The sequence below is a fragment of the Bradyrhizobium sp. HKCCYLRH3059 genome (genome assembly GCF_051168035.1).
Taxonomy (GTDB): Bacteria; Pseudomonadota; Alphaproteobacteria; order Rhizobiales; family Xanthobacteraceae; genus Bradyrhizobium.
In genome coordinates, this window is record NZ_JBNPUF010000004.1 from 224,424 (window position 1) to 446,842 (window position 222,419).

General features: G+C 65.6%; 225 protein-coding genes and 1 pseudogene (2 of these 226 cut by a window edge). 120 read left to right on the forward strand and 106 right to left on the reverse strand.

Annotation, left to right across the window (positions count from 1 at the left end; all coding sequences use genetic code 11):
* Together ACQR13_RS14860 and aat are read left to right on the forward strand one after the other, a co-directional pair.
* Positions 1–481, forward strand: partial view of a sensor histidine kinase gene (locus ACQR13_RS14860; protein ID WP_315712206.1) — the end only. The gene continues 608 nt to the left of window position 1, outside the view; only the last 481 of its 1,089 coding nucleotides appear in the window; the start codon falls outside the window, past its left edge; it ends in the stop codon at positions 479–481.
* A gap of 59 nt (positions 482–540) precedes the next feature.
* Positions 541–1,221, forward strand: coding sequence for a leucyl/phenylalanyl-tRNA--protein transferase (gene aat / locus ACQR13_RS14865; protein WP_434862934.1), 681 nt, complete (start codon positions 541–543; stop codon positions 1,219–1,221).
* Between the two features lie 6 nt (positions 1,222–1,227).
* On the opposite strand, the gene ACQR13_RS14870 is transcribed toward aat, so the two are convergent.
* Positions 1,228–2,217, reverse strand: coding sequence for a DUF2155 domain-containing protein (locus ACQR13_RS14870; RefSeq protein WP_316164753.1), 990 nt, complete (start codon positions 2,215–2,217; stop codon positions 1,228–1,230).
* A gap of 213 nt (positions 2,218–2,430) precedes the next feature.
* Here ACQR13_RS14870 and ACQR13_RS14875 point away from each other — a divergent pair, with 213 nt between their 5' ends.
* The 9 genes from ACQR13_RS14875 (at position 2,431) to ACQR13_RS14915 (ending at position 10,608) form a co-directional block, all read left to right on the forward strand.
* Positions 2,431–3,204, forward strand: a complete 774-nt coding sequence (locus ACQR13_RS14875) for an SDR family NAD(P)-dependent oxidoreductase (protein ID WP_315712210.1) — start codon at positions 2,431–2,433, stop codon at positions 3,202–3,204.
* A 45-nt stretch (positions 3,205–3,249) separates the two neighbouring features.
* Positions 3,250–4,212: an alpha/beta hydrolase gene (locus tag ACQR13_RS14880; protein ID WP_315712211.1), complete on the forward strand. Its 963-nt coding sequence runs from the start codon at positions 3,250–3,252 to the stop codon at positions 4,210–4,212.
* A 182-nt stretch (positions 4,213–4,394) separates the two neighbouring features.
* On the forward strand, positions 4,395–4,751 hold the full coding sequence (locus ACQR13_RS14885; protein WP_315712213.1) for a cupin domain-containing protein: 357 nt from the start codon (positions 4,395–4,397) through the stop codon (positions 4,749–4,751).
* 78 nt (positions 4,752–4,829) lie between these two features.
* A complete protein-coding gene (locus tag ACQR13_RS14890) occupies positions 4,830–5,159 on the forward strand; it encodes a hypothetical protein (protein WP_316202054.1) in 330 nt (109 codons plus the stop codon).
* Positions 5,160–5,350: 191 nt separating this feature from the next.
* Complete coding sequence (locus ACQR13_RS14895) at positions 5,351–6,517, forward strand: amino acid aminotransferase (protein ID WP_434862935.1); 1,167 nt, start codon at positions 5,351–5,353, stop codon at positions 6,515–6,517.
* 25 nt (positions 6,518–6,542) lie between these two features.
* Complete coding sequence (locus ACQR13_RS14900) at positions 6,543–7,157, forward strand: YitT family protein (protein ID WP_315712219.1); 615 nt, start codon at positions 6,543–6,545, stop codon at positions 7,155–7,157.
* A gap of 258 nt (positions 7,158–7,415) precedes the next feature.
* Complete coding sequence (locus ACQR13_RS14905; protein ID WP_434862936.1) at positions 7,416–8,480, forward strand: ketopantoate reductase family protein; 1,065 nt, start codon at positions 7,416–7,418, stop codon at positions 8,478–8,480.
* Between the two features lie 102 nt (positions 8,481–8,582).
* Complete coding sequence (locus tag ACQR13_RS14910; protein ID WP_315775293.1) at positions 8,583–9,596, forward strand: Na+-dependent transporter; 1,014 nt, start codon at positions 8,583–8,585, stop codon at positions 9,594–9,596.
* A 133-nt stretch (positions 9,597–9,729) separates the two neighbouring features.
* Entirely contained in the window at positions 9,730–10,608 is an 879-nt protein-coding gene (locus tag ACQR13_RS14915; protein WP_315737759.1) for a transporter substrate-binding domain-containing protein, read from the forward strand.
* Between the two features lie 127 nt (positions 10,609–10,735).
* On the opposite strand, the gene ACQR13_RS14920 is transcribed toward ACQR13_RS14915, so the two are convergent.
* From ACQR13_RS14920 to ACQR13_RS14940, 5 genes are all read right to left on the reverse strand, one after another.
* Positions 10,736–11,404, reverse strand: a complete 669-nt coding sequence (locus ACQR13_RS14920; RefSeq protein WP_315712227.1) for an amino acid ABC transporter permease — start codon at positions 11,402–11,404, stop codon at positions 10,736–10,738.
* 31 nt (positions 11,405–11,435) lie between these two features.
* A complete protein-coding gene (locus ACQR13_RS14925; protein WP_434862991.1) occupies positions 11,436–12,686 on the reverse strand; it encodes an NAD(P)/FAD-dependent oxidoreductase in 1,251 nt (416 codons plus the stop codon).
* Positions 12,687–12,708: 22 nt separating this feature from the next.
* Positions 12,709–13,467, reverse strand: a complete 759-nt coding sequence (locus ACQR13_RS14930; protein WP_434862937.1) for an SDR family NAD(P)-dependent oxidoreductase — start codon at positions 13,465–13,467, stop codon at positions 12,709–12,711.
* 158 nt (positions 13,468–13,625) lie between these two features.
* Positions 13,626–13,955 (reverse strand): hypothetical protein, encoded by a 330-nt coding sequence (locus ACQR13_RS14935; RefSeq protein WP_315755638.1) that lies wholly within the window; start codon positions 13,953–13,955, stop codon positions 13,626–13,628.
* Between the two features lie 72 nt (positions 13,956–14,027).
* Positions 14,028–14,969: a GlxA family transcriptional regulator gene (locus tag ACQR13_RS14940; RefSeq protein WP_434862938.1), complete on the reverse strand. Its 942-nt coding sequence runs from the start codon at positions 14,967–14,969 to the stop codon at positions 14,028–14,030.
* Positions 14,970–15,113: 144 nt separating this feature from the next.
* On the opposite strand from ACQR13_RS14940, the gene ACQR13_RS14945 reads away from it, so the two are divergent.
* Complete coding sequence (locus tag ACQR13_RS14945) at positions 15,114–15,812, forward strand: DJ-1/PfpI family protein (RefSeq protein ID WP_316170456.1); 699 nt, start codon at positions 15,114–15,116, stop codon at positions 15,810–15,812.
* A gap of 88 nt (positions 15,813–15,900) precedes the next feature.
* On the opposite strand, the gene ACQR13_RS14950 is transcribed toward ACQR13_RS14945, so the two are convergent.
* Positions 15,901–16,311 (reverse strand): NADH:ubiquinone oxidoreductase subunit NDUFA12, encoded by a 411-nt coding sequence (locus ACQR13_RS14950; RefSeq protein WP_315712239.1) that lies wholly within the window; start codon positions 16,309–16,311, stop codon positions 15,901–15,903.
* Between the two features lie 165 nt (positions 16,312–16,476).
* On the opposite strand from ACQR13_RS14950, the gene ACQR13_RS14955 reads away from it, so the two are divergent.
* The 3 genes from ACQR13_RS14955 (at position 16,477) to ACQR13_RS14965 (ending at position 22,298) form a co-directional block, all read left to right on the forward strand.
* The gene (locus ACQR13_RS14955; RefSeq protein ID WP_434862939.1) at positions 16,477–17,142 is read left to right on the forward strand and encodes a BA14K family protein; all 666 of its coding nucleotides are present in this window, start codon (positions 16,477–16,479) and stop codon (positions 17,140–17,142) included.
* A gap of 456 nt (positions 17,143–17,598) precedes the next feature.
* The gene (locus ACQR13_RS14960; protein WP_315751714.1) at positions 17,599–19,917 is read left to right on the forward strand and encodes a CHASE3 domain-containing protein; all 2,319 of its coding nucleotides are present in this window, start codon (positions 17,599–17,601) and stop codon (positions 19,915–19,917) included.
* 122 nt (positions 19,918–20,039) lie between these two features.
* Positions 20,040–22,298, forward strand: coding sequence for a CHASE3 domain-containing protein (locus ACQR13_RS14965; protein WP_315751715.1), 2,259 nt, complete (start codon positions 20,040–20,042; stop codon positions 22,296–22,298).
* Here the strand turns inward: ACQR13_RS14965 and ACQR13_RS14970 are convergent.
* Positions 22,295–23,188 carry a DMT family transporter gene (locus ACQR13_RS14970; RefSeq protein ID WP_315751716.1) on the reverse strand — a complete coding sequence of 298 codons (894 nt, stop codon included), beginning with the start codon at positions 23,186–23,188 and terminating at the stop codon, positions 22,295–22,297. The genes ACQR13_RS14965 and ACQR13_RS14970 overlap by 4 nt on opposite strands.
* Positions 23,189–24,007: 819 nt before the next feature.
* Here ACQR13_RS14970 and ACQR13_RS14975 point away from each other — a divergent pair.
* The 4 genes from ACQR13_RS14975 to ACQR13_RS14990 all read left to right on the forward strand — a co-directional run bounded on the left by ACQR13_RS14975 (position 24,008) and on the right by ACQR13_RS14990 (position 31,092).
* Positions 24,008–27,784 carry a vitamin B12-dependent ribonucleotide reductase gene (locus ACQR13_RS14975; RefSeq protein WP_434862940.1) on the forward strand — a complete coding sequence of 1,259 codons (3,777 nt, stop codon included), beginning with the start codon at positions 24,008–24,010 and terminating at the stop codon, positions 27,782–27,784.
* 478 nt (positions 27,785–28,262) lie between these two features.
* Positions 28,263–28,697, forward strand: a complete 435-nt coding sequence (locus ACQR13_RS14980) for a hypothetical protein (protein WP_434862941.1) — start codon at positions 28,263–28,265, stop codon at positions 28,695–28,697.
* Positions 28,698–28,873: 176 nt separating this feature from the next.
* Positions 28,874–30,190, forward strand: coding sequence for a hypothetical protein (locus ACQR13_RS14985; RefSeq protein ID WP_434862942.1), 1,317 nt, complete (start codon positions 28,874–28,876; stop codon positions 30,188–30,190).
* A gap of 137 nt (positions 30,191–30,327) precedes the next feature.
* Entirely contained in the window at positions 30,328–31,092 is a 765-nt protein-coding gene (locus tag ACQR13_RS14990; protein WP_434862943.1) for a metallophosphoesterase, read from the forward strand.
* Positions 31,093–31,406: 314 nt separating this feature from the next.
* Here ACQR13_RS14990 and ACQR13_RS14995 read toward each other — a convergent pair whose 3' ends face one another.
* On the reverse strand, positions 31,407–31,901 hold the full coding sequence (locus ACQR13_RS14995; RefSeq protein WP_434862944.1) for a protein-tyrosine phosphatase family protein: 495 nt from the start codon (positions 31,899–31,901) through the stop codon (positions 31,407–31,409).
* A gap of 141 nt (positions 31,902–32,042) precedes the next feature.
* On the opposite strand from ACQR13_RS14995, the gene ACQR13_RS15000 reads away from it, so the two are divergent.
* The 4 genes from ACQR13_RS15000 to ACQR13_RS15015 all read left to right on the forward strand — a co-directional run bounded on the left by ACQR13_RS15000 (position 32,043) and on the right by ACQR13_RS15015 (position 33,505).
* Entirely contained in the window at positions 32,043–32,366 is a 324-nt protein-coding gene (locus ACQR13_RS15000) for a hypothetical protein (protein WP_434862945.1), read from the forward strand.
* Between the two features lie 107 nt (positions 32,367–32,473).
* On the forward strand, positions 32,474–32,734 hold the full coding sequence (locus tag ACQR13_RS15005) for a hypothetical protein (RefSeq protein ID WP_315712249.1): 261 nt from the start codon (positions 32,474–32,476) through the stop codon (positions 32,732–32,734).
* A 154-nt stretch (positions 32,735–32,888) separates the two neighbouring features.
* Positions 32,889–33,257 carry a hypothetical protein gene (locus ACQR13_RS15010; protein ID WP_434862946.1) on the forward strand — a complete coding sequence of 123 codons (369 nt, stop codon included), beginning with the start codon at positions 32,889–32,891 and terminating at the stop codon, positions 33,255–33,257.
* A 2-nt stretch (positions 33,258–33,259) separates the two neighbouring features.
* Positions 33,260–33,505: a hypothetical protein gene (locus ACQR13_RS15015; RefSeq protein ID WP_316170443.1), complete on the forward strand. Its 246-nt coding sequence runs from the start codon at positions 33,260–33,262 to the stop codon at positions 33,503–33,505.
* A gap of 111 nt (positions 33,506–33,616) precedes the next feature.
* Here the strand turns inward: ACQR13_RS15015 and ACQR13_RS15020 are convergent, their stop codons facing one another.
* Positions 33,617–35,158: a hypothetical protein gene (locus ACQR13_RS15020; RefSeq protein WP_434862947.1), complete on the reverse strand. Its 1,542-nt coding sequence runs from the start codon at positions 35,156–35,158 to the stop codon at positions 33,617–33,619.
* 327 nt (positions 35,159–35,485) lie between these two features.
* On the opposite strand from ACQR13_RS15020, the gene ACQR13_RS15025 reads away from it, so the two are divergent.
* Complete coding sequence (locus tag ACQR13_RS15025) at positions 35,486–35,698, forward strand: CPCC family cysteine-rich protein (RefSeq protein WP_315751723.1); 213 nt, start codon at positions 35,486–35,488, stop codon at positions 35,696–35,698.
* A gap of 135 nt (positions 35,699–35,833) precedes the next feature.
* Here ACQR13_RS15025 and ACQR13_RS15030 read toward each other — a convergent pair whose 3' ends face one another.
* Positions 35,834–36,121, reverse strand: a complete 288-nt coding sequence (locus ACQR13_RS15030; RefSeq protein ID WP_315751724.1) for a hypothetical protein — start codon at positions 36,119–36,121, stop codon at positions 35,834–35,836.
* Positions 36,122–36,344: 223 nt separating this feature from the next.
* Here ACQR13_RS15030 and ACQR13_RS15035 point away from each other — a divergent pair, with 223 nt between their 5' ends.
* Positions 36,345–36,581 (forward strand): DUF2945 domain-containing protein, encoded by a 237-nt coding sequence (locus ACQR13_RS15035; RefSeq protein ID WP_315751725.1) that lies wholly within the window; start codon positions 36,345–36,347, stop codon positions 36,579–36,581.
* Positions 36,578–37,159, forward strand: a complete 582-nt coding sequence (locus ACQR13_RS15040) for a DUF488 domain-containing protein (RefSeq protein ID WP_315751726.1) — start codon at positions 36,578–36,580, stop codon at positions 37,157–37,159. The genes ACQR13_RS15035 and ACQR13_RS15040 overlap by 4 nt, the downstream gene beginning before the upstream one ends.
* Before the next feature lie 36 nt (positions 37,160–37,195).
* Here the strand turns inward: ACQR13_RS15040 and ACQR13_RS15045 are convergent, their stop codons facing one another.
* Positions 37,196–37,429 (reverse strand): DUF2171 domain-containing protein, encoded by a 234-nt coding sequence (locus ACQR13_RS15045; protein ID WP_315751727.1) that lies wholly within the window; start codon positions 37,427–37,429, stop codon positions 37,196–37,198.
* 212 nt (positions 37,430–37,641) lie between these two features.
* Between ACQR13_RS15045 and ACQR13_RS15050 the strand changes: the two genes are divergently transcribed.
* Positions 37,642–37,797 (forward strand): hypothetical protein, encoded by a 156-nt coding sequence (locus ACQR13_RS15050; protein WP_434862948.1) that lies wholly within the window; start codon positions 37,642–37,644, stop codon positions 37,795–37,797.
* A gap of 467 nt (positions 37,798–38,264) precedes the next feature.
* Here ACQR13_RS15050 and ACQR13_RS15055 read toward each other — a convergent pair whose 3' ends face one another.
* Positions 38,265–40,334: a methyl-accepting chemotaxis protein gene (locus tag ACQR13_RS15055; protein WP_315751728.1), complete on the reverse strand. Its 2,070-nt coding sequence runs from the start codon at positions 40,332–40,334 to the stop codon at positions 38,265–38,267.
* A 128-nt stretch (positions 40,335–40,462) separates the two neighbouring features.
* On the opposite strand from ACQR13_RS15055, the gene ACQR13_RS15060 reads away from it, so the two are divergent.
* The 6 genes from ACQR13_RS15060 (at position 40,463) to ACQR13_RS15085 (ending at position 43,596) form a co-directional block, all read left to right on the forward strand.
* Positions 40,463–41,278 carry a transglycosylase SLT domain-containing protein gene (locus ACQR13_RS15060; RefSeq protein ID WP_409999243.1) on the forward strand — a complete coding sequence of 272 codons (816 nt, stop codon included), beginning with the start codon at positions 40,463–40,465 and terminating at the stop codon, positions 41,276–41,278.
* A gap of 146 nt (positions 41,279–41,424) precedes the next feature.
* Positions 41,425–41,709 carry a DUF2312 domain-containing protein gene (locus tag ACQR13_RS15065; protein WP_315712263.1) on the forward strand — a complete coding sequence of 95 codons (285 nt, stop codon included), beginning with the start codon at positions 41,425–41,427 and terminating at the stop codon, positions 41,707–41,709.
* Between the two features lie 129 nt (positions 41,710–41,838).
* Positions 41,839–42,189: a zinc ribbon domain-containing protein YjdM gene (locus ACQR13_RS15070; protein ID WP_315751729.1), complete on the forward strand. Its 351-nt coding sequence runs from the start codon at positions 41,839–41,841 to the stop codon at positions 42,187–42,189.
* 63 nt (positions 42,190–42,252) lie between these two features.
* Positions 42,253–42,444: a hypothetical protein gene (locus ACQR13_RS15075; protein WP_315712266.1), complete on the forward strand. Its 192-nt coding sequence runs from the start codon at positions 42,253–42,255 to the stop codon at positions 42,442–42,444.
* Positions 42,445–42,921: 477 nt separating this feature from the next.
* Complete coding sequence (locus ACQR13_RS15080) at positions 42,922–43,137, forward strand: hypothetical protein (protein ID WP_316170439.1); 216 nt, start codon at positions 42,922–42,924, stop codon at positions 43,135–43,137.
* Between the two features lie 228 nt (positions 43,138–43,365).
* On the forward strand, positions 43,366–43,596 hold the full coding sequence (locus ACQR13_RS15085; protein WP_316170438.1) for an FmdB family zinc ribbon protein: 231 nt from the start codon (positions 43,366–43,368) through the stop codon (positions 43,594–43,596).
* A 27-nt stretch (positions 43,597–43,623) separates the two neighbouring features.
* Here ACQR13_RS15085 and ACQR13_RS15090 read toward each other — a convergent pair whose 3' ends face one another.
* The 6 genes from ACQR13_RS15090 to ACQR13_RS15115 all read right to left on the reverse strand — a co-directional run bounded on the left by ACQR13_RS15090 (position 43,624) and on the right by ACQR13_RS15115 (position 48,885).
* Positions 43,624–44,058 carry a Rieske (2Fe-2S) protein gene (locus ACQR13_RS15090; protein WP_316192636.1) on the reverse strand — a complete coding sequence of 145 codons (435 nt, stop codon included), beginning with the start codon at positions 44,056–44,058 and terminating at the stop codon, positions 43,624–43,626.
* Positions 44,059–44,173: 115 nt separating this feature from the next.
* Positions 44,174–44,896: a DUF3750 domain-containing protein gene (locus ACQR13_RS15095; protein ID WP_315751730.1), complete on the reverse strand. Its 723-nt coding sequence runs from the start codon at positions 44,894–44,896 to the stop codon at positions 44,174–44,176.
* A 132-nt stretch (positions 44,897–45,028) separates the two neighbouring features.
* The gene (locus ACQR13_RS15100) at positions 45,029–45,871 is read right to left on the reverse strand and encodes an SH3 domain-containing protein (protein ID WP_315826833.1); all 843 of its coding nucleotides are present in this window, start codon (positions 45,869–45,871) and stop codon (positions 45,029–45,031) included.
* A 113-nt stretch (positions 45,872–45,984) separates the two neighbouring features.
* On the reverse strand, positions 45,985–46,758 hold the full coding sequence (locus ACQR13_RS15105) for a DUF2066 domain-containing protein (RefSeq protein ID WP_315767279.1): 774 nt from the start codon (positions 46,756–46,758) through the stop codon (positions 45,985–45,987).
* Positions 46,759–46,843: 85 nt separating this feature from the next.
* Complete coding sequence (locus tag ACQR13_RS15110) at positions 46,844–47,140, reverse strand: copper-binding protein (protein WP_315712278.1); 297 nt, start codon at positions 47,138–47,140, stop codon at positions 46,844–46,846.
* 893 nt (positions 47,141–48,033) lie between these two features.
* Positions 48,034–48,885: a 3-hydroxybutyryl-CoA dehydrogenase gene (locus ACQR13_RS15115; protein ID WP_315826832.1), complete on the reverse strand. Its 852-nt coding sequence runs from the start codon at positions 48,883–48,885 to the stop codon at positions 48,034–48,036.
* A 439-nt stretch (positions 48,886–49,324) separates the two neighbouring features.
* Between ACQR13_RS15115 and ACQR13_RS15120 the strand changes: the two genes are divergently transcribed.
* From ACQR13_RS15120 to ACQR13_RS15145, 6 genes and pseudogenes are all read left to right on the forward strand, one after another.
* Positions 49,325–49,789: a DUF2231 domain-containing protein gene (locus ACQR13_RS15120; RefSeq protein ID WP_315751734.1), complete on the forward strand. Its 465-nt coding sequence runs from the start codon at positions 49,325–49,327 to the stop codon at positions 49,787–49,789.
* On the forward strand, positions 49,786–51,126 hold the full coding sequence (locus ACQR13_RS15125; RefSeq protein ID WP_434862949.1) for a PQQ-dependent sugar dehydrogenase: 1,341 nt from the start codon (positions 49,786–49,788) through the stop codon (positions 51,124–51,126). Before ACQR13_RS15120 ends, ACQR13_RS15125 begins: the two co-directional genes overlap by 4 nt.
* Positions 51,127–51,164: 38 nt before the next feature.
* Positions 51,165–51,362, forward strand: a complete 198-nt coding sequence (locus tag ACQR13_RS15130; RefSeq protein ID WP_315712282.1) for a hypothetical protein — start codon at positions 51,165–51,167, stop codon at positions 51,360–51,362.
* Positions 51,363–51,494: 132 nt separating this feature from the next.
* The gene (locus ACQR13_RS15135) at positions 51,495–51,701 is read left to right on the forward strand and encodes a hypothetical protein (protein ID WP_315712284.1); all 207 of its coding nucleotides are present in this window, start codon (positions 51,495–51,497) and stop codon (positions 51,699–51,701) included.
* Positions 51,702–51,796: 95 nt separating this feature from the next.
* Positions 51,797–52,591: a DUF72 domain-containing protein gene (locus ACQR13_RS15140; RefSeq protein WP_434862992.1), complete on the forward strand. Its 795-nt coding sequence runs from the start codon at positions 51,797–51,799 to the stop codon at positions 52,589–52,591.
* Between the two features lie 42 nt (positions 52,592–52,633).
* A pseudogene (locus tag ACQR13_RS15145) lies at positions 52,634–53,192 on the forward strand (DUF4142 domain-containing protein).
* A 31-nt stretch (positions 53,193–53,223) separates the two neighbouring features.
* Here ACQR13_RS15145 and ACQR13_RS15150 read toward each other — a convergent pair.
* Positions 53,224–53,529 carry a hypothetical protein gene (locus ACQR13_RS15150; protein WP_434862950.1) on the reverse strand — a complete coding sequence of 102 codons (306 nt, stop codon included), beginning with the start codon at positions 53,527–53,529 and terminating at the stop codon, positions 53,224–53,226.
* Positions 53,530–53,971: 442 nt separating this feature from the next.
* Here ACQR13_RS15150 and ACQR13_RS15155 point away from each other — a divergent pair, with 442 nt between their 5' ends.
* From ACQR13_RS15155 to ACQR13_RS15180, 6 genes are all read left to right on the forward strand, one after another.
* Positions 53,972–54,709 (forward strand): Crp/Fnr family transcriptional regulator, encoded by a 738-nt coding sequence (locus ACQR13_RS15155; protein WP_315712288.1) that lies wholly within the window; start codon positions 53,972–53,974, stop codon positions 54,707–54,709.
* A gap of 64 nt (positions 54,710–54,773) precedes the next feature.
* Positions 54,774–56,840, forward strand: coding sequence for a sensor histidine kinase (locus ACQR13_RS15160; RefSeq protein ID WP_315712289.1), 2,067 nt, complete (start codon positions 54,774–54,776; stop codon positions 56,838–56,840).
* Between the two features lie 521 nt (positions 56,841–57,361).
* Positions 57,362–58,255: a hypothetical protein gene (locus tag ACQR13_RS15165; protein WP_315751739.1), complete on the forward strand. Its 894-nt coding sequence runs from the start codon at positions 57,362–57,364 to the stop codon at positions 58,253–58,255.
* A 133-nt stretch (positions 58,256–58,388) separates the two neighbouring features.
* The gene (locus ACQR13_RS15170; RefSeq protein ID WP_315712292.1) at positions 58,389–58,595 is read left to right on the forward strand and encodes a hypothetical protein; all 207 of its coding nucleotides are present in this window, start codon (positions 58,389–58,391) and stop codon (positions 58,593–58,595) included.
* Positions 58,596–58,701: 106 nt separating this feature from the next.
* Complete coding sequence (locus ACQR13_RS15175; RefSeq protein WP_315712293.1) at positions 58,702–59,109, forward strand: hypothetical protein; 408 nt, start codon at positions 58,702–58,704, stop codon at positions 59,107–59,109.
* 169 nt (positions 59,110–59,278) lie between these two features.
* Positions 59,279–59,953, forward strand: coding sequence for an HAD family hydrolase (locus ACQR13_RS15180; protein WP_315712294.1), 675 nt, complete (start codon positions 59,279–59,281; stop codon positions 59,951–59,953).
* 10 nt (positions 59,954–59,963) lie between these two features.
* Here ACQR13_RS15180 and ACQR13_RS15185 read toward each other — a convergent pair whose 3' ends face one another.
* The 4 genes from ACQR13_RS15185 to ACQR13_RS15200 all read right to left on the reverse strand — a co-directional run bounded on the left by ACQR13_RS15185 (position 59,964) and on the right by ACQR13_RS15200 (position 62,808).
* Complete coding sequence (locus ACQR13_RS15185; RefSeq protein WP_315712295.1) at positions 59,964–60,800, reverse strand: HD domain-containing protein; 837 nt, start codon at positions 60,798–60,800, stop codon at positions 59,964–59,966.
* 340 nt (positions 60,801–61,140) lie between these two features.
* Positions 61,141–61,530, reverse strand: coding sequence for a cytochrome C (locus ACQR13_RS15190; RefSeq protein ID WP_315751740.1), 390 nt, complete (start codon positions 61,528–61,530; stop codon positions 61,141–61,143).
* Positions 61,520–62,404, reverse strand: coding sequence for a hypothetical protein (locus ACQR13_RS15195; protein ID WP_315712299.1), 885 nt, complete (start codon positions 62,402–62,404; stop codon positions 61,520–61,522). Before ACQR13_RS15195 ends, ACQR13_RS15190 begins: the two co-directional genes overlap by 11 nt.
* Before the next feature lie 221 nt (positions 62,405–62,625).
* Positions 62,626–62,808 (reverse strand): hypothetical protein, encoded by a 183-nt coding sequence (locus tag ACQR13_RS15200; protein WP_315712640.1) that lies wholly within the window; start codon positions 62,806–62,808, stop codon positions 62,626–62,628.
* 207 nt (positions 62,809–63,015) lie between these two features.
* Here ACQR13_RS15200 and ACQR13_RS15205 point away from each other — a divergent pair, with 207 nt between their 5' ends.
* Positions 63,016–63,249 (forward strand): DUF6894 family protein, encoded by a 234-nt coding sequence (locus ACQR13_RS15205; RefSeq protein WP_315712301.1) that lies wholly within the window; start codon positions 63,016–63,018, stop codon positions 63,247–63,249.
* A gap of 145 nt (positions 63,250–63,394) precedes the next feature.
* The gene (locus ACQR13_RS15210) at positions 63,395–63,784 is read left to right on the forward strand and encodes a hypothetical protein (protein ID WP_434862951.1); all 390 of its coding nucleotides are present in this window, start codon (positions 63,395–63,397) and stop codon (positions 63,782–63,784) included.
* A 13-nt stretch (positions 63,785–63,797) separates the two neighbouring features.
* On the opposite strand, the gene ACQR13_RS15215 is transcribed toward ACQR13_RS15210, so the two are convergent.
* The 4 genes from ACQR13_RS15215 to ACQR13_RS15230 all read right to left on the reverse strand — a co-directional run bounded on the left by ACQR13_RS15215 (position 63,798) and on the right by ACQR13_RS15230 (position 68,357).
* Positions 63,798–64,724: a 2-hydroxyacid dehydrogenase gene (locus ACQR13_RS15215; RefSeq protein WP_316164846.1), complete on the reverse strand. Its 927-nt coding sequence runs from the start codon at positions 64,722–64,724 to the stop codon at positions 63,798–63,800.
* Positions 64,721–66,019 (reverse strand): ArgE/DapE family deacylase, encoded by a 1,299-nt coding sequence (locus tag ACQR13_RS15220; protein WP_315751741.1) that lies wholly within the window; start codon positions 66,017–66,019, stop codon positions 64,721–64,723. Before ACQR13_RS15220 ends, ACQR13_RS15215 begins: the two co-directional genes overlap by 4 nt.
* 40 nt (positions 66,020–66,059) lie before the next feature.
* The gene (gene gabT, locus ACQR13_RS15225) at positions 66,060–67,349 is read right to left on the reverse strand and encodes a 4-aminobutyrate--2-oxoglutarate transaminase (RefSeq protein ID WP_316192638.1); all 1,290 of its coding nucleotides are present in this window, start codon (positions 67,347–67,349) and stop codon (positions 66,060–66,062) included.
* A gap of 120 nt (positions 67,350–67,469) precedes the next feature.
* Positions 67,470–68,357 carry a LysR substrate-binding domain-containing protein gene (locus ACQR13_RS15230; protein WP_315712307.1) on the reverse strand — a complete coding sequence of 296 codons (888 nt, stop codon included), beginning with the start codon at positions 68,355–68,357 and terminating at the stop codon, positions 67,470–67,472.
* A 376-nt stretch (positions 68,358–68,733) separates the two neighbouring features.
* Here ACQR13_RS15230 and ACQR13_RS15235 point away from each other — a divergent pair, with 376 nt between their 5' ends.
* Positions 68,734–68,982, forward strand: coding sequence for a hypothetical protein (locus tag ACQR13_RS15235; protein ID WP_315712308.1), 249 nt, complete (start codon positions 68,734–68,736; stop codon positions 68,980–68,982).
* Between the two features lie 69 nt (positions 68,983–69,051).
* Here ACQR13_RS15235 and ACQR13_RS15240 read toward each other — a convergent pair whose 3' ends face one another.
* Entirely contained in the window at positions 69,052–69,642 is a 591-nt protein-coding gene (locus ACQR13_RS15240; protein WP_315826823.1) for an NADPH-dependent FMN reductase, read from the reverse strand.
* A gap of 128 nt (positions 69,643–69,770) precedes the next feature.
* Positions 69,771–70,007 (reverse strand): hypothetical protein, encoded by a 237-nt coding sequence (locus ACQR13_RS15245; RefSeq protein WP_315712310.1) that lies wholly within the window; start codon positions 70,005–70,007, stop codon positions 69,771–69,773.
* Positions 70,008–70,370: 363 nt separating this feature from the next.
* On the opposite strand from ACQR13_RS15245, the gene ACQR13_RS15250 reads away from it, so the two are divergent.
* On the forward strand, positions 70,371–70,829 hold the full coding sequence (locus tag ACQR13_RS15250; RefSeq protein WP_315751744.1) for a hypothetical protein: 459 nt from the start codon (positions 70,371–70,373) through the stop codon (positions 70,827–70,829).
* A 1,396-nt stretch (positions 70,830–72,225) separates the two neighbouring features.
* Here the strand turns inward: ACQR13_RS15250 and ACQR13_RS15255 are convergent.
* Complete coding sequence (locus tag ACQR13_RS15255; RefSeq protein ID WP_315712312.1) at positions 72,226–72,483, reverse strand: hypothetical protein; 258 nt, start codon at positions 72,481–72,483, stop codon at positions 72,226–72,228.
* A 66-nt stretch (positions 72,484–72,549) separates the two neighbouring features.
* Entirely contained in the window at positions 72,550–73,593 is a 1,044-nt protein-coding gene (locus ACQR13_RS15260) for a DUF2778 domain-containing protein (RefSeq protein ID WP_315712643.1), read from the reverse strand.
* 227 nt (positions 73,594–73,820) lie between these two features.
* On the opposite strand from ACQR13_RS15260, the gene ACQR13_RS15265 reads away from it, so the two are divergent.
* The 3 genes from ACQR13_RS15265 to ACQR13_RS15275 all read left to right on the forward strand — a co-directional run bounded on the left by ACQR13_RS15265 (position 73,821) and on the right by ACQR13_RS15275 (position 76,083).
* Positions 73,821–74,255, forward strand: a complete 435-nt coding sequence (locus ACQR13_RS15265; RefSeq protein ID WP_315751747.1) for a DUF1810 domain-containing protein — start codon at positions 73,821–73,823, stop codon at positions 74,253–74,255.
* Between the two features lie 168 nt (positions 74,256–74,423).
* Positions 74,424–74,669, forward strand: a complete 246-nt coding sequence (locus tag ACQR13_RS15270) for a hypothetical protein (RefSeq protein WP_315712314.1) — start codon at positions 74,424–74,426, stop codon at positions 74,667–74,669.
* A gap of 121 nt (positions 74,670–74,790) precedes the next feature.
* A complete protein-coding gene (locus tag ACQR13_RS15275; protein WP_434862952.1) occupies positions 74,791–76,083 on the forward strand; it encodes a DUF3592 domain-containing protein in 1,293 nt (430 codons plus the stop codon).
* Positions 76,084–76,141: 58 nt separating this feature from the next.
* On the opposite strand, the gene ACQR13_RS15280 is transcribed toward ACQR13_RS15275, so the two are convergent.
* The 3 genes from ACQR13_RS15280 to ACQR13_RS15290 form a co-directional block, all read right to left on the reverse strand.
* A complete protein-coding gene (locus ACQR13_RS15280) occupies positions 76,142–77,764 on the reverse strand; it encodes an ABC-F family ATP-binding cassette domain-containing protein (protein WP_316170429.1) in 1,623 nt (540 codons plus the stop codon).
* Between the two features lie 104 nt (positions 77,765–77,868).
* Positions 77,869–78,327 (reverse strand): hypothetical protein, encoded by a 459-nt coding sequence (locus ACQR13_RS15285; protein WP_315751751.1) that lies wholly within the window; start codon positions 78,325–78,327, stop codon positions 77,869–77,871.
* Positions 78,328–78,515: 188 nt separating this feature from the next.
* On the reverse strand, positions 78,516–79,550 hold the full coding sequence (locus tag ACQR13_RS15290; RefSeq protein ID WP_315712320.1) for a glutamine synthetase beta-grasp domain-containing protein: 1,035 nt from the start codon (positions 79,548–79,550) through the stop codon (positions 78,516–78,518).
* Positions 79,551–80,093: 543 nt separating this feature from the next.
* Between ACQR13_RS15290 and ACQR13_RS15295 the strand changes: the two genes are divergently transcribed.
* Both ACQR13_RS15295 and ACQR13_RS15300 read left to right on the forward strand, forming a co-directional pair.
* Entirely contained in the window at positions 80,094–80,288 is a 195-nt protein-coding gene (locus tag ACQR13_RS15295) for a DUF2735 domain-containing protein (protein WP_316172343.1), read from the forward strand.
* A gap of 259 nt (positions 80,289–80,547) precedes the next feature.
* Entirely contained in the window at positions 80,548–81,291 is a 744-nt protein-coding gene (locus ACQR13_RS15300; protein WP_315749999.1) for a tyrosine-protein phosphatase, read from the forward strand.
* Positions 81,292–81,320: 29 nt separating this feature from the next.
* Here the strand turns inward: ACQR13_RS15300 and ACQR13_RS15305 are convergent, their stop codons facing one another.
* A complete protein-coding gene (locus ACQR13_RS15305) occupies positions 81,321–81,539 on the reverse strand; it encodes a hypothetical protein (RefSeq protein ID WP_012044361.1) in 219 nt (72 codons plus the stop codon).
* Positions 81,540–81,623: 84 nt separating this feature from the next.
* Positions 81,624–82,388, reverse strand: a complete 765-nt coding sequence (locus ACQR13_RS15310) for an SGNH/GDSL hydrolase family protein (protein ID WP_434840985.1) — start codon at positions 82,386–82,388, stop codon at positions 81,624–81,626.
* A 71-nt stretch (positions 82,389–82,459) separates the two neighbouring features.
* On the opposite strand from ACQR13_RS15310, the gene ACQR13_RS15315 reads away from it, so the two are divergent.
* The 3 genes from ACQR13_RS15315 (at position 82,460) to ACQR13_RS15325 (ending at position 84,317) form a co-directional block, all read left to right on the forward strand.
* Complete coding sequence (locus ACQR13_RS15315; RefSeq protein WP_315749997.1) at positions 82,460–83,140, forward strand: SDR family oxidoreductase; 681 nt, start codon at positions 82,460–82,462, stop codon at positions 83,138–83,140.
* 95 nt (positions 83,141–83,235) lie between these two features.
* Positions 83,236–83,934 carry a DUF2161 domain-containing phosphodiesterase gene (locus ACQR13_RS15320; RefSeq protein WP_315826817.1) on the forward strand — a complete coding sequence of 233 codons (699 nt, stop codon included), beginning with the start codon at positions 83,236–83,238 and terminating at the stop codon, positions 83,932–83,934.
* A 77-nt stretch (positions 83,935–84,011) separates the two neighbouring features.
* The gene (locus ACQR13_RS15325; protein ID WP_172109527.1) at positions 84,012–84,317 is read left to right on the forward strand and encodes a hypothetical protein; all 306 of its coding nucleotides are present in this window, start codon (positions 84,012–84,014) and stop codon (positions 84,315–84,317) included.
* A 97-nt stretch (positions 84,318–84,414) separates the two neighbouring features.
* On the opposite strand, the gene ACQR13_RS15330 is transcribed toward ACQR13_RS15325, so the two are convergent.
* From ACQR13_RS15330 to ACQR13_RS15340, 3 genes are all read right to left on the reverse strand, one after another.
* Complete coding sequence (locus tag ACQR13_RS15330) at positions 84,415–85,071, reverse strand: GNAT family N-acetyltransferase (protein ID WP_409977870.1); 657 nt, start codon at positions 85,069–85,071, stop codon at positions 84,415–84,417.
* 128 nt (positions 85,072–85,199) lie between these two features.
* On the reverse strand, positions 85,200–85,598 hold the full coding sequence (locus ACQR13_RS15335; protein ID WP_315712326.1) for a PaaI family thioesterase: 399 nt from the start codon (positions 85,596–85,598) through the stop codon (positions 85,200–85,202).
* 125 nt (positions 85,599–85,723) lie between these two features.
* Positions 85,724–87,004 carry an ArgE/DapE family deacylase gene (locus ACQR13_RS15340; RefSeq protein WP_315712327.1) on the reverse strand — a complete coding sequence of 427 codons (1,281 nt, stop codon included), beginning with the start codon at positions 87,002–87,004 and terminating at the stop codon, positions 85,724–85,726.
* A gap of 146 nt (positions 87,005–87,150) precedes the next feature.
* Between ACQR13_RS15340 and ACQR13_RS15345 the strand changes: the two genes are divergently transcribed.
* From ACQR13_RS15345 to ACQR13_RS15355, 3 genes are all read left to right on the forward strand, one after another.
* Positions 87,151–87,303, forward strand: a complete 153-nt coding sequence (locus ACQR13_RS15345; RefSeq protein WP_315712328.1) for a hypothetical protein — start codon at positions 87,151–87,153, stop codon at positions 87,301–87,303.
* Positions 87,303–87,572, forward strand: coding sequence for a DUF6719 family protein (locus ACQR13_RS15350; RefSeq protein WP_315712330.1), 270 nt, complete (start codon positions 87,303–87,305; stop codon positions 87,570–87,572). Before ACQR13_RS15345 ends, ACQR13_RS15350 begins: the two co-directional genes overlap by 1 nt.
* A 112-nt stretch (positions 87,573–87,684) precedes the next feature.
* Positions 87,685–89,031, forward strand: coding sequence for an HlyD family type I secretion periplasmic adaptor subunit (locus tag ACQR13_RS15355; RefSeq protein ID WP_315712331.1), 1,347 nt, complete (start codon positions 87,685–87,687; stop codon positions 89,029–89,031).
* Between the two features lie 11 nt (positions 89,032–89,042).
* Here the strand turns inward: ACQR13_RS15355 and ACQR13_RS15360 are convergent, their stop codons facing one another.
* Positions 89,043–90,695, reverse strand: coding sequence for a 2Fe-2S iron-sulfur cluster-binding protein (locus ACQR13_RS15360; protein ID WP_316172345.1), 1,653 nt, complete (start codon positions 90,693–90,695; stop codon positions 89,043–89,045).
* A 210-nt stretch (positions 90,696–90,905) separates the two neighbouring features.
* Between ACQR13_RS15360 and ACQR13_RS15365 the strand changes: the two genes are divergently transcribed.
* On the forward strand, positions 90,906–92,627 hold the full coding sequence (locus ACQR13_RS15365; RefSeq protein WP_315749991.1) for a type I secretion system permease/ATPase: 1,722 nt from the start codon (positions 90,906–90,908) through the stop codon (positions 92,625–92,627).
* A 39-nt stretch (positions 92,628–92,666) separates the two neighbouring features.
* On the forward strand, positions 92,667–93,440 hold the full coding sequence (locus tag ACQR13_RS15370) for a hypothetical protein (protein ID WP_315749989.1): 774 nt from the start codon (positions 92,667–92,669) through the stop codon (positions 93,438–93,440).
* A gap of 52 nt (positions 93,441–93,492) precedes the next feature.
* Here the strand turns inward: ACQR13_RS15370 and ACQR13_RS15375 are convergent, their stop codons facing one another.
* Both ACQR13_RS15375 and ACQR13_RS15380 read right to left on the reverse strand, forming a co-directional pair.
* Positions 93,493–93,855: a hypothetical protein gene (locus ACQR13_RS15375; RefSeq protein ID WP_316170525.1), complete on the reverse strand. Its 363-nt coding sequence runs from the start codon at positions 93,853–93,855 to the stop codon at positions 93,493–93,495.
* 575 nt (positions 93,856–94,430) lie between these two features.
* Entirely contained in the window at positions 94,431–94,982 is a 552-nt protein-coding gene (locus ACQR13_RS15380) for a CreA family protein (protein WP_315826939.1), read from the reverse strand.
* A gap of 226 nt (positions 94,983–95,208) precedes the next feature.
* On the opposite strand from ACQR13_RS15380, the gene ACQR13_RS15385 reads away from it, so the two are divergent.
* From ACQR13_RS15385 to ACQR13_RS15400, 4 genes are all read left to right on the forward strand, one after another.
* Positions 95,209–96,951 carry a L,D-transpeptidase gene (locus ACQR13_RS15385; protein ID WP_315749987.1) on the forward strand — a complete coding sequence of 581 codons (1,743 nt, stop codon included), beginning with the start codon at positions 95,209–95,211 and terminating at the stop codon, positions 96,949–96,951.
* A gap of 155 nt (positions 96,952–97,106) precedes the next feature.
* Entirely contained in the window at positions 97,107–97,682 is a 576-nt protein-coding gene (locus ACQR13_RS15390) for a glutathione peroxidase (protein WP_315712337.1), read from the forward strand.
* A 159-nt stretch (positions 97,683–97,841) separates the two neighbouring features.
* Positions 97,842–98,804, forward strand: a complete 963-nt coding sequence (locus ACQR13_RS15395; RefSeq protein ID WP_315712338.1) for a polysaccharide deacetylase family protein — start codon at positions 97,842–97,844, stop codon at positions 98,802–98,804.
* Positions 98,805–98,823: 19 nt separating this feature from the next.
* A complete protein-coding gene (locus ACQR13_RS15400; protein WP_316192642.1) occupies positions 98,824–99,399 on the forward strand; it encodes a dihydrofolate reductase family protein in 576 nt (191 codons plus the stop codon).
* An 8-nt stretch (positions 99,400–99,407) separates the two neighbouring features.
* Here ACQR13_RS15400 and ACQR13_RS15405 read toward each other — a convergent pair whose 3' ends face one another.
* Both ACQR13_RS15405 and ACQR13_RS15410 read right to left on the reverse strand, forming a co-directional pair.
* Positions 99,408–99,863 carry a DoxX family protein gene (locus ACQR13_RS15405; RefSeq protein ID WP_434862953.1) on the reverse strand — a complete coding sequence of 152 codons (456 nt, stop codon included), beginning with the start codon at positions 99,861–99,863 and terminating at the stop codon, positions 99,408–99,410.
* Between the two features lie 148 nt (positions 99,864–100,011).
* Positions 100,012–102,324 carry an NADP-dependent malic enzyme gene (locus ACQR13_RS15410; protein WP_315712342.1) on the reverse strand — a complete coding sequence of 771 codons (2,313 nt, stop codon included), beginning with the start codon at positions 102,322–102,324 and terminating at the stop codon, positions 100,012–100,014.
* 240 nt (positions 102,325–102,564) lie between these two features.
* On the opposite strand from ACQR13_RS15410, the gene ACQR13_RS15415 reads away from it, so the two are divergent.
* From ACQR13_RS15415 to ACQR13_RS15425, 3 genes are all read left to right on the forward strand, one after another.
* On the forward strand, positions 102,565–104,541 hold the full coding sequence (locus ACQR13_RS15415; protein WP_434862954.1) for a hypothetical protein: 1,977 nt from the start codon (positions 102,565–102,567) through the stop codon (positions 104,539–104,541).
* Between the two features lie 414 nt (positions 104,542–104,955).
* Positions 104,956–105,294 (forward strand): hypothetical protein, encoded by a 339-nt coding sequence (locus ACQR13_RS15420; protein WP_315712345.1) that lies wholly within the window; start codon positions 104,956–104,958, stop codon positions 105,292–105,294.
* 665 nt (positions 105,295–105,959) lie between these two features.
* Positions 105,960–106,586: a LysE family translocator gene (locus ACQR13_RS15425; protein ID WP_434862955.1), complete on the forward strand. Its 627-nt coding sequence runs from the start codon at positions 105,960–105,962 to the stop codon at positions 106,584–106,586.
* A gap of 111 nt (positions 106,587–106,697) precedes the next feature.
* Here ACQR13_RS15425 and ACQR13_RS15430 read toward each other — a convergent pair whose 3' ends face one another.
* From ACQR13_RS15430 to aspS, 4 genes are all read right to left on the reverse strand, one after another.
* The gene (locus ACQR13_RS15430; protein ID WP_434840984.1) at positions 106,698–107,159 is read right to left on the reverse strand and encodes a hypothetical protein; all 462 of its coding nucleotides are present in this window, start codon (positions 107,157–107,159) and stop codon (positions 106,698–106,700) included.
* A gap of 161 nt (positions 107,160–107,320) precedes the next feature.
* Positions 107,321–107,533 (reverse strand): hypothetical protein, encoded by a 213-nt coding sequence (locus tag ACQR13_RS15435; protein WP_315712348.1) that lies wholly within the window; start codon positions 107,531–107,533, stop codon positions 107,321–107,323.
* 203 nt (positions 107,534–107,736) lie between these two features.
* Positions 107,737–109,293 carry an ABC transporter substrate-binding protein gene (locus ACQR13_RS15440; RefSeq protein WP_315712350.1) on the reverse strand — a complete coding sequence of 519 codons (1,557 nt, stop codon included), beginning with the start codon at positions 109,291–109,293 and terminating at the stop codon, positions 107,737–107,739.
* Positions 109,294–109,999: 706 nt separating this feature from the next.
* Positions 110,000–111,787, reverse strand: coding sequence for an aspartate--tRNA ligase (gene aspS / locus ACQR13_RS15445; protein ID WP_434862956.1), 1,788 nt, complete (start codon positions 111,785–111,787; stop codon positions 110,000–110,002).
* A gap of 260 nt (positions 111,788–112,047) precedes the next feature.
* Between aspS and ACQR13_RS15450 the strand changes: the two genes are divergently transcribed.
* Together ACQR13_RS15450 and rnd are read left to right on the forward strand one after the other, a co-directional pair.
* Entirely contained in the window at positions 112,048–113,523 is a 1,476-nt protein-coding gene (locus tag ACQR13_RS15450) for a protein adenylyltransferase SelO (RefSeq protein WP_434862957.1), read from the forward strand.
* A 398-nt stretch (positions 113,524–113,921) separates the two neighbouring features.
* Positions 113,922–115,070 (forward strand): ribonuclease D, encoded by a 1,149-nt coding sequence (gene rnd / locus ACQR13_RS15455; protein ID WP_315749976.1) that lies wholly within the window; start codon positions 113,922–113,924, stop codon positions 115,068–115,070.
* Positions 115,071–115,160: 90 nt separating this feature from the next.
* Here the strand turns inward: rnd and ACQR13_RS15460 are convergent, their stop codons facing one another.
* Complete coding sequence (locus ACQR13_RS15460) at positions 115,161–115,328, reverse strand: hypothetical protein (RefSeq protein WP_315712357.1); 168 nt, start codon at positions 115,326–115,328, stop codon at positions 115,161–115,163.
* A gap of 28 nt (positions 115,329–115,356) precedes the next feature.
* On the opposite strand from ACQR13_RS15460, the gene ACQR13_RS15465 reads away from it, so the two are divergent.
* Entirely contained in the window at positions 115,357–115,533 is a 177-nt protein-coding gene (locus ACQR13_RS15465) for a hypothetical protein (protein WP_315712358.1), read from the forward strand.
* Between the two features lie 21 nt (positions 115,534–115,554).
* Here ACQR13_RS15465 and ACQR13_RS15470 read toward each other — a convergent pair whose 3' ends face one another.
* From ACQR13_RS15470 to ACQR13_RS15480, 3 genes are read right to left on the reverse strand one after another with little or no spacing between them, the layout of a single operon-like run.
* Positions 115,555–116,133: an isochorismatase family protein gene (locus tag ACQR13_RS15470; RefSeq protein ID WP_315712360.1), complete on the reverse strand. Its 579-nt coding sequence runs from the start codon at positions 116,131–116,133 to the stop codon at positions 115,555–115,557.
* The gene (locus tag ACQR13_RS15475) at positions 116,133–116,756 is read right to left on the reverse strand and encodes a GNAT family N-acetyltransferase (RefSeq protein ID WP_315712361.1); all 624 of its coding nucleotides are present in this window, start codon (positions 116,754–116,756) and stop codon (positions 116,133–116,135) included. The genes ACQR13_RS15470 and ACQR13_RS15475 overlap by 1 nt, the downstream gene beginning before the upstream one ends.
* Positions 116,743–117,384: a hypothetical protein gene (locus ACQR13_RS15480; protein WP_316191216.1), complete on the reverse strand. Its 642-nt coding sequence runs from the start codon at positions 117,382–117,384 to the stop codon at positions 116,743–116,745. Before ACQR13_RS15480 ends, ACQR13_RS15475 begins: the two co-directional genes overlap by 14 nt.
* 55 nt (positions 117,385–117,439) lie before the next feature.
* Between ACQR13_RS15480 and ACQR13_RS15485 the strand changes: the two genes are divergently transcribed.
* Positions 117,440–118,483 carry a LysR family transcriptional regulator gene (locus ACQR13_RS15485; protein WP_316202084.1) on the forward strand — a complete coding sequence of 348 codons (1,044 nt, stop codon included), beginning with the start codon at positions 117,440–117,442 and terminating at the stop codon, positions 118,481–118,483.
* Between the two features lie 4 nt (positions 118,484–118,487).
* Here the strand turns inward: ACQR13_RS15485 and ACQR13_RS15490 are convergent, their stop codons facing one another.
* Positions 118,488–119,510: an autotransporter outer membrane beta-barrel domain-containing protein gene (locus ACQR13_RS15490; RefSeq protein WP_316202085.1), complete on the reverse strand. Its 1,023-nt coding sequence runs from the start codon at positions 119,508–119,510 to the stop codon at positions 118,488–118,490.
* Positions 119,511–119,996: 486 nt separating this feature from the next.
* On the opposite strand from ACQR13_RS15490, the gene ACQR13_RS15495 reads away from it, so the two are divergent.
* Positions 119,997–120,206, forward strand: coding sequence for a cold-shock protein (locus ACQR13_RS15495; RefSeq protein WP_315712366.1), 210 nt, complete (start codon positions 119,997–119,999; stop codon positions 120,204–120,206).
* A gap of 145 nt (positions 120,207–120,351) precedes the next feature.
* Here the strand turns inward: ACQR13_RS15495 and purN are convergent, their stop codons facing one another.
* Both purN and purM read right to left on the reverse strand, forming a co-directional pair.
* Entirely contained in the window at positions 120,352–121,005 is a 654-nt protein-coding gene (purN, locus tag ACQR13_RS15500; RefSeq protein WP_316173815.1) for a phosphoribosylglycinamide formyltransferase, read from the reverse strand.
* 13 nt (positions 121,006–121,018) lie between these two features.
* Positions 121,019–122,092 carry a phosphoribosylformylglycinamidine cyclo-ligase gene (gene purM / locus ACQR13_RS15505; protein WP_316202086.1) on the reverse strand — a complete coding sequence of 358 codons (1,074 nt, stop codon included), beginning with the start codon at positions 122,090–122,092 and terminating at the stop codon, positions 121,019–121,021.
* Between the two features lie 156 nt (positions 122,093–122,248).
* Here purM and ACQR13_RS15510 point away from each other — a divergent pair, with 156 nt between their 5' ends.
* From ACQR13_RS15510 to ppx, 4 genes are all read left to right on the forward strand, one after another.
* Positions 122,249–122,803, forward strand: coding sequence for a CDP-alcohol phosphatidyltransferase family protein (locus tag ACQR13_RS15510; protein WP_315712371.1), 555 nt, complete (start codon positions 122,249–122,251; stop codon positions 122,801–122,803).
* 58 nt (positions 122,804–122,861) lie between these two features.
* Entirely contained in the window at positions 122,862–123,539 is a 678-nt protein-coding gene (locus ACQR13_RS15515; RefSeq protein WP_316164711.1) for a DnaA ATPase domain-containing protein, read from the forward strand.
* Between the two features lie 135 nt (positions 123,540–123,674).
* A complete protein-coding gene (locus ACQR13_RS15520) occupies positions 123,675–125,870 on the forward strand; it encodes an RNA degradosome polyphosphate kinase (protein ID WP_316194126.1) in 2,196 nt (731 codons plus the stop codon).
* A gap of 42 nt (positions 125,871–125,912) precedes the next feature.
* Positions 125,913–127,412 carry an exopolyphosphatase gene (ppx, locus tag ACQR13_RS15525; protein ID WP_316164845.1) on the forward strand — a complete coding sequence of 500 codons (1,500 nt, stop codon included), beginning with the start codon at positions 125,913–125,915 and terminating at the stop codon, positions 127,410–127,412.
* A 7-nt stretch (positions 127,413–127,419) separates the two neighbouring features.
* On the opposite strand, the gene ACQR13_RS15530 is transcribed toward ppx, so the two are convergent.
* Positions 127,420–127,773 (reverse strand): globin domain-containing protein, encoded by a 354-nt coding sequence (locus ACQR13_RS15530; RefSeq protein ID WP_316194125.1) that lies wholly within the window; start codon positions 127,771–127,773, stop codon positions 127,420–127,422.
* 439 nt (positions 127,774–128,212) lie between these two features.
* A complete protein-coding gene (locus tag ACQR13_RS15535; protein ID WP_315826800.1) occupies positions 128,213–129,700 on the reverse strand; it encodes an aldehyde dehydrogenase family protein in 1,488 nt (495 codons plus the stop codon).
* A 118-nt stretch (positions 129,701–129,818) separates the two neighbouring features.
* Here ACQR13_RS15535 and ACQR13_RS15540 point away from each other — a divergent pair, with 118 nt between their 5' ends.
* On the forward strand, positions 129,819–130,904 hold the full coding sequence (locus ACQR13_RS15540; RefSeq protein WP_315712378.1) for a substrate-binding domain-containing protein: 1,086 nt from the start codon (positions 129,819–129,821) through the stop codon (positions 130,902–130,904).
* Between the two features lie 37 nt (positions 130,905–130,941).
* On the opposite strand, the gene ACQR13_RS15545 is transcribed toward ACQR13_RS15540, so the two are convergent.
* Entirely contained in the window at positions 130,942–131,805 is an 864-nt protein-coding gene (locus ACQR13_RS15545) for a TerC family protein (protein WP_315712379.1), read from the reverse strand.
* A gap of 79 nt (positions 131,806–131,884) precedes the next feature.
* Complete coding sequence (ndk, locus tag ACQR13_RS15550) at positions 131,885–132,307, reverse strand: nucleoside-diphosphate kinase (RefSeq protein ID WP_315712380.1); 423 nt, start codon at positions 132,305–132,307, stop codon at positions 131,885–131,887.
* Positions 132,308–132,592: 285 nt separating this feature from the next.
* Between ndk and ACQR13_RS15555 the strand changes: the two genes are divergently transcribed.
* The 3 genes from ACQR13_RS15555 to ACQR13_RS15565 all read left to right on the forward strand — a co-directional run bounded on the left by ACQR13_RS15555 (position 132,593) and on the right by ACQR13_RS15565 (position 135,160).
* On the forward strand, positions 132,593–132,862 hold the full coding sequence (locus ACQR13_RS15555) for a sulfur globule protein precursor (RefSeq protein ID WP_315712648.1): 270 nt from the start codon (positions 132,593–132,595) through the stop codon (positions 132,860–132,862).
* Between the two features lie 189 nt (positions 132,863–133,051).
* Positions 133,052–133,243, forward strand: coding sequence for a hypothetical protein (locus ACQR13_RS15560; protein WP_315712381.1), 192 nt, complete (start codon positions 133,052–133,054; stop codon positions 133,241–133,243).
* Between the two features lie 51 nt (positions 133,244–133,294).
* Positions 133,295–135,160 carry an ABC-F family ATP-binding cassette domain-containing protein gene (locus tag ACQR13_RS15565; protein ID WP_434862958.1) on the forward strand — a complete coding sequence of 622 codons (1,866 nt, stop codon included), beginning with the start codon at positions 133,295–133,297 and terminating at the stop codon, positions 135,158–135,160.
* A 131-nt stretch (positions 135,161–135,291) separates the two neighbouring features.
* On the opposite strand, the gene ACQR13_RS15570 is transcribed toward ACQR13_RS15565, so the two are convergent.
* The gene (locus ACQR13_RS15570; protein ID WP_315712383.1) at positions 135,292–135,690 is read right to left on the reverse strand and encodes an avidin/streptavidin family protein; all 399 of its coding nucleotides are present in this window, start codon (positions 135,688–135,690) and stop codon (positions 135,292–135,294) included.
* 156 nt (positions 135,691–135,846) lie between these two features.
* Between ACQR13_RS15570 and ACQR13_RS15575 the strand changes: the two genes are divergently transcribed.
* Positions 135,847–136,080, forward strand: a complete 234-nt coding sequence (locus tag ACQR13_RS15575) for an acetyl-CoA carboxylase biotin carboxyl carrier protein subunit (RefSeq protein WP_315712384.1) — start codon at positions 135,847–135,849, stop codon at positions 136,078–136,080.
* Here the strand turns inward: ACQR13_RS15575 and ACQR13_RS15580 are convergent.
* The 4 genes from ACQR13_RS15580 to ACQR13_RS15595 form a co-directional block, all read right to left on the reverse strand.
* The gene (locus tag ACQR13_RS15580) at positions 136,077–136,895 is read right to left on the reverse strand and encodes a phytanoyl-CoA dioxygenase family protein (protein ID WP_316184876.1); all 819 of its coding nucleotides are present in this window, start codon (positions 136,893–136,895) and stop codon (positions 136,077–136,079) included. The genes ACQR13_RS15575 and ACQR13_RS15580 overlap by 4 nt on opposite strands.
* 15 nt (positions 136,896–136,910) lie before the next feature.
* Positions 136,911–137,405, reverse strand: coding sequence for a hypothetical protein (locus tag ACQR13_RS15585; RefSeq protein ID WP_315712649.1), 495 nt, complete (start codon positions 137,403–137,405; stop codon positions 136,911–136,913).
* A gap of 204 nt (positions 137,406–137,609) precedes the next feature.
* Positions 137,610–138,062: a DNA polymerase III subunit chi gene (locus ACQR13_RS15590; protein ID WP_434862959.1), complete on the reverse strand. Its 453-nt coding sequence runs from the start codon at positions 138,060–138,062 to the stop codon at positions 137,610–137,612.
* Between the two features lie 9 nt (positions 138,063–138,071).
* Positions 138,072–139,607, reverse strand: coding sequence for a leucyl aminopeptidase (locus tag ACQR13_RS15595; RefSeq protein WP_315712388.1), 1,536 nt, complete (start codon positions 139,605–139,607; stop codon positions 138,072–138,074).
* A 339-nt stretch (positions 139,608–139,946) separates the two neighbouring features.
* Between ACQR13_RS15595 and lptF the strand changes: the two genes are divergently transcribed.
* From lptF to ACQR13_RS15635, 8 genes are all read left to right on the forward strand, one after another.
* Entirely contained in the window at positions 139,947–141,116 is a 1,170-nt protein-coding gene (gene lptF / locus ACQR13_RS15600; protein ID WP_434840980.1) for an LPS export ABC transporter permease LptF, read from the forward strand.
* Positions 141,113–142,210 carry an LPS export ABC transporter permease LptG gene (lptG, locus tag ACQR13_RS15605; protein WP_315712392.1) on the forward strand — a complete coding sequence of 366 codons (1,098 nt, stop codon included), beginning with the start codon at positions 141,113–141,115 and terminating at the stop codon, positions 142,208–142,210. The genes lptF and lptG overlap by 4 nt, the downstream gene beginning before the upstream one ends.
* Positions 142,210–144,720 (forward strand): LPS-assembly protein LptD, encoded by a 2,511-nt coding sequence (locus ACQR13_RS15610; RefSeq protein WP_315712394.1) that lies wholly within the window; start codon positions 142,210–142,212, stop codon positions 144,718–144,720. Before lptG ends, ACQR13_RS15610 begins: the two co-directional genes overlap by 1 nt.
* 104 nt (positions 144,721–144,824) lie before the next feature.
* Complete coding sequence (locus ACQR13_RS15615) at positions 144,825–145,763, forward strand: SurA N-terminal domain-containing protein (RefSeq protein ID WP_315712396.1); 939 nt, start codon at positions 144,825–144,827, stop codon at positions 145,761–145,763.
* Complete coding sequence (gene pdxA, locus ACQR13_RS15620) at positions 145,763–146,764, forward strand: 4-hydroxythreonine-4-phosphate dehydrogenase PdxA (protein ID WP_315749955.1); 1,002 nt, start codon at positions 145,763–145,765, stop codon at positions 146,762–146,764. Before ACQR13_RS15615 ends, pdxA begins: the two co-directional genes overlap by 1 nt.
* Positions 146,761–147,621 (forward strand): 16S rRNA (adenine(1518)-N(6)/adenine(1519)-N(6))-dimethyltransferase RsmA, encoded by an 861-nt coding sequence (gene rsmA, locus ACQR13_RS15625; RefSeq protein ID WP_434862960.1) that lies wholly within the window; start codon positions 146,761–146,763, stop codon positions 147,619–147,621. Before pdxA ends, rsmA begins: the two co-directional genes overlap by 4 nt.
* A gap of 27 nt (positions 147,622–147,648) precedes the next feature.
* On the forward strand, positions 147,649–148,707 hold the full coding sequence (locus ACQR13_RS15630; protein ID WP_434862961.1) for an alcohol dehydrogenase: 1,059 nt from the start codon (positions 147,649–147,651) through the stop codon (positions 148,705–148,707).
* A gap of 321 nt (positions 148,708–149,028) precedes the next feature.
* Complete coding sequence (locus tag ACQR13_RS15635) at positions 149,029–151,356, forward strand: hypothetical protein (RefSeq protein WP_434862962.1); 2,328 nt, start codon at positions 149,029–149,031, stop codon at positions 151,354–151,356.
* A gap of 12 nt (positions 151,357–151,368) precedes the next feature.
* On the opposite strand, the gene gmk is transcribed toward ACQR13_RS15635, so the two are convergent.
* The 7 genes from gmk to fabD all read right to left on the reverse strand — a co-directional run bounded on the left by gmk (position 151,369) and on the right by fabD (position 158,509).
* Entirely contained in the window at positions 151,369–152,028 is a 660-nt protein-coding gene (gmk, locus tag ACQR13_RS15640) for a guanylate kinase (protein WP_172109343.1), read from the reverse strand.
* Positions 152,029–152,031: 3 nt separating this feature from the next.
* Positions 152,032–152,919 carry a YicC/YloC family endoribonuclease gene (locus ACQR13_RS15645; protein WP_434862993.1) on the reverse strand — a complete coding sequence of 296 codons (888 nt, stop codon included), beginning with the start codon at positions 152,917–152,919 and terminating at the stop codon, positions 152,032–152,034.
* Between the two features lie 124 nt (positions 152,920–153,043).
* Positions 153,044–154,336, reverse strand: coding sequence for an endolytic transglycosylase MltG (gene mltG / locus ACQR13_RS15650; RefSeq protein ID WP_434862963.1), 1,293 nt, complete (start codon positions 154,334–154,336; stop codon positions 153,044–153,046).
* 277 nt (positions 154,337–154,613) lie between these two features.
* Positions 154,614–155,879 (reverse strand): beta-ketoacyl-ACP synthase II, encoded by a 1,266-nt coding sequence (gene fabF / locus ACQR13_RS15655; RefSeq protein WP_315712404.1) that lies wholly within the window; start codon positions 155,877–155,879, stop codon positions 154,614–154,616.
* A gap of 221 nt (positions 155,880–156,100) precedes the next feature.
* Positions 156,101–156,340, reverse strand: a complete 240-nt coding sequence (locus tag ACQR13_RS15660) for an acyl carrier protein (RefSeq protein ID WP_006610957.1) — start codon at positions 156,338–156,340, stop codon at positions 156,101–156,103.
* 437 nt (positions 156,341–156,777) lie between these two features.
* Positions 156,778–157,515, reverse strand: coding sequence for a 3-oxoacyl-[acyl-carrier-protein] reductase (gene fabG / locus ACQR13_RS15665; protein WP_434862964.1), 738 nt, complete (start codon positions 157,513–157,515; stop codon positions 156,778–156,780).
* A 34-nt stretch (positions 157,516–157,549) separates the two neighbouring features.
* The gene (gene fabD, locus ACQR13_RS15670) at positions 157,550–158,509 is read right to left on the reverse strand and encodes an ACP S-malonyltransferase (RefSeq protein ID WP_315749949.1); all 960 of its coding nucleotides are present in this window, start codon (positions 158,507–158,509) and stop codon (positions 157,550–157,552) included.
* 371 nt (positions 158,510–158,880) lie between these two features.
* Between fabD and rpsF the strand changes: the two genes are divergently transcribed.
* The 4 genes from rpsF (at position 158,881) to rplI (ending at position 161,312) form a co-directional block, all read left to right on the forward strand.
* Positions 158,881–159,342 carry a 30S ribosomal protein S6 gene (gene rpsF / locus ACQR13_RS15675; protein WP_315712423.1) on the forward strand — a complete coding sequence of 154 codons (462 nt, stop codon included), beginning with the start codon at positions 158,881–158,883 and terminating at the stop codon, positions 159,340–159,342.
* 5 nt (positions 159,343–159,347) lie between these two features.
* Entirely contained in the window at positions 159,348–159,587 is a 240-nt protein-coding gene (gene rpsR, locus ACQR13_RS15680; protein ID WP_008963441.1) for a 30S ribosomal protein S18, read from the forward strand.
* A 132-nt stretch (positions 159,588–159,719) separates the two neighbouring features.
* Positions 159,720–160,670, forward strand: coding sequence for a hypothetical protein (locus ACQR13_RS15685; protein WP_315712425.1), 951 nt, complete (start codon positions 159,720–159,722; stop codon positions 160,668–160,670).
* Positions 160,671–160,718: 48 nt separating this feature from the next.
* Complete coding sequence (rplI, locus tag ACQR13_RS15690) at positions 160,719–161,312, forward strand: 50S ribosomal protein L9 (RefSeq protein ID WP_315826786.1); 594 nt, start codon at positions 160,719–160,721, stop codon at positions 161,310–161,312.
* A gap of 60 nt (positions 161,313–161,372) precedes the next feature.
* Here the strand turns inward: rplI and ACQR13_RS15695 are convergent, their stop codons facing one another.
* Entirely contained in the window at positions 161,373–162,149 is a 777-nt protein-coding gene (locus ACQR13_RS15695; protein ID WP_315712428.1) for a hypothetical protein, read from the reverse strand.
* Between the two features lie 422 nt (positions 162,150–162,571).
* Between ACQR13_RS15695 and ACQR13_RS15700 the strand changes: the two genes are divergently transcribed.
* The 3 genes from ACQR13_RS15700 (at position 162,572) to alr (ending at position 167,202) form a co-directional block, all read left to right on the forward strand.
* Complete coding sequence (locus ACQR13_RS15700; protein WP_316164701.1) at positions 162,572–163,822, forward strand: cyclopropane-fatty-acyl-phospholipid synthase family protein; 1,251 nt, start codon at positions 162,572–162,574, stop codon at positions 163,820–163,822.
* Positions 163,823–164,463: 641 nt separating this feature from the next.
* Complete coding sequence (locus ACQR13_RS15705) at positions 164,464–165,972, forward strand: replicative DNA helicase (protein ID WP_434862965.1); 1,509 nt, start codon at positions 164,464–164,466, stop codon at positions 165,970–165,972.
* 45 nt (positions 165,973–166,017) lie between these two features.
* Positions 166,018–167,202 carry an alanine racemase gene (gene alr, locus ACQR13_RS15710; RefSeq protein ID WP_434862966.1) on the forward strand — a complete coding sequence of 395 codons (1,185 nt, stop codon included), beginning with the start codon at positions 166,018–166,020 and terminating at the stop codon, positions 167,200–167,202.
* Between the two features lie 1,094 nt (positions 167,203–168,296).
* Here alr and ACQR13_RS15715 read toward each other — a convergent pair.
* A complete protein-coding gene (locus tag ACQR13_RS15715; protein WP_434862967.1) occupies positions 168,297–169,235 on the reverse strand; it encodes a hypothetical protein in 939 nt (312 codons plus the stop codon).
* Between the two features lie 396 nt (positions 169,236–169,631).
* Between ACQR13_RS15715 and ACQR13_RS15720 the strand changes: the two genes are divergently transcribed.
* The gene (locus ACQR13_RS15720; protein ID WP_434862968.1) at positions 169,632–169,874 is read left to right on the forward strand and encodes a hypothetical protein; all 243 of its coding nucleotides are present in this window, start codon (positions 169,632–169,634) and stop codon (positions 169,872–169,874) included.
* Between the two features lie 517 nt (positions 169,875–170,391).
* Here ACQR13_RS15720 and ACQR13_RS15725 read toward each other — a convergent pair.
* Entirely contained in the window at positions 170,392–171,282 is an 891-nt protein-coding gene (locus ACQR13_RS15725) for an SDR family oxidoreductase (RefSeq protein WP_434862969.1), read from the reverse strand.
* Positions 171,283–171,373: 91 nt separating this feature from the next.
* On the opposite strand from ACQR13_RS15725, the gene ACQR13_RS15730 reads away from it, so the two are divergent.
* On the forward strand, positions 171,374–172,201 hold the full coding sequence (locus ACQR13_RS15730) for a helix-turn-helix transcriptional regulator (RefSeq protein ID WP_316225391.1): 828 nt from the start codon (positions 171,374–171,376) through the stop codon (positions 172,199–172,201).
* A 156-nt stretch (positions 172,202–172,357) separates the two neighbouring features.
* Entirely contained in the window at positions 172,358–173,128 is a 771-nt protein-coding gene (gene xth / locus ACQR13_RS15735) for an exodeoxyribonuclease III (RefSeq protein WP_434862970.1), read from the forward strand.
* A gap of 28 nt (positions 173,129–173,156) precedes the next feature.
* Here xth and ACQR13_RS15740 read toward each other — a convergent pair whose 3' ends face one another.
* Positions 173,157–173,660 (reverse strand): hypothetical protein, encoded by a 504-nt coding sequence (locus ACQR13_RS15740; protein ID WP_315712442.1) that lies wholly within the window; start codon positions 173,658–173,660, stop codon positions 173,157–173,159.
* A 158-nt stretch (positions 173,661–173,818) separates the two neighbouring features.
* Positions 173,819–174,544, reverse strand: coding sequence for an alpha/beta hydrolase (locus tag ACQR13_RS15745; RefSeq protein WP_315712443.1), 726 nt, complete (start codon positions 174,542–174,544; stop codon positions 173,819–173,821).
* Positions 174,545–174,648: 104 nt separating this feature from the next.
* Here ACQR13_RS15745 and ACQR13_RS15750 point away from each other — a divergent pair, with 104 nt between their 5' ends.
* Positions 174,649–175,635, forward strand: coding sequence for a helix-turn-helix domain-containing protein (locus ACQR13_RS15750; RefSeq protein WP_315712444.1), 987 nt, complete (start codon positions 174,649–174,651; stop codon positions 175,633–175,635).
* A gap of 13 nt (positions 175,636–175,648) precedes the next feature.
* Here the strand turns inward: ACQR13_RS15750 and ACQR13_RS15755 are convergent, their stop codons facing one another.
* Complete coding sequence (locus tag ACQR13_RS15755) at positions 175,649–175,942, reverse strand: GlsB/YeaQ/YmgE family stress response membrane protein (protein ID WP_434840976.1); 294 nt, start codon at positions 175,940–175,942, stop codon at positions 175,649–175,651.
* 605 nt (positions 175,943–176,547) lie between these two features.
* On the opposite strand from ACQR13_RS15755, the gene ACQR13_RS15760 reads away from it, so the two are divergent.
* The 5 genes from ACQR13_RS15760 (at position 176,548) to ACQR13_RS15780 (ending at position 184,339) form a co-directional block, all read left to right on the forward strand.
* Positions 176,548–178,233 carry an amidohydrolase gene (locus tag ACQR13_RS15760; protein ID WP_434842957.1) on the forward strand — a complete coding sequence of 562 codons (1,686 nt, stop codon included), beginning with the start codon at positions 176,548–176,550 and terminating at the stop codon, positions 178,231–178,233.
* Between the two features lie 79 nt (positions 178,234–178,312).
* On the forward strand, positions 178,313–179,809 hold the full coding sequence (locus tag ACQR13_RS15765) for an amidase (protein ID WP_434862971.1): 1,497 nt from the start codon (positions 178,313–178,315) through the stop codon (positions 179,807–179,809).
* 92 nt (positions 179,810–179,901) lie between these two features.
* Positions 179,902–180,702 carry a hypothetical protein gene (locus ACQR13_RS15770; protein WP_316164693.1) on the forward strand — a complete coding sequence of 267 codons (801 nt, stop codon included), beginning with the start codon at positions 179,902–179,904 and terminating at the stop codon, positions 180,700–180,702.
* A 247-nt stretch (positions 180,703–180,949) separates the two neighbouring features.
* On the forward strand, positions 180,950–182,761 hold the full coding sequence (locus ACQR13_RS15775; RefSeq protein ID WP_315749932.1) for an amidohydrolase: 1,812 nt from the start codon (positions 180,950–180,952) through the stop codon (positions 182,759–182,761).
* A gap of 72 nt (positions 182,762–182,833) precedes the next feature.
* Positions 182,834–184,339: an MFS transporter gene (locus tag ACQR13_RS15780; protein ID WP_315749931.1), complete on the forward strand. Its 1,506-nt coding sequence runs from the start codon at positions 182,834–182,836 to the stop codon at positions 184,337–184,339.
* Positions 184,340–184,353: 14 nt separating this feature from the next.
* On the opposite strand, the gene ACQR13_RS15785 is transcribed toward ACQR13_RS15780, so the two are convergent.
* Together ACQR13_RS15785 and ACQR13_RS15790 are read right to left on the reverse strand one after the other, a co-directional pair.
* Positions 184,354–185,172 (reverse strand): LssY C-terminal domain-containing protein, encoded by an 819-nt coding sequence (locus tag ACQR13_RS15785; protein ID WP_315749930.1) that lies wholly within the window; start codon positions 185,170–185,172, stop codon positions 184,354–184,356.
* Between the two features lie 199 nt (positions 185,173–185,371).
* Positions 185,372–185,659, reverse strand: coding sequence for a hypothetical protein (locus tag ACQR13_RS15790; protein ID WP_409998620.1), 288 nt, complete (start codon positions 185,657–185,659; stop codon positions 185,372–185,374).
* Positions 185,660–185,929: 270 nt separating this feature from the next.
* Here ACQR13_RS15790 and ACQR13_RS15795 point away from each other — a divergent pair, with 270 nt between their 5' ends.
* The 5 genes from ACQR13_RS15795 to ACQR13_RS15815 all read left to right on the forward strand — a co-directional run bounded on the left by ACQR13_RS15795 (position 185,930) and on the right by ACQR13_RS15815 (position 191,548).
* Positions 185,930–186,655, forward strand: coding sequence for a sulfite exporter TauE/SafE family protein (locus tag ACQR13_RS15795; protein WP_315712457.1), 726 nt, complete (start codon positions 185,930–185,932; stop codon positions 186,653–186,655).
* Positions 186,656–186,674: 19 nt separating this feature from the next.
* Positions 186,675–188,165, forward strand: coding sequence for a DNA repair protein RadA (radA, locus tag ACQR13_RS15800; protein WP_315749927.1), 1,491 nt, complete (start codon positions 186,675–186,677; stop codon positions 188,163–188,165).
* Between the two features lie 174 nt (positions 188,166–188,339).
* Positions 188,340–188,966: a CvpA family protein gene (locus ACQR13_RS15805; RefSeq protein WP_315712460.1), complete on the forward strand. Its 627-nt coding sequence runs from the start codon at positions 188,340–188,342 to the stop codon at positions 188,964–188,966.
* Between the two features lie 23 nt (positions 188,967–188,989).
* Complete coding sequence (gene purF, locus ACQR13_RS15810) at positions 188,990–190,522, forward strand: amidophosphoribosyltransferase (protein ID WP_315712462.1); 1,533 nt, start codon at positions 188,990–188,992, stop codon at positions 190,520–190,522.
* Positions 190,523–190,804: 282 nt separating this feature from the next.
* Positions 190,805–191,548: an SDR family NAD(P)-dependent oxidoreductase gene (locus ACQR13_RS15815; protein ID WP_315750040.1), complete on the forward strand. Its 744-nt coding sequence runs from the start codon at positions 190,805–190,807 to the stop codon at positions 191,546–191,548.
* Positions 191,549–191,590: 42 nt separating this feature from the next.
* Here ACQR13_RS15815 and ACQR13_RS15820 read toward each other — a convergent pair whose 3' ends face one another.
* From ACQR13_RS15820 to ACQR13_RS15840, 5 genes are all read right to left on the reverse strand, one after another.
* On the reverse strand, positions 191,591–191,980 hold the full coding sequence (locus tag ACQR13_RS15820) for a 4Fe-4S binding protein (protein WP_316192653.1): 390 nt from the start codon (positions 191,978–191,980) through the stop codon (positions 191,591–191,593).
* Between the two features lie 24 nt (positions 191,981–192,004).
* Positions 192,005–192,898 (reverse strand): VOC family protein, encoded by an 894-nt coding sequence (locus tag ACQR13_RS15825; RefSeq protein ID WP_316192654.1) that lies wholly within the window; start codon positions 192,896–192,898, stop codon positions 192,005–192,007.
* Between the two features lie 159 nt (positions 192,899–193,057).
* Entirely contained in the window at positions 193,058–193,354 is a 297-nt protein-coding gene (locus ACQR13_RS15830) for a hypothetical protein (RefSeq protein ID WP_315749924.1), read from the reverse strand.
* 23 nt (positions 193,355–193,377) lie between these two features.
* On the reverse strand, positions 193,378–194,619 hold the full coding sequence (locus ACQR13_RS15835) for a patatin-like phospholipase family protein (RefSeq protein ID WP_315712470.1): 1,242 nt from the start codon (positions 194,617–194,619) through the stop codon (positions 193,378–193,380).
* Positions 194,616–195,491 carry a DUF3313 family protein gene (locus ACQR13_RS15840; RefSeq protein WP_434844380.1) on the reverse strand — a complete coding sequence of 292 codons (876 nt, stop codon included), beginning with the start codon at positions 195,489–195,491 and terminating at the stop codon, positions 194,616–194,618. Before ACQR13_RS15840 ends, ACQR13_RS15835 begins: the two co-directional genes overlap by 4 nt.
* Positions 195,492–195,694: 203 nt before the next feature.
* On the opposite strand from ACQR13_RS15840, the gene ACQR13_RS15845 reads away from it, so the two are divergent.
* The 3 genes from ACQR13_RS15845 to ACQR13_RS15855 all read left to right on the forward strand — a co-directional run bounded on the left by ACQR13_RS15845 (position 195,695) and on the right by ACQR13_RS15855 (position 198,945).
* Complete coding sequence (locus tag ACQR13_RS15845; RefSeq protein WP_316164683.1) at positions 195,695–196,333, forward strand: TetR/AcrR family transcriptional regulator; 639 nt, start codon at positions 195,695–195,697, stop codon at positions 196,331–196,333.
* A 101-nt stretch (positions 196,334–196,434) separates the two neighbouring features.
* Positions 196,435–197,574: a hypothetical protein gene (locus tag ACQR13_RS15850; protein ID WP_315749919.1), complete on the forward strand. Its 1,140-nt coding sequence runs from the start codon at positions 196,435–196,437 to the stop codon at positions 197,572–197,574.
* A 144-nt stretch (positions 197,575–197,718) separates the two neighbouring features.
* Positions 197,719–198,945, forward strand: a complete 1,227-nt coding sequence (locus ACQR13_RS15855; protein ID WP_315712474.1) for an ABC transporter substrate-binding protein — start codon at positions 197,719–197,721, stop codon at positions 198,943–198,945.
* A gap of 76 nt (positions 198,946–199,021) precedes the next feature.
* On the opposite strand, the gene ACQR13_RS15860 is transcribed toward ACQR13_RS15855, so the two are convergent.
* The 9 genes from ACQR13_RS15860 to ACQR13_RS15900 all read right to left on the reverse strand — a co-directional run bounded on the left by ACQR13_RS15860 (position 199,022) and on the right by ACQR13_RS15900 (position 208,480).
* A complete protein-coding gene (locus ACQR13_RS15860) occupies positions 199,022–200,242 on the reverse strand; it encodes a PLP-dependent aminotransferase family protein (protein WP_315749917.1) in 1,221 nt (406 codons plus the stop codon).
* A gap of 137 nt (positions 200,243–200,379) precedes the next feature.
* Positions 200,380–201,633: a TCR/Tet family MFS transporter gene (locus tag ACQR13_RS15865; protein ID WP_315826770.1), complete on the reverse strand. Its 1,254-nt coding sequence runs from the start codon at positions 201,631–201,633 to the stop codon at positions 200,380–200,382.
* Positions 201,634–201,662: 29 nt separating this feature from the next.
* Complete coding sequence (gene der, locus ACQR13_RS15870; RefSeq protein ID WP_315749914.1) at positions 201,663–203,033, reverse strand: ribosome biogenesis GTPase Der; 1,371 nt, start codon at positions 203,031–203,033, stop codon at positions 201,663–201,665.
* An 82-nt stretch (positions 203,034–203,115) separates the two neighbouring features.
* The gene (locus ACQR13_RS15875; RefSeq protein ID WP_315749912.1) at positions 203,116–203,646 is read right to left on the reverse strand and encodes a hypothetical protein; all 531 of its coding nucleotides are present in this window, start codon (positions 203,644–203,646) and stop codon (positions 203,116–203,118) included.
* A 45-nt stretch (positions 203,647–203,691) separates the two neighbouring features.
* Positions 203,692–204,345: a tetratricopeptide repeat protein gene (locus ACQR13_RS15880; RefSeq protein WP_315749910.1), complete on the reverse strand. Its 654-nt coding sequence runs from the start codon at positions 204,343–204,345 to the stop codon at positions 203,692–203,694.
* 177 nt (positions 204,346–204,522) lie between these two features.
* Entirely contained in the window at positions 204,523–206,115 is a 1,593-nt protein-coding gene (locus ACQR13_RS15885; protein ID WP_315749909.1) for a class I adenylate-forming enzyme family protein, read from the reverse strand.
* 167 nt (positions 206,116–206,282) lie between these two features.
* A complete protein-coding gene (panB, locus tag ACQR13_RS15890; RefSeq protein ID WP_315749907.1) occupies positions 206,283–207,107 on the reverse strand; it encodes a 3-methyl-2-oxobutanoate hydroxymethyltransferase in 825 nt (274 codons plus the stop codon).
* A 2-nt stretch (positions 207,108–207,109) separates the two neighbouring features.
* A complete protein-coding gene (locus tag ACQR13_RS15895; protein WP_315712484.1) occupies positions 207,110–207,697 on the reverse strand; it encodes an NnrU family protein in 588 nt (195 codons plus the stop codon).
* Between the two features lie 189 nt (positions 207,698–207,886).
* A complete protein-coding gene (locus ACQR13_RS15900) occupies positions 207,887–208,480 on the reverse strand; it encodes a hypothetical protein (protein WP_315749905.1) in 594 nt (197 codons plus the stop codon).
* 161 nt (positions 208,481–208,641) lie between these two features.
* On the opposite strand from ACQR13_RS15900, the gene ACQR13_RS15905 reads away from it, so the two are divergent.
* From ACQR13_RS15905 to ACQR13_RS15915, 3 genes are all read left to right on the forward strand, one after another.
* The gene (locus ACQR13_RS15905) at positions 208,642–209,373 is read left to right on the forward strand and encodes an aspartate/glutamate racemase family protein (RefSeq protein ID WP_315712486.1); all 732 of its coding nucleotides are present in this window, start codon (positions 208,642–208,644) and stop codon (positions 209,371–209,373) included.
* A gap of 97 nt (positions 209,374–209,470) precedes the next feature.
* A complete protein-coding gene (locus tag ACQR13_RS15910) occupies positions 209,471–210,337 on the forward strand; it encodes a S1C family serine protease (protein WP_315749904.1) in 867 nt (288 codons plus the stop codon).
* The gene (locus tag ACQR13_RS15915; protein ID WP_315749903.1) at positions 210,334–210,741 is read left to right on the forward strand and encodes a response regulator transcription factor; all 408 of its coding nucleotides are present in this window, start codon (positions 210,334–210,336) and stop codon (positions 210,739–210,741) included. Before ACQR13_RS15910 ends, ACQR13_RS15915 begins: the two co-directional genes overlap by 4 nt.
* A 42-nt stretch (positions 210,742–210,783) precedes the next feature.
* Here the strand turns inward: ACQR13_RS15915 and ACQR13_RS15920 are convergent, their stop codons facing one another.
* The 10 genes from ACQR13_RS15920 to ACQR13_RS15965 all read right to left on the reverse strand — a co-directional run bounded on the left by ACQR13_RS15920 (position 210,784) and on the right by ACQR13_RS15965 (position 220,517).
* On the reverse strand, positions 210,784–211,317 hold the full coding sequence (locus ACQR13_RS15920) for a GDSL-type esterase/lipase family protein (RefSeq protein WP_434862972.1): 534 nt from the start codon (positions 211,315–211,317) through the stop codon (positions 210,784–210,786).
* Between the two features lie 251 nt (positions 211,318–211,568).
* Positions 211,569–213,188, reverse strand: coding sequence for a peptide chain release factor 3 (locus tag ACQR13_RS15925; RefSeq protein WP_434862973.1), 1,620 nt, complete (start codon positions 213,186–213,188; stop codon positions 211,569–211,571).
* Between the two features lie 140 nt (positions 213,189–213,328).
* Positions 213,329–214,336 carry an inorganic phosphate transporter gene (locus ACQR13_RS15930; protein ID WP_315712493.1) on the reverse strand — a complete coding sequence of 336 codons (1,008 nt, stop codon included), beginning with the start codon at positions 214,334–214,336 and terminating at the stop codon, positions 213,329–213,331.
* Between the two features lie 14 nt (positions 214,337–214,350).
* Positions 214,351–214,995 (reverse strand): DUF47 domain-containing protein, encoded by a 645-nt coding sequence (locus ACQR13_RS15935; protein WP_315712494.1) that lies wholly within the window; start codon positions 214,993–214,995, stop codon positions 214,351–214,353.
* Positions 214,996–215,138: 143 nt separating this feature from the next.
* The gene (locus ACQR13_RS15940; RefSeq protein WP_315712495.1) at positions 215,139–216,107 is read right to left on the reverse strand and encodes a branched-chain amino acid ABC transporter permease; all 969 of its coding nucleotides are present in this window, start codon (positions 216,105–216,107) and stop codon (positions 215,139–215,141) included.
* Between the two features lies 1 nt (position 216,108).
* Positions 216,109–216,972: a branched-chain amino acid ABC transporter permease gene (locus ACQR13_RS15945; RefSeq protein ID WP_315712496.1), complete on the reverse strand. Its 864-nt coding sequence runs from the start codon at positions 216,970–216,972 to the stop codon at positions 216,109–216,111.
* Between the two features lie 79 nt (positions 216,973–217,051).
* Positions 217,052–218,275, reverse strand: coding sequence for an ABC transporter substrate-binding protein (locus ACQR13_RS15950; protein ID WP_315712497.1), 1,224 nt, complete (start codon positions 218,273–218,275; stop codon positions 217,052–217,054).
* A gap of 115 nt (positions 218,276–218,390) precedes the next feature.
* Entirely contained in the window at positions 218,391–219,137 is a 747-nt protein-coding gene (locus ACQR13_RS15955) for an ABC transporter ATP-binding protein (protein WP_315712498.1), read from the reverse strand.
* Positions 219,130–219,885 (reverse strand): ABC transporter ATP-binding protein, encoded by a 756-nt coding sequence (locus ACQR13_RS15960; RefSeq protein WP_315712499.1) that lies wholly within the window; start codon positions 219,883–219,885, stop codon positions 219,130–219,132. The genes ACQR13_RS15955 and ACQR13_RS15960 overlap by 8 nt, the downstream gene beginning before the upstream one ends.
* Positions 219,886–220,160: 275 nt before the next feature.
* A complete protein-coding gene (locus tag ACQR13_RS15965; protein ID WP_315712500.1) occupies positions 220,161–220,517 on the reverse strand; it encodes an ArsC family reductase in 357 nt (118 codons plus the stop codon).
* 218 nt (positions 220,518–220,735) lie between these two features.
* Between ACQR13_RS15965 and ACQR13_RS15970 the strand changes: the two genes are divergently transcribed.
* Complete coding sequence (locus ACQR13_RS15970) at positions 220,736–220,930, forward strand: hypothetical protein (RefSeq protein ID WP_315712501.1); 195 nt, start codon at positions 220,736–220,738, stop codon at positions 220,928–220,930.
* Positions 220,931–220,976: 46 nt separating this feature from the next.
* On the opposite strand, the gene ACQR13_RS15975 is transcribed toward ACQR13_RS15970, so the two are convergent.
* A complete protein-coding gene (locus ACQR13_RS15975; RefSeq protein ID WP_409998616.1) occupies positions 220,977–221,174 on the reverse strand; it encodes a hypothetical protein in 198 nt (65 codons plus the stop codon).
* A 150-nt stretch (positions 221,175–221,324) separates the two neighbouring features.
* Positions 221,325–221,918, reverse strand: coding sequence for a histidine phosphatase family protein (locus ACQR13_RS15980; RefSeq protein WP_315749896.1), 594 nt, complete (start codon positions 221,916–221,918; stop codon positions 221,325–221,327).
* Between the two features lie 107 nt (positions 221,919–222,025).
* Here ACQR13_RS15980 and ACQR13_RS15985 point away from each other — a divergent pair, with 107 nt between their 5' ends.
* Positions 222,026–222,419, forward strand: partial view of a tyrosinase family protein gene (locus ACQR13_RS15985; RefSeq protein WP_315749895.1) — the 5' portion only. 1,235 nt of this gene lie beyond the right edge of the window; the window shows 394 of its 1,629 coding nt (coding positions 1–394); it begins with the start codon at positions 222,026–222,028; the stop codon falls past the right edge of the window.

The following is a 222,419-nucleotide window of genomic DNA, read 5'->3' on the forward strand; positions in this document are numbered from 1 at the left end:
GCAGGTGCATCGCCGCCTCTACACGTCTCAGGATCTCAAGAGCGTGCTGCTCAACCAGTATCTGGATTCGCTGCTCGACGACCTGCGCCGCTCGGCGGAGGGCAACCGGATGTCGCGGCTGACCCTGAAGGCGGAGCCGGTCGAGATCGACCCGGATCGCGCGGTCGCGATCGGCATCGTCGTCAACGAGCTGGTCATGAACGCGGTCAAATACGCCTACCCCGATGGGCCGGGCCCGATCCATGTCGAGCTGAAGCTTGCAGGTGAGGACATCGTGCTGTCGATCGCCGACAACGGCGTCGGCCTCAACGCAACCAGCGATCCGCGCTCGACCGGAATGGGCCAGCGCATCGTCAGCGCCATGGCGACCAAGCTCGACGCCACCGTCGGCCCCGATCCGAGCCATGCCGGCACCAGGATCGTGGTCCGCTTCCGCCTCGAAAAAGATGCTCCCAAGCCCGCGGCTGCCGCGGTCGGCTGAGCCGACGCAGCCGGCACGCAACCATCGCGCGCCCGGCATCGGCCTGCTATGCTGATCCCATGAATACGCGCGACTCTGCAGCGTCCGAGATTACGCCCGAGGTCCTGCTGCGTGCCTATGCCTGCGGCATCTTCCCGATGGCCGAAAGTGCCGACGACCCGACCTTGTTCTGGGTCGAGCCGGAGCTGCGCGGCGTCATTCCGCTCGACGGCTTTCGCGTCGCCTCGCGCCTTGCGCGCACGGTCCGGTCGGACGCCTTCGCCGTGACCGTGAACCAGGCGTTCAAGGCGGTGATGGATGGCTGCGCCGAGCCGCAGCCTGGCCGCGAGGACACCTGGATCAACAAGCGTATCCGCGAGCTCTACACCGGCCTCCACGCGCTTGGCCATTGCCACAGCGTCGAATGCTGGCAGGATGGCGAGCTGGTGGGCGGCCTCTACGGCGTCAGCCTGGGCCGCGCCTTCTTCGGCGAGAGCATGTTTCACCGCACCCGCGACGCCTCGAAGGTCGCGCTCGTGCATCTCGTCGCGCGGCTGATCGCCGAGGGCTTCGAGCTGCTCGACACCCAATACGTCACCGAGCACCTCAAGACCTTCGGCGCCGTTGAGATCCCGCGCCGGCGCTACACCGTGCTGCTCGAAAAGGCCCTGAGGGGGCCGGCCGCCAATTTCGCCAGGCTGGCGGTTGATCGGCCGATCTCGGGCACCGAGGCACTCGCGATCATCGCAGCGCGCGGCTGAGCGAGGTTATCTGAACACTCCGCCGAACGGTCCGCCCGCCTGGGGCGGCGGCGGTGGTGGCGGCACCTGCTGGGTCTGATTCTGCTGCGGCGGCGATGGCGGCCTGGGCGCCGCCTGCCGCTGCTGCGGCGGACGCTTTTGCGCAGGCTGCGGCGCCGCGGCCGGCTTCTGATCCGGCGCGGCGGCGCTGACGACCGTGGTCTGCGGCTCTTTGCAGTCAACCAGCCAGATGTCGTAGATCGGGTGCTCGACGCCGTGCAGACCGGGGCTGGCCGCGAACATCCAGCCCGAGAAGATGCGCTTCACCTCGCCCTGCAAGGTGATCTCGTCGACCTGCACGAACGCGTCGGTGTTGGCGGCCTCGGTGGCTGGCCTCGTGTAGCAGGCGTCGGTCTTTACCCGGAGCGCCCCGAACTGCACGGTCTCGCCGATATCCTCGTCGAAATTGATGATGCGGCCGGTGATCTTGTCGAGCCCGGAGAAGCTCGCCTTCTTGTTGACGATCTTCTGCGCCGGCGGTTCGGTCACGACCTCGTCGCCCGGCTGGATGGTGGCCGGGGTCTGCGGTACCGCGCCGTTCGGCGGGATCGCTGCATTCTGGGGTGCGCCGCGTGGCGGTGCCTGCCGCTGACCAGGCGCAGCCCCCGGCTGGCCGGGTGGCGGCACGGCCGCGACCGGAGGATTGTTCTGTGGCAGGATCGTCGTTCCCGGCGGCGGCGCCAGCGGCTGGGATTGGACCGGACCCGGCAGGGCGGCGCCCTGCCCTGGCGGCGGACGGGTTGGCGCCGGCAGCACCCGACCCTGCGGCAGCTCCGGGATCTCCTCCTCTTCCTCGGGAGGCGGAATCGGCTCGCCACGGCGCGGAATGTTGCCCGGCGGGCGCGGAACGGGATCGGAGAAAATGGTACCGATCTGCGCGCGCGCCGGCACGGACAGCGTGAGGGATGTGGCGGCCAGCAATGCCGCGATACCGGTCAGGACGATTGTTCGGTGCATCTCGCGCGGCTTTATCAGGCGAATCGGGGTTCGGGACAATCAAATCGCGTCATGACCCATCCGCCGCTCTCGATCAGCCCTCCCGTTAACATGTCGAATACGGCGGGGGAAGGGCGAGCTGCCAGCACTCCGCGTGCTGGTCAGCCGGTTCTTCCAATGAGATAGTCGTGATCAAGAGCCGGATCGGAACCGGCGCCAAAGGGAAGGAAATCGATGTCTGATTCGATCCGTCTCGACGGCCGAGTGGCCGTCGTTACCGGCGCGGCCGGCGTCATCGGCGCCGCGACCATGCGGCTGCTGGCCGCGCGCGGGGCCCGCATCGTCGCCGTGGACCGGCGCGAGGCCGATCTCGCCGCCGCGACGGCCGCCCTGCCGGCGAGCGCCGAGGCGCTCGCCGTGGCCGCCGACGTCACCGACGAGGACCAGGTCGCGGCTTATGTGCGACAAGCGTGCGATCGGTTCGGCACCATCGACGTGTTCTTCAACAATGCCGGCATCGAAGGCGAGATCAAGCCGATCACCGCATATCCGCTGGAGGCGTTCCGTCGCGTGCTCGACGTCAACGTCGTCGGCGTCTTCCTCGGCCTCAAGCACGTGCTGCCGGTGATGCTGAAGCAGAACCGCGGCTCGATCATCAACACCGCCTCGATCGCCGGCCTGATCGGCTCGCCGCAGATCGCCGTCTACAGCGCCAGCAAGCACGCGGTCATCGGCCTGACCAAGAGCGCGTCCTGGGAGTGCACCGGCACCAATGTCCGTGTGAACTGCATCTGCCCCGGGCTGATCGAGAGCCGCATGCTGAGCGCGATCATCGAAGGGCGCAGCGGCGCCGCGGTTCCGGCCGACAAGGTGGTCGATCGCGTCCCCGCGCGCCGGCTCGGCCAGGGCGCGGAGGTCGCCTCGATCGTCGCCTTCCTCGCCTCCGACGATGCCAGCTACGTCTCCGGCGCGGCCTACACCGTCGATGGCGGCCGCACCGCCGCCTGACGTCCCTTCAACTTGACCGTCTTTTCAACCCGACAGGTTTTTGCAATGCCCGTGCAACTCGATGCCGATGCTGCTGCCGTCTACAAAGCATTTCAGGAGGCCGGCCGGCCGGCCTATGAGACGCTGACACCACAGGAGGCGCGGGACTACTATCTGGCCGCGCGCGTCGTGAGCAATCCCGAGCCGCCCGAGCTTGCGGACGTCAAGGACCTCGCCATCCCTGCCCCGCATGGCACAATCCCGGCACGGCTCTATCGACCAAGGACGGTGCGGCAGACCAACGGTCTTGCGCCGGGATTGGTGTTCTATCACGGCGGCGGCTGGGTGATCGGCAATCTGGAGTCGCATGACGTGGTCTGCCGCGCGCTGGCGCACGAAGGCGAACTGATCGTGATCTCGGTCGACTACCGCCTCGCGCCCGAGCACAAGTTTCCGGCCGCGGTCGACGACGCCGCCGCGGCCATACGATGGATCGCCGACAATGCTGCCGCGCTCGGCATCGATGCCGCCAGGCTCAGCGTCGGCGGCGATTCCGCCGGCGGCAATCTCGCCGCCGTCGTCGCGCTCTTGGCGCGTGACGGCAAGGGCCCGAAGCTCTCAGGCCAGGTGCTGATCTATCCGGCCACCGACTTTTCGATGAGCCATCCCTCGCACAGCGAGCCCGAGACCAGCGTGCTGCTGACGCATTCGGTGATCCGCTGGTTTCGCGACCATTATCTCAACAGTGCCGCCGACGTCCACGATTGGCGGGCCTCCCCGGCGAAGGCGGAAACCCTAGCCGGGCTACCGCCCGCCTATGTGCTCACGGCCGGCGCCGATCCGCTGCGCGACGAGGGCGACGACTACGCGCGCCGCTTGCGCGAGGCCGGCGTGCCGGTGACGCATCGCAACCATCCCGGCCAATTCCACGGCTTCTTCACGATGGGCAAGCTGCTCGACCAGGCCAATGTCGCCGCACGCGACATCGGCGCCTGGCTGAAGCAGCTCGACCGGCCCGGCGGCATCTGAGCGTTACCGCGCTGAGCTCAGAACGCACCGACCCGCGAGTTCGCGGGTCGTGCTCACATGCGGCCGAAGTCGTCGCGTGTGAGATCGGCTTGCTCGCGCTCGAGCAGCAGCTACATCCCGCGCAAGCCGGCCGGGACGACTGGACAGCTCACATTTCATTCCTCGCAGCAGGAGACTCCCACATGAAGACCGTGAACCTCGCCGACAAGCTGAGCCAATTCTCAGGCCATTGGGACCCGCACGTGGTCGCGGACTACAACGATAATGACGTGATGGTCGTGAAGTTCATGGGAGAATTCCCGTTCCACAAGCATGACACGACGGATGACTTCTTCCTGGTCCTGGAAGGCGAGATGGAGATGGACATTCAGGGGCAGCCGTCGCGGACGGTGAAGGCCGGCGAGTTGTTCGTCGTCCCCAAAGGGGTCGTCCACCGGCCGCGCGCGGCCAAGGAGGTCAAGGTGCTCCTGATCGAACCCAAGGGCGAACCGAACTCCGGCGACTCCGACCGGGTGCCCGCGCCCAAGCCGCGCATCTGACTCGCCGGAAGGCGTCAGACCTTCGGGCCTCGGCGAGCTTGAGATATCATTCAGAGCGGACAGGTGAGCAGGATAAACATGGAGCCAACTCTGGAGATTGCGCTGGCTTGGTTCCAGCCCGAAGAGTGGGAGGACATCAGGCGGATCTGCCCGGATCTGCACGACACTTATGAAGAATGGCTGGCCAGCGCTCAGGAGGTCATCGACACGATCGGCAGTCGCCCGGACGAGCGGATCGTGAAAGTGATCCTGACCGCGGCCGAGCTTCGGAAATGGCAACGTGCGACAGGCCGCAAAGTCGATGGCAGGGTTCGCTCACAGCTTGCCGCCAGGCGCGCGCGCAAGATCCGCAACGAGTCCCCACAGCCGGCTCCCGAGCCCCGTTCTGGCTCAGAAGGCAGTCGCTGACGCTTGTCGCCCAGTTCGCTCAGGCGGGCCACGGCAAGTTTTGAGGGCGCAACGGCCGCCCATGCAGCGGACGAAGCGGAGCATCGCCGAAATGTCCGCTGTTTTTGCGCTGCAACCGAGATAGTGTCCCGTCGCCCGCAAGGACGGCTTATGGCCGTCTGGCAGGCCCCTCCTCCGATAGGATCGCCCCGATGTTCGACCGCTTGACCCGCCAGCCCGAGGATCCCCTGCTCGCTCTGATCGGCATCTTCAAGGCTGATCCGAGAGCCGACAAGGTCGATCTCGGCGTCGGCGTGTATCGCGACGAGGCCGGCCATTCGCCGATCTTCCGCGCTGTGAAAGCTGCGGAGCGCATCATCTGGGAGAGCCAGGACAGCAAGAGCTATGTGGCGCCGGAAGGCGACCAGCTCTTCCTCGACCTGTTGTGGTCGCTCGTCGGCGGCTCCGCGCCCTCGGTCCATGCCGCAGGCGTGCAGACCCCGGGCGGCTCGGGTGCGCTCCGCCTCGCCGCCGATTTGATCCGCCAGGCCGGCACCGGCAAGATCTGGCTCGGACTGCCGACCTGGCCCAACCACGCCGGCATCTTCGCCGCGGCGGGGCTCGAGGTCGAGACCTATCCCTACTTCGACGTTCCGTCGCAGACGCTGCAGCTCGACCGCATGCTGGAGGCGCTGCAGCGCGCCGCGCCCGGCGACGCCGTCCTGATCCACGCCTCCTGTCACAACCCGACCGGCGCCCCGCTCAGCACCGAGGACTTTGCGCGCATCACCGCCGTGATGGCCGCGCGTGGCCTCGTGCCGCTGATCGACTCCGCTTATCAGGGTTTTGGCGCCGGTCTCGAGGGCGATGCCGCCGGCCTGCGGGCAATGGTCGCGGCCCTGCCCGAGGCGCTGCTGGCGGTGTCCTGCTCGAAGTCCTTCGGACTCTACCGCGAGCGGACCGGCGCGCTCTACGCCGTCGCCTCGGCACAGGCCGCAGCCGAGACCGCGCGCTCCAATCTCGTCTCCATCGCCCGCACCAGCTATTCGATGCCGCCCGACCATGGCTCGGCGATCGTCAAGACGATTCTCGACACGCCGGACCTCTATGCCGACTGGAGCAGCGAGCTCGAGACGATGCGCCAGCGCCTCGCCGCGCTGCGCCGCTCTTTTGCCGAGGCGCTCGGCGGGCGCTGGTCCAACACGATCGCGATCGGCGTCCAGGAAGGCATGTTCTCGCTGCTGCCGGTGACGCCGGCCGAGGTCATGACTTTGCGCGAAAAGCACGGCGTGTACATGCCGACCTCGGGCCGCATCAACATTGCAGGCCTGAAGCTCGCCGAGGTCGCGCGCGTTGCCGGCCTGTTCAAGTCGCTTTGAAACATCGCCTGCAAGGATCAAGGCCGTGACAGAGATCGTCGCTCAGGAGCGGCACAAGCTCTACGAGGACGCGATGGCGCTGACGCTGGGCACGCTGTTCGTGTCGCTCGGCATGCTGATCTACAGCAAGACGGTGCTGCTGGTCGGCAGCACCGCCGGTCTGTCGCTGCTGTTGAGCTACATCAGCGGCTATGGTTTCGGCGTCAGCTTCTTCCTGATCAATCTGCCGTTCTATGCGTTGGCCGTCCGGCGCATGGGCTGGCCGTTCACGATCCGCACCTTTGTCGCGGTCGGGCTCGTCGCCCTGTTCTCACGGCTGACGACGTCATGGATCGACATCAGCCATATCGATCCGATCTATGCCACCGTAATCGGCGCCGGCCTGACCGGGACCGGCCTGTTGATGCTGTTCCGGCATCGCACCGGGCTTGGCGGGATCAACATTCTGGCGCTGTATCTGCAGGAGCACTGGAAGATCCGCGCCGGCTATTTCCAGCTCGCCGTCGATTTCCTCATCATGATCGCCGCATTCTTCGTCATCCCCGTGAACCGGCTGGCGCTGTCGATCCTCGGCATCGTGATCGTCAACGTCATCATCGCGATCAACCACAAGCCGGGGCGCTATATGGCGCTGAGCTGAACGGCCGAGCTCCAAGCGCAAGGTCGATCTGCGCTCGGATAGCCCCACCGTGACACGCGCCGGATGCCGCACGAGTGCGCTGCACCTTGCCAGACGGCGCATTCCGTGGGATGAAAGCTCTGGTATGCCAGCAACCGAGGCAATGGGTTACCGCATCCGTCCGCTCCTGCCGGACGCCTGACGGAGTCGGTACGGCTGGATCGCCAACAAGAAACGCGAACGCAAAATCTGGAACCGATCTCTGGGGACGACCAAGGTATGGCACGCAACATTCTGATTCTCGGGGCCTCCTACGGCTCCCTCCTCGGCACCAAGCTGCTGATGGCCGGCCACAACGTGACGCTGGTCTGCCGCAAGAAGACAGCCGAGCTGATCAACCGCGACGGCACGGAAGTCCGCATCAAGCTGCGCGACGAGCCGGCGCATCGCTCGATCTTCTCGCGCGACCTGCCGGGCAAGCTCGACGCGGCCACGCCCGACAGCGTCGACCTGTCGCGCTACGACCTGGTCGGTCTTGCGATGCAGGAGCCGCAGTACACCAACCACACCATTCGCGTGCTGATGGTGAAGATCGCCGAGGCCAAGCTGCCGTGCCTCTCGATCATGAACATGCCGCCGCTGCCCTATCTCAAGCGCATCCCGGCGCTCGCCAACGTCGACCTCGACGAGGCCTACACCAATCCCGCGGTGTGGGAACGCTTCACGCCCCGGCTGGTCACGCTGTGCTCGCCGGATCCGCAGGCCTTCCGTCCGCCGGAGGAAGCCGCCAACGTGCTGCATGTCGGCCTGCCGACCAACTTCAAGGCCGCCGCGTTCGAGGACGAGACGCACAACGCGCTGCTCCGCGAGCTGGAGCGCGACATCGACGCGGTCAGGCTCGACGGCCAGGACGTGCCCGTGAAGCTGAAGGTGTTCGACTCGCTGTTCGTGCCGCTGGCGAAGTGGTCGATGCTGCTCACCGGCAACTATCGCTGCATCACGCGCGGCGAGCCGCAGGCGATCCGTGATGCCGTTCATGGCAATCTCGCCCAGTCGAAATCGATCTACGAGCACGTCGATGCCATCGCGCGCAAGCTCGGCGCAGATCCGAGCGACCAGGTGCCGTTCGAAAAATACGCCAAGGCGGCCGAGAGCCTGCTCAAGCCGTCGTCGGCCGCGCGCGCCGTCGCCGCGGGCGCGCCGTTCATCGAGCGCGTCGACCTTCTGGTGAAGCTGATCTCGCAGCAGCTCGGCATGCCCAATGCCGAGATCGACCAGACGGTGCAGACCGTCGACTTCAAGCTCAACGAGAAGATCGTGGTCGGCGGCTCCAGCGCGCAGTGATGAGCAGGCGCCGACATCGTCCGTAACCAGATGTGACTTTGCATGAACGCGCGGCCGACGCATGGTTCGCGCGTTCATTGAATCACAGCGTTCGGAATGAAGATGCCGTCCTTCGGGCCTCTCGCTTTTCCTCTGCAGGCCCTGAGCTGGCTCGGCAATCAGGGCACCCGCGCCATCGTCGCGGTGCTGCTGCTGGCGATCGCCGTGCCGCCGCTCGGCGAGCTGGCGCGACCCTACGTCACGCACGCGATCTTCCTGCTGCTCTGCATCTCGTTCATGCGCGTCGACGTCGCGATGCTAACAGCGCATCTGCGCCGCCCGCTGCTGGTGGTGGCCGCGACGGCCTGGACCACGATCGCCGTGCCGGCGCTGGTCGGCTCGATCGGGCGCATCACGGGCGTCGATGCCACAGCGCCCGACCTGTATCTCGCGCTGATGCTGCAGGGGACGGCCTCGCCGATGATGGCCTCGCCCGCGCTCGCCGCGCTGATGGGGCTCGACGCGACACTCGTTCTCATCACGCTGGTGACCTCGACCGCGCTGGTGCCGCTGACGGCACCGCTGTTCGCCTATGTGTTCCTGGGCGAGACGCTGTCACTGTCTCCGGCCGCGCTCGGGCTGAAGCTCGCCGCCATCCTTGCGGGCGCGCTGGCTGCGGCCGCCGCGATCCGCCTTGCCTTCGGCATCGATACGATCCGCCGCCATCGCGCGCCGATCGACGGCTTCAACGTCCTCATCCTGTTCGTGTTCGCCTCCGCCATCATGGCTCATTTCCTGGCCGACCTGGCCGCGAGCCCGTTCCGCATGCTGGGACTGGCGCTGCTCGCCTTCACCGTGTTCTTGCTGTTGCTTGGTACCACGATGCTGCTGTTTCGCGGCGCGGGCCGCGAACGCGCCATGGCGCTCGGCATGATGGTATCGCTGCGCAACATGGGGCTGATGCTGGCGGCGACCGAGGGCGCGATCCCCGGCACCACCTGGCTGTATTTCGCGATGAGCCAGTTCCCGATTCACCTTGCCCCGCAGTTGCTGCGGCCGCTCGCCGAGCGCCTGCGTCCGAAGGCGCTTCCATCTGGCGGGACCGATCACGGCTTGACCAGCCCTGCATCGGAATGAGGCAGAGCAGCAACGGCATGCGGCCGCTTCGGCATGACGCGACGGCCAGCCGCTTACTATCAAGGCCGACATGGTTGTTGCTGGCGTGCAAGGCCGGCGCTACGCTCCGTGGCTGTTGGTGCAGGAGGATTATGTGACCACGTCAGACGATCAGAAAATTTCCGAAGACCGCCGCGATGCGCTGCGCTACGCGCTCGCCATCGGCTCCGGTGCCGCGCTCGCGTCCGCCATGACGACGACGCCCGCCTCGGCGCAAGCGGCCGACAACACGCTCGACCGGGTCCGCGCCAACAAGGTGCTGCGCATCGCCGTGCTGCCGGGCGAGCTGCCCTATTTCAACAAGGACCTCGCCTCCGGCACGTGGTCGGGCTTCTCGATCGAGATGGCCAACGACATCGCCAAGCTGCTCGACGTGAAGCTCGAATATGTCGAGTCGACCTACGGCAATTCGGTGCTCGACCTGCAGGCCGGCAAGATCGATCTTGGCTTCGCGCTCAACCCGACGCCGCAGCGCGCGCTGGTCATCGACTTCTGCGGCACGGTGTTTCCGCATCCGTTCGGCGCGATGCTGAAGAAGGGGATGGAGGCCAAGACCTGGGCCGACATCAACAAGCCCGAGGTCAAGATCGCCGTCGACGTCGGCTCGGCCAACGAGGCGGTGGCGCGCCGTTTTGCGCCGAACGCGACCATCAAGTCGCTGAAGTCGCGCGACGAGGTGATGCTGGAGATGGCCTCGGGCCGCGTCGACGTCGTCGTCAACGCGCTGATCCTGGGCCTCACCGCAATCGCCAAGAACCCCAATCTCGGCACCTACAAGATCCTGCAGTCGCCCTCGGTCGCGATCCCCTCCAGCATGGGCGTGCGCCGCGAGGCCGACAAGCGCTGGCGCGACTTCCTCGCGGTGTGGATCGACTACAACCGCGGCATCGGCCAGATGCGCGAATGGTTCGTCAAGGGCCTGGGGCTGGCCGGCGTCAAGGCCGAGGACGTGCCGGTCGAGGTGAATATCTAAGCGAAGCCACGCTCTCTCCTAGCGTCATTGCGAGGAGCGCAGCGACGAAGCAATCCAGGACCGCGCGTGCCGCCCTGGATTGCTACGCTTCGCTCGCAATGACGGAGGCATTCGATGATGTATCGCCTCACGCCTTGTCGTACGTCATGCCGCGCTCGAAGCGACGGCCCAGGAGCGTCGCCGGAAACAGGATCGCGAAATAGATCAGCGCGATGATGGTGTAGACCTCGAGCGGCCGATAGGTGTCGGCGTTGATCAGCGTCGCGTTGTAGACGAGATCGGGCACCGCGATCACCGACACCAGCGAGGTGTTCTTCAACTGCGTCACCGACTGGTTGACGTAGGGCGCCAGCATCGGCTTCAGGGCCTGTGGCAGGATCACGAGCCGCATCATCCGCCACGGGCGCAGGCCGAGCGCGCGCGCCGCATCCCATTGCCCGCGCGGTACGCTCTCGATGCTGCCGCGCACGATCTCGGCATAGAACGCCCCCGCGTAGAGCGACAGCACGGTGACCGCGGCGACATGCGCCGGAATGTTGACGCCGATCACCACCGGGAACGCGTAGTAGAACCAGATGATCTGCACCAGCAGCGGGGTGCAGCGGAACAGCTCGATATAGCCGATCAGCAGCCAGTCGATCACGACCGGACGGCGCAGCCTGACGATGCCGACGACGAGCCCGATCACCGAGCCGAGCAGGATGGTGCCGAGCGTGTACGCCATGGTCCAGCCGAGCCCCAGCCAGAACAGATGGCTGTACTTGGCGAGGATGGCGAAATCCCAGGTATAGTTCATCGCAGCTCCGGCGTGACGCGGTCGCGGCCCCTCACAGATACCGGCTCGGAGCAAAGGCGGAGACGTCGAACGACGGCGTCTCGCCCGTGATCATCGCGGCAATCGCCGCGCCCGTGGCCGGCCCCGTGGTGAAGCCGATATGCTGATTGCCGAATGCAAGCCACAGGCCGGAATGGCGCGGCGCCGGCCCGATCATCGGCAGCGAATCCGGCAAGGTCGGCCGCGCGCCGCGCCATGGCTGGGCCACGGCCTCGCCGAACTCGACCACGCCGCGCGCCAGCGGGACCACCTGCTCGAGCTGGGCGAAATTCGACGGCGCATCGCGATCGGTCAGCTCGACGCCGGAGGTGACGCGCACGCCGTTCTCCATCGGCGTCATCAGGAAGCTGCCTTCGGCGTCGTGGATCGGACGGTGCAGCATGCGCGCCGGGTTGGGCGTGAACTCCTGGTGATATCCGCGCTCGAACGCCATCGGCACCCGGTAGCCGAGCGACCTGAGAATATCCGGCGACCAGGGACCGAGCGCAACCACGACATGGCGGGCGCGAATCTCGCCGTCGCCGAGCACGACACGCCAGCCGTCCCCGTCGGACAGCACCGCCCTGATCTCGGACTGCCGCAGCACGCCGCCCGCGCCCTCGAACATCCGCGCATAGGCTTTCGTCACATTGCCGGGCGAGTCGACCGACGCGGTCTGGCTGTGCAGCAGTCCCACTTTGTAGACCGGCAGCATATTGGGCTCGAGCGCGGAAATGCCCTGGCGGTCGAGCAGCTCGCTCTTGATGCCGTGTTCGGCCAGGAAAGCCTGCTCCGCCTTGGCCGCTCCGACAGCGTCGCTGCGCCACGCCTTGAGCCAGCCGGTCTCGCGGATCCGCTGCGGCTCGCCGGCGCGAACGATCCAGTCGCGATGCAGTCTCAGCGACGCACCGATCAGGCCATGCAGCGCGGTGGCGCGCGGCTTGACGCGGGACTCCACGGCATTGGCGAGAAAGCGCAGCACCCATTCGACATTGCGCAGCGTCCATGCCGGATCCCAGCGCAGCGCCGCGCTCTTGTTGCCGAGATAGGACGGCAGGGCCTTGAACAGCGAGGGCTTGTTGAGCGGAAGGATCGAACCGGAGGAGAGAATGCCGGCATTGCCGTACGATGTCTCCTCGCCCGGCGCCTTGCGGTCGACCAGCACCACCGAGAGCCCGCGCTCCCGGATGGCGTAGGCGGAGGAGACGCCGACGATCCCCGCTCCCAGCACGACCACGTCGGCTGTCTGCTGCACATGCTCCATCGTCTCTCGATCCATCTGCTGCTTACATCAGGGTCAGGCCGCCATCGACCGGCAGCACCGCACCGGTGACGTGGCCGGCGTCTTTCGACAGCAGGAAGGTCACGGCGGCGGCGATGTCGTCGGGCTCGGCGAGGCGCTGTTGCGGATTGGCCGCCGCCGCCGTCTGCCACGCGGCCGGATCGAGCGAGCCGAGCCGTCCCGCATCCTTGCGCGTATAGCCGGGCACGACGACATTCGCGGTGCCGCCGCACGCAGCCAGCTCGATGGCGAGGCATTTCACCAGCGCCTCCAGCGCCGCCTTGGCGGCGGCCGAGGCCGGGAAGGTGCCGCCCGGCACGAAGCGGTGCGCGACGAAGCTGGAGATCGCGACCGCGCGCGCATGGGTGCTCTGCACGAGGTCAGGGAGCGCGGCGCTGGCGAGCTCATGAAATGCCGCGGGCATCACTGCGAGTGAGCGGTCGAGGCCGTCGCGCGGCAGATCGCGAAAGCTGCGGCGGTCGGCAAAGCCGGCAGCATGCACCACCGCGTCGATCCGGCCGAACCGCGTGCGGGCCGCAGCCGCCAGCTCGGTGGCAACGCCCTGTCTGGCCAGATCGCCGCAATGAAACGCGGCTTCGGCGCCGGCCTCCCGGCACGCCGCGGCGACGTCCCGCAGACGCGCGAGACCTGCTTCGTCAGCCCCCTGCCCGTGCAGCATCACAGCCTGCCCCGGTGCGGCCATGCGGCGCGCCACCGCAGCGCCGATGCCGGCCCCGCTGCCGGTGATGATGGTGACACGCATCGCGCCTCGTCTACCCCTCGGTTTCGCGGGGCGGACTATAGGTCTCACACCTGCCGATGCCAACACGCGGACGGACATGCGCCGATGTCCGTCGCGCGGGACTGCCTGTTACCTCAGACGTTCGGAACCGTCCGAGCGAAGCTGATAAAATCAGTTGCTCAGCATTTGGCGCCGACGCTGCACGTCTTGGTCGACTGGGAGATCGTGCCGCCGGCCGTGCGGCATGCGGCGGCATTGGCGTTCACGCAGGCCACCTTCACCGACGTGCAGCCCGCATGATCGTTCTTCACACATTGCGTCTCGCTATAGGTGCTCAGCACGCTGCCGCCCTTCTTGCAGACGCACATTCCGGTGAGTTCGGCCTTCGCCGCAAAAGCGCTGTCGAGACCGCCGACCGCGGCAGCAACGAATAAAATCAGGTAAAGCAATACGCGCATCGTATCCTCCATGAACAGTGGCAATGCGCTCACTATGAGCGCATCCTGCATGTTATACAACTTTAAATTGCTTCAATTGCCGACGAGGATCTCTGCCCGCGGCCGCTCGTCCACTGATCCAGGTCAGGCGGTGAGGCGTGCCGCGCGCCGCAGGGCCTGCGGCGGCTGGCCGAAGGCGCGAATGAAGGCGCGCCGCATCCGCTCAGGATCGCGAAAGCCGGTCGCCTCGGCCACCAGCTCGATCGGCTGATGCGAAGCCTGCACGCGATCGCGCGCCACCTCCAGCCTGAGGCGCTCGATCGCCTTCGACGGCGTCGTCCCGGTCTCGGCCACGAAGGCGCGGGTGAAATGCCGCGTGCTCATGCCGGCACGCTCGGCAAGGTCGTCGACCGTCAGCGGCGCATCGAGATGCTCGCGCGCCCAGGTCAGGAGCTCGGCGAAGCGGCCGCTCGGCGCCTTCAGCTCCAGCAGCGAGGAGAACTGCGACTGCCCGCCGCTGCGGCGATGATACAGCACGAGCTGACGTGCGGTCTTCTGCGCGATCTCCTCGCCGTGATCGTCGGCGACCATGGCGAGTGCGAGATCGATGCCGGCAGTGATCCCAGCCGAGCTCCAGACATTGCCGTCGCGGACGTAGATGCTGTCAGGCTCGAGCTTCACTTGGGGGTAGGCTCGCAGGAACTGCCGCGTGCGCTGCCAATGCGTGGTCGCGCGCCGCCCGTCCAGCAGGCCCGCTTCGGCCAGCAGGAAGGCGCCGGAACAGATGCTGGCAAGTCGGGTGCCCCGCTGCGCGACCTTACGAACGAAGTTCAGCGTGCATGCGTTGCGACTCGCAGCTTCCACGCCCTCGCCGCCGGCGATCAGCAGCGTGGTCAGCGCCGACACCGGACCGAATTTCCGCGCCAGCATTTCGGCCCCTGACGACGACCGCACGGGTCCGGGCGTGGCGGCGACGACCCTGATCGATGGCGCGGCGCGCGCATAACGCGAGGCGATCTCGAACACCGAGATCGGTCCGGCGGCGTCGAGCAGCTGAAAATCGGGGTAGATGAGCACGCCGATCATGGTGGATGGCTCCGTGAGCCCAAGTCCGTGAGCCTAAGTGTGAAATCCCAAGCCCGTCCGGAAACGAGGGAACTTTGGCATATGCGCCATCCAGCGGACCATGCAGAATGCCCGCCGTCAAGCACCACACCTGCGAGCACCGCCATGGCCCAACCGCTCTCGATCGCTCTCGTCCTGTTTCCACACCTGACCCAGCTCGATCTCACCGGTCCGGTGCAGGTGTTCTCCAGCGTGCCGGGGGCGACACTGCATCTGGCGTGGAAAAGGATCGAGCCGATTCCGACCGACTCGGTCCTCACACTGATGCCGACCACCACCTTCGCTGACTGTCCGCAGGCGGACGTGATCTGCATTCCCGGCGGCTTCGGCGTCGACGCCATCCTCGATGACACCGAGGTCATCGGCTTCATCCGCCGCCAGGCCGAAGGAGCCAGGTACGTCACCTCGGTGTGCACGGGCTCGCTCGCGCTCGGCGCCGCCGGCCTGCTGGATGGCTATCGCGCGGCGACCCATTGGAGCGCGCGCGAGTGCCTGCCGCTGTTCGGGGCCACCGTCAGCACCGAGCGCGTCTGCATCGACCGCAACCGGATCACCGGCGGCGGTGTCACGGCCGGCATCGACTTCGCGCTGACCCTGGTGGCGCAGTTGGTCGATCGTCAGACGGCGGAGGCAATCCAGCTCAGGCTCGAATACAATCCGGCGCCCCCTTTCACCGCTGGATCCCCCGACACGGCGCCGTCCGAGGTGGTGTCACGCATGCTGGAGCGGATCGCACCGTTCCGGAAGCGGCGAATCGAGGCGGCGGAGCATGCGGCGGCCGCCCTCAGGACCAACCCGGCGTAGCGCAGGCTTGGCAGGCTCCCGACAGTAAAGAGGCCGCCCAGAGCTCGGGGCGGCCTTTTCCGATCGGGTCATCTCGAGCGAAATCGAATCAGCCGCCAGGAGTCCAGGGCTGATAATCACCGGTGGCCTTTGGCCTGCGACCGCTGCCCAAGGTCGAGCCGGCCGGGCGATACGCCAGCGCAGTCCCCGTCAGGTTCGGCTCATGCGGCTTTTCCCACTCGCGCGGCTTGTAGCCCTCCTGAGTCGGCGGCACGTCGACCATATGATGCATCCAGCCGTGCCATTCGGGCGGAATACGGCTGGCTTCGGCCAGGCCGTTATAGATCACCCAGCGCCGCTCGAAATGCAGCACCGGGTCGATCTTGCCGCCGGCAGTCCGATAATAGCGGTTGCCCTGTGCATCCTGCCCCACGAGCTCGCCGAAGCGCCAGGTCCACAATTGCGTGCCGAAAGTCTGGCCGTTCCACCACGTGAAGAGCTTGAGAAAGAACTGTTTCATGGGCTTGGGGCCGGTTCTGTGAAGGTCCCGGTTCTGATGCCACCCCGCCCGCATCTTGTCCAGTGTTGCACCGCCTCCGCCCGCGACCGATGTATCGGTTCGCGGCGGGGAACGACATCCGCGGCCTGCGGTTAGGTCACTTTCCCCCCTGATGGAGCGATAGCGATGACCAGACTGAAGAGATGGAGCACTGCGGCGGCAGTGGCGCTGATTCTGCCGCTGGCGGCAGCGACGACGAGCTTTGCCCAGGGTCCCGGCGGCGGCGGTCGTGGTCCGGGCGGCGGTGGTGGTGCCGCCATCGGCGGGGGCGGTGGCGCGGCCATCGGTGGTGGCGGCGGCGGAGCGATCGGCGGCGGCGGACGCGGCGGCTTTGCGGCGGGCCCGGGTGGCGCCGGGATGAGCGGCGGCAGCTTCGCCGGACGCGCAGCCGTTGGGGGCGCAGCGCTGGCGGGTCGCGGTCCGGCGGCCGGCGCCAACGTCGCCGTCAACACGGGTGGCGGCCGCGGCAACTGGAGCGGCGGCAATTGGAGTGGCGGCGGCTGGCAGGGCGGTCACCGTGGCGGCTGGCATCACCGCGGCGGCGGCTTCTGGCCGGGTGTCGGCGTTGGCGTCGGGATCGGATTGGGCAGCAGCTATGCCTACTACAACGATCCGTATTATTACGGGCCCGACTATTACTCCGACTACTCGTACTATGACGACTCCGCGCCTGTCGCCATCGTTGGAACCGAAGGCGTCGACCCGAGCTACTGCGCACGCAGGTACCGCTCGTATGATCCGGCTTCGGGAACCTATCTCGGCTATGATGGCTTTCGCCATCCATGTCCGTAAGAGTCTGACGTAGTAGCTGCGACAACAGAGGGCGGCGAGCCTATGCTCGTCGCCTTTTTCGTGCCGTATTGTTGTTTGTTCTGTGTCTAATACGCCACGTTGCAGGCTGATTTTCGCCCATATTTCAAAATGTGCCCCGCGACGTGCAGATGATCGGCCCGTTTCGGTCCAATATCGTTTGAGCATGTGATTCTGCCCGTTCGGCCGCTTCGCAGGCTTGGTTGATATCAGTTGATGGACACATGGATTTTCGCGGAACTCGCGCAATGCAAACGCCGCGGGTGAGTGGCTTGGGCCTGCCGCCCGCGAACGCGCCAAGAACTTCGAACAAGGAGGCGCGCCTTGCCGACATATCTTCACTGCTTGGACGCAGCTGCATCGAAACTCGGATGCATATGGCTGGCCGCGCTGATCCCCGGCCCCGCTGGCGGACGTGTCGATGATTGAGAAACGCAGATGACCTATCAGCGTCTCGCATTGGGGCTCGGTCTCGGAACGCTGCTGGCGATCGGCGCCGCGTCCACGGCGCTCGACATCAAGTCGCGCCACGACGCTGCCTGGGTGAATTCATCGCTCGACATCCTGCAGAAGACCTCCGATCTGCGTCTGCTGCTACGCGAAGCGGAAGCGACCTCTCGAGGCTACGCACTCGTCGGTGACGATCAGTTCAGGACGGAGTTTGCCGATGTCAGCACGAGAATTCCGGTCGCCATGGCCGAGCTGCGGCGCGCCGTGGCCGACAATCCCGAACCGCTGAAGCTTCTGACCGAGACCGAAGCCCTGATTGTCCGCAGGGTCGAGCTCGCTGCGGAGTTGATCCGGTTGCACGCCGCCTCGGATCGTGCGGGGCTCGAAGCCCTCAGAAGCCGCGCCGAAGGGCCGGCGACCATGAGCGAGATCACGGCCCATCTCGACCGTTTCGTTGCCGATCAGCGCAAGCTGCTGACGCAGCGTTCGATGACGTCGAAATCCACCGGATCGCTGCTGCTCACGATCGACCTGTGCGGTCTCGCGCTGCTGCTGATCATCGCCTTCTACCTCATCCGGCGGACGTATCTCCACGATCGTGCGCTGCGCGCGTCGCTGGTCCGCTCCGAAGCCGAGGCCAACTCGCTGGCGGAAAAGGCCGAGCAGCAGCATCTCGACCTGATCGCCGCCCATGAGAAGCTGCGCCATTCCGCCGAGATCCTGCAGAACACGTTCAACAGCATGGCAGAGGGCGTGCTCGTCATCGATGCCACGGACACGGTGGTCTTCTCGAACCCCGCGGTCGAACATCTGCTCGGCTACAGCCCGGAAAAGAATCTGGCCGACGTCCGCGCGCGCCTCCGCGTCTACGAAAGCGACGGCGTGACGCCTGTTGCAGCGCACGACCTGCCGACGCCGCGAGCGTTGCGGGGCGAGAGCTTCGACCGCCGCGAGCTGATCGTCTACCGGCCCGACCGGGACGAGACGCTGCGGCTGATGATCTCCGGCCGCCCGCTGCGCGACGCCGCGGGCGGCATTACCGGCGCGGCGATGGTCTATCACGACATCACCACGGCGCACGAGACCGAGCGGCTGCTGCAGCAGGCGCAGAAGCTGGATGCGATCGGCAAGCTCACCGGCGGCGTCGCACACGACTTCAACAACATGCTGACGATCATTACCGGCACCATCGAAACGCTGGCCGACGAGGTGAAGGACCGCCCCGCCGCCGCGGCGACCGCAGCGCTGATCGGACAGGCGGCAGACCGCTGCACCGAGCTGATCCGGCATCTGCTCGCCTTTGCCCGCAAGCAGCCGCTGCATCCGCGCGACAGCGACGTCAACAGCACGATTCTCGACATCGCAAAGCTGCTGCGTCCGACGCTCGGCGAGCAGATCGAGATCAACTCGATCCTCGAAGAGGAGACGCTGATCACGCACATCGATTCGGCGCAGCTCGCCAACTCGCTGGTCAACATGGCGATCAACGCCCGCGACGCGATGCCCAATGGCGGCAAGCTGCTGCTGGAATCGCGCAGGGTGGTGCTCGATGAGGCCTATGCCTCAGCCAACGCCGGCGTGACGCCCGGCCCCTATGTCATGGTCGCCGTCAGCGACACGGGTACTGGCATGTTGCCGGAGGTCCGCGACCGCGCCTTCGAGCCCTTCTTCACGACGAAGGAAGCCGGCAAGGGCTCCGGCCTCGGCCTCAGCATGGTCTACGGCTTCGTCAAGCAATCCGGCGGCCACATCAAGATCTACAGCGAGGAAGGACGGGGCACGACGATCCGGCTCTACATCCCTGTGCCCAAGGGACAGGCTGCGAGCCCTGCTCCGCCCGAGCCCCCGCCGCCGCGCGGCGAGGAGACGATCTTCATCGTCGAGGACGATCCACTGGTGCAGGACTTCGTCGTCTCACAGTTGCAGAGCCTCGGCTACAAGACCATCACCGCATCGACCGGGGTCGAGGCGCTGGCCAAGATCGACTCCGGCCAAAGCTTCGATCTCCTGTTCACCGACGTCATCATGCCCGGCGGCGTCAACGGCAAGGAGCTCGCCGAGGAGGCGCTGCGGCAGCGGCCCGGCACCAAGGTGCTGTACACGTCCGGCTATACCGACAATGCGATGGTCGAGCACGGCCGCCTCGACCAGGCTGCGCTCCTGCTCACCAAGCCCTATCGCAAGTCGGAGCTCGCCAAGATGGTGCGGCTGGCGCTGGCAGGCCCCGTGGATGACGCCTTGGCCGATGATGCCTTGGCCGAGAACGCCTTTTCCGAGGACGCGCCGACGCGCGCTCACTTCTCCTGACTTGACCATTGCGCGGATCAGAACTGCGATCGTCACGGAGCTGGGCGCCACAAATTCCAATGGAAACCTACCCCATGCAATTGGCAGGACGCGACGGCATCCCGCGCCATTGGAGGCCACCGATGATCCGTCGGCGGGTGGTGATCGGGCTCGGCCTTGGAACCCTGCTCGCGATCGGCGCCGCATCGACGGGACTGGACATCAAGGCGCGCAACGATACCGCCCTGGTCGAGCACACGATGGAGGTGCTGGAGAAATCCTCCGAGCTCCGCGCCCTGCTGCGACAATCAGAAGCCGCCTCGCGCGGCTTCGCATTGTCCGGAGCCGACCGGTTCGTCGCAGAGTTTCAGGCGACGAGTGGACTTATTCCTGCGGCCTGGGCGGACCTACAAGGGCTCGTCCGGGACAATTCCTCGCAGAGCGAGCGGCTGCGATCGATTTATGGCATCGTGCAGCGGCGCATTCAGCTTGCCGGCGAGCTGATCCGTCGCCACGCGGCGAACGATCGCGACGGCCCGGAGGCGCTGGCGGCGAGCGCGGCCGGTCCGGCGGCGATGACGACGATCAACCAGGCGCTCGACGCCTTTACCGATGAGGAGCGCCGGCTGCTGGCGGACCGCGCCACGATCTCGCGACGAACCGGATCCTGGCTGCTGGCGATCGACCTCGCCGGCGTCGGCCTGCTGCTCCTGATGTCGGCCTATCTCGTCCGGCGCGCTCATCTTTCCGACCGGGCGCTGCGCTCGTCCCTCACCCGGTCACGGGAGACCGCGACCTCGCTGGAAGCCCAGGCCGTGCAGCAGCGCCGCGATCTCGCCGCCGCCTATGACGCGCTGCGCCGCTTCTCCGCCATTCTCACGAACACCTTCAACAGCATGGCCGAGGGCGTCCTCGTCGTCGATCCCGAAGGCACGATCATGCTGTCGAACCAGGCGATGGGACGTTTCCTGGGAACGAATGTGGGCAAGACCTTCGCCGAGATGCAGGCTGCCAACCAGTTCTACGAGAGCGACGCCGTCACCCGCATCGTCGATGAGGAGCTCCCGATCGCGCGCGCCTTGTGCGGGCTGTCGTTCGACCGCCGCGAGGTCGTGGTCAAGCCGACCGACGGCCGGCCGCAGTTTCGCCTGATGGTCAGCGGGCGGCCGCTGCGCAATTCCGCAGGCGCGATCAGCGGCGCCGCGCTGGTGTATCACGACGTCACCGACGTGCACGAGACAGAGCGCCTGCTGCAGCAGGCGCAGAAGCTCGATGCCATCGGCAAGCTCACCGGCGGCGTCGCGCACGACTTCAACAACATGCTGACGATCATCACCGGATCGATCGAGGTCCTGATCGACGCGGTGCAGGACCGGCCGGCGGCGGCCGAGTTCGCAGCCCTGATCGGCAGGGCCACCGATCGCTGCACCGAGCTGATCCGGCATCTGCTCGCCTTCGCCCGCAAGCAGCCGCTGCGTCCGCGCGACATCGACGTCAACGCCACGGTGGAGGACATCGCCAAGCTGCTGCGGCCGACCCTCGGCGAGCAGGTCGAGATCAGGACCGTTCTCGCCGACGAGGATCTCATCGCCCATGTCGATTCCGCGCAGCTCGCGAACGCGCTGGTCAACATGGCGATCAACGCGCGCGATGCGATGCCCGATGGCGGCAGGCTGCTGCTGGAGACGGCGAAGACCACGCTCGACGCGGCCCATGCAGCGGCCAATCCCGGCATCGTGCCCGGCTCCTACGTCATGGTCGCGGTCAGCGACACCGGCAGCGGCATGCCGCGGGAGGTGAAGGACCGCGCCTTCGAGCCGTTCTTCACCACCAAGGATGCCGGCAAGGGCTCCGGTCTCGGCCTCAGCATGGTTTATGGCTTCGTCAGGCAGTCCGGCGGCCACGTCAAGCTTCAGAGCGAGCAGAACCGCGGCACGACGATCCGGCTCTATCTGCCGGCGGCGCAGGCGACGCAGCAGATCGAGACGGAGCACGAGCAGGCGCTGCCGCATGGCCGCGAGACGATCCTGGTGGTCGAGGACGATCCGCTGGTGCGCGACTTCGTGCTCGCTCAGTTGCAGGGCCTCGGCTACACCACCCTCGTCGCCTCGCAGGCCTCGGAGGCGCTGGCCATCGCCGCGCGGAACCAGCCCTTCGACCTGCTGTTCACCGACGTCATCATGCCCGGCGGCATCAGCGGCCGGCAGCTCGCCGAAACCATCATGACCACGCGCCCCGCGCTCCCAGTACTCTACACCTCCGGCTATACCGGCGATGAGATGGTCGAGAACCGGCAGCTCGTGCCGGACGCGCTGCTGCTGACCAAGCCCTATCGCCGCGCCGAGCTCGCGCAGATGGTGCGGCGGGCGCTGGACGGCAAGCCGGCGGCCGGCTGGCGTTAGCCGCGGGTCGCCATCGCCACCGCGGCCAGCGTGAAGGCCAGCGCGGCCACCTGCCCTGCCCCGAGGGGCTCGCGCAGCGCGATCGCAGAGGCCAGGACGCCGATCACCGGCACCGCCATGGTGCCGATCGCCGCCACCGAGGCCGGCAGCCGCGACAGCGCCGCGAACCAGGCGACATAGGCGACGCAGAACTGGATCACGGTGGAATAGAACATCAGCGCCCAGTCGAGCTGATCCAGCTTCGTCCAGTCGGAATGCTCGACCGCGAAGCCCACGAGCACGATCGGCACGCAGCCGATGCCGATCTGCCAGGCCGCCGCCGACAGCGGCGGCAGCCTGATCGGGAGCTTCTTGGCCATGACCGTGCCGAGCGCGAAGCCGAACGCGCCGCCGAGCACCATCAGGATGCCCGGCAGCTTGTCGCGGCTGGCGGTGAGCCCGTTGCTGCCCATGATCGAAGCCAGTCCCGCGAACGCCAGCACCAGCGCGAGCACGCGCAAGAGCGTCGGCCGCTCGCCGAGGATCGGCCAGGCCAAGAGCGAGGCCCACACCGGCATGGTGTAGGCGATCAGCGCCGCCTCGCTCGCCGGCAGCCACAGCAGCGCCAGCCCCATCAGCACCATCCAGGCGGTGACGTTGAGCATCCCGGCCAGGATCAGCCGCGGCCAGACCTCCCGCGGCACGGCGAGGCTCTGGCTGCGGATGACGGCCAGCAGCGCCAACAACAGCGCGCCCACCACCCCGGTGGTGCCGCGCAGAGTGAGCGGCGGCAGCACGCCGACCAGATGCTTGGTGACCGGCCAGTTGAAGCCCCAGCCGAGCGAGGTGATGGCGAGGAACATCAGCCCGGCGGGCGTGATCCGCCCGCTGGCCACTGGCTTGTCTGTCATGGAATCACCGGCGCCGTCCGTGGGAGGATGAGCTTGCCGGCGTTTTCCCGGCCACACCAGGGATTGTGGGGCATGCCTGCCCCGCGAACGCTCCGTAGGCGCCCGTGAGTCCCGCCGATGCAAGCGAAACACGTCGTCCGCACGCGAATAAATCTGGCCCTGTGAACAGCGGGACGAAGCCCTGTGGACAGCCTGCGACACAAATTTTTTCGGTTTCGAATCCGCGAGGACTCGCCGATAGTTACGGCCATCACGATACCGGCACACGCCCTGGTTATCCCGTACTTTCCCCCATATTTAGTGTTTGGTTAGGGAACCCCCACTAGTCCTTGACGCGGGAAGCGGAGTCGTCCTAGCTTCCGGCCCGGTTCGGCGCACAGTCATGTTTCGGGTCTGGCCGGCCGCTTCCCTTGAGAGGGTTCGAAGACGACCACGCCGCCGTCGCCACGGCAGCGGGCGTGGGTCGCCGTCTGCCCTGTGGACCATCGCTGCGCCGCCGCGCCCCAACGGGGAACCCACTAGATGTGGGGGCCTCCCCTGCAGGGACGACGGAGCGGAACGGCGGGAGTGACGCGTTGAGAACGGACGGTGCGGGCAGCGGACGGGCTGCACGCCCCGCGCAGGAAGACGGGGCGAGACGCCGGACAACGGCGCAAGGCCTTCGCCTTCGAGGCTGAACAGATGCGGACCGGGCAACCGGTTGAACTGCGGCGGCAGACGAATTTTCCGGCAGCGTCCGGGGACTTCCAGCCGCCGCCCTTGGATGCAATGATCCCGGCCGCCAACAACGCGGTCCGGCAAGAACTATTGGGGCTCGCGATGCGGATTGAACGGCGCAACACCACCGAAGGACAGTCGCCCTATGCAGGGATCGACTTCCGCCTGACCACGTCCGAGATCAAGAATCCGGATGGCTCCGTGGTGTTCCGGCTCGAGAATGTCGAGGTCCCCGAGTTCTGGTCGCAGGTCGCCTCCGACGTGCTGGCGCAGAAGTATTTCCGCAAGGCCGGCGTTGCCGCCAAGTTGAAGAAGGTCGAGGAAGAGAGCGTGCCGTCTTGGCTGTGGCGCTCGGTGCCCGACACCGAGGCGCTGGCTGCGCTGCCTGAGAACGAGCGCTACGGCAGCGAGCGCTCGGCCAAGCAGGTGTTCGACCGTCTCGCCGGCTGCTGGACCTATTGGGGCTGGAAGGGCAACTACTTCTCCTCGGAAGCGGACGCGCAGGCGTTCTACGACGAGCTCCGCGTCATGCTCGCCAAGCAGATGGTCGCGCCGAACTCGCCGCAATGGTTCAACACCGGCCTGCACTGGGCCTACGGCATCGACGGCCCCGGCCAGGGCCACTATTACGTCGACTACAAGACCGGCAAGCTGACCAAGTCGAAGTCGTCCTACGAGCATCCGCAGCCGCACGCTTGCTTCATCCAGGGCGTCGAGGACGACCTCGTCAATGACGGCGGCATCATGGACCTGTGGGTGCGCGAGGCGCGCCTGTTCAAATACGGCTCCGGCACCGGCTCCAACTTCTCGCGGCTGCGCGGCGAAGGCGAGCGGCTGTCGGGCGGCGGCCGCTCGTCCGGCCTGATGAGCTTCCTCAAGATCGGCGACCGCGCTGCCGGCGCGATCAAGTCGGGCGGCACCACCCGCCGCGCCGCCAAGATGGTGGTGGTCGACGCCGACCATCCGGACATCGAGGCCTATATCGACTGGAAGGTGAAGGAGGAGCAGAAGGTCGCGGCGCTGGTCACCGGCTCCAAGATCAACCAGAAGCACCTCAAGGCCGTGATGAAGGCCTGCGTCAATTGCGAGGGCTCCGGCGACGACTGCTTCGATCCCGAGAAGAACCCGGCGCTGCGCCGCGAGATCAAGCTCGCGCGCCGCGCGCTGGTGCCCGACAACTACATCAAGCGGGTCATCCAGTTCGCCAAGCAGGGCTACAAGGACATCGACTTCCCGATCTACGACACGGACTGGGACTCCGAGGCGTATCTGACCGTGTCCGGCCAGAACTCCAACAACTCGGTGTCGCTGAAGGACGACTTCCTCCGCGCGGTCGAGACCGACGGCGACTGGAGCCTGATCGGCCGCACCAACAAGAAGATCGTCAAGACGCTGAAGGCCAGGGACCTCTGGGAGAAGATCGGCCACGCCGCCTGGGCCTCGGCCGATCCCGGCCTGCACTTCAACACCACGATGAACGACTGGCACACCTGCAAGGCGTCCGGCGACATCCGCGCGTCCAATCCGTGCTCGGAATACATGTTCCTGGACGATACCGCGTGCAACCTGGCCTCGGCCAATCTGCTGACGTTCTACAACACGGAAACGAAGCACTTCGACGTCGGCGCCTACGAGCATCTCTGCCGGCTCTGGACGGTCGTGCTCGAGATCTCCGTGCTGATGGCGCAGTTCCCGTCGAAGGCGATCGCCGAGCTGTCCTACGAGTTCCGCACGCTGGGCCTCGGCTATGCCAATATCGGCGGCCTGCTGATGACCATGGGCCTGTCCTACGACTCCAAGGAAGGCCGCGCGCTGTGCGGCGCGCTCTCGGCGATCATGACCGGCATCGCCTACAAGACCTCCGCCGAGATGGCCGGCGAGCTCGGATCCTTCCCCGGCTACAAGAAGAACGCCGCGCACATGCTGCGCGTCATCCGCAACCATCGCCGCGCCGCGCGCGGCGAGGCGACCGGCTATGAGGCGCTCTCGGTCGCCCCGGTGCCGCTCGACCACGCCCACTGCCCGCAGGTCTCGCTGGTCAGCCACGCCATCCAGGCCTGGGACGACGCGCTCGCGCTCGGCGAGACCAACGGCTACCGCAACGCCCAGGTCACCGTGGTCGCCCCCACCGGCACCATCGGCCTGGTGATGGACTGCGACACCACCGGCATCGAGCCTGATTTCGCGCTGGTGAAGTTCAAGAAGCTGGCCGGCGGCGGCTACTTCAAGATCATCAACCGCGCCGTGCCCGCAGCCCTGCGCGTGCTCGGCTATCGCGAGAGCGAGATCGCCGAGATCGAGGCCTATGCCGTCGGCCACGGCTCGCTGTCGAACGCCCCCGGCGTCAACGCCACCACCCTGAAGGCCAAGGGCTTCACCGACGAGGCCATCGCCAAGGTCGAGAAGGCGCTGCCGACCGCGTTCGACATCAAGTTCGTGTTCAACAAGTGGACGCTCGGCGAGGACTTCATCGTCAAGCAGCTCGGCGTCACCACTGAGGCGATCGCCGCCCCCACCTTCGACCTGCTCACGGCGATCGGCTTCACCAAGCGCGAGATCGAGGCCGCCAACGTGCACATCTGCGGCGCGATGACGGTCGAGGGCGCGCCGCATCTGAAGGCCGAGCATTATTCGGTGTTCGACTGCGCCAATCCCTGCGGCAAGATCGGCAAGCGCTATCTCTCGGTCGAGAGCCACATCCGCATGATGGCAGCGGCGCAGCCGTTCATCTCGGGCGCGATCTCCAAGACCATCAACATGCCGAACGACGCCACGGTCGAGGACTGCAAGGCGGCGTATCTGTTGTCGTGGAAGCTCGCGCTGAAGGCCAACGCGCTCTACCGCGACGGCTCGAAGCTGTCGCAGCCGCTCAACTCGCAGCTCATCGCCGACGATGAGGACGAGGACGATCCGGTCGAGTCCTTCTACGACAAGCCGATGGCCGCGCGCGCCACGCAGGTCTCGGAGAAGATCGTCGAGAAGCTGGTCGAGCGCATCGTGGTGATGCGCGAGCGCGAGAAGATGCCGGATCGCCGCAAGGGCTACACCCAGAAGGCGGTCGTCGGCGGCCACAAGGTCTACCTGCGCACCGGCGAGTATGATGACGGCCGCCTCGGCGAGATCTTCATCGACATGCACAAGGAGGGCGCGGCACTTCGCTCCTTCATCAACAACTTCGCCATCGCGGTGTCGCTGGGCCTGCAATACGGCGTGCCGCTGGAGGAGTATGTCGACGCCTTCACCTTCACCCGCTTCGAGCCGGCAGGTCCCGTCCAGGGCAACGACTCGATCAAGTATGCGACGTCGATCCTCGACTACGTGTTCCGCGAGCTCGCCGTCAGCTACATGTCGCGCTTCGACCTCGCCCATGTCGACCCCTCCGAGAGCAACTTCGACGCCCTCGGCCGCGGCGTCGACGAAGGCAAGCCGTCGGAGGATGGCCCGAGCCAGCAAGCCGCGAAATACGTCTCGCGCGGCCTGACCCGCTCCCGCACCGACAACCTCGTGGTGATGCGCGGCGGCTCCTCGTCACCCTCCCCTGCAGGGGGAGGGTCGATCGGAAGCACCGCTTCCGATCGGGGTGGGGTGAATCTCACCGCCCTCTCCCATGCCCGCACCGGTGACGCCCTCGAAGGCGCCACCGCCCTGAAGCAGGAGCCGCAGCACGACCTCTCGCCCACCGAGAAGCTCGAGGCGCTGCAATGGAGCAAGGCCGGCACGGCCAACGCGCAAGGCGCCTCCAAGGCCGAACGCCGCGCCGAAGCCAAGGCCAAGGGCTACGAAGGCGAGATGTGCTCGGAGTGCGGGAATTTCACGCTGGTGCGGAATGGGACGTGCATGAAGTGCGATACGTGCGGAAGTACGACGGGGTGTTCGTAAAATAGGTTTTGAACTGCTGGCAAGCTCCACTGCTGTCGCATGGGGCACTGATCGCTATCTTGAGGGCGGCCTAAGGGCCGCCTTTTCCTTGGGATCAAAATCGTCTACTGTAACGACCAGAAATTGATATTCGCATCCTTGAATTGCTAAGGCTGGACCGACAATTATGTCCGGAATGGAAGTTTTATTATGCGGCCAAAGCGCCTCTCCTGGACCTGCTCAGCTTGCATTAAATCAACTCTCTGGATCTATCCGATCTTTCTCGGATAGAGCAGTACGGTTCCTAAACAACGAATTCACAGATGACGCTCGCACGTTCGGGCCGTTCTGCGCGAGAGTTCTCTTAGAGAATGGGTGTGCCGCGCTTCTCGGCCGCCTTGACTGTTTCCGTATTCTCTACCTCAGCGAGTTTCAGACACAGCCTGAGTACAGACTCGGCGAACGAGCCAAGTCTTCATTTTCCTGGACCGGAGACATATTGCCCGAGAAAGCTGCTGGATCTCTTTGGAATCTGGAAGCCGATATAATTAAGATCAGTCGGGCGCTATTTTCTCCACATGTTGAACACCTGTTCTGGAAGCCAGCCATAAATGATATGCTTGACTATATTTCGAGCACACCAACCGGCGCCGCAAGCGCGGACGTAGTCAACATCGATTCCGAAACCTTCATCAAGGAAGTCCGCGGAAGAAGTTCACAGTTGTACTCAACCCTTTCAAAGGGAGTGCACTGGGAATTTTTCTCCAGCGCTCTGGTGTTCGGAGAGTCCACCGTGAAAGAAGGAATCCGCGACACATTCTTGCTATTAGGACTCCTTGGGCTTGCTTCACACTTCATTCCCACTGCTTACGCGAGATTGCAGCCAGCCCAAGCGCTTGAGGCCTATGAAGCCTTTCGAAGGATTGTTCCGTGACCGATCATGATGATCAAGTAGAATCTACGTTAATACTCGCGGCAGAGGAATGCCCCCCGGACCGCTTTGAGGACTTGCACAGGTTCACGTCTCACGACGACGTAATAATTCGAAAACTGAGTGCACACGGCCCAGTGCTGATCCGCGGAGGGCGGGGCAGCGGGAAGAGCGCTCTTATGATCGAATCTCATCGACGAATGAAAGCATCCCAAGACATCTTTCCTGTCTATGTAAGCCTTCGCTACCTACCTCTACTCCAATCAGATGGCGCAGAATACATCGAACATTTTTGCATTCTCTTGTCGACTGCGGTCCAAGGCGAATTGTTCACGCGCGAAATCGGCCTCGACTTTCCTCGCGCGTCTGACCAGCTTTCGATTCAACTCGGGCTAACAAAACTCTCCCAGCTTTTGCAGCGGCGGATCGTTCTGCTTTTTGACGACGCTGCACACATTGGTCGTGAAAAGCCCTTGGAGGTCTTTTTTGATCTCTTCCGGACTCTTTCAAGCAATATCACGTCTTGTAAAGCGTCGATTTATCCTGGAGTGACAAAGTTTGGCGTTCGATTCGACGTTTTCAATGACGCGACCGTCATAGACATCAGCCGATCTGACGTCGCTGCCGTATCCACATTTTTTCCTGAAGTGATAAGGGCTCGCTATCCGAAGTTGGCAACCAAAGAGATCTTTTCAGATCGCGTCTCGCCGAATCAATTCGCAAACCTGCTCGGAAGAGCAGTCGTTGGGAATATGAGGGGATTCATTTTGGCATGTAATCGGTTTGACAATGTCGAAAAAATCGGAATTCCCGATATAAACAAGTGCTTTCTGAATATGGCTACAGACTACTACTGGCCGCTTATGGAAGAAGTAGCTCCGAAACTAGGCGTCTATGAGCCACTCGTCGAGCCGGCCCGCGAGCTTTTTGAAGCCTTGATCCTAAACGTGAAGGATCGCAGCAATCGTGGCGTAACTCCTGATCGAGTTCTTATTCACCGACAGATCGTTAGTAACTTTGCAAAACTATTCGAAATTCTGGAGTATCTTGGTTTCCTAGCAAGGCGCGAGGCCTCTAGGGCGATGAAATCTGGCGGGCGCGGTCCGGTATTCGCGTTGAACTTGTGCAATCTTATTGAGGGGAGCGCTAGTTCAAGCCGACTTACAAGTGAAATGATCGACGGCTGGCTTGACGGTTTAGCAGATCCCACAGAGTTCCACCTGACCGGGTCGGCACTTCAAAGCGTTCGGGTCCCGATGTTACCCCCAGAGCATGGGCTCTCCATTCTCGATCGACCTGTTACCGGGCTGGCGAAGTCTCCGGCTTACCCATATGGCTTGACCCAAGACATGATTAGGCGCTTACGAGACGCAGGTATTAACACTGTCGGGGAACTTGCATCAGCGCAGGACGATACGCTTGATGCTATCGATTATTTTGGTCCCGCTAAAATACAACGTATCCGCGCTGTCGTACAACAAGCCATCTGGATGTAACAAACCTAGAGCGGTCATCAGCATTAGCAAGCGTAGGACGGATTAGCGGAGCGTCATCCGCCGATTGACTGGAGTGGCGCGTTACGCTTCGCTAACGCGCCCTACGCTTTGAGCCCTGGACTCCACCTCCCTGCCCCATGCACCTCCACATCTTCTCCGATCTCCACGCCGACATGGCCGACATCAAGCCGATCAACGCCCTGCCCGGGGTCGATGTGGTCGTCGTCGCCGGTGATGTCTGCGAGGGGGCGGTGAACGGGTTTGCGCGGCTGCGCGAGATCGTGGCCGAGGACGTGCCGGTCGTCATGGTGATGGGCAACCATGAATATTATCACCGCACCTACCCTGAGGAGCTGAAGCTGGCGCGCGCCGAGGCGGCGCGGTTCGGGGTGCATCTCCTGGAGAGCGAGGCGGTCGTGCTCGCGGGCGTACGCTTTGCGGGCGCCGCGCTGTGGACCGACTATGCGATCTTCGGCCCCGGCAGCGAGGCGGAGGCCATGGCCGCCTGCGGGGACACGATGCACGACCACCGCTGCATCATCTGGCAGGACGAGCCGTGGCTGCGGTTCACGCCGCGGGAGGCGCTCGGCCTGCACCTGACATCGCGCACCTGGCTCACGGACCTCTTGGAGACGCCGTTCGACGGCCCGACCGTCGTCGTCACCCACCACGCCCCCGGCTGGGGCTCGGTCGCCGAGCGCTATCGCGACGACCTGACCACCGCCGCCTTCGCCTCCGATCTCTCCGCGCTGATCCTCGCCACCCAGCCGGCACTGTGGATCCACGGCCACATCCACACGCCCTCGGACTATCGCGTCGGCACCACCCGCGTGATCTGCAACCCGCACGGCTATGGCCGCGAGAACCCGGATTTCGATCCGGAGCTGGTGGTGGAGGTGTAGTCGCCTGCTCGGCGTGGCTGGGCAGGCTCTCTCTTCCGTCATTCCGGGGCGCGCGAAAGCGCGAGTCCGGAATCCATAAGCACGAGCGGCTATGAGTTGCGAGATGCAGGCCGCGGCGATGTGTGCCCAGCCCCGCGGCCTGTGAGTATGGATTCCGGGCTCGCGCTTCGCGCGCCCCGGAATGACGTGGGGAGAGAACACGCACCCTTCTGCTGGCTCGGCCTCCGGCGCTACTTGAAGCACACCGCCTTGTCGCCCGCCGCGAACGAATTCCCCGGCATCGGCCGCAGCGGGAGTTACAGTGACGCTGCACTTTACTCGATCTGTTTGCGCTCGAACGTCCTCACCCACTCCCGCTGATCTTCCGTATCCGGCACGCGCACGCCGCGTGCGGCGGCGATCCGGTCGAAGGCCTCAGCTCCATCAATGCCCAGCCGAATCATCACGCAGGCCGCGATGACGGCGGAGCGGCCGATGCCGGCGCGGCAATGGATCAGGACCGTCTGGCCGTCCGTCAGCCGCGCGGCGAGGTCGTGCGCGAGCTGCAACGCTACGCTGCGGCTCTCAGGAAGACCACGGTCGGGGATCGGAAATGACACGAAGGCCATGCCTTGCGACCGACACAGCGCGGCCTCGCTCTGCAGGCCGAGGTCATGAACCTCGGCCGGCTCCAGCAGGCTGACGACGACGGCGATGCCCTCGCCCACCCAGGCCGCGATGTCCTCTGCCAGCCAGTCTTCCGCCCGCGGCCGCGCCGCGATAGCGAGCCGGCCGGCGGTGGGCAAGTCGATCCAGTGCAGGCGGGACATGGTGATGCTCCTGTCATGAATGAGCGTTCGTAACCTGGATGAGCGAGAGCGACATCCGGGATCGCGGCTGCCGAGACGGATGCACTCTCAGGCCGCCCGAACATCATACCGCGTCCGCTACTCGATCCCCAGGATTTCCCGGTGCAGCGGAACGATCGCCGACACGCCGCAGTTTACTACGAACCCAACAACGAAGGAGGTTCGTTCATGAAGATGGCAATCGTCTTGACGGCGGCTCTGTTCGCCGCTTCGCCTGTGTTCGCCGCAGAGACCGGCGCAAGTTCGCACGGCGCGTCGAAGAAAGCGCCCGGTCAGCAGATGCAGCGTAGCAAGCCGTCGACGGCGCCCGGCGCTTCGGAGTACGCGCCCGGTCATCAGAGCAACACCGCCGCCGGCCCGGGGCATTCCGAGAGCGCTCCTGGCCAGCGCATGACGACCACCGGCTCCAGCACGCATAGGAAGTAGTGGGCGCGCGAACGGGAACGATCCCGCTTCTCGGCCCCCCCTTTCGCTTGAAGACACAGAAAAGCCGTAAGCCTCTCAGTTCATCTTCCAGACATCCGAGGAGTCACATGCGCAAAGCGATCTTCATCCTTGCAACATCGATTTCAACCGCGCTGATCGTGCCCGCCAGCGCGTTGCCTCGCGCTCCCCTTCAGGTCGATCGCGGCGCATCTGATCTCATCGAGGTGAGAGGCGGTCATGGCCATGGTCATGGTCACGGCTGGGGCCGCGGCGGCGGTCACCGGGCCTTCGGCTGGAGTCGCGGCCGAAAGGTGGGGTGGCGCGGTCATCACTGTCCGCCAGGCCACTGGAAGAAGGGATGGTGCTGATCGGCCGGACCAGGAGCGTTAGCAAGCGTAGGGCGGATGAGCGGAGCGTAATCCGCCGCTCGACCAGATCGGCGCGTTACGCTTCGCTAACGCGCCCTACGCAGCGAGCCCTGGGCTCCACCTCCCTGCCCGCCATGAACCTCCACATCATGGCGTGCCGATCGTCATGGTGATGGGCAACCATGAATTTGATCACCGCACCTTTCCCGAAGAGCTGAAGCTGGCGCGCGCCGAGGCGGCGCGGTTCGGCGTGCATCCCCTAGAAGACGAGGCGGTCGTGCTCGCGGGCGTGCGCTTTGCGGGCGCCACGCTGTGGACACGACCACGCGCTTCCCGCGCGCTTTGGTTGACCTGCATCAACAGGGTCGAAGTGAATCCGCATCAAGCTGTCATCGTCAGAGAAGCGGAGGCAGTATCATGGCCGACTCGCAAGCATCTCTCGTCCCATCCCACGACGCGCCCGATCCGCACCGTCAAATCGATTCAGCCGCTTGGGCCGTATTCTTCATCTGGCTCGGCGTAGTCATGCTCGCAGGGCTTCCCTGGGGCTGGTTCCTGGTGGGCGTCGGCATCCTCATCCTGGGCGCACAGATGGTGCGGACGCAACGGAGCCTAAAGGTCGACAGGTTCGGCGTGGTCATCGGGGTCATCATTCTTGCGGCCGGCCTGTGGGATCTTCTTGCCTTGCCGTTGCCGCTCATGCCGATGATCCTGATCGTGCTGGGCGGATATCTGCTCTGGAAGACGCTCTCGACGACGGAATCCCCCTGAAGCGGCGCACGAAACATCAGGAGGCTCGGATGAGCCGGACAGCCCCGTAGGGGCGGTTCGCAATGGTGGGCACGCGCCGCCTTGCGGCGGCGCTTTGCCTGCCCTACGGCGCTACTTGAAACACACCGACTTGTCGTTCGGGTCGAACGAATTGCCCGGCATTGGCCGCAGCGGGGTCAGCTTGGGGTTGGCGGCCAGCAGCCGCTTCGAATAGGCGCCGAGCGCGGCGTTCATCGTGTTCAGCCGGTCCTGGGCGTCGGTGCGTTGCAGCGGCAGGGTGACCACGCCAGAGTTGTAGACCTCGGCGCGGGACCATTGCTTGCCCTGCACGATGCGGCCGACGAGGCGCGACTTCAAATCGGCGGCGCTGTCACCGGCCGCGCTCTTGGCCCCGACGACATCAGGCGGCAAGAGGCTCGGGTTGACGATCCAGCCGCGCGGCTTGGCGACGTTGTTGCCGAACAGGATCAGCTCGTCGACGGTGTTGTTCAGCGCCACATAGTCGCGCAGCGGCAGGCTGGCGTCGCCGGTGCCGGTCTCCTGGACGTGGCTCGCCAGATGCGGCCCCGTCGCGCAATAGGTGCCGAAGCTGAGCTTGATGCTGCCGGAGCTCATGGCCATGTAGCTGCCGACGTCCGAGCCGCCCGGCGGCGACGGCGCGTCGTCGCCGCAGAAGGTGCCATGCGACGAGGCATCCTGCAGGGAGTGCAGATAGAGCCCGATCCGGGCGATCTGCACCGGCACCGGCGGCTTCCTGGGATCGTCGAACAGCACGCCGGTCGTCCGGCTCTTGTCGTCCAGCCAGGACTTGAGTTGGGTGTAGTCGACGACGCCGTTGCTGTTGTCGAGCACCTTCGGTCCCGAGGTGATGTTGATGGCCGGTCCGATGGCGTAGTTCTCCAGCAGCGGTACGTTGCCGCTGATCGGCGTGCCAGCCAGGCATTGCGGGCCGCTGAAGTTCGAGGAGCCGTTCGGCACCGTGTATCCGGCGGTGCACAGCAGGCCCGGGCCGTCGTCGGGCTTCATCGCCCATTGCCGGAGATCGTACAGCGTGCCCTGATAGACGCTGTCGATGGTCACGGGATAGCCGGGGGGCGGATAGTGGAACGGATACACCGCCTGCACGCCGCTGGCGCCGTGCACGTCGGTGCCCTGCCCGTTCGGCGAGAAGTTCAGCAGGTAATGATACAGCGGCCCGTCGGTGGTGTTGTTGGTGCGCTGGAAGCCGTTGAACTTGGCGGTGATGTAGCTGGCGCCGGAATTGGTCGATGTCGCCTGCCCGCCGCACTGATCGATCGGCGCATATTGCGCGTAGTCGGAATTCTCGTTGTAGGCGGCGATCCAATAGGCCACGTCGGCGCGATAGCCGAGCGCCTGGGCGATGAAATAGGTCGAGTCGGCGTGGACCATGCTGCGGCCGGGCGGGATGACGGCGAACTGCACCGCCTCGAGCAGGCAGCCCCGGTTGAGAGCCTCCGCCGGATTGCGGCACGCGCTGGCCGGCGCGAGACAATTCCTCAAGCCGTCCTTCACGCGCGGGATGCAGATGTCCTCCAGGAACGCCTGCGCGGGGTGCGGCGCGGTCAGGCCCCAGCCGAGAACGGACGATCCCACGACGACGGAGAGGGTCGACAATGCAAAGCCAATGCGCATGAAAAACTCCTTGGTGATTGAAATCCAGCCGGTCGGGAGCTGAACCATGGCCAAACGCCACGTCTCTCAAGCCACGCGAAACGCTGCGTGAGGCTTGCCTCGCGGATTCGGCGAGGATGATTTGTCCCCATCTCGATCAAAATATCAACCTATAGTTGTTATGACAAATGCATCGCCTTCGCAAAGATGCGCGCTGCTTGGCCCGCCGACGGCTCGCCGTTGACGCAGGTCTTTCAGACTCGCATCATCACGCCCTGATGTATCGCGATGTCACCGAGCCGCCGTCGGAGGTGCGCTATCGCTGCCCGTGCTGCCGCTTCCTCACCCTTGGGTGAGCGCGGCGGGTTCGAGATCTGCCCGGTCTGCTATTGGGAGGACGACGGCCAGGACGACCACGATGCCGACCTCGTCCGTGGTGGTCCCAATGGAGCGCTGTCGCTGACCGAGGCACGCGCCAATTTCAAGACCCTCGGCGCCTCGGAGGCGGCGCATCGTGCGTGCGTCCGTCTCCCCCGGCGGACGGCGGACGGCGAACGCTAGCTCGTCGCACGATGCGGGACCGTCATCGGCCCGACGGGAGACGCCGGATGTTGTCATCGCTGGATGCCACCACGCCAGCATAGCGATCGCAGGCGAGCACCAAGCGCTAGCGTCATGTCGCAGGGAACGAGCCGTTCAGCTCGCTCCGTCTCGTTTGCTATGAGCGTCGTTCTTCTCGCGCTGAGGAGAGATCTTCCAGTCGCGACCTGCCTTACGGTGGTCCCAATCGATGCCGGGTCCCATCCGATGCAGCGTGTGCTGCTTCTGACGTTCGCTGGTCGACTGCCCCTTCTCTCTTGCCGGCACGCCTGAACTCGCTTTGGTCTCCGCGGGATTGGGGGAAGGTTTTCCTTGCCCCTGAGCGAACAAGGGATTGAGGCTGACTGACGCCAGCAAGACGATCATGAAGGCAAAAGTACGCATGGAACGGCTCTCCCTTTGCATGTCACATCGACCATCCGGCCGCGACCTCGACAGGAGCACTCTGAAGGTCGCGGGCGGCTGCGGATTGATCTGGATCAGATATCCCGCGGGACCAGGCAATCGCGGCTCGCCGGAGCGGATTGACCAGCGATGGATGGAACATGCCTTTGCCTGAGCCGTTCCTGGCTGAAGTGCGGATCGCGGCTGTTTACAGAGCAGACAGATGACCAAGTTTGCGAAGGGCGACCACGTCTCCTGGAACTCGGAGGCCGGCCGCGTGACCGGACGCATCGTCGCGGTGCATGTGCGCGACTTCGACTACAAGGGCTATCGTCACCGCGCCAGCAAGGACTCTCCGCAATACGAGATCAAGAGCGACAAGAGCGAGCACATCGCCGCTCACAAGGAGAGCGCCTTGACCAGGGTGAGCGGCGATGAGGCTCGCGGTTCGCAGGGATGACCGAGCACTCACCCGCCAAGACCGCAATGACACGGGCGCGCGACGCGCTTCCCGTCTTCACCATCGGGCACTCCATGCGGACGATCGCCGAGTTCGTCACGCTGTTGCGGGCCGGCGAGGTTCAGCTCGTCGTCGATATCAGGCGCATCCCGCGCTCGCGGACCAACCCGCAGTACAATTCGGAGGTGCTGCCGGCCGAGCTCGCGCGCCATCAGATCGGCCATCTGCGCATTGCCGAGCTCGGCGGCCTGCGCAAGACGAGCGGCATTTCACCGGACACGAACGGCCTCTGGACCAACAAGAGCTTCCATCATTACGCTGACTACGCCCTGTCCGATGACTTCCGGCGCGGCTTCGATCGCCTGCTGACCGTGTCGGCCGCGCAACGCACGGCCATCATGTGCGCGGAGGCGGTGTGGTGGCGCTGTCATCGTCGCATCGTCGCCGACTACCTGATCGATGCCGGCCGCGCCGTGTATCATCTCATGGGCCACGACGAGGTTCGTGCGGCGACGTTATCTGAGGGTGCGGTGCGAGCCGGCGACAAATTGACCTATCCCGGCTCGAACAACGAATGACACGCAACTCGCGGCGCAGCCGACGCGCTCCGCAGGCTAGGTCTCCTCCTCCATCGTCACCGCGACGGCGCCGATGGCCGACAGCCGCACCTTGTCGCCTTCGACCTCGGCGACGAGACCCTTGTCGATGAAGTGATGATGCCCCTTGTGGCTGCCCTCGCCGCTGTCCTTCCTGGTCAGCTTGATGCGGTTGCCGTCGACGCGGTCGACGGTGCCGACATGCACGCCGTCGGCGCCGATGACTTCCATGTGTTCCCTGATGTCCTGCATGACGCGTCTCCTTCGTGGCTGATGATGGGTCTGAAACTGCCTCAACCGGCGGGGTGCCCGAACTGTTCCGTCCGCGTACCTAGCCGTCGGGCGGATCAGCGCAGCGTGATCCGCCATTCCTCCGCAGGCAGCGGTTACGGCTGCGCCAAACCCCGCCCTACGGACTCTCGTCATTGCGAGGAGCCGAAGGCGACGAAGCAATCCAGGGCGGCATGAGAATTCTGGAGTGCCGCGGATCCTGCCACGGGCTGGGCCTCGGCGCGGACCCGTCGGCTGGCAATGACGCGAAAATCCGCCTGCGCCGACAGGCCATTTTCATCAGCGGCCTCAAGCTGATCTGGCCTGTCCAGTCCTTCGGTGAAAAATAAATCACTTTCGCTTTTTCAAAAATCATGATTGTCTACGCCCATCCCGGCCCGCCGAGAGGGGCGCATCGCGATCGTCACGAGACGTGGGCCGGAGATGCGGTGGCTGTGAGTGTGCCGCAGCGGGCTCGAGGCCCGCCGACGAACGGCACGCTTGCGGACGTGAAGACGCGTGGTCCTGGCGCCCCGAAGCTGGCGCCAAGTGCGGTGGTGATGATGATCGCGCCGCGCGACGGTGGCTAACAAGCCGGACACCGGGGAGATCGCGACATAAGCGTGAAAACCATCGCGCGGGGAATGCCGGGATGCCTCGGCTGAACCTGTGGTGACTGCCGCCTGCTTATCTTCTGCAGGCGGGCCATGGGTGCGGCCAGCGCCCGGCATTCCCCGCGCCCTCTCCCTTCGGAGGGCCAACGACCTGCAAGGCTCGGGCGCCATCTGCGTCGCGGGATCGCGCCCGCTTGGCGATGCTACGCCTTGCGCACGGTGCCGAGGAAGCCCTCCACCGCCACGCGGAAACGATCGGCATCGGTGGACATGCGGCGGACGGAATCGACCATCGCCGCGCCCGCATTGCCGGTCTGGCGGTTGAGCGCTGCGACCGAGCCGATCGTGTCGGTCACGGCGCGGGTGCCCTGGGCGGCATGCTGGAAGTTGCGCGAGATCTCGGTGGTGGCGGCGCGCTGCTCTTCGACCGCCGCGGCGATCGCCGTCATCTTCTCGTCGATGCTGGAGATGTTGTGGCTGATGGCGCGGATCGCCTCGACCGACTCGCCGGTGGCGGCCTGGATCTCGGCGATCTGGCGGGTGATGTCGTCGGTGGCGGTCGCCGTCTGCGCCGCGAGGTTCTTGACCTCGCCGGCGACCACGGCGAAGCCGCGGCCGGCTTCGCCGGCGCGCGCCGCCTCGATGGTCGCGTTGAGCGCCAGCAGGTTGGTCTGCGCGGCGATCGCGGTGATCATCTTGACCACCTCGCCGATGCGGTTGGCGGCGCGGTCGAGCATCTCGACGGTGGCGTTGGTCTGCGCCGCCTTCTCCACCGCTTGGCGCGCATCGGCCGCCGAGGCCTGCACCTGGGCCGCGATCTCGGAGACCGACGCGGTCAGCTCCTCGGTGGCGGCGGCGATGGTCTCGAGATTGGTGGTCGCGGTCTCCGCGGCGCTGGCGACCGCGGCCGTCTGCTCGGTGGACTCATCGACCAGCTTGCGGACCTCGCCGGCGCTGGAATCGAGCTGGCCGGTCGAGTTGCCCATGCTGACGATGACCGCCTGCACGGTGTCGTCGAAGCTCTTGCAGGCGCTGTCGATCGCCTGCGAGCGCTCCAGCCGGCGGCCCTGGTCGAGCTCGCGCTCACGCGACAGCTGCTCGGCGGTGGCGGCGCTCTCGCGCAGGCCCTCGAGGGCGGCAGCCATGGCGCCGAACTCGTCGGCATGAGCGAACTGCGGCACCGGCGTCTGGTAGTCGCGCTGGCCGATGCGCTGGATCGCCTGCATCAGGACGCCGACCGGGCGCATCAGGCGGACGCGCACCGCGCGCAGCGCCAGGCCGGCCACCACGAGCGCGGTGATGAAGGCGAGCGACTGGACGATCAGGCTGCTCAGCGCCGCGGTCTTGATCTCCTCGGCGCGCGCGATCGAGCCGTCGAGCGCGGTCATGCCGATGGCGATGATGCCGGCGAACGGGCCCTGGCAGAACGCGTTCCATTCCGGCGCCGGCATCGCCGGCTTGCCGCTGCCGTCAAACCCCTTGGCGAGCTGGTCCATGCGCTGATGCGCGGCCTCGACCTCGGCGCGCGAGGTCTTCACGGCCCCGGCGAGCCCGGTGCTGCCGCCCCCCGCCAAGAGGTCGTCGAGCCCGGACCAGCCGGCCGCGACGGTGCCGCGCCATTGCGCGATCGCGCCCTTCTGGGTGTCGTCGAGCGGCTTGGAGGCGTTGATGTTGGGACGCAGCGCCGAGCATTGCAGGCCGTAGCGGTCGCGGACCTGCCAGGCCAGCCGCCGCGCCTGCACCATCTTGGCGATCGCCGGATCGGTCATCCAGGCGCGGTTCGAGACGGCGAGCGAGGCAGCGTTGGCGACGTCCAGCGTCTTGGTCATTGCCTGGTACCAGGCCTGCGTACGCGCCAGCACGCGTTCGGAGCGCGGCTTCGCGGCTTCATCGAACAGCAGCTTGAACTGCGGAACCGTGGCGTCCCAGCTCGATTTCAACCCGGCCATGAGGTCGTCGCGCTCGGGCATGTCGACGCCGGCGAGCGCGGCGACGATGCCGTCATAGCCCTTGGCCTCGATGCCCTGATATTCGGTGAGCTTTGCGCGCGGATCGTCCTCGCTCAGCAGCACGCTCTGGATGTCGCCGCGGTGGGCGCGCATGACCAGGACGTTCTGGAAGATCGCCTTGTCGGCCGCGGTCAATTGCTCGGTCGCGACGCTCTCGCGATAGCGGCCCGCGGCGCCGCTCATCAGGATCGCCGTGGACACCAGGATGCCCGCCGCCAGCACCGACAACAGCACCATCAGCAGAGTACTGACCGATTTCTTCATCACGCCCCGCCCCACACCAGAAAGTGGCAGGATGACGCGATTGCACAAATTCTTCCTTAACCATGGACCGGCACACCGGCGGCCGAGGTAATCAGTTGCCGAAATCCCCTGCCCCACGCCAACAAAAAATGCGCAAGCCGCAACGCGGCAGCCGCTGGCGCGCGCTGCGGCGCGATGCGAAGCGAATCGCAGGGCGCGGTGCGCAGTGGCTGGGCCGGACGGTGGGCGCGGCGCCGCGATGGATCAAGATCGCCTGCGGCGCCTTGGTGCTGCTCGTGACCTTCGCGCTGGTCAATCTGGCCTATCACGTCCTGCGCAAGCCGACCGAGCTGTTCGTGGTGACGGGTCATTCGCTCGACAAGGAGCCGGAAGAGACTTGGCGCCAATATGGCGCGCTGTTCCGTGAGAGCTCGACACGATCGATCACGCCGGAGCTGCTCGCCGCCCTGGCGCAGACCGAGAGCTCGGGCAATCCGGTGGCGCGCACCTATTGGCGCTGGCGCTTCGCATGGAATCCGTTCGCGCTGTATCAGCCGGCGTCCAGCGCCGTCGGCTTGTTCCAGATGACCGACGGCGCCTTTGCCGACGCCGCACGGTTCTGCATCCGGGATCACGAGGTGGTCAGCGACGGCTGTGGGTCACCGAGCCTGTACGTCCGCGCATGGCCGGCGCATGCGGTGGCGCTCACGGTGATCTCGCTCGACCGCCAGGTCGCTGCCGTGCTCGCGCGGCAGCCTGGCGCCAAGCCGAGCGCGCAGCAGCGGCAGGATCTCGCGGCCGTCATTCATCTGTGCGGCGCCGGGCCGGCGGCCGGGTTCGCGCGCCGTGGCTTCAAGCCGGCGGATGGCGAGCGCTGCGGCGACCATTCGGTCGCCGGTTATCTCGGCCGCGTCAATGCGATGAAGAAGCAGTTTCAGAAGCTCTCGGCGGCGGAGCAGAGCTAGCGCATGGCGCCCGCTCGGCAACATCGCAGCCCGCCCGGTTCCGCGTTAAGCACGTCGGATTCACTGATGTGGGCAAAGCGCGCCCGTTAAGACATTGGCAACGAACTGCCGCGCATTTTCTCCGTCCCATTAGTACAGGAGTCACCATGTCAGAGATCGGCATTCCCGGCGCGCGCATCCGGTCCTTCATCGAGCGGATCGAGCACCTCGATGGCGAATTGGCGGAGCTGAACGAGCAGAAGAAGGAAGTGTTCGCCGAGGCCAAGGGCGAAGGCTTCGACGTCAAGATCCTGAAGGAGATCATCAAGCTCAGGAAGCAGGACCAGGACGAGCGCGACGAGCACGAGACGCTGCTCGACACCTATCTCCGGGCGATGGAAGCGGCCGAGACCGGGCCGGCCAGCAAAACCCCCGAGCGCAAGGCGGCGTGACGCTGCCGACCGACGATGGCGGCGCGCAGCCCATCTGCGCCGCGCGCTGCCCTCCCCGGGATTTTCCTTGCCCGGTTCCATCCGAGCCTCTAACGCTGCGCTACGCTTCTGCCCGCGCCCGAGGATGAGATGACCGACGCAATGACCTGCCCGCAATGCCGCTCCGAGCACGCCTATCAGGACGGCGCGCTATGGGTCTGTCCCGAATGCGGCCATGAATGGAGCGGCGACGCCGCCGTTGCGGCATCGGCCGGCGACGACGCCAGCATCCGCGACGCCAACGGCAACGTTCTGGCCGACGGTGACAGCGTCATCGTCATCAAGGACCTGAAAGTGAAGGGATCGTCGTCGGTGGTGAAGGGCGGCACCAAGGTGCGCAACATCCGCCTGCAGGAGGCGAGCGACGGCCACAACATCGCCTGCAAGATCGACGGCATCGGCCAGATGAACCTGAAGTCGGAGTTCGTGCGCAAGGCGTAGAGCCTAGTGCTCCCGGAACATTCGCGACGCCATGGCGTTCGGATCAACAACGGGAGGATGGCCATGCTGACGGACGACCAGATCGCGACGCTTTCGGATATCGGCCAGGCGATCGCCTTCTCGCCCGACCGGCAGGACGAACTCGATGGACTGATCCGCGAAGGTTATGTCGCCAAGGACGGCGACATCTACGAGCTGACGGCGAAGGGTCAGAAGATCCTGACCGATCGAGGTGCCGGATTGAACGAGGCCTGACGGACCGGAGGCTCGCAGCACCGGGCATCGGGGCGTCGGTATCAGCGCCACCGGAAAGTCTGGCATCCGGCCAAATATCATGCGGGGAATCGGCGGTTCGTCTGCAGACACCCTTGCGAATCGAACTCTGATTCACCCAATGAACGGCGATATTCCGCCCGAAGACCGAAAACAACGTCCGCGGGCGCCGCAGGACTGCGCAGGCGCTGCCTGTTATTTGACGCAACAGGTCCGGCTCAGGCCCGGCACTCAGGCCGAACAGCACAACACGGGCAAATCGCCAATTGATCGAGCAGCAAACGCAGGCCGGTTGCCCAACGCTGCGTGATCCAAGCAGTGAATCCGTCACGCTTCTGTGGTCATGAAGTGACACCCGTAGCAATCCGTTCCGTAGCAGCACGGCGTGGATTCATAACTTGGCATGAACTCTGCTTTCCCGATCCTGACCGGGTCCCACTCTTTGGAGGCAGAATCAACGTGCTCGTCACTCTCGTCGCAATGCTATGCAACGGCCAGCTCTGCATGGAGAAGGTCGTCACCAACAGCGAGATGTCCGGCATCACGATGACATCCTGCGCCGTCAGCGCGCAGATCGGAATCGCAGACTGGATGTCCAAGGGTCCCTATCACGAGTGGCATCTGCAGAGTTACAAGTGTGTCGCCGGCAAGTACGTGCCGAAGACCAACGCCTGATCCGCTTTGTCCGTCCGGCTGGCGCCCGGATATCCGGGGCCGGCCGGCCAGGCGGAAGAGCTCTGCACTGCTGTCGAATGTTCGACCCCAGTCGCGTCGCATTCGGGACATGCGCAGCAAAAAACGCTGCCGTCAGCGTGCAAACGCGCCCTGAATCGGCGAATTCGATGCGCAATGGCGCTGGCCCGCTTCGTGCAACGCCCCTCAGCGACAATGAGGGATGACGTCATGCCGTTCTACAGCTTCCATTGCGCAGCCTGCGCAGAGGATATCGAGTTGCTGATCGGGATTTCTGAAAGGCCGGTCTGTCCGACCTGCGGCAGTCGCAAGCTGACCCGCCTGCCCTCGCTACCGGCGCCGCCAGCGCGCAGCCCCGGCCTGATCAAGGCGGCGCGCAGCCAGGCAGCACGCGAGGGGCACCTCAGCAACTACAGCCGCGCCGAACGGAAGAAGCGCTGACCCGGCCGCGGCCGCCGGCCCTCGGCCTCAGTCCGATGTGATCTGCACGTCGGGCACGTCATCCTCGGGATCGTCGATGTCGAGGCCGTCCTCCTCGTCCAGATCGATCCCGGAGAGGCAGATGTCACCGTCGTCGATCACAAGCTCGACTGGAGCCAACGTCCGGCCCTGACAGGGCCCGATGAAGCATTGTCCGGTATCGAGGTCGAACTGCGCACCATGCTCGCCACAAACGAGGAAATTGCCTTCCTCGTCCATGAACTCGCCCGGGTGCTTGTCGAGGCGGGCGCCCTGATGCGGGCAGGCATTCTCGAAGCCATAGAAATTGTTGCCCTTGCGCGTGACCAGGATCGGCCAAGGCTTGGCGCTGCCGTCGGGCTCGCGGCGCTGGAGAACGAAGCCCCGCGCCGCGCCATCGTCCACCTCATAGGTCGCGCAGATCGCAAACAGCGTGCTCATCATCCGCCTCTTCTCGCCTCGCCCGGCGTTCTTGGCGCATCCGCGACATCACAGGCGCGCTGAAGAGGGTCGCAGCAAGCAGCATGCCAGCCAGTGCCTGACAGGCAGATCGCGGGCCTCAGACCGCTCGCATGCCGAGGCGGCCGATCCCGGGAAATTTCAGCGCCGGCCGACGCAGATCGACGCCGAGAACTCCCCCGAAGAAGTTCAGCTCGACGCCCTCGATCCACCCGACGGTGACACCGAGATAGCCGCCGAGCGATACGAACAGACCGGTCCCGGAGGCCGTGCGCCCCCACCAGCCGTCAAAGGGGAAGTCCTTGCCGATTGCGGTTGGCGGCAGCACGGCGTTCAGCTCAGGAACCGCGTTCAGCGCCGCCTGCACGAAGGTGTTCGAATTCGGCCCCGGCCAGGCGTTGTAGTCGCCATAGGCGCGGAAGCGGTAGTTCTCGATCACGCTGCGGATCCTCGGGATCACCCGCTCGGCTTCATCGCCGTCGACGGCCAGCACTGTCTCCGGCAATGCACCGAACCAGCGACCATCGGGCGCGAAGCCATCGACCCGGATCGGCTCACCCCACGCGGTGTAGTCGTAGCGGGTGTAGCGCGGGCCGCCCTTCTCCTTCACGACGATCCAGGTGTGGACCGCGAAGATGCCACGCCAACGCACCGTGCGCGCAGCGAATACGCGCACCATCGCGTCGGCATGCTGCGCCGGCGATGGCAGCAGGCCCGCGCTCGAACGGTCCGCAGTCTGCCAGCTGCCGCGACGATCGCCGCGCAGATAGTTCGCGGCCGACAGCGAGATGGGCACGAAGATGAGCAGGAGGAAAGCGAGCACGGGCTTTTTCACGATGGGCGAGAACAATGGAGGCACCGAGGAGTGACAGCCATGTAGTCATCGCGCCCGCCCTCGCCAGCGCCGGCCGGCACGCCACCTTCACAATCCGGACACCAGGGCAGCGCTGATGACTCAGTGCCGACGGAAACCACCGTCCGGGCCGGAACGCCCGCCGCCGCCGCGAGGGCCACTGACGCCGACACGCGCAGCGCCCATGGCGGGGCCGCCCCCGATATGCGCCAAGCCGATTTGCGGCGAAGTCCCGATCATGCGCATGCCGCCCATCTGCGCGCGGGCGCTCTGCGGCGCACCGCTGCTTCGGCTCATCAATGGCTGCACCATGGGTGGCGTTGCAGCTCGAGCGGGAGCACCAGCCACGACCGGAGGTGCGCCGGGGCCGGCGGCAGTCGCAGGCGGCACACGACCTTGCATGCCCGAAGGCGGGCCGGATCGTTGGCCCGTGCCGGCGACCGCGCCCGCTCCGCCGCCAGGCTGGATCATCCCGCCGGGACCACGACCCGGCATCCCCGGGGTCATGCCAGGCTGAGGCGGATTTTGCGCCATGACCGGCGGATGGCGATGCCAGTAGCGGTTCCAGAACGCGTGCCGATGATACCAAGGCCGTCCGAAATAGAAGCTGCTCCAATAGGTGGTCAGCGTGAAGCCGACAGTCGGCACGTACTCGACATATTCGGGCAGGTAGACGTACTGCTCACGATACAGATAGGCGAGCGTCCGCGCCGCGACCCAGCCGCGTTCGCCTCCGAAGCTGACATCGCACCATGCGCCGCCTTGAATGCAGCCATGGATGGTGATCCTGGCGCCGACTGGAATGCGCTCGACGACGGGAAAACCGGGGCCGGGTCCTGCGCGCATGGTGGCCGCGGTGCGCACCAGGCCCGGCGCGGCCACCGCCAGCGAGGCGGGCGTGACAATCAACAGCGCAGCAACAAGACACGGTCTGAGTTTCACCACGGGCGCCCTCCTGTCTGTTTGCCCGAGCGAGCTCGGGCGCGAGACTCTCGCGCCCCGCATGCGCGGCTCAGGCATCCGGTCCACGGGGATGGTGGCAGACTATCGCGGCAACCTCACGGCGCTCCGTTGTCGGAGAGGAGTTGCGCTGCTCCACCGAGAGCACGGCGAAATGCCTCGTCGAACGTCACGCCACGGAATTGCCACCGATCCTGCTTGCCAGCGCGATCGAGGCGCCATTGCGTGACCCAGCCCAGTTCGGCATCGTCCCAGGTGAGATCGCCAAAGAGCATGACATCAGCGCCGGGAAACCACGACGCAACCGCCGCGGGCTGGACATCGTTCAACTTGGTCCGCTCAATGGCGGCCTTCGAGACCTCGGAGGCGCTTGGCAGAGCGATCTCGAGTCCACGCTTGACGGCCGCTGCGCGCAGCGCGTCGCGCTGCAGATCGGACCTCCGGTCGTCGGATGCAACGAAGAAAGTACGACCGCCCGACGTCATCGCCACGATCACGGCAATCGACGGGCGCGGCGCCGGCCACGGCTTGATGTTCAAGCTCGCAAGCAACTGATCGATCCGCGCGCGATCGAATGACACAGTCAAGTCATATGGACGGTCGCGCGTGCCCTGCTCGTCGTGCTTCGGCTTGCCCGACATCTGATCGTGATAATCGAAGCCGGTGACGAACTCCGCTGCCCGCGCCTCGAGTGGCGCGAGCCTTGCGTCGTTCCTGAGCTGAAATGCACCGGACACCTTGATCAGCACGTCTTCCAGACATGCTGCAAATGCCGCCCGGCGATTGTCCTCGCCCTGACCGGTCACGACCGTCTGCGCCTGGTACAGGTCGGTCGGAGCCGCATTCGCAATAGTGCAGGCCCCGACGACCATCATCGCCCAGAGCCCGAGACGCCATACGCCCCAACCGCGGAGAGCACCGCACTGCCTCATCGCGCCCTCGATCCGGCTATGTCGGCTATTTCTGCCGGTCGAGCTTGACGATCGTCGGTGTGGCGGCGTCGGACGTCGAGAACGTCACGCGATCGCCGGCGTGGATGTTCTCGATCATGGCATTGTCCTTGATCTTGAACTCCTGGGCCGCTCCGGCCGTGTTGGCACCGACGGTCCCGTTGGGAACGCGCTTGATCGCGATCGTGCCGTTGAGACGGTTGATCCCCGTGACCATGCCCGCCGTGTCTTGCTCCGCTGCCAGAGCGGGCCAAGTCCCCGCAAACAGGGCGACCGTCGCCAGAGTAATGCCAACTGCTCTCATCGCTGTTCTCCTGCCTTGCTTCTCGCGGCAAACAAAACACCACGAATTCTTTGGTTCCCGGAACCTTCAGCTTCGTCGCTGACGACTTTGGGCCGTCTAACGCGCCACAATCAATGCGCCGTGCAGCCCGTTTGTCGCCCCCAAGCACTACGCCTACATAAAACATGCTGATCGTCTCCGCCGCTGTGGACGACGCGCGCTCGACCGGGCGCAATCGCGAACCTTCTTCGACCGACACGGCTCGGCCACCCTCATGTAGTGATTTGCACGGATTTGTCATCAGACCAGCGCGTGATCAAAGTTTTCCTGCACTCGCAGTATCGACGCCCCGTAACGCCGAATTCATCAATGCGTCAGGATGCGCCTTGACAGCACAGGCAGCCGGGAGGACGATAACAGCGTCGTCCAATCTCGGTGGCCGTTCCTGACGACGCCGCGATGTCCGAACGACAACAAACCATCTGATTGCAGGGAGGTTCTATGACTCCACCTCCGTACCAGATCCGCTGAGTGCGACGGGACTCGCTTCGGACCATCGCATAGCGGCAAATCACGAACGGCACGCCGGGTCGCGGCTTAGTGGGCTGCATCAGCGAGGCATGGCCCCTTGCCCGCCCGGCGCTGTGCCGTCCATCTGGATCACTTCAGCGCGAGCTTTGTAGCTATCTGCGGCTCGAGGCCCGATACTCGGGTTGATACTGCCCAACGCGAACATTGGAACGTGTGATCAGTCGATCGCGTGCAGCGATCAGTTGACCAATGGCAGCCGAGATACCCGCTCGCGGCATCGCCGCATTCCCAATGTCCCCGACCAATATCCCCGAACGAAATCCTTCATCGCCTGATGCACGGCGGGTGCAGGCGTCACCCGCCGCCGAAGCAATCTGCCGCAGCTACTTGCTGTAGTCGTAGAAGCCCTTGCCGGTCTTGCGGCCGAGCTGGCCTGCGGCCACCATCTCCTTCAGCAACGGCGCCGGCCGATACTTCGGATCGTTGAAGCCGTTGTAGAACACCTCCATCACCGACAGCATCGTGTCGAGACCGATCAGATCGGCCAGCGCCAGCGGACCGATGGGGTGATTGCAGCCGAGCTTCATGCCCTCGTCGATGTCGGCCGCGGTCGCAATGCCTTCCGAATACGCGAAGATCGCCTCGTTGATCATCGGGCACAGGATGCGGTTTACGGCAAAGCCCGGGCTGTTCTTCGCGGTGATCGCGACCTTGCCGATCCGCTTGGCGAAATCGGCGGCGGCCGCATGGGTCGCATCCGAGGTCTGCAGGCCGCGGATCAGTTCGAGCAGCGCCATCATCGGCACCGGATTGAAGAAGTGCATGCCGATGAAGCGGTCGGGCCGGTCGGTGGCGGTGGCCAGCTTGGTGATCGAGATCGAGGAGGTGTTGGTCGCGATCAGCGCCTCGGGTTTCAGACCGGCACAGAGGTCCTTGAGGATCTTCAGCTTCAACTCCTCGTTCTCCGTGGCGGCCTCGATGACCAGGTCGCAGTTCGACAGCTTCGCCTTGTCGGCGGTGCCGGTGATGAGCGACAACGCCCTGTCCTTGTCGGCGGTCGTCATCTTCTCCTTCTTGACCAGGCGATCGAGGCTGGAGCCCACCGTCGCCAGCCCGCGCGCCACGGCCTGCTCCGAGACGTCGACCATGACGACCGGAACGCCCGCGGCGGCGCACACCTGCGCGATGCCGTTGCCCATGGTGCCTGCTCCGATGATGCCGACCGTCTGAATCATTGCCGCTTCCTCTCAGTCTCGTATCCGCGGGGACCGCCCCGTCCTGCGCAGTTGCTTAACAGGCTATCGGCCGGCCGGGTAGACCCAAGGCGGCGGGCTGAGAAGGGGCCGGCTGCCCCGCGGTTCGACGGCACCGGGAGCGAACGGTCGCCCCGGGGTCCAAACGAAGAGCCGGCAGACAACCGGCACGGCGCCCAGCCAGAGCCAGCCGCCCGCACCCGCGCCGACGGCGCCGCGCAACGACGCGGCCGGCGACAGCGCGCGCGGCACCGGTCCGCTGAACAGGACCGCTGACCGACACGCCGGCACGGGCGCCCGGGCGGCGGCGGCCGTCGCGTGACGTTGCGTGAGCGCCACGCCAAATCCGTCGGTGTCATCGGAACACCTGTTGAGGCCGACGGTTCTCCACGCTGCAACAGGTCCAATCGAGGAGACCGCCGTGGCGACCGCCGAAACCACCCGACCATCCCCGGAGCCAACGGCGCAGATCGCACGGCATCCGATCCATCCGATGCTGGTGCCGTTCCCTATCGTCTGCTTCATCGGAGCGTTCGTCACCGACATCGCCTATTGGCGGACCGCTGAAATCATGTGGGCGGATATCTCCGCCTGGCTGCTGCTGGTCGGACTGATCATGGGCGTGCTGGCCGGCATCGCCGGGCTCATCGACTTCCTTGGCAATCGGCTGATCCGATCGCAGGCACCGGCCTGGCCGCACATGGCCGGCAACCTCATCGCCCTGGTGCTGGCCTTCTTCAACAACTTGGTCCATTCACGCGATGCCTGGACCTCGGTCGTGCCGACCGGCCTCATCCTGTCGCTCGTCACGGTGCTGATCCTGCCCGTCACCGGCTGGCTCGGTTGGTCGCTCGTGTATCGTCACAGGGTGGGAGTCGCACGATGACGCCGTCCGGCTCCTCCCGCCTCGCGCCTCTGCTCACAGTCCTGCTGCTCGGAATATCCGCGCTTGGTCTCACCGCGTGCAACGAAGGCGGCGATCCGAACGCCGAGATCGGCGCCAACGTCAAGCTGCCCGCATTGACGCAATACCTGTTGCCGCCGATGAACATCGCCACGGTGGTAGGCTGGAAACAGGGCGAGACTCCCAAAGTCGCGCCGGGCCTGAAGATCGAGGCGCTCGCGACCGGCCTGCAGCATCCGCGCTCGCTCTACACGCTGCCGGACGGCGACGTGCTGGTGGTGGAATCGAAAGCGCCGCCCCCGCCGCCGGCGAAACGGCCGAAGGACCTCGTGATGGCCCTCGTCGAATCCTGGGCCACGTCGGGCGGCAACACCGGAGCGAGCAACCGCGTCACATTGTTGCACGACGCCAATGGCGATGGCATTCCCGAGCAGCAGAGCCTGTTCATCGACCATCTCAATTCGCCGTTCGGGATCGCTCTGGTCGGCAACGATCTCTACATCGCCAACACCGACGCCATCGTTCGATATCCCTACACGCCGGGCGAAACCCAGATGAAGGATGCGGGCACGACGCTTGCCGCGCTGCCGGGCGGCCCGATCGATCATCACTGGACCAAGAGCCTGGTGGCGAGCCCCGACGGCCGGTTGCTCTATGTGGGCGTCGGCTCCAACAGCAACATCACCGAGAACGGCATCGAGGCCGAGAAGAACCGTGCCGCCATTCTCGAGGTGGATCGCACCACGGGACGCTGGCGGGTATTCGCGAGCGGCCTGCGCAATCCGAACGGATTGAGCTTCGAGCCGCAGAGCGGCGCGCTGTGGACGGTCGTGAACGAGCGTGACGAGATCGGTCCGGACCTCGTGCCCGACTACATGACCTCGGTGAAGGACGGCGGCTTCTATGGCTGGCCATACAGCTATTACGGCCAGCATGTCGATCCCCGCGTGCAGCCGCAGCGGCCGGACCTGGTCGAAAAGGCCATCGTCCCGGACTACGCGCTCAGCTCGCATGTCGCGCCGCTCGGCATGACGTTCTACACCGCCAGCGCACTGCCGCAGGCCTATCGCGGCGGCGCGTTCGTCGGCGAGCACGGCAGCTGGAACCGCACGCCGTTGAACGGCTACAAGGTGGTCTACGTCCCCTTCGATGGCGGCAAGCCGAACGGCGAAGCCCAGGACGTCGTGACCGGCTTCCTCAATGATCGGAACGAGGCGCGCGGCCGGCCGGTCGGTCTCGCCGTGGACAAGACCGGCGCCCTGCTGATTGCCGACGATGTCGGCAATACGGTCTGGCGCGTCACGGCATCCGGCGGCTGACGGCCTTCAGCCCAATGACGCGAAGAATGGAGGACGATATGGGACTGGCTCAATACGCCATCGTTGCGGTCGGCGATCATTGGAGCGTGCTGCATGACGGCAACGCCCATGGCGACTACGCGACCAAAGAGGCTGCGTTCGAATCCGCTGCATCAGCTGCGACGCTGGCCATCAAGCAAGGCCACGAGGTGCATCTCAGCGTTCCGGGCAATGACCCCGATCGCTCGAACAACTAATCAGCACCACAACACTCATCGTGAGTTCCGACGGGACCTCCAGGGATAGTGAAGTGCACGCTAACGTGTGTTAGCGACAGCCCCTCGGCAGGGCAGCAGACTCATGTTCGGAGGATCAACAGGAGTTTCGCCATGAAGGTCACCCGGAACCGGCGCAAGCAGACAGTGTCGTTCCGCCAGCGGCTGCAGCAGGCTGCAGCCGCTGCCCGCGAGGCGGCAGCACGTCTTCCCGCAGGCCCCGAACGCGACATCATGCTGAAGAAGGCGATGCAGGCGGAGACGGCGGCGCATATCAACGAGCTGTTGAGCGCGCCGGTGCTGCACGCCGCGGAGCGCTAGACCACGCGCCGTATCGTCTGCTGCGGCTTTGAAAGGAACCCGAACGCCATCACGACGCTTTGCTTTCGAGGTCTTGTCTCGGCGAGAGGACGATGATGGCCCGGGTCGTGATAGGCACATCGGGATGGCACTACGAGTCCTGGCGCGGCGCGTTCTTTCCGCCGGGACTGCTGATCAGACATCGGCTGCCCTACTACGCCAGCCAGTTCGAGACCACCGAGCTGAATGGCGTGTTCTACAGGACACCGACGGAAGCTGCCGTCCGCGGCTGGCGCGATCAGACCGGGCCCGATTTCGTTTTCGCCTGGAAGGCCTCCAAGTTCATCACGCATTGGAAGCGCCTGTCTGCGCGCTCGGTCAACAGCATCGCGCTGATGGAGAGCCGGCTGTCGCTGCTCGGCGACAAGGCCGGCCCCGTGCTGTTCCAGCTGCCGCCGCAATTCGAAGCGAATCCAGAACGGCTCGAGTCGTTTCTGCCGCTGCTGCCGACGCACCGGCGCTACAGCTTCGAATTCCGTCACCCGAGCTGGTACACACCGGCCATCATGCGCCTGCTGAGGGATTCGAACATCTCGCTCTGCCTGTCGGACCATCACGACGCGCCGGCACCGTGGAGGCGCACGGCCGATTTCGTCTATGTGCGCGGCCATGGTCCGGGCGGCCGCTACAAGGACAACTATCCGGACGCGACACTCGAGGCCTGGGCCAAGCGCATGCGCGCCTGGGCGTCGCGCGGCATCGACGTCTACGTCTTTTTCGACAACGACCAGAAGAGCGCGGCACCCGCCGACGCTCTGCGGCTACGTCGGCTGCTCGCGGCGTCTTCTCACCGGGCAGGCCGCGCAGCGCGCGCCAGCTCGTCCGAACATCGTGCACATCTCTCGGTTTAGGTCTGCAACCAACGAGAGGAACGATCCGCGCGACGCACACTCATCACGCTCGGCTGCCTGGTGCTGGCGGGCCCTGCCCTCGCCCAATCCGTCGGCGAAAAGACCGGGGTGAATTCGGCGCTCGGCATTGCGCCGATCACCGAGGACTTCGTCAAGCAGGTCGCCATCAGCGACATGTTCGAACTGCAAATTGAACCAGTTCGGCGAGCAGAAGGGCAACGCGCAGGAGAAGAGCTTCGCCGCGCAGATCGTCAAGGATCACACCAAGACTTCGACCGGGCTGAAGAGCATGGTCGAGAGCGGCAAGGTCAAGGTCCAGCTGCCCGCCGTTCTCGACAGCGCGCATCAGAGCAAGCTCGACAAGCTGAAGGCAGCGAGCGGCAAGGACTTCAGCTCGGATTTCGACGACATGCAGGTCAGCGCCCACAAGAACGCGGTGTCGCTGTTCGAGCGTTATGCGAAGGGCGGCGACAATCCGGCGCTGAAGGAATGGGCCGGCAAAACCCTGCCGGCCCTGCAGCATCATCTCGAAATGGCGCAGAACCTCGACAAGGGCAAGCGAGCGAACGATATGAGCGCCGGTCCGAGCTGGCCCTCATGATGTTCGGATGCCGTGCCGTGCAGTCCCGTCGTCAGGCGGCGCGGACGGAGGATTGCCGAGTTGATCGATGCTCGACTCGATCCGTTCGCGATCGACCTCGATCCGGCCTTGCGGCGCGGTCGACCATCGTGCGCACGTCGGTGAGCTTTGCCTTGGCAGCGCTCAGTCCGTCGAAGATGGCTTGGCTGTCGGAGAGCGTCTCAACGGCCGCTTTCGCTTTGGCGAAGGCGGCGTCGGCCTGCTGCCCGGCCTTGTCGACGGACTTGATCGCTTCGGTTCTGCTCGCGTAGGCGCGATAGTGAGATACCAGCACCTCGCCCCCCGAGAACACAGGCAAGCGCCGTGACCGAGAGCATCGATGCCGCAAAGAGCTGACCGGCTCGCATTGATGCATTTCCAGTTGCTTGTTTTGATCAACCCAGAAGCCGGAACTAAGGGGGCCTTAACTACACAGGTTTCGCCGAGCGCCAGATCGCCGCGATCACGCATCGGGTCCCGTAATTTCACGGGCTTCGACGGTGATGCCGCATCAGATTTCATGAGAGTTCCACGACAGGGGCGCGAAGGACTGGTCGGACTCGCGCGATGTTGCCCAGCTCCGAGCATCGCTGAGGGCAGGAGCATCGCCAAGATGCCGCAGCAGTCCCCGGCTGCGGGCCGCACTTTGGTTCCGCGCGCAGGTGCAGAAAGATCAGCGGTCAACGCGGTATCATGCTAACATAAGTTATTGAAGTCGCACCGAATGGAACCCCAATAAACCAACTCGGGGGAACCACTCTTTGAGTCATCTGGTCCGCAAGCTCGAGAATTTCGTCCGCCTCTCTGCGGCCGACCGCCTGATGCTCAACCGCGCGGCGGCTCAACGGGTAAGGACCTTCGCGCCACGCACCGACATCGCGCGCGAAGGCGAGAAGCCCAAGGACGTGCATCTGATCCTGAACGGCTGGGCCTGCCGCTACAAGCAGCTCGAGGACGGCCGCCGCCAGATCGTCTCGTTCTTCCTGCCTGGCGATATCTGCGATCTCAACATCTTCATCCTGCGCGAGATGGACCATTCGATCGGCACCATCACGCCGGTGTCGATCGCCGACCTGCCGCGCGAGTTCTTCGACGAGATCAGCGCCGGCTATCCACGCATTGCGACGGCGTTCTGGTGGGAGACGCTGGTCAACGCCGCAATCCAGCGCGAATGGACCATGAATCTCGGGCAACGCACCGCGTCCGAACGCATGGCTCACCTGTTGTGCGAACTGTTCTTCCGGCTGCGGCTGGCGGGCCTGGCCGACGACAGCAGTTGCAGCTTCCCTCTCACCCAGGCAGATCTCGCCGAGGCGACAGGCCTGTCGAAGGTCCACGTCAACCGCACGCTGCAGGAACTGCGCGCCAGCAACCTGATCGTGCTCAAGGGCAAGATGCTGGTACTTCCGGACCTCGAGCGCCTGATGAGCGCCGGCCTGTTCAACGCGAATTACTTGCATTTGGACCGCGAAGGCCGTCAGCTCGACGCGAATGAGTGAGAGGTTCGGAGCGCTGGCGCTTGCGCTATGCTGACCGTGTCGGCACTCTGCCGGGGAAACGGCGATGGTCGAACAGCGCATGGTGGACGGACCCTTCGAGCAGGAGATCGTGCAGCGCCTCGGGCTGATGCCCAACCTGTTCAGGTCGGCGCCGTCGGCGCCTGAGGCGACCCGACAGCTCTGGCAGTTCGCCAAATGCGCCTATCTCGACACCCCGCTTCCGGCCCTTTTCAAGGAGCGGCTCGCCGTCCATCTGTCGCGCCTCAACCGCTCGCCTTATTGTCTGACCCGGCATTTCGGATTTCTGGTCGGATTGGGCAAGCCCGCGGGTGACTCGACGTCTCGCCCGGAGACGATCGATCGGGCGCGTCACCTGCTCGCGCGGCCGCTCGCGGATCCCGCGCGCGCCGCGGCGGCGCTCGACCGGCTTGAACTCGTCCAGCCCCCGCTCGACATCCCGGAGCCGGGCAGCGATGGTGAGGCGGACCTGTTCGAGGCCGCGTCGGTGCTGTTCATGCAGCGTGCTGATTCCGACCGCTCGCGGCGCGCAATCCGACATGCCTTCGGCAACACCAGGTTCGATCTGCTGGCGGCCTTCCTCGCCTATCTGCGCACAGCCCATTTCTGGGCCGATGTACACCTGCTTGCGATCGATTCGGACGTGCTTGCCCTCGCACAGACCGATCCCGAGCTTGCCGTCTGCCTCGGGTGCAGCGAGCTGCCGGAGGCAGGGCCGTCCGCACGGCAGCCGCATTCGAACGGCGGCGATGCCGGCGATCATCGGCTGCGCCGCCTCCTCGAGATCGATTCGGTCGGCGTGCTGTTCTTCGATCATGCAGCCGGCACCCTGATCGACGCCAACGAGGCCTTCTTGGCGATGACAGGCTATTCGCGCCAGGACATCGACAGCGGCGAGCTGACCTGGAAGAGCCTGACACCCCCGGAATGGATGCGCACCTCGAGCGACCAGATCGAGCTGCTGCGGCAGACCGGCCGGATCGGTCCCTATGAGAAGCAGTATTTTCGCAAGGACGGGGAACGCGCCTGGATGATGTTCGCCGGCCGTGACCTCGGCGACGGCACCCTGGTCGGGCTCGCGATGAACATCGACGACCGCAAGCGCACCGAGGCCGCGCTGCGCGACAGCGAGGCGCGCTTCCGCCAGTTCGGCGAAGCATCCTCCGACGTCGTGTGGATCCGCGATGCCGAGACCCTGCGCTGGGAATATCTCAGCCCCGCATTCGAGACGATCTATGGCGTCCCGCGCAGCGCTGTGCTCCGCGGCGACCATCTGGCATCGTGGACCGAGCTCATGCTGCCGGAGGACCGGCCCCGCGCCATCGAGAGCCTCGAGCGCGCCCGGCGTGGCCAGCGCGACAGCCTGGATGTCCGTATCGTCAGCCAGCCGGACGACGTCACGCGCTGGCTGCGCATCCGTAGTTTTCCCATGGTCGACGAGCTGGGACGGGTGCAGCGCATCGGCGGCATCACCCAAGACATCACGGCGCTGGTCTCGGCCTCCGAGCACCAGAAGCTGCTGCTCGCCGAGCTGCAGCACCGCGTCCGCAACATGCTCGCCGTGATCCGCTCGATCATCCGCCGCACGGGCGACTCGAGCGACAGTGTCGAGGATTTCGCCAGTCACCTCGAAGGCCGCATCACAGCGCTGTCGCGCATCCAGGCGGTCGTCACGCGCGATCCCCTCGCCGGTTTCGATCTGGCCGAACTGATCGCCGATGAGCTGCGCGCCGGCGCCGCGCGCGAGGACAGGCAATTCTCGCTGTCGGGCCCCCAGGTGCGACTGAAGCCGAAGGCGGCCGAGAGCATCGGGCTTGCCATGCACGAGCTCGCGACCAATGCGCTGAAATACGGTGCGCTGACAGTGCCGCGGGGCTTCATCAGGATCGAATGGCGGCTCGATGAGCGCGACGCGGCCGACTGGCTGGTCATCGACTGGACCGAGACCGGCATGTCCGGCCGTCCGCTGGGTGCGCAGCGCCAGGGTTTTGGAACCGTGCTGCTGGAACAGATGCTGCCGTACGAGGTCGGTGCCCGCGTTGTCCGGCGCTTCGAACCGAGCGGCCTCTGCTGCGAGATCCGGGTGCCCACGGGCGACATTCTCAAGCGTTGACGGGCCGATCGACGCTTCATTTCGCGGCACCGGTCGGTAACAATGGCCAGGATCTCGCCGGCACGGCGAAACGCCGTCGGCATAGCCTTCGCGGTGCATTCGGGGTATGCTCCGCCTGCGGCCAGAGGTGGAGGTCGCATGGGTCGCGCAACCGCCATGTCTTCGCCTTGGTTGGGGCGGATATGACCAAGTGTCGATGAGAATGGGAATCAGCAGAGCGTCGGCGCGACGGAACGATGATGGGACGTTCCCGAGTATGCGGCTCTGGCCAAGATGGATCACCGTGAACATGCAGATGCGTGGGCACGAGGGACAACCGGTATCCAGGTTCTGTGCTGATGCGGCCGGAGAGGCCGAGCGTTTCGTGGCGCAGTCGTCATCCGACGTTGGTGTCACGAAGCGTCAGTACGATGCAGCGTGAGTACGCGAAGCGTGGGTGCACGAGGCGTTGGTAGGACGACGCATCGGAACAGAGCCGAGCGCCGCCTGCGAGGCGGACGACAACGGAGGACGGAGCGTCAATGCTTGCAACGACGACCAAGGACGGCGATCAGCAGCCTCATGCCGTGATCGATCCCGAGATCGTGCTGGCGGCCCGCGCCGATCGCACTGCCGCCGAAGCGGACAGGCGCAGCTCGCAACGGCCACCGGACGTGCCCTCGCCGAAGATCGACCCTGACTACAGGACGCAGGCGACCAGCGACTTCGCGGTCACCGGAGAGCGCAGCACGTTCGCCACCTGGGCCGTGCGCACCATTCTGGCGGTGCTGTTCGCGGTCGGCAGCGCCGTCGCCGCAGCCGCCTGGCAGAGCTATGGAGACCAGGCCCAGGAGATGATCGCGCATTGGATGCCGCGGATCTCGCTGGCTTCGAACGCCGACAAGGATGCCGCGGCACAGCCCGCCGCGACCGCGCCCCAGCAGGCGGCCGCAGAAGCGCCGGCCGAGGTGCAGGAGCACGCAACGAGCGCGGTTGGCGCGACCTCGCAGGAGCAGGCGCAGTTGCTGCAATCGATGGCCCACGACCTCGCTGCCTTGAGCCAGCAGATCGGCGAGCTGAAGACGAGCCTCGCACAGCTGAAGGCCGGGCAGGAGCAGATGGTCCGCGACATGGCGCGGGTCGCCGAGGCCAAGTCCAGCGACAGGCCCGCCGAGCGGCCGAGCGAGCGGACCGCGGAAGCACGGTCGTTCGATCCGCGCGCCATCGAGCAGACGATCCGGCCGCGCCCGGCCGCGCGCCCTGCAACGGCGGCCGTGACCCCGGCACAGCCTGGTGCGGCAGCACCGCACCGGCCGCGCATGCCGCCGCCGGCCGCAACCAGCATGGCCCCTCCGCCGCCCGCCCCGATGCCGCTGCCGTCGGCGCCGGTCGATCCGGATCAGCCCGTGGTGCGCCCGCCAATGCCGGTGCGCTGAAGGATCCGCACAGGCGCCCGCGCTGGTCCGCGCCGATCGGCGCGGCGGTGATCGATGTCGTCGATCCACTTGTGGCGACGCGGCTTTCCGAGCTAAGGAACTGCGCCTGACAATGCGCATCCCCGAGGGGTTCATGAGCCTGACCGATCCGACCGTCCTGTCCGCCTCCGACCTCGCAGACCGCATCGCGATCCTGCGCGACAACATCCGCCAGATCACCGAGCAGGCCGCCTCGCAGTCGGGTGCCGCGGACGAGGAGCGCAACGCCGACCGCCTCGCGCAGCAGAGCGAGGAGCTCGACGTTCTGCTCAAGGAGCAGGAGCGGCGGCTGAACAAATAGCCGGCGACCCCTTCGATCAATTCGCGCGTGCTGCACTGCGCTCGTTGTTGCCCGCGCTTCGCCCACAGGCTAGCCTCGCCGAAAACAAGCGGGAGGTAGCCAGAGAATGCGAAACGGTCTGCTTTACACGTCAACCCTTGCGGCATTGACCATCGCGGCATTGCTGGCGGCCCTGACACCGGGCAGCGCCGAGCCACGCCACATGTATACGACCATGGTACTGGAGGCGTTCGCCACCAAGGTCGAATGTCCCGGCGTCGATGTCGTCTATCAGGATCTGGTCCAGAAGGCGCAGGACATGAAGATGCCTGACGGCACGACCGAGAAGGTGCGCAAGGCGATCGCCTACATGCACACCGGCGGCAAGATGGGCGAGAAGCAGGACGACGATCTGATGGCGGAGGTGGCCGTCGCCACGCAGGCCATCGACATGGATCAGCGCCGCCTCGGCATGACGAACTGGTGCGAGGAGCAGAAGAAGACGCTGGCCGGCTTCATCCGTCCCAAGGGCTGACCCCGGAGCGGCCTCGGGGCTACCGACGGAGTGGAAAGACCGCACGGCTCGTCGGTCTGCGCACAGCCATAGCGGGCACGGCACAGCCCGGCGGCGGGCAGGAACCCGGATGGCCGCTGCCGCTTGGCCTTGAGCTGCTACGCAGCAGACATCCAGCCCGGAGCGAGCCATGCGCATCGAAACCGCCTTCCTGTTCGACCTCGACGGCACGCTGGTCGACAGCGTCTATCAGCACGTGCTCGCCTGGAAGACGGCGCTGGATGCCGAGAACATCGAGCTCTCGGTCTGGCGCATCCACCGCAAGATCGGCATGAGCGGCGGCCTGTTCACCAACCAGCTGCTGCGCGAGACCGGTTTTGCCATCGAGCCCGAGCGGATCGAGCGGCTGCGGAAAGCGCATGCGGCGGCCTATCAGAAGCTCGGAGGCCAGGTCCGGCCCCTGCCCGGCGCCCGCGAGCTGCTGGGTTTCCTGACCGATGCCGGCATCCCCTGGGCGATCGCGACCAGCGGCAGAATGGAAACGGCGGCCGTCAATCTCGCCGCGCTCGGCGTCGATCCCAAGACCAGCGCCGTCGTGACCCGCGACGAGGTCCGCTACGCCAAGCCTGATCCCGACCTGTTTCTCGCGGCCGCCGCCCGCCTCGACGCGCCGATCGAGCGCGCGGTCGTGATCGGCGACAGCATCTGGGACATGCTTGCCGCAACCCGCTGCCGGGCGCTCGGCGTCGGCCTGTTGAGTGGTGGCTATGGCTCGGAGGAATTGCGCCAGTCCGGCGCCATCCGCGTCTACGAGGACCCGGCCGACCTGCTCGACCACATCGACGAGGTCGGGGGCCGGCGTTGACTCCAGCCAGTCAGCTCTGCGGGCCCGACAGCGAGATGTCGCGTTCGGCGCGGAACACGTTGGCATAGAGGTTGGCGATCCACTGGCGCCCCGTCGATGTCATGTTGAGATAGCGGATCTCGGTCTGGATGTGCGGGGCGACGCTGTTCCAATAAAACTGCGGATAACGATTGACGATGTCGGCCGGTGACTCATAGCCGAGCTGCCGGTTGATGCCGACCTCCTCGAACTCGTGATACAGCGCGTTGGCCTTGCGGATGTAGTTGGGGTCGCCGAGCTGGCCGATCAGGTCGGCGGCGCGCACGATCGACTGCTCCTCGTCGAACTGCTGGCCGGCGAGCGGCGGAAAGCGCGTGCCCTCGATGGCGCGGGCGATGCGGTCCTTGTCCAGCGGCGCCATGCCTTCGATGCGGTTGATCACGTACAGCTTCGAGCGGTCGACGTGATACGGCATCAGGCTGGCATCGGAGGAGCCGCGCGGCAGGCAGATCTTGCGGCCGCCGCGATCGACGACGAAGCCATTGACATCGTCTTCCCTGAACAAGCCGCGGACATAGCCGATGTCGTGAAGCAGGCAGGCCAGGATGACGTGGACGTAGTCGTCCGCCGTCATGTGGCTGTGCAGCGCACGGCCGCGCAGGATCTCGTGGCCGGCCAACGTCACCAGCAAGGTGTGCTCGACGTTGTGATACAGCGCATCGCTGTTGCCGATGCATTCCAGCGCAATGCGCGCAGCTGCCGGAAGCATCTCCGTCAACTGGGTATGAGACGATCCGAAACGGCGTCGCATATAGGAGCTGAGGAAACGCTCCAACGCCGCTGCCGCGAGCTCCGGTAAGGTCATCATCGCCGCTGCCCCGCCTCAGACAGCCCAAACACAACGTCAAAAGACATAACGCCCGAAAACACAATCACGATAACGCGGCTCGTGGCACGACTGAGACGTCACGATGATCCGGCTCGGGACGGCCAGCTTCGCACGGACACGCGCGAGATCGGCCTCCCGGGGGCGTCGAGCACCTTGGCCGACGAGCATAGCCCAGGTCGAGGATATCGGCCACACCCGGACGGGCACACACCGGAAAACTGCGGGCCGAGCGGCTGCACCTGAGCAGCTCAAATTCGATCGCCGCGGCCCGTTCACCTCACGTGACGAGAGAGGCGGAGCGCGACGTGCAGCGCGATCGCTAACGTCCCCGCACCGGCAGCGGCGGCCGCGGCGGTCGTGTCTCACCACGATGGGCCGGGCGCCGCGAAGGGGGACGGCGGGCCGGCGCGGCTGCCGGCGCATCGACCGACTGCAGATAGGTGCTCAAGGCCGACGCGGCGTCGTCGCTGCTGGTGTAGTGCTTCTGCAGGAACAGATAGAGCGTCAGGCGAAAGCGCCCCTTGGCGAGCCCACGTGCCGAGCGATGACAGGTGGCGCAGCTGTCCGCAAACAGCCGCGCACCGGATTTGCCGGCATCGAGATTTTCCGCCCGTGCACCGCTGATGACAATCAGCAGCAGCACGGCCGATCCAACAAGCCTCAGCCGCGCTCCGGCGCGCCTGCGCGCGTGGACGCGCTCAGGCGACATCAGCCTGCGGGCTTTCCTCGGCCTGCGCACCCAGCGCATCGAGATCGACCAGCGCCGGATCGTCGGGCATCGGCTCGCTCTGCTGCTGTCCGCCGCCATGGACGTGCATCAGCGTCTGGACCCGGCGCGCGTTGAGATAGTCGACGTGCTGATGCGCCAGCGCCAGCGGCAGCAGGGCCTTGGGCAGCGCCGTCATGGTGAACGCGGCGACGCGCTTCACCTCCTCGCCCTCGCGCCAGGTCAGCGGGCTCAGCGTATAGATCATCTGACGGTCGGTCTCGGGCGCCGGCAGTTGCCGCGTCTCGGGCGGCGCCAGCAGGGCCACGTTGATGTTGCCGGCCCGCGTGCGGCTTGCGGCGGCGCGCAGCTCCCAGCAGATCAGCTCCGCGGCGGAGAGCACCTCGCGGCGGATGTCGTCGACATCGGACGCGAAACGGCTGGCCTCGCTCAGCGCCGCGCGGCCGCGCGTGACCGCATCGACGAGCGCCGCCGCACCGATTTCGAAGCGAGGAACCGCCTGCTCGATGGCGGTGGCGACGGCCTCGATGTCGTTGGCGGCGCGGTCGCGGTCGCGCTGCGCCACCGCGTCGGCGAAGGCGCGCTCCGCCAGGATGATCTGCTCGTCGCACTCGGCGACGGATGCGCGCAGCGCCTTGGCCTTCTGCTCGACGGCCTGCATCTTGGATTCGGCACGATCGAGCTGCCCGTTGCTGGCGCCGGCTTTGGCAAGCCGCTCCGCGACGACGCGCTTCTCGTCCAGCGCCGCCTCGGCCACGCGGAGACGGTCCGTCAGCCGCTGCCGCGCGGCCTGCTTGTCCTTCAGCGCACGCTCGAAGATCTCGACGGGGCTCAGCTCACGCTTGAAGAAGACCATGGCAATAATCCCTGGACGGCGGGCGCGCCGGCAACGTTGGTCAGCGGCGAATCCACTGCCGAATCATGTTGCCCGATTCTTGCGTGGAAAATGGGTCGGAAACCAGGATGAGATGCGGCACACGTTCCCTTGACGGAACGTATCCACCGCCGGCTGGTGCGGAGCAGAGTCGGCGGATCCGACGGACCGCGCGGCGATATTCGGTAAAATGGAATCCGATGTCAGCTCTGATGCGGACCGCGCATCATCCTCATGGCGTCCGCGATGTGGCGCCATTCGCGGGCCTCCTCGGCCTCGCCACTGGCTTCGCATTGCTGCGCCTTCTGCGCAGCCTGCGCGACGGCCGAGGCGCCGTGCATCTCGAGCATCTGCCGGGCGATCGCGTGGATCTGGACTTCAGACATCATGTCGAGCTCCTGTCGCCGGATCGAATGGTTCGCGACAACTTCCTCTGCGCCGATGCGTTCCGTGAGCTGGATCACTGCACGTCCGGTTCCACCGGCCCAGACTGCGCCCCGTAATTTACCTTACGTGATCAATCCGATTTCGCGCGCGCCGCCACGCTGTTACTTCTGACTGAGATTCGCCGGAGGGCGATTGAGGAGACGGACATGACGCAGGTCTTCTTCCACTGCTCCAATCCCGATGAGTTCCTCGTCGATCGGCGTGGAACCGCGGTCATCGATCTCGCCGAGGCCTGTGATCACGCCGAGCGCGTCATGCAGTCGCTGATCTCGTCCGAGAGCGAGGAGGATTGGCGCGACTGGGTGCTGCACATTTCCGACGATCTCGGCGAGGAAATCATCGCCATGCCATTCACGTCGGTGCTCGGCCCGATGCATTGAACGGAGCTGCGAACTGCGCCCTCCCCGGCGCTGAGACATTGTGTCCGCATTAGGGTTACCGGCTTCCTTACAAGTTCCGCTCCTCGCATTCTTCTCGCCACATTTGTCCGCCATTTCGGCGCTGTTGCGACGGAGGGGACATCTCATGACCAGACTGCTGACGGCCGCGGCCTTGGCGCTGACATTGACGGCATCGGCGGCGATGGCCGACGAGCACCGCGGCGGCGATGCCGCACTGGGCGCCTTGTCGGGCGCCGTCGTATTTGGACCGGTCGGGGCCGTTGCCGGCGCCGTCGTCGGCTATACCGCAGGTCCTTCGATCGCGCGCTCCTGGGGCTTCCGCCGCTCGCGTGCAGCCCGGTCGCAGCAGGTTCGGCGTCCGGTCAGGGACAGCCAGGCTGCGATGACCGAGTCTCAGCAGCAGCAGCAGCCGCAGGCCGCGCCGCGCAGCGCACCCCCGCCTGCACGGACCGTCGCTGTCGCTCCGCCGGCGCCGCGCGGCCCGGTCGCGCCGCCGGTGCAGACACTCGAGTAGACACGCTGGTAAATCAGTAGCCGCGGGCGCGATCGACGACGTTCCGCAACGTCTCTCCGCGCAGCAACCGCCGCGCATTCTCCGCGACCTGCTGCGCGATCACCTCCCAGGAGGCGATCGCCGCCATGTGCGGCGTCACCAGCACGCCCGGCTCGCGCCACAGCGCATGGTCCGCGGGCAACGGCTCATGCGCGAAGACATCGAGCACCGCGCCGCGCAGATGGCCGCTGCGAAGCAGCGCGACCAGATCCTCCGTCACCAGGTGCTCGCCGCGGCTGCACAGGATCAGCGCGGCGCCCTTGGGCAGCCGGCCCAGGCGCCCGGCATCGAGCAGGCCCGCGGTCGAGGCCGTCAGCGGCAGCAAGCAGATCAGGATCTCCGTCTCGCCGAGGAAGGCGTCGAGCGCATCGGCGCCGCCATAGGTCCGCACACCGGCGAGCGCCTTGGGCGAGCGCGACCACGCGCTCACCGCGAACCCCAGCTCGACGAGACGGATCGCCGCCGCAAAGCCGAGCTCGCCGAGACCGAGAATGCCGACCCGGCGGTCCTTCGCGGCGCGCTGCTCGTAACGCCGCCACACGCCGTTGCGCGCATTGCTGACGACGCGATCGAAATCGCGGTGGAAATACAGCGTCCCCCACAGCACGAACTCGGTCATGGCCGCGGAGATATCGGGATCGACGATCCGGCACAGCGGCACGTCCGGCACGGTCGGATCGGACAGGATGTTGTCGACGCCCGCTGCGATCGAATGGATCAGCTTCAGCTTCGGCATCGCCGCCAGCGCGCCGGGCTCCGGCTTCCAGCACACGGCAAGGTCGGCGTCGCGTGCCGCCGACTCCGGCCATGACGCGACGGTCACGCCCGGCAGCTCGCGCGCGAGCAGCGCCTGCATCGGATCCATCAGTCCGGGACGGCTGAGGAGCGCGACCGTGATCATGCCGGCCGCAGTCCGCACCATTGCGCGACGAACATCGCGATCGACAGCGTGGTCTTGCGCACGCTGTCGAGATCGACACGCTCGTCGAACGCGTGCGGACCGATGCCATAGGGCCCGTAGCACAGCGCCGGGATGCCATAGTCGACCTGATAGTAGCGGGTGTCGTTGACCGCCGTAGAGAGCCGCACGTCGAGCGGCTTCTCGAATACCCGTGCATGTACCTCGGCCAGCGCCGCCTCGGCGGCGCTGCCGGGCTCGCACACCGCAGGATCGGCCTGGAAGCCGCTCCACACCAGCTCGACCGGATTCTCCGACAGGAAGCTGTCTGCGGCCTGCGCCTTCGCGAGACACTGCTCGATGCCGGCCATGGCCTGCGCCGGCGTCTCGCCCGGCAGCACGCCCAGCCGGCAATCGAGGTCGCACCAGGCCGGCGTCGAGCTCGCCCAGTCGCCGCCCTTGATGATGCCGACGTTGAACTTGATCGGATCCTTGACCGCAGCGAACCAGGCGTTCGACTTGGCACGCGCGTTGATCTCTTTCGTGTGCTCCTGGAAGGCGCGGATCAGATGCATCGCCGAGAGGATCGCATTGGTGCCGGTCTCGGCATAGGCAACGTGGACCGGCGTGCCGCGGACGCGCAGCCGGAACCAGATGGCGCCGACCTGCGCGCGGGTCAGCGTGTGGCCGGTCGGCTCCGGGATCAGGCAGGCATCCGCCGTGTAGCCGCGCATCAAGGTCGAGAGCGCGCCGTTGCCGGTGCTCTCCTCCTCGGTCACGGTCTCCAGGTGAATGCGTCCGTCCGGCACGAAGCCGGCGGCCTTGATCGCGTCGAGCGCGAAGATCATCGCGGAGACGCCGGCCTTCATGTCCTGCGCGCCGCGGCCGATCATCCAGCCGTCGCGCACGATCCCCTCATAGGGTGGATCGTCCCAGAGATCGGTCGGCCCTTCCGGCACGACGTCGATGTGGCCCTGCAGGATCAGGCTGCGGCCCTTGCCCGCGCCGTCGAGCGTCGCCACCACCTGCTGCGAGCCGTCGAGCGCGATGCTGTCCATCGGCGCCGCCTTGGGATGGCGCATCAGGTCGACATCCTCGAGGCTGAAGCGGTCGACCTGATAGCCGCGGGTCGCGAACTCGCGAGCCAGCCAGTCCTGCGCCGGCGCCTCCTCGCCACGCAGGCTGCGGAACTGGACGAGTTGCTGCAGGAAGGCGACCTGCTTGGCGAAGTTGGCATCGACAGCGGCGGCGAGCCGCTCCATCACGTCATTCGGCACAGCCGCCGCAGCGTCGGTCACGTCTCAAACCTCCAGCCTTCCAGTTCACCTCGGCCACGCGTCAGGCGGCCAGGCACTTCTCCAGGATCGCGAGCCCTTCGTCCACGATCTCGTCGGACGCGGTCAGCGGCACCAGGATGCGGATGGTGCTCGCGGTGACGCCGCAGGACAACAGGATCAGTCCGTTCTCGTGCGCCACGCGGGTCACGCGCTTGGTCATTTCGGAATCCGGCTCGTCGCTGCCGCGCTGCTTCAGGATATCGAATGCAACCATCGCGCCAGGACCGCGCGGCCCGGAAACCGGAACCAGGTTGTTGGCGCGCGAGAAGCGCTCGATCGCCGCGCGCAGCCGCTCGCCGATCGCATTGGCGCGGTCGAGCAGCTTCTCCTGCTCGAACACGTCGAGCACGGCGAGCGCCGCCGCGCAGGCCAGCGGATTGCCGCCATAGGTGCCGCCGAGGCCGCCCGGCTCCGCGGCGTCCATGATTGCGGCACGTCCGATCACGCCGGACAGCGGCATGCCGCCGGCGAGACTCTTGGCGACGCAGATCAGGTCCGGCTGCACGTCGTAGTGCTCCATCGCGAACATCTTGCCGGTTCGGCCGAAGCCGGTCTGCACCTCGTCGGCGATCAGCACGATGCCATTGCTGTCGCAGATGCGGCGCAGGCCGCGCATCAGGTCCGGCGGCGCCTGGTGGAAGCCGCCCTCGCCCTGCACCGGCTCGATGATGATGGCCGCGACCTGCGAGGCGTCGATGTCGGCCTTGAAGATGAAGTTGATGTAGGACAGCGTATCCTCGACCGTCACGTTGCTGCCGGAGATCGGGAACGGCGCGTGCCAGACGCCTGGCAGCGGCGGCCCGAAATGCTTCTTGTACGGCATCACCTTGCCGGTCATCGCATTGGCGAGCGCGGTGCGGCCGTGGAACGCGCCGGTGAAGGCGATGATGCCGCTGCGCCCCGTGGCCGCGCGCGCGATCTTGATGGCGTTCTCGGTCGCCTCCGCGCCGGTCGTCAGCAGGATCGACTTGGCCGGCCCCGAAATCGGCGCCAGCGCGTTGAGCCGCTCGCTCAGCCGCACATACGGCTCGTATTGCAGCACCTGGAAGCAGGTGTGGGTGAAGCGGTCGAGCTGCGCCCGGATCGCGGCAACGACATGCGGATGGCAGTGGCCGGTGTTGAGCACCGCGATGCCGCCGGCAAAGTCGACATAGCGCTTGCCCTCGACGTCCCACACCTCGCTGTTGAGGGCGCGGTCAGCAAACAACGGCGTCGCATAGCTCACGCCCCGGACGACGGCCTCGTGTCGTCGCGCCAGCAGGTCTTCGTTCGCAGCCGAATTCGCAACCATGGCTCAACTCCTCGTGGGAAAATCGAGCCGCAGGCTACGCCGAGAGCCGTCGCGATCAATCAGCTTGTTCCCGACGACAGGTGCCTGCAATGCACCGGACCCAGCGGGACGAGCGCGCAGCTACGCGGCGAGCACATTCTTCAGCCAAGCCCGCAGCGCGACGATCGCGGGCTCGTCCCAGCGCTCCCGCAGCGCGACGAGCTGATAGGCTCCCATGTGGAGTGCCGAGGGGATCACCTCGACCAGCGCACCGCTGCGCAGATCATCGGCGACCAACACCTCGTTGGCGAGCGCGACGCCCTGGCCGAAGCGGGCGGCTTCGATGGCGAGATGCGCGTGCCACAGCCGCTGACCGCGCAACGTGACCGGCTCCCGATACCCCGCCAGCTCGAACCATTGCTCCCATTGCGCGGTGGATTCCTCGTGGATCAGCGAGGCCCTGGCGAGGCCCGGGAGTGTCGCGATCGCCGGAAACCTTGCCAGATAGGCCGGGCTTGCGACCGGGAATACGCGTGGGCGCACCAGCTCCTCAGCGACCAGGCCGCCGCTCCGGTCGACCGCTTCGGCATAGACGATCTCCGCATCCGCTTCGCCGCGCTGCAAATCGGGGTGCGCCAGCGTCGGCTGCAGATTGATGTCCCAGTTGCGCGGCGGGCCGCTCAGCTCGGGCAGCCGCGCCAGCAGGCGGCGATTGGCGAGGCCCGGAATGCACCAGATGTTCAGGGTCGGACGCGCCACGGGCCGCACCGAGATTGTCGCGCGGGCGATGATGTCGAAGGCCTGGCTGACCTCGGCATGAAACTGACGTCCGGCCTCGGTCAGCGCGAGGCCCCGCCCCTCCGCCCGCACCAGCGCCACGCCCAGACTGCGCTGCAGATTTTGCAGATGGCGCGAGACCACGGTGTGGCTGACCGCGAGCTCGTCGCCGGCGGCGCGCACGCTGCCCTTGCGGCCGACGGCCTCGAAGGCACGCAGCGCGATCAGGGAGGGCAATCGGGGTCTCGTCATGCTCGCACAGTTCTCAGCCTGCGCGATCTCCCTCCCGCCCTGAAGCGGAACCGCCGCGATCCGTGATCGCGCGGCTGATGTCGGAGCGCCGGCTGCCATGGCGGCGTCCGTTGTCCGCACAAGGCGTTCCGGGCGGAGCGCCGCATCGCGGTCACGAGGGCGCTTGCGCGCGTCACGCCGCTCTTAGCGTCAGCATTGGCGCAACGCCAGCCCAGAGAAAGCCACGCGCGCGGCCGGGAGCTCCGCGGACGTCTTAACGAGGCAGGCCACGTCGCAAACGATCCTTAAGCCTCCCGCCATGGCAGGCGCCATTTGCCTAAAAGTTTCCACAATTCGACTTTGAATCGAGAGTGCTTCGAGCAGGAGAACCCCCAAGATGCGGATCAGCCAAATGATCTACGTCGGTTCGCTGGCAGCCCTCGTCGCGACGGCCGCCCCCGCACTGGCGAAAAGCTCCCAGACGCCCAAGCCGGATGATCAGACCACGTCGTCCCTGCCGTGCCGCGCCTACCAGCAGGCCCCCGACGGAACCTGGATGGAGCGGCCATGTCAGGGCCAGGGCGCAAGCGCCCCGGCGCGTCAGCGCGCGGTCACCAACGGGACCGGCAGCGCCGAACAACGTTAGCGGATCTGGTTCGCGGACGTGGCGCAAGAGCCGGAGCGCTTGCGCTCCGGCCTGCACTGATGCCCGCGCTCAGTAAGGTGGCGCCCGGCGCGCCCGCTGCTCCCTGCCCGCCTCGACCCACCACAAGAGATCGTCGGCAAAACGCGGAAACGCGCGTTCCAGCGACTGGCCGGAATCGCCGGTCGGCCTGCCGTCGGCGGACAGCGCCTGACCGATCGGGCCGACGGCAAGCGTGCTCGACACCACCACCATGCCCATCTCCGACAACGTGCCGTGCCACGCCGTGGCGGCCCGGGCCCCGGAGAGCCGGCCGGCGGAATAGCTCGCGATCGCCGCCGGACGCCAGAACCATTCCTCGAGAAAGTGGTCGGTGAGGTTCTTCAGTCCCGGCTGCATGCCCCAGTTATATTCGCCAGTGACGAACACGAAGCCGTCGGCGGCACGGATCTTGGCCGCAAGCTCGGCCATGGCCGCTGGCGCCTGGCCGGGCGGATATTCCTTGTACATGCGGTCGAGCATCGGCAGGCCGACCGCCTTGGCGTCGATCAGCTCGACGTCCTGGTCCTTGGCGCGCAACCCGTCCACGACGAATTGCGCGAGCCGGATGCCCATCCGGTCGGAGCGATAGGAGCCGTAGAGGACGAGGATGCGGAAGCTCATGGCGGGTCAACTCCTGGCCGGACGATCCGCGCCAGACTACCACGCCGTCATGTCATGGAGGTCATTATGGTCACGCCGCAGATCGATGGACCGGCGGCGCGTGGTTGCAGAAACGAGACGAGGCAGGCTCAGCGCGTCACCGTGGCCGAAGCGGAGCGCTCGGATGGCCGGCCGAACACGCTGCGGCAGCCGTCGCTGAGGCTGGCGCGCTGCTTCATCATGCAGGCAATGATGCGGTCGCGATCGGGAATCTCCGACGAGCACAGCCGGAACACGTCGCCCGTGCACAGCCGCCGCTGGTCGTCCTCCGTGAAGGCATGGCCCGCGCGCGGGCTGGCGACCATCGCCAGCGCAAGCCCTGCCATCGCCACATTCCAATTCCGCATCCTGAACAGATGAGTTCGCATCGCCGTCCCCAATTCGCCCGCTGTTTGTCCGGTTCACCCGCTGCTTTCGCTGATGTCGCGAAGCAGTTGCCGCCGCAGAATCAAATGATGACACGTCGCGGCGCGCCTTCAACAAGCGCTCTCGTTCCTGCACCACAATTTTGCGGCCTGTTGCATCTTCGACTCCTTTTGCGCTGCCGGAACCCGTGAGACGCCGCCAAATTGTCATTAGGCGAACGCAATCCGGCCCAGCCGCGCTCACACTCTCACGGCGTAGTGGCGGCGTCCTGATGGTGCTTCGGACCATCACGTGTCCCGAGTTCAGGTGTGGGAGTCAGGTTCATGGCGTACACGATGGTGGCTGAGCGGGAGCAGCAGACAATCCGCAAGCAGCGCGAAAGCGCCCTCATCGTTCTCGCCAACGCACAGGTGATGGAGGCGGAAGGCTGGCAGGTCGTCATCACCGACGAGGACGGCAACAGCATGCCGCTCGCCGAGTTCGAAGCTGGCATCTCGCAGAAATTTTCGTCCTGGTACAAGGCCAAGCAGCGGCCGGTGGTGCCCACCACCATTCCCGCCCCCAACCTGTTCTCGACGCCGGCCAATGACGACGCCGGGCCGGAGGCCGTCGTGGCCGCCGAACTCGCCGCCGAGCAGGTCGAGACGGCCGAGGTCCAGGAGGCTCCTGTCCAGGAGATCGCCGAGGACGATTTCGAAACGGCCGAGACCGCCAACGCTCCGACGGCCGAGAAGGCCGAGCGCGAGGAGATCGCGCTCGACGCCGCCGAGATGGCCGACTGACGCTGCGGCCGCGCCGCAGCATCAGCGAGAGTCACTCGCCGCCTTCGTAGAACAGCTCCAGCGGCAGCCCGGCCTGGGCCTCGCCGATCCATTCCCGTGCAATGATGTTGGACGGCCCAGCGCGTGCATCGCGGCATGCAGGCGAAGACCATCCCCGGTCGTTTCGCGTGGCGCGGATCGAGCGTGCTTCGGCCTGTCGTCGCTTCCTCGCGCGATCAGCGTGCGCCGGGCGACTAACAAACATGTTAGCCCCGCGGCTCTCGGTCGAACAACGATCATCGGAACGAAGCGACCATCTGCCCGTCGGGCAAATCAAGGCGCATTTCCATCTCGCGGCGTCACCTCCAGGGCCTGAATCGGCAGCAACGGCGGTGCGCGCGGAAACGATTTTCCGCAGGCCCATCAAGCTGATTTGGCCTGTCCAGTCCCGCCGCCAAAAATATTCTGCTTTTCCTAAATCTAATTCAGTGCTTTTGTCGCGCCATCTCCCGCTCGCAGGAGGGGCGGTTCGCGGTCGTCACGGACGTGGAGCGGGAGGAGCGGTGGACGCGATGGCAGCGCAGCGCATCTTTGCGCCGACGAACGCTGACGTCGCGTACGGTCAAGTCGCGTGGTCCTGGCATCCCGACGCCGATGCCCCCACGGTGGCGCGCCCAAAGCGCGTTGTCGTGCACGGTGACCAGAACGCCCGGCGCACCGGGGAGCGCGCGAAGCAGCCGTTAAGATCATCGCGCGGGGAATGCCGGTTGCCCGGCTGAACCTGTGGTGACTGCCGCCTGCTTTTTTTCTGCAGGCGGGCCATGGGTTGCGGCCAGCATCCCGGCATTCCCCGCGCCCTCTGCTGTGCGGAGGGCAAGACGGATGGATCACTCGGGTGCATCAGCGCGGCGAGAACGCGAGGGCGTGCGTGAATGAGACTTCGCAGGACGGTGCTTCAAATCGCTCGGTGTCATTCCGGGGCGCGCGGAGCGCGAGCCCGGAATCCATACGCTGCAGCAGAACTGATGGAGCGCGCTGGAGCGACACACCTGCCCGACACGCCCGCTCGTGGTTATGGATGCCGGGCTCGCGCATGCGCGCGCCCCGGCATGACGATGTTGAGAGACCGTGGCGCCACCCACCGCCGTCATGCCCCGCCCCCGGGTCTCGCCTTCGGCGAGCCCGAGGACAGGCTCCGGCGGGACATCCACTACGCCGCGGCCTCTCGATCAATGACGATTGCGGCGGCGTACTGGGTCGCCCGGTCCCGTCTTCGCCCGATGGGCTTCGACGCGGCAACGAGCGCCAAGGCGCGCCGCAGCTTTAGCGGAGGCGGCAAGCCGGGCGATGACACCGAATGTAAAGCAGGCATCAACACGAGCCAGAGGCCGCGGGTGCCCTGGGGGATGATCCAATCTCACAACAGCTTCGCGCTCACGAACAGCGTGCGCACGGCGTTGGTGGCCTGCACTGTCATGATGGCGTTGTCGGCCGCGGCCTGCAGCGCGGCCATGGCCTGGTCGTGCAGCGACTTGAACTCCATCCACTCGACTGCGTTGAGGCTGGTGAGGAACTGATGGGCCTGCCCGACCGTCGAAATCACGACCGGCTTGCCGTTCACCTTGATGTTGAAGGTAGTACGCAGACGCGTTTCCGAGTTTGCGGGATCAATCATGGGGACCTTCCGGAGGATGCGACGGGCGTCACCGCCGAGGTCGCGCCGAGGCCCAGCAACAAAACGTCACTCGGTCTTTTGCGCGGTCCGCGTCGGGGTGCCAGCCTCGAGCCCGACGACGACAACGAGTCGGTTGAACTCGCCGTCATCATACGCCTTCAGGAAGCGATCGTAATTCTTGATCGAGACGCAGCCGTTCGAATCACCCTCCGGACCCAGCATATAGGGGTGGGTCAGCAATCCGCTCCGGCCGAGGGTCGATCCTTCCACCACGTTCATGCGCAGGGCGCGAACGCCGTGAAACGGCTTTTCGCGCGGCTTCAGGTCATAGGTGGCGGGCGGAGTCGCGCCAACCATGCGCTGATTGACGTGTTCGGGGTCGTCGCGCAGGCTGCCCATGCCGGAATGGGCCTCGAGCCCGATGCCGGACGGCAGATACACCATCTTGGCCTTGATGTCGTACACGGCGGTCTTGTCATAGCCGAGCGCACCGAGATCGATCCCGGATCGGACGATGCCGCTATCCGGACCGAGCGAGGCGAACTTGGTCGGGCTCGGCAACAGGTCGGACAGCTTCTGCAGGATGGAGCGATCGTCGACGCGTCCGACCGCTTCAGGCGCACTGGCCGAAACCAGGCTGGTCGGCAGGTTGGCGACGGACGGGCGCGGGCGCGGCAGCGGCACGCCCGGTGCAGGCATCGTGACGGTATTGCCCTCCGTCAACATCGGCCGCCAATCGCTGTTGCTGGGGTCGCGAGCGCCCGGATCACGCGCTTCCATGCCCTTCACCAGCGCGGCCCGGGCATCGAGCAATTGGCGGTCGATCGCGCCGCGAAGGGCGAAACGATCGAGCGCGCGAACCGCGTCTTTTTCCGAATAGGCCGTGGCCGAGGCGGAGGCCGGCGCGAAACGTGTTTCGAAGGTCATGGACGGCGCGGCGGCGGCCGGAATCGCCGCGCTCGCAAGCGACGTCTCATCGCTGTTGGCTCCGACCCATGCGGCCGCGCCCGCTGCGACCGCAAGTGCTGCAAGCACGAGTGCGATCGCTTCGGAGCGCCCGAAGCGGCCTTGCGACAACAGAACGTCTACGCTTGCTTCACTGGAAGCCATCACGTCCCCGATATACCCCCCTTTTCGGACCACCCGGGAAAGGTGACCGACCCCAAGGGGTACGATTCGACCCGTCATGACATAGGATGGCAAGAGTGCGGCATAATCTAGACAAACGCCAGCCCGGAGTGATCCGGCGTGAGCCGACGCCCAAGCCTCGCACGGGCTGCGCCGCGACCGTCCCAGAAAGCCGATTATATCGATGAATCAGCCGGTTGGAGGAATGTATGAACGCCGAATGGGATGATCTCGGCCGATTTGCCGACGCACAGGATTCGATTTATTCGCGCGTGACCGCCGAACTTGCGGCCGGTGCCAAGCAAAGCCACTGGATGTGGTTCATCTTTCCCCAGGTCGAGGGGCTCGGCAGGTCCGCCATGGCGCAGCGCTACGCGATCCGCTCCCGCGCCGAGGCCGAGGCCTATCTGGCGCATCCCCTGCTCGGCCCGCGGCTCGTCGAATGCACCCGACTGGTGCTCGCGGTGCAGGGCAAGTCGCTGCGCGACATTCTGGGTGTTCCGGACGATGCCAAATTCCGCTCATGCATGACGCTGTTCGATTCGATCAGCCCGAACGGGATCTTCGCGCAGGCGCTCGATCGCTATTGCGACGGTGCGCGCGACCCGGCGACGCTCGCGTTTCTGCAGCACAGCACCGCATGAGCACACGGTTACCGCAGATGCGCATCTCGGCCTCATAGGGCTGACACGGTAATGAACCAACTCTGCCCTGCGGCCGGATTTCGGGTGCCAAGCCCGAAAAGGAAACTTGATCGCGCCAAGATTTGCGGGTCCCATCCGCCGCGTTGTTTGTCCCAAGGAGACACACTCATGAAGAAGTTTTTCCTGATTGCCGCGCTCGCGACCTTCGCCGCCGGATCTGCCTTCGCCCAAGACAGCTGTGAGACCAAGGCCGTGGGCAAGGACGGCAAGGCGCTGGCCGGCGCCGCCAAGACCTCGTTCATGAAGAAGTGCATGGCCGAGACCTGCGAAACCAAGGCGGTCGGCTCCGACGGCAAGAAGCTCGCCGGCGCGGCCAAGACCAGCTTCATGAAGAAGTGCGAGGCCGGCGGCTGACGCGCTGGCGGCTGACGACACTGGCGCCCCGCCATGATGCTTGGCGGGGCAAGGCCATGCCAGCGGGCTCCATCAGCGCGAAGCGTATCGGCAAGCGACGACGCGGGCGGCGAGCGCCTCGATGTCGAACGGCTTGGTCAGCAGGGCGCAGCACGCCGCCATAGAGCTCGACCCAGCCCTCGGCCGGCACCATCTCGCGGACTTTCTTCCCGATCACGTTCGGGATGCCCGCATGCAGGGCGTAGGCCGGATTGGCTTCAACTTGGACGTAATCGCTCAGCGGGCCCTGCGGACCGTCGAAGAACTCGATGGGCGAGATGGTGGAGAGCTGAGGAGGACCGGCACACTGTTGAACCGAGGGAAACCCGCAGGACACCACTGCATGTCGCCCGCCCTGGCGGGCCCATGCGAGATCAACATGCTCACCGCATCCGCCCTGCTCTGGACCCGTGTCGCCGCCGGCATCTTCGGCTTTCTCGCCCTCAATTCCGGCTACGGACTCTGGCTTCAGCGCAAGAAGACCAGCGGCGGCCGCGCCTGGCCGGTCGTCGAGGGGGAGATCGTGGCCTCGGCGGTGTCTGTCGCGGCGACGCATCGGTCGGCAGATGACACCGATGCCAAGCCTGACATCCGCTACCGCTACGAGGTGTTGGGCAAGAGCTACGAAGGTCGCCGCATCCGTTTCGGCAGCCCGAGCCGCGTCACGCGCCTGCAAGCCGACGAGCTCACCGGCAAATATCCGCAAGGCGCGAAGGTCCGCGTTTATTATGATCCGAAACGCCCCTCGCAATCGGTGCTCGAGCCTACCAATGCCAGCGGCACGGCGGCGCTTGTGGCGCTGTTCGTCGTGCTGTCGGCCGTGACCGCCGTGTTGGTGGCGCATTCGCTCGCCGGCAAGGTGCTCACGACCGAGGCTGGCGTGCCGCTGTTCGCCTTCCTGATGCCGTTCGCCCTGTTCGGCTTCGGAGCCGTCGCACTCGCCTCCTACTGGAAGCTGCGGCAGGAGCGCCTGGCGAGCCGCTCCTGGCCGACTACGCCGGGACGCATCACGCGCTCCGGCGTGACGATGGAGATCACACGACGTGAGGACGATCGCGGACGAGAAACGGAAGAGGAGCGCTTCCGGGTCACGATCGAATACAGCTACACGGTGGATGGTCGCTCTTTCCACAGCACGCATTGGAACTGGGGCTGGACCGCGCTGCATTCCGACAGGCCGAGCGCTGAAGCCGTCGTCGCCAAATACCCGGTCAACACCGACGTCACCGTCTACTACGATCCGCGACAACCCGAGACGGCCGTGCTCGATCCCACAAACAAGAGCGGCGTGGCGGCGCCGCTCTGGGCCGGCATCTTCCTGATCGCGATCGGCGCGCTGTTCCTGTTCGTCTTCACCCACGTCCAGATGAGCTAGCCGGGGATGATGCGAACAAGGCGCAAGCAGAGCACGAGCGACGAGTATGGCCGCGTCGTCAGCTGCGCAGGCCCGGCGCTTCGTGGCCGCTGCGGGCGACATACTCGGTATAGCCGCCGCCATACTGATGGAGGCCGTCGGGAGTCAGCTCGAGCACGCGGTTGGAGAGCGCGGCGAGGAAATGGCGATCGTGCGAGACGAACAGCATGGTGCCCTCGAAGTTCGACAGGGCCGCGATCAGCATCTCCTTGGTCGCCATGTCCAGATGGTTGGTCGGCTCGTCCAGCACCAGGAAGTTCGGCGGATCGTAGAGCATCTTCGCCATCACGAGCCGCGCCTTCTCGCCCCCCGACAGCACCCGGCATCTTTTCTCGACGTCGTCGCCGGAGAAGCCGAAGCAGCCCGCCAGTGCCCGCAACGAGCCTTGACCGGCTTGCGGGAACGAATGCTCGAGCGACTCGAACACGGTCTCGTCGCCGTCCAGCAGGTCCATCGCATGCTGCGCGAAGTAGCCCATCTTGACGCTGCCGCCGATCGTCACCGAACCGTCATCGGGCTCCGCGCTACCGGCGACGAGCTTCAACAGGGTCGACTTGCCAGCGCCATTGACGCCCATCACGCACCAGCGCTCGCGGCGCCGGATCATGAAGTCCAGCCCGTCGTAGATGCGGCGGCTGCCGTAGCTCTTGGACACGCTCTTCAGCGCTACCACATCCTCGCCCGAGCGCGGCGCGGGCAGAAAGTCGAACGCCACGGTCTGGCGCCGCTTCGGCGGCTCGACCCGCTCGATCTTGTCGAGCTTCTTGACCCGGCTCTGCACCTGCGCCGCGTGCGAGGCCCGCGCCTTGAAACGCTCGATGAACTTGATCTCCTTGGCGAGCATCGCCTGCTGGCGCTCATATTGCGCCTGCTGCTGCTTCTCGTTCAACGCCCGCTGCTGCTCATAGAAATCGTAGTCGCCGGAATAGGTCGTGAGCTGGCCGGCGTCGATCTCGATCACCTTGTTGATGATGCGGTTGATGAATTCGCGGTCGTGCGAGGTCATCAGCAGCGCGCCCTCATAGCCCTTGAGGAAATGCTCCAGCCAGATCAGGCTCTCGAGATCGAGATGGTTGGACGGCTCGTCGAGCAGCATCACGTCGGGACGCATCAGGAGGATGCGCGCCAGCGCGACGCGCATCTTCCAGCCGCCGGACAACAGGCCGACGTCCTTGTCCATCATCTCCTCGGAGAAGCCGAGGCCGGCCAGCGCCTCGCGGGCGCGGCTGTCGAGCGCGTAGCCGTCGAGCTCCTCGAACCGCGCCAGCACCTCGCCATAGCGCGCGATGATGTCGTCCATCTCGTCGGCGCGGTCCGGATCGGCCATGGCGGCCTCGAGCTCCTTGAGCTCGGCGGCGACCGACGACACCGGCCCGGCGCCGTCCACCACCTCCGCCACCGCGCTGCGGCCGGACATCTCACCGACATCCTGGTTGAAATAACCGATCGAGACGCCGCGATCGATCGAGACCTGCCCCTCGTCGGGCTGCTCGCGGCCTGAGATCATCCGGAACAGCGTCGTCTTGCCGGCCCCGTTGGGGCCGACCAAGCCGATCTTTTCGCCGCGCTGGAGCGCGGCGGAGGCTTCGATGAAGAGAATCTGGTGGCCGACTTGCTTGCTGACGTTATCGAGGCGGATCATGAGGGCTCAGGCGGTGGACAGGTTGCCGCCGCTCTTAGTCGATGCGCGGCGCCGGTGGAAGGCGCAATTTGGGCGCCCTCCCCGCACCGTCCGCCCCGCGCCGGTCAGCGGCCTGGAGGCCGAAAATCCTGGTTGCCGAACGGCTTGTCGGTCGGAATGCGGATCGCGACGTAGCCCCGATCCATGGTCGCGTGGCATGCGTTGCATCCCGACGTCAGCTCGGTCACGGCGGAAGCGAAACGCTTGCCATCCTTGGCGGCGATGGCGTCCGAGATCGACTGGATCGGCTGGCCGAGCGTGGTGACATTGTTCACCGGCAGGCCCGAATAGAAGACCGCGGCGTCGGTCAGGCTCTGCCTCAACTGGGCGAGCTCATAGGACGCGAGATCCCAATTCTTGGACTGTCCCGCGAACCAGAGCTTCGCGTGTCTGACCTGAATCAGATTCATGATGTCGCCGAGCCGCGGCAGATATTGTTCTGCACTGGACTGCGACTGCCCTGCAGCCAGGGAGATGGCCGAACAGGCGATCAGAACGCCTGAAACCCACTTGCGATAGCTCATTCCATGCCCCGCTTCCAAACAAACCGCTACGGAAAGACATACCGCTGCGATCGAAACCGGACTTGCGATTGATCAAGGCCGAGTCGGCCTCCGATCGTTCGAGCCCGCCAAACGAATGATCCGCCGAAGCGGCTGCTCCGGCGGATCATCATATCAGCCCCCGGCCCCGGGGTATTGTGGTCGGCGTCTTAGGCTGCGGCTTTCGCGCCGGTCGGAACCATCGCGATCGTCTTCAGGACCTGAGACGCGATCTGGTAGGGGTCGCCCTGGGAGTTCGGACGGCGGTCCTCCAGATAGCCCTTGTAGGCATTGTTCACGAAGGAATGCGGCACCCGGATCGAGGCGCCACGGTCGGCCACACCCCAGCTGAAGGTGTCGATCGAAGCGGTCTCGTGCTTGCCGGTCAGGCGCATGTGGTTGTCCGGACCATACACGGCGATGTGGTCGGCGCGAGCTTCCTTGAAGGCGTCCATCAGCTTCTCGAAATACTCCTTGCCGCCGACTTCGCGCATGTACTTGGTCGAGAAGTTGCAGTGCATGCCCGAGCCGTTCCAGTCGGTGTCGCCGAGCGGCTTGCAGTGGAACTCGATGTCGATGCCATACTTTTCGGTCAGGCGCAGCATCAGGTAGCGGGCCATCCACATCTGGTCAGCAGCCGTGCGCGAGCCCTTGCCGAACACCTGGAATTCCCACTGGCCCTTCGCCACCTCGGCGTTGATGCCTTCGTGGTTGATGCCGGCCGCGAGGCAGAGGTCGAGATGCTCTTCGACGATCTTGCGGGCGACGTCGCCGACGTTCTTGAAGCCGACGCCCGTGTAGTACGGGCCCTGCGGCGCCGGATAGCCGTATTCCGGGAAGCCGAGCGGACGGCCGTCCTTGTAGAAGAAGTACTCCTGCTCGAAGCCGAACCACGCGTCTGGATCGTCCAGGATGGTGGCGCGGGCGTTCGACGGATGCGGGGTCTTGCCGTCCGGCATCATCACTTCGCACATCACCAGCACACCGTTGGTGCGGGCGGCGTCGGGATACACGGCGACCGGCTTCAACACGCAGTCGGAGCTATGGCCTTCGGCCTGCATCGTCGACGAGCCGTCGAAGCCCCAAAGAGGCAGCTGTTCCAGGGTCGGAAAAGAGGAAAATTCCTTGATCTGTGTCTTGCCGCGCAAATTCGGCACCGGCTTGTAGCCGTCGAGCCAGATGTACTCGAGCTTGTATTTCGTCATTGAGCCTCTCTGTCTTATCGAAAGGTGGGAGCCCAGCAATCGAAGGCTCCCCGCTTACCCGGCCACGATCGGCCAGCGCACTCTTAAGCATGGAATGTGCCAAGTCCCGCGACGTCCCGTCGCATGGACGAAGACCGATCGGGGCCGAGCTGCCGGCCGGTTTTGCACGTCAGGGGTGCGGCAAAGCAGCGCGACCGGGATTGCACGGAGCGCATGGCGGAGCGGAGAGCTTGTCGAAAACCCGCTTGATTCCTTGGCATTTGCGGCGACGCGCAAGAGAGGCCGAACAAGCCGTCAGCAGTTACGGGACATTTTCGAAAAGAGTTGGAGCTCTGTCCGCAACCTTTGGTCCAGCCCAAGTGTTGGTCAGATGAACATTGCTGCTGGGGGAGCACATGCAGAAATGCCTGCAAAACGCGCAACATGTGATTTCGTTTTGATCATGTTGCATTCCCTCCGGGCAGCACTGATATCGACGCTGGTAACCACAACGGAACGAGTCGGGCGCAACCTGATGTGTGGCCGATGGAAGGAGAATGAGGAATGGGCACCAATGTGGACGAGGGATCCGCAAGGATCTACCAATTTCCGCGCGGAGGGCGAGCGGGTCTTGCACCTCGCCAATCCGGATCGCCGCCTGAGCGGCCGATCGCGCCGTCGATCCAGCCGACGATCTACAGCGCGAGCTGGTATCATGACGAGGCGATTCAGGAAGCCAAGCCGGTGTGGGACCGCTGATGTCAGACTGTACCGTGACGCCAGCACGCCTTTGCTGAAGGGTCGGACCGACAAGGTTCCGGCCCTTTTTTCTTGCGCCGCTGTCTGCATGTCTCTCGCCGCTGCTGACGGCCGCCGGCGGGCTCGACGTGCCGGGGTCAAACAGGCCGCCGTCGTGACCCGTTTCATGGTCTTCCCTATCCTGTCGAAGGCTACGCATACGCGTCGCGTCGATGAAACGGCGTTTCACATCGAAGCCCGCATCCCCTAGAATGGGTTGATGTCTGCCCATCCGCTCCGCCATCTCGGCCTTCACGGTGCCAGCAATTTCAGAGATCTCGGCGGATATCCCAGCAGGGACGGCCGGCACGTGCGATGGCGGCAGCTGTTTCGGTCGAACCATCTCGGACAGCTGACCGAGCCCGACGTCGCGGTCCTGCGGGAGCTTGGCGTTCGGACGGCGTTCGATTTCCGCGGTCGCAACGAGCGCGCTGCCGGTCTCTGCACCATCGCCGAGATCACCGTGCATTCCGTGCCGATCGAGCCGAGCGTGGTGCCGGCGCTGCGGGCTCTGGCGACACGAGGACAGCTCACAACCGACCATGCCTTGGAGCTGATGCGCGAGTCCTACCGCAACTACGTCCGCAGCTACACGCCGCGCTTCCGCGCGCTATTCCAGCATGTTCTCAATGAGGACGCCCCGTTGGTGATCCATTGCACGGCCGGCAAGGATCGCACCGGTGTGGCCTGCGCGCTGGTCTTGCACGCGCTCGAGGTTCCGGATGACGCCATCTTGGAAGATTACCTGCTCACGAACCAGCTCTATCGTCGCGAGACTGCAGCTCACCCGGATCTTCCCGCTGATGTCGTCCAGACGATCGGGACAGTCCAGGCCTCGTTCCTGGCAGCTGCGTTCGACGCCATGCGTGATGATTTCGGCGACGTCGACACCTACCTGCGCGACGGTCTCGGCATCGACGGCGCGGCACGGAAGACGCTACAGGAGCGCTATCTCACGCTGTGAGCCTGGGCGGCCCGAATACGCTTGAGCGATCAGGCCGCTTCGATATCGGCTGTCTCGGCGGCTTCCATCGCGTCGAGATCGGCAATCACCTCCTCGAATGCGGAAATCGCCTGTTGAACCGCCGCGATCTGCATCAATTCCCAGCCGGTCACCGGACCTGCACGGTTCTGCAAGGCGACCACCAGATCCCGCCGCTGCTCCTTCAGCTGTACCAGCGGCAAACCATGGTCCGGCAGATGTCTCATCATGTCAAAGCTCCAACGCCCCTCAAGCGGCATAGCGACAGGCTAGCGGGCCGCGCTGGCAATCCACTTACGAAAGTCCGGCTAATTTTATCGATCAGGCCAGCGCGCCGGCGCCGTCATGATGGCGCTGGCCAAAACGTCGCTGATCTTCGCGGTGGCGGCTTCGCTCACATGCAAGCGGTCGCCGTGCCCGTCGTCGAGCGCCGACAACGGAATCTGGCCGGCCTCATGCCAGCTCTTCATCAGATTCCAGCGCCTGAAGACATTGACGTCGGCCGCAGACGTGACCTTCTCGATGCGACGCTGAATGTCCTCGGCACGCGCCAGCCTGCTGGGCACCGTCACGATGGCAGCCGTATATTGCAGGTCCATCACGATGGCATCGATGGCCAGCCCCGCCAGCCATCGAAGGCCGACGCGCAGCGCCGCCTCGACGTCATCGGGACTGTAGACCTCGGGCCTGTAGGCGGCGTTGGTGCCGACCTGCCAGATGACGAGCGAGGGCTGCTCCGCAATCACGTCGCATTCGAAACGCGAGAGCTCCTCCGGGGATTCCTGTCCGCCCACACCCCGATTGAGGACGTCGATCAGGCAGCCGAAATTGGTCTTGCGCAGCGACTGCTCGATCCGGGCCGGAAAAGCGACAATTCCGTTGGTGCCGGCGGTGGAAGATGAGCCAAGCGCCACGATCCGGGTCTTGCGCTGCGCATCCAGACTCTGCCTGAACCGTCTGATCGGACGAGGAAAACCGGTGGAAACGTCGGGAAATTCGAGAGAGCCTGTCGCGGTCATGGTCACCTCTGACGAACCACGCTTTCTGATTGCAATTGCATGCCCCGGCCGCCCGGCCATTGCAACTCATCGGCAGGGCCATAGTATAACGAGCGGCGCTGTGGGGCGCGTCAACGGAGACCAGGGACGGAATGAACGGAGCAGTGATTGTCATTACGGGTGCGCAAGGGGCGCTCGGACGCAGCGTGGCCGATCTCGCGCTCGCACGGGGCGCGCATGTGGCCGGGATCGATCATGCCCAGGCCGAAATCCCGGCGAGTGACGACCGCATCGAGCTCGGAGGCGTCGATCTCTCCGACCCCGAGCAGGCAAAGGTCGCGATCGACTCCGTCGCCGCCCACTTCGGCACTCTGGATGCGCTGATCAACATCGCCGGCGCGTTCGCGTTCGAGACGACTGCCGACGGCGACGATTCCGTCTGGGAGACGATGCATGCGCGAAACCTGATGACCGCGCTGCACGCATCGCGCGCGGCGATTCCGCATCTCGTCCGCTCCAGCACGGGCCGCATCGTCAACATCGGCGCCATGGGCGCGCTCCAGGCCAGTGCCGGCATGGGCCCGTATGCGGCCTCCAAGTCGGGAGTGCATCGCCTGACGGAAGCACTCGCGGCCGAATGGAAGGGCAAGATCACCGTCAACGCCGTCCTGCCGTCGACGATCGATACGCCGGCCAACCGCGCCAGCATGCCCAAGGCCGATTTCGACAAATGGGTGACGCCGCAGGAACTCGCGGAGGTCATTCTGTTTCTAGCCAGCGACGCCGCGAGCGGCGTGACCGGCGCGCTGCTACCGGTTGTCGGCCGGGTGTAGCGAAGCCAGCCGTTCACCCCGACTTGGCGCTGACATCACCGGACTCGGCGGGCTAGACTCGCGCGCGCTCTGAGTCGCACACATCGGACGGCCCCTTGGAAACCGCGCTCTACCTTCCCGTCAAACGCTTCCTCGAAAACCTCGGCTTCTCGGTCAAAGGGGAAATCGGCGGTTGCGACGTGGTGGCGCTCAAGGGCGACGACCCGCCGGTGGTCGTCGTCTGCGAGCTGAAGCAGGTCTTCAACCTGGAACTGCTGCTGCAGGCAGTCGATCGGGCCGGTGCCTGTGACGAGGTGTGGGTTGCGGCGAACCTGTCGGCACGCGGCAAGGGCCGCGAAAGCGACTCCCGCTACCGCAATCTGTGCCGCCGGCTCGGCTTCGGCATGCTGGCCGTGACCTCAGCCGGAGACATCGAAGTGCTGGTGCAGCCGCCCACTACGGCGCCGCGCAAGAACCCCAAGAAACGTTCGCGTCTCGTGATCGAGCATCAGCGGCGCAAGGGCGACCCCGTCGCTGGCGGCTCGACCCGTGCTCCCATCATGACGGCCTATCGGCAGCAGGCGCTGGCCTGCGCCTCGGCGCTGTCGGGCGGGCCGAAACGCGTCCGCGACCTCCGAACGGACATTCCGGATGCGCCGAAGATCTTGCAGCGTAACGTCTATGGTTGGTTCGACCGCGCCGAGCGCGGCGTCTACGTCCTCACGAAAGCCGGGCTCGCGGCCTTGCGCCGCTGGCCCCAGGATATCCACATGACGCAGGCAGCGTTGCCCAATCGCGACATGGTGAACGCATAGCTGGGCTGCCCCGCGGAATATATATTGCAATGCAACAATTCTGCTTCTAGGTATCCCGGACGATTCACGAGGCCCCCATGAGCGAAGATTGGAACACCAAGTACGGTCCGCGTCGCGTCAGGCGTGATCCCCCGACACTGGAAGAAGCGATCTTCGCTGCGTCAGGCATCACCGACGACGTGCAGGCTCAGGCCGAGATCGCGTCGGCGCTGATGGGTCTGCCGCTCGAGCAGGTGCTCCCCGAGGTGAAGAAGGCAGTCCGCGTTGCCGCGCGCACCAACACGCGCGTCATCACGGCCGACCAGGGCACGCAGCAGCGTGCCGTCGTGGTCGAGCGCCGCACCGTGCGCCGCTTCAATTTCGACAAGCGCACCGGCACCTGAACGCCGCCCTCCGGGGCGCATCGGCAATGCAATCAAACGAAAAGGCGCGGCAGCGGTGATCGCTGTCGCGCCTTTGTCGTCGCAGCAACGGCTCGGATCAGGCGGCGCGCTTGTCGCCGTACATCCGGGTCACGAGCTTCCAGCAGGCGCGATTGAGGGTGAAGAACGCGCGCGCTGCCGCGATCGGCGCATCGATCACGAGCTTCGCCAGCTCATCCTGGGGCTGCTCGGTCAGATCGATCGTGCCGGTCGATTCGCCGTGACGGAACGCCAGATGCGCACCGAACTTGGCAGCCAGCGCCCGCATCGCATGGTTCTGCGATCCCGTCGTGACGCGGAGCTTGCGATAGCCCTTCCACCGCGCCTCCGAGATCACGCGCTGGAACAGCAGGCTGCCGACCCCGCGACGACGCACGCAAGCCTCCACGCTGAACGCAATCTCCGGAAGCCCGTCCTCGGACTGCTCCGGCGGATGCAGCTCGGCGGCGCCGCGCACCATGCCATTTTCCATGTAGGCGACGACGATCGTGCCATCGGCCGCACAGCGGGCCGCATAGCGTTCGATGAAACTGTCATCGAGGAAGCCGTTGAATCGATCGTGCCGGCTTTCCGCATCGAGCCGCAACAGATGATCGCGCAGCAACGGCAGTTCTTCGTGCTGGCTGAGGGTCCGCACATAGCCGAAGCCCGGCCGGGGACGAAAAGTATCTACCTGTGACACTGCCTGAGACTCCTCTCGAGAGCCCTCGCACACAGACGTCTTTCCCTAGACAGGAGCTATATTGTGCATCGCAACATTCATTGCAAGCCCCGCGCTCTACGGAGAGAACATGCGGCCATGCAAGGATCGCGTGAGTTAACGATTCGTTTGTGTACGAATCATCACAGCACGAGCTGAGTCTGGGTCACGAGTGCGACCAGCCTGCCGTCGTCGGTCTCGATCCGGGTTTGCCACACCTGGGTGCGGCGGCCGCGATGCACGGGCGTGGCGGTTGCCGTCACCACCGTCCCCTCCTTGGCGCCGCCGATGAAGTTGGTCTTGCTCTCGATCGTCGTGGTGCCCTTGGCGTCCTGCGGCAGGTTGATCACGGTTGCGGCCGCGCCGACCGAATCCGCCAGCGCCATGACGGCGCCGCCATGGATGGTGTGATGCAGAGTGCAGAGATCCGGCCGCACCTGCATTTGCGCCACGACGCGATCGGCGCTGGCCTCGGTGAAGGTCACACCCTTCAATTCCGCGAACGGCATCTTCATCGCATTGATCTTGTCGAGTGGCGTCATGCCTTCCCTCCCCCGTTGATCGGACGACCCGTCTTCGCGGGTCAGCGCCGCATCTGGATGCGCCGGGCTTCGAACCCGAAGCAATGACCTGAGAGGTCATTGCTTCGGTCCGATCGTGCCGCCGCTCAGACCTTCTCGATCCCGCACCACTCCGCGATGAACAGCGCCATGGTCTTGGTCACCTGGCGCAGCGAGTCGAGCTCGACATATTCGTTGAAGCCGTGCATGGCGGCGCCGGTCGCGCCGAAGCAGAGGCTGGGGATGTTGTAGTTGAGCCCGTAGAAGCGGGTATCCGTGAGCGCCGTGAAGACGAGATCCTGGACCTCGCCGCCGTAGACGGCGGTGAAGGCCTTGCCGAACGCCGCCTCCGGCTCGGCCGAATTGGTCAACTCGTAGCCTTCGGACAGGAAGCCCGACCACTCGACGACCGGCGGATTGTTGGAGAGAAAACGATGATCACGCGAAGCCGCGGCGACGCAGGCGAGGATCTCGTTCTGGCAATCCTTGACCGACCAGCCCGGCAGGATGGCGATGCGGCAATCGACGTCGCACCAGGCCGGCACGCTCGAGGCCCAGTCGCCGCCTTTGATGATGCCCGGATTGAAGTTGATCGGATGCGTGAGCGTCCTGAAATGACGATCGCTCTTGGCGCGCTCGTTCCAGTCCGCCTCGAGCTTCTCCAGCGCATGGATCAGATGATAGCTCGCCTGGATCGCATTGGCGCCGACGCCGGCCTCGAACACATGCGCCGGAAAGCCGCGCACCTTCAGGCGGAACCAGATCACGCCCACCTGAGAACGCACCATCTTGCCGCTGGTCGGCTCCGGGATGAAGCAGGCATCCGCGCGGTAGCCGCGCTGCAGGGTCGACAGCGCGCCGACGCCGGTGCTCTCCTCCTCGATGACGGATTGGATGTGAATTCGCGCCGTCGGCTTGAAGCCGGCAGCCTTGATGGCATCGAGCGCATAGAGCGCGCCGATGGTACCGGACTTCATGTCGCAGGCGCCGCGGCCATACATCCGACCGTCGCGGATCACCGGCGAGAACGGCGGCGTCTCCCACATGTCGAGCGGACCGGCCGGCACCACGTCGCAATGGCCCTGCAGGATCAGCGATCGCCCGGCCGACGTCGCCGGCCGGTAGGTTCCGACCACGCTGCGTGCTCTCGAGAAGTCGTGCTCGATCGGGCCGTAGCCGCGCATCTCCTTGAGATCGTCGAGATCGATGTGCCAGTCGTCGACCTCGTAGCCGCGCGCGCGCAGGAGATCGCTGAACATGTCCTGGCACGGCCCTTCGGCGCCGCGGGTCGAGGGGATGGCGACGAAGTCGCTCGTGGTCGCAAGCTGCCGGTCGAAGTCGGCATCGACGGCGTCGACGATGCGCTGCGTAATGTCCTGGGTGATCATGCCTGTCGAGGTTCCAATTGCCGATGACTGCAGCAAATCACAATCTCATGCAGAGTTGCACCGGATTCGCCGCTGCTTTCAGAATCGCAAGGCCGCCCGTACATTCGCGCATACGAAAATGACCGCAACATACTTTGGAATTTAACATGTCGGATCACCGCAATATCCTTTATTTCCTCCTCGGCATTCTCAGCGCGGCGATCATCGTGCTCGGCTACAATTTCTATCAGGCCAAGAAGCAGCCGGAGGGTGTCCAGATCAATATCGGGCCAAACGGACTGAAGATCGAAGGAAAGTGATGCGTTCTCAAATCTCCTCGTTCGCGAATGTCGCAGCGCGCCCTCTCGGCGTCCTCGGTGTCCTGCTTTTGGTTGCCGCACCCGCGCAGGCGCAATATGTCGGGCGCGAGCAGGACATCACCGATCTCCGGCTCGGCCAGCGGGTGCTGGTCGATGACGGCACCTGCCCCGCCGGCCAGGTGAAGGAGGTCTCCGGCTCCAAGATGGCTGAAACCGGTATTGTCCGCACCACGAAATGCGTGCCGCGCTTCGGGCCGAAGAAGAAGTAGCTGACCTCGTTCGATGCGGCTCTCGCCGCCGACCTCCGGCGCGTGACCTTCCGCACAGTCCCACAGCCGCGCATCGACGATGCTCCTGCCCGTGGACAAGCGGGGACGCAGCATGTCGATGTCAGCGGTGCAGGATCACGGCTTCTTCGAAGCGGCCGACCGGCCGCAGCCGGTCAAGGCCGATTTCAGCCGTTACGCCCTGCTCGGCTATCTGTCGATCGCGCTGGTGTTCGGCGGCTTCGGCGTGTGGGCGGCCTATGCGCCGCTCGATCGCGCGGCGATCGCACCGGGCACCGTGTCCGTCTCCGGCGATCACAAGGTGGTTCAGCACCGTGAGGGCGGAATCATCAGGGAGATCCTGGCCAAGGAAACTCACGCCGTGCATCGCGGCGACCTGCTGTTTCGGCTGCAGCCGACCGAGGCCCAGGCCAACACCGACCTCCTTCGCAAGCAGATGGACGCGTCGCTGGCCGAGGAGGCGCGCCTGCTCGCCGAGCGCGGAAATGCGCGGATGATCACGTTTCCCGACACGTTGCTCAACCGCCAGAACGTGCCGGAGGCGGCGCTTGCCATCGCCGACCAGCAGCGGCTGTTCGTCGAGCGCCGCAATGGCCTGATCAGCCAGATCAACATCCTCAACTCGCAGATCGCCCAGCAGCAGCAGGAGTTCGCCGGCCGTGACCGCCAGCGCGCCGCGCTCTCCGCGCAGCTCGCGAGCTTCGAGACGCAGATGAACAATGTGCGCCCGGCGGTCGCCGCAGGCTATTATCCGCGCAACAAGTTCCTCGAGCTGGAACGCGAGCGCGCCCGCGTCGAAGGCGATCTCGGCCAGGCGCAGGCCGACGTCGCGCGGCTGACGCAGACGGCCGCGCAGACGCGCCTGCAGATCGATCAGACGCTGCAGAAGTATCTGACCGAAGTCGGCCAGCAGCTCGACGGCACCCGGGCCAAGCTGTCGGACCTGCGCGAGAAGCTGGTCATCGCCGAGGACGTGCTGCGCCGGGTCGACATCCGCGCCGAGCGCGACGGCATCGTCATGAACATGAAAGTCCACACCGTCGGCGCCGTCGTGAAGCCCGGTGATACGCTCGCCGAGATCGTTCCGGTCGGCGAAGGCGTCGACGTGATGGCGCACGTCTCGCCGCGCGACATCGAGAGCGTCGCCATCGGCCAGAGGGCCGAGGTGCGCTTCTCCAATTTCTCCTCGCGCACGACGCCGACGATCTTCGGCAAGGTCTCGAGCGTCTCGGCGGACGCGATGTCGGACGAGGCGACCAAGCAGAGCTACTATTCGGCGCGCGTCGTGATCGACTATTCGACCATCCCGCCCGAGATCGCCGAGAAGATCCTGCCGGGCATGCAGGCCGACGTCATCATCTCCACGGGAGAGCGCACCGTGCTCGAATATCTGGTCGGCCCGCTGCTCAACACGCTCGCCAAGACGTTCCGTGAGAAATGAGCCGAGAACACCTATGCCGACGGCACCGGTGGCGCGCCCGCGACGACAGCAAGGTCGCGCGCACGCCGCACGCCGATGATGTCCAGCTCGCCGCCCTGTTCCGGATCGGCAAGCCTCTCACGTATCGCTCCATCCAGATCAGCAAGGCCGCCTGCTGCCGCCACGCCACCGGACATCGCGAGCTGCCAACCTCTGGTGTCGGCCAATTCAGCTAGAAGCGCCGGCCACTCCGTCCCGAGCCCGAGCACAGCCACCTGCGACGTGCGTCCAAGGGTCAGTTGCCCGACAACGATGTCGCCAAGGTGAGCACCAATCGCCAGCTCGACGGGCCGACCGATCTCCGCGGCGATCTTTTCGTTGACGCGGTCCATGACCACGTCCATGGCGCCGATCGCCTGCAGCGCATCGCGGCAGCCTTGTTCTGCTCCCTGCTCCTCGCCGAAGACGGCGAGCACGCCATTGCCGAGGAAACGATCGATGCGCCCGGAATGGGCTTCGATCGCCCTGCCAATGGCGCCAAAGATCTCGTTCATCATGAACCCGAGGTCGGATGGCAGCCGGTCGCGCGCAATGGCCGCAAGCGGACGGACGCGGACGTGGACCAGGCATACCGCACGGCGCTCGGCGGTAAGGTGGTCGACGAGGGGCGCCCTCTCCGCTTGATCGCCGCCGAGGAGACGCGTGATCGTCAGCGGCGCCGCCGGACGGATCTGGCAGGCCAGGCGCACATTCGCCGGTGCCGCCAAGTCGGCGAGCATGACGCGCTCCGCGTGGCCGGGCGGTGCCAGCGTCTCCGCACCTTCATCAACGCGGACGCGACAAAGACCGCAGCGGGCACGGCCGCCGCAGTCGGATCGCTGCGAAAGATCGTTGCTGCCGATGATCTCCAGCAGCGTCGGACCGACCGCGGCCCGCACCGTCGCACCACCCGTGAAAGCAATGGCGATCTTCGGCGCCGCGAGGGACGCGACGTGACGGAACACGATGAGCGTCACGCCTGCAACGAGCAGCGCGACGACCGCGATCTGCGCCGAAACCTGCAGCAGGGCGATCCACTTTCCGTCGAGTTCGCTCGGCCAATGGGTGACCTGGCGCATCTGCTCGGCCATACCGGGATTGCCGAGCAACGTGGCGACGGCGCGTCCGGACACCACGAACCCCATCAGCGCCGCCATCGGCACCGCGACGGCGAGAACAACCAGCAGCGGCTGGACGAGGCGGTACCAGCTCCGGAATTTCAGCCAATGATGCAGGCCGACGCAGCCGTGGATCCAGACCAGCAGCAGCAGCGCGGTCTGAATCCAGGCCGCCTTGGGCCACAGCAACGCCAGCGCATAGAGGTAGCCATCCTGAACGCCGAACAGCGCATGAGCCATGTGGGTCTCGATGACATGCGGCAGCAACAGCAGCGGGATCGCAAATCCGGTGGCGATCTGAACAAACTCCCACGAGGACAGCCGCCACGTGCCGCGCTGAACCGTCTTGGCGAACGCCAGCACGACATGCGCGAGCAATGCCGCCGACAGCACGATCATTCCCGGCCACGATCGGGTGACGACCAGTCGCCATTCCTGCACCTCGTCCATCGCCTCGAGGCTGAACAGACCCACCGCATGGTTGAAAAAATGCGTCGCGGCGAACGCAAACAGGACGAGGCCGGACATGAGCCGGATGTTCTGGGACGTTACGGCAGGCATGAGCTCACTGTGATTCAGGCAAGCTGCGAAATCTGAGCACGACTGAACCATCCGGTAGCGGCTGCCACCGGCCAACTCAAGCGCCGGCAGATCAGCCTCGAGCTATGTGAGGTCAGTCACGGTCGACGACGGGTGCCCCAGGCGAAGCTCCCCAGCACCATCGCAAGGGGATCCGACATGACGAGCACCACCCGAAGCCCGCTGGGAACCGCGCTCCGCGCCTGCTTTCCCGCGCTCACCGCGACCTTCGTGCTCAGCCTCTTCATCAATGCGAGCATGCTCGCCTCGCCCCTCTATTCCATGCAGGTCTACGACCGCGTCCTCACCAGCCGCAATCTCGGCACGCTGGTCATGCTGACGCTCATCGTCGGTGTCTTCCTGGTGCTGTATGGCGTCCTCGAATTCGCCCGTTCCGGCGTTTTGGCCCGGGCCGGCGTGCAGTTCGAAGGCACGCTGCGCCACCCGCTGTTCGAGACGATGATGAAGGCGGAGCTGTCGCCGCGGCATCGCTTCGGCCAGCAGATCATCCGTGACGCCGAGACCATCCGCGACTGCATCTCCAGCGGCACCGCCGCCATCGCCTGCGATCTGCCGTGGACGCCGGTGTTCGTCGCGCTGTGCTTTCTGCAGCATGCCTATCTCGGCATCCTCTCGCTGCTCGGCGCGATCGTGCTGTTCTCGCTGGCGCTGCTCACCGAATTCTACACGCGCGCCAGCGTCGAGCGCACCAACGCGCTGGCCAACGAGGCCTCGCGTTTCGTCGCGGCGGCGCTGCGCAATGGCGAGGTCGTGCGCGGCCTCGGCATGGGCGACATCGTCATGGACCGCTGGAGCTGCCGGCAGTCGGCGATGGTCGATGCCCACAGCACCCTCGTCGAGCGTGGCGCCGCGATGCATTCCGTCACCAAGTTCGCGCGCATGGCGGTGCAGACCTCGCTGCTGTGCATCGGCGCCTGGCTCGCGATCGAGCAGCAGATCTCGCCCGGCGCGATGATGGCGACGTCGATCATCATGGGCCGCGCGCTGGCCCCGGTCGAGCAGGTCGTCGGGCAGTGGAAGCGCATCATCGCATTCCGCTCGGCCTACCGCAGGCTGGAGGAGCTGTTCCAGGCCTTGCCGGTCACGGCCGCCCCGACCGCGCTGCCGACGCCGCGCGGCGACATCGACGTCGAGAACGCCGTGGTGTGGCCGCCGGCGGCCGGCCGCCCCTCGGTCAAGGGCGTCAGCTTTTCGCTCAAGGCCGGCGAGAGTCTCGCGATCGTCGGCGCCTCCGCCAGCGGCAAGTCGAGCATGGCGCGCGCCATGGCCGGCGTCTGGCCGCTGCGCGAAGGCGTGATCCGCATCGACGGCGCCGCCTACAGCCAATGGGACCCAAACCGGCTCGGCAAGCATATCGGCTACCTGCCGCAGGACATCGAACTGTTCTCGGGGACCGTCGCCGACAACATCGCCCGGCTTGCGAAGGTCGACGAGGCCGCCGTTGTCGCTGCCGCCAAGGCCGCCGGCGCGCATGAGGTGATCCTGCGCCTGCCCAACGGCTACGACACGCCGATTGGTGAAGGCGGCGTGGCATTGTCCGGCGGCATGCGACAGCGCGTCGGCCTCGCCCGCGCGCTCTACGGCAATCCGCGGCTCCTGATCCTCGACGAGCCGAACTCGAACCTCGACGAGGACGGCGAGCGGGCGCTGGCGCAGGCCATGGCCCAGGCGAAGGCCGCCGGCCGAACCGTGATCGTCGTCACGCACCGCCCGCAGCTTCTGGCGCATGTTGACCGCATCATGGTGATGGCCTTCGGCAAGACGCTGGCATTCGGCCCACGCGACGAGGTCATCGCCAAGATGCGCGGCCAGCGTGTCGTCGTCGCCCACGACCGGGCGACGGCCAGCGCCGCGGCCTGAACGAACCCAGTGCAGATCTCACACCGCAAGGAGCCGGCCATGATCAAGTTCACATCGTCTACGAGGACCCTGCAGCTGGCCTTCGCGACCGCCGTCCTGTTGCCGATCTCGGCTTCGGCGGAGACGCCGATGACCGCGCGGCAGATGCTGGCCCACGCGCAAACTCAAGCCCTCAATGTCCCCAGCGATATCAGGAAGCCCGAGCTGGACCGCAGCGAAAAGATCACCAGCGAGGCCGCCTCCGCAGGCAATGCGGCCATCGCCGCCCCGCTTCCGGTGATCGAACCGCCGGCGCCGATCTCGCCGCCAGCCCCGGCGCTCACCGCACTGGCTGCGCCCGTCCCGGCGCCTGAGGCAGCTTCGTCGCAGACGCGTACCAACTCGCTCACGGCCGCCGCCCCCGTTGCTGAAGCTGCCAAGACGTCGAATCCAATGCTCGCGACACCGCCCGTGGCCGCCACCACCGAAACACGCCCGATGGCACCGGCCGCGACGCCGCCCGTCACGGCCGCAGCTTCACCGGCCCTCGTCCCCGCGACCGCTCCCGTTGCCGCGCCGCCCCAGTCCGGCCTGCCGGCCGCGGCGGCCACCCAGACCACGGGGACGCAACCGGCCGCCTCGTCGTCCGCCGAAAAGCCCGCTCCTGCGGGACATCAGCCAACCCGCGCAAGCGCGGCAGCGGCCCGCCCTGCGCCCAAGCCTACTGCGAGATCGTCGAGACACAGCGACGAGGATGCCATCAGTACCCGGATCTCGCGCATCATGCGCCGGCCGGACGTGCAGTCATTGATGTCGCAATATGGCCTGGACTGACGACGAGCACCGCGGACGATGGACGCTGATCGACATCGGTTCAGGCAGCCAATCAGTTGGCCGGATCGAACATGCACTGCAGCGCGGGCTTCGCGATCTTGGTGAACGTGGGACCGATCTCCGCTCGCTTCGGCGCGGGCACCCAATCGGTCTCGATGGTCGGCACGCCGGTCTCACTGATCCCGCGCAGCAGCGCCTCGCGCAAGTCGGCATCCTCCACCATCGCGGCCGCATGGTCATGCAGGCAGGAGCAGACAGCTTCAGGATGCGTCCACCGGTCGAGCATATGAGGCGCACACTGCCGTACGAACTCGCCGCGCAGATCTGGCAATCGGGTCGTCGTCCGCGCCTCGACGAAGGACCAGAAGAGGCACGGCAGCACGGCAAGCGCCGCAGCATCCAGTCGAAAACGCATGGTGGACCGCTGGTGTTTGTTTTTCGTCATGTCATCCACGCAGGCCGCGACGACACGATTCGCATGCCGCGCACGCTTTCATACCCGCTTCACGTTTCAAGCGGCCTGCGGCACGGGCACAAAATGGTTTCATGGGCCCGCCGCTCCGTTTCATCGCAACCCACCCGACGACACAAAATACAATCAAAACGAGAGTGATCTAAAGCGCCACCTGCTTGGCCGAGCCAGCGCGATCCGGGGCGACCGTCAATCTGCCGATGGAGACCTTCTTAACGACCTAGCGTTAACCGTGGCCGGCAGGGAGAACCTCCCAGATCGCTACGGCGACCCAGCAGCGCGGCGCGTTGGGGGACGACGTTGCTCCCTCAGGGTCACCATGGACAGGCGCTTGCACACACCCAAGCCGAAGGTATCTCGCCGCAGCTCGCTGGCTACGCCGATGGCGCAGCAGCGAACCGAGGGCAATGCCGGCTCGACGCCACAGAGCCTGGTCCGGCTGATCGGCTGCCACGATCCTGCCAAGCACAAATTGCCCAGCGAGGTTTTCGGCAGCCGATCGTCCCTTGGCAGGTCCCTTATTGAATGAAATCACCGCACTTCTGGACTGCGCCGTCATCGGATTTGCCCCAAGGCATGATCGGGACGGAGGAGGTCGAGTTCTTCGGTGAGCCCTCGATCAGCCTGTCCGAGTAAACCATGTAGACCAACACGTTGCGCTTGGCGTCGCAGCCACGAACGATCTGCATCTTCTTGAAGAACAGCGACCGCCGCTGCCGGAACATGTCGTCGGCCTGTTCGAGCTTGCGCTTGAACCTGATCGGGCCGATCTGCCGGCATGCGAGCGAGATGTCGGAGACCTCCTCGGCCAGGCCCAGCCAACCGACATAGCCGCCCTTCTGCGGCACCGTGAAGTGGCAGGCAACGCCCTCGACCTCTGGATCATCAACGCCATAGGTCGCGAGCTTGTCATTCGGGCTGAGCAATTTGAACACGGTCGACCGACGGAAGATCAGATCCGGCTCGTCCGCGGCGTATGCTGAGATCACAGGCGAGGACAATCCGATAAGCAGCAGGCAAGCGAGGGTTTTCAGCCACAGATCAAACCGTTTGGTGGCTCTGAACGACATGTCGGTCTCCGTTATACCGCCGATGCTCGGCATACCGCCCATGTAGGGACACAAATGCCTGCAAGGAAGGCGCTCCAGCCCGTGACCTTCCACTACCCGTTTAACGGGATGTGAGGCTTTTCTGCTACGATTGGAACGAAATCACGCAGGGCAGAAGCCCCAAGCTGGTGAACGCAGACTCCGTCTGCGACACTAAAGACCAGATGGTTCTTGAGGATTTGCCGGAATGCTCTGCGTTCGTGCAGCCGCCAGGGGGCGGTTCTATTGTGCAGCAATCGTTTCAGTTCCGCTTGCCATAGCAGCGACCTCACAGGCTGACGCAGCGTCATATTACTACTGGAACGACGCTCAGCCCGTCACCATTGCTCCGACCATACGCCCGGCCATGCCGCGCAAGCCCAAGGCGCGCCACCTCGACAAGCTGACAAAGACCGAGAAGGAGGCTGCCAAGCCGCAAGGACCGGTCACGATCGCGGTGTCGATCAACAAGCAGCAGCTCAAGGTCTACGACGCAAACGGTCTGTTCGCGGAAGCACCGGTCTCGACCGGCATGAAGGGACATTCCACGCCGTTGGGCGTGTTCAGCGTCATTCAGAAGCAGAAATTCCATCGCTCCAACATCTATAGCGGCGCCCCGATGCCGTTCATGCAGCGCATCACCTGGTCGGGCGTCGCGCTCCATGCGGGCGTGCTGCCCGGCTACCCAGCCTCGCATGGCTGCATCCGCATGCCGGCAAGCTTTGCAACCCGCTTCTATGGCTGGACGCGCATGGGATCCCGGGTCCTGGTCACGCCGAGCGAAGTGGCTCCTGCGAGTTTCTCGCATCCGATGCTCGCTGCCCTGAAGGCACCGCAGCCGAGCGCATCGGTGCAACCCGACGCGACTGCGCCGGCAGCGATCAAGTCGGACAAGGGCGCCGCCGTCACCACCGCGATCACAGTCGCGACGACGGATCTGCGCGCCACGATCGGTCATGCCGAGAGCCCGCGCTCCGGCGAAGGATCGCCCGCCGCGTCGCGCCAGGTGCGGACCGCCGATGCCAGCAACGCCAACGGACTCCCTCCGATGGTCTCGGACGCTTCCCCAAGCGCCGAACCATCGCGCTCGCTCCCGATGGAGGTTCAAAGCGATACTGCCGATCTGAAGCCCAGTGTCGCCGAGATCAAGATTGAGCCCGCGACCGCCGACGCAGAGGCAAGGTCTGCCCCCGGCGACGTGGCTCCGGCGAGCGAGCCCACGAATGTTGCGCAGGTGGCCGCTCCGGCTCTCGAGAAGCCGGCTGAGGCATCGGCGAATGCCGAAGCCACCGGTTCGACCGAACTCAAGCCTGCTGAATCCAAGTCGGTAGAGTCCAAGCCTGCCGACGCCCCGATCGCGGAGCAGCCTGCGTCGCCGCCCACACCGGCGGCAGAGGCACCGGCGAAGCCGGTCGATCCCAACGATCTCGCCAGGGATCAGTCGCGTGTTGCCGCACCGGACAAGCCGATTGCGCCCAAGCCCGAATTGAAGCGCAACAGCCAGATCGCGATCTTCATCAGCCGCAAGGATTCGAAGCTGTACGTGCGGCAGAACTTCGCTCCGGTGTTCAACACCCCGATCACCATCGCACCGGGCGACAAGCCGCTCGGCACCCACGTGTTCACCGCGACGGCTGACAAGGCCGATCCGGCGACGATGCGCTGGTCCGTCGTCTCGCTGCCCTCCTCGGCGCGGAGCACCGCGGCGAACGATGGCACTGCCAGGGCGGTCCGGCGGGGTAAGAAGTCCGCGGGCGCCGATGCCGAGCCGAAACAGGTTGTTCAGCTGAGCAGCGCGGCCGAGGCGCTCGATCGCATCACCATTCCCGCCGATGTCATGGCGTGGCTCGGCGAAGCCCTGTCGACCGGAAGTTCGCTGATCGTGTCCGATCAAGGCATCAATCAGGGCGAAACCGGCGAGGGCACCGAGTTCATCCTTTCGCTGCGCTGACGACCGACGACGTCCCTCTTTCCGCCCCACGGCAGGGGTATCCCCGTGCCGGAACGCAGTCTGATCCAGCGCAACGTGGCGGCCGTTGAAGCAGCGGCCGGTCGAGCGCGGGCACATTCATGCTGACGGGGCTGGCTCTGCTCAGGGAGATTCACATGATCGATCGCAGGATGGTTGTTCTCGGCATTGGCGCCTCGTTGTCGGGTGCGACGCTCACGTCGCAGGCTGCTCGTGCCGACAATGCAGCGAGCAAGATGACCGCCTATCGCTTCTCCTTCCCGGCGCTGGCCGGTGAGCCGATTCGGCTCGCCGATTTCGCGGGCAAACCGGTGCTGGTCGTCAACACGGCCTCCCAGTGCGGCTACACCCCGCAGTACACCGGGCTCCAGAAGCTGTGGAGCGAGTTCCATGAGCGCGGGCTGACGATCATCGCCGTGCCGTCCAACGACTTCAACCAGGAGCCTGGGATCGCCGGCGACATCGCCGAGCAGGCCAACAAAGACTATGGCGTGACCTTCCCGATGACCGCAAAAGCGGTGGTCACCGGTTCCAACGCCCACCCATTCTACCGCTGGGCCGCCGAGGCGCGGCCCAAGGAGACGCCGCGCTGGAACTTTCACAAATATCTGATCGGCCGTGACGGCTACATCGCCGACGTGTTTGCCTCCTCGGTTGAGCCGACGGATACGCGGGTCAAGACCGCAGTTGCCCGGCTGCTGGCGAACGGCTGAGCAACACTCGGCAGGAATGCGGCGGAAGCTGGCAACTTCCCCGTGTTTTTGCCTTGTTTCCTTTTGGCGCCACTCCGGCTGCTGGGCTAATATCCCGGCCGGATGACGGAGCGACTCTCGACGCTGGCGCTCCCGTTGCAACAACCCCGAGGAAACACGATGCGGATTGCAGCAGGATTGGTGTTCGCAAGCTCTTTGGCGGCTTCGCTGTTGACGTCTGGCGCGGCCTGGTCCCAGGCGCAGCGCACGGCGGCGGCGCCGACCCCGGCCGCTGCTGCTCCCGCACCGGCCCCTGTTCCCGCCGTCGCCGCCCAGACGCAGCCGCCGCGCGCGCCCTGCATGAACCCCGATGCGCTCGGCGTCGGCCGCACCGTCGAGATCGATACGACCGGAGGTCCGGGATTCGGCTTCGAGCACTTCAAGGACCTCGACTTCCTGAAGGATCACGAGGTCGTGCTGACCTTCGATGACGGTCCGTGGCCGGAGAACACGCCCAGCGTGCTCAAGGCGCTTGCCGACCAGTGCACCACCGGCATCTTCTTCATCATCGGCAAGCATGCGACCTATTATCCGGAGATCCTGAAGCAGGTCTACAATGCCGGCCATACGGTCGGCACGCACACCTGGTCGCATGCGACGCTGACCAACAAGAAGCTGACCGAGGATCAGCGCAAGGAAGAGATCGAACTCGGCATCAGCGCCGTGAAGTGGGCGCTCGGCGGCAATTCCCCGGCGCCGTTCTTCCGCTTCCCGGCATTGCAGCATCCGCCGGAGATCGTGACCTATCTCGGCACCCGCAACATCGGCATCTTCTCCTGCGATCTCGACTCGTTCGACTTCAAGGCGCGCAATGCCCAGGCGGTGATCGACGTCACCTTCAAGAAGCTCGACAAGCTCGGCAAGGGCATCATCCTGATGCACGACTTCCACAAGCATACCGCCGAGGCCCTGCCCGAGATGCTGCGCCGCCTCAAGGCCGGCGGCTACAAGGTGGTCGCGATGCGCGCCAAGGCGCCGGTGCAGTCGCTGCCGCAATATGACGAGCAGCTCGCCAAGGTCGCGAAGCTTCCGACGGTGAGCCAAAGGCCGGTGTCGAGCGTTGTGACGACAGTGTCCGAATGAGACGGGATTCCTTTCGTCAGTGACCAAGCTTCGTATCGAAGGTTACGTGATCGTGTCGGCCGACGGGATGTTGGCCGACGCGAGCAATGCGATGCCGCCCGCCCTGAAATTTCCCGGCGACGCCGCATTCTTTTCCCAGGCTCTCGATGGCGCCGATCTGATCGTCCACGGCCGCAACTCCTATGAGGACCAGCCGAACTCGCCGAAGCGCCGGCGCATCGTCGTGACCGGGAAGGTGGCGGGACTGGCGCCGGATCCGGAAAAGCCGCTCTCCACCCTTTGGAATCCGGCGGGGGCCTCCTTCGAAGCCGCCTGTGAAGCCGCGGGCGTCAGCTCTGGCACGGTGGCGGTTATCGGCGGTCCCGTCGTGTTCGAGATGTTCATGGACCGCTACGACACCTTCTTCCTGTCAATAGCCCCCCACGTCTCCCTGCCCGGCGGCGCACCGTGCTTTCCCGGCGTCGGTCCCGACCGTTCGCCGCAGCAGGTGCTGACGGCCCACGGCTACACGCCCGCCAATCAGCTGATGCTCGATCCCGCCCACGACGTCAGCGTGACCGCCTGGAAACGCAACGCTGAGAGCTCCCTCTATTAGAGCTCCCTCTAGATGTCTCCATACGCGCTCTGCTCCGGTGCCCTCGGACCCTTGCCATAGCCGAAGATCATGAACAGCGCGCCGATGATCGAGAGGTTCTTCAGCGCGTCGATCAGGGTCTTGGCGTTGTCGGGCGGGGCCTGGTTCCAGAAGTCATGGAAGTAGAAGATGGTCGCGCCTACGAACACGATCATCAGAGCTGCGAAGAAACGCCCGAGAAGGTTGAGCGCGATCATCACGCCGGCGAGCACCTCGAACGCGCCGGCCGCGATCGCCAGGATCTGCGGCATCGGCATCTTGGCAGCGGCCTCGAGCTGCGCCGCATAGGGCGCGAGCATCGTGGGAATCGTGACCTTGGCGGCGATGAGATCGGCGGTGGCGGGAATGCCGAACAGCTTGGTCGCGCCCGTGTAGATGAAGATCACGGCGAACAGAACGCGCCCGAATGTAATGAAACCCGGCATTCTCGCCCTCACGGATCAACTTCAAACGATGTGTCGCCGGCCCACCGGGCCGGATATGTGACGTCGCGAACGCTTTTCAACAATAAAGGCGGGCGGAATACGACCGAAACCGGACGAATTCCGCCACACTTCGATCACGCCAGCAGCGTCACGCGAACAGCGTCGGCTGCGCCCTCCCCGCCCGTTCCTGGGCTTCGACTGCGGCCACCGCTGTCATGTTGAGAATGCCGCGCGCCGTCACCGACGGCGTCAGGATATGCGCCGGCCGTGCCGGACCGATCAGGATCGGCCCCACCGGCACCGCATCCGCCAGCACCTTGATCATCTGATAGGCGACGTTGGCGGCGTCGAGATTCGGCATGATCAGGACGTTGGCCGAGCCTTCGAGATCCGAATGCGGCAAGATCGCCTTGCGCGCGGTCGCCGACAGCGCGGTGTCGCCCTGCATCTCGCCGTCGGCCTCGAGGTCGGGACGATGCTGCTTCAGCAATGCCGTCGCCTGCCGCATCTTGCGCGACGAATCCGTGTCGTAGCCGCCGAAATCCGAGTGCGAGACGAAGGCGATCTTCGGCTTGATGTTGAAACGCGTGACGTGGTTGGCGGCCAGCGAGGCCATCTCTGCGAGTTCCTCGGCCGTGGGATCCGGCCGCACCTGGGTGTCGCCGATGAAATAGGCGCCCTTGCTGGTGATGGTGAGCGCCAGCGCCGCGTAGTCGCTGACCCCCGGCATGAAGCCGATGATCTCACGGACGTGGCGCAGATGGCTCATATAGCGCCCCTCGACGCCGCAGATCATCGCATCCGCCTCACCCCTGACGACAGCGAGCGCCGCAATCACGGTGGCATTCGTGCGCACCACCGTGCGCGCCGCATCCGGCGTCACGCCGCGCCGTCCCGCGACCTCGATATAGCTCTGCACATAGGAGCGGTAGCGCGGATCGTCCTCGGGGTTGATCAGGTCGAAATCACGCCCGGCCTTGATCGACAGGCCGAAGCGCTTGATGCGGGCCTCGACCACGGAAGGACGGCCGACCAGGATCGGCCTCGCCAGCTTCTCCTCCAGCACCACCTGGGTGGCGCGCAACACGCGCTCGTCCTCGCCCTCGGCATAGATCACGCGGACCGGCTGCGTCTTTGCCTTGGCGAACACCGGCTTCATCACCAGGCCGGAGCGGAACGCGAAACGCTCCAGCAGCGCAGTGTACTCGTCGAAATTGATGATCGGCCGCGTGGCGACGCCGGACTCCATCGCCGCCTTCGCCACCGCCGGCGCAATGCGCAGGATCAGGCGCGGATCGAATGGCGAGGGGATCAACGAGCCCGGACCAAAGCCCTGGGTCTCGCCGGTGTCGAAGCCGCGGGACACCGCGTCCGACGGCGGGTCCTGGGCGAGCTGCGCGATCGCATCGACCGCGGCCTGCTTCATCGCCTCGTTGATCGCAGTGGCGCCGACGTCGAGCGCGCCGCGGAAGATGAACGGGAAGCACAGCACGTTGTTGACTTGGTTCGGGAAGTCCGAACGCCCCGTGCAGATCATCGCGTCGGGCCGTGCCGCGCGCGCCTCCTCCGGCATGATCTCCGGGTTGGGATTGGCGAGCGCCATGATCAGCGGTTTCTCGGCCATCTGCTTGAGCAGCTCCGGCTTCAGCACGCCGCCGGCGGACAGCCCGAGGAAGATGTCCGCGCCGCCGATCACCTCGGCCAGGGTCCGCTTGTCGGTCTTCTGCGCATAGACCGCCTTCCAGGGATCCATCAGCGTGTTGCGGCCCTCATGGACGACACCGTCGATGTCGCAGACCCAGATGTTCTTGCGCTGCGCGCCCATCGACACCAGCAGGTTGAGGCAGGCGATGGCGGCGGCGCCCGCGCCGGAGGTCACGATCTTGACCTCGGAGAGCTGCTTGCCCGCCAGCGACAGCGCATTCTTGATCGCGGCGCCGACGATGATCGCGGTGCCGTGCTGGTCGTCATGGAAGACCGGGATCTTCATGCGCTCCTTGAGCCGCGCCTCGATCTCGAAGCATTCCGGTCCCTTGATGTCCTCGAGGTTGATGCCGCCGAAGGTCGGCTCCAACGCCGCGACCGTCTCGACCACCCGGTCGATCGTGTCGGCCGCAATCTCGATGTCGAACACGTCGATCCCGGCGAATTTCTTGAACAGGACCGCCTTGCCCTCCATCACCGGCTTGGAGGCCAGCGGGCCAATATTGCCGAGCCCGAGCACGGCGGTCCCGTTGGAGACGACGGCCACCAGGTTGGCCCGCGCGGTCAGTGAGGCGGCCTCGGCCGGGTTGCTGGCGATCTCGGTGCACGCAGCGGCAACGCCGGGAGAATAGGCCAGCGCCAGGTCGCGCTGGTTGGCGAGCGGCTTGGTGGCCTGGATCTCCAGCTTGCCGGGCCGCGGCAGGCGGTGATAGGCCAGGGCTGCGGAACGAAGATCTTCAGAATAGGACGACGACATACGTGCTCCAGCGTTTCCGACCCGGATTTTTGGTCTCTTGAGTCTCGGTCAGACGTCGGTTTTTCCGGCCGGTGGAAGCGCATGTGATGCACGTTGGGCGGCTTTCATGCAACATCCGAAACCATGCTCGCCGGCATCCCGGGCCAGCGATTCCCCAGTTCGCAGAAGCACATCCCTACTCCATCGATTTCATTGAGACCATCACCACTTGCTGCCTAAGCCTTGGGCGGAGCACATCAAATGACCCGTATCCTGATCGGAATTGTCACGGCCGTCGCGCTGGCCGTCGCCGCCTTCGTCGGCGTGCCCTGGTACGCCCAGGGCCGCGCCGAGCGCGAGGTCGAGGCAAGCTTTGCCCAGATCCGACAGAGCGGCGCCACGGCAACCCATGGCAAGGTCGCGTTCGACCTGTGGAGCCGCAAGTTGACAATCGCCGATGTCAAGCTCGAGTCGGCCACGCAGCCGCCGGCCAGCGTCACGTTCGGCACCATCACCGCGACCGGGCTGAGCCAGCATGATTCCGAGCATGTCACGGCCGCCAGCATCGAGATCAGCGACATCGCCATGGCCGGCCAGATCGCCGGCCCCTCGCCGCTCCGCCTGAACTACAAGCTGCCGCAACTGGTGGTGAGGGATTACGCCGGCCCCGCGCGGCTCGCCGCGATCCCGGCCGGTGCGGGTGCGCTCGAGACCGCCCGCGCCCTCGCCCAACAGCTCGCCACCATCAGCGCCACCTCGGCCACGGTGCCGCGGGTCACCGGCACCATGGAAGGCGGCCCCTCGGTCGGGCCGACCGAGTTCGGCTATTCCGGGCTGGTGGTGGACGACATCAAGGACGGTCGAATCGGCAACTACAAGATCCAGGAGGTCACCTTCAGCACGGCGGCGCAACCGCCGAACGGCAAGGTCGAGACGGTGCGCGGCCGCATGCTCGACATCGTGACCAAGGACATCGACGTCAACGCCATCGCCGGCCTGTTCGCGGCCGAGTCCACCAAGGACGATCGTGCCATTCGCCTGAGCGGCTCCGCCGGGATGGGCCTCTACGAGATCACGTCCGATCTCGGCATGCGCATCCACATCGACAGCCTGACGATGGACGAGTTCGGCGTGCGGCCGTCGCGCATCCAGCTTCCGGCGCTGGTCGCCGCCCTGACGCCGACCTCGCCGCGAACGAGCGCCATGACGCCCGACCTCATCGACAAGGTCGCCAGCATCTATGATGGCGTCCTGTTCAAGAACGTCGAGGTCAAAGGCCTGGCGGTCGAGACGCCCGACGGCCCGGTCAAGGTCGCGCTGACGCGGTTCGACCTCGACGACGGCAAGGGCGACGTCGCGTTCGAGGGCTTCGACGGACGGACCCCGAACGGCCCCGTCAAGCTCGGCCGCTTCGCGGTCAAGCGCTTCGACATGGGCGGCCTGCTGCGCCACACCGCCAAATTCGCCGTCCCCGGGGCCAAGCCCGGTGCGGCCGAAGCCATGGCGCTGTTCAAGCTGATCGGCGGCATCGAGCTGAAGGGGCTGACGACCTCCTACAAGGCGAGCACCAAGCCGGTCCAGATCGACAATTTCAGCCTCGACTGGGGCCAGTTCGTCGGTCCCATCCCGACCCAGGCGCACCTGGTGGCCAAGATGGCCGGTCCGCTGGATGCGTCCAACCCGGCCTTGCTGCCGCTCCTCATCGCCGGCATCGACACCGCCGCATTCGACGCCGATCTCGGCCTCGGCTGGACCGAGAGCTCGGGCGCGTTCGCGCTCCAGCCGTTCAAGCTCGAGGTCAGCAACCTCATCGCGGCCTCCGCCAATGTCTCGCTGTCGCAGGTGCCGCGCGACGTCTTCACCATCGACCTGCAGCAGGCGACTACCGCGGCGGCGCAGATCGAAGCCAGCGGACTGGAATTGACCTTGCACGATCTCGGCGCGGTCGACCTGCTCGTCGCCAACTACGCGCGCGGTCATGCGATCACGCGCGATGCCGCGCGCAAGGCGCTGGTCGACAGCATCAAGGCGATCGGCGCCCAGGTCGCGGCCGACAACATCGATGTCGCCGGTGCGGTCGACGCCATCGGCCGTTTCGTCCAGACCCCGCGCCAGACCCTCACGCTGAAGCTCTCGCCGCGCGCCAAGGTCCCGGCCCTGCAGCTCGCCCAGCTCATCGCGCTCGACCCACCAAGCGCGCTGGCGCAATTCAAGATCGAGGCCCAGACCACGCCGTGATGTGAGCTGCGATGTGAATGGAGGAGTGAGTCCCCGCCTCTCTCCTCCGTCATTCCGGGGCGCGCGCAGCGCGAGCCCGGAATCAATAACCACGACTGTGCATGAGGACGGGGATACCTGCATGCGCGACCTCCTTCACCAACCGCCGTCTGGGAGTATGGATTCCGGGCTCGCGCTGCGCGCGCCCCGGAATGACGACGGTGGGATTTGTGCGTGGGGCTGGCATCGGCGCCGATGGCGAGCACGGCATTCATTCCATGAACGTCCGCGCCTGTTGCCTCGCTCATTCAAGCATCTCGTATTTCAACGCACGCGCGTCCTCAAGCCCGCGGCGCGATCGCCCGAGTTTGTCCGGTCGTTCGGCCCTCCTCCAACGAAGAGGGCGCAGGGAATGCCGGGTGCTGGCCGCAACCCATGGCCCGCCTGCGAAAAAAATGCAGGCGGCAGGTACCACAGGTTCAGCCGATCATCCGGCATTCCCTGCGCGGTGGGCTTTTCGGCTGCTTCGCGCTCTCCTCGGGGACCGGCTTGTTTGCCCCCGTCATCCGCGCAATGCCGCAAGGCATCTTCCGCGAACTTGACACCAGCATCGGGGTGTCAGGACCACGCGACTTGACCGTCTGCACCGTGCCGTTCGTCGACGCGCGCTATCAGCACGTTGCGAACACGGTGCAGCCACCGCCTCCCCGCCTCACGCCTCGTGACGACCGCGAACCGTCCCTCTTCATCGAGGCGGGATGGCCGGAAATGTGAAGGTGATTTGCCCGACGGTGCAAGGGGCAAAGCTGCGGCAAACTAACACGACGGGCAATTAGCGCATGGCGGAGTTGCCGGGATTGCCTGTCGGGCAGAGTGCAACGTAGCTACTGCGATCATGTGAGAACCGTGAGAGATGTCGACGCGTATCGCAAGATGTAGGGCTTATGGGCCGGCCTCCCCGCCGGATGCCGTGATCCAAAGAACGCAACATAACAATCGTAGCCGCCGATCTCTTCCTCCAGCCAACAGTGCACCGAGGACGCCATATTCCGGGACACCATCCTCGACACCATCATAACGGACCGCCGTTCCCGGCAACAGATATCTGTCAGGAGTAGATTGATTGCTGGACATGCGAACTTGTTCTTCCCCAATGCCGTCGTCCAGGCGAACCCGGCCGGGCTTGCACCAAACGGGCTCCATACTCACGGGATTTGTTTGGAGGGCGCGCACTCGTCGCTCAAACCTTTCCTCACAAACCCGCTGAGGTGATGGGTCCTGGGTCGGTACCGCGCTGTCGCGCGGCACGGCTTGCACAGCACGACAGCGGAGGCAGGCCCCTACAGCCGTCTCTCGAAAAACGCCGCCCCCTGTCTGAGTCCGCTTTGCCACGTCCGAAGGATTGCCCTACACATCTCCTCACCCAACAAAGAAATCCGATGCCCGACGTCCCGACCTTCCTTCTATTCCTCTCCGCCGCCCTCGTCATCGCGCTCACGCCCGGCCCCGGTATCTTCTACATCGTGGCGCGCACGCTGGCCGGCGGGCGAAGCGAGGGACTGGCCTCTAGCGTCGGCCTCGGGCTCGGTGGCCTCGTGCACGTGGTCGCCGGTGCGCTCGGGCTGTCGGCGCTGGTGATGGCGAGCGCGGAGGCGTTCACGGTGCTGAAGATCGCGGGCGCGTTCTATCTGATCTGGCTCGGCATGAAGACGTGGCGGGAGGCTCGGGCCGCCCAGCCGGCCGACGTGACGACGACAGGCAGCCGGCGCGCGTTTCGCGAGGGCATCATCGTCGAGGCGCTCAATCCGAAGACGGCGGCGTTCTTCCTCGCCTTCATCCCGCAATTCGTCGATCCCGCCGGCGACGTCGCCGCGCAGTTCGTCGTGCTTGGGCTGATCTCGGTGACGCTCAACACCAGCGTCGACCTGGTCGTGACGTTCTGGGCCGCCAAGGCGCGGCATCGTCTCGCCCGGCGGCCAAGCCTCGTGACGCGGATGCGGCAGGCGTCTGGCACCGTCATGTGCAGCCTTGGCGGCGCGCTGTTGTTGGCGCGGCGCACGAGCTGACGACCAGACTGGCGCCAAGTCGTCACGTTCATACGCACATTTGCGCGGCGTGCCGGCAGCGCCATGCCGGCGCACACGAGCCGATGCTGCTTTGCGACCACCCCCGCTGAGCTAGTCGCGATAGCGGCAGAACTCGTCGCCATTTTCGTATTCGTAGCAGATCTTGACGCGCCGGTAGGGCCGTTCGCTATCGAAACTGCGCGCGCGACGATCCATATCGTCATCATCGCGTTGCATTCGCGCGTTTCGACCCGTGGTGCGATGGTCCATGTCCTGGTCCATCATGCGGCCCATGCGGTGCTGGCGCATCCGATCCATGTCCATGCGATCCATGCCCATCCGGTCGTCGTCGCGCTGTTGTGTCGTCCAGTCGCGGTTCACCCGCGTGTCCTCGGCCCTCTGGCGCTCGCGTTCACGGGCCTGGTCCGACTGCTGGGGCGTGCGTTCCGGCTGCACGGGAACGGCCTGGGTCTGGCTGGTTCCCGGCGTGCTGTCGGCCTGCTGGGCCCATGCGCCTGCGGGGAGGAGACAAGAGGATAGTAACACGACGGTCGCTGCTGCTGGAACGCGCATGGTTCATCCTCCAAGGGAATGCTGTCTAACCGCGCGGGTCAGCGTTGGTTCAAACGACATCGCCTGTTTTGGTGCTGCGCCGCACAGATGACAGATGACAGCCGGACGCGGAAGCGATCTGGGGGTGCCGAGCCGGGACGGTCGCCGGCTGCTCTCTGGCGTCAGCCCGAGATCAGGTCGTGGTTGATTCCACGCCGGCGCCAATATCGCGCACGCAGCCGCGGTGCGATCTGCCAGGAGACAATGGCTGACAGCACCACGCTCAGGGCAATCATGACCGGCATTGCGAGCATCGCGTGATTGCTGAGCGGCGTGAGAAGAATCGTCAGAACTCCCGCACCGAACAGCACGGCCTGAACCATCATGAAGACCATCGCCGAAATCTGTGTTCGCATGGACATTGCGGTCGCTCACGGTTGTTGCGCCTGCAAGTCAATGAAGCATCCGTCGAACAGTTCCGGCATGATCTCGAGGTCGGATCCGGGTCGCCCGGCCGCCCGCAAGCCGGCCGGGGGACGTTGTTTGCACTGCGGCGTTGACGGGGGGACGACAAGTTCGGCTGCGTCCCCCCCGCCCGTCATTCCAGCTCGATCGCCTGGTAGGTGCCGGTCTCGTCGAGTGCGGTGCCCCAGATCTTGTGCGAGGCCTGGTGCTCAGCGCGTCCGAACGACAGCTTGCTGCCAAGGCCGAGGTCGATGCTCTGCATCGACTCCAGCGTGTCGACCAGCCGCTCGGTCTCGAGCGGCGTCGTCTGCTTCAGGGCCTGGATCAGGATGCTTGCCGAGATGAAGCCTTCGAGCGAGGTGTAATCCGGCGCTTCGCCGGGGAAGTACTTTTCCAGCGCGGTCTTATAGTCGAGCACCAGGCTCGAATAGCCGGCGACCGAGGGAACGCCCTGCGTGACGATGACGCCGTTGGTGTATTTCGAGCCGAGCAGCTTCAGCTCGGCGGCGAGCGACGACGATCCGACCGCCGAGATGTTGGCATAGATCAGCCCTGGAACCGCCTCGTGGGTCTTCTCGATGAATTTCGCCGCCGCGCGGTCGGTCGCGATCATGATCACGGCCTTGATCGGCGGCTTGGTCTGCGCCTTCAGCTTGCCGACGGCCTCGTCGACGTCGAGCGTGCCGCGCGGGAAACCATAGCGGATGATCGGATCGGTGATGCCGTTCGCGCGGAACGCCTTGGCGACACCGTTGGCGCCGTCGTCGCCATAGGCGTCGTTCTGCGCGAATACGGCGATCTGCTTCGCCGGGATGCGCTTGACCTTCATCAGGTAGCGCACGATCGCGGCGGTCTCTTCGGCGTAGCTCGCACGATAGTTGAAGACGTAGCGGTCGGGCGGATCGCGGCGGACGACGGCGGAGCCGCTGTAGGGCGCAAAGAACAGCGCCCGGCGCTCCAGCGCGTAGGGAATCGCCACCGCGTTGTTGGCAGTGCCCATGTTGCCGATATAGCCGAACACCTGGTCCTTCTCGTACAGCTGCGTCATGGCGCCGAGCGTCCGCGTGGGATCATAGCCGTCGTCGGCAGCGATCAGCCGCAGTTTGCGGCCGTTGATGCCACCGGCATCGTTGGCGCGGGCGAACGCGGTCTCGATGCCGAGTTTCATCTGGCGCGCGGACTCCTTGCGGACTCCGGAGAACGGGATGACGGTGCCGAACCGGATCTCGGTGTCGCTGACGCCGTGCGGAAGCGGAGGCGGCAGGTTGGCCGTAGGCTGCGTCGACGCGGCCGCGGTCGACGGCGCCAGCGCGAAGGACAGCGAGGGAGCCGCCGACTGCTGCTGGCTGAGCGACCGCTCCAGCTCTGCCAACTGGCGCTCTGCGGTCTGACAGTTCACCTGCGAGGACGCGACCCGGCCGCGACCCTCGGCGATATAGCTGTTGAAGGTGCGGATGAGCCCATCGCGCTCGCCGCCGTTCGAAGAGCCCTGGCGGATCACCTCGCTGAATTGATCGATGATGGTCTGGACGCGCCCCTGGGCGATCTCACGGCACGTCGCGGCCTGGCCGACGACCGGTCCGACGCGGGCGGCGAGATCACGAACGACATCGGGGGAAATGGGGACAGCAGAGGCGGCAGGGACGAACAGGCAAGTTCCGAGCAGGAGCGCACACCAGCGAACGGTCATTTTGAACTATCCGTCTTCTTGTGATTGGTTGGCTAAGTTCACTACATGAGTCAGACAGGCTTCCTATTAAGGACAGGTTGCATGACACCGCAACCGCCATTCGACTGATCGGTGCCGCCTGGAACTCATAGCGGGCCACACCGCTCGATCGCGTTTCGCGCCGCGTCGCGCAAGGTGCCGAACTAACAAGCGGCACGAACGATTAGTTCTCAGAATCAACGGTTTGCCGTCGGGGCACGATGACCGCTCTGGCCGGCCGCTCGACCACGTCAGCGCGATGCTGCCGATGCGTCCGGCGCTGCCTGGACGCGACCGGAGACCCGGATGAAGTTGTTCGCAGTCTTAACCAGCATTAACGCGAGAACATCAAATGCAGAGCGACGCCTTCAAGGCCGGGTCATCTTGCGCCGGAGCTACAACGCGCCGGGCGACGACATGCCGCAGTTCGGGATCCGATAACGACGAGTCGAGACGGATTGCGCTGTTCGGCTGGATCGAGACGCGCTCGAGGAACACCTGGGAGGCGCTGGAGCCGGTCGTTCACGCGATCCACGATGTCCTCGGCAAATGGATCGCGGGATCGTGGCGACCCCTGCAGGTCGCCACCGCCGCGCTGTTGCATCACGCCATTCGCAGCGACAGCGTCCTGAGGCGGATGCGGCTGGGCCAATCGGCCGCGCGATGTTGTCGCAAGCAGTCCGCCGAACTACTTGTTCGGCAGATTCGTCCTGATGTGCAGCTCGCGGAGCTGCTTCGTGCTGGCCTCCGACGGCGCGCCCATCAGCAGGTCCATGGCCTGCTGATTCATCGGGAACAGCGAGATCTCGCGCAGGTTCGTGGTGCCACAGAGCAGCATCACGATGCGGTCGACGCCGGCGGCCATGCCGCCATGCGGCGGGGCGCCATACTGGAAGGCGCGGTACATGCCGCCGAAGCGGTCGACCACCTCCTGCTCGCCGTAACCTGCGATCTCGAACGCCTTCACCATCGCGGCCGGCTTGTGGTTGCGGATGCCGCCGGAGGCGATCTCGTAGCCGTTGCAGGTGATGTCGTACTGGAACGCCTTGATGGTCAGCGGATCCTGCGTCTGCAATGCTTCGAGGCCGCCCTGCGGCATGGAGAACGGGTTGTGCGAGAAGTCGACCTTCTTGTCGTCCTCGTTGTACTCGTACATCGGGAAGTCGACGATCCAGGCCAGCTTGAACTGATCCTTGTCGGACAGGCTCAGCTCATCGGCGACCTTGTTGCGGGCGAGGCCTGCGAACTTCCAGAACTTGTCGGGATCGCCGGCGACGAAGAAGGCCGCGTCGCCCTCCTTGGTGCCGAGCTGGCTGCGGATCGCAGCCGTGCGCTCCGGACCGATGTTGTTCGCCAGGGGACCTGCGCCCTCGCCGCCCTCGCGCCACATGATGTAGCCGAGGCCGGGCTGGCCCTCGCCCTGCGCCCACGAGTTCATGCGGTCGCAGAACGCGCGGCTGCCGCCGGATGGCGCCGGGATCGCCCAGACCTGGTTCTTGGGGTCCTCGAGCATGCGCGCGAACACCTTGAAGCCGGAGCCGCGGAAGTGCTCGGAAACGTCGGCCATCTCGATCGGGTTGCGCAGGTCGGGCTTGTCGGAGCCGTATTTGCGGATCGCCTCGGCGAACGGGATGCGCGGCCAGCCCTTGGTCACCGGCTTGCCCTTGGCGAAATCCTCGAACACGCCGGTGATGACCGGCTCCATCGCCGCGAACACATCCTCCTGCTCGACGAAGCTCATCTCGACGTCGAGCTGGTAGAACTCGCCGGGCAGGCGGTCGGCGCGCGGGTCCTCGTCGCGGAAGCATGGCGCGATCTGGAAGTAGCGGTCGAAGCCCGACATCATCAGCAGCTGCTTGTACTGCTGCGGCGCCTGCGGCAGCGCGTAGAACTTGCCGGGGTGGATGCGCGACGGCACCAGGAAGTCGCGCGCGCCCTCCGGCGACGACGCGGTCAGGATCGGGGTCTGGAATTCGAAGAAGCCCTGCTCCTTCATGCGCCGGCGCATCGAATCGATGATCGCGCCGCGCGTCATGATGTTCTGGTGCAGCTTCTCGCGGCGCAGGTCGAGGAAGCGGTATTTCAGCCGGATGTCCTCCGGGTATTCCTGCTCGCCGAACACCGGCAGCGGCAGCTCGTCCGCGGGGCCGAGCACCTCGATGTCGGAGACGTACAGCTCGATCTTGCCGGTCGGCAGATCGTCGTTGTCGGTGCTCTTGTTGTCGGCGCCGGCCGGGCGGCGGCGCACCTTGCCCTCCATGCGCACGACCCATTCCGAGCGCAGCTTCTCGGCCAGGCTGAACGCTGGCGAGTCCGGATCGACGACGCATTGGGTGATGCCGTAATGGTCGCGCAGGTCGACGAACAGCACGCCGCCATGGTCGCGGATGCGATGGCACCAGCCGGACAGCCGGACCGTCTCTCCGATGTTGCTCTCGCGGAGCGCGCCGCAGGTGTGGGTCCGGTAGCGATGCATGGTCGTCCTGAATGGTCGTCGTGAGGAGAAGGAATCGGCGCAGCCGCAGGGGCGCGCTCCGAATGCGCGCAGGGTTTAGCCGAGCCGCCCCGGCGCGGCAACCGCAGGAACGGGCCTTTTCGGCCTCGCGCCGGAAAAGGCCGCCCGCCCTGGGCCTCACTGCAACGTCGGCGCCGATGCCGAATTGAGCTGGCGCCGAAACGCTCGTCTGACGGCCGTTTGGGCTCGAAAAACGGCCGCCCCGCGCCTATCTTGGAGCCATGACCGTGCATTTCCCCTTCCAGAACTCCTACGCCACGCTGCCGGACAATTTCTTTGCCCGGGTGGCGCCGACCCCCGTCGCAGCGCCTCGTCTGATCAAGCTGAACCGGCCTCTCGCCGCGGAGCTGGGGCTGAACCCGGCCGAGCTGGAAACGCCGGAGGGCGCCGAGATCCTGGCCGGCAAGACCGTGCCCGAGGGCGCCGAGCCGATCGCGATGGCCTATGCCGGCCACCAGTTCGGGCATTTCGTGCCGCAGCTCGGCGACGGCCGGGCGGTCCTGCTCGGCGAGGTCGTCGACCGCAACGGCGTCCGCCGCGACATCCAGCTGAAGGGCTCCGGGCCGACGCCATTTTCGCGCCGCGGCGATGGCCGCGCGGCGCTGGGGCCGGTCTTGCGCGAATACATCGTCAGCGAGGCGATGGCGGCCCTGGGCATTCCGACGACGCGCTCGCTGGCTGCGGTCGTGACCGGCGAGCAGGTCTATCGCGGCACCGCCCTGCCCGGCGCGGTGCTGACCCGTGTCGCCACCAGCCACATCCGGGTCGGCACGTTCCAGTATTTCGCCGCGCGCCAGGACACTGACGCCGTGCGCCGGCTCGCCGACCACGTCATCCACCGGCACTATCCGGATCTCGCCGGTACCGAGCGCCCCTACCACGCCCTGCTGGATGCCGTGATCGCCCGCCAGGCCAAGCTGATCGCCGAGTGGCTGCTGGTCGGCTTCATCCATGGCGTCATGAACACCGACAACACCTCGGTGTCCGGCGAAACCATCGATTACGGTCCCTGCGCCTTCATGGACGCCTACGATCCCAAGCAGGTGTTCTCCTCAATCGACGAGTTCGGCCGCTACGCCTTCGCCAACCAGCCGCGCATCGCGATGTGGAACCTGACCCGGCTTGCCGAGTGCCTGTTGCCGCTATTCGGCGACGACAAGGACCAGGCGATCAAGGAGGCCGAGGCTGCGCTCGACGGCTTCGCCACCCAGTTTACGGACGCGCACCAGGCGGGCCTGCGCCGCAAGCTCGGCCTGGCCACGCAGCGCGAGGGCGACCAGCCGCTGGCGCAGGCATTGTTCGACGCGATGGCGGCGGCCCGAGCCGATTTCACGCTGACGTTCCGCCGTCTCAGCGACGCCGCCGGCAGCGGCGATCTCAGCGAGGTCCGCGTCCTGTTCGAGGATCCCACCGGCTTCGACGAGTGGGCCCAGCGCTGGCGCCAGCGCCTGGCGGAGGAACCGCAGACGGCGGCGGAGCGGAGCGCGGCCATGCGCAAGGTCAATCCCGCCTTCATCCCGCGCAACCACCGCATCGAGGCGGTGATCACGGCAGCGGTCGAGAACGACGACTACGCGCCGTTCGAGGAGCTGCATGCGGTGCTGGCCCGGCCCTATGACGACCAGCCGGACCGGGCTGATTATGCCGATCCGCCGCAGCCGGACGAGCAGGTGTTGCAGACCTTCTGCGGCACCTGACACGCGGTCTTAACCTCGCGTCCACCATCGCCCTGACAGCGCCCGGGTCCTTAAGAAACGATCAACGCAGCCCCGACAAGTTGAACCAACAAGTCGGGGAGGTCTGAGACGTGGACGCGCTGGTGTTCGAATTCATGGGTCTGGCGATGATCGCCTTGTGCCTGATCGTGCTCGCGGTGCCCTCGACGCGCCGGCCTGCGGGCCGCGTCCGGCATCACTGACCGGCGCCGGACGCGCCCTATCATCAACCATAGAGCGATCAGCTCACGTCGCGGTGCTTGCGTTCGGGGCGGATTGGGCCGACAAGCGGACACGAATTCGTCCCGTACCCCTTGCCGACACCCTTGACTTGTCAGCGTTTTCGGACGACGGCGTAAGAGCCTCGTCATGGATCGTTCATGGACTTGATCACCACCACCGCGGACCTCGCAGCCGCCTGCGCCCGCCTCGCCCGCCACCCGGTCGTCACCGTCGATACCGAGTTCCTGCGGGAAACCACCTACTATCCCCTGCTCTGCGTCGTGCAGATGGCGAGCCCGGACGAGGCCGTGGTGATCGATGCGCTGGCCGAGGGCATCGATCTCAAAGCCTTCTTCGAGCTGATGGCGAACGAAAAGGTCCTCAAGGTCTTCCACGCCGCCCGCCAGGACATCGAGATCATCTGGCACCGCGCCGGCATCGTGCCGCATCCGATCTTCGACACCCAGGTCGCCGCGATGGTGCTGGGGTATGGCGACAGCATCGCCTATGACCAACTGGTCGAACGCATCACGGGCCATCGCCCCGACAAGACCCACCGCTTCACCGACTGGTCGCGCCGGCCGCTGACCAAGGAGCAGGCGCACTACGCCGAGGCCGACGTCACCCATCTGCGCGACGTGTTCGCCGCGCTCGATGCCGATCTGAAGAAGCGCGGGCGCAGCGACTGGGTCAGCGAGGAGATGGAGATCCTGACCTCGCCGAAGACCTACGACTTCCACCCCGAGCGCGCCTGGGAACGGCTGAAGACCCGCGTCCGCAAGCCGAAGGAATTGGCCGTGTTGATCGAGGTCGCGGCCTGGCGCGAGCAGGAGGCGCAGAGCCGCGACGTGCCGCGCAGCCGCGTGATGAAGGACGACGCGGTCGGCGACATCGCCACCCATGCCCCGACAACGATCGAGAAGCTCGGCAATCTGCGCTCGCTGCCCAAGGGCTTCGAGCGCTCCAAATGGGGCTCCGACATCGTTGCCGCCGTGCAGCGCGGCCTGGCGCGCGATCTCGCCGCCCTGCCCAAGCTGGAAAAGCCGCGCAACAACTCCAACGGCGCTGCGATCGTCGAGCTGCTCAAGGTTCTCCTGCGCATGACCTCGGAACGCCACGCCGTGGCAAGCAAGGTCATCGCCACCGTCGACGATCTCGAGCAGATCGCCGCCGATGACAATGCCGACGTTGCTGCGCTGCAGGGCTGGCGCCGCGAGCTGTTCGGCGAGGCCGCGCTCGCGCTGAAGCACGGCAAGCTCGCACTCGCCATCGAGAAGGGCCGCGTCGTCCGGGTCGACCGGGCCTGATCGGCGTCGCAGCGGCTCTGGCCGGCTGCGTCTTCCCGAGTCTGCCAAGTTGATTGCAGCAGGCGGCACGGGTGGTCATGATGCCGCCCATCATTCGGCGCTGGTCTGCCCCCTCAACTCCGCCTCGATTGTCTGGGACACCTCAACCAGAGCCATCGAAAGGATGTAGGCGCTGGTCGGCAGATTGAGCTGGCGCGCCTTTGCGATGGCTGCCCGGAGGCTGCTCGCCAGCTCTTTGAGCTCTTCCTCTCGGGTCATGTCGTGGTCTCGGTCCTGGAGCTGCCGCGTGAGCAAAGACGATTGCGAACCGCCGGAACAGAGGCTGCTGCGGCTGCTCAGCGAGAATCCGGTCGACCTGCACGTCGTCGAGGCCCTTCGCCTCGTCGTCGCGTTCAACAAGATCAGCGATCCGGCCGATCGCCGTATGATTATCGATCTGGCCGAACGACTCGCCTCAGGATGATACCGCCAATAGCCGCCGCGGTCACACCGCTAGACGGCCGCCGGCGCCGATAAGCTCGGCACTGTCGAGGACGCCGGCAAAATTGCCGATCACCTTGGTTACAACCAGCTTGTACAACGCGGCGTCGCCGGCGCAGGCCTGCCGGCAGGCGACGGCGTCTCCGATCACCTGATAGCGGTGACTGCGGTGAAAGCCGTCCACCACCGTCGAGAGGATCGTCTCGTCCAGCGAGAAGCCGAGCAGCACGCAGCGCATGCTGCGCATGTTCGCCATGTACTCGGCGAACCGGGCCGAGCTATAGGCCGAGGGCAGTGGATGCTCGAACGCGAGCTCCCCCGGGGTTGGCTTGAAGTCCGGAAGCCAGTTCGTCAGGTTGGAGGCCGGGTTGAACCAGGCTGCCTGTGCGATCCGCTTGAGATGGACGACCGGCCACAGGTTGTCGCGCCAGAGCGCGATCAACTGCCGGCACAGCGCCATGACGACGTCGCCATCGGCGATCAGATGCCTGCGCCCCTCGGCGAGATATTCGCACTGCAGATCGGCGCAGACGAGAACAGGCGGATCCGCCTCGGTGGCACCGAACAGATCTCGGCCCGTCATCACGGTCTCGCTGCGGCGAAGTCGTGCAAGGGCGACGATGCCGGCCGGCCGGCCGAGAGATCGAGCACACCCGGCCGATCCCAGTCGCCTTCCGGACGAATGATCATGTAGGGATCGCTGTCGAGCGTGATCGCATCGTCGCACGGCTCGAGGTCCAGCACCATCTCCGTGTAGGAGAAGTCGGAGAATGTGAGCTTGCGATTATGGCCGAGCGGCTTGGCGCCGAAATGCGCCCAGAAATCGACGAGACGATCCTGCGCGTGGCCATAAGCCTTCTTGAAGCCCTTTCGCCTGCAATAGTCGAGCGCCTCGCGAACCAGCTTGAACGACAGCCGGGAACGCCGGTACTGATGGCGCACCGCCAGCCGCTCGACCTTGGCGAAGTCGCCGAAGAAGCGCACGCGTACGCATCCCGCCGGCTCCTTGCCGACGAAACCGAGGAAGTGGGCTGCAACCAGATCGTTGCCGTCGAACTCCTCCTCCATGGGACAATCCTGCTCGGTCAGGTAGACCGCCGAGCGGATCGCGGTAACGAGCATGAGGTCATTCGGATCGCGCGCGATGCGCACCGTGATCGCGCGGGGATTTGTCTTTGCCGCCATGGCCGAACTAATGCTGTGCATCCGCGATGCTCCCTTGTTCGAAACCCTTCATCGACTGGATCGAAGGCGCGATCATCTCCGGCATCCGGTTCCACGGCCGCTGATACCACCAGAGATCGGGCTGAAAGCTCGGCACCGGCGTGAAGCCGAGCGCGCCGAGAAACGCGCGCCCTTCCGGACTCGATGGTTGCGCATAGTAATCGGCTGCGCGAAATCTCGCGCCTTGCAGCGCCTGCGCGACATTGCCGAGACCGATCGCTCCTCGCCCTTGCGCGACGAGCGCCCAGACATAGATGGCGGCTACGTCTTCGTCCGGCCGCGCCAGAAATCTGCGCGGCGGATCATTCAAATTGAACTCATCCAGGAGCAACGCATCGAGGCCTGAGCAGTTGAGATAGAGGAAGGCGATGCCGCCGAGCAGGTTCCTGCCGCGGTAGAGCGCGAAGATCGATTCCGGATCGTGCCGCAAGAACTCCGCAAGCTCGTGTTCTGAGGCACGAACGCCCGGTATTTCCCGGCGTGCGAGCGCCGTGAGCTCGCCGAGCCGATCGAGCGTGACCGCCTGAGCCGCGACCCGATCCGTCCGCGGCAGCGCGTCGAGCTGATGTCGCAGCGTGAATTCTGTGCTTCCGCGGTGAGGGTTCTGCATCTATGTTTCCAGCTTGGCTTTGATGACGTCATCATACTTGTCGGAGCTGGAGTGTATGCGGCAACATTTGCATCGGGGTGCTGCATCCACGCAGCGCAGGAAGTCTGACGAAACGCTTAACCCCTCATGGGAGGATTTGAGAGCATTTCTGCTCTGTACGCGTCACCGCAGCTTCCGAAACGCGGCGGATGTTCTCGGACTGACCGGCACAACCCTGATGCGCAAGATCGACCGGCTCGAGGACGAACTCGGATGCAAGCTCTTCATCCGTGATCAATCCGGCCTGTCGCTCAGCGACGAGGGACGATCGTTGCTCTTCGACGTCGAGCAGATGGAGCGGCTGAGCTTCAACATCTTCCGGCGCGCTTCGCTGTCGACCGACACTCAGGGGTCGGTGCGCGTCGCCGTGACCGAAGGCCCCGGCAACTTCTGGATCCTGCCGCGACTGATCGATTTCCAGAAGACCTATCGCAGGATCACCGTCGATCTGAGCTGCGCGATGCAGCAGGCCGACGTGTCGCGGCTGGAGGCTGACATCTCGATCCAGTTCGAACGGCCGACCAACCCTGACGTGATCGTTGCAAAGCTCGGCCGTCTGCACATCTACGGCTTCGTGTCGGAAGCCTATCGCGACGCGCATGGACTGCCGACATCGCTGGCGGAGCTCAAGGATCACCGCATCATCAAGCAGCACGGCGTGCAGCTCGACGAGACCGGCTATGCGCGCATCCTCGGCTTGGAGTCCCTCGAAGGCATCGTCGGCATCTCAACCAATTCGAGCGTTGCCGTGCTTTACGCGGTCGAGCGCGGCGCCGGTATCGGCTTTCTCCCGACCTCGGCGGTCGCGCTCGGGGCGCCGCTCGTTCCTGTCGATCTCGGCATCAACTACCACATGGATCTGTGGCTGACCTATCACAAGGAGTTTCGCAACTCCGACCGGCACAAGGTCGTCATCGACTGGTTGAAGCGCATCTTCGATCCGAAGGTCCATGCCTGCTTCCGGGACGAGTTCATCCATCCGCTGAATCTCGTGCCTCTGATGGCGCCCGCGCGGGATATCGTCGGCTTCAACGGCTACGTCGCGCCGAAACCCGTATGACGAGCTACCATTTGAGCTCGACGCCGAGCGTGCCCTGATGCGATTGCAGCACCGAGCGAAGCTTCGCATCGTAGTTGAGATAGAGGCGTGCCGTTCGATTCAGGGATAGCGACAGTGCCGCGCCGGCGTCGGCGCCGTAGCGGCCCTCGCCAAGGCCCTGCAGCGTGATGCTCTGCGGACCGAGGCTGACGGTCACCGCGCCGAGATTCTGGCTGAAATTGTCGACCAGCTTGCCATAGGCCGAGACGTCGAGGATCTTGCCGTCGACGATGAAGTAGCGGCCGAACTCGGCGCCGACGAGAACGCGGGCGCGCTCCAGCGAGGTGCCGCTGACCGACAGCGGATCGAGCCCGCCCGCCTCCTGGAATGCCGCCGTCGTGGCGCGCGTGTATTCGAAGGCGAGCTTCGGAACGATCCGGCTCTCACCGATGCTCCAGTAGTAGTCAAGCTCGCTCAGCACGCCCGTGATGTGGGCGCCGTAGACCGACGTCGCCGTACCGAGGCTGGTGTCGCGCCGCGCACTGATCCCGCCGAAGCCATGGACGACCGCGATCGCCCAGGTCCAGGGTCCCTGGTCGACCGAGGCGTTGAACCCGAACTGTGTGAGATCGAGCGTCGCCGCTTGCAGCGCTAGCGGCACATCGACCCAGGTCCGGCTCTGGTCGACGGATAGTCCGACATTCACGCCCGGCACGAGACGCATGCCGATACCGGCGACGCCGCCCCAAGTCGTCCTCTTGTCGCCGGCGAAGTCGCCTTGCGCATTGCTGCGGACGGTTACGCCATACATCTCGCCCCAGGTCCGGAACCGAGGCTGTTCCGAAGCCTCCGGCGCGCCGCCGCCGCCGGGATTGCTCCGCGGCAGCCGGGTGGCGCCCTGCGTGACCTGAGTACCGAGCCGTTCGAGGAAGCTCGAGCCGAGATCGAGCACGGTTCGGCCGGCCGAGCGTTCGGAACTGATCGCGCCCGGTGCCGGACTGGGCAGCGGGCTCGGCGTTGGTGTCGGGCTTGCGGCGATGCTCGGCATGCTGGCCTGCGCGGCACACGGCGAAGAAGCGGCGGCCAAACCGAGCCCGCCGATGAGCAGCATCGCCCCGCATGCGCCGCTGCGCATTCGCCAACCCAGCCTGGCCTGAGACGCCCCGCGCATCGATGCCCCGTTCGCCGCCCGCTCAAATTCGCTTCAATATTGCAGCGATGTTCTGCCCGCAGTTCCCGATCGCGGTCAATGAGGATTGCCATGCCGCGGGTGCCCTGCAGGGATTTGTGGTTCCAGCGCCACAAGCCACGCAGTTGCAGCAGCCGGCGCCGCGACGCCGCGACGCGTTCTCATCAGTCCGCCAAACTTGATATCGGCGGAAAATCGTGTTGCAATCTCCCGTACAATCGGATTGGCCGTTCGACTGTGCGTTTCGCGACTTCGGAAATTGAGCAGATCCCGGGAAGCCCGTTTGTGGCGTGGCACGCGCGAGCGTGGCCGCGTCTTTTTTTTCGTCTAGACGAGGAGACAGCGATGCCGACCTACAAGGGCAGCGTGAAGTGGTTCAACCCGACCAAGGGATATGGCTTCATCAAACCGGCTGGCGGAGACAAGGACGTGTTCGTCCACATCTCGGCGGTAGAGCGTGCTGGACTGACCACGCTCAACGAGAACCAGACGATCGAATATGATCTGGTGGAGAGCCGCGGCAAGACGTCGGCAGAGAACCTGAAGCTCTCGTGAGCATCGTCCCGGCGGAGGGCGCCACAGCGCGGGTCCGTAAACCAACTCACGAGCTCCGCGTCACGCGCGCTCGCCGCGGATGATCAGACTTCGTCAGCCTTGATGTGCCCCGGCCCCGCCGGGGATTTTTTTCGTCCGGCGACAGCTACCGGACGACGGGCCAGATCAGCGCGTGATCGCCCTGCTCCACGGACGACGTCCGGCAGAGATCGCCTTCGAGCCGCACCAGGCCCTTGGCCAGCAGCTTCAGCGCCTCGGGATAGATGCGATGCTCGACACCGAGAATGCGCGTCGACAGCGTGTCCGGCGTATCGTCGTCCCTGACCACGACCGCGCCCTGCATCACGATCGGACCAGCATCCGTCTCCGGAATGACGAAATGCACGGTGGCGCCTGACAGCTTGACGCCGGCACGCAGCGCCTGACCATGCGGATCAAGGCCGGGGAACGACGGCAGCAGCGACGGATGAATGTTCAGCATCCTGCCATACCAGCGCTGCACGAACTCCGCCGTGAACAGGCGCATGAATCCGGCCAGGCAGATGATCTCGATGCCGCGTGCATCGAGCGCCTGCTGCAGTCTGGCTTCGAACCCTGCGCGGTCCTTGCCGAACGGCTTGCTCTCGATGATTTCGATCGCGACGCCGCTTTCCTGCGCTTTCTGCAGTCCGGCCGCATCGGCTCGGTTGGAGATCACGATGGCGACCTCGGCCGGAAAATCCGGCTGCGCCGCCGCGTGGATCAGCGCGGCCATGTTCGACCCACGGCCCGAGATCAGGATGGCGACGCGGCGCTTCATCGGCTCACTCGTCTCACAGAGCCAGATCGAGGGCGCCGGTGTAGATCACCCGCTCGTCGCCTGTCGCAGCAACGACCTCGCCGAGCCGTGCGACGTGCTCGCCATTCGCGGTGAACACCTCGATGACGGCATCGACGGCCTCGGCCTTGACGATCGCGATCATGCCGATCCCGCAATTGAAGGTGCGCAAGAGCTCGCGCTCTGCAATGCCACCCTGCTTCGCCAGCCATTTGAAGACCGGCAGCACCGGCAGGCCCGTCAGGTCAATCGAGACGCCGAGATGCTTCGGCAGCACGCGCGGAATGTTGTCGGTGAAGCCGCCGCCCGTGATGTGTGCGAGCCCCTTCACCGCACCGGTCTCGCGGATGGCGCGAAGGCACGACTTCACATAGAGCCGGGTCGGCGTCAGCAGCGCCGCGCCGAGAGTCAGGACCGGCGCGAACGGTGCCGGCGCATCGAAGCCGAGGCCGGACTGGGCGACGATCTTGCGCACCAGCGAATAGCCGTTGGAGTGGACGCCGGAGGATGCGAGCCCCAGCACCACGTCACCGGCCGCGATGTCGGGAGACGGCAGCAGCGTCCCACGTTCCGCCGCGCCGACCGCGAAACCGGCAAGATCGTAGTCGCCGTCCTTGTAGAGGCCCGGCATTTCCGCGGTCTCACCGCCGATCAGCGCGCAGCCGGATTCCCGGCAGCCTTCGGCGACACCGGCGACAATCGACGCCGTCGCCTCCGGGTCGAGCTTGCCGCACGCAAAGTAGTCGAGGAAGAACAGCGGCTCGGCGCCCTGCACGACGAGATCGTTGACCGACATGGCGACCAGGTCGATGCCGATGCCGCCATGCAGCCCGGTCTCGATCGCGATCTTCACCTTGGTGCCGACGCCGTCGGTTGCCGCGACCAGCACCGGATCCTTGAATCCGGCGGCCTTGAGGTCGAACAGGCCGCCAAAGCCGCCGATCTCGGCATCCGCGCCGGCGCGGGCGGTTGCGCGCACCATGGGCTTGATCAGATCGACCAGACGGTTTCCGGCATCGATATCGACGCCCGAATCTGCATAAGTGAGCCCGTTCTTGCGCTCGGTCATGGTAAAAACCCCTAATCTGGCCGCTGGTTACGTCGGAATCCGGCCGCGCGCAATGGCTCGCAAGGGGCTCGTCCCCATACTATCTAGGAACGGACCGGTTCGCCCTGTTTCGGAATCGGATTGTCTTTTGATCGAGTCGTCGTCGGGACCCGCTGCGTGACCATTCCCCACAGTATCCCCAATCTGATCACGCTGGGTCGAATCCTGCTGGTTCCGATCGTCGTCTGGGCCATTGCAGCCGGCCAGATGGAGATCGCATTTCTGGTCTTCGTGGTCGCGGGGGTGAGCGACGCCGTGGACGGCTTCCTGGCCAAGCGCTTCAACCTGCGGTCCGAGTTGGGAGCGCTGCTCGATCCTCTCGCCGACAAGGCGCTGCTGGTCTCGATCTTCGTCACGCTTGGCATCTGGGGCGCGATCCCGCGCTGGATCGTGATCCTGGTGGTCTCGCGCGACATCATGATCGTCTCGGCGGTGATCGTGTCCTGGCTGTTCGACCGGCCGGTCGCGATGAAGCCATTGATGGTGTCCAAGCTGAACACGGTCGCCCAGGTGGGATTCGCGGCGCTCGTGCTGGCCTCGCTCAGCTTCGGCTTCGAGCCCCAGCCCTACGATGTGGTGCTGATGGTGCTGGTCACCGTCTTTACCCTCGTGTCGGTCGGGCTGTATCTCGTCGACTGGGTGCGCCACATGAGCACCATCGAGGTCCGGTGATCCTCCGCGGAGAGCCCGTCCCGACCTCACGCACCACACGATACGGAGCAATTCGATCTTGGCCGGCCATATCCCCCCTCGTCAGCTGGCCTTCGCGCTGCCGCATGCGGAGAGCCTGACGCGGGACAATTTCTTCGAAGGTCCAGGCAACGCGGCCGGGCTCGCTCTGGTCGACGCCTGGCCGGAATGGCCGGCGCGGACCATGTTCCTGGTCGGCCCCGACGGCTCTGGCAAGAGCCACCTCGCCGCGATCTGGGCCGAGCGGGCTGGCGCCCGATCCCTGTCCGCGCATGCCCTCGAGGCGAGCGTGGTCCCTGGGGCACTCGCCACCGGCGCGCTGGTGCTGGAGGATCTGACGGCCACCGATCTCGACGAGCGAGCGCTGTTTCACCTGCTGAACCTCGCCCGCCAGGACGAGGCCTTCGTGCTGATCACGGCGCGCGAGGCCCCGGCGGCCCTGCCCATCGCCCTGGCCGATCTGAGGTCGCGGCTGCGCGCCGTCCCGGTCGTCACGCTGCTGCCGCCCGACGACCAGCTGTTCCGCGCCTTGATCGTCAAGCTGGCCGCGGACCGGCAACTGGCGATCGACGAGACCGTGGTCAGCTATCTCGCAAGCCACATCGAACGGTCCTACGCGGCCGCCCGCCAGACCGTCGCACTGCTGGACGACGAGTCCCTGCGGCTCGGACGGCCGGTCACCCGGGCGCTGGCGGCGGAGCTGCTCCGCCCGCTTTGACCCGCGACCATCTTGACGGCGGACGGGCACGGAACCCCAATGGTGCCGGCAACGTCATCCCCTGGTTACCCAGATTGGGCTACGGTCGACCGTTCGCGACTGGTTCGCGACTGGATGGATATGGATCGAATTCCGATGGATACCGAGCAAGTTACTGAAATCTCAGAGAAAGAACCGGTCGCCGTGCCGTCCATCGAGATTGCCTCGAGCCCCGAGCGATTCATCAATCGGGAATTGTCCTGGCTTCACTTCAACCGCCGCGTTCTGGAGGAATCGGTCAATCCGCGGCATCCCGCCCTGGAGCGAGTGCGCTTTCTGTCGATTTCCGCCAACAACCTTGATGAATTCTTCATGGTGCGCGTCGCCGGCATCCGCGCCCAGGTCCGCGAGGGCATCGCCGAGCGCAGCCCCGACGGGCTGACGCCGACCGAGCAGCTGAAGCTGATCAACGAGACGGTGTCGCAGCTCGCGATCGACCAGCAGGCGATCTGGCGCGACCTGCGCAAGTTTCTCGGCGAGCTCGGCATCGTGCTCGTCGACGGTCAGGACGTCACCAAGAGCGAGCGCGCCTGGATCGAGGACCACTTCCTCGCCAACATCTTCCCGCTGCTGACGCCACTCGCGATCGATCCGGCGCATCCGTTCCCATTCATCCCGAGCCTCGGCTTCACGGTGGCGCTGCAATTGATCCGCTCCGCCGACGGGCGCCCGATGAACGCCCTCATCCGCATGCCCGGCAAGATCGACCGCTTCATCCGCTTCCCCGGCTCCAAGGATGGCGTGATCCGCCTGATCACCCTGGAACAGGCGACCGGCCTGTTCATCGGCCGGCTGTTTCCCGGCTACACCGTAAAGGGCCAGGGCGCCTTCCGGATCATCCGCGACAGCGAGATCGAGATCGAGGAAGAGGCCGAAGACCTGGTGCGGCTGTTCGAAACCGCGCTGAAGCGGCGCCGTCGCGGCTCGGTGATCCGGCTCGAGATCGAGGCCAACATGCCGGAGGAGCTGCGCCGCTTCGTGCAGAATGCGCTCTCGACCACCGATGACGAGGTGTTCCTGGTCGACGGCGTGCTGGCGATGAACGAGCTGTCGCAACTGACGCGCGTCGACCGGCCCGACCTCGAATTCGCACCCTATGTGCCGCGCCATCCCGAGCGTGTCCGCGACCATGGCGGCGACATCTTCGCCGCCATCCGGCAGAAGGACCTGATCGTCCATCACCCTTACGAGTCGTTCGACGTCGTCGTGCAGTTCCTGCAGCAGGCGGCGCGCGACCCGGACGTCGTCGCGATCAAGCAGACGCTGTACCGCACCTCCAACAACTCGCCTATCGTGCGCACGCTGGTGGAAGCTGCCGAAGCCGGCAAGTCGGTGACGGCGCTGGTCGAGCTCAAGGCGCGTTTCGACGAGGAGGCCAACATCCGCTGGGCCCGCGATCTGGAGCGCGCCGGCGTGCAGGTCGTCTACGGCTTTCTGGAGCTGAAGACGCATGCCAAGCTGTCGATGGTCGTGCGCCGCGAGGGCGGCAGCCTCACCACCTATGTCCACACCGGCACCGGCAACTATCATCCGGTGACGGCGCGCATCTACACCGACCTGTCCTACTTCACATCGGACCCGGTGATCGGCCGCGACGTCACGCGGGTGTTCAACTACATCACCGGCTATGCCGAGCCGATCGACATCGAGAAGATGGCGGTGTCGCCGCTCACGCTTCGCAAGCGCATGATCGAGCACATCCACGGTGAGACCAGCTTCGCCCGCCAGGGCAAGCCGGCCGTGATCTGGATGAAGATGAACTCGCTGGTCGATCCAGACATCATCGACGCGCTGTATGAGGCCTCGCAGGCCGGCGTCTCGATCGAGCTGATCGTGCGCGGCATCTGCTGCCTGCGTCCCGGCCTCCCCGGACTGTCGGAGAACATTCGCGTCAAATCGGTGATCGGCCGCTTCCTCGAGCATGGCCGCATCTACTGCTTTGGTATGGGTCAGGGCCTGCCGAGCGCCAAGGCCGCCGTCTACATCTCCTCGGCCGACATGATGCCGCGCAATCTCGACCGCCGCGTCGAGGTGCTTTGCCCGCTTCAGAACCCGACCGTGCATCAGCAGGTTCTGGAACAGATCATGGTCGCGAACCTCAAGGACACCGAGCAGAGCTGGCAATTGTTGCCGGATGGGTCGTCAACGCGTATGAAGGCCGCGAAGGGCGAGGAGCCGTTCAACCTGCACAATTACTTCATGACGAATCCGAGTCTGTCCGGCCGTGGAAAGTCGCTCAAGGAATCATCGCCGCGCCGGCTCACGCGCCGGAATGAACGCTCTCCTTCATAGGGGCTGTCTGCACCGGGGCCTTCTGCAACGGGACATGCCGTGGTGAAGCGGCCCGGCACGAGGTCCGCCAGCGTCGGTGTCATCGACATCGGCTCGAATTCGGTCCGTCTCGTCGTCTACCAGGCGATGGAACGCAGCCTCGTGACCGTGTTCAACGAGAAGGCGCTGTGCGGGCTCGGCCGCGAGGTCCAGACCACCGGCCTGCTCGCGGCCGATGCCGTCGACAAGGCGCTGACCGCGCTGAAGCGCTTCCGCGCGTTGTGCAAGGTGCAGCGGGTGGGGCAAGTGCATGCCATCGCGACCGCCGCCTGCCGCGATGCTTCGAACGGCGCTGATTTCATCGCCAAGGCCGAGAAGATCTGCGGCGTCCCGATCCAGATCCTCACCGGCCCCGAAGAGGCGCGCTATTCGGCGCTCGGTGTCATTTCCGGCATTCACAAGCCCGACGGCATCGTCGGTGATCTCGGCGGCGGCTCACTTGAGCTGATCGACGTGCGCGGGCACCAGGTCCGCAGCGGCGTTACCCTGCCGCTCGGCAGCCTGGCGCTGCAGGATCTCGCCGAGAAATCGCTGAAGAAGGCGCAGCGGATCGCGAGCGAGGCGCTGACCGACCTGCCGCAACTGCTGGCCGGCCAGAACCGCACCTTCTATGCGGTCGGCGGCACCTGGCGCGCGCTGGCGCGCATCCACATCATCCAGAGCGGCTATCCGCTCGGGGTGATGCACGGCTATGCGATTCCGGCGGCCGATGCGCTGGCCTTCGTGCGCCGGCTGCGCCGTCTCGTCGCCGCCGACATGCTGGCCGACATCGAAGCGATCGCCGAGGCGCGGCGCCCGCTGCTTGCCTATGCTGCGCTGGTGCTCGAGCACATCATCCGCGTCGCCAGGCCGACGACCGTCGTGTTCTCGACCTTCGGCGTGCGCGAGGGCCTGCTCTACTCCAAGCTTCCGGACGCCGAGCGCGCCAAGGACGGGCTGCTGTGCGCGGCGCAGGGCCTCAACGAGCTGTTGTCGCGCTCGGCCCAGCATGCCCGCGAGCTGATCGACTGGACCGACCGCCTGTTCCGCGTGATGCACATCCGCGAGACCGAGGACGAGCGCCGGCTGCGGCACGCCGCCTGCCTGTTGTCCGACATCGGCTGGCGCATGCATCCGGACCATCGCGGCGAGCAGACCTACGGCATCGTTCTGAACGGCAATTTCGGCTCGATCAACCACGAGGGCCGCATCTTCGTCGCGCTGTCCGTGTTCTTCCGCTACGAGGGCCTGCGCGACGAGGCGGCGGCGCCTGCCCTCACCGAGCAGCTGAGCCCGGCCCAGATCGATCGTGCGCGCCTGCTCGGCACCGCGTTTCGCGTCGCGCATCTGATCTCGGCGGCGCGGCCCGGCGTGCTGCCCGCAACGCATTTCCGCACCCAGGACCGCAAGCTGATGCTGGTGTTCGAGCACCAGATGGTCGACCTCGTCGCCGACCGCGTCGGCGGACGCTTCAAGCAGCTCGCGCGCCTCGTCGGCCGCTCCGGCTCGATCGTGCGCAGCTAGATCCGGATCAGGACCGCGGAGCGCCGACCGAAATTGCGATCATGCGCTTGGCGATGACGCCATAGACCTTGCGCCAGGCCTGCTCGACCTCATCATTCCAATGCGGACCAAGTCCTTTGGCGAGGCTCCACAGTAGTGCTTCGCCGACCACCGGATAGTGCTCAGGCCGGACCCCATAGCGCGCATGATTGCGGCCGAGGATGTCGGTGCTCGACAACAGACCAGTCGTCTGATCGAGGCTGCCGACGAGGACCGCCAGGGTCGCGATGAAGTCCCGTTTCAGCACGTCCATGTCGGCGGGAAACATCGCCCGACATTCCGGCGCGAGCTCGAAGACGCGGTCATAGAACGTCGTCGTCATCCGTGTAGCATTGGCAAATACCAAGTCGAACGACGACTTGACGTGCGCAATCTCATCTGCAGTCAACAGGCGCAAGTCCAATTCGAAACAATTCCAATCATGGCCCGATCAGTGGAGCTCGACGTGGTGGTGTCGCGGCGGCGCGAACGGGTTCAAGATTATAAGAAACAGAGGACCGCGCCCTGCGGTACCTGGCAAAGGCGCGGCACCGTGCCGCAGCACTGTGGATTGGCTTGTGATCCTGCCGCCAAGATGGCTGGCCGACTCAGTGATCGGAGACGGTAACGGCAACAAACACGACGGCCATCGTGCTTCTCACAGGCCATCGGAGGACGCCGACACGCCAGCCGCCGACCGGCGCCAAGGCCGACTGATCCGTTGGATCGCGCAGACGGCCGCCGATGCGAATGGCGGCCGTCCGCGTCAGCCGACGCCTGGCTCACACCGCGAGGTTCATCCAGACGGATTTCGGCTCCGTGAAGTTGTCCAGCGCGGCCGTGCCGTGCTCGCGGCCCAGTCCGGAGTCACGATCGCCACCCCAAGGCAGCCGCACATCGGTGTAGCCATAGGTGTTGATCCACACGGTGCCGGCGCGCAGGCGCTTGGCGAAGCGATGGACGCGCCCCATGTCGCGGCTCCAGACGCCGGCGGCCAGGCTGTAGGCCGTGCCGTTCGCCATCCGCAGCGCCTCGGCCTCGTCCCTGAACTTGATCACGCTGACCACGGGTCCGAAGATCTCTTCCTGCGAGATCCGCATGTCGTGCGTGACGCCGGCGAAGACGGCGGGGCTGACGAAATAGCCGCGGGCGGCCGCGCGCTGGCCGCCGGTGACGAGCGTGGCGCCTTCGTTGCGTCCGATGTCGACATAGTCGAGGATCGTCTTCATCTGCCGTTCGGAGATGACCGGTCCGAGCGAGGTTGCGCGATCGAGCGGATCGCCGATCCGCAGCGCCCGTGCGCGCTCGGTCAGGCGCTCGACCACCTCGTCATACACGCGCTCGTGCACCAGCACCCGCGATCCGGCCGAGCACACCTGCCCGGTGTTGAAGAAGATGCCGCTGGCCGCAGCCTTCGCGGCGGCCTCGATGTTCGCATCGTCGAAGATGATGTTGGCCGACTTGCCGCCGAGCTCGAGCGAGACGCGTTTGAAGTTGCCGGCCGCCGCCTTCATGATGCCGCGGCCGACGCCGGGCGAGCCGGTGAACGTGACCTTGTCGACATCGGGGTGGTTGACCAGCGCCTCGCCGACGGTGCGCCCGGGGCCGGTCACGATGTTGAGAACACCGGGCGGCAGTCCGGCTTCGAGCGCGAGCTCCCCGATCCGCAGCGCCGACAGCGACGTCAGCTCGGCGGGCTTCATCACGACGGTGCAGCCGCAGGCCAGCGCCGGCGCTAGCTTCCACATCCCGATCATCAGCGGGAAATTCCACGGCACGATCGCCGCGACCACGCCGACCGGCTCGCGCACCGTATACGTCAGCGCATCATCGCGCGTGGAGACGACTTCACCGCTGATCTTGTCGGCCCATCCGGCGTAATAGGTGAGCGTATCGATGGCGGCGGGAAGATCCTGGCGCAGGATCGCCGACACCGGCTTGCCGGCATCGAGGCTTTCGAGCTCGATGATCTCGTCGGCATGGTCGCGCAACAGCTGCGCCCATTTCAGAAGGATCGCGCCGCGCTCCGCCGCACGCATCGTTCGCCACGGCCCTTCGAAGGCCTTGCGGGCCGCGGCGACTGCGAGATCGACATCCTCGGCATTGCCCTCGGCGACCGTCGCAATCGCCTGCTCGGTTGCAGGATTGAGCGACGTGAAGGTGCGTCCCGAAACCGAGGGAACATGCCTGCCGCCGATCAGGAGCTGGAACGGCTTCGTCAGATAGGACGTCCCCCTCGAGCCGCGCTCGTAATCATATGCAATCGACATCATATTTCCTCCGTTTGTTGTATACCAATGAAGGTAAGAACAAATATCTGTTCGTAAATATGATATCTGTTGCCTATGGCCGGCGGTCATATGAAGCCGACTTCACAAGCGGGCCCTGATGTTGCGGATCGCGATCGAACCTGTCTGGCGCTTCTACAAGGACGACGGCCCGCAGAGCATCGTCGTGATGCTCCGCGTGCTCAGTGAAATCGGGAGGACGGGTAAGATCACCAGCGCGGCCAGTGACGCGCATCTTTCCTATCGTCACGTCTGGAATCTGATCGAGCAGTGGTCTGAATTCTTCGGCGTGCCGCTGGTCGAGACCCAGCGCGGCAAAGGATCGAAGCTCACGGCGTTCGGCGACAAGCTGGTCTGGGCCGGCGAGCGCATGCAGGCTCGCCTCGGCCCGCAGCTCGACAATCTGGCGCAGGAGCTGGTGACCGAGATCAAGCCGTTCCTGCAGTCGCATCCTGGCGTGATCCGCGTTCACGCCAGCCACGGCTTTGCCGTCGCCAAGCTGCGCGAGCTGTTGGATCGCGAGTCAGGCGTCGGGGTCGATGTCCGCTATGTCAGCAGCCAGCATTCGCTGGCCTCGCTGGCGCAAGGCGAATGCGACCTGTCGGGACTGCATCTGCCGCGCGGCGAGCTGCGTGCCCAGAACATCCAGGCCTGCCGGGATTGGCTCGATCCCAAGCAGGACTGCGTCATCAGCTTCGTGACCCGCGAGATGGGGCTGATGGTCAAGCGCGGCAATCCGCTGTCCATCCGTTCATTGGCCGATCTTGCCGACGGCAGGGCGCGCTTCGTCAATCGCGATCATGATTCCGGCACCCGCCTGTTGTTCGATCAGTTGCTCGCGTCACAAGGCATCGACGAAACCAGCATCAATGGCGCGCAGCAGATCGAGTTCACCCATGCCGCCGTCGCCGCCTATGTCGCGAGCGGCATGGCCGACGTCTGCTTCGGCGTCGAGGCCGCCGCGCGGCAGTTCGGGCTCGACTTCATCCGTATCCTCACCGAGGATTATTTTTTCGCCTGCCATAAATCGTTTCTGGAAACCGACCCGATGCGGCGGGTGCTCGAGGTGATGAAGGGCGACGAATTCCATCGCGCCGTCGCTGCCCTGCCCGGCTACCAGCCAGCCGCCACGGGATCGGTCCACACCGTCCGCGAATTCCTCGATCGGCTGGATGCGGAGTCCTGACGCCGCCCGGTCGGATGCGGCGCGTCCTGACGATCAGCTACGGCAGATCGACGCCGCGCGCCGGCACCGGCTGCAGCTCGCTCTCGGCCTGACGCTGCAACGCGCGGCCGCGCCAGATCGAGCCGGCGATCAGCACCACACCGGCGCCGATCAGCGACATCAGCGTCTCCATGACATCGACATGGCTCGCGAGATTGGTCTTGCCGGCGAACAGCGCCGAGGTCGCCTCGATGTTGATGAGGACGGTGCCGTCGAGCAGATGGTGCAGCATCGGCTCGATCGCGGGATCGGTCGCGATCACCTCGCCGGCCACCCAGCCGAGCAGCATCGCGCCGAGCCAGACCAGCAGCGGGACCCGATCGAGCACCAGCATGATCAGCGCGGCACCCGCGATGATCAGCGGGATGCTCATGGCAAGGCCGATGATCAGCAGGGACGCCTGGCCGTTGGCGGCCGCAGCCACCGCGATCACGTTGTCGAGGCTCATCACGAGGTCGGCGAGCGCGACGATGCGGACCGCATGCCACAGCGTCGTGCCGGCCGCGATCTCGTCGTTCTCGTCCTCGGGCACCAGCAGCTTGGCGGCGATCACGATCAGTGCCAGCCCGCCGATCAATTTCAGGTATGGCAGCGCCATCAGGGTGGCGACGATGCCGGTAAAGGCGATGCGCAGTGCGACGGCAATGCCGGAGCCGGCCACCATGCCCCAGAAGCGATGCTTGCCGTGCAGGCCGCGGCAGGCGAGCGCGATGACCAGCGCATTGTCGCCCGACAACAGCACATTGATCCAGACGATCTTGCCGAGCGCGAGCCAGAAGCCCGGGCTCTGCAGGTCGGCCTCGAATTGAGCGAGCACATGGCCGAAGCTGGCGGAATCGGCGAGTTGCGATAGCCAGTTCACGGCCAGGCCTTTCAGATAAGTTCAGCGCAGAGCACGAAGGTCGTGCGGCTGAGGGGGCCCTCAGCCGCACGAGGATCGATCAACCGACGATCTCGTTGCCGGAGAAGAACTGCGCGATCTCGATCGCTGCCGTTTCCGCCGCGTCGGAACCGTGCACCGAGTTCTCGCCGATCGACTTCGCATGCAGCTTGCGGATGGTACCGTCGGCCGCCTTCGACGGGTCGGTGGCGCCCATCACGTCGCGGTACTTCAGGATGGCGCCCTCGCCCTCCAGCACCTGGACCACGACCGGGCCGGAGATCATGAAATCGACCAGTTCGCCGAAGAATGGCCGCGCCTTGTGCACGGCATAGAAGGTCTCGGCCTGATCGCGGGTCATGCGGATGCGCTTCTGGGCCACGATCCGCAGGCCGGCCTTCTCGATCAGCGCGTTGATCGCGCCGGTGAGATTACGCTCGGTCGCGTCGGGCTTGATGATCGAAAAGGTGCGCTCAATCGCCATGATATCGTCCTTGGAGGTGCGGGATTTCGGTGAGTTGCGGGCTTATATCGACGCGATCGGCCGACGGCAAGCGACCGGGGCCCCTGCCGGAGCGCGACGCCTTACGACAATTTCACAATTCTGAACATAGTCTGAAGGCTCCGTGCCACCCGTGTTCAGCTCGAAGCTCCTAGGGTGTTGGCATCGGGCGAGGACGAGCCAGCAATACGACCGGTGGCCGCCCTCTCCCAGCCTCATCCGTCGGACAATTTCGGCGCCACCAGCGCTGTCATCCAGGAGACGATCATGTTGCGCAAACTCTCCCTCATCGCGGCGGCCACCGTTGCCCTCGGCGCAGCCGCCCTCGCCCCGACTGCCGCCTCGGCTCACTGGCATGGCGGCTGGCATGGGGGCGGTTGGCACGGAGGCTACGGCGGATGGCACCGTCCGTTCTACGGCCCGCGCTTCTTCGTCGGTGGCCCGGTCTACAGCTACGGCTATGGCGGCTGCTACGTGCGCCGCGTGGTTCCGACCCCGTGGGGACCGCGCTGGCGGTGGATCAACCGCTGCTATTGATACGAGCCTCGGCGCGGCACCCGCCCCCCGCCGCACCGAACTCGCATCGCCCCGGCGTCTCCCCCACGCCGGGGCTTTTTTTGTGCATTTTCAACCTCATTTCGGGGTCTTCCGGTCGGGAGCGGGAAACAAATCGAGCGGTCACGACTTGTTACGGCATCGTCCTGCAACTGCTCGTGGAACTCCCTCATGTCTGGCCGCACCGCCGATTTCAGCGAGGCGCTCGATCGCAAGACCAGCCGGTCGATCTGCGAGGCCGTCGGCGAACGCCTGCAACGCAGCCTGCCGCCGGACGGCTCTCGTCTGCCGGCTCAGCTTGCGGACCTGATGAACGAGTTGCGAAAGCGCGACGAGACCGGGATGAGCCTCTCCGGCCGCTGAGACCGCGACAAAGCGGTTGCCTTTGGCCGCGCGCGCGGTGACAAGGCGCGCATGCTTTCCATCACCGACATCTCCATCCGCCTCGCCGGACGGCTTCTCATCGACCAGAGCTCAGTGCAGATTCCGCCCGGCGCGCGCGTCGGACTGGTCGGCCGCAACGGCACCGGCAAGTCGACCCTGTTCAAGGCGATCCGCGGCGAACTGTCGCTGGAGACCGGCAGCATCACCGTGCCGCCGCGGTGGCGCATCGGCAGCCTGGCCCAGGAAGCCCCGAGCGGGCCCGAAAGCCTGATCGAGGTGGTTCTCCGGGCCGACCTCGAGCGGCATGCGCTGCTGCAGGAGGCCGAGACCGCCCATGACGCACACCGCATCGCCGAGATCCAGACCCGGCTCGTCGACATCGACGCGCATTCCGCCCCAGCGCGCGCGGCCGCTATTCTCAGCGGCCTTGGATTTTCCGCCGCGGATCAGGCGCGAGCCTGCGCCGAGTTCTCCGGCGGCTGGCGCATGCGGGTCGCCCTTGCGGCAACGCTGTTCGCCGCGCCCGACCTGCTCCTGCTGGACGAGCCGACCAACTATCTCGACCTCGAGGGCACGCTGTGGCTCGAGGATCATCTGGCGCATTATCCGCGCACGGTGATCGTGATCAGCCACGACCGCGATCTCCTGGAAACCTCCGTCGACCAGATCCTGCATCTCGACCGTTGCAAGCTCACGCTGTATCGCGGCAGCTACTCCTCCTACGAGGAACAGCGCGCCACCCGCGAGATGCTCGATGCCAAGGCGGTCAAGCGCCAGGAAGCGGAGCGTGCGCGGCTGCAGGCCTTCGTCGAGCGCTTCAAGGCCAAGGCCTCGAAGGCGCGCCAGGCGCAGTCCCGCGTCAAGATGCTGGAGCGGATGAAGCCGATCACCGCGCTCGTCACCCAGGACGTGCACGAGATCACCTTCCCCGCACCGGAGCGACTGCTGTCGCCGCCGATCATCGCGGTCGACAACGCCTCGGTCGGCTACGATCCCGTGCAACCGGTGCTCAACAGAGTCACCTTACGCATCGACAATGACGACCGCGTCGCATTGCTCGGCGCCAACGGCAATGGCAAGTCCACGCTGGTGAAGCTGCTCGCCGGCCGGCTCACACCGTTTTCCGGCAAGGTCACGCGCGCCGACAAGCTGTCGATCGCCTATTTCGCCCAGCACCAGCTCGATGAGCTGGACGAGACCGGATCGCCGTATAGTCACGTGCGCAAGCTGATGGGCGATGCGCCGGAATCGAAAGTGCGCGCGCGCGCCGGCGCGATCGGATTTTCCGGCAAGGCCGCCGACACGCTGGTGAAGAGCCTGTCGGGCGGCGAGAAGGCGCGGCTGCTGCTCGGGCTCGCGACCTTCTTCGGCCCCAACATGATCATCCTGGACGAGCCGACCAACCATCTCGACATCGACAGCCGCGCCGCGCTGGCCGAAGCGATCAACGAATTTCCCGGCGCCGTGATCATGGTGTCGCACGATCGCTATCTGATCGAGGCCTGCGCCGACCGCCTCTGGGTCGTCGCCGACCGCACCGTGAAGACCTATGATGGCGACCTCGATGACTACAGGCGCATGGTCTTGTCGACGCGCAGCACGCCGGCCCGCGACAACGAGCGCTCTCAGGTCGCCGAGAAGACCGAGCGGCCCCGCAGCGATAACAAGCGCAGCGGGCTGAAGCAGAAGATTGCGGCAGCCGAAGCCGAGATCGCCCGCATCACCGAGATCATCGCCAAGATCGACGGCGCGCTGTCGCTGCCCGACATCTTCACGCGCGACCCGAAGCAGGCCGCGCAATTGTCGAAGGCGCGGGCCAATGCCGCCGACGCGCTGGCGCGCGCCGAGGAGCAGTGGCTGGAAGCCAGCACGCTGCATGACGAGGCGGGGAGCTGAAGTGCCCCGAGCCTCGGATCGGCATTCGGCCGAAAGTCGCCGATAGCTTGGCTTTCAGATGCTTCCAAGTCGAAAGCCTTCGCGGTCGGCGGCTAGCACGGCTGAATGCGGGATCGGAGCGAGCGACCGGATCAATTGGTTCGCTGGAACAGGTCGGCACCCGGCAGATTGCCGAGATCACCGTTGGGCTGAATGTAGAAGAGATTCCAATTCGCCCGAAGTTGATTGCCGCCGACTTGGCCTCTCCAACGCGTGATGGAATTGCACTGGGCAAAAGTCACGACCAGCATAACGGCGCTGCCGGCGGATCTGCCGGATACCGGATAGGGAATACCCTGGCATGCGAACCCAGATGCGTTGTTGGTGAATTGCCCTCGCACCTGCCCATCGGTGACTGACCAGATCTCGAGAACCGAGCCTCGTTGATTGGTCCATCTCGACGGCGCCGGCAGGACGTCGGCACGCGCAGCAATCGACGAAACCACGACAATCATGCCTGCGAAAAGATACTTGCTGAAGAACCACTTCATGGCGCGCCTCGCTATGCCCAGAGCTAGAGGTAGCAACGATGACTACATACATCCATAAGATTGAAAGCGCCATTGTAGCAGAATCAAAATTGCTCTACTTTTGGTAGCTGACGTTGATGTTTGAGGTTCGATTGAGGCGATTCAGGAGGACGAAACATGAACAAGCAGCTTTACGCTCGACTTGACGGCCTGCTCTACGACGTCTGCGTCAAGGCCGGTCAAAAGGTGAAGACCGGTGAGGTCCTCTACGTCATCGAGGCGGCCAAATCACAGCTGTCGGTGAAAGCTCCCTACTCCGGGACAATCAGTCAGGTCAGGCGCAAAGCGGGCGATACGTTGAACGCGACCGATGTCGTGATGGAGCTGGATGCGGAGGACGCGGCAGCTTAATCGTCGCCGAAGTTCGGAGTCCTCTGCAGATGGATCGGCGACGACGCGCCGTTGTAGACCGTCGCTCGATCCAGCACGCGCTCGGCCTCGGCGGACGGCCAGGATCTTTCGATCTTGGGCCGCTTTCTGTCGAAGGCGCATTGCAGCCCCTCCGGGAGATCCGACCAGAACGGCACGAAGGACAATACGATCAGGGCTCGGTCTTCGCTCGAATTGTTCGCATGGGATGCGTGAAGGAGCCTGCCGTCGCGAACGATGAGATCCCCCTTCCGAACAGCAACATCAACTTCGTCTGGCCTCGTGGAAACCAGCACGTCGTCGACATGCAGAACCCGATCGGGATGTGTCGGCCTGCCCTCGATCAATGCATGTAGATCGTTCTTGCGCCGATGACTGCCGGGAAGCACGCGCAAGCATCCGTTTGCAGCACTCGTGTCGGTCAAATAGTACATGAAATAGAGAATTGGAGGCGTGGCGCCGTAACTCACAGCGCTCGACCAGCCCCACCAATCCTGGTGCCAGTGCAGCCTCGGACACCCGGCCGGCTTGGAGATCAGAAATCCAGCAAAAAAGCGCGCATCCCGGTATCCGGCGCGCTCCAACAATTCATATTGTGCATCGAAGAGAATGATCGGCGCGAAATCGACCGAAAAGTTGACCGAGACAACAAGCCCGAGATGGGGCTCCGCTCTCGCCTCAAGACTGGCCCGAGACTTGATTCGATTGCCGGCCTCCAACAATTCGCGAGGAAGAAAATCACGGCGTACCGCATACCCGGCCTCCTCCAACTCGCGACGGAGGCCGGTTATTTGCATGGCCGCCTCCCGCCGTCAGCTCGTCCGCTTCTTCGCCTTCGGCTTCGCCACCTTCGGCGCCGGTCCCGGATCGGGCGCGCGCTCGACCGAGGTCAGGCGGCCGGAGCTGAACGTGTAGACGCCGGCGCGTGCGCCGCGCAGCCAGGTCACCGTGGCCACGCGCTCGCCGCCATTGCTCGAGATGTTGACGTTGTCGGGTGCACCGATGCCGCGCACCACGTCGCATTCGGTGTGGCCGAGTGCGACGGTGCCGCCGGCAGCCGGCGTCGCGGCGGCGGGATCATTCGCCAGCGCGTTCGCGCCCGCAGCATCGGCCGCAGGCGCCATGCCCGGGCATGCGCCTTCGGCGCTCACAAGATCCTCAGCCGTGACCGGCTTGTCCGGCGTCAGCGGCGGCGCGTCGATCGAGATGTTTCTGATGAACAGGCGCTGCGGCCGGTTGAACCACTCAGCGTCCTTGGACAGGAAATCGGGCGTGCTCGAGCATCCGGCGACGACCGGGGCAAGCACAAGGAACGCCAGAGCGCGCGTCAGCTGTTTGGTGTGGTCTCGCACGATGAACCTTGCTGAATTGCAACCTGTGGACACTCTAACGTGTTGTCCCAACATCACTTTGCGGCACGTTCGTGACTTTGCCAACGCTCTGCCGGTAAATCGGCAGATTATCATTAATCACGCGGCGCTGCCATCATCGGCGCTTCACGGGCCTCCGTATCATTGTCGGCGCTGCCAGCGCCCCCGTTCATCCGCCTGCCAGTAGGTGACCTCGAATCCCCGCGATTTGCAATCGGTCCACGCCGATCTCGCAGCCGCGAGCGCGTCCCCATCATCGCCGTTGAACACGAGCACCATGCGCTCGTAGCTGTGCGAGTCCGATGGCAGCGCCGCGTTATCCACCAGGAAACGGACGTTCGCGCCGTTGGGATTGCTTTCTTCCACCGCGAGCACGATCGGCTGGTCGGCCGCATCGGCCACCCGCCAGGTGGCGTGCGGTAGAAACGAATCGTCGCGATAGGTCCACAGATGCGCATCGAGCGCATCCGCGCGCTCCTCCGATGTCGACTGCACCACGACGCGCCAACCTCGCTCGAGCGACTTCTCGAGCAGCGGCGGCAGCACGCCTTCCACGGTCATGTTCTGCAGGTGGTAGAACAGGACTTCGGTCATCGCCCCGCGTCACGCCTTGGCGCCGGATTTGGCTTCGGCTTTGGTGTCGGATCTGGATTCGTAGGAGTCCCACACCAGCCGATCGAGCAGCCGGACGCCATAGCCCGATCCCCAGCTCTGGTTGATCTCCGATTTCGGCGCGCCCATCGCGGTGCCGGCGATGTCGAGATGCGCCCACGGCGTGTCGTTGACGAAGCGCTGCAGGAATTGCGCGGCGGTGATCGAGCCGCCATGGCGTCCGCCGGTATTCTTCATGTCGGCGAACTGCGAATCGATCAGCTTGTCGTATTCGTGGCCGAGCGGCATGCGCCACACCTTCTCACCCGTCTCCTGCCCCGCCTTGAACAGCTTGTCGGCGAGATCATCATTGTTGGTGAAGAGACCGGCATGCTCGGTGCCGAGCGCGACCATGATCGCGCCGGTCAAGGTCGCCAGGTCGATCATGAATTTCGGCTTGAACTTGGTCGCGACGTACCACAGCACGTCGGCGAGCACGAGGCGGCCCTCCGCATCGGTGTTGATGATCTCGATGGTCTGGCCCGACATCGAGGTGACGATGTCGCCCGGACGCTGGGCGTTGCCGTCCGGCATGTTCTCGACCAGGCCGATGGCGCCGATCACGTTGGCCTTGGCCTTGCGTGCGGCGAGTGCATGCATCAGGCCGACCACGCAGGCCGCGCCGCCCATGTCGCCCTTCATATCCTCCATCGAGCCGGCCGGCTTGATCGAGATGCCGCCGGTGTCGAAGCACACGCCCTTGCCGATGAAGGCGACCGGCTGCTCGCCGCGCTTGCCGCCATTGTAGTGCATCACGACGGTGCGGCTCGGCCGTGCCGAGCCCTGGCCGACGCCGAGCAGCGCGCCCATGCCGAGTTTCTTCATCGCGGGCACGTCGAGGATCTCGACGGTGACGCCGAGCTTGCGCAAGGCGGCAGCGCGTTTGGCGAACTCCTCCGGGTAGAGCACGTTCGGCGGCTCGTTGACGAGATCGCGCGCCAGTATCACCCCGTCGGTCACGTGGGATCGCGGCGCGAAGGCCTTCTTGGCCGCCGCGACGTCCGCCACGGCGATCGAGACATTGGCGCTCACGGCGCCCTCCTCGTCCTTCTTCTTGGTCTTGTAACGGTCGAACCGATAGGCCCGCAGCCGGATCCCGGCGGCCAGCGAGCTGACCTGATCCGGCAACAGCGGTCCCGAAGGCAGCTCGGCGAGCACCGCCACCGCTTCAGTTCCGGCGTTCAGCTTTCCGGCTAAAGTCCCGCCGTATTTGAGGAAATCCTTGTCCTTGAGGTCCGAGCCCTTGCCGATGCCGATGACGATCAAGCGCTGAATCTTGATTCCCTCAGGAGCCAGCAGATCCAACACCGCGCCATCCTTGCCCTTGAACCGGGCTGCCCCGGCCGCGCGCTTGATCAGGTCCGAGGCTCCCCCGAGCGCCTTCTCGGTCGCGACTCCAAGACGCAGAGTGTCATCGCAGAACGCCACCACGATGCCACGCGGGGCGGTCGACAGCGGGACGAAGCCGACCTTGACGGCGTCGGACATCAAGCAATCCTCCAAATTTCGACGTGATGAGCCGCCACGTCCGGCCGAAAACCTCAAGGACCAGACGCGGATGGCGGCAGTTCGGAACCCAACTTGGCAGCAGTATGACCTGCCCGGGCCGCGGCTGCCAAGCGCCGCGTGGCGGGCCAGTCACAATCATGAAATTTTGACCGTATTTTCGGGGCGCCACGCCACAGCCATTTTGTCGACGGATCAACGAGATGGTAATGATATTCACTGCTCTTGGAACGTCACGGCGACAGCGGCCTTGGGGGACCCGTTTCAAGGGGGGCTGCAGCGCTCGTTCCGGGACTGCTGATTGGGGATCGAGCGCAGACGATGGGGTCCATCGACAGGTACATCTTTCGCACGACGCTGGCGTCGTTCGCGCTGGTGTTGGTCAGCCTCACCGGCGTTATCTGGATTACGCAGGCGTTGCGCGGCATCGATCTGATGACCAGCCAGGGCCAGACGATCCTGACCTTCCTTGGCATCACCGGGCTCGTGATTCCCTCCCTGCTCGGCGTCATCGCGCCGATCGCGCTGATGATCGCGGTCTCGCACACGCTGAACAAGCTGGCGACCGATTCGGAGATCATCGTCATGAACGCCGCCGGCATGTCGCCGATCCGGCTGTTCGTGCCGTTCGCCTATGCCACCTGCGCGGTAGCCGTGCTGGTGACGGTGATCGCCGCCTTCTTCGCCCCCGACGGCCTGCGCCGGATCAAGCAGTGGGATGCCGAGATCACCGCCGACGTGCTCGCCAACATCCTACAGCCCGGGCGGTTCGCGCAGCTCGACCAGAACCTGACCATCCGGATCCGCGAGCGCCAGCCCGGCGGTGAGCTGTCCGGCATCCTGATCGACGACCGCCGCGACCCCAAGGAGCGAATCACGATCATCGCCGAGAAGGGCACCGTCGTGAAGAATGCCGACGGCTCGTTCCTGGTGCTGGAGGACGGCAATCTCGAACGCTTCGAGCTCGGCAAGCGCGAGCCGGCGATGGTCGCGTTCGCCCGCTACGCCTTCGACATGTCGAAGTTTTCGAACCAGGGCCGCGACGTCACGCTCGGCATCCGCGAGCGCTATCTGTGGGAACTGATGGCGCCCGCCGAAAGCGATCCGATCTACAAGCAGATCCCCGGACAATTCCGCCAGGAATTGCACGACCGCTTCCTGGCGCCGATCTATCCGTTCGCCTTCGCAGCCCTTACCTTCGCATTCCTGGGCGCGCCGCGGACGACACGCCAGAGCCGCAACTTCTCGTTCGGCAGCGCCATTCTCGCCGTGTTCGGCGTCCGCATGGCGGGTTTCGCCTGCTCGGTCATGACCGTGAAGACGCCGATGGCGGCGCTGGTGCAGTACCTCATGCTGTTCGGCGTGCTCGGCCTCAGCATCTGGATCATCATCGGCGGCGTGGTGGTCGAGCCGCCGGCGCGGCTGATGGAAGCCATCAACCGGTCGAACGCGCGGATCGCACGCCTGTTCGGAAGGCCGGCCACCGCATGAGCATGGTCACCAACACGCTCGGGCGCTATTTCGCCGGCCGCTTCCTGGTCTCGGCGGTCGGCGTGTTCGCGAGCATCTTCATCCTGCTCGTGCTCGTCGACTACATCGAGATGGTACGCAAGACCTCCGGGCTCGCCTCGGCCTCGGCGCTGATGGTGGCGGAAACGTCGCTGTTCCGGGTGCCGCAATTGCTCGAGAAGATGATGCCGTTCTGCGTCCTGATCGGCGCCATGACGTGCTATCTCGCGCTGTCGCGCCGGCTCGAGCTCGTGGTGGCGCGCGCAGCCGGGGTCTCCGCCTGGCAGTTCATCGCGCCGGCGCTGGCAAGCGCCATCGTGCTCGGGCTGATGGCGACGACCCTCTACAACCCGATGTCGGCAAATCTGCGCGAGCTCTCCAAGCGCATGGAGGCCGAGCTGTTCGGCGCCGCCCCGGGCGGCGGCGTGCAGGACGCGGCCGGCTTCTGGCTCAACCAGATCAACCCCGACGGCTCTGTCATCATCAATGCCGCGCGCAGCGAGCAGCAGGGCGTCCGCCTGACCGGACTGACCCTGTTCCGTTTTGATACGGACAAGCACTTCAAGGAACGAATCGAAGCGCGCGAGGCGACCCTGGAAGAAGGCCGGTGGGTCTTCCGGTCCGTGCGCCGATTCTCCCTCGATGCGCCGCCGGTCGACGAACCGACGTACATTCTTCCGACCAGCCTGACGCCGGCACAGGTCCGAAACAGCTTCTCCACCCCCGAAACTGTGTCGTTTTGGCAACTTCCGACATACATCCGCTCGTCGGAGAGCTCGGGCTTCGCGACCGCGGGGTACAAACTGCAGTATCATAAGCTGATCGCGCAGCCGTTTTTGCTGGCTGCGATGGTCATGCTGGCTGCGTCCGTGTCGCTCAGGTTCTTCCGAATGGGTGGCGTACAGAAAATGGTTTTGAGTGGCGTGGGCGCCGGGTTTCTGCTCTACGTTCTGTCGAAAGTAACTGAAGATTTGAGCAAGGCTGAGTTGATGAATCCGATCGCTGCGGCGTGGCTGCCGGTGTTCGTCGGCGGCCTCACGGGCTTCATGGCCTTGCTCTACCAGGAGGACGGCTAGTGTCGTTCGTTGCCGTCCGTCAGACAGCGCTCGCCGCGCTTCGGCAGCATGCCGTTGCGCGCGTCGGTTGCGCGCGCGTGCGTCGCGCCGGGTCTGGCGTACTTGGATTCGTTTTGGCCTGCGGGCTCGGCCTGATGGTCGCTGCTGCGACCGCGGTCGTGGCGCCGACCCCTGCCGTCGCGCAGGGCTTCACCTACAATCCGCGCCCGCCCAAGGCGCCGCCGCCGCGCGTCGCCAACGACAACCAGATGCTGGTGCAGGCGACCGAGGTCGATTACGACTACAACAACTCGCGCGTGTCGGCGGTCGGCAACGTGCAACTGTTCTACAACGGCACCTCGGTCGAGGCCGACCGGGTGATCTACGACCAGAAGACCAAGCGCCTGCATGCGGAAGGCAACATCCGCATGACCGACGCCGACGGCAAGATCACCTACGCCAACAGCCTCGATCTGTCGGACGACTATCGTGACGGCTTTGTCGATTCGCTGCGCGTCGAGACCGAGGATCAGACGCGGATGGCGGCGACCCGCGCCGACCGCTCCAAGGGCAATTACACCGTCTTCGAGAACGGCGTGTACACCGCCTGCGCGCCGTGCAAGGACGATCCGAAGAAGCCGCCGCTGTGGCAGGTCAAGGGTGCGCGCATCATCCACGACCAGACCGAGAAGATGCTGTATTTCGAGAACGCCCAGCTCGAATTCTTCGGCGTTCCTCTGGCCTACATCCCCTACTTCTCGACGCCCGATCCGACCGTGAAGCGCAAGAGCGGCTTCCTGATGCCCGGCGTCACCCAGACCGGCGGCTACGGCTTCGGCGTCGACATCCCCTATTACTGGGCGATCGCGCCGGATTACGACGCGACCTTCACGCCGCGCATCACCTCCAAGCAGGGCGTGCTGCTGCAGACCGAGTTCCGCCAGCGCCTCAGCAATGGCGGCTATCAGGTGCGCCTGTACGGCATCGATCAGCTCGACCGCAACGCCTTCGCCGGCCAGCCGGGCGACCGCCAGTTCCGCGGCGGTGTCGACACCAAGGGCCAGTTCGCGCTCAACGACAAGTGGGTCTGGGGCTGGGACGGCATCCTGCTGTCCGACTACATGTTCCTGTCGGATTACCGGCTGGCGCAGTACCGCGACCCGTTCAACTCGTTCATGAGCCTGCCGACCGAGGCGATCTCGCAGCTGTATTTGACCGGCGTTGGCAGCCGCAGCTTCTTCGACGTCAGGGCGATCCACTATCTGAGCTTCTCGGGCAACCAGCAGACCGTGCCGGTGGTCTATCCGGTGCTGGATTACTCGAACGTGCTGAACTATCCCGTGTTCGGCGGCGAGTTCAGCTACAAGACCAACTTCGTCAATCTGAGCCGCCAGACGGCGGTGTTCGATCCGATCACCACCACGGCCAACACCAACGGCCTGTGCACGACGACATCGGCTGACCCGCTTGCGCGCCTGCCGACGCAGTGCCTGCTGCGCGCCACGCCCGGCACCTACACCCGCCTGACTGCGCAGGCGGAGTGGCGGCGGTCGTTCACGGATCCCTACGGCCAGATCTGGACGCCGTTCGCGATCCTGCGCGCGGATGCGATCAACGCCAACGTCTCGAACCAGCCGGGTGTGGGCAACTTCCTGCAGACCGGCGACACCCAGGCGCTGCGGCTGATGCCGACGGTCGGCCTGGAATATCGCTACCCGTTCATCAACGTTCAGCCGTGGGGCACTACGACGATCGAGCCGATCGCGCAAGTGATCATCCGGCCGAACGAGACCTATGCCGGCCGGCTGCCGAACGAGGACGCCCAGAGCATGGTGTTCGACGCCAGCAACCTGTTCAGCGTCGACAAGTTCTCCGGCTACGACCGCGTCGAGGGCGGCGGGCGCGCCAATGTCGGCGTCCAGGCGACCACGCAGTTCGACCGCGGCGGCACCATCAACGTGCTGTTCGGCCAGTCCTATCACCTGTTCGGGATGAACTCGTTCGCGGTGCAGGACGCCAACAACACCGCCATCGGCTCCGGCCTGGACAAGAACGTCTCGGACTACGTGGCGCGGGTCGACTACTCGCCGAACCGCACTTACACGTTCAGCATGCGCAGCCGGTTCGACCAGCAGACCCTGAACATCCAGCGCTTCGAAGCGGAAGCCAAGGCGAACTTCGACCGCTGGTCGGTGGCCCTGACCTACGGCAACTATGCTGCCGATCCGGCGATCGGTTATCTCACCCGTCGTGAGGGCATCCTGGGCAGCGGCTCGGTCAAGGTGGCACCGAACTGGGTCGTGACGGGCGCCGCGCGGTGGGACCTCGCTGCCAACAAGATCAACCAGTATGTGATCGGCGCGGGCTATGTGGACGACTGTTTCGTGCTGGCCGCCAACTATGTAACGTCGTATAACTATACGGCAGGCACCACTCCACCCGTTCTGAGCCATGCCTATATGCTCCAGATCGGGCTTCGGACGCTTGCCACGACCTCGTCGACGGGAACCGGGGCTGGCGGCCTTCAGTAGTGCGCGCCAGTCTCCGACGGGCCGCTCCGTGGGGTTCGAAAGTCCCTCGTCTGGAGCCGTGGCGCGGCTTCCAGTTGGATCAATAGCGACAGCGAAGCTTGGTCATGACGATCGCGTTCTCTCCTCGCCTTCGGGCCCTGGCCATCTGCACTCTTGCCGCACTCGCCTGCGGCATCGGAACGATGTCGGCTCGCGCCCAGAGCATCGTCGTCATGGTCAATGGCGATCCCATCACCGACTATGACATCGAGCAGCGCACCAAGCTGAACTTCCTGAGCACGCGCAAGCATCAGTCCCGCCAGGAGATCATCGACGAGCTGATCGACGACAAGGTGAAGATCAAGGAAGGCAAGAAGTTCGGCGTCGAGCCGACCGCCTCCGACGTCGACCAATCGTTTGCTGGCATGGGCTCTCGCATGCGGCTCAACCCGGAACAGTTGACCAAATCGCTGGAGAGCCAGGGCGTGCGGCCGGAGACGCTGAAGGCCCGCATCAAGGCGGAGATCGTCTGGAGCAGCCTGGTGCGCGGCCGCTACAAGGAGCGTCTGCTCGTCTCCGACAAGGACGTGGCCGCGGCCGTCGCCGCTGCCGGCGGCGACGGCGATCAGCAGGGCCAGGCGTTCGAGTACAAGATGCAGCCGATCGTGCTGATCGTGTCGAACTCCTCGAACCAGGGCTTGATGGAAGCACGTCACAAGGAGGCGGAAGCGCTGCGCTCACGGGTGCAGACCTGCGCCGAAGCCAACAACATCTTCAAGACGACGGCGAACGCGGTCATCAAGGAGATCGTCGTCAAGACGTCCGCCGACATTCCGCCGAATCTGCGCAAGCTGCTCGATGACACACCGATCGGCCACCTGACTCCGCCGGAAGCGACGCGGCAGGGCATTCAGATGGTGGCGCTCTGCTCGCGGACTCCGACCACGATCGACACGCCGAAGAAGCGCGAGATCAAGGAGCAGATGTATACCAAGAAATACGAGGCCACCTCCAAGGCCTATCTGCAGGAAGTCCGCAAGGCGGCGATGATCGAATATCGCTGATGACGAAGCCGCTCGCGCTGACCCTGGGGGAACCGGCAGGCATCGGCCCCGACATCACCCTGCAGGCGTGGCTGCGCCGCACCGAGCTCGGCCTCCCCGCCTTCTACGTGCGCGGTGATCCTGCCTTCCTGGCTCAGCGCGCCAAGCTGCTCGACCTCCCCGTCACCGTGGACGAGGTTCGTCCCGAACAAGCGGCGCAGGCGTTTGCGACCGCGCTGCCCGTGGTCCCCACCGGGCACGCCGTGACGGCCCCGCCGGGCCGCCCGGACACGACGAGTGCCGAGGCGGCCATCGGCTCGATCCGGGAGGCCGTGGCCGACGTGAGGGCCGGACGCGCCAGCGCCGTCGTGACCAACCCGATCGCCAAGGCCGTGCTCTACCGTGCCGGCTTCTCGCATCCCGGCCATACCGAATTTCTCGCCGAGCTCGCCGCGGATGGTGGAGCCACGCCACAGCCGGTCATGATGCTGTGGTCGCCTGTTCTCGCCGTGGTGCCCGTGACGATCCACGTCGCGTTGCGCGATGCGATCGACCAGCTGACGAGCCCGCTGATCACGTCGACGACGCGAATCGTCGCGGCGAGCCTGCGCCGCTATTTCGGCGTATCGCGGCCGCGCATTGCGATGTCGGGCCTCAATCCGCATGCGGGCGAGGACGGCACGCTCGGCACCGAAGAGGACACGATCATCGCGCCCGCGATCGCAACCTTGCGCAATGCCGGCCTCGACGTGCAGGGACCGCTGCCGGCAGACACGATGTTTCATGAAGCCGCGCGCAAGACCTATGACTGCGCCATCTGCATGTACCACGATCAGGCACTGATCCCGATCAAGACGCTGGCGTTCGACGACGGCGTCAACGTGACGCTCGGCCTGCCCTTCATCCGCACCTCGCCCGACCACGGCACGGCGTTCGACATTGCCGGCAAGGGCACCGCCAATCCGGCGAGCCTGATCGCGGCGCTCGAGCTCGCGGCGCGCATGGCCAGCCAGTCGTCATGAGCGCGATCGACGACCTCCCGCCGCTGCGCGAGGTCATTCGCGATCATCAGCTGTCGGCGCGCAAGGCGCTCGGCCAGAACTTCCTGCTCGATCTCAATCTCACCGCCCGGATCGCGCGCGCCGCCGGCCCGCTGGAGGACTCCACCGTGGTGGAGATCGGCCCCGGTCCGGGAGGTCTGACGCGGGCGCTGCTCGCGCTCGGCGCGCGCCACGTGATCGCGGTCGAGCACGACGAGCGCGCGATCCCGGCGCTGCAGGCGATCGCCGCGCGCTATCCGGGGCGGCTCGAAATCGTCTGCACCGACGCCCGGACCTTCGACGTCCGTCCCTACCTCGGCAGCACCAAGGCGAAGATCGTCGCCAACCTGCCCTACAACATCGCGACGCACCTCCTGATCGGCTGGCTTTCCGCAGAGCCGTGGCCGCCCTGGTACGACATGATGGTGCTGATGTTTCAGCGCGAGGTCGCCGAGCGCATCGTCGCGCGCGAGAACGAGGACGCCTATGGCCGGCTCGGCGTGCTCGCCAACTGGCGCTGCGAGACCAAGATCCTGTTCGACATCTCGCCATCCGCCTTCGTGCCGCCGCCGAAGGTCACCTCGTCGGTGGTGCGGCTGGTGCCGCGCCTTTCGCCCGAACCGTGCGACCGCCGCTCACTCGAGCAGGTCGCGGCCGCCGCCTTCGGCCAGCGCCGCAAGATGCTGCGGCAGAGCCTGAAGTCGCTGCCGGCGGATCCCGCGCGGCTCGCGGCCGCCGCAGGCGTCGATCCCACCCGCCGCGCCGAGACCATTCCGGTGTCGGGCTTTGTTGCCATGGCCCGCGAATTGACCAATAGTCGCGACGCGAACAAGTCTTAATCAACAAGCATTTCAGGGAGTTTCATCATGGCGTTGATGCGCCGTCAGTCGCTCGTCAAGTTCGACGCACCGCTGTGCGAAACCATCGTCGAGACGCCGAAGCCGCAAGGCCGGGAAGTTCTGGTTCGCATCGAGCGCTGCGGCCTGTGCCACTCCGACCTGCATATCCAGGACGGCTATGCCGATCTCGGCGGCGGCAAGCGCCTGGACACCACGCGCGGCATGACCCTCCCCTTCACGCTCGGACACGAGATTGCCGGCGTCGTCGATGAGGTCGGACCCGACGTGCCGAAGGAACTGATCGGCGCGCGCCGCGCAGTGTTTCCGTGGATCGGCTGCGGCCAATGCCGCGACTGCGCCAATGGCGACGAGAATTTGTGCGCCAAGCAGCGCTTCCTCGGCGTCTCGATCGACGGCGGCTTCGCCACCCACGTGCTGGTGCCGGATGCGAAGTATCTGCTGGAATACGATCCGCTGCCGGTCAACCAGGCCGCGACGCTGATGTGCTCCGGCGTAACGGCCTATGGCGCGCTCAAGCGCCTCGTGGATCGGCCGCGCCAGCGCAATCTGCTGCTGATCGGACTCGGCGGCGTCGGCATGATGGGCCTGTCGTTCGCGCAGGCGATGTTCACGCAACCGATCTCGGTGGCCGACCTCTCGGCGGCCGCGCGCGAGACCGCACTGAAGAATGGCGCCGCGACGGCCTACGATCCGGCCGAGCCGGATGTGATCAAGCGCATCCTCAAGGAGACCGAGGGCGGCTTCGACGAGGTCGTCGATTTCGCCGGTAACGAGAAGTCGATGGCCTTTGCGGTCGCCGTCGTCGCACGCGGCGGCAAGATCGTCGTCTCCGGACTGATGGGCGGCCAGTTCACCCTGCCGATGGTTCAATGGGTGTACAAGCGCATGACCATCGAGGGCTTCATGGTCGGCACGCTGACTGAGGCGCACGAGTTGATGGCGCTCGCGCGCGCCGGCAAGATCAAGCCGCCGCCGATGCGCGAGGAGCCGATGGCTGACGTACAGAAGTGGATCGATGCACTGCGCGCCGGCCATGTGGTCGGACGTGTGGTGCTGACGAACTAACCCCTCGCCCGTTGCGACATCGCACGCGGCGGCGGTGCTGCACCGCTGCCGCTGTGGCCAATCATTTGTCCACAAACGTAGAGGTTGTCGGCGCCGCGCCTCGGATCCCTGAGGGTGAACAGCCAGGTCCATCTTCACGGATGTGACCGATTTGGCGCGCTAGCGCGGCCAAAATCGCGGCGGGATGCGGATCCTTTTGTGGGAAAAAAGCCGCACTCGGGCACGAAAGGATCGCGACAGAATTAATCCGGAATTGCGGCTCATTGCCACCCAACTTCTCTCCGAGAACGCGCCGTTGCGTAAGCGTATCCGGAGTCTTCAATGGCAAGCCGAACGGCAGGAGTTGCGTTTGCCATTGCAGCCGGAATCGCCGGCACCGTCGTGCTCGTGCTGCCGCGCGTCGTGTTGGCGGCGGAGGAATGTCTGACTGAGCCGACGGGAGAGAAGTCCGACGCGCAACGCTGGTACTATCGTTTCGATCGTGGCACCAATCGGCGTTGCTGGTATCTGAAAGACGCCAACGGCAATACCCGTGACGCCGCGGCACCGATGCGGGCCGCGCAGCAGCCGACTCCCTGGGACTTCGCCCAGCCCGCTCCACCCAAACTGACGCCGAGACGCAGCGATGGCCCGGTCGCTCGCACCAGCGACGCCCTCGCCGAAGCGCCGCAGCCGCGGCTGCGTGCCGATCTCGCCGTGCGGGGCACGCCGAAGCCGCAGAATCTCGCCACGCCGACGACGCTGACGGCATCGGACACCAGCCTGCCGCGCAGCCTCGATAGCTCGCCCTGGCCCTCTGCCCCGCCGCAACAGGCGGACCCGATCGCGGCCGATGCGCCACCACCGGCAATGGCCGACGACGGCAATGCGGAGCCGGACGCGAATGCGGCGCCGACTGCCGACGGGCCGATCATCGCACCCAAGCCGAGCAAGCCCGAAGCGCCCATCCACGTGCTCATGCTCGTGGTCATCGGCGCACTCGCGATTTCAGGACTGCTGGCGAGCGCGCTCTATCGGCTCAGCCGGATGGGACGGCGGCAACGGCGCAACGGCAGCTGGCACGCGGACGCAGTACGGATGCGCCGCAGTCGCATCAAACCACGGTCCAAGGCGCCGCAGGGCGGGATGCGTGCGAGCCGCGGCAGCATGCCGGCGGCACCATCCCATCCAGGCGGCGGCCGCGGCTCCCAGCCGGCTTCGGCGCTCGACCTCGCCAGCGCGCGGCTGTCCGCTTCAACGGACCAGATCGACCCCCGTGCGCAGCGACCGGCGCCGTCTCCCCAGCATCAGGATCACCCGGCCGTGGCCGCACGCCGACGCGACCGGGACGCGGCTGCGGAGATGCAACGATCACAATCCACCGACGCAGTATGGCAGGCGGTCGATGAGTTGGTGGATCGCGCAGCAGTGCGCCGGGCCGAGCCTTCCGGGGCACAGATCGCTGCGACCAACGCGCCGCCATCGCCGGTTGCCGCAACTGCCGCATCGCCTGCTGCTCCGGCGCAGGCACAACTGACGGCTGCCCAGATGGCCGCCGCGCAGGCCGCTGCCGCCAAGATTGCAGCAGCCCAGGCGAGCGCCGCCGCTGCAGCCGCCTCGCCGCGCTCGCCGACCTATGCGGCACCGACCGCGCCCACCGAGCCCTGGCCGGCGGCGCAGCGGGTTGAACCAGCGAATCCCACCCGCATCCAGGCAGCCGCAGCAATGCCGCCAGCCGCCCCGCCACCGGCGCAAGCTGCCGCGACCGCCGCCCCACCTGCCCCTGTCGACGTCAGCGAAATCGTGTCGGCGCTGCGCAAGGCCCGAAGCAGCGATGCCACGTCCCCCTCTGCCGGCGCTCCGATCGACGCCGCCAAGGTGATTGCCGCGCTGCTGGTGTCGCGCGCGGCCAAGCGGCACGCCACGCAACCCGGCGAGGCTAGCGATGATCCGGCTGCAGCGGCCCTCGCTGAGACCGCTCCGCCAACGCAGGCGGACGCTGCACCCCGGACCACGCAGGCGTCGCAACACCTGACGAACCATCCGCGTGGCGGCCAGCCCGTCGCTCAGCCCGTTCCCGGGACGCCCGATCAGCCTGCCTCCCCGCGCGCGCCGTCAACGGCACCAGCCGATCCAGCGGCCGCACTGATCGAGACGCTTCGCGCGCATGCGGCACGACAACCGGCCCCTCAGCCTGACGATGACATCGCCGTGGGCGGACCCGCGATGATGTCGGAAGCCCCTGCCGCCGAAGACGATGAGCTCGACGATCCTGCGGCGGCGCTGATCAACCTTCTGCAGTCGCGCTTTTCATTGCCCGAAGACGAGCTGGAGGCAGAGCCGCAGCAGGAGGAGTTCTCCGTCGAGGCTCAGCAGGACGTCGCGCACATGCATGATGATCCCGCGGCCCGACTGATGAGTCTCCTGGAATCGCGGTCGTCGATCCCCGCCGCGCTACCTATCGACAGACCGCAGGCGCAGCAGCAGCCACAGCGCCCGTCGCAGCAGCGTCCCCTGTTCGTGCCGACGCCGTTCGAGGATCCGGCGACCCCGCCGCTCGACTTCATTCCGCGGCCTCCGGCGCTGCGGCCGCGGCCGCGCAACATTCAGCAGGATGATGAGCTCGACGGCATCCAGGACATCCTGGCGCGCCTCGGCCGGCGGGCGTAGACGGAAGGCGTTTCAGCTCTCGAGCTGGCGCTGCAGCTCGCGCACGAAGGTCGTCAATCCGGTCCGGCGCTCGCGCTTCAGGCGCTCGGCCTTGAGGATCGACTGCACCTCGGCGAACGCATCGTCCACGTTGCGGTTGATGACGATGTAGTCGTACTCCGCCCAGTGGCTCATCTCGTGGCTGGCGCGGCTCATGCGCCCGCGGATGACCTCATCAGAGTCCTGCGCGCGCGTGTGGAGACGCTTCTCCAGATCGGCGGCGGACGGCGGCAGGATGAACACGCTGACGACGTCCTGCCGCGCCTTCTCGCGCAGTTGCTGCGTGCCCTGCCAGTCGATGTCGAACAGCACGTCCTGGCCCGCCGACAACGCCGCTTCGACCGGCGCGCGCGGCGTGCCATAGCGATTGTCGAACACGGTGGCCCATTCGAGCAGCTCGTTGCGCTTGGCCATGTCCTCGAAGCGCGCCCGGTCGACGAAGTGATAGTCGCGTCCGTCGACCTCACCAGGCCGCATCGGACGCGTCGTCGCCGAGACCGACATCCGCAGGCCCGACATGCGCTCGATCAGCAGGCGCGACAGCGTCGTCTTGCCTGCCCCCGAAGGCGATGACAGCACGAACATCAGCCCGCGCCGCTCGACCCCATCGAAGCTTCCGTCGTGAGCCGCCATGGATCACTCCAGATTCTGAACCTGTTCGCGAAACTGCTCGACCACGGTTTTCATCTCGAGGCCGATGTTCGTCAGCTCGATGTCGTTCGACTTCGAGCAGGTGGTGTTGACCTCGCGATGGAATTCCTGGGCGAGGAAGTCGAGCCGGCGGCCGACGGGCCCGCCCTTGCCGAGCATCTCGCGCGCCTGCGCGATGTGCGAGGCGATGCGATCGAGCTCCTCGCGCACGTCGGCCTTGGCCGCGATCAGCAGCGCCTCCTGCGCCAGGCGATCGGGATCGAAGCGGTCGGAGGTTTCGAGCAGGGCCGCAACCTGTTCGGCGAGCCGCGCCTTGATGGCTTCCGGCTTGCGTCCCGGCGACGCCTCTGCCTTCTTCGCCAGCGCCTCGATCTCATCGACGCGCTGATTGAGGATCTGACCGAGCGTGTCGCCCTCGCGCCGGCGCATCTCGACGAGATGCTTCAGAGCGGTGTCGAACGCCGCGATCGCCGCCTCTTTGGCGGCCTTGTCCTCGGCCTCGTCACTCTCCGGCTCGGCTACCTCGATCACGCCCTTGATCGACAGCAGCCCGTCAATGCTCGGTGCGACCGCGTCAATCCTGCCGGCGAGCGAGCTCGCCATCTTCACCACCGCAGCCAGCACGTCCTCGTTGATTCGTACCGTCGACCCGGCCTCGGTGCGCTTGACGGTGAGATTCGCATAGACCGTGCCGCGCGACAGGACTTCCGTTGCGCGCTTCTTGGCGAAGGCCTCGACCTCGTCCCAGCCCTGCGGCAATCGCACCCGGACGTCCAATCCCTTGGCGTTGACAGACTTCAACTCCCACTCGAACGAGTAGGGACCGCTTGCCCCGTGGCTACGGGCAAAGCCGGTCATGCTCGACAGCGCCATTTCGTCCATGTCTCCGGCACATTGGGAACGGGGACAGACTCAACCCCCGCCGAAAGTGCGCGAACCTTACGGCCTTTTGGGCAAATGTTAAGCCCGGTTCTGCGCGGCCGACATGCGTGGGAAATTATTGCTGAACGACCGGCGGGCTCGGCTGCGCGGCGCCCTGACGGGCGCCGTTGCCAGGTGCGGCCCCCGGTGCAACTCCGCCGGTGGCGCGGTTGGCCGGCGGCTTCTTCGCGCCCGCCGGTGCCCTTGGCGCGGCCGCCCCGGCCGCGGGATCCACCGCTCCGCCGGCGACGGCAGGCGGCGCCTCGTCGGGCTCGACGGTGTCGTTCTGGGTCTGCCGCTCCATCGCCCTGAGCTTGGCGACGTTCTTCTGGTGCAGGTCGTAGGTTTCGGTGAAAGCATGGCCGCCGGTGCCATCGGCGACGAAATAGAGATCGCGCGTGCGCGCCGGATTGGCCGTCGCCTCCAGCGAGGCGCGGCCGGGGTTGGAGATCGGTCCCGGCGGCAGGCCCTCGATCACATAGGTGTTGTAGGGCGACGGCTGGGTGATCTCGCTGCGCTTGATCGGACGGCCCAGCGTGCCCTTGCCGCCGACCAGACCATAGATGATGGTCGGATCGGACTGCAGCTTGATCCTCTGCTTCAGCCGGTTGACGAACACGGCGGCCACCCGGCTGCGCTCGTCGGGCTTGCCGGTCTCCTTCTCGACGATCGAAGCCAGCGTCACCAGCTGCTCCGGCGTCCTGACCGGCAGATCCGGACTACGCCGTTCCCAGATCTCGGCCAACACGCGCTTCTGCGCCTGCTGCATGCGTTGCACGACCTGATCGCGGCTGGTGCCGCGCGGAAACTTGTAGGTCTCCGGCAACAACGTGCCTTCGCGCGGAATCTCGCGGACGCTGCCGGTGAAGATCTCGTTCTCGGACAGGCGGGCCACGATCTGCTCTGACGTCAGGCCCTCGGGCACGGTCACCGAATGCTGCACGACCTTGCCTTCGACGATGACGCCAATCACGTCGCGCAACGATGCATTCTTCTGGAACGCATACTCGCCCGGCTTGAGGTCGGAACTGGCCTTCAGGGCATAGACTCCACCGATGAAGATCCACGGATTGACGTCGATCACACCTTCACGCGCGAGCACGTCGGCAATATCGCGTTTGCCCGCGCGCTGCGGGATGTTGACGACCTTGTCCTCCTGCAGCGGTCCTGCCGCTTCCAGGATCTGCCGTCCATAATAGTAGGCCGCGCCCACGCCGAGCATGGCCAGGATGAGCAAGGTGATGATCGCGTTGCCGACAACCACGAACGGATTGCGGGCGCGGTCGGAGCGGCGCGGCGGCGGCGGCACGCGTTCCGGCTCCAGCGCTGCGCGCGGGCTGCGGGGCGAGATGGGCGGCCGTTCACTCATCGATGCAACCTTCAGTCCTGTCGCTCTCGTCGTGGCCGTGCGCTCCCCAACGCAAGCGACCTGAAGTCCACGCCCATTTAACGATTCGTCATCTCGTCATCGAATACGGCGAAAAGGTGTTTTCGCCGGGCCTCACCGCCATGCGCATCCACTTACCGCATCGGCGCCGAAGGCCTACCTGCGAAAGACACGCGAAGTCTTGGGTTCTAGTGTGGCTGCAGTCGGATATCCGCGTGACCAAGCGACAATCGGCCCGAGCGGCATCCGTCCTTCCGCACTAGGTCACCACGCGCCGCAAAACCACCGACGCGTTGGTGCCGCCGAAACCAAACGAGTTCGACAGTGCCACGTTGATCTCGCGTTTGCGAGGTGCATGCGGCACGAGATCGATCGCGGTTTCCACCGACGGGTTCTCCAGATTGATCGTCGGCGGGGCGATGTTATCCCGAATCGCGAGAATGCTGAAGATGGCTTCGACGGCGCCGGCCGCGCCGAGCAGATGTCCGATCGACGATTTGGTCGACGACATCGAGATCTTCGAAGCGGCATTGCCAAGCAGGCGCTCGACCGCGCCGAGTTCGATCTCGTCGCCGACTTGAGTCGAGGTGCCGTGCGCGTTGATGTAGTCGAGGTCGGCGGCCGTGATGCCGGCGCGCTTCAGCGCCGCACTCATGCTGCGAAAACCGCCGTCGCCGTCCGGAGATGGCGAGGTGATGTGATAGGCATCTCCGGAGAGTCCGTAGCCGGAGACCTCGGCGTAGATCCGCGCGCCGCGTGCCTTGGCGTGCTCATACTCCTCGAGCACGACCACGCCGGCGCCCTCGCCCATCACGAAGCCGTCGCGATCCTTGTCGTAAGGGCGCGACGCGCGCTCGGGCGTCTCGTTGAATCCGGTCGACAGCGCGCGCGCCGCGCAGAACCCGGCCATGCCAATTCGGCAAATCGGCGATTCGGTGCCGCCGGCGACCATGACATCGGCATCGCCGAGCGCGATCAGGCGGCTGGCGTCGCCGATCGCATGCGCGCCGGTCGAGCACGCAGTGACGACCGAATGATTGGGACCCTTGAGCCCGTGCTCGATCGAGACATAGCCCGAGGCGAGATTGATCAGACGTCCGGGAATGAAGAAGGGCGACACTTTGCGCGGACCACGCTCCTTCAGGAGGATCGCAGTGTCGGCAATGCCCGAGAGGCCCCCGATGCCGGACCCGATCAGCGTGCCGGTGGCACAGCGGTCCTCTTCCGTCGCAGGATGCCAGTTGGCGTCATCGAGCGCCTGACGCGCCGCAGCCATCGCGAAAATGATGAAATCGTCGACCTTGCGCTGGTCCTTGGGCTCCATCCACTGGTCGGCATTGAAGGTGCCGTCGGAGCCATCGCCGCGCGGCACCTGACAGGCCACCTTGGCGGGAAGATCGGAGACCTCGAACGACTCGATCAAGCGCGCACCGCTCTTGCCCTGAAGGATGCGCTGCCAGGTCGTTTCCACACCACAGCCAAGCGGCGAAACCATGCCAAGGCCAGTGACGACAACCCGCCTCATGTTCGTTTCTCCAGACCCGACCTTGAGCGCTTGTGCATCGGCTGACGGCCGTCGCCGCACCTCGGGTCAATTGTTCGAGTAACATGTTCTGGCCGGGCAGCGCGTCCGAATCGTCCATCGCCAGCCGCCAGATGACGGCTCATCACGACGCCGCCAACAGCAAGAAACCGGTCGACCGCACAAGACGGATCGGCCGGTTTCGCGCAACTCTCGCCGGAGCGTCAGCTCTTGGCGTTCTTCTCGAGGAACTTGGTGGCGTCGCCGACGGTCAGGATCGTCTCCGCGGCATCGTCCGGAATCTCGCAACCGAACTCTTCCTCGAAGGCCATGACGAGCTCGACCGTATCGAGGCTGTCAGCACCGAGGTCGTCAATGAAGCTCGCGTTGTCGACCACTTTCTCGGGCTCGACACCAAGGTGTTCGACCACGATCTTCTTAACCCGCTCGCCAATCTCACTCATCGTTCAAACCTCGTGCTTGTTCCTTTAAGACCCGACCCCCGGATGATCCGCATCACCCCGGCCGCTAAACTTCCTTCGCGATCGCGCAAAACCAGATTTGCCCCGCAGCGCCCCTTTACCGAAATTTGGCGGACGACTTGCGGTCCGAAAACTTCGGAAACGGGGCCACTCACAAACTCCAATCCACAGTCTCCATGAGGCCGGTACGCCTCCGATCCAGAGCGCTCAAACAGGAACCCGGATCAGCAGCACCAGCCGACGGAGGCCCGGCGAACGATGGCAGCTCGCCCCGCCAATATACAGGGTTTGGAAATCCTGCAATGGCGTTCTTCGTGCCCCAATCAGCCGCCCGGTTACCATACGCGCGAATCATTGACCACACGGCCCGGTATAGTGGTCGCGACGTCTTTTCGCCGCATTCCGAGCCACGGCAGAGCCTAGATCATGGCCATGCCGCCATTGACGTGGATGGTCTGCCCCGTGACATACGCCGCCTCGTTGGAGGCGAGGTACACCGCAGCTGCAGCAATGTCCTCCGGCGTGCCCAACCGCGCCGCCGGCACCTTGGCGAGGATCGACTCGCGCTGCTTCTCGTTCAGAGCGTCGGTCATCGGTGTCTTGATGAAGCCGGGTGCGATGCAGTTGGCGGTCACGCCGCGTTTGGCATATTCGGCGCCGAGCGTCTTGATCATGCCGATGATGCCGGCCTTGGACGCCGTGTAATTGCCCTGCCCCGGATTGCCGGTGACGCCGACGATCGAGGTGATCGCGATGATGCGGCCGAAGCGCTTGCGCATCATCAGCTTGGTGGCGGCACGCGAGAGACGGAATGTCGCGGTCAGGTTGACCTTGATCACCTCGTCCCAATCCTCGTCGCGGAGCTGCACGAACAGGTTGTCGCGGGTGACGCCGGCGTTGGCGACGAGAATGTCGACCTGCCCCATCGCCTGCTCGGCAGCCGGCACCAGCGCCTCGACCTCGGCCGCGTCGGACAGGTTGCAAGGCAGCACATGCGCACGGCTGCCCAGCTCGCCGGCGAGGGTCTCGAGCACCTCGCGCCGGGTGCCGGAAACGGCAACGGTCGCCCCCTGGGCATGCAAGGCCTTCGCGATCGCGTTGCCGATGCCGCCGGTCGCGCCGGTCACCAGCGCGGTCCTGCCACTCAGATCGAACATCCAACTCTCCTCAATGCCGCTTCCAGGCGGCCACTTACGACGTTTTCGCCGCGGCCAGCGCATCCTTCGCGGCCACGATATCCGACGGGCCGCCGACGGCGACGCCGACCGCACCATCCGCGATCCGCTTGACCAGGCCGCTGAGCACCTTGCCGGCGCCGATCTCGAAGAACCGTGTCACGCCCTGGCCCGCCATATATGCGATCGATTCGCGCCAGCGCACCGTACCCGTGACCTGCTCGACCAGGCGACGGCGAATCTCGTTGGGATCGCTGATCGGCGCCGCGAGTACGTTCGAGACCAGGGGCGAGGCCGGCGCCTTGATGGTGACCCTGGACAGCGCCTCCGCCATGACGTCCGCCGCCGGCTGCATGAGCTTGCAATGGAACGGCGCGGAGACCGGCAGCAGCATGGCGCGCTTGGCGCCCTTGCCGCGGGCGATCTCGACGGCGCGATCGACGGCTGCCTTGTTGCCGGACACCACCACCTGGCCGCCGCCATTGTCGTTGGCAGCCTGGCAGACCTCGCCCTGGGCCGCCTCTTCGGCGACCGCGACAGCCGCCTCATAATCCATCCCGAGCAGCGCGGCCATGGCGCCGACGCCCACCGGAACGGCCTTCTGCATGGCAAGCCCACGGGTGCGCAGCAGGCGGGCAGTATCCGCAATCGTCAGGCTGCCGGCGGCGGCCAGCGCCGAGTATTCGCCCAATGAGTGACCTGCGACGAAGGCGGCGTCGCGTCCGACCGAGAATCCGGCCTCGGTTTCCAGCACCCGCAAGGTTGCCATCGAGACCGCCATCAGAGCGGGTTGGGCATTTTCGGTCAGCTGCAGGGTCTCGGCCGGACCTTCCCAAATGATGGTCGTCAGCTTCTCACCGAGGGCGGCATCGACCTCCTCGAACACCGAGCGAGCCACCGAGAAGGAGTCCGCGAGCGCCTTGCCCATGCCGACGGCCTGGGACCCCTGCCCCGGAAAAGTGAATGCTGCCGTCATGGCCGCCCCCTGAACGTTCCAAAATCCCTGGAATTGAGTAACTTTGGCCGGAAAGACACTGGCCGGCCCTGTGATGTCAAGCACGTGACGGGCGCAATTCGACCACTTTCCCTTGCCTTGGCCCCGAAAATCGGTATAAGGCGCGCCATCCGTGGATCCCGAGCCGGGAGCTGAACGGACGGTCCCAGCAAATCACCTTGCTCAACCTTGGGGATTTAACCTCTCCAAGCTGTCCAGGCGACTTTGATGTGGCAGGGCCAGTCGGCCCGTCGTCCCGTGTTCCCGCCTTCTGAGCTGACGTCTGCGAGTCCTTTCCACAAGGTCTCGAAGGGCTTGACGCCGGGATTTGCGCCAACTTGGAAAGGACAGCCATGCCGCTTTACGAGCATGTTTTCCTCGCGCGTCAGGACGCGAGCACCCAGCAGGTGGAAGAACTGACGGCTCAGATGACCGGTATCGTCGAAGGTCTCGGCGGTAAGGTCACGAAGTCCGAGAATTGGGGCGTTCGCTCCCTCACCTACCGCATGAACAAGAACCGCAAGGCCCACTTCGTGCTGCTCAACATCGACGCTCCGTCCGCGGCGATCGCCGAGATCGAGCGCCAGGAGCGGATCAGCGAAGACGTGATCCGCTACCTCAGCGTCCGCGTCGACGAGCTCGAGGAAGGCCCGTCGGCGATGATGCGCAAGGCCGATCGCGACCGTGAGCGCGACGACCGCGGCGGTGGCTTCCGTGGTGAGCGCGATGGCGGCGGCTTCCGTGGCGATCGCGGTGACCGTGGCGATCGCGGCCCGCGCCGGCCCCGTGACGAAGAAACTGCGGACGAGGAGTAAGATCAATGGCTGAAGCCCCCGCACGTCGCCCGTTCTTCCGCCGCCGCAAGACCTGCCCGTTCTCCGGGCCGAACGCGCCGAAGATCGACTACAAGGACTCCAAGCTGCTGATGCGCTACGTCTCCGAGCGCGGCAAGATCGTGCCGAGCCGCATCACGGCCGTGTCCGCCAAGAAGCAGCGCGAACTCGCGCGCGCCATCAAGCGCGCCCGCTTCCTCGGCCTGCTGCCTTACGTCATCCGCTGATTGCGGACCTCGGACCGGCGGCCCCGCGCCGCCGGCTCCTTCCGTTGAATTCTCATAAGGCTTCCGGGTCGTCCGGTCGCCGATGGTTGGGGCGAAGGCGCCTCTAACCGCTCGAAGGGAGCGGGACAGCTGATGATCGGAACGCTTCTCATCGCGCTCGCGGCAGGCGCTGCCTCCGCCGTCATGTTCGCCTCGACCGGATCGGGCGTGATGACAGCGCTCGTGCTTGCGCTGCTCGCGCCCGTGCCGCTGCTCGTCGCCGCAATCGCCTGGGGCCGGCTTTGCGCCGTCATCGGCGGTCTCATAGCAACCGCTTGCGTGCTGGCCATCTTCGGCTTCGATCGCGCTCTCGCCTTTGCCGTCTCCGTGACGCTGCCGGCCTGGTGGCTCGGCCACCTCGTCCTGCTCGGCCGTCCGACGACCAGCCCGTCCGGCCAGGATGGCATCGAATGGTATCCGCCCGGCAACATCCTGCTGTGGATCGCGGTGATCGCAGCGCTGATTGCCGCGTTCTCCTTCGGCACCGACATGACGGCCACCAATCAGGGTCTCAGGCGGCTGCTGTCGCGCGTGCTCAGCAATACCGTCACGTCGACCGACGCGGTCGACATTCCCCGGCTGGTCGAGATCCTGGTCTTCATGGCGCCGCCGATGGCCGCGGTGATCATGACCACGATCCTGTCGCTCAACGTCCTGGCGGCCGCAAAGATCACGGCGATCTCCGGCCGGCTGATGCGCCCATGGCCGCGCCTGCGCGACACCAAGCTGCCGCTGATGACGCTGCCGGCGCTGTTTGCGATCATCGCGTTCTGCTTCCCGGGCGGGCTGATCGGCATGCTGGCGCGAATCGCCGCCGCAGCGCTGCTGACCGCCTATGCGCTCACCGGATTCGCGGTCCTGCATACGCTGACCCTGCCGCTGCGCACCCGGCCGCTTTGGCTCGGTCTCGCCTACGCGCTGATGCTGACGTTCATCTGGCCGATCCCCATGCTGGCGATGATCGTCCTCGGCCTCGCCGACGCCGCCTTCGACCTCCGTCACCGTTACGGCCCGCGGCAGCCGCCGCCTTTGCCGGTGCCGTAAAAGTTCAACCTCACACCAACCGCTTCCGAACATCACAAGGAGAACATCATGGAAGTCATTCTGCTGGAACGTGTCGCCAAGCTCGGCCAGATGGGCGAGATCGTGAAGGTCAAGGACGGGTTCGCCCGCAACTTCCTGCTGAAGCGCAAGAAGGCGCTGCGGGCCACCGCCGAGAACAAGGCCAAGTATGAGGGCATGAAGGCCGAGCTCGAAGCCAACAACATCAAGGCCAAGGGCGAGGCGGCCAAGGTCGCCGAGAAGATCGACGGCCGCGACATCGTCATCATCCGCCAGGCCTCCGAATCCGGCCAGCTGTTCGGCTCGGTCTCGGTGCGCGACATCGTCGCCGCGCTGGCCGCCGACGGCATCACCGTGAGCCGGCCGCAGGTCTGGCTCGACGCCCCGATCAAGACGATCGGCAAGCAGACGATCACCATCGCGATCCACCCGGAGGTCGAGACCTCGGTGACCGTGACGGTCGCCCGCAGCGCCGACGAGGCCGAGCGCATCAAGCGCGGCGAGGACATCTCGACCCGCCAGGAAGACCGCGACGCCGCCGCCGAAGCGATCGCGGCCGCCGGCGAGTTCTTCGATCCGGAGGCCCAGGACGAGGGCGCTGCCGGCGAGCCTGCGCAGCAGTAAGCGCGCTAGCCCATTTGCGGAAAAGCCCGGCTCACCGAGCCGGGCTTTTTCATTGTCGTCTCACCGCGAGGGCGAGGACGGAACCGAGGGATCCGACGGCACCGACTGGGTCGTGGCCGGCGCCGGCGTCACCGGCGGGACCGGATCGGCGCGCAGCGCCGGCGCGGCCTCGCTCGATCTTGCCGGCTCGACCCGCGGCGGCTCGGAGCCGGCAGCGCTGTCCTCGCGCGACGCCGACGGCCGGGTCGCACCGGTCGGCTCGCCGCGCGTCTCCTCCGCAGCCGAGCCCTCCTGGGCCGGCTTCTTGCGCTTGCCGAGCCGGCCCTTCTTCGCGGGCGCGCTGCCCTCGCCGTCGGCCGGCGCAGCGGCTGGATCAGTTGCCGCGTCGGGCTTCGCCTCGGCCGGCGCGGAGCGCTTGGAGTGATGACCCGAACGGCGGCGCGGCTCGCCTGGGCTGGCAGCAGCATCCGCGGCGGCCGGTTTCGCCTCGGGCGGCTCGGTGGCGGCCGACCGGGCGCGGCGCTCGGACCGCGTCTCCTTGCCGGAGTGGCCCGTTGATCGCGCATCCGCAGCGCCGTTCGCAATCAGGTAGTTGGCGAGCACGCCGGCCATCTCGGGGCTCGTCGTGTAATGCTGGCGCAGAAATCCGGGCAGCGAGCTGGCCGAGGTGTTCTTGGCCAGGCCGCGCGGCGACTTGTGGCAGACCACGCAGGTCCCGTTGTAGATCTGCGCAGGACTCTTGCCCGCATCGAGATTTTCCTGCGCAACGGCGGCCCCCGCGAAGCCCATGCAGAACACCGCCACCACCGTCGCCAAATTGAGCGCTCGGCCCACCATTCTCATTCTCCAGCTATGGTTTCGCCCACACGGCGCCGCCCCGCGCGACATCCGCTGCCGTGTTTCCTCTCGCTATCAGCCGAACGTGACAGCGGACATTGCGGTCGCTCCACGCCTTCGACGGCGATCCCTTCAGACCTCGTCCGGCGGTCAGATGCCGGACACCGGCCAAAAGACCGGCGGCCGCGGCCTTTTTAACGGATTGCGGAGCGAATGAAAGCGCACAGATGTTCCTGCGCCGAGATGTCCATCGATCAATGACGGCTCGGAATATCGGCGTTGTGTTCATGGCAGTGGCGTCGGCTTGTGCCCGCCGGGTAACATAACAACGTGATGATAGGGAACCAATCGGTTCTCAACGCGTCGAGTGCGACGGCCGGGAAAGTCAGCAACTCACGGGAATAGCTCGTTGGGTGGTGTGGATGGACCGTTTGCTGCGAAGTCTGTTGAGTAGCTTCATTCGCCGTGGCTCGATCAGCTTTACGACCGCCAGCGGCACGTCGTTCAGCTGCGGGGATGGAACCGGCGTCCCCGTGGCGGCACGATTTCTGACTCGTGAAGCCGAGCGCCGGATTCTGGCCAACCCCGAGCTCGCGCTCGGCGAGGTCTATATGGACGGCTCGTTCGTGGTCGAACGAGGAACGATCGCGGACCTGCTGTCGATCGTGATGAGCCAGCCGGCCGTGGTGCCCGACTGGGCCAGGCCGCAATGGTGGCTGCGCTATCTGATCCGGCACCTGCGCCAGCTCAATATCCGGGCACGCGCGCGCCGCAACGTCGCCCATCATTACGATCTCGATGGGCGGCTGTATTCGCTGTTCCTCGATGCCGACCGGCAATATTCCTGCGCCTATTTCGAGACGCCGGACGCGACGCTGGACGATGCCCAGCTCGCCAAGAAACGTCATCTCGCGGCCAAGCTGCTGATCGGCCGCCGCCATCGCGTCCTCGACATCGGCTGCGGCTGGGGCGGGCTTGGACTTTACCTGGCCGAGATGTGTGATGCCGACGTGACCGGCGTGACCTTGTCGGCCGAGCAGTTGCAGGTTGCCGAGGCCCGCGCGGCCGAACGGCACCTCTCCGCCTCCGCCCGCTTCCTGCTGCAGGATTATCGCGACGTGCCCGGCACGTTCGATCGCATCGTCTCGGTCGGCATGTTCGAGCATGTCGGGGTCGCCTTCTACGACTCCTTCTTTCGCCGCAGCGCCGAGCTGCTCGCGGACGACGGTGTCATGCTGCTGCATTCGATCGCACGCTCCGTGGGCCCTGATGCGACCAATCCCTGGATCGCCAAATACATCTTCCCCGGCGGCTACGTCCCAGCCCTCTCGGAGGTTCTGCCGGCGATCGAGCGCGCCGGGCTCCTCGTCTGCGACATCGAGATCCTGCGCCTGCACTACGCGGAGACCCTGAAGGCGTGGCGCGAACGCTTCATGGCCCGGCGCGACGAGGCCGTGCAGCTCTATGACGAGCGCTTCGCGCGGATGTGGGAGTTCTACCTGGCGGCCGCGGAAATGGGGTTCCGCAAGCAGAACCTGATGAATGTCCAGATCCAGCTGACGAAGCGCCAGGGCGTCGTGCCGATGACGCGCGACTACGTCCACCGTGAGGAGACGCGGCTGCGGGCGCGCGAGCGCGGCAGCCGCCCGGCGCTGCAGATGGCGGGTGAGTAGCGCGCGCGGCCCGCGACGACAGCGGAGGGCGGCGCCAGTGCAATAGTCCTGCAGAGACGGACGGCCGCATTCCCTCGGCTGCGCCGCGCCGGTCTCGACTTCAATTCTGAGATGCTCTGTTGACGTCTTGCATCCCAAGCGCGAGATTATGCCCATCCGACTCAAATTTTCAAACAAATCGTGCGGTCTGTGAACTGGCTCACAGACCCTGGGGAAGCCCGGCCGTAGTGTCCTCGCATGTCCCCGAGCCCCGCCAGAGCCATGTTGGAACCCCAGACCGACTTCAGCACCGACTACGCGCTGATCGCCGCGGGCGTGGGAGCATCCCTGATCGCCCTCCTCTATCTGCTGCTGGTCTGACGCCGGGCGCGGATCCACGCGCGGCCCTGGCACGCCCTGCCGTACCGGCTCTCGTTCCCGCCTCGCCGACGTGTCGAACGATCGCGCCGGTTGATTGCATCGGCGTGTTGCTCGCGCTCGCGCGGCGTTGAGTCCTGTCGGTTCCGTCAAGCGCGGCATCTGGCGAGTCCGGATTCATCCACCAGATTTACCAGACGGTGAATTGCGCTCAGCTTTCGCTTCCGCTTCGCGCGCGACTGGCGCTTTATCCCCTCCCCTTCAAAGCTGCTAAACACGCGGTCATGGCACTTACCGATTCGAACGTTCACAAGCTGGCGTCGGCTGACGCAGCAACGCCGACCTATCGCAGCGCTCCTCACAACATCGAGGCGGAACAGGGTCTGCTCGGCGCGATCCTGGTCAACAACGACGCGTTCTATCGCGTGTCGGACTTCCTCGAGCCGAAGCATTTCTTCGAGCCGCTGCACCAGACCGTGTTCGAGACCGCGTCCAGCCTGATCCGGATGGGCAAGGTCGCGACGCCCGTGACCTTGAAGACGTTCCTGCCGGCCGACGTCGACATCGGCGGCATGACCGTCGGGCAGTATCTGGCACGGCTCGCGGCCGAAGCGACCACGATCATCAACGCCCAGGACTATGGCCGCACCATCTACGACCTGTCGTTGCGCCGCGACCTGATCGGCATCGGCGAGGACATGGTCAACGTCGCCTATGACGCGCCGGTGGACTTCGCGCCGCGCAACCAGATCGAGGACGCCGAGCGCCGGCTGTACGAGCTCGCGGAGTCCGGACGCTACGACGGCGGGTTCCAGAAATTCTCCCAGGCGCTGACGACCGCGCTCGACATGGCCGCCAAGGCCTTTCAGCGCGACGGCAAGCTGTCCGGCATCTCCACGGGCCTGCGCGATCTCGACGCCAAGATGGGCGGCCTGCAGCATTCGGACTTGATCATCCTCGCCGGCCGTCCCGGCATGGGCAAGACCTCGCTCGCGACCAACATCGCCTACAACGTCGCCCAGGCCTATGTTCCCGAATTGCAGCCGGACGGGACCTATCGCGCCGCCCAGGGCGGCGTGGTCGGGTTCTTCTCCTGCGAAATGAGCGGCGAGCAGCTCGCCACCCGTATCATCGCCGAGCGCTCCGGCATTCCCTCCAGCCACATCCGCCGTGGCGGCATCACCGAGGCCGATTTCGAGAAGCTGCGCGAGTGCTCGATCGAGCTGCAGTCGCTGCCGTTCTATGTCGACGAGACCGGCGGCATCTCGATCGCGCAGGTGATGGCGCGCGCCCGCCGGCTGAAGCGCCAGAAGGGCCTCGACCTCCTGGTGATCGACTACATCCAGCTGCTGTCGGGCTCGGGCAAGCGCGGCAACGACAACCGCGTCCAGGAAATCACCGAGATCACCACCAGCCTGAAGGCGCTGGCCAAGGAGCTCAGCGTTCCCATCATCGCGCTGTCGCAGCTGTCGCGCCAGGTCGAGAATCGCGAGGACAAGCGGCCGCAACTGTCGGACCTGCGTGAATCCGGCTCGATCGAGCAGGACGCCGACGTGGTGCTGTTCGTGTATCGCGGCGAGTACTATCTGGCCGCCAAGGAGCCGCGTCCCGGCACCGAGGAGCACCAGAAGTGGCAGATGGAAATGGATCTGGCGCTCGGCAAGGCCGAGGTGATCATCGGCAAGCAGCGCCACGGCCCGACCGGCACGGTCGAGCTGCACTTCGACGCCTCGGTCACCCGCTTCGGCGACCTCGCCCATGACGGCCTGCCGCCGCAGCACCACGACTATTGACCTGACGCGGTTGAACCGTGACGCCGCGGCGCGTAAAAGCGCCACATGAGTGTTCCCGAACAGAAACCCGCCGAGCAACCTGTCTCGGCGGTCGACGACGCTGTCCCGGCCAGCGCCACCGGCGTGCTGACCATCGATCTCGATGCGCTCGCCGCCAATTGGCGCAAACTGGAAAAGACCGCAGTGCCGGCCGAATGCGCCGGGGTGATCAAGGCCGACGCCTATGGCTGCGGCATTCCCCAGGTGGCGCGCACGCTCGCCGCGGCCGGCTGCAAGACCTTCTTCGTCGCGACGCTCGCGGAGGCAAAAGTCGCCCGCGCCGCCCTGCCGGACAGCGCCGCGCTCTACGTGCTCGACGGCTTCTTCCAGAACACCGGCGACGACTACGCGGCGATCAACTGCCGTCCTGTCATCGGCGACCTCAACGAGCTCGCCGAATGGGACATGTTCTGCCGCCGCACCGGCTGGAAGGGCGGCGCGGCCATCCATGTCGACACCGGCATGAACCGGCTCGGCCTCAGCCCGATCGATGCGCAGGGCATGATCCCGCGCATCCAGGGCGGCGACCATGGCATCACGCTGGTGATGAGCCATCTGGCCTCCGCCGAGCAGATCAACAGCCCGTCGAACGCGCGCCAGCTCACTGCGTTCCGCGAGGTCGCCAGCGTGTTCACCGGCGTGCCCGCCGCGCTTGCCGCCTCCTCCGGCATCTTCCTCGGTGCCGCCTTCCAGTTCGACATGGTGCGGCCCGGTGCCGCGCTCTACGGCGTCAATCCGACGCCCGAGGCCGACAATCCGATGCAGCCGGTCGCCGAGATCAAGGCGCGCATCGTGCAACTGCGTGACCTCGCGCGCGGCGACACGGTCGGCTATGGCGGCACCTGGACGGCGCGCCGCCCGACAAAGATCGCGATCCTCTCCGCCGGCTATGCCGACGGCTATTTCCGCGCGGCGAGCTCCAACGACGGCACCCGCGGCGCCGACGTCATCATTGCCGGCCAACGCTGCCCGATCGCAGGGCGCATCTCGATGGACCTGATCGCGGTGGATGTCACCGACCTGCCGCCGAAGGCCGCCCGCCGCGGCCACTTCGCCACGCTGCTCGGCGAGGGCATCACGGTCGACGAGCTCGCGCATCATTTCGGCACCATCGGCTACGAGGTCCTGACCAATCTCGGCCGGCGCTATCATCGCATCTACAAGGGCGGCGCGGCGGCCGCGGAAAGCTGATCGCGCGCAGCAACGCTCTCTGTCTGACGTGCATACAGCTGCTTCCACATCGTCATTGCGAGCGCAGCAATCCAGAGTCCCGCACACCACCCTGCATTGCTTCCGCCTTCGCTCTTCGAGCTACGGCGGACAAGTCGCTGCGCTCGCAATGACGGTGAACTGACATGAGCCATCGTTCTCGCGGCATGTAACGCCCGAGGCTTGCATCTCTTTTTCACCCTCTTCGAAAGACGAGGGCGCAGGGAATGCCGGGTGAAGGCCTCACCCATGGCCCGCCTGCAGAAAAAAAGCAGGCGGCAGTCACCACAGGTTCAGCCGGTCAACCGGCATTCCCCGCGCGATGGCTTTACGCCTTATGCGTACTCTCCCCGGGGATCGGCTGTCTTGCCCCCGTGACCGGCGGATCATCATCACCACCGGCGTAGCATCAGCGTCGGGATGCCAGGACCATACGTCTTCGACGTGCGCCCCGTGCCGTTCGTCCGCACGGCCTCAAGCCATGCTGCGACCCCAAGCGCCCACCACATCCCACCCCGCGTGTCATGACGATCGCGATACGCCCCTCGTGCCGAGGCGGGACGGAGGGAGTGAAGCACATCTTCTGGAAAAACGAAATACGAATATTTTTCGCGCGAGGACTGGACAGGGTGTGTCGCATTGGGATTGCTGGAGAAATTCGCGTTTTGCCACACCAGCTAATTAGCGCTTACCACGCCGCGATCCGCCCGATCCCTACCACGAACACCGCCACCTGGAACTTAAGGGCCGGATGCTGTGGGCGTAGGACTAAAAGAGGAACCGGGTGGAGGTATTGAAGGCGTACTCGGATGGGCGGCAGAAGTGGCTCTTCCAAAAGCCACCGCTCTCATTTCGCTGGATCTCCCGTGTAGAGCACTTGCCGCGCCGGGCTGCCCGCCCGCGGCCTGCGGCGGGAGCAACAAGTCATGATGCAGCAGAACTCGGCAGCGGATGGGACCGTGAAATGCCCTTTGTCGGAGTTTTTCAGAGCGTAGAGCATGCTATTCGAGGACTTGGTCGGCCGGGCGCGGTGCAGGTCTTCAATGGATGTTCGACTATTCACCAGACCTCTCAATCTATCGAACTCCCATCGTAAGCAACATCGCGTCCGCGATTTGAGCCCTGAACATTGCCCAGGCCGACATATTCAATGCGATGCCATTTGCCGAGTGGAGCGCATTGGGAAGGAAGCTCACATAGGCTGGATTGTTGTCCTTCTTGCCGCTACACCAAGCACCGAAATGAGGCGGTAGATCATTCCCGAGCATCTCGAGTTTGTTCAACTCGCCGATAATGTGGTCGAGCTTCTCCTTACTCGCTATCTCATGGGGCATGTTGAGCAGGCAGAGTAGGCCGCTACCCATCTCGGGATGGGGCTGATCTGCCTTCATTTCCCAAAGTGCAGTGTTATGGTGGCCGGCAACCGCGCTGACTTCTCCCTTTCTCAAGCCAAATTCCGCCGTCAGGCCAAGGCCGCCTAACGTGCATACAGAGACTCGTGAGAGATAGGAATGAGCAAATTCGAAATCCTGTTCGGTCCACGATGAAGGTTCAGCAGCGCGAGGCGGCTCTCGGAAAAACATCTTCCGAGTGGCGCCGATGACCGTGTCTGCGCCTGCAATTACAGAATACAACATCAGGCCAAACTGCACGTTCCAGGCGTCTTCCCCTTCGTAGACGGTGAGCCTGGAGCCAACGAAAAATCGTCCGTTCTCCTCTGTGACTGCGCCTACGGTAGCCATTCGATTAATTAGGCTTAGTAGGCCAGGCTTGTTAACAAAATCGCGAAACTCTGTGGGAAGTTCGGTCTTAATCGTAACGAGCGCTGCGATCTTCGCACCATCCGCTATCGGATTTTCTGGGGCACTCACCGATACTCGGGTCACCAGCCTCTCGTGCTTTACGATCAAGGTATCGCCATCCCTCGAAGCCTTCAATGTAGTCGGCTTGAGAGCAGCTTCCAGATCGCCCAACGGAACGCCGCGGGGGGAAGACAAGGGCTTCTTAAAGAACATGGAGATCTTCTCTGTGGTCAGAGGACGCAACAGCGGAGGCAATAGGCGAACTAGGCATTGAACCGTTCGAACTCACCCGCATGTAGGGACTATGCGGCTGTCTTCATTCCATCAGATTGCTGCACGCCGACGTTTGGCGAGCAGTTGCACGCATTATACGCTGATGTTTTCTCTTCGCCCGTATACTGCGAACGTTTGAGAGGGCCAAGTCATCGCCTAATTACGATGTTACCGACGCCGCGTCGAATCGAAGGCAAAAACGCTCGCCGAGTGACAGAGCGCCATCAAACTGCGTTGAGACACCGATGTTCTTCTTCCATCAAGGCTATTGCGCTTAGCGGCGACTGCATTCACATCGCCCACTATCCCTGTCTTCGAGGCGTGGAGAACCAAAATATGAAAAAGCTTGCAGGGCGAGAGACCAAAACCGCGTCGGGCATGTCATTCGTGGTATATTTTGGCGAGAAACAAGGCGAACGAACTTGGAAAATCTGGATTGGAGGTGACGATTTTCCCGACGGCCCCGAAGAAATGGGAATTTTCAAGATTGGCGAACTTTATGGGGATGTGACACCCGAATGGTTAGTCGAAGAATCCGCAGAACTGTGGGCGGCTTGGCTCCTCGATAACGAAGAATGAGGATCTCCTAAAGCGCGGCGGCCCGCAGGGCCATGAGGCACCACACAGCATTTTGGCACCGGCCGATCGCTCCCGAAGGTTACGGTGACAGCGCTCAAGACGCCACTGGTGCTCTCAACACACTGTCACCGGCATCGTTCAGCGCTTGGCCGGCGCGCCGCTCTTGTTGCCAGGCAGACACTTGATGTTCGGCGGGTCCTGTTGCTGGACCGTCGGATTCTGGGACGCAGCGCCTACGGTCGCCTGACTTGGCGCAGGTATTGCGGTGACAGTGCACAAAACTGGCCCGAGCTGCGCTAGCCTCGCGCACTTCGGCCTCAAAATTCGCGCTGTGCTTCTCCATGAAGATTTCGGAGGTTGCCCGAAATTCCGGCCTCGTTCGAATGACCAGTCCAAAATATCAATGGACCAGGACGAAGGCGGCCGGCTGCGTCTAGACACGCAGCAGCCGCCGCCGCGCACCAGGTCTGTCCATGGCGGGCGCGCGACCATGCGCACCCAAGGTCGCGGCCGACGCTTACGGCTTGAAATAACCCGGCTGGCCAATGTCGGCGATCAAACCGATCCCGTCCGGTCTCCAGCCCAGGCGCTGCTGTGTCAGGACGCTGGAGGCCGGCATGTCCAGCCCTGCGAACATCGCCAGTGGACCGTAGTAGTCGCCCGCCTCCTCCTTGCTGATCGACACGACCGGCACGTTCAGCGCGCGGCCGATCACCTCGATGACCTCGCGCATGGGAACGCCCTCCTCGCCGACGGCGTGGTAGATCGCGTCTGCAATGCCCTTCTCCAGGGCGAGCCGGTAGAGGCGGGCGACATCCGATCGATGCGCCGCGGCCCAGCGCTCGGTGCCTTCGCCGACATAGGCGGCGCGGCCCTTCTGTCGCGCGAGCTCCACCAGATAGGAGATCAGCCCGGCCCTTCCGGGGGCGCCGTGAACCTGCGGCAGGCGGATCACCATTGCGCGCACGCCGCGCGACGCATAGGCGAGACCCGTCTGCTCGGACACGCGCGGGACATGCGCTGACGACTCGCGCCGCATGTCTTCGGTGACCACCACATTGGCCGCAACGAGCCCCGTTCCGGAGGTGACGATGAACGGCTTGTTCGTGCCCACCAGCACCTCGCCCATGGCGTCGATGGCGGCCTTGTCGATGGCGCCGTTCTCCGCGAATTTCGCGAAGTCGTGGATGAAGGCGAGATGGATCACGCCGTCGGCATCCCTCGCGCCGCGCTTCAGGCTGTCGAGGTCCTGCAGCGAGCCGCGATGAACCTGCGCGCCCAGTTGCTCGAGCGTGCGGACGTTCTCGGCGGAGCGCGCGAGGCCGATGACCTGATGCCCGGCGGCGATCAGCTCCCTGGTGGTTTCAGAGCCGATGAATCCGGCGGCGCCGGTGACGAATACGCGCATGAGACACACTCCCTGTTCAGACCGCCGGGATATTGCTAGGCTGCTCATGCGGGTAAAGTCGTGACTTTATACGGGTATAATCGCTAACAGGATGACGGACGCCAACCCTCTCGGGACCTATCTCAGGGATCGCCGCGCCAAGCTCGATCCGACCGCCTTCGGCCTGCCGCTGCAGCGGCGGCGAACGCCGGGGCTTCGGCGCGAAGAGGTGGCGCAGCGCGCCAATGTGAGCGCCACCTGGTACACCTGGCTCGAGCAAGGGCGCGGCGGCGCGCCCTCCGCCGACGTGCTGGACCGCATCGCTCGCGCCATGATGCTGACCGACGCCGAGCGCGAGCATCTGTTCCTGCTCGGTCTCGGCCGGCCACCCGAAGCCCGCTATCACGCGATCGACGGCATCTCACCCCGTCTCCAACGCGTGCTCGACACGCTGGAATACAGTCCCGCCTTCGTTCGCACGGCGACATGGGACATCCTCGCCTGGAACAGGGCGGCTGCGGCTGTCCTCACCGACTACAGCACCCTGCCGGAGGGCCAGCGCAATGTTCTGCGCATGATGTTCCACGACAGCCGTGTCCGCGCAGCACAGCCCAACTGGCAGGCCGTGGCGCGCTATGTGGTCGCGTCCTTCCGCGCCGACGTGGCCCGCGCCGGCGCGGCCCGCAATGTCCAATCGCTGGTCGACGAGCTCTGCGCGACGAGCCCGGAATTCGCGGCGATGTGGCGCGACAACGATGTGCAAGGGCGGCACGGTGACGGCGTGAAGGCTCTGGAGCATCCCGTCGCCGGATCGCTCTCGATAGAATTTTCGGGCTTCGCCGTCGATGGCCGGCCCGACCTCACCATGGTGATCTACAATCCCGCGACGCCGGAGGATGCCGACAAGATCCGTGCGCTGGTGACGTCGCGACCGAAGTAGATGCGTGCGCCTCTCGACTCGCGCCGCCGAGAAGCGCGTGGGTTGCCTGACAGGCCGGGCTTTCGTAGGCAGCCTTGGCTGCATCGACGCTGCCGCGTGAACAAAAAGCCGATTGCGAGCTTGGTCATCCGGACCATCCCCACGGCGACGGGCCTCATGAAGATCGCGACCTTCAACATCAACAATGTCCGGCGGCGGCTCCCCAATCTGCTGCGCTGGCTGCGCGCGGCCAAGCCCGACATCGTCTGCCTGCAGGAGCTGAAATGCACCCAGGCCGATTTCCCCGTCGATGCGATCGCCAAGGCCGGCTATGGCGCGGTGTGGCAGGGTCAGAAGACCTGGAACGGCGTCGCGATCCTTGCGCGCAAGGCCGAGCCGGTGCTGACCCGCACCGCCCTGCCCGGCAATCCCAGAGACGAGGAGGCGCGCTACATCGAGGCCGCGGTGCGCGGCCTCGTCGTCGGCTGCCTCTATTTGCCGAACGGCAATCCGCAGCCGGGGCCGAAATTCGACTATAAGCTCGCCTGGTTCAAACGCCTGCAGAAACACGCGGCTGATTTCATCAAGGACGACCTGCCGGCCGTGCTCGCCGGCGACTACAATGTGGCGCCTGCTACGCTCGACATCTATCCGACGCGATCCTGGGACAAGGACGCGCTGATCCAGCCGAAGAGCCGCGCCGCCTTCAAGGCGCTGGTCGATCAAGGCTGGTGCGACGCGATCCGCATGCTGCATCCGGACGCGCCGATGTTCACGTTCTGGGACTACAAGCGCAACCGCTGGCCGCGCGATGCCGGCCTGCGGCTCGACCACCTGCTGCTGAGCCCGCAGCTCGCGCCGCGCCTTGCCAAGGCCGGCGTCGACAGCGCCATCCGCGGCGAGGACGGCGCCAGCGACCACGCGCCGGCCTGGATCGTGCTGAAATAATCCGAACTCGCCTGTCCGCGTCGGAGCCTCAGCCGCGGTCGGGCCAGGTCTGCTGCAGATTGGTCGCGCGCTCGGGCAGGCCCTCGGTCAGCACCGCCATGCCGCCGCACACCGGCAGATGCACGACGAGGCTCGCGGCATCCGGCACGTTCGGACGCGGCGTCACGTTCCACAGCATGATCTCTTGGCGCGTGCGGCGGATCTCCTTGAACTCATAACTATACGTCTCCGAGCCGCGCGGATATTCGCGCCAGAGCTGGCCTTCCTTGCGGAAGCTGCTCTGCGTGCCGTCATAGCGATCGGAATAGGACAGGCAGGCCGGCACGTTCAGCGCTTCGAGCACGGCCGCGCCGACGTTCGACGCCGCGGGAAGGACGCTGTTCGCCGCGCCGATCGCGGCGAACACGGTCGTGATCGCGCCGGCGGCCATCGCGAGCCAGCCGGCCCTGGTCGCGGCCGGCCGCGCGGGCGCTTTCGCGGCTGATGTCTTGGATGCAAGACCCCGAGGGGACGTCAGATGGAGCTGGGCCATGACGCGTTCTCCGATGGTGCGGCGAGGATGGATGCCCCGCCGGGCTGCATTCATCGGAGATCAGTCTGGCCGATCGCGCTCCCGGCGAATGTGACGCCGATCACAACCTGAAATGATGACCGACCGGCGCCACACCGGGAGCGTGACGACACGCGCCGTCAATCGCGTCCCGCATCCATGATCGCCTGCGCGAGCCGGCCGGGATCGGAGAAGCACAGCTCATGGCTGCCGGGCACCTGGACCAGCCGGAACAGGCCGAGCTTGCCGGACAGCCGCGGATGCCATGGCAGGCTGTGCGGCAGCGCCGTGTCCTCGGTGCAGTTGATGTAGGATTTCGCGATTGCCATCTCGGCGGGATTGGCGCGCAGCTTGATCTTGTCGGTGAAGGTCTTGTTGGGATGCGGATTGAGCATCTCATAGGCGCGCGTCGCGGTGGCGAGATCGGCGTCGTTGATGAAGGCCTCGCGCCAGACCGGGAACGGCAGCACCACCGAACCGTCGCCGCGCTCCGCAGCGACGGCGTCGAACAGCGCAACATAGTGCGGTGGCACCATGTCGTTGAGGCACTCGCCGTCGTTGGGCACGAACGCATTCCAGTAGACCAGGCGGCGGATGCGCTGAGCGATGCGGTCGGCGACGCCGGTGATGACCATGCCGCCATAGGAGTGCCCCATCAGCACGGCGTCGGTGATGTCATGCTCGGTGAAGTAGTCGCAGATCGAGGCGATCGCCTCGTCGAGTCCAGTGGTCTTTGCGTCGCCGGGGCGGTTGCCGCGGATGGTCGGCAGATGGACGGTGTGGCCGGCGGAGCGAATATGCGCGGCGACCGGCTCGAGCTCGGCGCCGGTATGCCAGGCGCCATGGACCAGGACGTAGGTTGACATGATCACGTTCCTTTGCACGATGGAAGGCGGTGCAAGGACTATGGGCCGGACCGCGCCCGCGGCGCTTGGCTGCAACTGAACCCGATTGGTCTCGGAGTGAACCGATGGGCGCCGAGCCGGAACGGCAGCGGAGCTGGAATACGGCGGCGGTGCGGCCGGAGGAGCAGTTCTCGTATTACCGCGAGGCGATCTGCCAGGCCTTCATGAACTTGACACCGGAGCCGGCGCGCGGCATCGGATTCGCTGCGGAGGTGCAAAGCATCAGCCTTGGGAGCGGCGCCATCAACCGCGTCAGCTTTCCCGAGCACATCGTACGCCGCTCGCGCACGGACATCGCCGCTTCCACCCAGCGCTGCTTCTATCTCAACCTCAAGCTCGCCGGCCGCTGCACCATCCTGCAGGACGAATGCGATGTCAGCCTGTCCGCCGGTCAGGTCGGCATCTTCGACAGCGATCGCACTTTCGTGCTGCAGCACGATCGCGGGCCGTCGCTCGGCGTGATCTCGTTCCGCGTCCCCGCCGATGCGCTGTGCAGCCGCCTGCCGGCCGAGCCGGACATCGCGCCGACGCGGCTGTCCGACGATCCATGCGTCGGCGCACTGATCGTGGAGACGGCGCGCTCCCTCAACGCCAATGCGCTGCGGCTCGCGCCCGACGATGCGTCGGCGCTGTTCGGCGTGCTGCTCGATCTGGTGGCGCTGAGCCTGGCGCGCCGCGGCCGCCGCGAGACGCATGCGACCACCTCATTTGCCGATGCGACGACCTTGGCGCTACGCCGCGCCATTCACGAGCGGGTGCGCGAGCCCGGCCTGACGGTGGCGACCATCGCATCTGTCGTCGGGATCAGCGAGCGCTATGTGCACAAGCTGCTGGCCCGCGCCGGCACCAGCTTCTCCGACCTGGTGATGGAGCGCCGGCTCGATGGCGCAGCGCGCGATCTGCGCGATCCCGCCCGATGCGGCCGCGACATCGGCCGCATCGCCTTCGACTGGGGCTTTTCGGATCTGTCGCACTTCACGCGCCGCTTCAAGCAGCGCTTCGGCATGCGCCCGCGCGACTGGCGCGCGGAGACCGCGCGTCACCCGGGCTGACCACCGCCTGCGGTCAGCGCGGCCTCGGTTCGCGGGCTGCGCCCCACAACCAGATTGCCGCCAGCAGGACCAGCGAGCCGACGAACGCCGCGACGACATCGCGCAGCGAAATGACGATGCTGCCCATGCCTGGAAACAACCCGAACAGGTTGAACAAGACACCACCGATGAGGGCGCCGACGCATCCCAATCCGATGTTGGTGAGGAGCCCGAAACCGGCTCGGCGGCGCTTCACCAGGATTCCGGCAAGGCCGCCACCAATCAAGCCGACGACGAGCCAAGTCCCTGCATGTGCCAGTGTGAACATTCTTCACTCCGTCGGTCTGCCGTCACCCCTCAGCTGGAGCATCACGGCCAGCAGCAAGATCATGAGAACACATTGCCGAGCGAAGCGAGACCGCCAGTTGCTACACGGAAGCAGCCAGATCAGGGGTCTTGCTCGCAGAGCCACACGAATCGCACGCTTGCAGGTTACATCGATTTCGTTGCCATGAGCTGAACTCTGCACATCGGATGAGTTCGCAACCCACTCGCAAACTGGCGCAGGCCGGCGTCCATGACAAGGTGATGCGGCCCCTGCTTGCTTTGAATTGGCCATTCCGCTTCGGACGTCGCGTACTTCCTCCCGAAATGACAGTCATTCGAATCTAATCGTCTCGAACACGCACGGCTCATGCGAACGCTTCGCACGCGAAGGGCTACGTAGTTCCCCCGAGTTCATATGATCCGCGGAATCAAGAAGAATGCGTTTCCCGCAGAGCGTGTAAGGATGAATGCATGTGCATCGCATGCAACTGGGCAAGATTCCGTGGTTTGCTCCAGCTTGATTTTGGCTCCGTCAACGAGGCCGAGCCGTCACGACGCAGGCTCCTGCAGGCAGGCGCGGCGTTCGCCGCAGCCGGCGTTGCTTCGGTGTCCGCTCCGACGAACGCCGAGGCGCGAACCGGCGGCGGCAAGGCCGACATCGTGTTTCGCAACGGCCCGGTCTACACCGTGAACGGCGGCCGGGAATGGGCCCGCGCGGTCGCCGTCAAGCAAAAGCACATCGTCTATGTCGGCGATGACGCGGGCGTCCGGTCCTTCATCGGCCCGAAGACCCGCGTCGTCGATCTCGCCGGCAGGATGCTGCTGCCCGGCTTCGTGGAAGGACACATCCATCCGATAGCGGGCGCTGTCGTGACTCGGGGTGTCGATCTTCAATACGACACAAGGGAGGAGATGCTCGACGCCCTGAAGGCCTATCGCGCCAAGCTGGGCCAGGCCGGCATCGTCCGCGGCTTCGGCTGGCGCTATAACGCCTTTCCGCCGACCGGCCCTCGCAAGGAGGATCTCGATCAGATCTGGCCGGACACGCCCGTCTTTCTCGTCGGGATCGATGGCCATTCCGCCTGGGTCAATTCCAAGACGCTGGCGATTGCCAAGGTGACCAAGGCGACCAAGGATCCGTTGCCCGGCTACAGCTACTTCGAGCGGGATCCGGCCTCGGGAGAGCCGACCGGCTATCTGGTCGAGCCACCGGCGATGTTTCCGGTCCTCAACGCGATCTCGCCGTTCACGACCGGCTATATTGCGGACTCGCTCGCACAGTGGCTGCCGAAGGCGTCGGCGGCCGGCATCACCAGCGTGTTCGATGCCGGACTGCTCGTTCTGCCCGAGGAGACAGGCTACGAACTCTATCAGGATCTGGAGCGCAAAGGAAAACTGCCGTTCCGTGTGGTCGGATCGACCTACCACAACAATCCGGCGATCGACCCCGTGCCGATCGCGAAGGCCCTGCGTCGACGCTTCAATTCCGAACTGGTGCAGGCGCCCGTTCTCAAGCTCAACATCGACGGCGGCGAAGCCCAACGGACCGCCGCATTGCTGGCCCCCTATAGCGACGATCCGAGCACGAGCGGCGAGACGCTGGTCCCGCCGGAGCAGTTCAAGGACATCATCCGCCGCGCCGACAGGGCGGGCCTCAATATTCACATCCATTCCTACGGTGATCGCGCCAACCGCCTGTCGCTGGACGCGTTCGAAGCCGCGATCAAGGCCAATCCGCCGCGCGATCGCCGGCACACGCTGGCGCATCTCATATTTGTTTCACCTGACGATCTGCCGCGCTTCGCCAAGCTCGGCGTCACCGCGCAGTTCTCCGCCCAATGGTCGGTGGCGGATGCCTATTGGCAGGGCGTGATGCGGCCGCGCGTCGGCGCGCGCGCCGAGCAGGCGTTTCGCACTGGCTCGATCCTGCGTCATGGCGCCAACATCTCGCTCGGCACCGATTGGCCGGCCGCCGGCTATTACAGCACCTACAAGCCGCTGGATGCGATCGAGATCGCGACCACGCGGCGGGAGTTGAACAAGCCGGATCAGCCGGCTTTGGTGCCGCTCGACGAGCGGATCAGCCTCGAAGAGGCGATCCGCGCCGCCACCATGGGCCCGGCCTATCAGCTCGGGCTCGACCAGAAGGTCGGTTCGATCGAGGTCGGCAAGCTCGCCGATCTGATCGTGCTTGAAAGAAACCTGTTCGAAGTCGCCCCGCACGACATCCACAACACAAAGGTGCTGATGACCGTCATGAACGGTCAGGTCAGGCACGAACAGCGAAGCTGAATCCAGCGACGTCTCGGACCGTCACATTCAGGGCCACATCGACATACTCAGACCGATTCCCGGACATGCGGAGGCGCATATGATCGACAGAAGAATGCTCATCAAAGGCGCGGGAGCGGCGTTGGTCGCGTCCGAACTCGGCTTGCCGACCGCGCGCGCCGAGTCCGCCGATCCGCTCTGCTACGCGTCGGTCGCCGATCTCACCGCCATGTTCCGGGCCCGCAAGGCGTCGCCGGTCGATCTCTTGAAGGCGCAGATCAAGCGGATCGAAGCCTTCAACCCGAAGGTCAATTGCATCACCTACGAGCACTTCGACCAGGCGATGAAAGAGGCCAAGCTGTCCGAGGACCGGTATCGGCGCGGCAACCCGAGGCCGCTCGAAGGGATCACGGTAGCCATCAAGGACGAATTCTCCAGGCCGGGCTGGCGGACCACACAGGGCTCGCTCATCTACAAGGACTCGCCGCCGGCAACGGAAAACTCGGCCATCACCGACTTGCTCGAGGCAGCCGGCGCCGTCATGCCGTTCCAGACGACCGTGCCGGAATTCTACCTCTTCCTCGGCGCGTCCACCCGCGCCTGGGGCACGACACGCAATCCATGGAATCTGGAATACTCTCCGGGCGGGTCGTCGGCGGGATCGGGCGCGGCGTTGGCCGCAGGCTTCACGACGCTCGCCATGGGCTCGGACATGGGCGGCTCGATCCGAATTCCCGCCTCGCAATGTGGTCTCTATGGCTTCAGGCCGCCGTTCGGACGCGTGGCCGGTGGGGAAATCCCGTTCGCGACCTCGGGCCCGATGGCGCGGCGCTTCGACGACCTCGTCCGCCTCCAGAACGCGATCGTCGGTCCGTCCGAGCGGATGATGGCCGCGATGCGCCCTCGCCTCGACTATCCCACCCGTTATCCGCACCTTTCCGGGTGGCGCATCGCCGTGGATTGGGGCACCAGCATTGCGGACGTCATACCGTCCGTGAAGGCTGCGATGCTGAGAGGCATCGAGGCGCTGCGCGCCGCGGGTTGCACGGTGGACGAAGTCGATTGCGGCTTCACGAAGGCCCACAAGATGGTCTTCATCCGTGGGCTGATGTCGACGTCCATCGGCACTGCGATCGAGATCTCGAATGCGCATCGCGATCAGCTCTCGCCCTACATGACCGAAATGCTCGACCAGGTCGGCCCGGTCGGACCGCGCCAGGCCGAAGAAGCCGAAGAGCTGCTGCAGCGGCTGCACCGCCAGGTCCAGCAGCGCGTGTTCGGCAAGGGGTACCGCATCCTGCTCATGCCGACCATGGCAACGCCTCTTGTCGGGGCCGACATGTTCAAGAGCAAGGAAAACAAGGTGGACCCGTGGGTGGGCACCGGTCTGGGCTTGGCGCTGACGTGGCACTGGAATCTGCTCAACCGCTATCCGGTCGTCGATGTCCCGCTCGGCTTGGTCGAGGACCGCATGCCCTCGGGCATGCAGGTGATCGGCCAGACCTACACCGATCTCGACACGTTCCAGTTCGCGTCCAACTGGTCCCGTCTCCGGCGGTCCCTGTTCGCGGACGAGCGTTTTCCGTCCTTCACCTGATGCAGCGGGGCCACGCGGTGTGGACGCGAGACAGTGGCTGCAAGAGCAGCGCTTCGACAGCGAGGTCGACGACGCCGAGAGCCTTCCGACAGGTGGTTCTGTTGCTCCTGATTTCGGCACTCTGCCATGACTCCGGCGCCCTGGCACAGCAGGCCAAGACGCCGTCGCTCGAAGATCTGGCCAAGGCGGCGCAGAACCCGATCGCGGACACGATCAGCGTCGGCCTTGAGAATATCGCCATGCCGAATACGGGCCCGTACCGGCAGACGGCCGACGTCTTCAAGATCGAGCCGGTCATCCCGTTCCAGCTCAATGCCGACTGGAATCTGGTGACGCGCACGACCATTCCCGGCATCGCCCAGGTCCGCTTTTCCCCCGAGCAAGGCCGGATCGGCGGGGTCGGCGACATCAACCAGATCTTCGCGCTCACCCCGTCCCATTCGGGCGCCCTCATCTGGGGTGTCGGCCCGACCTTTTCCTATCCGTCGGCGACCGATCCCGCCCTCGGTTCGGGAAAATGGAGCGCAGGTCCGACCATTGTCGCGCTGACCATGCCGGGTCCATGGGTGCTGGGGGTGCTCGCCAACAACATCTGGTCGTTTGCAGGTCCGAGCGACCGCGCGCCGGTGAACCAGATGATGCTGCAGTACTTCGTGACCTACAACTTCTCCGACGGATCCTACATCAGCTCGAGTCCCATCATCACGGCGAACTGGCTCGCGAAGGGCAATGATCGCTGGGTCGTCCCGATCGGCGTCGGCGTGGGCAAGCTCTTCATGGTCGACAAGCAGCCGATCAATGCCGAGGTGGGCGCGTACTACAATCTGCTGAAACCGGACCAGGCATCGCATTGGCAGTTTCGGGCCAGCCTGGCTTTCCTGTTTCCAAAATGACGCTGCTTGGAACGAGCGGCCTCTGTGGCCGTGAGCAGCAATCCGGTCTGCAATCCTGTCTGAAGGCATTCGATTTGAATTTTCACCATCAGCAAGCATCCAGAGCATCAGTCTGCGTGCGTACGCTCGACGCCTTTGAGGCCGATTTGATCGCGGTCAATCCTGGCGGCCGCGGAGGAACGTAGTTTAGCGTTCGATCAGGGAAGGATGCGGCTCACGCGGAACGCGGGCTTTTCGGAGTAGGACAATGTGCATCGCATGCGGCTCAGCCATCGGTTCGCTGTTCGCGGCGTCGAAGCCGGAGGGCGGCGGACTGACCCGTCGCCAGATGGTTGCAACAACGGCTGCCGCCGCAGCATTCGCGGCCGCTGGCTCGGCTCCGGCCTTTGCCGCCCCCAATCGCACGACCGTGTTTCGCGGCGGGCGCGTCTACACGGTGGAAGACTCGCAGCCCTGGGCGGCGGCCGTCGTCGTCAAGGGCGACAAGATCGTCTATGTCGGCGACGATGCCGGAGCGATGAAGTTTGCCGGACGGGGGGCTGAGGTCATCGACCTCAAGGGCCGCATGCTGATGCCGGGCTTCGTCGAGGCGCATTGGCATCTTTGCACTCTGGCATTTGCCCGCGGCGCCTGGGTCAACGAGGAAGATCCTGAGCGCATCTCCGAGATCCTGCGCGATTACGCCAAGACGCATTCCGACGAGAAGTTCATTCTCGGCTTCGGATGGATCGCGGGCGCGTTCCCCGCCTCGGGTCCCCGCAAGGAACCGCTGGACGCGATCTTCCCCGACCGGCCGGTCCTGCTCGTCAGTTGCGATCTGCACAGCTACTGGGTCAATTCCAAGCTGCTGGAGATGGCCGGCATCACGAGGGACACCCCACGCGACGTCGTGCCCGGCTCCTCCTGGTACGAAAAGGATCCCAATGGCGAGCCGACTGGCTTCATTTCGGAAGTACCCGCGCTGTTCGCGGTACTGAAGACGCTCGAAAAGCACGGCATCGAACCGTTCGGCCTCAAGTCGGCCGCCGCCGCCATCGAGGAATGGCAGCCCAAGCTCGCAGCCGCCGGCATCACCACCCTCTTCGATGCAGGCTTCAGCGCCTGGCCGACCGAGCAGCATCACGGTTTCGACATGCTGGTCGACCTCGAGAGCCGCGGCAAGCTGCTGCAACGCGTGATCGGCAGCCTCTATCACAACGACCCCAACGTCGATCCGCTGCCGATCATTCGGGCCTATCGGAAGCGCTATCGCACTCCGCTGGTCAAGGCCGAGGTGCTCAAGCTGATCGTCGATGGCACCGAGCTGAGCCGCACCGCCTATCTGCTGGATCCCTATGCCGGAAGGCAGGATTGGCGCGGCGAACCATTGTTGCCATCGCCCGTGTTGAATCGAATCCTGCGCGAAGCCCATGCGGAGGGAATCGATACGCACCTTCACGCCGTCGGCGACGCCGCAGTTCGCATGAGCCTGGATGGATACGAAGCCGCGTTCGGCAGGCAGGGCCCCGGCAACCGCCGCCATACCATCTGCCACGCGTTCCTCACCGCGCCCTCGGACATTGCGCGCTTCAGAAAGCTCGGCCTGATTGCGAACACCCAGATCCAGTGGGGCGTGCCGGATACGAGCCAGCGCCGCATCCGCGAGATCTACGGCGAAGAGCGCTGGAGCCGCATGTACAGCTTCAAGACGTTCATCGACCAAGGCGTCACGGTGTCGTTCGGAATGGATGCCCTGGCGACCGGCTCCAAGGTCGTGGTCAAGCCGCTCGAGGCGGTGCAGGCCGGCCATACGCGCCAGGAGCCCGGCAAGCCCGACGGCCTGGTCCATCCGCCCGCTGCCGAACGCCTGAGCCTGCCGCAGCTCATCCGAGGCTACACAATCAACGGAGCTTACCAGATGCGCATGGAGGATAAGATCGGCTCCATCAAGGTCGGGAAGCTGGCCGATCTGATCGTGCTGGAGAAGAACCTGTTCGATGTCGGGCCGCACGAGATCGGCAAGGTGAACGTTCAGTTGACGATGATGAACGGCCGGATCACGCATCGCGACAGACTCTGAACGGGAATGAGGACGGTGCACGAGATGGCGAATGCGCGGACTGAACAGAATCTTGCGCCGGCGGATTCGCCGATGTCGAAACGTAATCGCTGGCTGATCCTCCTGACCGTCTCCAGCGCGCTGGCGCTCGTCGTCATCGACATGACGGTGCTCTATACCGCGCTGCCCAGCCTGACCCATGAGCTCGGAGCAACCGCCTCGGAGAAATTGTGGATCGTCATGGCCTACGGGCTCGTCGTCGCCGGCCTGCTTCCAGGCTTCGGCTCGCTCGGCGATCGCGTCGGGCACAAGAGGACATTCGTCGCCGGCCTCATCGTCTTCGGACTGGCCTCGGTCGTCGCCGCCTATTCGCCGACCGCCACGATCCTGGTTGGCGGACGCGTCCTGCTCGCGATCGGCGCCGCGCTGATGATGCCGGCGACGCTGTCGATCATTCGCATCACCTTCTCCGATGACCACGAACGGGCGCTCGCCATCGCGATCTGGGGAGCCGTTGCGTCCAGCGGGGCGGCAGTCGGCCCCTTGGTCGGCGGTGTCCTGCTGGAATATTTCTGGTGGGGCTCGGTCTTTCTGATCAACGTGCCGCTCGTCGTCCTGGCGCTGGTCGCCGGCCTGCTGCTGATTCCTGCACCGGCCGATCGTGCTGAGCGCGACTGGGACCTCCTCGGTTCAGTGCAGGTGATGGCCGGGCTGATCGGCTTCGCCTACGTCGTCGAGGAGCTCGGCAGTCGCCAGTCTTCCTATGTCGTCCTTGCCGGCACGGCTGTCGCGACGGTCATCATGTTGACGGTGTTCGTCCGCCGTCAATTGCGTCTCGAGGATCCTTTGCTCGACTTCACCCTGTTCCGAAACGTCGAGTTCACGCTTAGCGTGATCACCGCGATCGTGGCTTCGCTTGCCATTGCGGGGACGGAGCTCGCGATCAGCCAGCGCCTGCAACTCGTCCTCGGCTACTCGCCGCTGCAGGCGGCATTGTACATCCTGCCGGCCCCGCTCGGTGCATTCATCGGCGGGCCGCTCGCGAGCCTCATGCTCCGTCGCGTGGGAGCCGCCACCACGATGTCCGGCGCGCTGTTGATCGCCGGCATCGGCGCGGCCGGTTACCTGCTCTGCTACAACGCCAATCTGGCCCTGCAATTGGTCTGCATCGCGATCAACGGGCTCGGGCTCGGAGCATCCATTGCCGCCGCCTCCAACTCCGTGATGAATCACGCGCCTGAAGGCCGCGAAGGCATGGCCGCGTCGATCGAGGAGGTGTCGTTCGAGCTCGGCGGCACGATCGGCATCAGCATTTTCGGCAGCATCCTGTCCGGAGTCTATACGGCGTTCATGGTTCTGCCCGACGGCCTCGGCATTCCCGCCGTTGCGCGCGATAGCATCGACGAGGCGCTGATCGCCGCCGAGCGGCTGCCAACCGAACTCGCTGCCATCGTCACCTCGCACGCTCACCGCGCCTTCGATCAGGCGTTCCTGACGGTCGTCTGCGTTGCGATGGTCGTCCTGCTCGGCACCGCCTTCCTGGTCCGGCCCCGAGCAGAGCGAACGACATCGAAAGAGGCTCGTCAGCATGTCCATTAGACAGACGACGGCAATCATGTGCCGTCGTCCGTGGTGGAGACCAACATGCTCGCCAACGCAATGTCACCGTCCGTCACGTAGTGATTGACCCGCTCAGGGAGGCTCTGACCAGCTTTGTACAGCTCCACGATCTCGATCGATCGTGTCCTGATCAGTTCGGCCATGATGTAGTCCCGCTCGGCGTTGACATCCGGGTCGGTGGCGTGCGTGACCTGAAACGTCAATCGAGTGAACGATAGGCCGGTGTCCTTCGTGCCGGCTCCGACCCACAGAGCGGATTCATCGACCGCCGGCCGATCGGCGTTGGACCAGAAATCGCCTGCATTCCAGGTTTGCTCTGCGTGTGCCAGGCCAACAGCCCAGAACCTGACGTGATGGCGCTGTCGCGGGCTGTTGCCGATGGCTTTCTGAAAGCCGATATCCTGGCCGCGTCCGAACAGATAGAGCGTGCTGAACGGAGCGGTGGGGTAAGGCGTATCGAGGACGAAGGCGCGGATCATGGCCCAAGAGCTCGTCAGGCCCAATCGGTCCGCTTCAGACCACCCCACCGCAGCAAAGCTTGCGCGAAGCTGTTGGAGCGTCCCGACCAGGGCGAGATTGACGGGGTCGCCGGGCAATCCATCACCCGTGATCGTGTAGCTGGGCACTCGCCGCTTCTGAAGAATCCTGAGACTCAACCGGATCACGCGTGGCAGAACGACATAGGCCGCGAACGCGTAGCTGACGCCGACTGCGACAATCCAGGGCAGCCTGCGGTTCGCGGTCTCGAACACCACGAAGACGATCAGCCAGACCGTGAAGATCCCCAGCCCGGCGACCAGCACGCGTTGCATGAGGCGTATGAGCAGTCGCACTGGATCGGTCCGGCGAAAGGAAGTGAACAGCAGTCGGTGTTTTCGGGAAGGTGTCCGATCTTCATCGCGATGGCAACACCGCACCTGGACGCATGAAACCGCCCGGTCGGCGGCGTTTCGACCAGCTCGTCTGCGTTGCTCGACATCCGCAGTCCAACGCAATCGGACTGCGCGGGGCTTACGCCGACAGCCGCTCGGCGTTGGCCGCGACATAATCCCGATAGAGATCGACGACCGCCGCCGGGCTGGCGCCGGCCATCAGCTTCGCCGTCGCCTCCAGGGCTGCGGCGAGCTTTTCGCTGACCATCAGCTCCGCCTCCTCGCCCGCATCGGCTTCGCCGCGCGCGAACTTTTCCAGCCGGAGCCGGATGACCTCGCCGGCTTCCATGGCCAGCATCGCGGCCGCGAACCAGGGGAACTCCGCCTCGGCGGTTGCCGTCATGGACGGCCGCATCTGCAAGGACATTAGCGTTTTGCTCATCGTCATCGTCCGAGAACATCGGCGGACGTGCGAGGAATACGCTTCAACTTTTAATGATGCGGACGCACAATCATCGCCGATTTCGAGTCGGCTCGAACCACCCGTTAACCACCTGGGCCCTGCTTCTCTCATCCGTCATTGCGAGGAGCGAAGCGGCGAAGCAATCCAGAGTCATGCGCGCGACTCTGGATTGATTCGCTTCGCTCGCAATGACGGGAGAGAGATCTTGCCCGCCATCACGAAGGCGCGAAAATCTTGGGCTTCCTCTTCGTCCTCGCGGTCGGCCTCGTGGCCGGTACCTTGTCCGGCATCGTCGGCACCGGCTCGTCGATCATGCTGATGCCGGTGCTGGCCTACGAGTACGGCCCGAAGGAGGCCGTGCCGATCATGGCGGTCGCTGCGGTCATGGCGAACCTGTCGCGCATCCTGGCGTGGTGGCGCGAGGTCGACTGGCGCGCCTGCGCGGCCTATTCGGTCACCGGCATTCCGGCCGCCGCACTCGGCGCGCGCACCTTGCTGATCCTGCCGTCGCAGGCGGTCGATATCACGATCGGGCTGTTCCTGATGGCGATGGTGCCGGTACGGCATTGGCTGACGCGGCACGACCTCAAGGCCAACCTCTGGCATCTCGCGCTCGGCGGCGCGATCATCGGTTTCCTCACCGGCATCGTGGTCTCGACCGGACCGCTGAGCGTGCCGCTGTTCCTGTTCTACGGGCTGTCGAAGGGCGCGTTCCTCGCCACCGAGGCCGCGAGCTCGCTCGGGCTCTACGTCTCGAAATCCATCACCTTCCAGCGTTTCGGCGCGCTGACGCCGGACATTCTGCTCAAGGGCCTGATCGCCGGCGGCTCGCTGATGGCTGGCGCCTTCGTCGCCAAGCGCTTCGTGCTGCACATGAAGCCCGATGTGTTCCGCGTGGTGATGGATGGCATCATGCTGGCCGCGGGCCTAAGTATGTTATGGAACGCCACCCACTCCTGACCGCACCGATTCTCACCTCATGGCCAAGACCACGCTCTCCTTCGTCTGCCAGAACTGCGGCGCGGCCTATTCGCGCTGGCAGGGCAAGTGCGAGGCCTGCGGCGAGTGGAACACGCTGGCCGAGGAAGACACGACGGGCGCGACCTCCGCGCCGGTCTCGCTGCGCTCCAAGCGCAAGGGCCGCACCTTCCAGTTGGAATCGCTGACCGGCAAGACCATCGACGCGCCGCGGCTGTCGTCGGGCATGACCGAGCTCGACCGCGTCACCGGCGGCGGCTTCGTCCGCGGCTCGGTGCTCTTGGTCGGCGGCGATCCCGGCATCGGCAAATCGACGTTGCTGACCCAGGCGACCTCGATGCTGGCGCGCGCCGGCCATCGCGCGGTCTACATTTCCGGCGAGGAAGCTGTCGCCCAGGTGCGGCTGCGCGCCGAGCGCCTCGGGCTTGCGGATGCGCCGGTACAACTGGCGGCTGAGACGTCGGTGGAGGACATCATCGCGACCCTGTCCGAAGGCGGCGTGCCGCGACTGATCGTGATCGATTCGATCCAGACGATGTGGACCGACACCGTCGAATCGGCGCCGGGCACGGTGACGCAAGTGCGCGCCTCGGCGCAGAAGCTGATCAGGTTCGCCAAGAAATCCGGCGCCGCGATCATCCTGGTCGGCCACGTCACCAAGGACGGCCAGATCGCCGGGCCCCGCGTCGTCGAGCACATGGTCGACGCGGTGCTGTCGTTCGAGGGCGAGGGCTCGCAGCAGTTCCGCATCCTGCGCGCGGTCAAGAACCGGTTCGGCCCGACCGACGAGATCGGCGTGTTCGAAATGACCGGATTGGGTCTGCGCGAGGTCACCAACCCCTCCGAGCTGTTCCTGTCCGAGCGCGATCTCGGCAGCCCCGGCACGGCGGTCTTTGCCGGGATCGAGGGCACGCGCCCCGTGCTGGTCGAAATCCAGGCCCTGGTGGCGCCGACCTCCCTCGGCACGCCGCGCCGCGCCGTGGTCGGCTGGGATCCGAGCCGGCTGTCGATGGTGCTGGCCGTGCTGGAGGCGCATTGCGGCGTCAAGCTGTCGGGCCACGACGTCTATCTCAACGTCGCCGGCGGCCTGCGCATCAACGAGCCTGCGGCGGATCTCGCCGCGGCCGCGGCTCTGGTCTCCTCGCTGGTCAACGCTCCGCTGCCGCCCGATGCGGTCTATTTCGGCGAAATCTCGCTGTCGGGCGCGGTCCGACCGGTGGCGCAGACCTCGGCTCGGCTGAAGGAGGCTGCCAAGCTCGGCTTCGGCCGCGTGGTACTGCCGGAGCGCGCCCGCGGCGAGGCCGGCGGCGACGCCGGGCTCAGCCTCAATACCGTCGGCGGATTGACCAGCCTGGTGGCCGACATCGCCGCGCGCGGCACGCCTCGTGCCCGACACGACAGCAGCCGCGAAGACGGCGACCAGGGCCGCCGCAGCCCCAGCCATGCCGAAAAAAATGCCACACCGGCGAGATTCCGCCGCCAGGACGGCTAGCCGGACCGTGACGTTCGCGTGACTCGCCGCTATACAACGCCGCAACCGGTCGCCCACACGGGATCGTGCAGCCGTCCGGACTTGCCGGGGAACCTCGCTGTCCTCCTCCCGGAGGGGCGGTCCTCCGTCGACTCGAAGCGAACCTTGGACCTGTGAAGCGGACCTGAGCAGCCGATGCCGATAACGATCCTCGATCTCATCCTGCTCGGCGTGATGCTGGTGTCGGGGCTGCTCGCGATGGTCCGGGGCTTCATGCGCGAGGTGCTGTCGATCGCGGCCTGGGGCGCGGCCGCCCTGGTCACGCTTTATTCATTCTCCAAGCTGCTGCCGACCGCCAAGACCTATTTCAACAACGATACCGTCGCGAGCGTGGTCGTCGTCGCCGGTACTTTCGTGGGCACCCTGCTGATCGTCTCGGTGATCACGGTCAAAATCTCCGACATGATTCTCGATTCGCGCATCGGCGCGCTCGACCGCACCCTCGGATTCCTGTTCGGACTGGGCCGCGGCCTGCTGATCGTGGTCGTCGCCTTCCTGTTCTTCAGCTGGCTGGTGCCGGACAAGCAGCGCCCGGACTGGGTCACCGGTGCCAAATCCCGTGTGGTCCTGCAGGGAACCGGGGATTGGCTGATGTCGCTCTTGCCTGATGATCCTGAGAACACCATTTTAAAGAAATTCAAGAAGAACAAGCCGGACGACGACCAGACTGACACCGAGTCGCCCGGAGCGGGCGGCGATGGGTATAGCAAGCCTGCCCGCGACAGCTTGAAGAAGCTGATCGAGAAACCCGCGGCCAAGTGAGCTCAGCCCAGAAGAGAGGCGCGATGGACCTGCACCACGATTCTTCCGGCGAAGCCCAAGCGGATACTCACGCGGATCTGGACTTCGGACCTCAAGCCTACCTCAGAGACCCAGACCTTGACGGAGACACGCTGCGCGAAGAGTGCGGCGTGTTCGGCATTTATGGGCACAATGATGCCGCCGCGATCACCGCGCTCGGCCTGCACGCGCTCCAGCATCGCGGCCAGGAAGCCGCCGGCATCGTCTCCTATGACGGCACGCGCTTCCACAGCGAGCGCCGCCTGGGCCTCGTCGGCGACACCTTCTCCCGCCGCGAGGTGATCGAGCGCCTGCCCGGCAATGCCGCGATCGGTCACGTGCGCTACGCGACCACCGGCGCCACGATCCTGCGCAACGTGCAGCCGCTGTTCGCCGAGCTCAATGCCGGCGGCTTCGCTGTCGGCCACAACGGCAACCTCACCAACGGGCTCACGCTCCGCCGCGAGCTGGTGCGCGCCGGCGCCATCATGCAGTCGACCACCGACACCGAGGTGATCCTGCATCTGGTCGCGCATTCCCGCCGCACCAATTTCATCGACCGCTTCATCGAGGCGCTGCGCGCGCTCGAAGGCGCCTACTCGCTGGTCTGCATGACCAACAAGAAGCTGATCGGCGCCCGCGATCCCCTCGGCATCCGCCCGCTGGTGTATGGCGAGCTCGAGGGCTGCCCGATCCTGGCCTCGGAGACCTGCGCGCTCGACATGATCGGCGCGCGCTACATCCGCGACATCGAGCCGGGCGAGGTCGTGATCTTCGATGAAAACGGCGCCCACAGCCACAAGCCGTTCCCGCCGAAGCCGGCGCGTCCCTGCGTCTTCGAATACATCTACTTCGCCCGGCCCGACTCAGTGGTCGGCGGCCGCTCGGTCTACGAGGTCCGCAAGGCATTCGGCGCGCAGCTCGCGCGCGAGAGCCATCCCGACGTCGACGTCGTCGTGCCGGTGCCCGATTCCGGCGTGCCGGCGGCGATCGGCTACAGCCAGCATTCGGGCGTGCCGTTCGAGCTCGGCATCATCCGCAATCACTATGTCGGCCGCACCTTCATCCAGCCGACGCAGGCGATCCGCGAATCCGGCGTGCGCATGAAGCACTCGGCCAACCGCGCCGCGATCGAAGGCAAGCGCATCATCCTGATCGACGACTCGCTGGTGCGCGGCACCACTTCGCGCAAGATCGTGCGCATGATGCGCGACGCCGGCGCCACGGAGGTGCATTTCCGCCTCGCCTCACCGCCGATCCTCTACCCCGACTATTACGGCATCGACCTGCCGGACCGCGGCGGCCTGCTGGCGGCGACGCATTCGCTCGAGGAGATGCGCGAGCTGATCGGCGCCGACTCGCTGGCGTTCCTGTCGATCGACGGCATGTACCGCGCCATGGGCGAGCCGGCCCGCGACCCCGCCGCGCCGAAATACGCCGACCACTGCTTCACCGGCAGCTATCCGACCCACCTCACCGACCAGTCGCTGGTCGAGCCGACCCAGCAGCAATTGTCGCTCCTGGCGGAGGCGAGCTGAGGCTCTTTCCACATGGTGTCATTCCGGGGTGATGCGCAGCATCGAACCCGGAATCTCGAAATTGTTTTGTGCGCCTGACCTCTAGATTCCGGGTTCGAGGCCTAACGGCCTCGCCCCGGAATGACGGCGTTCGATCGGCCGTCGTCCCGGCACATGCCGGAGGCCCTGACCACCGGCCGTCGTTTGTCGGGCAGGACTAGCCACAGCCACCCAACTCCATCATAACCGCCGCGGAATATGGATCCCGGCGTTCGCCGGGACGACGGCTGAGAGATGATCGTGATGACCCTTCCCCTCGCCAATCGTATTGCCCTCGTCACCGGCGCCTCGCGCGGCATCGGCCATGCGACCGCCCGCGCGCTCGCGCGCGCCGGTGCGCATGTCGTCGCCGTCGCCCGCACCCAGGGCGGGCTGGAGGAGCTCGACGACGAGATCCGGAAAGAGACCGGCAGCGGCGCCACCCTGGTGCCGCTCAGCATGACCGACAGCGACGGCATCGCCCGGCTCGGCGCCGCGCTGCATGAGCGCCATGGCAAGCTCGACATCCTCGTCGGCAATGCCGCCGTGCCCGGCCCCTCCTCACCGCTCGGCCATATCGACCTCAAGCCGTGGAACGACGTCGTCGCGGTCAACCTCACCGCCAACTTCCAGCTGATCCGCTGCATGGAGCCGCTGCTGAAGGCCTCCGACGCCGGCCGCGCGGTGTTCCTCACCTCAGGCGCCGCTCACAAGGCGCAGGCCTATCTCGGCCCCTACGCCGTCACCAAGGCGGCGCTGGAAACGCTGGCTCGGGTGTGGGCGCACGAGACCGAGCGCACGCCGCTGCGCGTCAACCTGTTCAGCCCGGGCCCGATCCGCACCCGCATGCGCGCCACGGTGTTCCCAGGTGAAGACCCGATGACGCTCGAGACACCCGAGCAGGTCGCCGAATTCATCGTGCCGATGTGCCTGCCGTCCTGGACAGAGACCGGCAAGCTCTACGAGTACAAGACCCGCGCGCTGAAGAGCTTTCAGCCACCGGCGTAGACTATCGCGTCGACGGCACCAGGTCGGTCGCAGGCTCCATTCCTACGTCGCACTGTCACCCGCCGCGACCTCCACGAGATCAATGGCGCGCTCCGGGCAAGCCACCACGCACAGGCCGCAGGCAAGGCAGAGATAGCTCTTCGGCGTGTAGGCCGTCTTCATGCCGTGAAAGCGCACACGCATCCTGCCGAGGAAGGACAGCGCGCGGAAATCGTCGTTGCTGATCGGCGCAACGTCGAACACGTTGTAGGGGCACACCTCGACGCAGTCGCCCTTGGCCTCGCATCGGTTGCGGTCGACGACCGGCACGAAGCTGCCCGGCTCGGCCTTGCAGCCGGCGCCCGGACGTTTCGGATGCTGCGCGGCCTTGCGCACCTTGGCAGCCTTGGTGCGCTTCGAGAGCGGTGGTGTCGGCTCGGTCTGGTCGGTCACGTGTCGGCTCCATGGGCGGATGAATCAGGCTTCGGCGGTCAGCATCAGCGTGGTGCCGGCGGGATCGCGCAGCACGTACTGATCGCCCCGCACGATCACCTCGTCGTGGCCGCGCAGCGCGGCGTCGAGGCGCGCGCGGGTGTCGAAGCGGATCGAGAAGCCGCGCAGCCGCGCCACGCCTGCGGGTGCTGGCGGCGCATCGATCCCCTGCCAGACGTTCAGTGCGATACGGTGGGTGTAGGCGCCGCCGGCGCCGAGATCGGCAAACCCCAGCTGTGGCGCGAATGCGCCGGGCAGGAAGCCAAGCCGCGTGTAGAACGTGCGCGCAGCCTCGATGCGCGGGACGTGCAGATGCAGATGGCCGATCCGCGCGGCGTCGGCGAGCGGCGCCGACAGCGGCGGTCCTTTCGCCTGCGCCAGCTCATGGCGCACGTCGAGCGGGCTCCTGCCACTGCAGGGCCGGCCTTCGGCATCGAACACGGTGAAATCGGTCTCGAACGTGCCGTAGCCGCCGAACCGCTCCGGCGTCTCCAGCGTGAACTCGATGCCGAGCCCGTCAGGATCGTTGAGATAGATCGCCTTGGACATCACGTGATCGACCGGCGAGATCGGCGTGCGGCTGGCGATCAGCCGGCGCAGCATCCGCGAGAATTCCGCCTGGTCGGGCACATGGATGGCGAGATGATAGAGGCCGGAGAAGCCGCGCAGCGCCGGGCGTTTCGCACCGGGATGCAGCACCACGAGCGTCTCGCCCGCCGTGCCGAGCTCGGCCGCGCCGTTGCGCTTGCACAGGCGCAGACCTGCGGTCTCGCACCAGAAATCGATCGCGCGCTCGAGATGCGTGACCTCCAGATGCACCGGCCCGAAGGTCGCGATCTCGCTGGATGCGCCGGTTCGCGGCAAGGTCAGATGGTCCATGTGCGATCTCCGATTGGTCCGTCGTTGCGGCCGCGCCCGATGCGGCGGGGCCACGTTAGACGGCCGACGCGTCCTGATCGCCGGGCGCCCCGTTGAGGCTCGCATTCTCCGGGGTGAATGATCCGGGCCGGACAGCGCCGCTCCGCCCGCGGCCGGCGCCTATCTCGGTCCGGCAGGATCTGCCGCGGCGGGTTTGGCGGCTGCCGACTTGCCCGCAGCCGCCTTCGCCACAGCCGGCGCCTGGCGATCGCGCACCGCCATCAGCTCCTTACGCAGCTTCTCCTGCTGCTCGACCGACAACACCGGACGCTGGTCGTCATGCGGCACGTCGTTGACGGGGAGATAGTTGTAGGTGTTGTGGAACTGCGTGGTGGCGTCGGGCGGCGGCGTGGACGACGTCGCGCAGCCGCCGAGCAGCAATGGTATCAGCAGCACGGCGCGCGCAGCGGAGCTCACGACAGACCTGCAGATTCGCCAGATCATCGCGCGGCCGCCGCCATCGTGCGCGCCGGGATCTGCGCCGTGATGCCGTGCTCGTTGGACTGCAGCCCCGGCAGGCTCTTCACCCAGGGATAGCCCCGCCGTCCCATGTCGTGGCCGCGATCGAACAGCGCGGTCATGTAGGTGCGGTCGAACGGACCGTCGGCCTTGGCCTGGAAATCGGCCGGCACGCTGGCGAGGTTGAAGTCGATGCCGTTGAACTTCGCCACCGAGTAGATGCGGTAGATATCGCCGATGCCCTGGTTCTTGATCAGGGTCGACAGCGAGCGTTGCGTCACCGAGAGCACGTCGGCGCCGACGCTGTCCCATTGCGGATCGATGCGGGCGTTGCGGATGACGTAGAGATGCGCGCCGCTCACGCTCCGGCGCGGGCCGCGGCCGGAGACGAGGCGCAGCACCGACGGACCGATGAACACCTGCCGCGTCACGCCGCCGTCGACATGGAGCTCGTCGTAGTCCTTGTCGCCGATCCGCACCTTGATGCGAACCGGAGCGAAGGCGCCCGGCACGGTCGCGGACGCCAGCAGCACCTGGCGGAACAGCGCGATCGCCTCGGGCGTATCGGCGGCGGCGATGCGGCCCATGTCCCACAGCACCGGACGCTGCGCATCGAGATTGGTGGTGCCGACCAGAAGCACCCGGCCCTTGCTGCTCTCGCGCGCGACGTCGCGCAGGAACTCGCGATCGACATACTTCTCGATCAGCCGCGACAGCGGCGTGTTGTCGGCCAGCGCCGAGCCCTGCAGCAGGCCGGGAATGTTGACCGTGAAGATGTCCTTGCGCTCATAGGCGGTGAAGATCTCGCGCAGCTTGTCATCGTGCTCGCGGCCCAGGAAGACGAACGGCGCGATCAGCGCGCCCGAGCTGACGCCCGTCACCATGTCGAACGACGGCCGGTTGCCGGCCTCGCCCCAGCCGGCCAGCAGCCCGGCGCCGAACGCGCCGTTCTCGGCGCCACCGGAGATCGCGAGGAAATTCAGCGGACGCGAGATCGGGAGTTCGGCCGACGCGCGTGACATCGCGGCCTCGGCAAAGCGCGGCGCCGGCTCGTCACCCCAGTAGCGGACGTTGCGGAAGCCGACCGGGTCGGCGCTGACAGCCGCCGCCTCCGGCAACGCGTTGCGTGGCATGACGGCTGCGCACGCCGCCAGCAGCAGCGACGCGGCGCACGCGAGCAGGACACGCGGGACAAGCACGCGGAAGGAGGCGGCGGACTTCATCGCGACGCTTGCTGCTCCACGCTTGCGATCTCCGGCGACGGCTGCGGCGCGTCCGGCCTGGCTTCCTCGGCGCCCTTGTCGGTCCAGCCCGGCGGCAGACCCAGACCGGCACCGACGAAGCCCTTCAGGCCGGGGAAACGTCCGTACTGCTCACATGCGGCATATTTGGGAGCGGCGCCGAGCTTGGCCGGCACGCTCGACACCGAAGGCAGCGAGGCCAGCGACGGGACGCCTGAGAACGGCGACTCGCCGGTCGACACCAGCTTCGCGAAGTCGGCGCCGAACTCGGAAGCGAGGTCGTAGGCGTCGCCGTCATTGGCCATGCGGGCAGTCGAGACCGAGTTGGCGCCGCGCGCCCACACCATTGCGGCCTTCTGGAACCCTGCGAAGTCGCGCGCCTCGGCCTCGACGGACAGCGTGCCGAGCCCGACGGGCAGTCGGGGCACCGGCACCGGGACGCCCGGCAGCGCAACGCTCTTGGCGATGGACGCCGCCTGCGAGGCGGCCGAGGCGGTCGCGTTGGTCGCCGTGGCATGGGTGACGGTCGCCTTGACCGTCAGATCGGCCTCCTCGCGGGGGCCGACGATCTGGAATCGCTCGCTCAGCCGCAGGCACATTTCCCGGCTGATGACGTTGGCCACCAGCTTGCGCTCGCTCTCGTCGAGGGCGATGTCGGGACGCGGCGGAAACGCGGTCGGCTCGATCCGGATCGTCTTGGCCTCGAGCAGCTCCTTCTTGTTGGCCTTGATCTGCGCGCGCGTCACCAGGCCGTTGGCGTCGGCGAGATGATCGTAGTTCTTGAGCGAGCCGGCCCGCTCGAGCGGGGCGGTGGCGCAGCCGGCCGTTGCCAGCGCCAGGGAAACCAGGGTCATCGACTTCAGCGGAGCGAGACGCATCGAAACGGCCAGACCCATTGATAGACAACTCACTCTAATTAAGTCTCACAAGCCGTAGCGCTTGTCCAACTAAACTAGATCAAATTCTCTAGATTAGAGCGGCGAGAAATATTATTTTATATTACAAGCAGTTGGCGGAAACGACGAATGTGGCGAGAGTTGGCCCGGCAGGACACGCGATGAGAAAGGTCGATCCGGTCAAGCACGAGCAGAAGCGCCGGGAGATTCTCCAGGCCGCCCTGTCGTGCTTCGTCAGGAACGGATTTCACGGCGCCAGCACCACCGACATCTGCGCCGCCGCCAAGATCAGCCCGGGCCACCTCTACCATTACTTCCCCAGCAAGGAGGCGATGATCCAGGCGCTGGTCGAGCAGAATCTGAGCCACGCTGCATCGCGCCTCCAGGCAATCCTGGCCTCGCCCGACGTGATCGACGCCCTGGTGCAGGAGCTCGAGAGCACCAGCATTCACCAGCCGCAGGCCCAGGTCCTCAGCGCCGAGGCTTTGGCTGAGGCCTGCCGCAATGCCGACTTTGCAGCCATCGTCCACGCCCATGCGCGCGCGATGCGGGCGCTGCTGGTCGACTTCCTCACCAAGGCACAGGGCCGCGGCGAGGTCGATCCCGGCCTCGATCCGGAGGCGACCGCGAACATCCTGTTCGTGATCGTCGACGGCGCACGCGCGCTGCCGATCCGCAATCCGAACGTCGACATCAAGAAGAGCAGTGAGCATCTACGGCTCATGCTGACGCGCTTTCTGCGGCCGCCCACGTTGCGGACGCCGTCGAAAAAGGAAGCGGTGGAGCAGGCGCCGGTCTGAGCCTGCCGATCGGCGTCCCCCCGCGCGATTGACACTCCGCCATGCCCGCGATTGACTGCGCTCATAAGCGGATGACCGCAGCACATATCGGGGAGGACGGCATGACGCGAGCACGACGCGGACGCGCGACAAGGCCTGCCCTGGTCATTCTGCTGTTCGCCGTTGCGGCCGGCAACGTCCTCTTCTCTCGCAGCACCAGCGCCGCAGCAGAGGTGCCCGCGTTCGCCGTCGAGCCGTCCTGGCCGAAGCAGCTCCCCAACAACTGGATCCTCGGCCAGGTCGGCGGCATTACGGTTGATCACCAGGGCCACATCTGGATCATTCACCGGCCGCGCTCGCTGACCGACGACGAGAAAGGCGCCACGCTCAATCCGCCGCGATCGAAATGCTGCATGCCGGCGCCCCCGGTGCTCGAATTCGATACCGACGGCAATCTCTTGCGCGCCTGGGGCGGCCCGGGCCCGGGCTATGAATGGGTCGGCCGCGAGCATGGCATCGAGGTCGACGAACGCGGCTTCGTCTGGATCGGCGGCAATGCCGACAATGACAACGCCATCCTGAAGTTCACGCTCGATGGCAAGTTCGTCGCTCAGATCGGAACGATGGCGCCGAGCAAGGGCTCCAACGACACCACCCAGCTCGGCAAGCCCGCGGAGACAGCGATCGACAAGGAGGCGAACGAGATCTACGTCGCCGACGGCTACGGCAACCGCCGCGTCATCGTGTTCGATGCCACCACCCTCGCCTACAAGCGGCATTGGGGCGCCTATGGCCATCTCCCTGACGATGCCAAGCAGCCGCCGTATGATCCCAAGGCACCGGTCGCCCAGCAGTTCGGCAATCCCGTGCACTGCGTGAAGATCGCCGACGATGGTCTCGTCTATGTCTGCGACCGCATCAACGACCGCATCCAGGTGTTCAGGAAGGACGGGACATTCGTGACCGAATGGTTCTTCGAAAAGAACACGCTCGGCAATGGCGCGGTGTGGGACATCGCGATCTGGCCGGATCCGAAGCAGACCTACCTGCTGTCTGCCGATGGCGAGAACAACGAGATCCGCATCATCAGGCGGGATGACGGCAGCGTGGTCGGCAGCTTCGGCCACAATGGCCGCAATGCCGGCCAATTCCATTGGGTGCACGCGATGGCTGTCGACCGGCAGGGCAACGTTTATACCGCCGAGGTCGACACCGGTAAGCGCATCCAGAAATTCCGGCTGACCTCGGACGCCCTGCGTTAACGCTCAAGCGAAACGCACAAACCTTGGGCGCGTCTCGCGCCTTTTGGCGCATTGCCGCAACTCACAAGACCGGCTATCCAGGGAGACCGACGGCAAAGGGCGCCCAAGAAGCCCCGCCGTGGCACGACACCAGGGAGGACTTTGATGACGACGTCTCATGCGCGGCGGATGGCTGCGCTGCTTGCCGCCACCACGCTCAGCTTTGCCGGCTCCGCCTTCGCCGACGACAAGGTCGTCAAGATCGGCGTGCTCAACGACATGTCCAGCCTCTACGCCGACATCGGCGGTCCCAACTCGGTCGCAGCCGTCAACATGGCGGTCGAGGATTCCGGCCTGAAGGCCAAGGGCTGGACCATCGAGGTCATCAGCGGCGACCACCAGAACAAGCCCGACGTCGGCGTCAATATCGGCCGGCAGTGGATCGACACGCAGAAGGTCGACGTGATCATGGACACGCCGAACTCGGGCGTGGCGCTGGCCGTCTCCAACCTGGTCAAGGAAAAGAACTCGATCCTGTTGAACTCCGGTGCCGCCACGGCGGACCTGACTGGCAAAGCGTGCAACGCAAACACCATCTCCTTCACCTACGACACCTACATGCTCGCGAACGGCACCGGCAAGGCGCTGACCAAGGCCGGCGGCGACACTTGGTTCTTCCTGACCGCCGACTATGCCTTCGGTCACGCACTCGAGCGCGACACCTCGGCCGTGGTGACCAGCAGCGGCGGCAAGGTGCTGGGCTCGGTGAAGCACCCGCTCAACACCGCCGACTTCTCGTCCTTCCTGCTGCAGGCGCAGTCGTCGAAGGCGAAGGTCATCGGGCTTGCCAATGCCGGCGGCGACACCACCAACTCGATCAAGCAGGCCTCGGAATTCGGCATCGTCCAGGGCGGCCAGAAGCTCGCCGCACTCCTGCTGTTCGTCAACGACGTGCATGCGCTGGGGCTGAAGGTGGCGCAGGGCCTGACCTTCACCGAGTCGTTCTACTGGGATCTGAACGACCAGACCCGCGAATGGTCCAAGCGTTTCCAGAAGCTGTCGCCGAAGGGCACGATGCCGTCGATGACGGTGGCGGGCAACTATGCCGGCACGCTGCATTACCTCAAGACGCTGGAAGCGCTCGGCGGCAATCCGCATGACGGCGCCAAGGTCGTGGCCAAGATGAAGGAGATCCCGACCGACGATCCGCTGTTCGGCAAGGGCCCGCTGCGCGCCGACGGACGCCGCCTGATCCCGGCCTATCTGTTCGAGGTCAAGAAGCCCGAAGAGTCCAAATACCCGTGGGACTACTACAAGCTGATCGCCAAGATCGCGCCTGAGGATGCCGCCAAGCCGCTCGAGGCCAGCGACTGTCCGCTGGTGAAGAAGTAAGCCGATAGCTCCGATGCGGGATGCGGTGGATTAGCATCGCGTCCCGCCAGTGCCGCTGCGCAGAATCACGTCATCGTCAGCGCAGCAGGCTCGCGAGGCGGCCGATGCCTTCCTCGATCACGGCCTCCTCGGGCAGCGAATAAGACAGGCGGATCGTGTTGGTGCCGCTGCCGTCGTGGAAGAAAGCTGCCCCGGGAACGAACGCCACCTGGGCCTGATTCATGGCCCGGTCGAGCAAGGCGGCACCGGACACGCCGTCCGGCAAGGTGAGCCAGACGAAGAACCCGCCGTCGGGCCGCGTCCACCTCGCTTCTGACGGCATCTGTGCCTCAAGTGCCCTCAGCATCGCATCGCGCTTGAGCCGATAATGCGCGCGCGCCCGTGCAATCAGCCCGGCATGCCCTCCGTCTTTCACGAGCCTGTGCATCACGATCTGATTGATCGCTGACACGTTGAGGTCGCTCGCCTGCTTGATGAGGACGAGACGGCTGATGATGGCGCGCGAGGCACAAACCCAGCCGATGCGCAGGCCCGGCGCGACCGTCTTCGAGAACGTTCCGAGATGGATGACGCGGGAAGCATCGAGCGAGCCGCGGCGACGGACGTCCAACGACTGCAGCGACGGCATCTCGTCGCCGTCGAAACGCAAGGCAGAATAGGCGCTGTCCTCCAACACCGGCACGTCCAGCTCGCCGGCGAGATCCAGGACTTCGGCGCGCGCCGAACGCGACAGCGTCTCACCGGTCGGATTGGCAAAGTCCGGCACGACATAGACGAACTTCACGCGCGCCCCCGCAGCTTCTTTCGCGGCTTCGTCCGCGTAGGAGGCCGGGGTGCGGTTCGCAGCGCGTGGACCGATCGAATCGTAACGCGGCTCGTAGGCCGAAAAGGCCTGCAGCGCGCCAAGATAGGTGGGAACGGTGACGAGCGCCGTATCCGCGGGCGTGAGCAGCAGCTTGCCGAGAAAATCGAGCGCCTGTTGCGATCCCGCGGTGACGAGGATGTTGTCTGGCGAGGCCGCTATGCCCTGAGCGGTCATGTGCTCGGCGATCCACTGGCGAAGCGGACCGTAGCCCTCGCTGACGGCATATTGCAGAGCAGCGGAAGCCACGTTGGGCGATGCCAGCGCATCGGCATAGACCTGCGCCGCCGCTGCTGCAGGAAACAGCGCGGGATCGGGGATGCCGCCGGCGAACGAAATCATGCCGGGCCGCTCCAGCACCTTGAGCAGCTCGCGAATCTCCGATGCCTTCATGCGATCCGCGCGGCGCGCGTAGACGGGCTTCCAGCTCACCAATATTCCTCCCCTGATCCGGATATTTATGTCAGCATTATTGACCTATTATGAAGCGTGTGCAATCCCCGTCCGCGCGAGAGCGCGAGAGCTTCATCGGTGGGGTCAGCGGATGAGAACCTTCAGGCCGGCGCGCTAGTCTAGCTGTTCTTTGTCGAGGACAGCGTCCGCACCGCAATCAGGAGAGCGACGATCAGCAACGCCGACGCCAGCAGGAACGGCGCGCCGGGCAGATGCGCCGGCGCGGCCGCTCCGATGAAATAGGCAAAGGTCAGCGTGAACAGGAAGGGACCCGCGAGCTGGGCCACGCTCTGCACGCTCGACGTTGCGCCCTGTAGCTGGCCCTGCTTGTCCGGTGGGACGAGGCGGGTCATCAAAGCCTGCATGGCCGCGCCCGACACGCCCCATAGCGCCATCACGGGGATGCCGAGCCAGCTCAGCGGTCCCGTCGGCGCCACGCCGAAAATGAAGAAGCCGACCATGCCCGCCGACAGGCCGAGCATCAACGCGCCGCGCTCGCCGAACAGGCGGACGATCAGCCCGACCGCGCCGCCCTGCACGATCATCGCGCAGACGCCGACCATCGCCAATGTGAGGCCGACGGTGCGGGTGTCCCAGCCGTAGCGGTAGGTCGCATACAGCACGAAGGTCGACGGCAGCACGACATGGGCAAGCTGGGTGATGAAGTTCACGGTCGACAGCCCCGCCAGGATGCGGTCCGATGCCAGCAGCCGCAGCGCACCGAGCGGGTTCGCCGTCCGCCACCGGAATGGACTGCGCCGTTCCGGCTTCAGCGACTCCGGCAGCACCAGGAAGCCATAGAGCGCGTTGGCGAAGCTGAGCCCCGCAGCCGCCCAGAACGGCAGCCGCGGATCGATGTCACCCAACAGTCCGCCGGTGGCGGGACCGAGCACGAACCCCGCACCGAACGCTGCGCCGATGCGGCCGAAGATCGCGGCCCGCCGATCCGGCGGCGTCAGATCGGCGATGTAGGCAAAGGCGGTGGAGATGCTGGCCGAGGTGACGCCGGAGACCAGGCGCCCAACGAACAGCCAGGCGAGCGACGGCGCCAGCGCCATCAGCACGTAGTCGGCGGCGAGGCCGAAGTTCGACAGCAGGATCACCGGTCGTCGGCCGAAGCGATCGGACAGGCTGCCGAGCACCGGCGAGAACACGAACTGCATCAGCGCCCAGGCGGTGCCGAACAGGCCGAAGATGCGGGCCGCCCGCGCGGTGTCGTTGCCGACGAAGCTCTCGATCAGCTTCGGCAGGATCGGCATGATCAGCCCGAGCGCGAGCATGTCGAGCAGGATGGTGACGAAGATGAAGGCGACCGCGCCGCGGCGCGGGGCCGGCGCATTTTCGGTCGCGACGCTCGGCGGACTTGCTTCCATGGCCGGACCGCTTCCGCTACCGCAACTGATCAGTTCGGCCGCTTGCGCTTGTGCGCGAACGGATTGGCCTTCTCGCGCAGAGTGATGCGCACCGGCGTGCCGGGCAGCTCGAAGGTCTCGCGCATCGAGTTGGTGAGATAGCGCAAGTAGGATTGCGGGATCGCGTCGGCACGCGAGCAGAACAGCACGAAACTCGGCGGCCGCGCCTTGGTTTGGGTGATGTAGTTCAGCTTGAGCCGGCGGCCCGACACCGCCGGCGGCGGATTGTCGGCGATCGCCCCCTCGAACCAGCGGTTCAGCGCCGCCGTCGGCACGCGCCGGTTCCAGACCGCGTAGGCTTCGACGATCGCCTGCATCAGCCGGTCGATGCCCTCGCCCATCAGGCCCGACACCGCCACGATCGGCGCGCCCGCGACCTGCGGCAGCCAGTGGTCGGCATCGCGGCGGAGCATCGAGATCTGGCCGGGGTTGCCGTCCATCAGGTCCCATTTGTTGACGGCGATGACCAGGGCACGCCCCTCGCGCTCGATCAGGTCGGCGATGCGCAGATCCTGCTCCTCGAAGCGGTTCTGCGCATCCATCATCAGCACGACCACCTCGGCGAAGCGCACCGCGCGCAGCGCGTCCGCCACCGACAGCTTCTCCAGCTTCTCCTCGATGCGCGAGCGCCGGCGCAGACCTGCGGTGTCGAAGATGCGGAAGCCGCGGCCCTTCCACTCGATTTCGACCGCGATCGAATCGCGCGTCGTCCCGGCCTCGGGACTCGTGAGCAGCCGCTCCTCGCCGAGCAGATGGTTGATCAGGGTCGACTTGCCGGCGTTGGGACGGCCGACGATCGCGACCCGGATCGGCCTGTTGGCGCGCTCCTCGTCGGTCTCCTCGTGCTCGTCCTCCTCATCGTCCGTGGGCGGCACGAGCTTGCTGACGGCGTCATAGAGCTCGCCCATGCCCTCGCCGTGCTCGGCCGAGATCTGGATGGGATCACCGAGACCCAGCGCATACGACTCCATGGCGCCGAGCTCGCCATGCTTGCCCTCGCTCTTGTTGGCGAGCAGCAGCACCGGCTTGTCCGCGCGGCGGGCGAAATCGGCGAAGGCGCGGTCGGCGGGCGTCAGGCCGATGCGGGCATCGATGACGAAGAACAGCGCGTCGGCGAGCGCGATCGCGGTTTCCGTCTGCTCCTGCATGCGCGCGGTCAGCGAGCCCTTCGGCCCCTCGTCGAGGCCGGCGGTGTCGATGATCGTGAAGTTGAGATCGAACAGCTTCGCTTCGCCCTCGCGGCGGTCGCGCGTGACGCCCGGCATGTCGTCGACGAGCGCCAGCTTCTGCCCGACCAGACGGTTGAACAGGGTCGACTTGCCGACGTTGGGCCGGCCGATGATGGCGATGGTGAAGGGCATGATGATCCGTGCGCGTGAGCGCGCAGCTTTAGCGCATTCGGCCGCAAAACCGAACGGGCGATCCGCCGATTCGCAGGTGAGATTAACGGCTGAAGGAGCCGCTCGGCATCGGCGCCGGGAAGCCGCCGCCGGATCGCTGGGCCGCCGGCTGCTGCGCCGGGGCAGCATCATCCGGCGGTGGTGCCGTGGTGCGGCGGCGCACGATCTTCTTGGGCTTCGGTGCCGGCGGAACGGCGGCAGCGCCCTCCTCGACCGCGGCAGCCTCGCCATCCTGCGGATCGGCCGTCGTCGGGTTGCTCACGGCCGCCTGCCGCCGGCCCTTTTTACCCTTGGGCTCCTCCACCGGAGGCGCCGGCGGCGTAGCCGCCTGAGCGCCTGGGTCGGTCACCGGCTGCTGCTGGGCACCCTTGTAGAGTTCCTTCGGCACGCCCTGCTCGAGACCCGGCACGCCCTCCGGGAACACCGGCTTGCGGTCACCCGGCAGCTTCTTCTTGGTGTCCAGGAAGTCGAGCATGTCCGAGGGGTCGAAACTTCCCCCGCTCGCGCAGCCGCCCAGCACGCCGGAAAGCGCAACGAGGACCGTGAGGGCAATGACACGTTGGGGGCGGCGCATGATCGTCGTTCCAATCAACTCGGTTCGCCGTCGCGAGGTTCGCGATCAGCTCTTGGCGACTGCAGGCAATAGCGCCTGCAGCGCTTCGGCGCGCGAGCGCAGGCCCGGCGGGGTCTCACCATCCAGCGCAATCATGTCGAGCCATTGACGGGCCGCCGCGGCATCGTTGGCCTTCCACGCCGACAGCGCCAGCAATTCGCGGGCGGCGTGGCGGAACGGCGCGCCAGGCGCCGTTTCGCCTTCGAGGCGCTGCCTGAGGTCGGCGTAAGGCGCCGTATCGGCCAGCAGGCCTGCCGCGCGCAGCCGCGCCATCGACTGCGGCTCGGCCCCGATGCTGCGGTCCGCAGCAAGCTCGTCGTAGATCTTCACGGCAGCCGCCTTGTCGCGCATGGCGGCCTCGGCAGCCTGGTGGAAGCGGGCCAGCATGCGGTATCCCGATGGGGCCCTGGCCGCGACATCGGCAAAGGCCTTCTCCGCATCGGCATGCTTGTTCTGCTCGGAGAGTTCGAGGGCCTTGTTGAAGGCTGAGCCCGCCTCGGCCGCCTTCTGGCCTTCGAGATACTGGTAGCCGCGCCAGCCGCCGACGCCGGCGATGATCAGCACGGCAAGGGCGATGATAAAGATCGAGTAGCGGTCCCACAGCTTCTTGAGCTGTTCCCGACGGACCTCCTCATCTACTTCATCAATAAATTCAGACACCTAAGGACATCCCGTCAGGTTCGCTGCGAGCGCGCGCGCATGCGTTTGAAGTGCCGCGCGAGCGGCCCGTTGCCCGCGCGCCGGCGCCGATACCGCATCGGCATGGCGGTGGCAAGGCGAGTCCAGCCGAATCAAGGCGTTACTCCCCGGTTCTGCCACAGGGTCCGAACGCGGCTATCACGCCGTCAAGGCTTCGCGCAACTGCCGTTTCATCACCTTGCCGTTGGCGTTGCGCGGCAGGGGGTCCGCGGTCACGGTCAGGGTTTCCGGAACCTTGTAATCCGAGACCCGCTCGGCACACCAGCTGCGCAGCGCTTCGGCGCTCATCGGCTCGCGGGTCACGACCACCGCATGCACGCGCTCGCCGAGCACCGGACATGGCCGGGCGATGATCGCGCTCTCGACCACCGCCGGGTGGCTCGCCAGCACCGATTCGACCTCGGCCGAGTAGATCTTCAGCCCGCCGCGGTTGATCATGTCCTTCTGCCGGTCGAACACCCGGACGAAATTGTCGGCATCGACGGAGCCGAGGTCGCCGGAATGCCAATAGCCGGCGGTGAAGCTCTCGCCGGTGGCCTTGGGATTGTTCCAGTAGCCCTTGATGACCTGGCCGCCGCCGATCCAGATCTCGCCGATCTCACCGCGCGGCAGCTCCCGCCCCTGCCCGTCCATCACCAGGATGCTGGCGCCCGGACACGGCAGCCCGACGCTGTCGATATGGCGCGCGGTCAGATCCGAGGGCATCAACGTCGCCGGCGAGGTGGTCTCAGTCGAGCCATAGGCGTTGACCAGCCGGAGGCCAGGGATCTTGGCGGCCAGCCGCTCGATGGTGGCGACCGGCATCGGCGCGCCGCCGAAGCCGCCGATCCGCCAGCATGAGAGATCATGACTGTCGAAGTCGCGCTGCAACAGGCAGAGATTGTACATCGCGGGGACCATGACCGTGTAGGTCACGCGCTCGCGCGCGGCGAGCTTCAGATATTCGCCGGCCTTGAACTCCGGCATGATGATCAAGGTGCCGGCGCAGCGCGCCATGCTGGTGATGTTGGCGACGACGCCGGTGACATGGCCGAGCGGCACGGCGGCGATCGAGCGGTCGGCCCGCGTCAGCCCCAGGCAGGTCTCGTAGACCATCGAGGAGTGGATGATGTTGCAATGGGCGAGCATCGCGCCTTTCGGCCGGCCGGTGGTTCCGGAGGTGTAGAGGATCATCGCGGTGTCCTCTTCGGCCACCTCGACGTGATTTTCGTGCGCGGCATGATCGGCCAGCGCTGCAAAATCCGACCGCGCCGGACGATCGTCGACGGCAATGCGCCCCGCCAGCTCCGGCGTTTCCGCAGCGGCCGGCAACCGGTCCGCCAACGCAGCCTCGTGCAGCAGCAGCCGGGCGCCGCAATCCTTCAGCACATAGGCGATTTCCGGCGTCTGCTGTCGCGTCGACAGGAGCACCGTGATCAGCCCGAGCTTGGCTGCGGCAAACAACGTGAGCACGAATTCGATGCGGTTGCCGAGCAGCAGCGCCAGCCGGTCGCCCTTGCGCAAGCCCCTCGCCTGCAGCCCGCCGGCGATCCGCGCGGCGGTCGCGGCGACCTCGCGCCACGACAGCCGCACGGCCCCGCAGACCAGCGCCTCGCCGTCGCCGTTGCGCTCCACCGCTTCTTCGACCATGGCCCAGAGGTTCGCGGGCCGCTCCGTGAACAACGGAACCACGCGATCGCCGAAACGGGCTTCGCGCCGCATCGGCGGCGTTACATAGGTCGACCAGTCCATGGAGTTTCCCCGAGCTTGGCTTCTTGTCGTTGTTCGCCGCGACGCGGACCAGCCTGAAACATAACCAAGGGATGACGCGCTTGGCTATCTCCGCCAGCGCCGGAGATTCATCCCGTGACGCCGCGCGCACCACGACGCCAACGGGCCGATCAAGCGAGAGGCGCCCGTCAGGTCTTTGACTTCATTCCGTAGACATGTTCCGCCGCCGGAAACGCACGGGTACGCACGTCGGCCGCGTAGCGTTCGATCGCCTCGTCGATCGCCGGACCCAGATTGCCGTAGCGGCGGACGAATTTCGGCGCCCGCGGCGACAGGCCGAGCATGTCCTCCAAAACCAGCACCTGACCGTCGCAGGCGGCGCTGGCACCGATGCCGATGGTGGGGATCGCGATCTGCTGCGTGATCTTGCGCGCCAGCGGCTCGGCCACGGCCTCGATCACCACCGAGAACGCACCGGCCTGTGCGATCGCCGCAGCGTCGTTCTCGATCGCGGCCCAATCCGCCTCGTCGCGGCCCTGCGCCCGGAACGAGCCGAGCGTGTTGATCGATTGCGGCGTCAGGCCGACATGGCCCATCACCGGGATGCCGCGCTCGCTGAGGAAGGCGACCGTCTCGGCCATCCGCGCCCCGCCCTCGAGCTTGACCGCTCCGCATTGCGTCTCCTTGAGGATCCGCACCGCCGCATGAAACGCCTGCTCCTTCGTGGCCTCGTAGCAGCCGAACGGCATGTCGACCACCACCAGCGCCTGGCGCGAGCCGCGCATCACGGCGCAGCCCTGCAGGATCATCATCTCCAGGGTCACCGGCACGGTGGTCTCGAAGCCGTGCATCACATTCCCGAGGGAATCGCCGACCAGGATCACATCGCAATGGCGATCCACCAGCGCCGCGGTATGGGCGTGGTAGGACGTCAGCATCACGATCGGCTCGCCGCCCTTGCGGGCGCGAATCTCGGGAGCCGTCTTGCGGCGGACGGTCGATTGCACCGACATCGCTACCCCCCGATGACGGGAATGCCGAGCACGACAGGATGGAACGCGAAGGCCAGCGCGAGATAGACGACGATGCCGACCACCACCGCGATCACGTCATTGCCAACGCCGCCGACCGGGATCGGCGGGCCGCCGGCGTCGGCGCGGCGCTTCAGCGAGATGCGGTCGAACACCGCCCATGCCAGGATCGAGCCGAACAGGATGATGCCGCCGAGATCGCCATTGGCGAGCAGATGCCCGAACGCCCACAGCTTCACGCCGGCCAGCATCGGATGCTTCAGCACGGTGTAGATGCGGCCGCGGATGTAGGCGGCGACGATCATGATCACCGCCGGCAGCATCAAGGCGAGATTGATGTGCTTGAGCGCCTTCGGCGGCGTCCAGACCTGGATCCAGCCGCCGTCGTGGCGGTACGCGGCAAAACCCCAGACGATCAGGGCGAGGCCGGCAAGGGCCACGACAGTATAGACGAGCTTATACGTGCCCTCGCCCAGCCGCGCGATGACCTTCGCGCGCGCCTCGCGCCGGGTCGTGAACACATGGGCGCCGAGAAACAGCACCAGCCCCACCACCATCACCAGAAGTCCCACGGCGTCCCCCTTCGCTTGCACGCGACCTGTGCGTGGGCATCGGTATCATTTCCGGGGGCCGCCTCGCAACGTGGCGCATTTCAACGTCAGGCACTCCCGCCCGCTCGCCGTCGTTCCGGGCCGGCTCGAAAAGCCGAAGTGGCATGACGGGCTATGCGGTCGGGAGATGGAGCACAGCGGACGACGCCATCACCGTTCCGACGTGTTCTTCAGATCGCGATTCTCGACATAGCGGATCGCGATCGGCCGGCCGGCGAGCGCACCGCCGAGCCCCTTTGTGAACTTCAGCGGCAGGCAGCCGTCGAGCGAGGAATTGATCGTCTTCAGATAGGTCGCGCGCGTGTCGGCCGGGGCGCCTGATGTCGCGAAGGTCACGCGTGGCGGCGCGATCATCTCGCCGGTCCGCTTGAAGCTGAAGCGCACCGTCATCTGCATCCCGGCGCGGGCGCTGTCCTCCGGCGGCGGCGTCCAGCACGCGCGCAGCGCTGCGAACAGATCGCCGATCGTGTCGAGATCGTGATCCGGCTTCTGATATTTGGCTTCCTGATCCTTGGCGGGCCGGCTCTCGATCGTGAGTTGCAGGTTCTGGCCATAGGGATAGTTCATCTCGGGAATACACGGCCACGGCCCGAAGACGCTGCAGAACGACGGCGTGCACGGCTGCTCGTCGAGCACGCTGCACGGCGTGTGCGCGAACGGCACCGGATTGATCTGCTGGCGGCGCGCGTCGGCGGCGACCGGAGCGGCCACCATCAGCAGGAGGAGCACGACGACACGGAGCATGGGACTCTCGGGCTGGGATGGACTCCAAGCTGGATCCGATCGCAGAATTCGCAAGCTCAATCCCGTTCACGTCTGCGCGTTCGGCGCCGCGAACGGCTCTCGACCGTAACAGCGGAACTCGGCTAGAACACGGCAGGATGCGACAGCAGACGGACGCGACGATGAGCCGCCACAGCGAGACCGTGATCAACGTCATCAACCCGAACATGACGGCGACGATGACCGAATTGATCGCCAAGGCGGCCCAGGCCAGCGCAAGCCCGTCGACGCGGATCGTCGGCCGCACCGCGCGGTTCGGCGCCGCCTCGATCGAGGGCCATTACGACGAGGCGATTGCCGCGGTCGGCATGCTCAAGGAGGTCGAGGCCGGAGACGCAGAAGGCTGCCACGCCCATGTGATCGCCTGCTTCGGTGATCCCGGCCTGCTCGCCGCGCGCGAATTGTCGGCTGTGCCGGTGCTCGGCATCGCGGAAGCTGCGATGCATGCGGCGAGCTTCGTCGCCACCCATTTCAGCATCGTCACGACGCTGTCGCGCACCAAGGTGATCGCCGAGCACCTCGTGCGCAATTACGGCATGGAGCAGCATTGCCGCAGGGTGCGCGCCGTCGACGTTGCCGTGCTCGACCTCGACAAGCCCGAGGCCAATGTCCGCGGCACGCTGCTCGGCGAATGCCGGGCGGCGCTGCGCGAGGACGGTATCGGCGCCATCGTGCTCGGCTGCGCCGGCATGGCCGATCTCGCGCACGACCTCTCCACCGAGCTCGGAATTCCCGTGATCGACGGCGTCGCCGCAGCGGTGCGCTTCGCCGAGGCGCTGATCGGACTGGGGCTGAAGACGTCGAAGCACGGCGATCTCGCCTTCCCGCTGCCGAAGGCGCGGACGACGCTCTGACTTCAACCTGTAGCCCGGATGAGCGTAGCCTGCCCACCTGGGGAGTTCCGCAACGACCATCGACGCGCCACATTGGGATCAACCCATGGAGCCGTCGATGCCCGATCTGTCCGCCCTCTCCTCACTGTCCTCCGCGCTGGCCGCCGCTGTTGCCGCCGCAGCGCCATCACTGGTCTCGGTCCATTCGCACCGCTCGCGCGCCTCCGGCTTCGTCTGGAAGCCGGGCCTCGTCGTCACGGCGGACGAGACGCTTGCCGAGGAGGGCGAGATCGTGCTCGCCTTCGCCGACGGCACGACCCGCCCCGTCACGATCGCCGGGCGTGATCACACCACCGACATCGCCCTGCTCCGCTTCCAAGGCAAGGATGTCGCGGCCGCCTCGCTTGCCGGCGGCGTGCCGCCGCTCGGCGCTCTGGCCATCCTCGTCGCCGCCGATCAGGGCAAGCCGGCCGCGGCGTTGGCGATGGTCTCGCAATCGGCAGGCGCCTGGCGCAGCCTGCGCGGCGGCGACATCGATGCGCGCATCGAGCTCGACACCAGGCTGCGGCACAGCGCCGAAGGCGGTCTCGTGCTCGACGCTGCGGGCCACGCGATCGGCATGGCCGTGCGCGGCCCGCGCCGGACGCTCGTGATACCCGCGGCCACGATCGAACGGGTCGCCAGCAAGCTCGAGACGCATGGTCGCATCGCTCGCGGCTATCTCGGTGCCGGCCTGCAGCCGGTCCGGCTCGACGATGGACTCGGTGCGATGATCATGAGCCTCGACAAAAGCGGCCCGGCCGCGGCCGCCGGCCTGCGCCAGGGTGACGTCATCACCGCTCTCAACAAGGAGCCGTTCAGGGGCATGCGCGCGATGATGCGCGAACTCGGTCCGGACAGCGTCGGCGCCGTCGTCGAGGTCGCAGCGCTGCGTGCCGGCGAGCCGGTGCAGTTCGCCCTGACCATCGGCGAGAGGCCGGCGTGAGCGAGAAGGCGCGCGCGCCGATCAGGATCGCGATCGCGGTCGATGATGCCGAGCTGGCCGACCGGCTGGCGGCGCTGCTCGGCGATGTCACGGGCCTGACGCTGGTCGCGCCCGGCGAGAGCGCCGACGTCGCCGTCGCGCCGTTGCATGGCAGTGATGAGGCGCGCAGCGGCGACGACAGGATCGACGGCCAGGCGATCGATGATTTTCAGCTCACCGCCCGCGAGCGCGACGTCCTGGCGCTGATGGCCGAGGGCTGCTCCAACAAGGAGATCGCGCGCAGCCTCGGCATCTCCGTACATACGGCGAAGTTCCACGTCGGCTCGCTGCTCGACAAGCTCGATGCAACGGGCCGGACCGATGCGGTGGCGCATGCGGCGCGACGGGGAATCATCGAGCTGTGAGACCGCAGGCCGGCGCGGCGCGCTTCACGACCTCGCGGCGAGCTACTTCCGCAAGCCGCCCATCACGCGAGGCAGCAGCGCCGCGGCCAGCATGCGATAGCCCTCCGGGGTCAGATGCACACCGTCGACCTGATGCGGCAGGCCACGGAACATGCCGTTCTCGACCATCACGACCTTGATGCGGCGCTGCGCGGCCTTGGCCATGATGGCGCTGATGCTGCTGGCGCGCTGGTCGCCGACCCCTTTGCGGGCGTCGTTGCCGCCGGGCTGCAGCACCAGCACGCGGGTTGATCCATCGACCGCGCTGTCGAAGCGGGACAGCATCCCGGCGGTGGTATCACCGTTGATGCCGGCGTTGGCGACGCTGACCCGAACGCCCTTGCCGTGGAGCATGGCCTCGAGCTGGGCCGGAAAATCCTCGCCGCGATTGACGCCCTTGCCATAGGTGTTGCTGGCGCCCAGCGCGACCACCTCGGCGGCGTCTGCCGCTCCGATCGCCGCGAACGCCAAGCCACACGCAGCTAACAGTGCCACCATCTGGCGCCAGACAAGGCGGCCCAAAGATCCCGCTGGCATTTTCTTTTCCCCCCGCTTGGTGTGAGAGGAAGCGTAGCTCACCAGTCGTCTGGTGAAAAGCGCGCGGCGCTACGGGTCTCATCCCGCAGCATGCGCCAAGTCGACTGTGGAAGAGTCCTGTTTCTCTCTACGCGTCATTCCGGGGCGCCCGCAGGGCGAGCCCGGAATCCATTGAGCGACAGAACAAGGGGCAAAATGGATTCCGGGCTCATCGCTTCGCGATGCCCCGGAATGACCGGAGAGCAGCAGCGTCAGGCCTTCTTCTTCACGTCCTTGACGTTGGAGAACACGATGCCTTCGGCGCGTTCCTTGGTGTAGCCGAGATAGAACTCGTTCTTGGCCAGGAACACCGGATCGCCGTCGACGTCGTCGGCGACGCCGGAATTGTTGGCGGCGATGAACGCCTCGAGCTTCTTCTTGTCGTCGCACGAGATCCAGCGCGCCAGCGAGAACTCGGAGATCTCGAATTCGACCGGCAGCGAGTACTCGGCATCGAGCCGCGCCTTGAGCACGTCGAGCTGCAGCGGTCCCACCACGCCGACCAGCGCCGGCGCACCGTCACGCGGGCGGAACACCTGCACGACGCCCTCCTCCGACATCTGCTGCAAGGCTTCCTTCAGCTTCTTCGCCTTCATCGCATCGGTGAGGCGGACGCGGCGGACGATTTCCGGGGCAAAGCTCGGCACGCCGACGAAGGTGAGATCCTCGCCCTCGGTCAGGGTGTCGCCGATGCGCAAGCTGCCATGGTTGGGAATGCCGACGACGTCGCCGGCGAAAGCCTCGTCCGCCACCGAGCGGTCCTGGGCGAAGAAGAATTGCGGGCTCGACAGCGGCATGGTCTTGCCGGTGCGTACCAGCTTCGCCTTCATGCCGCGGTTGAGCTTGCCCGAGCACAGCCGCGCGAACGCGATGCGGTCGCGGTGGTTGGGGTCCATATTCGCCTGGATCTTGAACACGAAGGCGCTCATGCGCGGCTCGGCGGCCTCGACCTTGCGCAGGTTCGACTCCTGCGCGCGCGGCGACGGCGCGTAGCGGCCGAGGCCTTCGAGCAGATCGCCGACGCCGAAATTGCGCAGCGCGCTGCCGAAATAGACCGGCGTCAGGTGGCCCTCGCGGAATGCCTCCAGGTCGAACGGCTTGCAGGCTTCCTTGACCAGCTCCAGCTCGTCGGTGATCTGACTCATGTCGAGATTGGCGTTGATCTTGCCGAGCTCGGCGATGTCGATCTGCTGCGCCGCGCCGGTCTTGGCGCCGCCGCCTTCGAGCAGACGCACGCCGCCGTCGCGGATGTCATAGGTGCCGATGAAGTCGCGGCCGCGCCCCACGGGCCAGGTCATCGGCGTGGTGTCGAGCGCCAGCGTCTTCTCGATCTCGTCCAGGAGATCGAAGGTGTCGCGGCTCTCGCGGTCCATCTTGTTGATGAAGGTGATGATCGGGATGTCGCGGAGGCGGCAGACCTCGAACAGCTTGCGCGTGCGCGCCTCAATGCCCTTGGCGGCGTCGATCACCATGACGGCCGAGTCGACCGCGGTCAGCGTGCGATAGGTGTCTTCGGAAAAGTCCTCGTGGCCCGGCGTGTCCAGCAGGTTGAAGACGAGCCCTTCGAACTCGAAGGTCATCACCGAGGTGACGACCGAGATGCCGCGCTCGCGCTCGATCTTCATCCAGTCCGAGCGGGTGTTGCGGCGCTCGCCCTTGGCCTTGACCTGGCCGGCGAGGTTGATGGCGCCGCCGAACAGCAGCAGCTTCTCGGTCAGCGTCGTCTTGCCGGCGTCCGGGTGCGAGATGATGGCGAAGGTGCGCCGGCGCGCGACCTCGTCGGAGAGCGCGGAGCGGGACGGCTGTTCGGTCGTCAAACTTGTATCGGACATGAGGCGGCGGACGTCGTTTCGGGGCCAGAGAGCGGGCGATTTGATGGGAAAGGCGCGGGATCACGGCCGCCGCGCGCCCTCCATATAGGCGTTTTGCACCGCAACTCCAACCGGCGAGTTGTCCCCTCGCCCGCCCCGGATCAGTGCCGGAGCACCGACACCAGCCAGAACGTCAGCGCCGAGACGATGGCCGAGGCCGGAATCGTGAAGATCCAGGCATAGACGATCGATCCGGCCACGTTCCAGCGCACCGCCGAGGCACGGCGAGCGGCGCCGACGCCGACGATGGCGCCGGTGATGGTGTGGGTGGTCGACACCGGCACGCCGAGGAACGTCGCCAGGAACAGCGTGATGGCGCCGCCGGTCTCGGCGCAGAAGCCCTGCATCGGGTTGAGCTTGGTGATGCGCAGGCCCATGGTGCGGACGATGCGCCAGCCGCCCATCAGGGTGCCCAGCGCCATCGCGGCCTGGCACGACAGCACGACCCAGAACGGCACCGTGAACTGCTCGCCGAGATGGCCCTGCGAGTACAACAGCACGGCGATGATGCCCATCGTCTTCTGCGCGTCGTTGCCGCCATGGCCGAGCGAATAGAGCGAGGCCGAAGCGAATTGCAGGATGCGGAAGGCGCGGTCGACCGCGAACGGCGTCGAGCGCACCGAGGCCCAGGACACGATCGCGACCAGGATCATCGCCAGCACCAGCCCGACCAGCGGCGACAGCACGATCGCCAGCACGGTCTTGGACAGGCCGCTCCACACGGTGGCCGAGATGCCGGCCTTGGCGACCCCTGCCCCGACCAGCCCGCCGATCAGCGCATGCGAGCTCGACGACGGAATGCCGGCCGCCCAGGTGACCAGGTTCCAGACGATGGCGCCGACCAGCGCAGCGAAGATCACCTGCGCGTCGACGATCGCGGGATCGATGATGCCGGTGCCGATGGTCTGGGCGACGTGGAGGCCGAACACGCCGAACGCCACGAAGTTGAAGAATGCGGCCCAGAACACCGCATATTGCGGCCGCAGCACGCGGGTCGAAACGATGGTCGCGATCGAGTTGGCGGCGTCGTGCAGGCCGTTGAGGAAATCGAAGGCGAGTGCGACGGCGATGAGGCCGACCAGGATCGGAAGGCCGAGTTGAGCGTCCACGGCGCGGCCCTACCCTAGACCTGTTCGATCATGATCGAATTGATCTCGTTGGCGACGTCGTCGAAGCGGTCGGCGACCTTCTCCAGATGGTCATAGATCTCGGCGCCGACGATGAAATCCATCGTGTTGGCGTTGCGGTGCTTGAGGAACAGCTCCTTCAGCCCGATGTCGTGGAGATCGTCGACCCGTCCCTCGAGCTTGGTCATCTCCTCGGTGATCGCGGTGATCATCGGCACGTTCTGACCGATCGCCTGCAACAGCGGCAACGCCTTTCCGATCAGGTTGGCGCAGTCGACCAGCAAGGTGCCCATCTCGCGCATGGTCGGCTCGAACTCCTTGACCTCGAACAGCACCACGGCCTTGGCGGTCTGCTGCATCTGGTCGATGGCGTCGTCCATCGAGGTGATCAGGTTCTTGATGTCGCCGCGGTCGAATGGGGTGATGAAAGTGCGGCGGACAGCGGTCAGCACTTCGCGGGTGATGTTGTCGGCCTCGTTCTCGAGCTGGCTGACGCGCTGGCAATGCCTGAGGATGTCGTCGCCGCCCTGCAGCATGTCCTGCAGCGCATGGGCGCCTTGAATCACCACCTTGTTGTGGCGGGCGAACAAATCGAAAAACCGCTCCTCCCGCGGGAGGACGGCGCGAAACCAGTGCAGCATGGGACGAGATCCATCCATTCCGAAACGGGCCAGGGCCGGCCCGTCACAGAACTGTCATACTCCGGATCGCGCACCAGCAGAAGCGGTGGCCGGATCATCCACCGCTTTCTGCCCTTCCGATGATCTCTTTTCAGATCAATGACTTAGAGGGATCGCTTGAACAGATGGGCGATTTCCCCGACGACGCCGCGGCGGAAGGTGAGCACGCAGGCGACGAAGATCACGCCCTGGATCACCGTCACCCACTGGCCGAACCCGGACAGATATTGCTGCATGCCGACGATCACGAACGCGCCGACGACGGGGCCGAACACGGTGCCGAGCCCACCGACCAGGGTCATGAGCACGATCTGGCCGGACATCCCGACCTCGACGTCGGTCAGCGAGGCATTCTGGGCGACGAACACCTTCAGCGCACCGGCGAGGCCCGCCAGCGTCCCCGACAGGATGAAGGCGAGCAGCTTGTAATGGTCGGTCTTGTAGCCCAGCGAGATCGCGCGCTGCTCGTTCTCACGGATCGATTTCAGCACCTCGCCGAACGGCGAGTTGATGGTGCGGAAGATCAGCAGGAAGCCGGCGAGGAAGCCGACCAGCACGACGTAATAGAGCACCGTCGGCTTGGACAGGTCGAGGATGCCGAACATCCGGCCCTGCGGAATGCCCTGGATGCCGTCCTCGCCATGGGTGAACGGCGCCTGCAGATAGATGAAGTACAGGAGTTGCGACAGCGCCAGGGTGATCATCGCGAAATAGATGCCCTGGCGTCGGATCGAGATGTAGCCGGTGATCACCGACAGGACGAACGATCCGGCGACGCCCGTCAGGATGCCGAGCTCGGGCGGCAGCCCCCACACCTTCAGCGCGTGGGCACTGCAATAGCCGGCCGTTCCCAGGAACATCGCATGGCCGAACGACAGCAGGCCGCCATAGCCGATCAGGAGGTTGAAGGCGCAGGCCAGCAGCGCGAAGCACAGCGCCTGCATGACGAAGAACGGGTACAGCCCGGTCCACGGCACGATCGCCAGCAGCGCTGTCATGATGACGAACACGATCATCTCATCGCGCATCGCGCGCGGGGTGATCGGCAGGGTTGCGTCGGTGATGGATGTCATGTCAGGCCGCTCGTCCGGTCAGACCCGTCGGCTTCACCAGCAGCACCAGGACCATCAGAACGAAGACCACGGTGTTGGAAGCCTCGGGATAGAAATATTTGGTCAGTCCCTCAATCACGCCGAGCAGGAAGCCGGTGATGATCGAGCCCATGATCGAACCCATGCCGCCGATCACGACCACCGCGAACACCACGATGATGATGTGCTCGCCCATCAGCGGCCGCACCTGGTTGATCGGCGCCGACAACACGCCGGCCAGCGCCGCGAGCCCGACGCCGAGGCCGTAGGTCAGCGTGATCATGCGCGGCACGTTGATGCCGAACGCCCGCACCAATGTCGGATTCTCGGTGGCCGCGCGCAGGTAGGCGCCGAGCCGGGTCCGCTCGATCAGGAACCAGGTCGCCAGACAGACGACCAGGGAGAATATGACGACCCAGCCGCGATAGACCGGCAGATACATGAAGCCGAGGTTCATGCCGCCGCGGAGCTGATCCGGGATCGCATAAGGCAGGCCGGACGAGCCGAAGAAGTTCTGGAACACGCCCTGGATGATCAGCGCCAGTCCGAACGTCAGCAGCAGTCCGTAGAGATGGTCGAGCCCGGCAATCCATTGCAGCATGGTGCGCTCGAGGACCATGCCGAAGATGCCGACGATGATCGGCGCCAGCAGCAGCGCCCACCAATAATTGATGCCGCCGAGGTTCAGCAGGAAATAGGCGCAGAACGCGCCCATCATGTAGAGCGCGCCATGGGCGAAATTGATGATGTTGAGCATGCCGAAGATGACGGCAAGCCCGAGACTGAGCAGCGCGTAGAACGAGCCGTTGATCAGTCCGACCAGGAGCTGTGCGTAGAGGGCCTGCATCGTCTTGTTTCTGTTTTCTCTCGGCGTTTCCCAGAAGATGGCGGCCCCGGCGACGTTCAGCCGCCGGAGCCACAGCGGTTCATTTCTTCAACAAGGCGCACGCGCTCTTGTCGAGCGGCGTGAAGGCCTGGTCGCCCGGTACCGAGCCGACCAGCTTGTAGAGATCCCACGGGCCCTTGGACTCCGAGGGCTTCTTGACCTCGAACAGATAGGCGGTGTGGATGGTGCGGCCGTTCGGCTGGATCTCGCCCTTGCCGAACAGCGCATCGTCGGTCGGGATCGACTTCATCTTGTCGACGATCTTGACGCCGTCATGCGGGTTCTCGCCGAGCGCCTCCAGCGCCTTGAAGTAATGCATCAAGCCGGCATAGACGCCCGCCTGCACCATGGTCGGCGGCGCGCCGTTCTTCATGCGCTTGGCGAAGCGCTCGGAGAAGACGCGGGTCTGGTCGTTCATGTCCCAGTAGAAGGTCTCGGTGAAGTTGAGGCCCTGCGCGATGTCGAGCCCGATCGACTTGACGTCGGTCAGGAACAACAGCAGCGCGGCAAGCTTCTGGCCGCCCTTATTGATGCCGAACTCAGCCGCCTGCTTGATCGTATTGGTGGTATCGCCGCCGGCATTGGCGAGGCCGATGACCTTGGCGTTCGACGACTGCGCCTGCAGCAGGAAGGAGGAGAAGTCGGAGGTGTTGAGCGGATGCTTGACGCCGCCGATCACCTTGCCGCCATTGGCGGTCACGACCGCCGTGGTGTCGCGCTCCAGCGCGGCGCCGAAGGCGTAGTCTGCCGTCAGGAAGAACCAGGTCGAGCCGCCCGCCTTGACCAGCGCCTGGCCGGTGGTGTGCGCGAGCATGTAGGTGTCGTAGGTCCAGTGCACCGTGTTGGGCGAGCACTGCGCGTTGGTGAGATCCGAGGTCGCAGCGCCCGAATTGATGTAGACGCCGTTCTTTTCCTTGACGACGTTGTTCACCGCCAGCGCCACGCCCGAGTTCGGCACGTCGACGATGACGTCGACCTTGTCGACGTCGAACCACTGGCGCGCGATCGAGGTGCCAATATCCGGCTTGTTCTGGTGATCGCCGGAGATGACGTCGATCTTCCAGCCCTTCGCGGTGAGGCCGGAATCCTCGATCGCCATCTGCGCTGCGAGTGTCGAGCCGGGACCGCCGAGATCGGCATAAAGACCCGACTGATCGGACAGCGCGCCGATCTTGACGGTCTTGTCGCCGGCCGAAGCGACGCTGCCAGCGGCGAGAGTGAGTGCCGTTCCCAGCAGCAGCGACGCGATGAATTTGCTCTTCATTTCCAACTTCCAGAACTTTCCAAGAAAACTGCCAAGAGAACTGCCAAGAGATTCTACCAAGAAAACCGCGAGAAAACCGCGGAAGGAACTGCCAGGTCAGCGCCGCTGGCGCTGGTCAGACGCCGAGATAAGTATGCAGCTTGTCCATGTTGGCCGACAGATCGGCATTGGCGAAGCCGTCGATGACCTTGCCGTGCTCGACGACGTAGTAGCGATCAGCGACCGTCGAGGCGAAACGGAAGTTCTGCTCGACGAGGAGAATCGTGAAGCCTTCCTTCTTCAGCCGCGCGATGGTGTGGCCGATCTGCTGGATGATGACGGGCGCGAGACCCTCGGTCGGCTCGTCCAGCATCAGGAAGCTGGCACCGGTGCGCAGGATGCGCGCGATCGCCAGCATCTGCTGCTCGCCGCCGGAAAGCTTGGTGCCCTGGCTCTTCAGCCGCTCCTTCAGATTCGGAAACAGCTCGAAGATCTGGTCGAGCGTCAGGCCGCCCGGCCGCACAACCGGCGGCAGCAGCAGGTTCTCGCGGACATCGAGGCTCGCGAAGATGCCGCGCTCCTCCGGGCACAGCGCGATGCCGAGCCGCGCGATCTTGTCGGAGGTCATGCGGATCAGCTGCTGGCCGTTGAACTGAACCGAGCCGGTGCGCTTGCCGATGATCCCCATGATCGATTTCAGGGTCGTGGTCTTGCCGGCGCCGTTGCGCCCGAGCAGGGTGACGACCTCGCCGGCATTCACGTTGAAGTTCATGCCGTGGAGAATGTGGGACTCGCCGTACCAGCTCTCGAGGTTGTTGACGTCGAGAATGGTGCTGGTCGCAGCCGCCTGCCCTGGCTTCGTGGCCGTCATCACCTCAGGCATGTCCGGCTCCCAGATAGGCTTCCTTGACGCGCTCATCCTTGGAGAGCTCAGAATACGGCCCTTCCGTCAGCACCTGCCCGCGCGTCAGCACGGTGATGGTGTCGGAGAGGTTGGCGACGACGCTGAGATTATGCTCGACCATCAGGATCGTGTATTTGGCGGAGATGCGCTTGATCAGCGCGGCGATCTTGTCGATGTCCTCGTGGCCCATGCCGGCCATCGGCTCGTCCAGCAGCATCATCTCCGGATCGAGCGCCAGCGTGGTCGCGATCTCCAGCGCGCGCTTGCGCCCATAGGGCATTTCGACTGCCGGAATATTGGCGAACTCGCTGAGGCCGACGTCGTCGAGCAGCTCGAGCGCCCGGCTGTTGAAGCGGTTCAGAACGCTCTTGGAGCGCCAGAAATCGAACGACGAGCCATGCTGGCGCTGCAGGGCGACGCGGACGTTCTCCAGCGCCGTCATATGCGGAAACACCGCCGAGATCTGGAACGAGCGGACCAGGCCGAGCCGTGCCACGTCGGCCGGCGCGGTCGCCGTAATATCCTGACCCTTATAGAGAATCTTGCCGGCCGACGGCGTCAGGAACTTCGTCAGCAGGTTGAAGCACGTGGTCTTGCCGGCCCCGTTCGGGCCGATCAGCGCGTGAATGGTGCCCCGGCGGATCTTGAGCGAAACATCGCGAACGGCAAAAAATCCCGCGAATTCCTTCGTCAATCCGTGGGTCTCGAGAATGAACTCGTCAGCCAAAGATTCCCCCCAAGCCGGCGCCGTCAGCGCCTGGCCCTCGCTTCTTCCTGTACGGCGGCTCTGCCGGACGGCTGGACGATTCCTCGTCGCCACCCGCGACCGCTTCGCGCCGGAATATGCCGTCAATCGAGGGAGTTAGGCAAGGCGGAAAGCTGGGCAACGACGTCGCAAGGCGGCCGGCGGACCTTGCGTTGAAATCGGCCGGTATTTCCCGCTGACATAGAAAATCATACCACCGGCATTTTCCTGCACGCGCGCGGCGATCGCGGCTCCAACTACTTCGCAGCCTTCACGTCCTTTGCGTAGAGATCCGGCTTGAAGCCCACCACGCGGCGGCCGCCGAGATCGAGCACCGGGCGTTTGATCATCGAAGGCTGCGCCAGCATGAGCGCGATCGCCTTGCTCTCGGTGAGTCCGTTCTTGTCCGCGTCGGGCAACTTCTTGAACGTCGTCCCGGCGCGATTGAGCAGCACCTCCCAGCCGAGCTCGTCGCTCCATGCCTTGAGTTTAGCCTTGTCGATTCCGGCGGTCTTGTAGTCGTGGAATTCGTAAGCGACGCCGTGATCGTCGAGCCAGGCGCGCGCCTTCTTCATCGTGTCGCAGTTCTTGATTCCGTAGATCGTGATGCTCATGCCACGCGTCCTCAAACAATCGTGTCCGACCGCGGCGGATGTCCCGCGTTGCGACAATCGGCCGTGCATTTTGCAGCGGGATTCACCCGCTTTTGATGCAGCGACGCCGCGCGTTCCGCGGTCGGAATTCACTCCGACCTTTGCCACGAAACTGTCGGCTGAGCATTACATTTTCTTCGCATCCCCGGCGTATCTGGCCCACGAACAGGAGACCGCGAATGGGCAAGATCATGGTCCGTTGTCCGCAGACCGGCCGCAGCATCGAGACAGGGATGGAAATGGACGCCGCGCGCTTTCAGCGCATGCCCGTGTTCTTCTCGCGCGCATACTGCCCGCACTGCCGCATCTACCATGAATGGTTCGCCGCCCATGCCTGGGTCGAGGAGACGCGCGAGCGCATTGCACTGGCGTGACCGCACAAGATAACGAATGCCACGCGCAACGCATCTCCACACGCCGTCAGGACAGCAGCGCGGCGATATCCTCCTCCGTCAGCGCCTTGCCGACATTGCCCCTCGCGATCGAACGGTGAATCGCCAGCGCCGGCTTGCGCTCACCGATCTTCTCCTCGATCGTCCCGGCGGCGACCAACCGATGGACGAAGACCGTCTTGTCCCGGCCGATGCGGTGGGCTCGATCGATCGCCTGAGCCTCCACTGCGGATTCCACCAGGGGTGGTAGATGATGACGGTGTCGGTCGCCGCAGGTTCAGCCCGCCGCCGCCGGCCTTGAGACTGATCAGGAATGCCGGGCTGTCGCCCTTCTGGAACGCCGTGATCGCACGCTTGCGATCGCGCATATCGCCTGTCAGCCCCCGTCCATCGGATCGCTCTTCAGCGGCTTGTCGGAATCCCCCGGCATCAGGCAGGGATAGAGTTCGCCGAACGTGAATTCCGCCCCGCCGTCGGCGCGATCGAACCGCAGCACCACATCGAAGCGTTTGCCGGACCAGTGGGTCGGTAACTGGCTTTCATTGCTCACCGGCAGCCGCGGCAGGATGTCGGAGATGATCGCCTTGTGCTCCCACGCCACCAGCACGGTGCCGGACAGCGATAGCAGGGCTTCGACCAGCGCCGCCTCCTGCCCCTTCGCAAAGGACGTGTTCGGCTTGTCGAGGCCGACGCGCGCAGCCAAATCGAGCACCGTCTCATAGGGCCGGCGGCTCGGGTCGGAGCCGTCCTCGGCGCTGTCGGGATCGGCGGCATAGACCGCCTGCGGTGTCGGGTAATCCGTGCCGCCCAGTCCGCTGCCGAACAGCGCCGTCCAGGCCCCTGCCCGCTCCCAGCCGAAGATCACCAGCGACTTCGAGTCCGGCTGGCCCTCGTGGGTCAGGCCCGGGCCTGTCGCGTCGCCGTCGGGCTTCTCGGCATGGCGGATGATCAGCAGCGTCAGCGCGTTCATCGGCAAACCTCTCAGGTGGCATCATACATCCATCACACGCATTTGCTACTTGAGATTGCAATCGCGAGACCGCATCATGGCGCTTTTCCAACCAGGATTCATTTCAGATGAGCATGGGATTGCGACAGACCCGCCGGACATTCCTGGCGACGGCCGCGATGGCGGCAGCCTCCACCGTCATCTTGCCGAGGCCGAGCCGCGCCGCCGCGAAATATCGCCGCTACAGCGTCACCAGTGCGGAAGGCCAGAAGATGCTGGCGAGCTACGCCAAAGGCGTCGCCGCCATGCTGCAGCTTCCCGCAAACCATCCGCAGAACTGGTTCCGCAACGCGTTCATCCACCTGATGGACTGCCCGCACGGCAATTGGTGGTTCTATGTCTGGCATCGCGGCTATCTCGGCTATTTCGAGCAATCGATCCGCGCCCTCAGTGGCGACGACAATTTCGCGCTGCCCTATTGGGACTGGACCGAGCTGCCGGAGATTCCCGCCGGCATGTTCG

What these genes read in the sequence shown, in the direction of transcription:
- aat (WP_434862934.1), top strand. Translation starts at nt 541, where the DNA reads ATGAATACGCGCGACTCTGCAGCGTCCGAGATTACGCCCGAGGTCCTG.
- ACQR13_RS14870 (WP_316164753.1), bottom strand. Translation starts at nt 2,217, where the DNA reads ATGCACCGAACAATCGTCCTGACCGGTATCGCGGCATTGCTGGCCGCC.
- ACQR13_RS14875 (WP_315712210.1), top strand. Translation starts at nt 2,431, where the DNA reads ATGTCTGATTCGATCCGTCTCGACGGCCGAGTGGCCGTCGTTACCGGC.
- ACQR13_RS14880 (WP_315712211.1), top strand. Translation starts at nt 3,250, where the DNA reads ATGCCCGTGCAACTCGATGCCGATGCTGCTGCCGTCTACAAAGCATTT.
- ACQR13_RS14885 (WP_315712213.1), top strand. Translation starts at nt 4,395, where the DNA reads ATGAAGACCGTGAACCTCGCCGACAAGCTGAGCCAATTCTCAGGCCAT.
- ACQR13_RS14890 (WP_316202054.1), top strand. Translation starts at nt 4,830, where the DNA reads ATGGAGCCAACTCTGGAGATTGCGCTGGCTTGGTTCCAGCCCGAAGAG.
- ACQR13_RS14895 (WP_434862935.1), top strand. Translation starts at nt 5,351, where the DNA reads ATGTTCGACCGCTTGACCCGCCAGCCCGAGGATCCCCTGCTCGCTCTG.
- ACQR13_RS14905 (WP_434862936.1), top strand. Translation starts at nt 7,416, where the DNA reads ATGGCACGCAACATTCTGATTCTCGGGGCCTCCTACGGCTCCCTCCTC.
- ACQR13_RS14910 (WP_315775293.1), top strand. Translation starts at nt 8,583, where the DNA reads ATGCCGTCCTTCGGGCCTCTCGCTTTTCCTCTGCAGGCCCTGAGCTGG.
- ACQR13_RS14920 (WP_315712227.1), bottom strand. Translation starts at nt 11,404, where the DNA reads ATGAACTATACCTGGGATTTCGCCATCCTCGCCAAGTACAGCCATCTG.
- ACQR13_RS14925 (WP_434862991.1), bottom strand. Translation starts at nt 12,686, where the DNA reads ATGGAGCATGTGCAGCAGACAGCCGACGTGGTCGTGCTGGGAGCGGGG.
- ACQR13_RS14930 (WP_434862937.1), bottom strand. Translation starts at nt 13,467, where the DNA reads ATGCGTGTCACCATCATCACCGGCAGCGGGGCCGGCATCGGCGCTGCG.
- ACQR13_RS14935 (WP_315755638.1), bottom strand. Translation starts at nt 13,955, where the DNA reads ATGCAGGATGCGCTCATAGTGAGCGCATTGCCACTGTTCATGGAGGAT.
- ACQR13_RS14940 (WP_434862938.1), bottom strand. Translation starts at nt 14,969, where the DNA reads ATGATCGGCGTGCTCATCTACCCCGATTTTCAGCTGCTCGACGCCGCC.
- ACQR13_RS14945 (WP_316170456.1), top strand. Translation starts at nt 15,114, where the DNA reads ATGGCCCAACCGCTCTCGATCGCTCTCGTCCTGTTTCCACACCTGACC.
- ACQR13_RS14950 (WP_315712239.1), bottom strand. Translation starts at nt 16,311, where the DNA reads ATGAAACAGTTCTTTCTCAAGCTCTTCACGTGGTGGAACGGCCAGACT.
- ACQR13_RS14955 (WP_434862939.1), top strand. Translation starts at nt 16,477, where the DNA reads ATGACCAGACTGAAGAGATGGAGCACTGCGGCGGCAGTGGCGCTGATT.
- ACQR13_RS14960 (WP_315751714.1), top strand. Translation starts at nt 17,599, where the DNA reads ATGACCTATCAGCGTCTCGCATTGGGGCTCGGTCTCGGAACGCTGCTG.
- ACQR13_RS14965 (WP_315751715.1), top strand. Translation starts at nt 20,040, where the DNA reads ATGATCCGTCGGCGGGTGGTGATCGGGCTCGGCCTTGGAACCCTGCTC.
- ACQR13_RS14970 (WP_315751716.1), bottom strand. Translation starts at nt 23,188, where the DNA reads ATGACAGACAAGCCAGTGGCCAGCGGGCGGATCACGCCCGCCGGGCTG.
- ACQR13_RS14975 (WP_434862940.1), top strand. Translation starts at nt 24,008, where the DNA reads ATGCGGATTGAACGGCGCAACACCACCGAAGGACAGTCGCCCTATGCA.
- ACQR13_RS14985 (WP_434862942.1), top strand. Translation starts at nt 28,874, where the DNA reads ATGATCGAATCTCATCGACGAATGAAAGCATCCCAAGACATCTTTCCT.
- ACQR13_RS14990 (WP_434862943.1), top strand. Translation starts at nt 30,328, where the DNA reads ATGCACCTCCACATCTTCTCCGATCTCCACGCCGACATGGCCGACATC.
- ACQR13_RS14995 (WP_434862944.1), bottom strand. Translation starts at nt 31,901, where the DNA reads ATGTCCCGCCTGCACTGGATCGACTTGCCCACCGCCGGCCGGCTCGCT.
- ACQR13_RS15005 (WP_315712249.1), top strand. Translation starts at nt 32,474, where the DNA reads ATGCGCAAAGCGATCTTCATCCTTGCAACATCGATTTCAACCGCGCTG.
- ACQR13_RS15015 (WP_316170443.1), top strand. Translation starts at nt 33,260, where the DNA reads ATGCTCGCAGGGCTTCCCTGGGGCTGGTTCCTGGTGGGCGTCGGCATC.
- ACQR13_RS15020 (WP_434862947.1), bottom strand. Translation starts at nt 35,158, where the DNA reads ATGCGCATTGGCTTTGCATTGTCGACCCTCTCCGTCGTCGTGGGATCG.
- ACQR13_RS15030 (WP_315751724.1), bottom strand. Translation starts at nt 36,121, where the DNA reads ATGCGTACTTTTGCCTTCATGATCGTCTTGCTGGCGTCAGTCAGCCTC.
- ACQR13_RS15035 (WP_315751725.1), top strand. Translation starts at nt 36,345, where the DNA reads ATGACCAAGTTTGCGAAGGGCGACCACGTCTCCTGGAACTCGGAGGCC.
- ACQR13_RS15040 (WP_315751726.1), top strand. Translation starts at nt 36,578, where the DNA reads ATGACCGAGCACTCACCCGCCAAGACCGCAATGACACGGGCGCGCGAC.
- ACQR13_RS15045 (WP_315751727.1), bottom strand. Translation starts at nt 37,429, where the DNA reads ATGCAGGACATCAGGGAACACATGGAAGTCATCGGCGCCGACGGCGTG.
- ACQR13_RS15050 (WP_434862948.1), top strand. Translation starts at nt 37,642, where the DNA reads ATGAGAATTCTGGAGTGCCGCGGATCCTGCCACGGGCTGGGCCTCGGC.
- ACQR13_RS15055 (WP_315751728.1), bottom strand. Translation starts at nt 40,334, where the DNA reads ATGAAGAAATCGGTCAGTACTCTGCTGATGGTGCTGTTGTCGGTGCTG.
- ACQR13_RS15060 (WP_409999243.1), top strand. Translation starts at nt 40,463, where the DNA reads ATGCGCAAGCCGCAACGCGGCAGCCGCTGGCGCGCGCTGCGGCGCGAT.
- ACQR13_RS15065 (WP_315712263.1), top strand. Translation starts at nt 41,425, where the DNA reads ATGTCAGAGATCGGCATTCCCGGCGCGCGCATCCGGTCCTTCATCGAG.
- ACQR13_RS15070 (WP_315751729.1), top strand. Translation starts at nt 41,839, where the DNA reads ATGACCGACGCAATGACCTGCCCGCAATGCCGCTCCGAGCACGCCTAT.
- ACQR13_RS15075 (WP_315712266.1), top strand. Translation starts at nt 42,253, where the DNA reads ATGCTGACGGACGACCAGATCGCGACGCTTTCGGATATCGGCCAGGCG.
- ACQR13_RS15085 (WP_316170438.1), top strand. Translation starts at nt 43,366, where the DNA reads ATGCCGTTCTACAGCTTCCATTGCGCAGCCTGCGCAGAGGATATCGAG.
- ACQR13_RS15090 (WP_316192636.1), bottom strand. Translation starts at nt 44,058, where the DNA reads ATGATGAGCACGCTGTTTGCGATCTGCGCGACCTATGAGGTGGACGAT.
- ACQR13_RS15105 (WP_315767279.1), bottom strand. Translation starts at nt 46,758, where the DNA reads ATGGTCGTCGGGGCCTGCACTATTGCGAATGCGGCTCCGACCGACCTG.
- ACQR13_RS15110 (WP_315712278.1), bottom strand. Translation starts at nt 47,140, where the DNA reads ATGAGAGCAGTTGGCATTACTCTGGCGACGGTCGCCCTGTTTGCGGGG.
- ACQR13_RS15115 (WP_315826832.1), bottom strand. Translation starts at nt 48,885, where the DNA reads ATGATTCAGACGGTCGGCATCATCGGAGCAGGCACCATGGGCAACGGC.
- ACQR13_RS15125 (WP_434862949.1), top strand. Translation starts at nt 49,786, where the DNA reads ATGACGCCGTCCGGCTCCTCCCGCCTCGCGCCTCTGCTCACAGTCCTG.
- ACQR13_RS15130 (WP_315712282.1), top strand. Translation starts at nt 51,165, where the DNA reads ATGGGACTGGCTCAATACGCCATCGTTGCGGTCGGCGATCATTGGAGC.
- ACQR13_RS15135 (WP_315712284.1), top strand. Translation starts at nt 51,495, where the DNA reads ATGAAGGTCACCCGGAACCGGCGCAAGCAGACAGTGTCGTTCCGCCAG.
- ACQR13_RS15140 (WP_434862992.1), top strand. Translation starts at nt 51,797, where the DNA reads ATGGCCCGGGTCGTGATAGGCACATCGGGATGGCACTACGAGTCCTGG.
- ACQR13_RS15160 (WP_315712289.1), top strand. Translation starts at nt 54,774, where the DNA reads ATGGTCGAACAGCGCATGGTGGACGGACCCTTCGAGCAGGAGATCGTG.
- ACQR13_RS15165 (WP_315751739.1), top strand. Translation starts at nt 57,362, where the DNA reads ATGCTTGCAACGACGACCAAGGACGGCGATCAGCAGCCTCATGCCGTG.
- ACQR13_RS15170 (WP_315712292.1), top strand. Translation starts at nt 58,389, where the DNA reads ATGAGCCTGACCGATCCGACCGTCCTGTCCGCCTCCGACCTCGCAGAC.
- ACQR13_RS15175 (WP_315712293.1), top strand. Translation starts at nt 58,702, where the DNA reads ATGCGAAACGGTCTGCTTTACACGTCAACCCTTGCGGCATTGACCATC.
- ACQR13_RS15180 (WP_315712294.1), top strand. Translation starts at nt 59,279, where the DNA reads ATGCGCATCGAAACCGCCTTCCTGTTCGACCTCGACGGCACGCTGGTC.
- ACQR13_RS15185 (WP_315712295.1), bottom strand. Translation starts at nt 60,800, where the DNA reads ATGATGACCTTACCGGAGCTCGCGGCAGCGGCGTTGGAGCGTTTCCTC.
- ACQR13_RS15190 (WP_315751740.1), bottom strand. Translation starts at nt 61,530, where the DNA reads ATGTCGCCTGAGCGCGTCCACGCGCGCAGGCGCGCCGGAGCGCGGCTG.
- ACQR13_RS15195 (WP_315712299.1), bottom strand. Translation starts at nt 62,404, where the DNA reads ATGGTCTTCTTCAAGCGTGAGCTGAGCCCCGTCGAGATCTTCGAGCGT.
- ACQR13_RS15200 (WP_315712640.1), bottom strand. Translation starts at nt 62,808, where the DNA reads ATGTCTGAAGTCCAGATCCACGCGATCGCCCGGCAGATGCTCGAGATG.
- ACQR13_RS15205 (WP_315712301.1), top strand. Translation starts at nt 63,016, where the DNA reads ATGACGCAGGTCTTCTTCCACTGCTCCAATCCCGATGAGTTCCTCGTC.
- ACQR13_RS15210 (WP_434862951.1), top strand. Translation starts at nt 63,395, where the DNA reads ATGACCAGACTGCTGACGGCCGCGGCCTTGGCGCTGACATTGACGGCA.
- ACQR13_RS15215 (WP_316164846.1), bottom strand. Translation starts at nt 64,724, where the DNA reads ATGATCACGGTCGCGCTCCTCAGCCGTCCCGGACTGATGGATCCGATG.
- gabT (WP_316192638.1), bottom strand. Translation starts at nt 67,349, where the DNA reads ATGGTTGCGAATTCGGCTGCGAACGAAGACCTGCTGGCGCGACGACAC.
- ACQR13_RS15230 (WP_315712307.1), bottom strand. Translation starts at nt 68,357, where the DNA reads ATGACGAGACCCCGATTGCCCTCCCTGATCGCGCTGCGTGCCTTCGAG.
- ACQR13_RS15235 (WP_315712308.1), top strand. Translation starts at nt 68,734, where the DNA reads ATGCGGATCAGCCAAATGATCTACGTCGGTTCGCTGGCAGCCCTCGTC.
- ACQR13_RS15240 (WP_315826823.1), bottom strand. Translation starts at nt 69,642, where the DNA reads ATGAGCTTCCGCATCCTCGTCCTCTACGGCTCCTATCGCTCCGACCGG.
- ACQR13_RS15245 (WP_315712310.1), bottom strand. Translation starts at nt 70,007, where the DNA reads ATGGCAGGGCTTGCGCTGGCGATGGTCGCCAGCCCGCGCGCGGGCCAT.
- ACQR13_RS15250 (WP_315751744.1), top strand. Translation starts at nt 70,371, where the DNA reads ATGGCGTACACGATGGTGGCTGAGCGGGAGCAGCAGACAATCCGCAAG.
- ACQR13_RS15255 (WP_315712312.1), bottom strand. Translation starts at nt 72,483, where the DNA reads ATGATTGATCCCGCAAACTCGGAAACGCGTCTGCGTACTACCTTCAAC.
- ACQR13_RS15260 (WP_315712643.1), bottom strand. Translation starts at nt 73,593, where the DNA reads ATGGCTTCCAGTGAAGCAAGCGTAGACGTTCTGTTGTCGCAAGGCCGC.
- ACQR13_RS15265 (WP_315751747.1), top strand. Translation starts at nt 73,821, where the DNA reads ATGAACGCCGAATGGGATGATCTCGGCCGATTTGCCGACGCACAGGAT.
- ACQR13_RS15270 (WP_315712314.1), top strand. Translation starts at nt 74,424, where the DNA reads ATGAAGAAGTTTTTCCTGATTGCCGCGCTCGCGACCTTCGCCGCCGGA.
- ACQR13_RS15275 (WP_434862952.1), top strand. Translation starts at nt 74,791, where the DNA reads ATGTCGAACGGCTTGGTCAGCAGGGCGCAGCACGCCGCCATAGAGCTC.
- ACQR13_RS15280 (WP_316170429.1), bottom strand. Translation starts at nt 77,764, where the DNA reads ATGATCCGCCTCGATAACGTCAGCAAGCAAGTCGGCCACCAGATTCTC.
- ACQR13_RS15285 (WP_315751751.1), bottom strand. Translation starts at nt 78,327, where the DNA reads ATGAGCTATCGCAAGTGGGTTTCAGGCGTTCTGATCGCCTGTTCGGCC.
- ACQR13_RS15290 (WP_315712320.1), bottom strand. Translation starts at nt 79,550, where the DNA reads ATGACGAAATACAAGCTCGAGTACATCTGGCTCGACGGCTACAAGCCG.
- ACQR13_RS15295 (WP_316172343.1), top strand. Translation starts at nt 80,094, where the DNA reads ATGGGCACCAATGTGGACGAGGGATCCGCAAGGATCTACCAATTTCCG.
- ACQR13_RS15300 (WP_315749999.1), top strand. Translation starts at nt 80,548, where the DNA reads ATGTCTGCCCATCCGCTCCGCCATCTCGGCCTTCACGGTGCCAGCAAT.
- ACQR13_RS15305 (WP_012044361.1), bottom strand. Translation starts at nt 81,539, where the DNA reads ATGATGAGACATCTGCCGGACCATGGTTTGCCGCTGGTACAGCTGAAG.
- ACQR13_RS15310 (WP_434840985.1), bottom strand. Translation starts at nt 82,388, where the DNA reads ATGGCCGGGCGGCCGGGGCATGCAATTGCAATCAGAAAGCGTGGTTCG.
- ACQR13_RS15315 (WP_315749997.1), top strand. Translation starts at nt 82,460, where the DNA reads ATGAACGGAGCAGTGATTGTCATTACGGGTGCGCAAGGGGCGCTCGGA.
- ACQR13_RS15325 (WP_172109527.1), top strand. Translation starts at nt 84,012, where the DNA reads ATGAGCGAAGATTGGAACACCAAGTACGGTCCGCGTCGCGTCAGGCGT.
- ACQR13_RS15335 (WP_315712326.1), bottom strand. Translation starts at nt 85,598, where the DNA reads ATGACGCCACTCGACAAGATCAATGCGATGAAGATGCCGTTCGCGGAA.
- ACQR13_RS15340 (WP_315712327.1), bottom strand. Translation starts at nt 87,004, where the DNA reads ATGATCACCCAGGACATTACGCAGCGCATCGTCGACGCCGTCGATGCC.
- ACQR13_RS15345 (WP_315712328.1), top strand. Translation starts at nt 87,151, where the DNA reads ATGTCGGATCACCGCAATATCCTTTATTTCCTCCTCGGCATTCTCAGC.
- ACQR13_RS15350 (WP_315712330.1), top strand. Translation starts at nt 87,303, where the DNA reads ATGCGTTCTCAAATCTCCTCGTTCGCGAATGTCGCAGCGCGCCCTCTC.
- ACQR13_RS15355 (WP_315712331.1), top strand. Translation starts at nt 87,685, where the DNA reads ATGTCGATGTCAGCGGTGCAGGATCACGGCTTCTTCGAAGCGGCCGAC.
- ACQR13_RS15360 (WP_316172345.1), bottom strand. Translation starts at nt 90,695, where the DNA reads ATGTCCGGCCTCGTCCTGTTTGCGTTCGCCGCGACGCATTTTTTCAAC.
- ACQR13_RS15365 (WP_315749991.1), top strand. Translation starts at nt 90,906, where the DNA reads ATGACGAGCACCACCCGAAGCCCGCTGGGAACCGCGCTCCGCGCCTGC.
- ACQR13_RS15370 (WP_315749989.1), top strand. Translation starts at nt 92,667, where the DNA reads ATGATCAAGTTCACATCGTCTACGAGGACCCTGCAGCTGGCCTTCGCG.
- ACQR13_RS15375 (WP_316170525.1), bottom strand. Translation starts at nt 93,855, where the DNA reads ATGCGTTTTCGACTGGATGCTGCGGCGCTTGCCGTGCTGCCGTGCCTC.
- ACQR13_RS15380 (WP_315826939.1), bottom strand. Translation starts at nt 94,982, where the DNA reads ATGTCGTTCAGAGCCACCAAACGGTTTGATCTGTGGCTGAAAACCCTC.
- ACQR13_RS15385 (WP_315749987.1), top strand. Translation starts at nt 95,209, where the DNA reads ATGCTCTGCGTTCGTGCAGCCGCCAGGGGGCGGTTCTATTGTGCAGCA.
- ACQR13_RS15390 (WP_315712337.1), top strand. Translation starts at nt 97,107, where the DNA reads ATGATCGATCGCAGGATGGTTGTTCTCGGCATTGGCGCCTCGTTGTCG.
- ACQR13_RS15395 (WP_315712338.1), top strand. Translation starts at nt 97,842, where the DNA reads ATGCGGATTGCAGCAGGATTGGTGTTCGCAAGCTCTTTGGCGGCTTCG.
- ACQR13_RS15405 (WP_434862953.1), bottom strand. Translation starts at nt 99,863, where the DNA reads ATGCCGGGTTTCATTACATTCGGGCGCGTTCTGTTCGCCGTGATCTTC.
- ACQR13_RS15410 (WP_315712342.1), bottom strand. Translation starts at nt 102,324, where the DNA reads ATGTCGTCGTCCTATTCTGAAGATCTTCGTTCCGCAGCCCTGGCCTAT.
- ACQR13_RS15415 (WP_434862954.1), top strand. Translation starts at nt 102,565, where the DNA reads ATGACCCGTATCCTGATCGGAATTGTCACGGCCGTCGCGCTGGCCGTC.
- ACQR13_RS15420 (WP_315712345.1), top strand. Translation starts at nt 104,956, where the DNA reads ATGGCCCGCCTGCGAAAAAAATGCAGGCGGCAGGTACCACAGGTTCAG.
- ACQR13_RS15425 (WP_434862955.1), top strand. Translation starts at nt 105,960, where the DNA reads ATGCCCGACGTCCCGACCTTCCTTCTATTCCTCTCCGCCGCCCTCGTC.
- ACQR13_RS15430 (WP_434840984.1), bottom strand. Translation starts at nt 107,159, where the DNA reads ATGCGCGTTCCAGCAGCAGCGACCGTCGTGTTACTATCCTCTTGTCTC.
- ACQR13_RS15435 (WP_315712348.1), bottom strand. Translation starts at nt 107,533, where the DNA reads ATGGTCTTCATGATGGTTCAGGCCGTGCTGTTCGGTGCGGGAGTTCTG.
- ACQR13_RS15440 (WP_315712350.1), bottom strand. Translation starts at nt 109,293, where the DNA reads ATGACCGTTCGCTGGTGTGCGCTCCTGCTCGGAACTTGCCTGTTCGTC.
- aspS (WP_434862956.1), bottom strand. Translation starts at nt 111,787, where the DNA reads ATGCATCGCTACCGGACCCACACCTGCGGCGCGCTCCGCGAGAGCAAC.
- ACQR13_RS15450 (WP_434862957.1), top strand. Translation starts at nt 112,048, where the DNA reads ATGACCGTGCATTTCCCCTTCCAGAACTCCTACGCCACGCTGCCGGAC.
- rnd (WP_315749976.1), top strand. Translation starts at nt 113,922, where the DNA reads ATGGACTTGATCACCACCACCGCGGACCTCGCAGCCGCCTGCGCCCGC.
- ACQR13_RS15460 (WP_315712357.1), bottom strand. Translation starts at nt 115,328, where the DNA reads ATGACCCGAGAGGAAGAGCTCAAAGAGCTGGCGAGCAGCCTCCGGGCA.
- ACQR13_RS15470 (WP_315712360.1), bottom strand. Translation starts at nt 116,133, where the DNA reads ATGACGGGCCGAGATCTGTTCGGTGCCACCGAGGCGGATCCGCCTGTT.
- ACQR13_RS15475 (WP_315712361.1), bottom strand. Translation starts at nt 116,756, where the DNA reads ATGCACAGCATTAGTTCGGCCATGGCGGCAAAGACAAATCCCCGCGCG.
- ACQR13_RS15480 (WP_316191216.1), bottom strand. Translation starts at nt 117,384, where the DNA reads ATGCAGAACCCTCACCGCGGAAGCACAGAATTCACGCTGCGACATCAG.
- ACQR13_RS15485 (WP_316202084.1), top strand. Translation starts at nt 117,440, where the DNA reads ATGCGGCAACATTTGCATCGGGGTGCTGCATCCACGCAGCGCAGGAAG.
- ACQR13_RS15490 (WP_316202085.1), bottom strand. Translation starts at nt 119,510, where the DNA reads ATGCCGAGCATCGCCGCAAGCCCGACACCAACGCCGAGCCCGCTGCCC.
- ACQR13_RS15495 (WP_315712366.1), top strand. Translation starts at nt 119,997, where the DNA reads ATGCCGACCTACAAGGGCAGCGTGAAGTGGTTCAACCCGACCAAGGGA.
- purN (WP_316173815.1), bottom strand. Translation starts at nt 121,005, where the DNA reads ATGAAGCGCCGCGTCGCCATCCTGATCTCGGGCCGTGGGTCGAACATG.
- purM (WP_316202086.1), bottom strand. Translation starts at nt 122,092, where the DNA reads ATGACCGAGCGCAAGAACGGGCTCACTTATGCAGATTCGGGCGTCGAT.
- ACQR13_RS15520 (WP_316194126.1), top strand. Translation starts at nt 123,675, where the DNA reads ATGGATACCGAGCAAGTTACTGAAATCTCAGAGAAAGAACCGGTCGCC.
- ACQR13_RS15530 (WP_316194125.1), bottom strand. Translation starts at nt 127,773, where the DNA reads ATGACGACGACGTTCTATGACCGCGTCTTCGAGCTCGCGCCGGAATGT.
- ACQR13_RS15535 (WP_315826800.1), bottom strand. Translation starts at nt 129,700, where the DNA reads ATGTCGATTGCATATGATTACGAGCGCGGCTCGAGGGGGACGTCCTAT.
- ACQR13_RS15540 (WP_315712378.1), top strand. Translation starts at nt 129,819, where the DNA reads ATGTTGCGGATCGCGATCGAACCTGTCTGGCGCTTCTACAAGGACGAC.
- ndk (WP_315712380.1), bottom strand. Translation starts at nt 132,307, where the DNA reads ATGGCGATTGAGCGCACCTTTTCGATCATCAAGCCCGACGCGACCGAG.
- ACQR13_RS15555 (WP_315712648.1), top strand. Translation starts at nt 132,593, where the DNA reads ATGTTGCGCAAACTCTCCCTCATCGCGGCGGCCACCGTTGCCCTCGGC.
- ACQR13_RS15560 (WP_315712381.1), top strand. Translation starts at nt 133,052, where the DNA reads ATGTCTGGCCGCACCGCCGATTTCAGCGAGGCGCTCGATCGCAAGACC.
- ACQR13_RS15565 (WP_434862958.1), top strand. Translation starts at nt 133,295, where the DNA reads ATGCTTTCCATCACCGACATCTCCATCCGCCTCGCCGGACGGCTTCTC.
- ACQR13_RS15570 (WP_315712383.1), bottom strand. Translation starts at nt 135,690, where the DNA reads ATGAAGTGGTTCTTCAGCAAGTATCTTTTCGCAGGCATGATTGTCGTG.
- ACQR13_RS15575 (WP_315712384.1), top strand. Translation starts at nt 135,847, where the DNA reads ATGAACAAGCAGCTTTACGCTCGACTTGACGGCCTGCTCTACGACGTC.
- ACQR13_RS15580 (WP_316184876.1), bottom strand. Translation starts at nt 136,895, where the DNA reads ATGCAAATAACCGGCCTCCGTCGCGAGTTGGAGGAGGCCGGGTATGCG.
- ACQR13_RS15590 (WP_434862959.1), bottom strand. Translation starts at nt 138,062, where the DNA reads ATGACCGAAGTCCTGTTCTACCACCTGCAGAACATGACCGTGGAAGGC.
- ACQR13_RS15595 (WP_315712388.1), bottom strand. Translation starts at nt 139,607, where the DNA reads ATGTCCGACGCCGTCAAGGTCGGCTTCGTCCCGCTGTCGACCGCCCCG.
- lptF (WP_434840980.1), top strand. Translation starts at nt 139,947, where the DNA reads ATGGGGTCCATCGACAGGTACATCTTTCGCACGACGCTGGCGTCGTTC.
- lptG (WP_315712392.1), top strand. Translation starts at nt 141,113, where the DNA reads ATGAGCATGGTCACCAACACGCTCGGGCGCTATTTCGCCGGCCGCTTC.
- ACQR13_RS15615 (WP_315712396.1), top strand. Translation starts at nt 144,825, where the DNA reads ATGACGATCGCGTTCTCTCCTCGCCTTCGGGCCCTGGCCATCTGCACT.
- pdxA (WP_315749955.1), top strand. Translation starts at nt 145,763, where the DNA reads ATGACGAAGCCGCTCGCGCTGACCCTGGGGGAACCGGCAGGCATCGGC.
- rsmA (WP_434862960.1), top strand. Translation starts at nt 146,761, where the DNA reads ATGAGCGCGATCGACGACCTCCCGCCGCTGCGCGAGGTCATTCGCGAT.
- ACQR13_RS15630 (WP_434862961.1), top strand. Translation starts at nt 147,649, where the DNA reads ATGGCGTTGATGCGCCGTCAGTCGCTCGTCAAGTTCGACGCACCGCTG.
- ACQR13_RS15635 (WP_434862962.1), top strand. Translation starts at nt 149,029, where the DNA reads ATGGCAAGCCGAACGGCAGGAGTTGCGTTTGCCATTGCAGCCGGAATC.
- gmk (WP_172109343.1), bottom strand. Translation starts at nt 152,028, where the DNA reads ATGGCGGCTCACGACGGAAGCTTCGATGGGGTCGAGCGGCGCGGGCTG.
- ACQR13_RS15645 (WP_434862993.1), bottom strand. Translation starts at nt 152,919, where the DNA reads ATGGCGCTGTCGAGCATGACCGGCTTTGCCCGTAGCCACGGGGCAAGC.
- mltG (WP_434862963.1), bottom strand. Translation starts at nt 154,336, where the DNA reads ATGAGTGAACGGCCGCCCATCTCGCCCCGCAGCCCGCGCGCAGCGCTG.
- fabF (WP_315712404.1), bottom strand. Translation starts at nt 155,879, where the DNA reads ATGAGGCGGGTTGTCGTCACTGGCCTTGGCATGGTTTCGCCGCTTGGC.
- ACQR13_RS15660 (WP_006610957.1), bottom strand. Translation starts at nt 156,340, where the DNA reads ATGAGTGAGATTGGCGAGCGGGTTAAGAAGATCGTGGTCGAACACCTT.
- fabG (WP_434862964.1), bottom strand. Translation starts at nt 157,515, where the DNA reads ATGTTCGATCTGAGTGGCAGGACCGCGCTGGTGACCGGCGCGACCGGC.
- fabD (WP_315749949.1), bottom strand. Translation starts at nt 158,509, where the DNA reads ATGACGGCAGCATTCACTTTTCCGGGGCAGGGGTCCCAGGCCGTCGGC.
- rpsF (WP_315712423.1), top strand. Translation starts at nt 158,881, where the DNA reads ATGCCGCTTTACGAGCATGTTTTCCTCGCGCGTCAGGACGCGAGCACC.
- rpsR (WP_008963441.1), top strand. Translation starts at nt 159,348, where the DNA reads ATGGCTGAAGCCCCCGCACGTCGCCCGTTCTTCCGCCGCCGCAAGACC.
- ACQR13_RS15685 (WP_315712425.1), top strand. Translation starts at nt 159,720, where the DNA reads ATGATCGGAACGCTTCTCATCGCGCTCGCGGCAGGCGCTGCCTCCGCC.
- rplI (WP_315826786.1), top strand. Translation starts at nt 160,719, where the DNA reads ATGGAAGTCATTCTGCTGGAACGTGTCGCCAAGCTCGGCCAGATGGGC.
- ACQR13_RS15695 (WP_315712428.1), bottom strand. Translation starts at nt 162,149, where the DNA reads ATGGTGGGCCGAGCGCTCAATTTGGCGACGGTGGTGGCGGTGTTCTGC.
- ACQR13_RS15700 (WP_316164701.1), top strand. Translation starts at nt 162,572, where the DNA reads ATGGACCGTTTGCTGCGAAGTCTGTTGAGTAGCTTCATTCGCCGTGGC.
- ACQR13_RS15705 (WP_434862965.1), top strand. Translation starts at nt 164,464, where the DNA reads ATGGCACTTACCGATTCGAACGTTCACAAGCTGGCGTCGGCTGACGCA.
- alr (WP_434862966.1), top strand. Translation starts at nt 166,018, where the DNA reads ATGAGTGTTCCCGAACAGAAACCCGCCGAGCAACCTGTCTCGGCGGTC.
- ACQR13_RS15715 (WP_434862967.1), bottom strand. Translation starts at nt 169,235, where the DNA reads ATGTTCTTTAAGAAGCCCTTGTCTTCCCCCCGCGGCGTTCCGTTGGGC.
- ACQR13_RS15720 (WP_434862968.1), top strand. Translation starts at nt 169,632, where the DNA reads ATGAAAAAGCTTGCAGGGCGAGAGACCAAAACCGCGTCGGGCATGTCA.
- ACQR13_RS15725 (WP_434862969.1), bottom strand. Translation starts at nt 171,282, where the DNA reads ATGCGCGTATTCGTCACCGGCGCCGCCGGATTCATCGGCTCTGAAACC.
- ACQR13_RS15730 (WP_316225391.1), top strand. Translation starts at nt 171,374, where the DNA reads ATGACGGACGCCAACCCTCTCGGGACCTATCTCAGGGATCGCCGCGCC.
- xth (WP_434862970.1), top strand. Translation starts at nt 172,358, where the DNA reads ATGAAGATCGCGACCTTCAACATCAACAATGTCCGGCGGCGGCTCCCC.
- ACQR13_RS15740 (WP_315712442.1), bottom strand. Translation starts at nt 173,660, where the DNA reads ATGGCCCAGCTCCATCTGACGTCCCCTCGGGGTCTTGCATCCAAGACA.
- ACQR13_RS15745 (WP_315712443.1), bottom strand. Translation starts at nt 174,544, where the DNA reads ATGTCAACCTACGTCCTGGTCCATGGCGCCTGGCATACCGGCGCCGAG.
- ACQR13_RS15750 (WP_315712444.1), top strand. Translation starts at nt 174,649, where the DNA reads ATGGGCGCCGAGCCGGAACGGCAGCGGAGCTGGAATACGGCGGCGGTG.
- ACQR13_RS15755 (WP_434840976.1), bottom strand. Translation starts at nt 175,942, where the DNA reads ATGTTCACACTGGCACATGCAGGGACTTGGCTCGTCGTCGGCTTGATT.
- ACQR13_RS15765 (WP_434862971.1), top strand. Translation starts at nt 178,313, where the DNA reads ATGATCGACAGAAGAATGCTCATCAAAGGCGCGGGAGCGGCGTTGGTC.
- ACQR13_RS15775 (WP_315749932.1), top strand. Translation starts at nt 180,950, where the DNA reads ATGTGCATCGCATGCGGCTCAGCCATCGGTTCGCTGTTCGCGGCGTCG.
- ACQR13_RS15780 (WP_315749931.1), top strand. Translation starts at nt 182,834, where the DNA reads ATGTCGAAACGTAATCGCTGGCTGATCCTCCTGACCGTCTCCAGCGCG.
- ACQR13_RS15785 (WP_315749930.1), bottom strand. Translation starts at nt 185,172, where the DNA reads ATGCAACGCGTGCTGGTCGCCGGGCTGGGGATCTTCACGGTCTGGCTG.
- ACQR13_RS15790 (WP_409998620.1), bottom strand. Translation starts at nt 185,659, where the DNA reads ATGTCCTTGCAGATGCGGCCGTCCATGACGGCAACCGCCGAGGCGGAG.
- radA (WP_315749927.1), top strand. Translation starts at nt 186,675, where the DNA reads ATGGCCAAGACCACGCTCTCCTTCGTCTGCCAGAACTGCGGCGCGGCC.
- ACQR13_RS15805 (WP_315712460.1), top strand. Translation starts at nt 188,340, where the DNA reads ATGCCGATAACGATCCTCGATCTCATCCTGCTCGGCGTGATGCTGGTG.
- purF (WP_315712462.1), top strand. Translation starts at nt 188,990, where the DNA reads ATGGACCTGCACCACGATTCTTCCGGCGAAGCCCAAGCGGATACTCAC.
- ACQR13_RS15815 (WP_315750040.1), top strand. Translation starts at nt 190,805, where the DNA reads ATGACCCTTCCCCTCGCCAATCGTATTGCCCTCGTCACCGGCGCCTCG.
- ACQR13_RS15825 (WP_316192654.1), bottom strand. Translation starts at nt 192,898, where the DNA reads ATGGACCATCTGACCTTGCCGCGAACCGGCGCATCCAGCGAGATCGCG.
- ACQR13_RS15835 (WP_315712470.1), bottom strand. Translation starts at nt 194,619, where the DNA reads ATGAAGTCCGCCGCCTCCTTCCGCGTGCTTGTCCCGCGTGTCCTGCTC.
- ACQR13_RS15840 (WP_434844380.1), bottom strand. Translation starts at nt 195,491, where the DNA reads ATGACCCTGGTTTCCCTGGCGCTGGCAACGGCCGGCTGCGCCACCGCC.
- ACQR13_RS15845 (WP_316164683.1), top strand. Translation starts at nt 195,695, where the DNA reads ATGAGAAAGGTCGATCCGGTCAAGCACGAGCAGAAGCGCCGGGAGATT.
- ACQR13_RS15850 (WP_315749919.1), top strand. Translation starts at nt 196,435, where the DNA reads ATGACGCGAGCACGACGCGGACGCGCGACAAGGCCTGCCCTGGTCATT.
- ACQR13_RS15855 (WP_315712474.1), top strand. Translation starts at nt 197,719, where the DNA reads ATGACGACGTCTCATGCGCGGCGGATGGCTGCGCTGCTTGCCGCCACC.
- ACQR13_RS15865 (WP_315826770.1), bottom strand. Translation starts at nt 201,633, where the DNA reads ATGGAAGCAAGTCCGCCGAGCGTCGCGACCGAAAATGCGCCGGCCCCG.
- der (WP_315749914.1), bottom strand. Translation starts at nt 203,033, where the DNA reads ATGCCCTTCACCATCGCCATCATCGGCCGGCCCAACGTCGGCAAGTCG.
- ACQR13_RS15875 (WP_315749912.1), bottom strand. Translation starts at nt 203,646, where the DNA reads ATGCGCCGCCCCCAACGTGTCATTGCCCTCACGGTCCTCGTTGCGCTT.
- ACQR13_RS15885 (WP_315749909.1), bottom strand. Translation starts at nt 206,115, where the DNA reads ATGGACTGGTCGACCTATGTAACGCCGCCGATGCGGCGCGAAGCCCGT.
- panB (WP_315749907.1), bottom strand. Translation starts at nt 207,107, where the DNA reads ATGTCGGTGCAATCGACCGTCCGCCGCAAGACGGCTCCCGAGATTCGC.
- ACQR13_RS15900 (WP_315749905.1), bottom strand. Translation starts at nt 208,480, where the DNA reads ATGCTCCGTGTCGTCGTGCTCCTCCTGCTGATGGTGGCCGCTCCGGTC.
- ACQR13_RS15905 (WP_315712486.1), top strand. Translation starts at nt 208,642, where the DNA reads ATGAGCCGCCACAGCGAGACCGTGATCAACGTCATCAACCCGAACATG.
- ACQR13_RS15910 (WP_315749904.1), top strand. Translation starts at nt 209,471, where the DNA reads ATGCCCGATCTGTCCGCCCTCTCCTCACTGTCCTCCGCGCTGGCCGCC.
- ACQR13_RS15920 (WP_434862972.1), bottom strand. Translation starts at nt 211,317, where the DNA reads ATGCCAGCGGGATCTTTGGGCCGCCTTGTCTGGCGCCAGATGGTGGCA.
- ACQR13_RS15925 (WP_434862973.1), bottom strand. Translation starts at nt 213,188, where the DNA reads ATGTCCGATACAAGTTTGACGACCGAACAGCCGTCCCGCTCCGCGCTC.
- ACQR13_RS15935 (WP_315712494.1), bottom strand. Translation starts at nt 214,995, where the DNA reads ATGCTGCACTGGTTTCGCGCCGTCCTCCCGCGGGAGGAGCGGTTTTTC.
- ACQR13_RS15940 (WP_315712495.1), bottom strand. Translation starts at nt 216,107, where the DNA reads ATGACATCCATCACCGACGCAACCCTGCCGATCACCCCGCGCGCGATG.
- ACQR13_RS15945 (WP_315712496.1), bottom strand. Translation starts at nt 216,972, where the DNA reads ATGCAGGCCCTCTACGCACAGCTCCTGGTCGGACTGATCAACGGCTCG.
- ACQR13_RS15950 (WP_315712497.1), bottom strand. Translation starts at nt 218,275, where the DNA reads ATGAAGAGCAAATTCATCGCGTCGCTGCTGCTGGGAACGGCACTCACT.
- ACQR13_RS15955 (WP_315712498.1), bottom strand. Translation starts at nt 219,137, where the DNA reads ATGCCTGAGGTGATGACGGCCACGAAGCCAGGGCAGGCGGCTGCGACC.
- ACQR13_RS15965 (WP_315712500.1), bottom strand. Translation starts at nt 220,517, where the DNA reads ATGAGCATCACGATCTACGGAATCAAGAACTGCGACACGATGAAGAAG.
- ACQR13_RS15970 (WP_315712501.1), top strand. Translation starts at nt 220,736, where the DNA reads ATGGGCAAGATCATGGTCCGTTGTCCGCAGACCGGCCGCAGCATCGAG.
- ACQR13_RS15980 (WP_315749896.1), bottom strand. Translation starts at nt 221,918, where the DNA reads ATGAACGCGCTGACGCTGCTGATCATCCGCCATGCCGAGAAGCCCGAC.